The sequence below is a fragment of the Sodalis sp. C49 genome (assembly GCF_046352915.1).
GTDB lineage: Bacteria > Pseudomonadota > Gammaproteobacteria > Enterobacterales > Enterobacteriaceae > Acerihabitans.
The window spans coordinates 173014-403699 of record NZ_CP163303.1 but is presented as its reverse complement, the minus strand read 5'-3'; the positions used below and the strand labels follow the sequence as shown (position 1 = coordinate 403699).

The following is a 230686-nucleotide window of genomic DNA, read 5'->3' as shown; positions in this document are numbered from 1 at the left end:
ATCCTGGAGCACTTTGATCTGGCCGGGCTCGCCCTTGACGGCGCCGCGGCCCAGCATCTGCAAATCGAGGCCATGAAGCTGGCCTTCGCCGATGTCTACCGCTACGTTGCCGATCCGGCCAGCATGGATGTGACGCCGTCACAAATGCTGGATAAAAGCTATCTGGCCGGCCGGGCGCGCCTGATCGACCCGGCGCGGGCGGCGGATCCGCAGCCCGGCCTGCCCGCCAGCGGCGGCACCGTTTACCTGGCCACCGCCGATGAAAGCGGCATGATGGTGTCGTTTATCCAATCCAATTATATGGGCTTCGGTTCGGGGGTGGTGGTGCCGGATTACGGCATCAGCCTGCAAAACCGGGGCGCCGGGTTCTCCAGCGATCCGCGTTCGGTTAACGTGGTGGCGCCCGGCAAGCGCCCGTTCCAGACCATTATCCCGGCCTTTTTGACCAAAGACGGCCAGGCGCAGATGAGCTTTGGCGTCATGGGCGGCGATATGCAGCCGCAGGGCCATATGCAGACGCTGGTGCGCATGCTGGATTTCCACCAGCAGCCCCAGGCCGCCTGCGACGCGCCGCGCTGGAAGGTCAACCGTGATTTTACCCTGGACCTGGAGGCCACCGTCAATCCGCTGGTGGCGGAACAGCTGCGCGCCATGGGCCACCGGCTGAAATCGGTGAACGATCCTTATATGGATTTCGGCTCGGGCCAGTTTATCTGGCGGCTGTCGGCGGATCGCGACCACGGTTATGTCGCCGCCAGCGACAGCCGGCGCGACGGCCAGGCGGTCGGATTTTAGCATCAAAATGGCTTTATTTATGAACCGCATACTGATAAGAATGAGGCTTGTGCTTTTGGCGGACAGCCATTATTCGGGGATATGATATGAAGCTGGGATTAGATCATCTATCAGGTAAAGGAACAAAGACCAATACGGGACGTCCGTCGCCGGCGATATTGACGCTGGCGGCATTGGCGCTGGCCGTCAGCGGCGCGGCGTCGGCCAAAACCCTGGTGTTCTGCTCGGAAGGCTCGCCGGAAAACTTTAACCCGCAGCTGTATACCTCGGGCACCAGCGTGGATGCCAGCGCGGTGCCGGTTTATAACCGGCTGGTGGATTTCAAGACCGGCACCACCGAGCTGCAGCCCAGCCTGGCCGAAAGCTGGGATATCAGCGCCGACGGCAAGATCTATACTTTCCATCTGCGCCAGGGCGTAAAATTCCAGGGTAACAAATACTTTAAGCCCACCCGTGATTTCAACGCCGACGACGTGATTTTTTCGTTTATGCGGCAAAAGGATAAGCAGCATCCTTACCACAATGTGTCCAACGGCACCTATGCCAATTTTGACAGCCTGGAGTTCGGCACGCTGCTGACCGCCATCGACAAGGTGGACGATCACACCGTGCGCTTTACCCTTGCCCATGCCGAGGCGCCGTTCCTGGCCGATCTGGCCTGGTATTTCGCTTCGATACTGTCAAGCGAATACGCCGACGCCATGTTAAAGGCCGGCACGCCGGAACGGGTGGATAGGGATCCCGTCGGCACGGGACCGTTCCAGCTGACCCAGTATCAAAAGGATTCGCGCATTCTGTTCAGCGCCTTCCCCGACTATTGGCAGGGCAAGGCCAAGCTTGACCGTCTGGTCTATGCCATTACCCCCGACGCCTCGGTGCGCTTCGCCAAGCTGGAAAAAGGCGAGTGCCAGGTCATGCCGTTTCCCAATCCGGCCGATCTGCCGCGCATGCGCGACAATAAAGATATTACGCTTATGCAAAAAGCCGGGCTTAACACCGGTTTTCTGGCCTTTAATACGCAAAAGCCGCCGCTTGACAACGTGAAGGTACGCCAGGCGCTGGCCATGGCCATTAACAAACCGGCGATTATCGCGGCCATCTTCCAGGGCACCGGCACCGCCGCGAAAAATATCCTGCCGCCGGGGGTCTGGAGCGCCAAAGAAGATCTGCGCGATTATGATTTTAACCCGGACCAGGCCCGCGCCCTGCTCAAGGACGCGGGGTTCCCCGACGGCCTGACCATCGATCTGTGGGCGATGCCGGTACAGCGGCCGTATAACCCCAACGCCCGGCGCATGGCGGAAATGATCCAATCCGATTGGGCGAAAATCGGCGTCAAGGCCAATATCGTCACCTATGAGTGGGGCGAGTACCTGAAGCGGGTCAGGAGCGGCGAGCATCAGGCGGCGCTGATGGGCTGGACCACCGCCACCGGCGATCCGGATAACTTTTTCGGCCCGCTGTTTTCCTGCACTTCGGCCAACGGCGGTTCCAATTCGGCCAGATGGTGTTACGCGCCGTTTGATAAATTGATTACCGAAGCGCGCGCCAGCAGCGACCATAACCGGCGCATCGCGCTTTACCAGCAGGCGCAGGACATGATGCACGAGCAGATGCCGGCGGTGATGATTGCCCATTCAACCATTTTTGAACCGGTGCGCAAGGACGTCACCGGCTACGAAATCGACCCCTTCGGCAAGCATATTTTTTATCAGGTGGACGTCAAGCAATAGCCCCTTCACTCCGCCAGTTCCATAGCCGCCTCCAGGAGCGGCCGCGCCCAAGCCGGAGTGGCGCTCAACGCCCGGGCATCATCGGCCGGGGGAAATACCATTTTCCCCCGCACCGTTTCAAGCACCAGAGTCGGGTCCGGAATTGCGTCGCCGGGCCTGGCATCCAGACTGTTATCGAAAACCTGCACATGGGCAAGCAACGGCAGCAGCTTTATCAGATTAGCCCGCGACGTGACCCACCGTTCCCGTATTTTCTGGGAGGGTATGGCATGGCCGCCATGACTCACGCGCAGCTGTACGCGCCTGATATGCTGCTCCGGTGATGATAGCCCGCAGAACAGCATGATCACCTCATGCGTTTCGCAGGCCTGGCTCAGCAGCCGTGGCATGGTATTGCCGCCCAGCGTGGTTTCAAAGGCATAGTTGGCGCCCCCGGCGATGGCGGCCTCCAGCCGCGAACGTCCAAAGGTCCATGCCCGGCCGTTCGCCTCGTCAGGCTCCAGCCCCAGTTGGGTCATAAGCTCACGGGCATAGTCATCCGGATTAAACCATGCCAGGCCGTGCTCTGTCAGCAGGCTGCCGCCCACCGAACTTTTGCCGCCGCCGTTAACGCCCGCCAGAACAAAAATAAACGGCCGCGCCATTAGAAGCCCTCGCCCGCCTTGGGCCGCCGTTTCAGCGCCCCCCGCCGCGCCAGCACAGAAGCTACATTCACGGCGGCGTCCGGATTTTCTAGCACCGCCAGCCGTGCATCGAACCTGTCGGTCAGGTCATCCAGTACCGATTGCTCGCGTGCTTTAAGCAGCAGCAAAGAGTGAGTCAATTCACGATAGGTGGCGACATCCAGCAGCACCATTTCCACGGTGGAATGATTGGTAATGGCCAGGGTTCCGCTTTGATGCACCCTCCGCACCACCTCCCCCCATTTGTTTTTCACTTGCGAGGCGTTTGCCTGCGGCAATTCATCGAAATTAAGCAGTTCCGTGATCATGGTGTAATCTCCGCGAGCGGTATGATTTAGCCATTATGGCAAAAACAGCCTTATATAGCCATTCGAGATTGCTCAGGTGATGAAGAGGTGTTTGGGGAACAAACCGGCATAATGGGCAAGACGTCAACCTCGCCATAAGTTCTGCTTGCCCATCATACCCGCCGCACGTTCCCGCGCGGGCTTGCCGGTGGGTTATTTTATCACCGCGCAGGCGACACGGTCGCCGGCGCCGCCGATGGGCTGGCTTTGGTAATCATCAGGATTGGCGTGGATAACCACCGAGGAACCGTCGCCGTCCAGCAGCGCGGGGCGCGGGGTGCCGGGCGTCACCGACACCAGCGTCGAATAGATTTCCGCAAAGGCCTTGCCGTCGGCGCCGGCGTAGATATTGGTCAGGTCGCCCTGATCGTTGGCATTGGCGTTCAACAAACCATGCACCACCGGCATCGCGGAGTGGACATGCCCGCCGGCGTCCTTGAACTTATCTTTGGCATCGCAAACGCCCTTTTCATGGAAATGAATACCGTGCCAGCCGGGAGCAAGCCCCGTGGCCTCCACGCGCATAATCACCCCTTTAGGCGCGTCCGAAAGGGTAATCTTACCCATATCCTTGCCGTCGGCGCCCACCAGGCTTGCGGTATGCACCGCCGGCTGGGGCTGGGCCAACGCCATATTGGCGGTTAAGGCCGTGGCGATGAAAAACACAATACGCCGCATAATAAACTCCTGTAGCAGAACCTGCCGACTGCGGAAGTGCAATGTCGGTCAATGTAGATAAGCGTAGACAGTGGGACGCATATTGTCCTGATTAGCGGCGCTATTCTTGATGTCGGTCATGCCATGCGCACCGCCCGGCATCGCGCCATGCCCCGGCCCGGCACCGGCGGCGGCGTATTTATCCGGCGTTAAGCGCCACGGGGACCAGGCCTGGACGGCGCGCCATGTTGATGGTAGGAATGGTGGAGACTGCCGGACAGACATTATTTATCCGCGACAATAAGGAGGGGGAGGCATGAAGACAACCAGACTGCCGGGCATTACACTGGCGGGATTTACCCTGGGCGCGATGGCCGCGCTGTTGCCGGCCGCCACGGCCCTGGGCGCCGAGGTGCCCGCCGGAGTCGAACTGGCGGCCCGGCAGGACATCGTGCGCAATAACGGCAGCGAGCCGGCTTCCCTCGATCCCCACCGGGTCGAGAGCGATGTGGAATTTAATATCATCAGCGACTTCTTCGACGGACTGGTCAGCCTCGACAACCACGGCGCCGTGGCGCCGCGCCTGGCCGCCGGCTGGGATAATCCCCGGCCCAGGGTGTGGATTTTTCACCTGCGCCCCGGCATTACCTGGTCGAACGGCCAGCCGATTACCGCCGGCGATCTGGTCTACAGCTGGCGACGCTTAATCGATCCCGCCACCGCCTCGCCTTATGAAAGTTATCTGGTAAGCATGCGTGTGCTGAACGCCGCCGAGATCGCCGCGGGCCAAAAGCCGGCGGACAGCCTGGGCGTGCGGGCGCTGGACGACGCCACGCTGCAAATCGACCTCACCCAGCCGGTAAGCGCCTTTCTCAGCATGCTGGCGCATCCGTCCCTGGTGGCGATTAATCCCCGGGCCGTCGCGCAGTTCGGCGATAAATGGACCCAGCCGCAGAATTTTGTCGGCAGCGGCGCCTTCACCCTGGCGCAATGGGTAGTGAATGAAAAAGTGGTGGGTGTCAGGAACAGCCGCTACTGGGATAACCAGCATACCGTGATTAACCGCATCACCTATTTGCCCATCGCGTCGGAAACCGCCGATATCAATCGTTATAAGGCGGGTGAAATTGATATTACCGCGAGCGTACCGCAAACGTTATTCCGGTCGCTGCAAACGGACCTGGGCGCGCAGGTGCATATTTCGCCCAAGCTGGCGGTCTATTATTATGAATTTAATACGCAAAAGCCGCCGTTTAATGATCCGCGGGTGCGGCTGGCGCTTAACCTGGGGCTGGATAAAACCATTATCGCCGAAAAAGTGCTGGGGCAAGGCCAGCGACCGGCCTATCTGTTCAGCCCGGACAACACCGGCGGCTTTGCGCTCACCCCCCCTGTTTACGCCGGCTGGACCCAGCAGCAGCGGGTGGCCGAGGCCAGGGCATTGCTGGCGCAGGCCGGATTTACCCCGGCGCGGCCGCTGAAGTTCTCGCTGTTGTATAACACCTCCGAATCGCACCAGCGCATCGCCATCGCCGCCAGCTCCATGTGGAAAAAAAACCTGGGGGTGGAGGCCACGCTTAACAGCCAGGAATGGAAGAGCATGCTCGACACCCTACACGGGCCTAATTTCGACGTGGTGCGCTACGCCTGGATAGCCGACTATAACGAACCGTCCACCTTCCTCAATAACTACGTCACCAACGACAGCAATAATACGGCAAAATACAGTAACGCGGATTACGACCGGGCGGTAAATAATGCCGCTGCCGCGTCGACAAAAGAGGATCGGGCGCGGTATTACCAGCAGGCCGAGGATATTTTGACCAGAGAATCACCGGCCATCCCCGTTTATCAATATGTCTCGGTAAAACTGGTCAAACCCTATATCGGCGGCTTCCATGAAAGCCCACTGGGATATGTCTACGCCCGGGACCTGTACGTGGTTAAACACTAGCTCCCGCCTCCACTGCCCCGCGCAAATAAAACGGGGACCTGCGCAAAGCAGGTCCCCGTATACATCCGATAATGATTAAAGCATCGGATTAATTGTTAAATCCTGCCCAATAAGACCAAGATCAGCAGAATGACGACCACCACGCCGAGCAGGCCGCTTGGGTAATAACCCCAGCTGCGGCTGTGGGGCCAACTCGGGAAAGCACCAATTAGCAGAAGTATTAATACGATTAAGACGATTGTTCCGATGCCCATGGAAAACTCCTTTGTTTATTGACTTGCTGTTTCCAGCGCATTTGCCTCGTTCTAAACAGAGTTTACGTCTTATGAAAGAAATGAGCTCAGTCAGAGATAACGTAATGAGTATAGACATCTTTTCGCGTTTGCCCCGGCTAAATTTCAACGGGTGGCGATTGCTGCATGGACTGAATGGCTGTCAGGGCGATGGTATAGACGATATCGTCCACCAGCGCCCCGCGCGAAAGGTCGTTGACCGGCTTGCGCAGGCCTTGCAGCATGGGCCCGATGGAAACCAGCGCCGCTGAGCGCTGAACCGCTTTGTAGGTGGTATTGCCAGTATTCAGGTCCGGGAAAATAAACACCGTGGCCTGGCCGGCCACCGGCGAATCGGGCGCTTTGGTTTTGGCCACATCGGCCATTATGGCGGCGTCGTATTGCAAAGGACCGTCGATCGCCAGATCGGGGCGTTTTTCGCGCGCCAGCCGGGTGGCTTCGCGCACTTTATCCACGTCGCTGCCGGTGCCTGACGTGCCGGTGGAGTAGGAGATCATGGCCACGCGCGGTTCGATGCCGAAGGCCGCGGCCGAGTCGGCGGACTGGATGGCGATGTCGGCCAATTGCCCGGCGTCGGGATCGGGATTGATGGCGCAATCGCCATACACCAGTACCTGTTCAGGCAACAGCATAAAGAACACCGATGACACCAGCGAACTGCCCGGCGCGGTTTTGATCAGCTGCAGCGCCGGGCGGATGGTATTGGCGGTGGTATGCACCGCGCCGGAGACCAGGCCGTCCACGTGCCCCTGTTCCAGCATCAGGGTACCCAGCACGACGTTATCCTCCAGCTGTTCCCGCGCAATCAGCTCTGTCATGCCCTTGCCCTGGCGCAGCGCCACCAGCCGCGCCAGGTAATGTCCCCGCGCGGCGGCCGGATCGATCAAATCGATTCCCGCGCCCAGCGTCACGCCCTGCGCCGCGGCGATTCGGCGTATTTCATCGGGGTTGCCCAGCAGCACGCAGCGCGCGATACCACGCTCGGCGCATATCGCCGCGGCCTTGATGGTGCGGGGTTCATCGCCTTCAGGCAAGACGATGCGTTTGGCGGCCCGCCGGGCCATTTCGGTCAGTTGATAACGGAAGGCCGGCGGCGACTGGCGGCGCGGGCGTTCAGAGACGGCGGTCAGGGAGGCTACCCACCCGGCATCGATATAGCCGGCGATATAGTCCTGCAGATTTTCAACGCGCTGATGATCTTCGGCCGGCACCTCCAGGTTGAAGTTTTGCAGGTTAAGCGAGGTTTGCCAGGTATTGGTGTCCACCATCAATACCGGCAGGCCGGTCTGGAACGCGCGCGCGCACAGCCGGCCTATCGACGGCGCGATATCATAGCCGCCGGTCAGCAGGATGGCGCCGATGTCCACGCCGTTCATGGCCGCCAGGCAGGCCGACACCAGCACTTCCGGGCGGTCCGCGCAGGTCACCAGCAGCGAGCCGGGACGAAACAGGTCGACCATGCCGGTGAGCCCGCGCGCGCAAAAGGTCACCGAACGCACCCGCCGGGTCTGGATATCGCCGGCGTTGACGATACGGGCGTTAAGGTGATGCGCCATATCGATGACGCGCGTGGCGATAAGCGCCATGCTCCAGGGGATAGCGCCCAGGATCGGCATGGGAAAATGACTGAACGGCGGCAACGCCGCATCGGCGGCGTCGTCCTGGCTGGCCTGGTCGAAGATTTCCGACAGGTCGGGACGGGTGCGGCCCTGTTCGTCCAGCGGCGCGTTGATTTTATTGATGATGACGCCCGCCACGCCGCTGTGTTTGCCGATGCCCGCGCACGCCAGCTCCAGCCGCTCCCGCAGCTGCGCCGGTGTACCGGTTCCCAGCGCGGTGACCAGCACGATTTCCGCGCCCAGCGCCTTGGCGATGTCGTGGTTCAGCTGGTTGGCGAACTGGTGGCGCCGCGTCAGCATCAGCCCCTCGATCAGCACCACGTCCGCCTGTCCCAGGGCGCTGTGATAACGCGCGACGATGTCTTCCATCAGGACGTCGCGCGCATTGGATCCCAACAACATCTCGACATAGCCCATCTCCAGGGGCGGCGCGACGGCAATCGCGGAGTTGGCCCGGATGATGGCGGTGGTCTGGTCCGGCCGGCTGCTGCCGTCGCGCGGCTGGGCAACCGGCTTGAATACGCTCAGGCGTATGCCTTTGCGCTCAATGGCCCGGATCACGCCCAGGGTGACGCTGGTTAATCCGACGCTCAGGTCGGTTGGGATCAACATAATAGTACGTGGCACGGCGCAACCCCCGGCAATATTCTGGAACGCTATTTTCTCCTATTTTGTGTGAGTTATGCCGTGAGGCCGCCGACAGTTGTCGGCATAAGCCGTCTCATGTCACCGATTGCCCCGCCCCGCCGCGGACCGGCCATTGACCGTCATCACAAAACCGCAACCGGTTTCTGAAACCGGTTGCAGAAAAAAAGTCCATCAGGTATTACTCCCTACACCATGTCATAAGAGGGCCGCTGTATGCCAAAGATCCTATTGTGTTGCGCCGCCGGAATGTCCACCAGCATGGTGGTGAAAAAAATGCTGAAAGCCGCTGAAATAAAAGGACTGGACGTCGAAATAAAAGCAGTGGGGCTGGAAGAGTTTGCCGAGCAATTACCCCATTACGATTGCTGCCTGCTGGGGCCGCAGATCAAATATAAGCTCGGCGATTTCAAAATCATCGCCGATGAGCAGCATAAACCCATCGTGGTTATTAACAGTATGGATTACGGCATGATGAACGGCGAAAAGATATTAAACGACACGCTGGCGCTGCTTAACGCCTAGGAGAAACTATGTCCGGAATTAGCGCATCGGTATTTGGCGTCATTGAAAACACCATCAGTCCCATTGCGGGCAGATTATCCAGCCAGCGCCACGTAATGGCGATCAGGGATGGTTTTATTTCCGCCATGCCGTTTCTGATCGTCGGCTCCTTTATGCTGGTGTTCGCGCACCCGCCTTTTTCCGCCACCAGCGATTGGGCATTTGCGCAATGGTGGCTGCGCATGGCGGCGCAATATGAGTCGGTTATCCTCATGCCGTACAATATGACCATGGGCATTATGTCGCTGTTTATTGCCGCCGCCATCGCTTATAACCTGGCCCTCAGTTATAAAATGAACGGGTTTATGGCCGCCATGTTATCGCTGATGGCGTTCATGGTGGTGGCCGCCCCGCAAACCGATAAAATGCTGCCGGTCTCCTCGCTGGGCGGCACCGGGATATTTACCGCCCTGCTGGTGGCGATTTACGCCACCGAATTAATGCATTTCCTGCAGGTCAGGAATATTGGCTTCCATCTGCCGGAGCAGGTGCCGCCGAAAATACAGCAATCCTTTGATTTATTGATTCCGGTGCTGGCCATATTTTTTACCCTCTATCCCCTGAGCCTGTTTATCCAATCGCAGTTCGGCATGTTGCTGCCTCAAGCCATCATGGCGCTGTTCGGCCCGATTATTTCCGCCGCCGATACGCTGCCGGCGATTTTGATCGCGGTCTTGATCTGCCATTTATTATGGTTTGCCGGCATCCACGGCGCGGTTATCGTCGGCGGCATGCTGCAGGCCTTCTGGCTGACTAATCTTGGCATCAACCAGCAGGAACTGACCGCCGGCCAGCCGCTGACCCATATCTTTATCGAACCCTTCTGGCAGTTTTTTATCGTCATCGGCGGCTCCGGCTCCACCATGGGACTGGTGTTGCTTTATCTGCGCAGCCGTTCCGCCCACCTGCGGTCCATCGGCAAACTCAGCCTGGTGCCCTGCCTGTTCAATATCAACGAGCCGGTGATTTTCGGCTCGCCGGTGGTGATGAATCCGACGCTGTTTATTCCCTTTATCACCGCGCCGCTGATTAACGCCACGCTTGCGTATATCGCCACCCGCACCGAACTGGTTGGCCGGGTGATTTCCATGGCGCCCTGGACGACCCCGGCCCCCATCGGCGCGGCCTGGTCCACCGGCTGGGATCTCCGCGCGGCGCTGCTGGTGGTGGTGCTGCTGGTCGTGTCGACCCTGGTGTATTACCCCTTTTTCAAAATCTATGAACGCCAGCTGCTGGCGCAGGATCGCCCGCTGCCGCAGACCCGGCCGCAGGCGGCATAAGCCGCGCAAAGGTCATCACAATACTCACTGAGGAAGATGGATATGCATTATCAGACGTTGCCCCCTTTTCCAGCGGACTTTCTCTGGGGCGCCTCCACCTCGGCGTATCAGGTGGAGGGCGCCTGGAACGAGGACGGCAAAGGCCCGACGGTGATCGATCGGGCGCAATTCCCGCCGGCGCTGAGCGATTTCACCGTCGCAAGCGATCACTATCACCGCTTTGCCGGGGACATCGCCCTGTTCGCCGAACTGGGGCTGAAGACCTACCGCTTTTCCATTGCCTGGAGCCGGCTGTATCCCGAGGGCGACGGCGAGCTCAATCCGCTGGGTGTGGCCTTTTACCAGCGGCTGATTGATGACATTCGCCGCCACGGCATCGAACCGCTGGTGACGCTGTACCATTTCGATTTGCCCTGGGCGCTGCAGCTTCAGGGCGGCTGGTCGAACCCGCGCACCATCGCGGCCTTTGAACGCTTTGCCCGCACCGCCTTTGCCCTCTTCGGCGATCGTGTCCACTACTGGCTGACGATCAACGAACAGAACATGATGATCCTGAAAGGCGACGTCATCGGTACCCTGCCCCCCGGCACCCCCGATCCGCAAAAGACCCTCTACCAGCAAAACCACCATATGATGCTGGCGCAGGCCAGGGCGATGATCGCCTGCCATGAGCTGCTGCCGGCCGCCAAAATCGGCCCGGCGCCGAATATTTCCTGCGTCTATCCGGCCAGCCCGCGCCCGGAGGATGCGATCGCCGCCAATAATTATTCGTCCATCCGCAACTGGCTTTACCTGGATCTGGCCTGCCACGGCCGGTATAACGCGCTGGCCTGGCGTTTTATGGCGGAAAAAGGCTATCTGCCGCGCATCGCCGACGAGGACATGAACCTGCTTGCGCAGGGGCGTCCCGATTTTATCGCCTTTAATTATTATGCCTCCACCACGGTGGCGGCGGACGTGCCGCGGGAAAACGCCGCCCCGGACAACGCGCGCGACATCGAGGATCAGCAATTGCCCGGCATGGATCGCGCGGTGTATATAGGCGCCGATAATCCGCATCTGGAACATAATCAGTTCGGCTGGTATATCGACCCGGTGGGATTGCGCGTGACCTGCCGGGAAATTTATGAGCGTTACCACCTGCCGCTGATCGTGACCGAAAACGGCCTGGGCGCGTTTGATACGCTGGCGGCGGGCAACAAGGTGTATGACGATGACCGTATCCGGTATCTCAGCGACCATATACGCCAGCTGCGGTTAGCCCTTGCCGACGGCGTGGCGCTGTTCGGGTATTGCCCCTGGTCGGCGATTGACTTGGTCAGCACCCATCAGGGCATCGGCAAACGCTACGGCTTCGTGTATGTCAATCGCGACGAGCACGACCTGAAGGATTTGGCCCGCTTGCGGAAAAAGAGTTTTTTCTGGTACCAGCGGGTGATTAAAAGCAACGGACAGCGCCTGGAGACGGATATCGGGTATTAAGCCAGCACCCCTTCGCCGGGCGGTCATTTACCGCCCGGCGAAGGGACCGGGAATAACGGAGTCGCGCACCATCAGCCGGCCGCTAAAGGGCTTGAGCGGCGATACCCCCTTGCCGTCAAGTACGTTGACCACCTGCTCCAGCGCGCTTTTAATCATCTGCGCCACCGGCACATGCACGGTGGTCAGCGGCGGATTAAGATAAGACGCCACGGGAATATCGTCAAAACTGAGCAACGAGATCTCGCCGGGCACCGCCCGGCCGCGCTCACGCAGCGCCCTGGCAGCGCCGATGGCCATATCGTCGTTGGCGCACACCAGCGCGCTGAAGGCGGCCGCGCCGTCCAGCAGCGCCAGGCAGGCGTTAAACCCGCTGTTTAACGACCATTGACCGGCGGCGAGCAGCGATTCATTCACAGGTATGCCCGCGGCGTCCAGGGCCAGGCGGTATCCCGCCGCGCGCGCGGCGGCGGTGGGCGACCCGGCCGCGCCGGTGATAAAGGCGATGTCCCGGTGTCCCTGCGCGATGAGATACGCCACCGCCTCGCGGGCGTCGCGCTGATGATCGGCGAATACGCAATGCTCGCGGGCATGCGGCAAATCGCGGTTGATCACCAGGAACGGGATATCGTGCCGGGCGATCAGGCCCATCAACTCCGCTTCACCCAGGAAGCTCGGATAGATAATAATGGCGTCGCAGCGGCGATCCAGCAGGAACTGGATCGCTTCAAGCTCGCTGTCGACGCTGTGTTTCCCGTCCACCAGGATAAGCTGCCGGCCGTAGTTTTCGGTCATTTTGGCGGTCTGGTACAACAGTTCGCTGAAATAAGGACCGTTAAACAGGGTGTTGGTGACGATCAGGCCGATACTTTGCGAATTTTTGGTCGCCAGGCTCCTGGCCAGCAGGTTGGGACGGTAGCCGGATTCTTCAATAGCCTTGAATACCCGTTGGCGCGTTGTTTCCTTGACATAATTATCGCCCGACAGGACACGGGACACCGTGGATTTGGAGACGCCCGCCTTGATCGCAACATCCTGCATGGTAATCATTGCAAAACCCTATTCATCCCATGACTGGGGAGAAAATCGCCTGGCGCTGATTTTAGCATACCGGCCTTGCCGGGATAAGATATCCGCGCTGTTTACGGCGCTTTTGCCGCGGCGGTGGGATGAGAGGAATAGCGCCCCGGATTAAGCGCCGGCGCCGGCCCCGCCCGCGCCAGTCCGGGCCGCAGGGGGGGTTAGCCGAGCGCGGCGTCGATGGCGCGCAGCAGCCGCGGATCGTCAGCGGTGACATCGGGCGCAAACCGCGCGATAACCTTGCCCTGCCGGTTGATAAGGAACTTTTCAAAATTCCATAATACGTCCTGGCGATTGGTGGGGTCGACCCCATAGCCCTTCAGGCGCTCGCGAAACGGGCCGTCGCCGGTAGCCACCGGTTGCGCCGCGGTCAGCTGGGCGTATAAAGGATGCTGATCCTCGCCAAGCACCGATAATTTGGAAAACATCGGGAAGTGCACGTCATAGTTGACGGCGCAGAAGTCGCTGATTTCCGCGTCGCTGCCCGGTTCCTGGCCCTTGAAGTTATTGGCGGGAAAACCCAGCACTTCCAGCCCGCCGGCGCGCCGTTCCTGGTAAAGTTTTTCCAGCCCTTCATACTGCGGCGTCAGCCCACATTTGGACGCCACGTTGACCACCAGCAGCACCTTGCCGCGGTACGCCGCCAGGCTACCGGGAGTACCGTCAATGTGTTTAAGCGGTATGTCGTAAAGAGACTCGGTCATGTTTTATCCTTTTCAAATGATAGAGGGCCAGGTTTCATCGGCGGCACGCCCCGCCAGGGGAACGCCGGGCGCCGCCGGTCATGCCGCGCAAACGACCTATGACAATAGCGCGCCCGGGGCGCAGGCGCAAGGCAAGGCGCGCCGGCGGTCAACCTGACAGCGCCGGGTCCCGCGCCGGCCGTCAGGGCGCAAGCCGGCCGTTTTCAATGCAAACGGTATCGAAGGCATACAGCACCTCCGGGTCCGGCAGAGCCAGGTTCTTATCCTTGCCCTGGTATGGCAGGCGCCCCAGCAGGTCGCGCAGGATATTGACGCGCGCCGTATGTTTATCGTCGGTATGCACCACTATCCACGGCGTGGTCGGGGTATGGGTGCGGGTCAGCATGAGGTTGCGCGCCTCGCTGTACGGCTTCCACAGCTTGGTGGCCTGCTGGTCGATGGGGCTGATTTTCCACTGTTTCAGGGGATCGGTGAGACGGGATTCCAGCCGCTCCTTTTGTTCGCGCTTGCTGATATCCAGATAATATTTGATAAGCTTAATGCCCGAGCGCACCAGCAGCTGTTCAAAATCCGTCACGGTGTTCATAAATTCTTCGTACTGCTCGTCGGTGCAAAACTTCATCACGCGCTCGACGCCGGCGCGGTTGTACCAGCTGCGGTTGAACAGCACCATTTCCTGCGCCGCCGGCAGCTGCGCCACGTAGCGTTGGAAATACCATTCGGCCTGATCCCGTTCCGAGGGTTTGCCAAGGGCGACTACCCGGATTTCACGCGCGCTCAGGTGTTCGGAAATGGTTTTGATAATGCCGTCTTTGCCCGCCGCGTCGCGGCCCTCGAAGATCACCACGATTTTATCGTTGGCGCTGATGATTTCGCGCTGCAGCTTGACCAGCTCTACCTGCAGTAAATGCAGGACCTGATCGTACTCCTTGCCGGACGGGATCTGCGCGGAGGGTAATTCCTGGTCGTCGTTATGGTGCTTTTTTTTGCTCATTGTTACTCCCGATGGATGAGATTCCTGATTTCAGCCCTGAGTATGGCATTCAATTGGCCGTTGCGTGAGGATGGCGGGTTTTAATGTTTTTTATACAGAACTATCAAGCGCAAGCGTTATGATGGCGTTACTGCTGGAACAATAACCGGGTGATGCCATTGGAACTGTACACCGAGAGAATGCATTTGCGCCCCGTACGGGTAAGCGACGGCGACAGCCTGTACCGCATCTACGGCGACCCGGAAACCCAGACCTTTAATCCCGCCGGTCCCTATCCCGATCTTGCCTATGCCAAGCGGGTGCTGGCCGGCTGGCTGACCCATTGGCAGGCTTTCGGTTTCGGCACCTGGGCGATTAAGCTCAACCGCGGGCCGGAGGCGATTATCGGCTTTGGCGGCCTGAGCGTGCGCCCCTTGGGCGACCGGGTCATCAATAACCTGGGTTACCGGTTCGCGGCCGATGCCTGGGGAATGGGCCTCGCCACCGAATTTGCGCGGGCGGCGGTCGCCGCCGGCTTCGGCGCGCTGGGGCTTGCGGAGATCTCCGCCACCGTCCGGGAAAACCATCTGTCGTCGCAGCGGGTGCTGATCAAAGCGGGACTCGTACGGGCCGGCAGCATTGACGATGTGCCGGGCCACGTACCCAGCCTGCTGTTCACGCTGCGCGCTGGCGACTATGATCCCGGCAAAAACGCGGCTGGCGCCCCTCCCGGGCGTTAACGCGGCCAGTACGATGTCGTCCTTGACAGCCGCTGGAATTCCCGATAATTTTCCACTTTATAAAATACTTTTATAAAGTCGCCCTGCCCGCCGCCCCGGCACACAATAGCGCGACGACAGACTCTGGAGCGCGGATGAGCATCAAAATGATTGCGGTGGATATGGACGGCACGTTCCTGGACGACGGCAAAAATTATGACCGGCAGCGATTCAGCCGGCAATACGCCAGCCTGCGCCGGCGGGGCATAAAGTTTGTGGTGGCCAGCGGTAATCAGTACTACCAGCTGATCTCCTTTTTTCCCGACATTGCCGGTGAAATCGCCTTTGTCGCCGAGAATGGCGCCTACGTCGTCAACGGCGGCCAGGAAGTGTTCTGCGGCGAGTTCAGCCGGGAACACTATGAAAGGATCTTGGCCGTGCTGGCGGAGATACCTTATCTGCACACCGTCGTCTGCGCCAGGGAAAGCGCCTATCTGCTTAACAGCGCCGCGCCGCACCTCTACCGGCGGATCAACCGTTATTATCATCGCCTGGCGGGGGTAGATAATTTTTCCGCCGTCACCGGCACGATATTTAAATTTGCGCTCTCGCTGCCCGATGAAAAATTACCCGGGTTTATCCGTTTTATCGCCGCTGAACTGGAGGGCATCGTCACCCCGGTATCCAGCGGCCATGGGTCGGTCGATCTGATTATTCCCGGCCTGCATAAGGCCAACGGGCTGCGGATACTTCAGCGGCTATGGCATATCTTGGATGATGAGGTGGCGGCCTTCGGCGACGGCGGCAACGACCTCGAAATGCTGCAACAGGCGGGCTACGGCTACGCCATGGCCAACGCGCCGGACACGATCAAAGCGGCGGCCCGTTACCTCGCCGCCTCGAATAATGAGGCCGGCGTATTAGGCATTATCGACGACATTTTGCTGCCCGCCCCGCCCTTCGCCTGAGAACCGCCGTTTTTCGTGTTCGATCAGCCACTGCTTGCGCCATAAGCCGCCGCCGTAGCCGGTAAGGGTGCCGTCGGCGCCGATGACCCGGTGGCAGGGTATCAAAATGGCAATCTGGTTGGCGCCGTTGGCCCGGGCCACCGCCCTGATCGCGCTGGGACGCGCGATGGCGGCGGCCACCGCCGAATAGCTTCTTACCTGGCCCGCGGGGATGGCGCGCAAGGCATCCCAGACCCGGCGGGTAAATAGCGATCCATGCTCGGCCAGCGGCGTGGCGAAGCGGCAGGATGCGCCGGCGAAATAGTCGTTCAGCTCGCGCTCCAACTGGTCGGTGACCGGCGTGCTATCCATCACGATCTCCGAGGCGGTGAGGTTCCTGAGCCGGGTGAGTTCCGCGGGCAACGCCGGGCGATCGGCAAACTCCAGCAGGTGCAGCGCCTGCTGGTCCGCCACCGCCAGCATGGAGCCGAGCGGGGTGTCCAGCCAGCGGCTTTTCAGAAACCGGTGCCGCCGGGCCTGGCTGGGATTCATGCCCAGGTGCCGGGTAATGGCGGCGCGAAAACCGCTGCCCGATTCAAAGCTGGCCTCCAGCTGGGCCTCTATGACGTCCGCCCCCATCGTCAGTTGGTGAATGCCCTTGCCCAGCCGGCGCAGCCGCGCCATCTCAAGAAAGGTGACGCCAAACTGGCGTTTAAACGCCCGCCTTACGGTGGAGGGATCCAAACCCGCCGCGGTCAGGTCGTCTTCCGACCATTTTTTTTCCGGGTCGCTTTCCAGGCGGGCCAGCAGCATGCCCAGGGTTTTATCCCGCGCGCCGAACAACGACAGGGGCTGGCACCGTTTGCACGGTCTGAAACCCGCCTCCATGGCCTCGACCACGGTGGCGTAAAAAACGGCATGTTCTTTTTTGGGCTTGCGCGCCGGGCAGGTCAGGCGGCAAAACACGCCGGTGCTTTTGACCCCCACGAACGCAAAACCATCATAGACCGGGTCGCGCGCCAGCAGCGCGGCGTATAGCGTATCCACATCAGGCAGCTCAAAAAACATCGCGATCGGCACCCTGTAACCCAACATAAGCGCCATCTTAAAGGAATGTATTTTTGCCGACGACATTTTTCGGGCGTTGATTTTTTTGCCCGATCAGCGCGGCGACACCCCTAGTATCGCGCCGCCAGCCGGCGGGCGAACCGGGCCACGCACTCCAGGCCGTGCGGCCAGGCGCCAAAACCGGACTGGGCGTTGATATGGCCGGCCTCCCCCACATCCACCAGTTCGCTGCCCCAGGCGTCGGCCCAGTATTGCGCGCGCGGGAACGCCAGCAGTGGATCGTTATGGCTGGCGAACATCAGGCTGGGCACCGGCAGCAGTACCGGCAGGATGCGATCCTCGATTTCAAAGCGCACCGGCTCGGCGGGCGCCACCAGGACGACCCCGGCTATTTGGCCGGCGCAGCGGCTGGCATAATACCAGGACGACAACGCGCCAAAGCTATGGCCTATCAGCAATGCCGGCGGCGCCGGTGCGTCCAGCGCGCGCCTGATGGCCGTTTGCCAGCCGTCGAGATCCGGCTGCAGCCAGTCGCGCTGGGCAATACGCCGCCAGGCGGGAAACGCCCGCTGCCAGCAGGTTTGCCAATGCTCGGGGCCGCTGTCGTTGATGCCTGGCACCAGTATCACGCGCAGCGGCGCATAAACGTCGGCGGCGGGCGATTGGCCGTCGGCGGCCCGCGGCGGATAAACGCCCGGCCCAGAGCGCGCCGTATCGCCGGGCGCGGCGCGTTCTGGCCCAGGCTGCCCGTTCACGGCCCGTTGCTGCGCCGGCCGGCGAAGGTTCATACCGGGAACCGCGCCAGCACGGACATGACCGCCAGCAGATCGGCGCTGCCCCCGGGGCTGAGATTGCGCCGCGTCAGCGCGCGATCCATGACCTCCAGATCCTGCTCGCGCCAGCCGTCCGCCAGCAGCCGCCGGGCATAGCCGCGCACAAACCGCAGCCCGCCGAGGCCGCCGCGCGCCACCAGATTGGTATCGGGATTATGGGCCATCAGCACCAGCAGGCAGTGCAGCAGCGCGCTTTCTCTTTTCGTCCCCACCGCCAGCAGCCGATCCCAGGCCGGCAGGGCATGATCGCGCACGGTGGCGAATCCGCGGGCGGCCTCGCCCCGCGCGCCGGTCAGGCCATGGCGCAGGTAAATATGCTCGCCCACGGTAGCCGCCCGGCGGCAGCCGGCCAGTTCCGTCGCCACCAGCCGGGCGCAGATCGCCGCCACGTCGGCGCATAACCCGCTGCGGGTCAACGCCTGCCCCCGCCCGCTCAGGCGCCCGGCGGCGACGCACAGCAAGCCCAGGGAAAAAATCCCCCCTTTATGGGTGTTGACGCCGCCGGTAGCGGCAAACATGGCGTGCTCGCAGGCCAGGCCGGTGGGACGGATTTCAGCCAGTACCCGCTGCGCCGGCATTCCGGCGCACCGCTCGCCCAACGCGATAAACCGGCCGAACCAGGGCGCGATGGCCGTTATGCTTTGTATAAACAGCGGCAAATCCATATCGCGGTGCGCGCCGTTGTTGCGACCGTCCACCAGCCCGGGTTTTGGCGTCAGCATCACTTCCTCGCGCAGCGCGGCGGCGGCCAGCAGATCAAGCGCGGGCGGCGCGGCCTGACGGCCGGCGTCATCCCGTATCATTGGCGACGCGGATGGCGCGGCCCATGCCGGGTAGCCGGCGCCGGCCGTCCGGGCGCCGTTATCAGCGGGCAAAATAGGCATCCAGCAGCCCCTCTATTTTAGCAATAACCTCTTCCTGAGGATGGCGGCGCGACCGCGCGCAGGCATGGGCGGGCTGGTCGCACAGCAAACACGGCCGTCCCGCCTGGTCAAGGGAGCGGCGGCCGATAACGCCGCCGGCCGGGGAAAGCACATCAATATCCCACAGCCGCCCCAGGGGATGCTCCTTCTCCAGCGCCACCGTGGCGGCCTTGATTTCCACGGCGGCATGATCAACCGCCCAAAACGCCTCCGGACCGGTGTCCGGCCACCACACCGCGCGCGCCAGCACCGGCCAGCCGCGCTGCGCCAGCAGCGCGTCGCAGGCCGCCAGCGCGGCGCGCATCGAGCGCCGGTAGCGGGCCGAATCCTTCACCGGGCCAGGCGACACCAGGGTCAATGAAATAAGCGGGCGCCGGTGGCGCGTGAGCCATTCCGTTTGGCGCGCGGCGCGCAGATCCCGGGCCGTCAGCAATTCCTCCAGCGAAACGGCGAACTGCAGTGAATCGGCGATAGTCATTTAGCTGTCCTCTTGAACCTGGCGCACCACGTCGATGACGCTGCCGTCGCGATAGCGGATAACGCCGACAATGCGCCGGGTAAACGCGATGGCCTTCGGCTCGCCGGTCAACCCCACCGCCCGTTGATAAAGCTGTTCGATATCCACGACATCCAGACCGGCATCCACCAGACGCTGGCGCACTTCCGGCCGCGCCGGATTGACGGCAATTCCCTGATCGGTCACCAGAACGTCGATGCTCTCGCCGGGCGTCACCAGGGTGGTGACCCGGCGCACTACGGTTGGGATCCGGCTGCGCGTCAGCGGCGCCACCACGATGGTCAGGTTGGCGGCGGCGGCCACGTCGCAGTGCCCGCCGGACGCGCCGCGCATCACCCCGTCGGAGCCGGTTATCACATTGACGTTAAACGCCAGGTCGATTTCCAGGGCGCTTAAAATCACGATATCCAGCTGGTCGCAGCAGGCGGCCTTGGCGCCGGGATTGGCATAGACGTTGGTGGAGATCTCGATATGATTGGCGTTGTGCTCAAGGGAGGCCGCCGCCTGGCCGTCGAAGGATTGCGTATCCAGCAGCCTGGCGATCAGGCCCTGCTCAAACAGATCGACGATGCTGCCGGTAATGCCGCCCAGCGCAAAGCGCGCCGCGATGCCCAGGCGTTCCATTTTCTGCGCCAGGAAGCGGGTGCAGGCGGTGGAGGATGCGCCTGAGCCGGTCTGGAGGGAAAAACCCTCGGCAAAATAGCCGGAGTGTTCGATGACATCGGCGGCGGTGCGGGCAATCATCAGCTCGCGCGGATTACTGGTCACGCGCGCCGCCCCCACGCTTATCTTGGCCGGGTCGCCCACCTGATCCACCGTCACGATATAATCCACCTGATCCTGCCCCAGGCTGGCCGGCATATTGGGAAACGGCACCAGCGCCTCGGTAAGCAGCACCACTTTGCGGGCAAACTGCGCGTCCACCATGGCGTATCCCAGCGAACCGCAGCGGGATTTGCCTTGGGTGCCGTTGGCATTGCCGAACTCGTCGCTGCAGGGCACGCCCAGAAAGGCCACATCTATCTTCAGCTCACCGTCCTGCAGCAGTTTCACCCGGCCGCCGTGGGAATGGATTTGCACCGGTTCTTCCATCAGGCCGTGGGAAATGGCGTCCGCCAGCTTGCCGCGCATGCCGGAGGTATAAATTTTGCTGATGACGCCGGCGCGGATCGGCTCGATCAGCGCATCGTTGCAGGTCATCAGCGAGCTGGAGGCCAGCGTCAGGTTTTTAAATCCCAGCCGGGCCAGCGTCTCCACCACCCGGTTGATCACCATATCGCCCTCACGGAAGGCATGGTGAAAAGAGATGGTCATGCCGTCCCGCAGGCCGCTGCGCTCGATGGCCTGCTCCAGGCTGGCGCACAGTTTACGCTGGTGTTTGGCCTGGCCGTCGGCCAGCCACGGCGTAAGGCGGTTGGCATGGCTGAACGGCGCCAGCGGCGGCAAATGGCGGTACTGCGCCTGTAAATCGTCTGTTACGTCACTCATTAGGTATTCCTGTCATTCTGTTAACGTGAAAACACTTACCGCCGCACACCGGAAGCCCGGGCGCGCTCCAATACCACCTGGGCATGGTTGATAATGGGGCCGTCAATCATCTTGCCGTTAAGTGAAATCACCCCCAGCCCGTTGCGTTCGCCTTCTTCGGCCGCCTGGATGACGCGCTCGGCGTAATCCACCGCTTCCTGGGTGGGCGCGTAGGCGTTGTGCAGCAGTTCAATCTGGCGCGGGTTAATCAGCGATTTGCCGTTAAAACCCATTTTGCGCACCAGATCGACCTCGCGCAGGAAACCGGCATCGTCGTTGATATCGGCATAGACCACGTCAAAGGCGTCGATCCCGGCGGCGCGGGCGGCGTGCAGCACCGCGCAGCGGGCATAGAACAGTTCCGTGCCGTCGCCGCGCTCCGTTTGCATATCCATGACATAATCGAACGCCGCCAGCGCGATGCCGATAAGCCGGGGCGAGCAGCGGGCAATCGCCACCGCATTAATAACGCCGATGGCGGATTCGATAGCCGCCATAATGCGGGTGGATCCAACCTCGCGCCCGCATTCGCGCTCTATGCGCTCGATATGGGTTTCCAGCTCGTGGATATCCTCCGGACTGTCGGTTTTAGGCAGTCGCACCACGTCGGCGCCGGCGCGTACCACCGCCGCCAGATCCTTCAGGCCGAAGGGCGTATTCAGCGGATTGATGCGCACCACGGTTTCGATATCGCGGTACATCGGGTGCTGCAGCGCATGGAATACCAGGATGCGCGCACTGTCCTTCTCGCGCAGGGACACCGCGTCCTCCAGATCGAACATGATGGAGTCAGGGCGGTAGATAAAGGCGGTGGACAACATGGCGGCGTTGGCGCCGGGGATAAACAGCATACTGCGGCGAAGCTTTTTCATGACAGGTGTTCCCATTGGATGCTATCGGCCCCGGCGGCCCGGAGCACCGCCGTCTGCACGCGGGCGCGGATCACGCAGTCCAGCGCCCCTTTATCGTCGATAATGATCAGTCCTTCTTTGACATCCATGGCCGCCAGCGTCGCGTCGATCACCCGGCGGATCTGCGCGCCGAACTGCTTTATCACCTCGCTGTTGATCACCACGCTTAATTCGCCGCTGTTAGGCGCGACCTTGACCAGCAAATCGCTGGACTCAAAGGTGCCCGCCAGGGCCTCTTGTATGATTTTCATAATGCGTTCCTGATTAAAAAACACGGCTAAATAAAAGGTCCCGGGCCACATTACGCGCCCGTTGCGCAGATCCCGGCCAGCGGCCTCGTCTCGCGCCGGCAAAGATAAGCAAAGGTGCTCGGCGGGACGAGGTCGCGGATGCGCGCCATTTGCCGTTGCGAAAGCAGCGCCCGCACCTCGGAAGCTGATATCGCCCGGCCCGGCGCATGGCATGCGCGCGCGATCTCCACTACCCGCAACGGCGGCTGCGCCGCGCGATCCGGGTCTTCGAGCCACTCGTGCATATCGTGGTTATATTGATGGGTCACCGGGCAATAGGGCTCGGTGCCGACATAACGGTGGGTAATGCCCAGCGGCGGCGCGATATAATGACGGAAAATCAGTAAATCCATGGCGCTGTAGGTTTTGCCCACCAGCCCGGCGTCACGCAGGAAGTAGCCGGGAAAGGTGGCGCGCGAGATCAGGTAGTCGGACCCGTCATGCACCGTCACGTTGGCCAGATGCGCCACGCCCTGGCGCACCATGTCCAGGCGCGCGGCATACGGAAACAGCGACACGTCTTCGCGCACCACAAAGATATGCACCCAGGCGCAGGCGGCGGCAGCCTGTTCCGCCAGATAGCGGTGGCCGAGGGTGAAGGGGTTGGCGTTCATCACCACCGCGCCGATGGGCGCGCCCGGCCGGTAATATTGCGCAAGCGAACGGCTGTAGCGCCGCACGCCCACCGGCGTATTTTCCATCAGCACCGCCACCTGGCCCGTCTGCGCCAGGGGGTAAAAACCGCAGCCGCGAAATACACCGATGTTCGCCGGCCGGGTATACAGGAACAGATGGAAATGGCCCTGGCGTATGGCCAGTTGCTCCACCTCGCCCACCAGCCGTGCGCTCAGGTTATCGCCCCGGTAATCCGCCGCCACCGCGACGCATTTGATCACATTTCCCGCGATGCCGGCGCATCCCACCAGCCGCCCGCCGCTGCGGGCCACCACGAATCTGGCGATATCCGCGTCCATGCCCAGAAGACTTGCCTCCAGCAACGCGCGCACGTCCGCCAGGTTATCGCGCGGGTGGTTAACGGTCAGCACGGAAAAGTCCAGGGGGTCCCGATCGTACATACAGTTTTTCCTATCATGGAGTAAAAAGCCGGCGGCGCAGGCGCGGCGCTACGCGGCGATATGGGACGCCGCGGCGGCCGTGGGCCGCTGCGCGTCGATGACCATATTGCGCAAATGGCCGATATTTTCTATTTCGACCTCGATGCAGTCGCCGGCCTTCATAAACAGCGGCGGCGTGCGTTTTTTACCGACGCCGCCCGGCGACCCGGTAATAATCACATCGCCGGCATTCAGCCGGGTAAAGGTGCTGATATATTCAATCAGCTCGGCGATGCTATGGATCATGCTGCGGGTATTGTCGTCCTGCACCATCAGGCCGTTAAGCCAGGTCCGGATGCTGAGCGCATGGGGATCGGGGATTTCGTCGGCAGTGGTCAGGTAGGGTCCGAACGCGCCGGTCCGCCGCCAGTTCTTGCCGGCGGTGAACCAGGTGTGCTGCCAGTCGCGGGCGGAGCCGTCCATATAACAGCTGTAGCCGGCGACATGGGATAAGGCGCGATCGGCGGGGATATCCTCGCCGCCCCGGCCGATAATCACCGCCAGTTCCCCCTCGTAATCAAACTCCGCCGAATGGCTGGGTTTTTCGACCGGCGTGCCGTGCCCGGTCTGTGAATCGGCAAAACGCACGAAGAGGGTGGGCGCCGGATTCATTTCATTGAACTCCCGGCGTTTGGCGGCATAGTTCATGCCGACGCATAAAATTTTGTCCGGATGTTCGATTACCGGCAGGAACGTCAGCCCGGCGAGGGCAATATCCGCCGGCGCGCCGGCCAGTTCGCGGGCCAGGGGCAGCGCGTTGCCCGCCAGCAGGGCCTTTAAATCCGGATAACGCTGGCCGAAACGACGGCCCAGGTCCACGATGCCGCCGGGAGTGACGATGCCGTAGCTTTTGGTGCCCTGATGAAGATAACTTGCGAGTTTCATAAACATTCCTGTGTTAACTACCGGCGCCGGCGCCGGTTTAGAGAATAAAATTGCCCAAGACCAGCAACGCGACCGAGACATTGATGGCACCGCCGATGCGGGTGGCAATCTGGGCGAACGGCATCAGCGCCATGCGGTTGCCGGCGGTGAGGATGGCCACGTCACCGGTGCCGCCCTGCCCGCTCTGGCAACAGGAGACGATGGCCACGTCGATGGGGTGCATGCCGATTTTTTTGCCCACCAGGAAACCGGTGCCGACCAGGGTGCCGACGGTGCTGACTATCACCAGCAGGTTGGTCAGGGTGAAGGCGTTGACCAGCTCTTGCCAGGGGGTGATGGCCACGCCCACGGCAAACAGGATCGGATAGGTCACCGATGTCTGGAAGAATTTATATACCACCTGCGAGCCTTCCAGCATGCGCGGCGATACGCCGTGGGCCAGTTTGATCAGCACCGCGATAAACAGCATGCCCACCGGCGCCGGCAGGCCGATAAGCTTATAGCCCAGCATGCCCACCATATAGAGCAGCACGGCCAGCAGCGCGCCGGCGGCAATGGTGGTCACGTCGGTTTTACCGGCGGCGGCCTGGGCCGGTTCCGCGTCGGCGGCGTCTTGCGCGCCGGGCCTGGTGGGCATCAGGTTGCCTTCGCCGGTGAGGTGGGGATAACGCTTGCCCACGCGGTTAAGGCAGCCGGCAATCACAATGGCGGTCAGGCCGCCGAGCATCACAATCGGCAGGATGCGGCCAAGCGCCACTCCCTGCTCCATGTGCAACAGCGCGGCGTAGCCGATGGAGAGCGGAATGGCGCCCTCGCCGACGCCGCCGGCCATGATGGGCAGGATCAGGAAAAAGAAAATCTGGAACGGCGGCAGGCCGAGCATCAGCCCGACGCCCATGCCCACCAGCATGCCTGCCACTTCGCCGCACAGCATCGGGAAAAAAATGCGCAGGAATCCCTGGATCAGCGTGCGCCGGTTCATGCTCATGATGCTGCCGACAATAATGCAGCAAATATAGAGATAAAGAATATTGGTGGTTTTAAAAAACGCGGTGGTGGAAGCGACCACGACATCGGGTAATAACCCGTAATGCACCAGCGCCGAAGGAATAAAGGTGGCACAGATGGCGGCGGCCCCCATTTTACCGATAATCGGCAGTCGTTTGCCGAATTCACCGCAGGCGAAGCCAAAAAATGCCAGCGTGGCCACCATTACCACGATATCGCTGGGTAATTTCCCGCTCAGGCAATCAATGCCGATCAGCGCCCCGGCCAATAAAAATAGCGGCAGGGGAATAATACCTACTTTCCAGGTGTCCAGGATATGCCACCATTTTTCCTTTGCGGAAATTTTTTTTGCGTGTGTTGTATCCGCGACAACAATATATGAATCATCTGTCGTGCTCATTATCTGCCCCTTTATCAATTAGTGCAGGCATAATAAAGACCAGTACGCATGAAATATGTGATTGCATTCAAATTAAAACCGCTATTTTAAAGGCATTTAAGATTTTAATGGTTTTAATTATTTCATGTACAATCAATAGATTCAATTTAACGCCATGAAGTTTTAATGGCGTCTATGGCGTTAATGGTTTTTAGTGTTTTAATGGTTTTAATTCCCGGCAAGGGTATATGTTAATGAAAGGTGATGGGAATGTATTATATTTACCTGATGCTATTTTTAATCGCGGGACGAGGAAGGCTAAAGCATTGCCAGGCTGTGTTTGCGATCACATTTTGCGGGGCAGCCCCTTACAGCCTTTTTCAATCATGATAAGCTGAATTATCAGGTAATCATTCTTCCTATGGCCGAAGTATATTATGCGCGTGAGAATCTCATTCCATATAAAGCTTTTTATAAGCCTTATCGTTTTTTTCTCGCTGCTGCTTACGCTGATAGGTATTTATTATTACTACGATCTCGATAAACAACTGTATGCGGAAATCGGTGCGCGGGCCCAGGTGCAGGCGCGGGAAATCGCCATGATCCCATCGCTGATAGACGCGGTCAAAATCAAGGATATAGCCGCAATCGCCGCCCTGATGGACACCTTGGCCCAGCGCAGCGACGCCAGTTATATCGTTATCGGCGACCAGCAGGGGCTGCATTTGTATCATTCGCGTTATCCGGAGCAGGTGGGCAAGTCGATGATCGGCGGGGATAATAGCGAAGTGCTGGCGGGGAAAAATATTATCTCCATTCGTAAAGGCGGTCTGGGCATATCCCTGCGCAGCAAAGCGCCTATTTTCGACAAGCATAATAATATTATCGGCATCGTCTCCATTGGCTATTTGAAAACGCATATCGACACCCTTAGCACCGGAAAATTGGTTAACATACTGCTGGTGGCATTACTGTTGCTGCTGGCGTTGTTTATCTTTTCATGGTGGTTTTCCAATACCATGAAAAAGCAAATGTTCTCACTGGAGCCGCGGGAAATCGGTTTATTGGTGCGCCAGCAAAAGGCGCTGCTGGAATCGATCTTCGAAGGGGTGATAGCCATTGATAAAGAATACAGGATTGCGCAAATTAACCGGGCGGCAAAATTATTATTATCCCTGTCGGCCACCTCGCGCGAACTGCGCGGCCGCCCTTTGTCGGCGGTAATTAAACCCATCGCTTTCCTCGCTGAACACACCATGCTGGCCGGCGACACCCATGACGAAATATGCCTGTTCAACGACGTCACGGTTATCGCCAGCCGGGTAAGGATCATGCTGGAAGGCAAGTTGCAGGGGTGGGTGATCAGTTTCCGCGACCAAAAGGATATCGATAGCCTGAGCATTCAACTCAGCCAGGTGAAACGTTATGCCGACAACCTGCGCATCCTGCGGCATGAACAGCTGAACTGGACCGCCACGCTTGCCGGTTTGCTGCATATGAAACGTTACGACGAAGCCATCCATTATATTGAAGCACAATCGGAAAGCGCCCAGGAAATTCTCGATTTCATCTCCGCGCGGTTCTGCTCGCCGGCGCTGTGCGGCCTGCTGCTGGGAAAATATGCCGGCGCCCGCGAAAAAGGCGTGCAGTTGCTGTTCGACCCGGCCTGTCATTTAACCCGCATTCCTCCCCGCCTGCGCGACACCGAATTAATGTCGGTGGTCGGCAATATCCTCGACAACGCCATTGAAGCGACCCTGCAGCGCGAGGGCGAGCATTACCCGATCGAAGTCTATATCGTTGGCGGCGACCGGGAACTGGTGATTGAAATCGCCGATCAGGGTATCGGCATCGCGCAGGACAACGTCGAACGCATCTTTACGTTTGGCGTGACCACCAAACTTCATGGCGACCATGGCCTGGGCCTGCATCTGGTCGCCAGCTACGTCCACCACGCCGGCGGCGCGATAGAAGTCTCCGCCAACCAACCCTACGGGACGGTATTTTCCGTATTTATACCCGTAACCAGCCTTGCGACCACGGTGGGCCCCCTCACCCCGGATGAACCTTATTATGCAACCTGAAATTTTTGACGTGCTTATTGTTGAAGATGAAAGCTCACTGGCGCGGCTGCATGCCGATTTTATCGATAACCACGACAAGCTCCGGCTGGTGGGCGTTGCCGGTACGTTGAAAGAAGCGCGCGAACAGCTGCTGCAAAAACGTCCCCGGCTGATATTGCTGGATAATTATCTCCCCGACGGCCAGGGTATCTCGCTTATCGACAGCGAACTGCTGCGCGGGCTTGAGTGCTCGGTGATTTTCATTACCGCCGCCAGCGACATGAACACCTGCAGCCAGGCCATCCGCTGCGGCGCGTTCGACTATATTCTGAAACCGGTATCCTGGAAGCGCCTGCGTCATTCCCTGGAACGTTTTATCCAGTTTGCTTTGACTCAGCGGGCGTTTAAGGTGGTGGATCAGCAAAATGTCGATATCCTCTACCAGCTCCAGTCGAAAACCTTCAGTCAGGAGGCCGGCAGCAAAGGCATCGAGGAAAATACCCTCGGTCTGGTAAAGCAGATATTCAGCGCCGGTGACAGTGATTTACTTTCGGTTGACGATATCGTCGGCCGCACCGGGCTGAGCAAAACCACCGCTCGCCGCTATCTGGAATATTGCGTTGACACCGGGTTCCTCGGCGTGGAAATGCGCTATGGCAATATCGGTCATCCGCGGCGCTTATATCGCCGCGCGCCGCCGGACGCGCAACCCGGCGCGCAGTAGCATAGCCATGGCGCGCCGGGCCCGTCGATACCGCGGGGTTACAATGGTTCCGTCTGCGCCTCCACCACCGCCAGCGCCACCATATTGACGATACGCCGCACCGAGGCCACCGGCGTGAGGATATGCACCGGTTTCGCCACCCCCATCAGCACCGGCCCGACGGTAACGCCTTCGGAAGAGGACACCCGCAGCAGGTTATAGCTGATGCGCGCGGCCTCCATATTGGGCATGATCAGGATGTTGGCCGCGCCCTTGAGCGGGCTGTCCGGCATCAGGTCGCGGCGAATGCTTTCCACCAGCGCCGCGTCGCCGTGCATCTCGCCGTCAATTTCCAAATCGGGCGCCATCTGGTTGACCAATTGCAGGGTCTTGCGCATCTTGCGCGCCGCCGGGCAATCCGAACTGCCGAAACTGGAGTGCGACAGCAACGCCACCTTGGGCTCGATGCCGAACCGCCGCACCGTCTCGGCCGCCATCAGGGTAATTTCCGCCAGTTGCTCCGGCGTCGGGTCGTCATTGACATAGGTATCGGCGATAAAGGTATTGCCGCTGGGCAGCAGCAGCGCGTTCATCGCGCCGGCCACATGCACGCCCTCGCGATAGCCGAAGACCGATTCCACCACCGCAAAGTGCTCTTGATAACTGCCGACGGTGCCGCAGATCATCGCGTCGGCCTCGCCGCGCCGCACCATAATGGCGGCTATCAGCGACGGATTGCCGATCAGCGCCCGCTGCGCCTGCTCGGGCGAGACGCCCTGGCGTTTCATGATCTGGTAATATTCGCCCCAGTACTCCTTAAAACGCGGGTCGGATTCATTGTTCACCACTTCAAAATCCTTGCCGGCGATAATCTGCAGGCCCAGCTTTTGCAAGCGCATCTCGATAACGCTCGGGCGGCCGATCAGGATCGGCAGCGCCAGCTTCATGGTGACCATTTCCTGGGTGGCGCGCAGTACGCGTTCCTCCTCCCCTTCCGCCAGCACCACGCGTTTCAGCTGTTTGCGCGCCTGGGCGAAAATCGGCCGCATAAACAGATTGGTTTTATAGACGAATTCGGTCAGTTTTTCGGTATAAGCGTCGAAATCCTTGATGGGACGGGTCGCCACGCCGGAGTCCATCGCCGCGCGCGCCACCGCCGGCGCAATCTTGACAATCAGCCGCGGGTCGAAGGGTTTGGGAATGATGTATTCCGGCCCGAACGACACGTCCTGGTCGCCGTAAGCGGAAGCCACCACATCGCTTTGCTCGGCCAGCGCCAGATCGGCGATGGCGCGCACGCAGGCCAGCTTCATTTCCTCATTGATGGTGGTGGCGCCCACGTCCAGCGCGCCGCGAAAAATAAACGGGAAGCAAAGTACGTTATTGACCTGATTGGGATAGTCGGAGCGGCCGGTACAGATAATGGCATCGGGGCGCACCGCCTTCGCCAGCGGCGGCAGAATTTCCGGCTCGGGATTGGCCAGCGCCAGAATCAGCGGCCGCGGCCCCATGGTCTTCACCATAGCCTGGGTCAGCACGCCGGGGCCTGAGCAGCCCAAAAAGATATCGGCGCCGGGGATGGCGTCCGCCAGGCTGCGCATGCCGTTATCCTTGATGGCGTAGGCGGCCTTGGTTTCCGCCATGTTCTCTTCCCGGCCCTCGAAGATCACGCCGCGCGAATCGCAAACGACGATATTATGACGCTGCAGCCCCAGCGCCACCAGCAGGTTCAGGCAGGCGATGGAGGCGGCGCCGGCGCCGGAGACCACCAGCTTGACGTCGCTCATATTCTTTTCCACCACCCGCAGGCCGTTCAATACCGCGGCGGTGCAGATGATGGCGGTGCCATGCTGATCGTCGTGGAATACCGGGATTTTCATGCGTTCACGCAGTTTTTTCTCGATATAAAAACATTCCGGCGCCTTGATATCCTCCAGGTTGATGCCGCCGAAGGTCGGCTCCAGGGCGGCGATCACCTCGATAAGCTTATCGGGATCCAGCTCATCCACCTCGATATCAAACACATCGATGCCGGAAAACTTCTTAAACAAAACGCCCTTGCCTTCCATCACCGGTTTGCCGGCCAGGGCGCCGATATTCCCCAAGCCCAGCACCGCGGTGCCGTTGGAGATAACCGCCACCAGGTTGCCGCGCGCGGTATATTTAAACGCGGCCAGCGGATCCCGGGCGATCTCCAGGCATGGCGCCGCGACGCCCGGCGAATAGGCCAGCGCCAGATCGTGCTGGGTGGCCAAGGGTTTGGTCGGGGAAACCTGGATCTTGCCGGGCTGCGGGAACTGATGAAAATCCAAAGCGCTTTGTTTTAGCTGTTCGTCCATTGTAGGATCCCTTGTATTCTCTTAAGACTTGTAAAGGAATGGTTCGACGTTAGATCCCCTCTAGTATAAAGAGCGCGCACAGTCAAACTATGAAGCAAGGCATAGTCTGCATAACATTATGAGACACGTATCACGTCCAGAAAATAAAACACTTTTTCATTATCTATTTCCCTTCAGGGTAGCATAACCAAAACATATTGGCGGAAAGGCATGATCAACACCCCGGCGCGCAATTCCACCTGTCCGCCGGGTCCCCTAACCCGTCCGGCGATATCCCGTTGCCGTACTGTTTTACCCGGGACAACTAATATGTATACCTCTTCGTGTTTCGCTTTGAGGAATACACCCATGCAAAAAGGACTTCCGCTCACTTCACCTCCCTGTTCTGGTCCTTATCAGTCCGTTCCCCAAGCGGATCAGGCACAGAAAAGCCCTGTGCCTGGGAAAACGGCATTTTCACACCGTCTTGACGTTGCCTCCTGTTCCTCTGAACAGGTTGCCCTGAAATTACCGTCGGATACCCGCCGGCCGGCCGGCCAAACCAGGTCTTACTGGAAGATCTGGCTCGCGGGCGTTGCCGTTCTGGGCGGCGCGACCTGTGCTTACGGCTCTTTTCTTCGCTGGCGGTCGGGAAATATCGACGGCGGCCTGGCAGGCGCCGGCGTGCGGGACAATCTTCTTCCTTACCCGTTAGCGTTGGGTGCGCTAAACAGTACAGACCTGAATAGGCTTATGCCGCTTGCAACGTTGCCGGAGGATACAGCATCGTCATCACGCGGACTTAACCCCTATCGCGGCCATGTTACGACGCGCGGGGACGGGGCGTTCGCAGCCGAATTGCACAATAAGAACAAACAAATTATTCGATTTCTCAAGAAAAACCATTATCTGGATAAAGGTAAGAAACCGCATGAATTCAGTAAGGAGGAGATAACCGCCGCGGTTGCCAAATACCTATCTTTCGCGGAGCCGAAGGATAAAAAATCTATCGCCCGGCTGCTGCTGAACGCCGCCAATTTTTATGACGCCCATAAGAACGACACATTATCATCGGAACAAGCCGGCTCAGTCATCGGGCAGTGGCTTTGCGACAATATACTGGGAACATCACCCGATATGGCAATGGCGATAAGTGTCGCTAACGCCAGCTACCCTTTTATGTTTACCATCGACAGCATAAGGTACTTGCTTTCCTCTGAGGGCTTACAAGCGGAAGGGAAAGTGGATTTTAATATCTTGACTGAAACGGACCAGGCGATATTAAAAAACAAATGGGACAGCGAGGTATGCAAACACATCCCCCTATTGACTTATTATGGTCGTGACCCACAGGTAAAACGCTTATCCCTGGATGATTTTGAATTCGCCTCGCTGTTCTCCGGCTCATTATTTTTATATGAAAACGGCATAAACCTGGGGGAAACCCATTGGCGCGAGGTGGTAAAAACCGGCGCGCTATTATGGGATATTGCGCTGCGCGACGGCGTCAGCGCGGATATGCTTAAATACTACTCGCTGCCCGCCCTGCTCTTCCAGGCCGTTAACCATCCTGGGAAATTCATTGCCGAGGAGGAGTCAAATCCGTTGCTACTGCGGGCCAGGGCGCTGGACGAATACCGGGCGCACAGAGTCCAGGTAAGGAACGCGCTCGAGGACCTCGACAACAAAATCAACCGCTTTAAGAAAGCCGTAGAACAATGGCTAACGCGGGGGCAGCTTGCCGACAGTATCATTGACCGTTGCCCGCGCGACACTGTTTTTCCTATGACCATCATGGTCAATCCGGCGATGACCCTTGAACAGAGAAACAGTGAAGGCAAAAAGCACGCCAAAGAAGCCTATTTAAACAACGTCTTTGTTCCCTGTAAAACAGCGCCGGAAAGCCTTGATAATGAGTATGAAAAGCACACCAATATTGTCGCAGACCGTTATTCCGAGTGGGATGAAATCCTGATCAAAAATGCGCTTGGTTCAGTAGAAAAAACCGACCGTGACTTTATTTTAGCAGACCACGCCATCATTCATCGCCTGCGGATAATACCCTTCTTAAAGGCTAACGCACTTATTCCCGCCATGCGGGATAATGGCGCTGGCCACTATGATTTTGATAATATCAAAGAAGCGGATGTTTTTTCAGTGAGCCTCAGCGGTGAAAAACGCTATTATGCCATGAAGGGGAAAATCGGCATTGGTTATCACATTATGCGGTTTGACCAGCATCTGCCTCATGATGGCAGAAAAGAATACAGTAATTTACATCCGCTTATTGCCTATTTTAACGGAGAGGCTGAAAAAAGCGTCATCAAAAATGAGGACCAAACCAACGACGGCTTGACTGTTTTTATGACAAACAGCCACCGGGAGACATTCTATAATGCCCTTTATCAGTCGGGATATACGCTCTCTGACCTGCAAAAAATATGGGCTGTGGCAAAAAATATCATCCCCTTTTATGACTGTGTTGATGGTGCGATGAAACACGACCTTGAAAAAGCCGTTCCCGCCTGTTTGCTGGACGCTGTGGCGTTTTTTACCGTGACTGCGAAAATAGCCGATGTGAGCCAAAAATTTGGCGCCAGTATTATCAAAGGGTTGAGTAAAAGCCAAATGGTGTTTGCTGGTAATGCGCTGACTAAAAACACCCTGAAGTCGGCGGGCGCTCAAGTTATCCATCACATCAGGCTGCCAACCGGTAAAGAAAGCACTTCTCTGCTAATAGGTACCCTCAAGGCCGCTGATCCTGGCGTTGACATATTGTCCGCCATAAGCAGCCATTCCCTAAGAAAATTAATTAAACATTTTGAACAATATGGCAAAAAAAACCAGTTTGATAAACTCGTTGATAAACTGAAATTCGCGGAAATGAAAAAGAGCATACCACCACCTGTCAGGCTCAATGAGGGAAAACCGCTATCGTCGCCGGTAAGAGAGCACACCGCGCAATCTAAATCGGGAATCCTGGCTGGCGGGGGACAAGAACAGCAAAAGCTTCAATTTATGTTTAATAATAACCACGGGCACCCACCTCAGCCCGCATGGGCCGACAACCCATTGGTTGATCTGGCTGGCATACCCGACCGTTCCACGTTTATGGCGCCGATGAACCGATTCTATGCTGAACTTTATCCGTATAAATTCGACCATACCCGCGATATTGCCGATGCTATTAAGCAGCATTATGCTTCGCCGACAACTTACCAGTTTGGTTATGGAGAAGATATCTTAAAAATTCCAGCGGAATTTTCTTTGCTGAGAAACCATATCAATCAATTTATTCAGGAAGTGGATCGAGCCCATAGCCATGCGGCGTTTGTTAAGGACAAGTTCCATAGGACAACGATGACACTGCCGGAAGGCATTATGCAATATCCTGAAAAAAATCCAATAAAATGTTATTTATCAAAGGTTTTGAAAACCGATGATCCGTCCATTATTTTCCAGGCCATGACCAGGCTGAGATATCACACCGAACAGATTGTAAAGTATTTCGAAACCACCAAACAAAGCATCATTTTCGCCACTTGCTCCACATCGGCGCGCCCCTACGCATATCGCGCCCAAAGTCCCATGGGATTTACTTATGCGGACGATATAAAAAGCAGGGTAATCATTATGGTTGATAATTTTTATGCCGCGCAGCCCCTGAGCACCCTGCCCCGCCACACCGTGCTGCATGAAGTTTCCCACCATTCCGGTTCATTAGATTTCTTGATATCACCCTCTACCAGCAGAGTGGGAGATGCCAGTGAGTTTATGGAGAGTTTTGATGATGCGCTAAACAACCGCTGTACAAACTACGTTAATATTGAGGATGATTTTGCCAGGGCATTCAATTACGATCGCGGTAACATGGCCCTGGGTAAGCAGCAGATTCGTGAACTGCTGCTTAGGGATCCGATGTTGAAAGCAAATGCTGTCATGGATAATGCCGATTTTATAGCAAGATTTCTTACTGATATAGCTGAGAATAAGCCTTTTGATTATGATTATATCAAGCCAAAAAACAAAAGGGCGGCTGCGCTAATGCCAGATAATATAAGGTTAGACGCTATGGTTTCTTTTATTTACCGAATGGCCATGAATAGCATATATAATAGCGATCCAGATGCTACATAAAGCAAGCCTATTAACGGGAAAACCATGTCACCATTGATTGTATTGGCCGCCGGCAGCCTGCGCCCGGCGCTAACGCCGCTGCTGGCCCGTTACCGTACCGTTGCCGGCCAACAGGTGACGGTGGAGTTCGGCCCCGCCGGCCTGCTGTCCCGGCGCATCGAGGCGGGCGAGCACTGCGATCTGTTCGCCTCGGCCAATACCGGCCATCCCGCCCGGCTGCGGGAAAAGGGGTTGGCGCTGGAGGTCCGGCCCTTTGCCCGCAACCGGTTGTGCCTGACGGTAAAACGCGGACCGCGCACCGACGGCGCCGACTGGCTGGCGCTGTTGAGCGATCCCGGGTTGGTTATCGGCACCTCCACGCCAGGCTGCGATCCTTCCGGCGACTACGCCTGGCAATTGTTCAATACCGCCGCCGCCCTGTTGCATACCGGCGCGGCCCCTCTGAAACAGCGCGCCCGGCCGCTGGTGGGCGGCGCGGATACCGCGCCCATTCCCGCGGGCGAGCTGGCCGCCGGGTGGATTATCCGCCGTGGGCTGGCCGATATCTTTATCGGCTACGCGCATTACGCGCCAAGGCTTGAACAGGATCCGACGCTGCGGGTGGTCGTTATCCCGGACTGCCATAATGTCTTCGCCACCTATGCCCTGGCGCTGCGTTCGGCGCCGGCCCGCGCGCTCGCGGACTTTATTCTTTCGGCGCCGGGGCAGTTTTTTTTGCGCCAAGCCGGATTCCTGTCCCCCTGCGCCCCCTTGTCCTGAGCGCGACGCAGGCGAGACAATCGCCATAGCGCCCGCTTGGCGCAATCTTATGACGCCGCATCCGGCCCGCGCAGGTCAAACAGCGGAGCCAGGACCCGATGTTGCCGGCCCCGGTCATCAATATCTATCCCCTTGACCACGATATCGTAGGCGCGTTTCAGGTTTTCTTCGCTTAATACCGTACGCGAGGCGCCGTGCAGCCACTCCCGCTCCGGCAACAGCAGCACGGTATTATCGGCCAGCAGCGACGCATGGCAGGGATCGTGGGTGGTAAACAGCACGCTGACGCCATGGCGGCGGGCCAGCCGGCGGATCAGGCGCATCACCGCCTGCTGGTTAAACAAATCCAGCGCCGCCATGGGTTCATCCAGCACCAGCAAATCGCTGTGGGTCGCCAACGCCCTGGCGATCAGCACCAGTTGCTGCTGTCCGCCCGACAGCGACAGGTAGGCGCGCGGCGCCAGCGCCGCGATTCCCAGCATCTCCAGCGCCTCACGGGCCATGGCTTCGTCCCGGCGCGAGGGCATCTGCAACAGCCCGACGTGGCCCGCCCGTCCCATCAGCACGATATCAAACACCCGGTAGGAAAAGGCCGGCGTAAAACGCTGCGGGACAAAACCAATACCGCCGTGGCAGCGGATATCGCCGCTCAGCGCGGGCAGAATACCGACCAGGGTATGCAGCAACGTGCTCTTGCCGCGCCCGTTGGCGCCAAGGACGGCGCAGATCTCGCCGGGCGCGCAGGCGAAGTCCAGCGGCCGGAATAACGGCTCCCCATGACCGAATGCCAGGCCCCGGGCATTGAGCGTAGCGCCGATCATTGCGTTCTCCCGCGGCTGTCGCGGATCAGCAGCCAGGCAAACAGCGGCGCGCCGAGCAGCGCGGTAATAATGCCCAGAGGGATTTCGGCCTGGCTTAGCGTACGCGCCACATCGTCCACCAGCACCATAAAGGCGCCGCCGAGCCAGAACGCCGTGGGCAACAGGCGCCGGTGATCGGCGCCCACCAGCATGCGCGCAAGGTGCGGGATCACCAGCCCAATCCAGCCTATACTGCCGCTGACCGCCACCTGCGCCGCCGTCAGCAGCGCGCACAGCACCAAGACCAGGCGCCGCAGGTTAACCACCGCCATGCCCAGCGCGCGCGCATCGTCGTCGCCCAGGGAAAGAATATTGATGCGCCAGCGCAGGCGATACAGCAGCGTACCCGCGCCCAGTACCGGCGCGAACAGCATCAGCAACTTATGCCAGCTGGCGGTGGCGAAGCTGCCCAACAGCCAAAATACGATACTCGGCAGCTTTTCCTCGGTATCGGCCAGATATTGCAGCAGGCTGACCAGCGCGGCAAAAAAGCCGCCCAGGATAATGCCCGCCAGGATCAGCATCAGCCGGTTTTCGCGCCCCAGGGTGGCGGCAATCATATACACCAGCAGCAGCGCCAGCAGGCCGAAGAAAAAGGTGGAGGCCATCAGCAGCAGCGGCGCGAGGCCAAGCAGGATAGCCAGGGTGCCGCCAAACGCGGCGCCCGCGCTGACGCCGATAATATGGGGATCCACCAGCGGATTATGGAATACCCCCTGCAACGCGGCGCCGCACAGCGCCAGCGCCCCGCCCGCCAGGCAGGCGGTAAGGATGCGCGGCATACGGATGGTCCAGATAACCTGGTAGTCCAATGTTCCCGGCTGCAGGGGATGGGCCAGTTGCTGCATGACGCGCAGGGGCGACAGGCTGAACTGCCCGATGCCCAGGGACAGGAAAACCATGGCGATCGTCAGCACCGCCAGCAGCCAGGGGGCCGCGGCGCTAAGCTCTGGCTTCGCCCTAGCCGGCATCGGGACGCGGCCGCCACGCCATGCGGTAAAAATGGCGATAATAGGCATCGGCCTGCTTATCGATATCCACATCGGCAAAACGCTGCGGATAGAGCTTTTTCGCCATCCAGAGCTCGCCGACGGCCAGCGCCTCCGGCATCGGATATCCCCAGGCCTTGGCATATTCCGGCATCAGATAGACCCGGTGATGTTTAACCGCGTCGACGGATTGCCAGGCCGGATCGCCGTTAATCTGTTGCACCACCTCAGGATAGCGGTCCTGGACAAAAATCACCTGCGGATCCCAGGCCAGCACCTGTTCCATCGACACCTGCTTAAAGCCGCTGATGCTGGCGGCGGCCACGTTCAGCGCGCCGGCGTGGCGCATCATCAGGCCGGTATACTTGCCCGCGCCGTAAGTGGTTAACTCCGGGTTGGCCATATAAACGCGGATACGCTTATCGGCGGGAATGTCCTTGAGCCGGTCGTCGGTACGCGCCCGCGCGCTGAAGGTATAGTTAATCAGCGCCTCGCCCTGATCCCGGCGGTTTACCACCTCGGCTATCAGCCGGATACCCTGGCGCAAGCCCTGGTTGTATGCCTCTTCCTCATCCGTCATGGCGGGATTGAGCTTGCCCTGTTCCCCCGGCTGATCCTGGCGTAACGACACCGCGATCACCGGGATCCCGGCGGATTCTATTTGCCTGATCATTTCCGGCGGCGCGTAATTGGCGACAAACACCACCTGGGGATGCAGCGCCAGCAGGCTTTCGATATTCACCTGGTTAAGATCGCCGGGCATCGGCAGGGTCGCCAGGCGCGGAGCGAAGCGGGCAAAATCCGGTCCAAGCTGCTTTTTCCAGCTCGACAGCACGCCGACCACGTCGTCCGCCGCGTCCAGTTGCACCAGCAGGTTCAGGGTTTGATGTTGCAATACCACCACCCGGTCCACGCGGTCGGGTAGCGTAACGCTGCGCCCCAGCTGATCGGTGAGGGTCCGCGCCGCGGCAGCGCCGGCGCTGGCCGTCATCGCCAGGGAAAGGAGGACAAACGTGAGGAAAACGCGTAAACGTGCTGCAAAGTGAGACATAATAATCGCTATGGGAGGAGGAATTCGGTGTGTAATGAAATATATAACGAGTGCCCCGGTTGCACAAGGACCTAAGAGCGGCGCCACGCCGGAAACTTATGCTCCCGGCGTGCCATCGGAGACGATATCAAGCGCGTCAACGCGGCGCCCCTGATGGCGGGAAACAACGCTTTCCCGCCCTGACGGACGGGAAAGCGACGCAATCATTCCCAGCGTTTTAGCAGGATGCTGGCGTTCACGCCGCCAAAACCAAAACCATTGGACAGCGCATAGGTCATGGCCACCGGTTCCGGCTCGCCGCGCACCAGATGCAAACCCGCCGCCGCCGGATCGGGATTGTCCAGGTTAAGGGTGGCGGGCACGATTTGGTCGCGCAGCGCCAGCACGGTAAAGATGGCTTCCAGGCCGCCTGCGGCGCCCAGCAGATGCCCGGTGGCCGATTTGGTGGAGGTAATGGCCAGTTCGCTGTGGTCGCCGAACAGATGTTTTACCGCGTTGATCTCGCCCAGATCCCCCACCGGCGTCGAGGTGGCATGAGCATTCAGATGCCGTACCTGCGCGGGGGTGATACCGCCCTGGCGCAGGGCGATCTTCATCGCCCGGTAGGCGCCGTCGCCGTCTTCCGCACCCGACGTCATATGGTAGGCATCGGCGCTGGTGCCGTAGCCGATGATTTCCGCCAGCGGCGTGGCCCCGCGCGCCAGCGCGTGCTCGAGTTCTTCAACCACCAGCAGTCCGGCGCCTTCCCCCATGACAAAACCATCGCGGTCGCGATCGAACGGACGCGAGGCGGTGGCGGGAGCGGCGTTGAAATGCGTGGAAATGGCCCTGGCGGCGGCAAACCCTCCCAGGCTGACGGTATCGATGGCGGCCTCGGCGCCGCCGCACAAGGCAATATCCGCCTCGTCGTTGCGGATCAGGCGCACCGCGTCGCCAATAGCCTGCACACCCGCCGCGCAGGCGGTAACCGGCGCGCCGATCGGCCCTTTGAACTGGTGTTTAATGGAAACATGGCCGGCGGCCAGGTTGGCGAGAAACGACGGCACCGTAAAGGGCGACAGCCGGCCCGGACCGCGATTATCCGAGGTGCGCACCGCGTTGGCGATGGCCGGGAAACCGCCGATGCCGGTGGCGATAATGGTCGCGGTGCGTTCTTTCTGCTCATCCGTGCTTGCCGTCCAGCCCGCCTGGCGCAGCGCTTCATCGGCAGCCGCCATGGCGAACAGGATAAACCGGTCCATTTTCTTCTGGTCTTTCGGCGGCACAAAACGGTCCGGATACAGGCCGCCTTCCGGGTCTTGTTCCGGGTCGGGAACCTGGCCGCCGATTTTCACCGGCAGTTGTGCAACCATCGCCTCCGGCAAGGGGCGGATGCCGGACTGGCCCGCCAGCAGGCGCCGCCATACGGTTTCTGTACCGCAGCCTAAAGGCGATACCGCGCCCATACCGGTAATAACGATTCGACGGTTACTCATAAAAATTCCTTGTGCGGATATGCATCATGATGGTTTTGCTTTTCCTGTCTTGTTTCCAGCCGACGCTTTATGCTTTCACCAGCACGCGGCCCGGCGGCAATTGTGACGTTTAGATGGGTGAGCGTCTCGCCGGTATCCCGGTCGACGAGCACCGGCGCGACTTTCCCGGCATGCCGGCGGTTAACAGGCACGATGGCGATATCCTCCTGCGCCAGGGCCTGGTTGCCCCATTGCAGCAGGGTCAGCAGTACCGGAAAAAACGCCTCGCCCCGTTCGGTCAGTAAATATTCAAACCGCGCCGGACGCGTGCTGTAGGCCTGTTTGTATAAAATGCCGTTGCGCACCAGGGTTTTCAGCCGGCGGGTAAGCATGGTCGGCGACAGACCCAGGCTGCGCTGAAATTCATCAAACTTGCTGAGTCCCTGGAAGGCGTCGCGTAAAATCAACATGCTCCACCATTCCCCCACCAGCTCAAGCGATTGCGCGATGGGGCAATCCATCGCGCCGATATTGGTTTTTTGCATGGCTGAACGCTCCTGGTGCCCCAAGCCGGCCCGTTTTGCGCAGGTGACTACCATAATTGTAGCCTTCGGGGAAGTCACTCTAGCGTACAAGTGTACGCTGAACAAGTCCGATCAGTGCGGGTCATTGGTTTGCGCCGCCGCGTCGCGCCGCCGGCAGCTTTTTATGCGCATGTTTACGCCATTTTTGGCGATTAACCCTGTTTGTGTTGTTTTCCAGCGGTATTAACCTTTCCTTTTATCGCAATAGCTATAATTCCGCACAGATAGCCACCATGATTAAATTAATTTGCCGCAGGAAATATATAAGTTTTTTTTATCGACCCGGCCTATTACTGGCTGCGCTTTTATTTATTTTATTTCAGTGCATATATTGATAGCGGCTATAAGTATTGGCGCACTGTCCATCGGCATGGAGAAGGCAATGAAGTATCTGATCAACGATCGCATTGTATTTAATACGCTGGAATATCGTTTATCCTTATTAGCGGATGATGAAACGGCGGTCAATCTCTCCAATACAGCCGGGCGCGTATTAGAAGCGCTTATTATTTCCCATGGCAACGGCGATACCGTCAGCCGGGAAGATTTATTTGCCAACGTCTGGGAAAAACATGGCTTATCCCCCTCCAACGGTAATTTAAATCAACAGGTCAGCCTGATCAGGAAAGCGCTGATCGCGCTTGGGCTGGAGGCCTCGGCCATCGTCACCCTGCCTAAACGCGGACTTAAGCTAAACGATCGTTTGGCTATCGCCGTATATGATCAATCGCCGGATCCCGCATTGGACACACCCATTGCCAATGATAACGGCGGCGGTATGGAGACCGCCGCCCCGAAGACAGATCATTTCACTAAAGAACTTATGATAAATTTATTTTTAGCACTGTCGATTATTATCACCGCGTCGACTACCTATGTCTATTTCAGGCAAGACGACAGGCAGCCTCTCTATTTCTTTAAGAATATTGATTCATGCAATATTTATACCTTGCGTCCGATAAACGACCGCGAGCGCCCGGATCTGGCCGCGCATATCCAGCGGGCCATGGCGGGAAATATTGCACGCTGCGACGCCCATGACAAGGTGCTGTTCTCCCGTACCGCCGCCACGATAAAGGACGGCATCAACCGCCGTACTTTCCTGGCGAAATGTGAACAGGAGGCCGGCGGTAAACTCACCGGTTGCCTCAATTTCTACTTTTATAACTGGGACGTCTGATGAAAAGAATCTGGCTTATCCTGGCGTTGCTCCTGTTATCGCTTACGCTGTTTTACCGCAGTCATTACCGCGGCGGTATTTCCGGCTACCAGTGTTCCGCCCTGATGGTTTATCGTTCAGCCATTCCCGCCGGATCGTTAACCTACACGGTGGAAGCCAAAATGTTTTTTACCAGTCCGAGCCAGGGTTTTTATGCCCTTAACGGCACCCTGGCCCATGACGATCGCCTCTATAACCTGCACCGGAGCCGCTTTTTTAGTTACCGGCAGCAAAACCAGCAGGGTTTATATGAAATAACCATTACCCGCGAAATTGTCTCCACGCTGGATAACGCCCCCGACGGTATCGCCAGCCCGGTGCTCCTGCCGGTAGGCGCATCCCTGTTGCCCAGCTTTAGGCGTATCGATAAAAACGCCATCCTGGTCAGCCTGCTGTATTCGCCATTTTTTATCTGTGCGAGTGATTAAGCATCATTATCAATTTACCCGGCCTGGATTGCCGCCTGCGGCGCCACAATTCGCCCGCGCCGCGGCGGCGGCGAATTAACGCCGCCCTATCTTTGACTAACCGGCCCGGAAGATAAATACTTCTAATGCAATCCGGCCGCGTAGCGCGCCATTGCCGCGGCGGCCGGTTGTCCCGTCCCGTTACCGAGAGTCCAGGTATGCCATTGATATAACCTTATGAGAAAAAGCAGATATTTCGGTTTTCCCCGGCCAGATAAACAGACGGCGCCATCGCCTGAACGCCCCCGCTTTACCCTGCTGTTTGAATTGGGCGCATCCGCCGCGCTGCTGATCGTCGCCCTGATAGCCATTAACGTCTGGCATCTCTGGCAAACCTACCAGTCGGCGCTGGCCAAATCCCAGACCGCCACCATGAACCTGACCCAGGCGCTGTCGCAGCATGCCAGCGATACCTTCGCCCAGGCCGAAGCCACGCTTGATGAACTGGCGCAACAGATCGCCGCCCTGGGCAGCGGCGCGGCGCAGTTGCCCAGGCTGCATCAGCTTTTCCAGCAAAAAACCGCCGGGTTAAAGCAAATCAGCGCGCTGTCGCTGTTTGACGCCACGGGCCAGATGATCGTCACGGCGGCTGAGCGGTTGCCCGCCGTCAACGGCTACGCCGACCGGGATTATTTTATCTATCACCGCGACCATCCCGAACTGACCCCGCGCATCGGCAAGGTTATCCGCAGCCGCATGACCAATGCGCTGATCGTGCCCATTTCACGCCGGCTCAACCATCCCGACGGCAGTTTTGCCGGCGTACTGCTGGAAAGCATTATGATCGATCATTTTCGCAGCTTTTATACCCGGTTTATGATAAGCGATGATTCAACGTTAATGATGCTGCTCGACAACGGTACCGTGCTTTACCGTCACCCGTATAATGAAAAAGTCATCGGCACCACCATCGCCGGTTCGCCGCTATACCGGGATAATATCCGGCAGCACAGCTCGGGTATCGTCAACAGCGCCCTGGGAGCCGATCCGGCGCAAAAACTCTATAGCTATACGCATCTCAAGCAGTTCCCGGTGATCGTCACTACCGGCCTGTCGCTGGATCAGACCATGGCGGACTGGCGCCAGGACGCGTTCAACCATGTGGTGATGACGCTTATTTTTATCGCGATGATTACCGTGGTCTGCCTGGTGCTGATGCGTCAGGCGCGCGCGCGGATGCGCGCCGAGCAACAGCTCATCCACGCCCAGCAGGAGCTGCGCAAGTTAAACCGGTCGCTGGAGCGGCTGGCGCGTTCGGACGGACTGACCGGGCTTTACAACCGGCGGCATTTTGATCTGTCGCTGGACAATGAATTCCAGCGCGCGCTGCGCACGCAGCAGGTATTGGGCATCATTCTGCTGGACGTGGATTATTTTAAACAATTTAACGATCTGTACGGCCATGTGGCCGGTGATAATTGCCTCAAGCGTATCGGGCACACCCTGAAAAACCTGCCGCTGCGTCACCGCGACGTGGTGGCGCGCTACGGCGGGGAAGAATTTATCGTCCTGCTGCCCGCCACTGACCGGGACGGCACCCTGGCGGTGGCGCGGCGCATCCAGCAAGGGATCGTGGCGTTGAATATTCCCCACCAGGGCAGCCCGGCCGGTATCCTGACGTCCAGCCTGGGCGTTTTTGTCGGCCTGCCGGAGGCTGGGCAGGACACGCCCAGCCGGCTGGTGGTCAAGGCGGATTCGGCCCTGTACCAGGCAAAACGCCAGGGACGCAACCAGATTTGCCAGGCCTGATGATCCAGGCGTCAGATGCCGCTGAACCAGTTATACCCCTGATCTTCCCAATAACCGCCGGGGTTGGTGTTGCCCACCGACAGGGAAACGATATGCTTGGCGTTTTTAAAGCCCAGCTTGGTCGGTACCCTGAGCCTGAGCGGGAATCCATAGGCGTCCGGGAGTGCCTTGCCGGCAAAATCCAGCGCCAGGGTGGTTTGCGGATGCAGGGCGGTGGCCATGTCGATACTGGAATAATAGCGATCGGCGCAGCGGAAGCCGACGAAGCCGGCGCGCAGGTCCGCCCCGACCCGTTCAAGAAAGGTACGCAGCGGCACCCCGCTCCACTGGCCGATGGCGCTCCATCCCTCAATGCAGATAAGCCGGGTAATCTGGCTTTGCCGCGGCAGCGCCCGCAGTGTATCCAGCGTCCAGGGCCGCTTATCGGCCACCCGCCCCGACACCTCCAGCCGATAAGTGGAGAGATCGATTTCCGGCACATTATATTCGGGATAAAAAGCATTGAAGGGGAACGGGTTGGCAACCTGATCCGCGCGATAGGTTTGCGCCAGGCGCTGCCCGCTGAACAGCCAGCCCTGGACCCGGTCGTTCCAGCGCGACATGGCCCAAAGCACCTTATCCACCTCGTCGCCGTCCTGCAGGTTACAGCCGGTAAGCAGGGTCAGCGCGCCCAGGGTCAGGCCGGAGCGCAGCAACAGACGCCGCTGCAAACGATAAAGCGCCTTCTGCTGCGCCGGTTCGAGCTTTAATCCGCTGTTTGATCTGTTATTCATCCTGCGCATCCCGGGGTGAACGGCGTATAACGCCGGTGATCATGGGCCAAAAGGTGGACGGCACGGCGATCACCATCGCGACATGAACCACGGCGAATAACACTATGCCGCTCATGGCGAAAAAATGCACATACCGCGCCCGGTCGAAGCCGCCAAACAGCGCCGCCAGCCGGTAAAGCTGTACCGGCTTCCACATGGACAGCCCGGAAAGGACCAGCAGCAGCCCGCATGCCAGGGCAAACCAGTAAAAGGCCTTCTGAATGGCGTTATAACGCCCAAGCCGGTGCGCCAGGCGCAAGGTCAGCGCCAGCTTAACGTCGCGCGCCAGCGTGCGCGGCGTCAGCGGCAGGAAGTCGCGGCGAAAATGCCCGCTGCCGATACCCCACAGAATATACAGCAGGCCGTTTGCCGCCAGCGCCCACATCACCGCCAAATGCCAGGCGATGGCGCCGCCCAGCCACCCGCCCAGGGTGAGGACGCTGGGAAAGGTAAAGGCGGGAAAAATCGGCGAGGCATTGTAAATGCCCCAGCCGCTCATCAGCATGGCGCACAGTATCGGCACATTCAGCCAGTGCATGATGCGCACCGGGGCGCGGTGCCGGCGTATTTTGGTTAACGACGGGGAAGAAGATGGGTTCACTGGCGCTCCAGGATCGGCCGGTTAACAGGCCGGGCGGCCACGCCGCCCGGCCTGAAACACGCATCGGATATTACATGGGAGGCACGGTGCCGTTAACACCGGCCACAATACGCGCCGCCACGACATGATCCGCGCTGCCCAGCGCCGGGAACAGGATAATATGCGCGCCGGGTTTCAACAGCGAGCGATCACCGGGTGACAGTGTCACAACAGGCACATCATCCGGCACCACAACCTTTTTTTCGCCGTTCTGGTACTTCACCGTCATGGTGCGTCCGTTGGCATTTACCAGCGTGCCCACGGTGCCGTTGGTCATGGTGCCGACCTGGCCGTCGGATCCCTGCCAGGGCCGGAACCCTTCGCCGGAACCGCGCAGCGACGGGTCGAACACATGGACTTCAAGGGCTTTTAAGGTGCCGTCCGGCTGCGGCGCCGCGGCGGTGCCGATAAAGCTATTCGGTTTAATATCGCTGATTTTACCCTGCGCCACCGCGGAAATGGTGGTTTTGTCATTCAGGGTGGCGGTGACCGCCGCGCCCTTGCGATCGGTAAACTGCAGCTGGTCGCCGCTGAACTGCGTCACCGTGCCCCGCACCGCCATCGGTCTGGCGGGGGCGTCCGCCGCCATGACGGCGGGGGCGCACAGCGTAAGCATGCCCAGCAGCATGCCGGATAAAAGGGTATAACGAGCCATGAACGTCTCCTGTTCCAGTTTTGCGGCCTGTGGCGCGCCGGATATAACATTTTTTATACGACTTTATAACATTACGCGCGTTTTTGACATTTGGCTTGGGCAAAAAACGCTTTCGCGGCGGGAAGATGTTGAAAGATATTTCAGCATGAACGGCATCAAGGCCTGGCGCAGACAGAATAAAGCGGCGGCAGGGCATGGCGGCAAGACGATTAAAAGCGCGTGACCAGGGCGCGATGCATGGCTCACATCCTGTGGGCCATCCCGCGGGCCAACGCCTGCGGCGTTGTGCTAAAGCGCTCCCGGGTGTCGTGGTATGGCTCACCTCCCTGTGGGCCAACGCCGTATCATTCAGGGTTTGAGGATGACTTTGGTCCAGCCCTCGTCGCGATCGTCAAAATGCTGGTATGCCTCCGGCGCCTGCGCCAATTGCAGGCGATGGGAAATAATTTGTGACGGTTTCGCCTTGCCCTGGTGAATCAGGCGCGCCAGCTGACGGTTATAGGCCTTGACGTTGGCCTGGCCGGTGCGGATTTGCTGGCCTTTAAACCAAAAGCTGCCGAAATCGAACGGCATTTTACCCTCTTTGGCCAGCTCCTGGCGCGCACCCGGATCCTGCGGAACAAATACCCCCACCACGCCGATGCCGCCGGTGGCTTTGGTGGAGGCCACCAGGCTGTTCATGGTAACGGAGATATCCTCATGGCCGTGTTTATCGCAACACTGGTAGCCGACGCATTCGCAGCCGCAGTCGGTGCCGCGCCCGTCGGTCAGGTTTAAAATTTTCTCCACCGCCGCGTCGCCGACGCCGTTAATGGCCGTGGCGCCGAGTTTCTCGGCCAAGGCCAGACGGCTTGGGTGGGTATCCACCACAAACACCTGCGACGCGCCCTTGATGATGGCCGAATGGGCGGCCATCAGCCCCACCGGGCCGGCGCCGTAGATGGCGACGCTATCGCCCGGACGCAATCCCGCCAGTTCCGTGGCATGCCAGCCGGTGGGGAAAATATCGGACAGCATCACGTAATCGTCCTCTTTCTCCTGCGCGTCGCGCGGCAGCACCAGACAGTTGAAATCGCCGAAGGGCACGCGCAGCAACTCCGCCTGACCGCCCTCATAAGGTCCCATTTCGGCAAAGCCGTAGGCGGCCCCCGCCGAACCGGGGTTGGCGGTCAGGCAGAACCCAGTCAGCCCGCGTTCGCAGTTTTCACAAAACCCGCAGCCGATGTTAAACGGCAGGCAAACATAATCCCCGACCTTGATGCGCTCCACCCCCGCCCCGATTTCAATAACCCGGCCCAGGTTTTCATGTCCGAAAATACGGCCCGTTTCAAAGCTGGTGCGGCCTTCATACATATGCAAATCCGAACCGCAGATATTGGTGGTGGTGATGCGCACCAGTACGTCGGTTGGCTTGATGATTTTCGCGTCCGGCATATCCTTCACCGCCACATCGCGTGGACCGTTATAAACGACTGCTTTCATGATTTCCTCCGGAACATGTCACTGTGATTGGGGGCAAAATGGTTTTTATCCGCATGCTTAACGGATAGACCAAAAGCCGCCGGGGCGCTATTAATGATGAGTTTTTTTACACAAAATATCGCGGCGGATAAGGATAACAATCGAGGCGGGACGTGCGTTAGAGTGAGATGTCCTGTGGCATAAGGCGCTGAATAAAGGCTAATTAATCAGTATTGATGAACAATGACCGGCGCAAGGCGACCCTGCGGGTACAACATCATGCCCCGCTCGGCGGCGGGGCATGATGCCTGGCGGTTAACGGTTAACGTCGACGACAATCCGGCCGCGGACTTTGCCGTCCAGCAGCGCGCCCGCGGTGGCGATGACCTCGCCCAGGCCAATTTCCCGGCTGATGCTGTTTAACAGGCCGTCGTCCACCAGGGCGGCGATTCGCTGCCAGGCGATCAGGCGATCGGCCACCGGGCGCATCACGCTATCCACCCCGGCCAGGGTCACGCCGCGCAGGATAAACGGCGCCACGCTTGCCGGCAAATCCATGCCCTGGGCCAGGCCGCAGGCGGCCACGGTACCCTGGTAGCGTAAACCGGCGCAGACATTGGCCAGCGTATGGCTGCCGACGCTGTCGATGGCGGCGGCCCATTGTTCCTTGCCCAGCGGACGCCCCGGCGCGGAAAGCTGCGCCCGGTCGATAACCTCGGCTGCGCCCAGTTGCCGCAGATGTTCCGCCTCCTCCTGACGCCCGGTGGACGCCGTTACCTCATAGCCCAGGCGGGAGAGGAACGCGATGGCAAAGCTGCCGACGCCGCCGTTGGCGCCGGTAACCAGTACCTTTCCCCCCGCCGGCGTCACGCCGTTTTTCTCCAGCGCCAGCAACGCCAGCATGGCGGTATAACCGGCGGTGCCTATCGCCATGGCCTGCCGGGCGGTCAGCCCCGCGGGCAGCGGGATCAGCCAGTCGCCGTTCAGCCGCGCTTTTTGCGCCAGCCCGCCCCAGTGTTTTTCCCCCACGCCCCAGCCGTTAAGCAGCACCGCGTCGCCCGCTTTAAAAGCGCTATGATCGCTATGCGTGACGATACCGGCCAGATCAATGCCCGGCACCAGGGGGAACGTGCGTACCACCGGGCCTTTACCGGTAATGGCCAGCCCGTCTTTATAGTTGAGCGTGGAATACGCAACATCTATCTGCACATCGCCCGCGGGCAGCTGCGCCTCGTCCAGGCGGGTATGGCGGGCGCGATAGCCTTGTTCGTCTTTCTCAACCAAGATTGCGTTAAACATGCTGATTCCTCAAATGGTCTTTAAATATCGTGAGCCCGGCAAGGGTTCAGCGCGGCAGACCGGCGAAAAACCCGTCGGCGAACCGCTGTAAAGGTTGGGGGCCGCCGGCCAGCCGGGCGCGCATTACCGCCCCTTCCCAGCCGATCCAGAAAAATTCCGCCAGGCCTTCGCAGTCCGCGTCCGGCGGTAATTGCCCGGCGGCGCGCGCCAGCCGCAGGCAGCAGGCGACCCGCTGTTGCCATTGCTGCAAAATGTCGCTGAGCTGGCGGCGGTAGCTTGCCGGCAGCACGTTGATTTCCTGCCCGAGATTGCCCACCAGGCAACCGCGTCTGAAATCGTATTTCGCCATGCCCAGGCTGAGGTCGGACACCAGCGCCCGCAGGCGCTCCAGCGGCGGCAGGGTTTCGTCCAGCAGCCAATGGTCCAGCTTGCGCAGAAAATAGCGGCCGTAGTAGTCGATAATCGCCTGCCCGAACGCTTCCTTGCTCTCGAAGTAGTAGTAAAACGAGCCTTTCGGCACGCCCACCTGCTTCAGGATGCCGTCGATACCCGAGGCGCTGAACCCCTGCTCGGTCAGGATAGCGGTACCGCAGCGAATCAGATTTTCACGGGTATCCGGCTGGTCCCGGGCGATTTTCGGCGGACGCCCGCGCCGTGCGGCAACAGTTTTTTCATTCATGGTAATAATATAGACCGATCGTCTATAAAAATCGAGTGTAACCTGTTCCGCCGCGCGGTTTATTGCGCCGGATCATGATCCGGCAAACGCCAGGCCAACCGGCCTGGCGAACGTCGCGGGCAGCGTTACCCGGAGGAATCAGTCATGCGCGGCGACCGCGGCAGGCGCCGGCTCCGCCTGCAATTGCGTCGCCGGCCGGTTCCGGCCGCGCATAAACCACGCCGGGATAATCGCCAGGAAGAAAAACACCGCCACGATATAAAACCCGTCCTGATAGGCGAACAGCTGCGCCTTCGGCACCAGCATGGTTTCCAGGTAGGCCATTGAGCCGGGATTCACGCCTTGCGGTAAGCGGCTGCCGAACGGATTGCCCCAGTGGGAATAGAGCAGCGCCAGGCGGGAGATGGATTCCGCCGCCGTGGCGTTGGCGGCCGTCAGCGCCTGCGCCAGGGCGTCGCCGTGAAAAATGGTACGCCGGTCGATAATCACCGACAGCAGGTTAACGCCAAAGGCGCCGCCCAGCTGGCGGACAAAATTAAGGCTGCCGGATCCCTGGGCCAGCTTATCCGCCGGCAGCGCCCGCAGCGCCCCGGCGTTCAGCGCCGGCAGCATAACGCCCAACCCGATACGACCCAGCACGACCCACAGGGCCATGGTCCAGAAAGGGGTATCGACATCGACGCCGCCGGACAGCCAGCAGGACAGGCCGAAAATCGCCAGCCCGGCCATCACCGGCAGATGCGGCGGCAGGCGATCGCTCAGTTGTCCGGCAATGGGAAATATCAGCCCCAGCACCAGCCCGGAGGGCATCAGCAATAATCCGGAGCGGGTGGGCGTATATCCCTGCACGGTTTGGACAAACAGCGGGATGATATAGGTGGAACCGTAAATGCCGGCCCCCAGCGCGAAGGCCACCACGCACCCGGCGGAAAAACGCAGGTTATTGAATACCCGCAGGCTAAGCAACGGCTGCGGCGCCACCAGTTCCCACAGGATAAACGCGGCGGCGGTTATCAGGGCGGCGGCAAACATGCCGATAATAAAAAAAGAATCCCATCCCTCGCGCTGGCCGTTGGACAAACCGGTGAGCAGCGTGATCAGCGCGCAGACCAACAGCAAAAACCCGAGGCCGTCGAACCTGCGGCGCGGCGCGGCGGCCTGCTTATCCAGCCCCGGCAGGATAACCATCGCCGCCGCCATGCCGGCAACGCAGAATGGCACCACCACCAGAAAGACAAAACGCCAGTCGTACTGATCGACCATCAGGCCGCCGACCGTCGGCCCCAGCGCCGGGGCCAGCACCACGCCCACCCCATAGATGCCCATGGCCTTGCCGCGCTGCGCGGGAGGAAATACCTGCGAGAGCACCACCATCGCCATCGGCTGGATAATGCCCGACGCGCAACCCTGCAGCACCCGGGCCAAAATCACTTCGGCGCCGCTGGCGCTGGCAAAGCCCAGCAGGCTGCCGGCGATAAACACCGCCAGCGCGCCGACAAACGCCCGCCGGTAGCCGAACCGCTCCAATACCCAGGCGGTCATCAGCATGGTGGCGGTCATTGAGGCTAAAAAAGCGGTGGAGAGCCATTGCACCTGATCCTGCCCCAGGCCAAACGCCCCCATGATATCGCGCATGGCCACGTTAACGATGGTGGCGGTGGCGGTGGTGGCGATGGTGCCCAGCATCACCGTGCCGGTGGCCAGCCAGCGATACGCGGGACCAAAACGCTGCGCCTGGGTCTCAATGGGCGACATTGATGGCCACCTCAACCATCAGGCCGGGTTTCAGCCGCGCGTCGGCCTGGTCAAAGGCAATACGCACCGGCACCCGCTGGGTGATTTTGGTAAAGTTGCCGGACGGATTGGGACTGGGCAGCAGGGCGAATTGATTGGTGGCGGTATTGCCGACCCGGATCACGTGCCCATGGGAAACCAGATCGGGATAGGCGTCGATGCCAATATCCACCGGCTGGCCCACCGCCACCTTATTCAGCGCCGTTTCCTTAATGTTCGCCTCCACCCAGACGTTGTGCGGATCGTGGACCATCATCACCCACTGTCCTGCCTGCACATAATCCCCCACATCGCCCAGCGTACGATCCACCACCCCGTCCACCGGCGAGCGCAGGGTGCGATCGGCGATTTCCTGGGTAATCTGCTGCGCCTGCGCCGTCAGCGCCACCAGCTGCTGGCGCTGCATATCGATCTGCCGGTCCAGCACCTGCAGCTGCCCGCGCTGCGCCCGGGCATTGGCCAGCGCCGCCCGCTGCGACAGCAGCTGCGCCTCGGCCTCCCGCTGCTGATCCTGACGCTGCAGCAGGGCGGTATGGCTTTCATCCCAGGTCTTGCGCGGCGTCAGTCCGCTTTTCACCAAACTATCGTCACGCTGGAAATTGGCTTGCGCCAGCGCCAGCTGATGCCCGGCGTCGGACAGCGTCGACTCCGCCACGGTCAGCTGCGCCTGCGCCTGCTCAAGGGTGGCCTGGGTGGTTAAATCGGCGGTCTGGCGCTGCGCCTCGGTATAGCGGATTTGCGCATTGGCGGATGCCAGGTCGCCTTGCACCGCCGCCAGCCGCAGCCGGGCGTCGCGGTCGTCGATCTGCGCCAGGACCTGGCCTTTTTTAACATGATCGCCATCCATCACCGGACGCGCCACCAGCCAGCCGTCCACCCGGCTGGCCAGGGTCACCACCTCGCCGCTAATATGGGCATCATTCTCGGCCACATGGGCAAAACGCCAGTCAAGCCAGGTGATAAACCAGATAGCCAGCGCTATCACCACCACCAGCCCGGCGATAACCCAGGTTTTCTGCCGATTGTTAAGACGTTTAAACCGGGTGAGGGACAGAAATCGCCTCTCGTGTACACCACTATTCATACGGGTTCCCTGTCGACGACGGCCAAACTGACCAGCACCTGTTCCAGCAAACGGTTCATTTGTTCGATATCGTTATCGTCCACGCCGGCCAGCGCCCGATCGCGCACCTGCTGGGCCATCCCCTCCACCTGCTGGACCCGCTGCATGCCGGATTCGGTCAGATGGATCTCTTTGGCGCGGCGATCGCTGCCTTCGCGCCGCTCGATAAACCCCTGGTTTTGCAGGTTATCCAACAGGCGCACCACCGAGGACGCATCCAGATAAATGGCTTCGGCCAGGTCTTTTTGCAGCATCGGCTTGTCCGCGCGCGCCAGGTATAACAGCGGCACCCAGGTGGCTTCCGTCAGGCCATAGGGCTGGAGCTTGCGATCGATAACCCGCCGCCATTGCCGCGCGGTCTGGGCAATCAGGTTGGCGAAATGGCGCTTGGGCGACGGAGCGGGCAGCGTTGAATCGGTTAAAGACGAGGTAGGAGTTGATGACATAGGGAATAGATTCCAACACATTAGTTGATATATAAATAATAACTCCCTGTACCTATATATTGTCAAGACTTTACCGGCGCGACACGCCATTCCCCCTGCCCCATTGACCTTACTGGCGATTACGAGGCATTATCATTTGGTCAACATATTCATAATTATCGTAAAAGTGATCCCGCATTGCGATTTTGTCAGAGGACGCATTGATGCTCCGCCGTTTTTTTAGCTACTACCTTCCTTATAAGCGCTTGTTTGCGCTCGATTTCGGCTGTGCCATTCTCGCCGGCCTGCTTGAGCTGGGTTTTCCCATGGCGGTAAAACTCTTTATCGACAAATTACTGCCCGCCCAGGACTGGGTGCTGGTATGCGTCTCCGCCGCCGGCCTGCTGCTGATTTATTTGCTCAATACCGGGCTGATGGCGGTGGTTAACTATTGGGGCCACGCCCTGGGCGTGGGCATAGAAACCGATATGCGCCGCGAGGCGTTTAATCATCTGCAGAAGCTCTCGTTCCGTTATTACGACAATACCAAGACCGGCCACATCATCACCCACGTCACCAAGGATCTGGAGGAGGTCGGCGAAATCGCCCATCACGGCCCGGAAGATCTGTTTATCGCCCTGATGACGTTTATCGGCGCGTTTATCCTGATGGCCACCGTCCATGTGCCGCTGGCGATGCTGACCGTTATCATCGTCCCCGCCATGACCTGGCTGGTCAGCAGCCAGGGCGCGCAGATGACGGACACCTGGCGCAAGCTGTTCCGCCAGGTGGGCAATTTCAACGCCCGCATCGAGGAGAGCATCGGCGGCATCCGCGTGGTCAAGGCCTTTGCCAACGAACGCCAGGAAGAAGCCCTGTTTGCCCGTGATAACGACAGCTACCGCGCCACCAAGCTGCGCGCCTACCGCATCATGACCGCCAGCCTGACCCTAAGTTATCTCAGCACCCGCCTGGTCCAGCTGATCGTGATGGTTGCCGGCACCTGGTATGTTATCAAGGGCGAGCTAAGCTACGGCGGTTTTGTCGGTTTCCTGCTGCTGGTGGAAGTCTTTTTCCGCCCGGTTGCCAAGATTTCGGCGGTGCTGGAGAGCTATCCCAAGGGCATTGCCGGCTTTAAGCGTTTTACCGGGCTGATGGATACCGTGGCCGATATCACCGACCGCCCCGCCGCCCTGGCGGTGGACAGCCTGCGCGGCGATATCGTCTATCGCGACGTCAGCTTCGGCTACCGGGCCGATAAACCGATCTTCAGCCATCTGAACCTGACCATCCGCGCCGGCGAAACCGTGGCCTTTGTCGGCCCGTCCGGCGCGGGTAAAACCACGCTGTGCTCTTTGCTGCCGCGCTTTTATGACGTGGATGCCGGAAGCATCAGCGTGGACGGCATCGATATCCGCGATATGACCCAGGCTTCGCTGCGCGGCAATATCGGCATTGTGCAACAGGACGTATTCCTGTTCGGCGGATCGATCCGCGAAAATATCGCCTATGGCAAACTGGACGCCACTGATGAGGAAATCTGGCAGGCGGCGCGGCGGGCGCGCCTTGACGAGCTGATCGCCGCCCTGCCGGAAGGACTGGATACCCTGGTGGGCGAGCGCGGGGTAAAGTTGTCCGGCGGCCAGAAGCAGCGTCTGTCCATTGCGCGTATTTTCCTGAAGAACCCGCCAATCCTGATCCTCGACGAAGCCACCTCGGCGCTGGATACCGCCACCGAGCAGGCCATCCAGCACTCGCTGTCCGACCTGTCACGGGGACGTACCACGCTGGTGATAGCCCATCGCCTGGCCACTATCCAGCATGCCGATCGCATCGTGGTGGTGGATACGCAGGGCATTATTGAACAGGGCAGCCACAAGGAACTGCTGTTGCGGCACGGCACTTATGCCCGCCTGCATCAGGCCCAATTCGGCGCGGCCTGATTGCCGCGCGAATTAACCGAATAGCGTTGAGGTTATGTTAATGAAATAACCTCAACGGCTATTCTTTTTGACCAAAAACAATAATCATCCATTAATTACAAGGCAATGCAATTATAACTCAGGGTATTATATCTTGTGACTCATCTCGCCTATTAATCAATTTTCTCGTAATAACACCCCTATCTTAGATTTGACGCAACGAATTGTGTGGTCAACAGGCCGATATTAGCGGTTAACAAAAAACGTTAACTTTCTTTGAGGAATGTATGGACTTCTTTATTCAACTGGCCGTTATTCTGGCCTGTCTGTTATACGGCGCCAGAAAGGGCGGTATCGCCCTCGGCCTCCTGGGCGGTATCGGGCTGGTTATCCTGGTCTTCGTCTTCCATCTCGAACCCGGTAAACCCCCGGTCGACGTCATGCTGGTGATTATCGCCGTGGTCGCCGCCTCCGCCACCCTGCAAGCCTCCGGCGGCCTGGACGTCATGCTGCAAATCGCCGAGCGACTCCTGCGGCGCAACCCCAAATACGTCTCCATCGTCGCCCCCTTCGTCACCTGCTGCCTGACCATCCTCTGCGGCACCGGCCATGTGGTCTACACCATTTTGCCCATCATCTACGACGTGGCGATTAAAAATAATATCCGCCCCGAACGCCCCATGGCCGCCAGCTCCGTCGGCGCCCAGATGGGCATTATCGCCAGCCCCGTGTCGGTCGCGGTGGTCTCCCTGGTGGCCATGCTCGGCAATGTGTCTTTTAACGGCCGCCACCTCGACTTCCTCGACCTGCTGGCCATCACCGTTCCCTCCACCCTGTGCGGCATCCTGGCCATCGGCATTTTCAGTTGGTTTCGCGGCAAGGACCTGGATAAGGACGAGGTGTTCCAGAAATTTATCGCCGACCCCGAAAACCGCCACTATGTCTACGGCGATACCGCCACCCTGCTCAACCAGAAGCTGCCGCGCAGCAACTGGGTGGCGATGTGGATTTTCCTCGCCACCATCGCCGTCGTCGCGCTGCTGGGCGCGATGCCGCAGCTGCTGCCGGTGTTCGGCGGCAAACGGCTGTCGATGGTATTGGTTATCCAGATGTGCATGCTGTTTTCCGGCGCCCTGATTATCATCGCCACCAAAACCAACCCGGCAGCCATCTCGAAAAACGAAGTCTTCCGCTCCGGCATGATCGCCATCGTGGCGGTCTACGGCATCGCCTGGATGGCGGAAACCATCTTCGGCGCGCACCTGGCCGAAATCGAAGCCAGCCTCGGCGCCATTATCAAGGTCCATCCCTGGGCCTACGCGCTGGCGCTGCTGGTGGTCTCGAAGTTCGTCAACTCCCAGGCCGCGGCGCTGGCGGCGATTGTGCCCCTGGCCCTGGCCATCGGCGTCGACCCGGCCTATATCGTCGCCTCGGCGCCCGCCTGCTACGGCTATTATATCCTGCCGACCTATCCCAGCGACCTGGCGGCTATCCAGTTTGACCGTTCCGGCACCACCCATATCGGCAAGTATGTCATCAACCACAGCTTTATCCTGGTGGGCCTGATTGGCGTGGGTGTTTCCAGCGTTATCGGCTGGATCCTGGCCGCCGCCTACGGCTTTTTATAATAATCCGCTAGAAAATCCCGCCGCATTGCGGCGGGATGCGGGCGGATGCGCAATCTCTGAGCAAACAGACCCTTTACGTCCCTTCCCCCTTTGACATCGCCCACCACCATCGCTATTATGCGAACCCAGCGATTCCTCTGTAGTTCAGTCGGTAGAACGGCGGACTGTTAATCCGTATGTCACTGGTTCGAGTCCAGTCAGAGGAGCCAAATTTTTATTTTCATGCCGCTCCGCGAATCCTTATCTGAACTAGATTCAAAAAGTTAGCGTGAAAAACCTTCCCGATGCATTTTTGTTTTTCCCTCCGCATCGGGAGAATTTGGTGGTCAGATTTGGGGTCAAGTTGGTTCGATGACGGAGTGACCCCCAAATGTCTCTTAACGACTCAAAAATCCGCCACTTAAAACCATCCGCAAAACCCTTGAAAGTTTCCGATTCTCACGGTCTGTACCTTTTAGTTAATCCAGGCTGCCGGTGGCTGTCAACGAAGTTGACAGCCACCGGCAGTATGAAAACGATGATCCCACAGCTTCGTCGGCGGCGAAGTCGGCACCGTGCGAAGCATCTCGTCAGGCGCCGCCTGGCCATGTGGAGAGCGCTTGTTCTGCTACCGCCTCAAGAGTCGCACGATCGTAGCCGCTCCTGGCCTGGACTGCCATCCCCGAGAGTATCGTCATGACAAATGCGGCCAGCGCGGTACAGTTTGCGTCCCCCGGTAAGTCTCCCTGCTCCCTGGCGCGCTCCAGACGTCGGACAAGTGCCGCCTTGCCCACCGACCGTGCATCGACCAGCGTCTTTTGAATGGGTGCGATGCTATCCGGCCCGACCATAGCGCCGAGCACGCCCATGCACCCCCTGCGGTCAGCAAACCGCGTATGCAGCTCAGCCGCTCCAAACAGGATGCGTTCGATGACCGCGCGTGATGTGGGCTGCTCCAGCGCCTCTGGGAAATAAGACAGATATCGCGCGTAGTAACGCTCGAGCGCCAGGCGGAACATGGCCTCCTTGTTGCCGAACGCCGAATACAAGCCGGGGCGTTCGACGCCGGTCGCCTGCGTCAGGTCGGTGTATGACGCACCTTCGTAGCCTTTAAGCCAGAAGACGTCAAGCACGGCGTCGAGCGCCTTGTCGACATCAAACTCGCGGTGACGGCCCATATTTTCTCCTCGACCCCTTTTTTCATAACGATCGATATTAAATTAATTGACGGGCTGGGTCAACTGGTTGACACCGGCCGGCCGATAAAGTAACGTTCATTACGATACTGATCGTTATTTAATTGTGCCAGCTCTCGGTGCAGCCGTTTCGTAGCCTTAAGAGAAAGCAATAATGAAAACTACCCTGAACCGTCAAATTATCCTAGCAGCCCGACCGATAGGCATGGCGAAACTGAGCGACTTCACATTCGTGGAAACACCGGTGCCCGCGCTGAAGGATGGCGAAGTCCTGTTCCGCAATACCCTCTTTTCTATCGACCCCTACCAGCGCAACCTTATGGGTAATGGCTCGTCCGAGTGGCCGAGTATCGCAATTGGCGACCCGATGGGCGGGCCAACGGTCGGCATCGTCGAGGAAAGCAACAACCCGGCATTCGCGGTCGGTGACCATATCCAATCTTGGTCTGGCTGGCAGCAGTATGCCGTGTCGGACGGCGCGGACCTGCGCAAACTCAATGCCGCTGCCGCGCCGCTGTCGACTGCGCTCGGCCCCCTCGGCCTGACGGGATTTACCGCCTGGTACGGCACCACCAAAGTGAGCACATTCAAGCCGGGCGGCACCTTTGTCGTCACCGGGGCGGCCGGGGCGGTCGGCTCGACGGCGGCGCAACTGATGATGCTGCGTGGGCATCGCATCATTGGAGTAGCGGGCGGCGCTGACAAAATTGCATTCCTAAAGAATGAACTGGGCATCGACGCGGCCATAGATTACAAGGCTGCCGACTTCAAAGAACAAGTGGCGCGCGCCCTGCCCGATGGCATCGACTCGTTTTTTGAAAACGTCGGTGGCCCGAACTTCCCCGTGTTGATGGAGCACTTCAACCCGCACGCGAAAATGGTTATCTGCGGCACGATCGCAGACTACAGCGACACCGACCTGCCGCAAGGAACGAATTACCTGCCGCGCTTGATTACGCTTATCCACTACCGGTTCATCGACATCAAGGCGTTTGCCACGCCCTACGTCATGGACACCTTCCCGGAGTTCCTGGCCGAGATGACACCCCTCGTGGTGGGCGGAAAAATCACATACCGCGAAGAGTTCGTCGACGGTTTCGACCAGCTTCCCGCAACGCTGCTCAAACTATTCGACGGCACCCATAGTGGCAAGAAGCTGATCGTTCGGGCATAAGCCGCCCAACCAACCTATTCAAGGAACAAACAATGACTAAACTGACTGGAAAACTGGCGCTCGTCACGGGCGCGGCACGGGGCATCGGCGCAGGCATCGCGCTGGCACTGGCCGACCAAGGCGCTGACGTGGTGATTACCTACGAACGCTCGACCGAGCGCGCGGCTGCGGTGGTCAAGGCAATCGAGCAGAAAGGTCGGCGCGCATTTGCCATCCAGGCCGACAGCGCCGACGCCGCCGCGGTGAAGCGCTCGGTCGACGAGGCCGCAGCCATGCTCGGGGGGCTAGATATTTTGGTGAACAACGCCGGCATAGCGCGCGTCAGTGCGTTCGTGAACCTTGGCCTCGCCGACATCGATGCCATGCTGAATGTGAACGTGCGCGCAGCCGTACTGGCTGCGCAGGCTGCGCTTCCCTACCTGAAGCAAGGTGGGCGAATCGTCACCATCGGCTCGAACGTCTCGCAGCGCGTGCCGTTTGGCGGGCTGACGGTGTACGCCCTCACCAAGTCCGCACTGCTGGCGTTCACGCAGGGCCTGGCCCGGGAAGTCGGTCCGCTGGGAATTACGGTCAACCTGGTGCAACCGGGGCCAATCGACACCGACCTCAATCCTGCCAACGGCGATCTGGCCGGACTCAACCTGCCATTCATTGCGCTCGGTCGCTACGGTATTCCCGCCGACATCGGCCATGCAGTGGCATTTTTGGCCAGTTCCGCAGCGAACTATGTTACTGGCTCGGTGTTGACCGTCGATGGCGGATTTAACGCTTGAGCACCGTACGAAACATAAGCAGGCGTTCGCTTCACTTTCACCCATTGGCCCTGGGTGGATGATTGCGCTGATCATTAGGGAACCGCCTGCCATAACTCCCAAGCTGGCTGGAATGTACTGAAAGATACTTGCAGGAGGGCGGTGTATCCATCACGTCACATAGATTGTACGGTGGGGACGACCATTCACCCCACTCAACCATAGCTTTAGCTGATTACAGCAAGCTTGCCCCTATATCTAAAACGCTACATCGCGACAACGGAAGGAAATTTTTGGCGGTAGTAGTAGGTTCTTCGGCACGGCGATAATCCTTGTTGGAGCAGAGCAACCGTTGTTAATGATTATGGGTGGGCGCCGTACTTGCCTTCTTCAACTTGGCTATATCCATGGGCCGTCATGAACTTTGATACGGCCTCTTCAGCGTAGCTAAACACTTCATTGATAGGCTTATTAGCATCGATATCAACAATTTGTGCGCCTTCATAAGTCAGTAGCGGAGTGATGGCGATTTTTTTGGCGAGGGATTCTTGACGATGATCGGGCTTGCGCGCGCAGGCAATATCAAGATCAACATTGAGTTTTATCACCAAGTCCGGCTTATGGTTGGCCATCCATCGAAACGCCGTGCGTTCACGCCCGGCCAGCCACGCCACAAATCGACTGCCCGGCGCGTTGGCGGGAAGTATGGTGCCATCATAACCGCCCGGGATTTGCACTTGAGGAAAACGGTCGGTCAGCACCATTAGCCCCCGCCGGCGAAAAGCCAGCATGCGGCGAAAGCGCAATAACCGGCGCAGCACGAAAGACATAATCACCAGGGCGGCAACCGGGCCAGGAAGAGACTTGGTGATATTGACTTTATTACGCTTAATGGCCTTGTCAAGCGAGTTACCCATGAAGGGCAGCTTCACCACGACACGCTCTACGTTTCCCGCTTGTTTACCTAAGTGAACTCTTACCGCGGGTCCGTATTTTTTTACATGGGTAATGAGATGTTCGCAGACCGTGGACTTACCAGAACCATCGCTGCCTATTACTGCTATGAGCGGTGGAAGTTGTGCATGCATAACCATATTCTCTTCTTAAGTTATCCCCACGAATATACCATTTTAAAAGGGGAACGTCACAACTGACCGGGCTCCCGGCCGGGTGGAACAAATATCTTGAACCCAAGATGGAATAGCATACAATATATTTTTTAAAAAATTGGATTTTTTGATGTGAGTCAACAAATTAGACCCACTACTCATCATCCTCCGGTGCGAGTGATAGCAATCACGGGGTGCGATGGTTCGGGGAAATCGACTTTGGCCGCCAGCCTGGTAAGCCATCTGTCGGAGCAAAGCTCGCCGGAATTGCTTTATCTCGGGCAGTCGTCGGGGCGCATAGGGGAATGGATCGGCAGCCTGCCCATTATTGGCGCCACCTTTGGCCGTTATTTGCTGGCCAAGTCCGAACGGGTGCACGCGCGTCCCTCTACGCCTCCAGGCAATGCCACTACGCTGGTTATCTACCTGCTTTCCTGTTGGCGTACCTATAAGTTCCGGCGCATGCTGGCGAAGTGCCGGCAGGGGCGTTTGCTGATAACCGATCGCTATCCCCAGGCCGAAGTGGCCGGGTTTCGCGTTGATGGTCCGCAGTTGGCAAAAACGGTGGGTGGTAACTTTTGGGTGCGCGCGCTGCGAAAACGTGAGCAAAAGCTGTACCAATGGATGGCCTCTTATCCGCCCCTGTTATTGATTCGGCTTGATATTGACGAACAAACGGCGCACTCACGCAAACCCGATCACCGGCTCTCCGCTTTACGTGAGAAAATTAGGGTCATACCAAGTCTTACTTTTAATGGCGCGACCATCCTTGACCTGGATGGCCGGCAGCCGGCGGCAAAGATTCTCGAAGAGTCGTTACGCGCGATTCGAGCCACTCTTTCGTAGTGACAAGTTCAGGCTTGTGATTACCGTTGAATACAGAAATAAATGCAAACAGATAGCTTAAACACAAAAAACAACCCATCGCCCTCCTATGTCCCCGGACTGGTTGCGGTAGTGGGCTGCGATGGCACGGGAAAGTCGACCCTTACCGCCGACCTGGTAAAAAATCTGCGTACGCATTGGGTGACCGAGCGTCGTTATTTAGGGGTTCTGTCAGGTGAGTCCGGCAATAAAATCAAACGCCTGCCTTTCATCGGCGTGTGGCTCGAGCGGCGCCTGGCTGCCAAGTCCGAAAAGACGCAGAGCATGAGCAGCAAGTCTCCGGCGCTGTGGGCGGCGTTGATCATCTACGGGTTTTCATTGTTGCGCGCGGCGAATTTTCGCAAGGTACGGCGTTTGGCGCAAAGCGGCGTGCTGGTTATCAGCGATCGCTATCCGCAGGCGGAAATGTCGGGTTTTCATTATGATGGGCCTGGCATTGGCGTAGAGCGCGTTACCGGCTGGCTGATGACGCGTCTGGCGACAAACGAGCGGCGGTTATATCAGCAGATGGCGTTATACCGCCCCGAATTGATCATTCGCCTTGATATTGATGTCGAGACTGCTTTCTCCCGCAAACCTGATCATAGTTATGAGGAGTTGCGGGATAAAATCGCGGTCATGGTGAAGCTTCATTATAATGGCGCCCGAATCCTCGATCTGGATGCTAAAGCACCTTATGGTGAAGTGCTGGAAAAAGCGCTTGATGCCATATCCTCAGTTGCTTTAGCCTCGCGGCGCAGGGATGGGATCGTCTGAAAAGCAGTTGAATCTCGAAGACAATGCCTAACCCGCATCCATCTACTGTGGCGGCGATGATTTGCCCAAGGTTCTCGCAAAAAAATGATGCGCGGCGGCGCGCATCATACTGGCCATAATCCTTATAGCAGGATAATCAGCCAAATTATTATCGTCAGCACTACAGCGACTAACTGCGCCGCTCCACCCAAATCTTTAGCCCGCTTTGATAAGGGATGCCTATCTAAAGAAACACGGTCTATCGCCGTTTCAATAGCCGTGTTAAGTAACTCAACCACCAGTAAAAGAAAACAACTGGAAATTAAGAATAAACGCTCTATTTTTGTCACGTCCAAAAAAAATGCAATGATTACTAATATTGAACTAATGACAGACAATTGGCGAAAAGCATCTTCTGTAAGCACAGCATCAACCAGCCCGGCCAACGAGTTATTGATACTGCTGGTTAATCGTTTGATTCCTTTCTTTTTTTCAAATGGCATAACTATTTTCTCTTATGGTTTTGACCCCATATATCCATGCACCTATTCCCGCTTAGGTTGATGGTTTCCCCCTGCGCCGATATTCTCTTGGTGAGCGATATCCTAAAGCGCTGTGCGGGTGATATTCGTTGTAATGTTCGAACGCTAACGACAGGTTTAACACTGCCGTCTGGCTGTCCGGTTTTGGCATCATACCGATATAATCACGCTTCATCGTCTTAACGAAGCTTTCTGCTACACCATTACTTTGTGGACTTCTGATCGCGGTCGTTCGGGGCTCCAGGCCCAGCATTTTAGCGAAGCTCCGGGTTTCATCGGCACGATAGGCCGAACCGTTATCCGTCAGCCATTCGAGGGGCGCTGTCGGCAGGTTTTGCCCGAACCGGCGTTCAACTGAGCGTAGCATAACGTCCTGTACCGTATCGCTGTCATAACCGCCGGTGCTGGCCGCCCAGTCCAAGGCTTCCCTGTCGCCACAGTCGATGGCGAAGGTGACCCGCAGCTTTTCGCCGTTATCGCAGCGGAACTCGAAGCCATCCGAACTCCAGCGCCGATTGCTTTCGGCCACCGCCACCCGGCCTGTGTGACGACGGGTATCCGGTGTGGGACGGGGTTTCGACTCTAACAACAAGCCGTTGTCACGCATCACGCGCCATACCCGTTTTGCGTTCACCCTCGGCAGACCTTCCTGCTCCGAACGGCGGCGCAGATTAGCCCAGATGCGTCGATAGCCATAACTCGGAAGGTCGGCAACTTCGGCACGGATGTGTTCCAGTAATTCGGCGTCATCCTGATGCCGCTGCATGCGACCGTCCTGCCAGTCCGCCTGCCGATAACGATAAAGCGAGAGCTGCGCACGCGACACACCCAGAGCTTCACTCACTGGTTTTACTCGTCGTCCCCGGGCAATAAGGGTCCGTGCGCAATCCATTTTTTTGCTTTGCCGTATTCTACCGCCTCCTTAAGGATCTCATTTTCCATGGTTTTCTTACCCAGGAGACGCTGGAGTTCACGGATCTGTTTCATGGCACTGTTTAACTCAGAAGCCGGCACAACTTCTTCGCCGGCAGAGACTGCCGTCAGGCTGCCATCCTGGTATTGCTTACGCCATTTAAAGACTTGATTAGCATTCACATTATGACGACGAGCGACAAGAGAAACGGAGCTTCCTGGCTGGAAGGTCTCCTGAACGATGGCGATCTTCTCCTGCGGAGTGCGACGACGGCGTCGCTCTGGCTCAGTAAGAACAGTACCCATGATTTCGCTTTGACCAGTCTTGAACATAGTTCCAAGCCTACCTCTTATTTTAGGCGGGTCAAAGTGTATGGATCATCAGGGGGCTAATACATCTTATGACAAACGGGTGCGCAGCCTTTGCGTCAAATCGAGGAGTTAAAAACAACGGCTTGTCCACGCCCGGTTATAACTGCTTTTCGTACAAACGATACCGCTTGTAGGGAATCGCGCCAATCCGCTCCAAGATCGTACGCATACCACTATTGGTCTCTAAGATCCAAGACATCTCCAACGCATCGATATTCCGCTTCGCAAAGGGATCGTGTAACGCCTCAATGAGTAGTAAAGCGATAACCGGCCCCAAACGGCTGAATTGATACTCTTGGCGAACCCCCATCAAGGGCACTCTGGCGGTACGTACACCACTGACTTTCAGGCGCCATAACAACTTCGCCCAGCCAAAAGGGAATAAACGTCCATGCAAACCCGAGATAGCCTCATTGATATTTGGTAAACCTACAATAAAGGCACTGGGCACCGAGTCTATCTCAGCGATATAAATCATGTCGTCCGGTACTAAAAACTTCAGTTGCTCCCCCATTGAGGCAAACTCATGCTCGGTAAAGGGCACAAATCCCCAGTTATTCTGCCATCCAGAGTTAAATATCTGCCGCAAAACCTGCATTTCCTCACTGAACCGCTTACGATTGAGACGGCGAATAGTCACCTTTTTGCGCATCTGTTCCATAAGCTTGGCTAATGTAGGAGAAAAATGCAGATCTGTCCGACGCATCCAATAGGCCAGCAAATCTATCCCTGGTACATATCCTTGCTGCTCCACCATCGCGGAATAATAAGGCTTACCGTGTGTCATCAATGCCGAAGGCGGAGTATCGAAACCATCAATCAGCAAGCCGCTTTCCTGGTTAATATTCAGACTAAAAGGGCCTGTGATTTTTTTCGCTCCTTTAGACTTCAACCACTCTTCCGCCGCGGTAAATAGCGCGCTAAATACCTTGGGATCATTAATGGCGTCAATCATGCCAAAATGGCCCGTATCCTCACCATAAAGTTCGCGGTGCAAGGTGTCGATTTGCGCCGTTATCCGGCCAACAACCTTATCCTCTTTTTTGGCTACCCATGCCTGCCATACGATATGTTCAGTACCCGGATTTTTCTTGGAAAGATGCTCTATACGCTCTAGATACAAGGGATCAATCCAATGCGGATCATCGCGAAATAGTGAAGAAGGAAAGGCGATAAATGCCTTAAGCTCACGCTTATCCATGACCTTTTCAATGCGAATCATAAACACCCTTAAACCTATCGTATTTATTGAAAAAAACATCCAATACCTCAGCAGACATTATCACTGTCTGCGATCATTGGTGCTTAACCCTTACCTACCCATCAAGGCATAAAAAATTATTGCCTTAGCGAAGCCAAGGCAAAATGGAACCCTGCCATATTTTGATCTTATACCTACATAACCTTGTAAGAAAACGTAAAACCTCAGCCATATGTCCGCGCGTTAAAACCTATTATGCTTTGCGGTATCAATGCGCGGCGAAAGCCGGAATCGCTCAACGCAGCCAATAGTCTACTGACATTATTTAGAGAAGCATTGCTATCTTTTAACACTTAATGCTTTTTCCATATCAAGGCTATAACATCTCTACGGGCGGGTTGCATGAAAAGCTAAACCGTTCCAACCCGGACTTGACGCACACGCTGTGAAGTGAGGTAAACGAATTAAGGGCCAACTTTAAGCGCCAAGTCGCCGGGAAAGATGAGGAGTTGGCCATCCGCCAAATAGCGGCCCATACTTGTCAAGCGCCTGAAATGAAAAATGCGTTGATAAAAATTCGTCAGGCAATATTCAGGGAAATAACTTAGTGAACGCAAGATTACCGGGTTATGGTTAGAATGAGATTGGCTATAACACCGCAGTATCTATTAAAGCCGGACAAAGTCTGAATTAACGGAAAACCCTGGGCACCGAAAACTCACAATAGGCTGAAAGTGCGATCACCGTTCGAATATCGGCATGTAATACCCGAGCCTGATTTTTCCTTGTTTTTTAGTAGCTTGAAAATATCGAACTAAAAGAAATTAGGCTTTTAAGTATAAAAAAATCAATGATACTTTACAAATTATTACAATAACCCTCCCTCTTGTATCAATGGTTGACTGTATTATTCGTTGATTTTGAATCTATGGCTGCTTTGTATATGTCTGAAACAAGCTCTGCCCACTCTCTTCCCATGCGTTATGCAGATTTCCCAACCCTGGTGGAGGCCTTAGACTACGCCGCTAAGGGAAGCACAGGCATGAATTTTTACGACCGCCGTAACCAGCTCGTGACCGCGCTGGAATATCGCATGTTAAGATGTCGTGCGATCATCGGAGCGCGACGCCTGTTATCACTCAATCTTCACAAAGGCGACCGAGTAGCGCTGATCGCTGATACCAGCGTTGGATTTGTAGAAGCTTTTTTTGCCTGCCAATATGCCGGGTTAGTTGCGGTGCCGCTTGCCATTCCTATGGGTGTGGGACAACTTGCCTCTTATAGCGACAAACTCCAGGGTCTATTAAAAAGCTGTAAACCCGTGGCTATCATCAGCAGTGATGAATGGCTACCGTTAATTAGCTCTGCCAGCGGCGATACGCCGCCTGCATATATCCTGAGCCATGCAGATTTAGAGGCATTGCCGGAGAAGGATGTGGAACTGCAGCCGCCGTCATCAGGCGATATCGCCTATCTTCAATATACGTCTGGCAGCACCCGCTTTCCCCGCGGCGTAATAATTACCCAGCGTGCGGTAATGGCTAACTTGCAGGTTATCAGCCATGACGGCATCAAATTACGTGCTGGCGATCGCTGCGTCTCCTGGTTACCCTTCTATCATGACATGGGGCTTGTGGGTTTTCTGCTTACCCCAATGGCAACCCAATTATCCGTTGACTATCTGCGCACACAAGATTTTGCCATGCGCCCGATGCAATGGCTGAAACTTATCAGTAAAAATCGTGGCACCGTGTCCGTGGCTCCGCCATTTGGCTACGAAATATGCTTACGCCGCAGTAACGATAAAGAACTAACCGGGCTGGATCTCTCCAGTTGGCGTGTGGCGGGTGTGGGCGCTGAACCTATTCCTCCCGCGTTACTGAGCCAGTTCAGTGAACACTTCGCCAAAATCCACTTTGACGGCAAGGCTTTTATGCCCTGCTATGGTTTAGCCGAGAACACCTTGGCGGTAAGCTTTTTCGCGGATGCATCGGGCTTGCGGGTCAACGAAGCCGACCGCGATATTTTGGAGTACGAAGGCAAAGCGGTCGCGCCTACCAAAAAAACGCGCGCCATTGCTGATTTTGTCAATTGCGGCAAGGCGCTTCCCGGTCATCGCATCGAAATTCGCAGTGAAAGCGGGACGCCTTTACGAGAGCGTGAAGTGGGCCGCATCTGTATCTCAGGCCCGAGCTTAATGAGCGGATATTTCCAGGACGATGCTTCACAGCAACAAATTCAGGCTACCGGATGGATGGATACCGGTGACTTAGGTTATCTGCTGGATGAAAATCTTTACGTAACGGGCCGTAAAAAAGATCTGATTATCATTCGCGGTCGTAACATTTGGCCTCAGGATATTGAATACGTAGCGGAATCGGAGCCAGAAATCCGCTCAGGTGATGCAATAGCCTTCGTCACCACCCAACAGCACGATGAAGCGGGGGCCAGGATTATTTTGCAAATCCAGTGCAGGATTAGCTCTGAAGAACGCCGCGCTCAAATCATCCACTCCTTAACGGCGCGTATTCAAAGCGAGTTCGGCGTTGCGGTGGATATTGAACTATTGCCGCCGCATAGCATTCCCCGCACCTCCTCAGGGAAACCTGCGCGCGCTGAGGCTAAGAAGCGTTACCTTAATGATTTAATCAGCCCACAGATAAGGTTGACAGGATATGCGCAATGACAAGAACGGCGGAGGTTAACAGTGTGACGAATTTTAACGTAAAGTTCGTCGTCGAAAATCTGCTCACACACGCAATTACAGCACGGGCCTTAGCCAGAACCGCACGTAAAGCCTCAACCTGCAATTTAATAAGCGTTAACTTACCGGATTAAACAGCCCGCGGATACGGTTAGCAGGTTATGCGCAATGACAAGAACGGTTGCAGTTACAGGTGTGACAGGATTTATCGGTAAGCACATCGTCGAAAATTTGCTCTCACGCGGTTTTACAGTGCGGGCATTGACCAGAATCGCACGTAAAGCCTCAACCAATAAGTTAACCTGGGTTCATGGTGCGCTTGAAGATCAAGGCTCTCTATCAGAATTGGTTAGCGGCGCCGACCATGTGGTTCATTGCGCGGGGCAAGTTCGCGGACATACGGAAGAAACCTTTACCCGTTGTAATGTTACAGGCAGCTTACGCCTCATGCAGGCCGCCAAAGAAAGCGGCGGTTGTGGGCGTTTCCTATTTATGTCTTCTCTCGCCGCCCGTTATCCTGAACTGTCTTGGTATGCAAAATCAAAATATGTTGCTGAACAACAATTAATAACTATGAGCAAGACGGAGAATATTTCCCTGGGAATATTTCGCCCGACGGCTGTTTATGGGCCAGGGGACAAAGAGTTGAAACCCTTATTCAGTTGGCTCCTACGGGGCGTACTTCCTCGCCTTGGTGCGCCTGAAGCACAGCTCTCTTTTCTGCACGTAAGCGATTTAGCGCAAGCCGTTGCCCTGTGGTTAATAGTCGATCGACCGCAAACTTATCCCTATGAACTTTGCGACGGTGTAATTGGAGGTTATAGCTGGAAGCGCTTGCAAGAAATAGGCGCCGCGGTGCGTCATGGTCCCGTGCGGCTAGTCGGAATTCCTTTACCTATGCTCAGATTCATTGCCGCAATCAGTATGCTAGCAAACCGTTTAGCGGGAAAAGAACCGATGTTAACTCACAGCAAAATTCGCGAATTAACACATCAGGACTGGTCTGCCAGCAATAATAACTTGTCCGAATCTATTAATTGGTTTCCTAAGATTAGTTTGGAACGCGCGCTGCGCGAAGGACTATTTTGATTATCTTGACTATAGGTAGGTCAACGTTTTTATGCTAACTCGTGAAATTGTGATGGATTATATCCTTGAATGCTTACAGGGGCTGGTCGCAGACGATCAAGATATAAAGCCAGAAAGTGATCTTGTCAATGATCTTGGACTGGAGTCCATAAAAGTGATGAGCCTGTTAATGATGTTAGAAGACAGATTCGATATTTCAATTCCAATAAATATTTTAATGAAGGTGAGAACACCTGAGCAGTTGCTGGATGCCCTACTCCCTCACCTGGAGAGCGCCAATGGACCTGTATGATAAATTTGCACGCATTGCCAGGGAGCGGGAGCAATTCCAAACATCCGGCCTAAATCCATTTGGCACCTGCTTTGATGAGATCTACTCAGCAACCGAGGGACGCATTGGCGATCGAAAAATTATTCTGGCGGGCACAAACAATTACCTGGGCCTAAGCTTCAATGCCCAGGCTATCGCCGACGGCCAAGCGGCATTAGCAGCCCAAGGCACCGGGACCACCGGGTCGCGCATGGCTAACGGCAGCTATGGCTCGCACCTTGCATTAGAGCAAGAGTTATCGGCCTTTTTTGACCGGCCTACTGCCATTGTATTCTCTACTGGCTATACCGCCAATCTGGGTGTTATCAGCACTCTTGCCGATCCTGGCGCCGTAGTATTGATAGACGCGGACTGCCACGCAAGTATCTATGACGCATGTGCCCTGGGCGGCGCGCAAATTATCCGTTTCCGCCACAATGATGCCCACGATCTTGAGCGCCGCATGGTGCGCCTGGGCGAGCGTGCGCAAAGCGCGATAATTATCGTTGAAGGTATTTACAGCATGCTGGGCGATGTTGCGCCGCTGGCTGAAATAGTCGATATAAAACGGCGCCTTGGCGGTTTTTTGTTAATAGATGAAGCCCATTCCTTCGGTGTAATGGGCGCGACCGGCCGTGGCCTTGCTGAAGCGCTGGGCGTTGAGCAAGATGTCGATATTGTGCTGGGCACTTTCAGCAAAAGCTTAGCCTCTATCGGCGGCTTTGCCGTTGGCCCCAAGGCAATGGAAGTTCTCCGCTACAGCAGCCGCCCTTACATCTTTACCGCGTCTCCATCGCCATCAAGCATCGCTTCCGTGCGCGCCTCTTTGAAAATCATTGCGCAACACCCGGAGCTACGTGAAAAACTTTGGCGCAGCGCGCACAGGCTCTATCAAGGTCTTGCTCAGCTCGGCTATAAGCTGGGCCCGCGCATCAGTCCGGTGGTTCCTGTCATGATTGGTTCGAAAGAAGATGGTCTACGCTTCTGGCGCGACCTGATAGCTCAAGGTGTCTATGTAAACCTCGTGCTGCCGCCGGCGGCGCCGGCAGACATTACCCTGCTACGCTGCAGCGTCAATGCAGCGCACAGTGAAGAACAAATCGACACCATTATTCAGGCCTTTGCCGCCCTGAAAAATTGATACGTCGCAAAGCAGTATCCCTGCTGCCCATGGCTGTTCCATGAGCAGCAGGGCTCTCAAACACACTTCATCACTCCCTGGCTAGTGAGTAACGTGGAATTTTGTCTGAGGGTGGTATTCGGCCGCCGCGGAGGGTAGTGATTCTTATGCCAGGACATCATCTCCCTGATCCTCACAGGCTGCTGCATACAGGAACGTCCAACCGGGAATAGGCTTTTCCCAGGGTATAGGGCGTCGGGGTGTCTATTTATCAAGCAATTTATGCACGAGAGTAATCACCTGATACACTTCCTCCGGAGTCAGGGCGCCGTCTTTCGCCCATTGAATGCGTCCGTCTTTATCCAGCACCACAATTGTTGAACTCTCTTCTTTCAACTGCCAGGCTTTGCGAGCCAAGCCATTGCTGTCGATAATAAATTGCGCCCAAGGATAGTTTTTTTTGTTTTTTTCGATTTTGCCGCGTACAAACATGCCTGAACCTGGAATCGCATCGTCGGTATTGACGATAGTGACGGGTTGAAAGCGGTCATTCGGAAACATCGCGTCCTCAACGGCTTTAATCAGCATCGAATTTTTCTTCTTTGCAGAGGTGCGCCCGGCGATATGCTGTATTACGCGAACTTTTCCTTCCAACTCTGAGCTATTCCAGTTTTTATAGCTAAACGTGTTATGATCCAGCACTAATTCCCCTCGGTCCGTAATCTCGACGGGCGTGACTCGTTGGCCGGCGATAAAATTATGCGCAGATGCCGACAGAGGGAGCAGGAGAAGCAAAATGGTCGGTAATCTACCTAATGTCATGATGACTCCTTTATTTTGGCAGGAGCTCCGGCTGCCTGGTCGTCTTTAAGCATAAGCCTGATTATGTTTACAAGACACCCCTGCCGACGCAGCAGCGGTGATGGCGCAACGAGGGAAAGTAAAAAAGGCTATAACAACGGGTATCCTCATTAGCGCCTAAAAATGCGATCGACGCGTGAATATCCGTGCGGCTGATGAGCTATATTCTTATTAGCAGGGGAAGAATCATCCCTTATCGGCTAACGGCTCGGCTGGCAACGTTAAAAAGGAAAATGCGCAACGAGCAACTCCAAATGTTGGCGAATATTTGCGTCAAGCGTTGTCGGTTCTTCATATGGCTTTCGTCCCGCCAGCTTATCCGCCACCATCTCATCATGCCGATTTCCCATTAATCCATTAATATTGGCTAAATACCTGGATAGCCTGTAGGCATCCTGGTTATCCGGATAGATAGATCTTAACGTGTCGTAATAAGACACTTGCTGACTGATAATTTTACGCACATTATGAAACTCTTGTCCTGTTAACTGCGGCTGGGTTATTAACGCCCGCAGCGCTCGTATTTGCTCCTGGCGATGCGCGATAAAACCGTTCTCACTGTCTAAGCGGGCATGACGTAAAGCATGATGCACCAGCATCCAAACCGGCTTACTGAGATAAACACGTAAAATCCGGCCGTAAAACGTAACAATATCTTTTTTCCCGTTACGAAAAGCATCCTGAAAGTGCCCAAGAAATACGGTCGTTTGGCGAAACCAAAGATTAGCCTCATGCTTTCTACTATAGAGCCGCTGGGCGAAACGTAAATGCTTATAGCGTGAGCGGATATATTTGTATTGCATTCGCTCCGTCGCAGATAGTTCGCCACCTTTTAATAACTTTTTCACTAAACGCAATAGCTCTACGCGAGTGAAACCTTCCTCCCAAAACTGCAAGCACAATGCATAGCAGTTCTGAATGTTTTCCTGGGAGCATTGCAAATCGATGGCTTGCGGCAGGCTGGCATGATCATTGACGATGTCATCTTCTTCTACCGCTGTAAATAATAACTCCACCGTTTCAGGTGAGAATTTTTTCCATTTGCTATTATCAATCATTTGGTAATCTCTGCGGGGGCACTGAACTTCAGTAAACAGCGATGGCGATAGGCCCATAAAGTAGGTATGAGAGACAACAGCACATCTAGACATTGCCCCCCAAAATAAGCAAAAGCAGCGCCTGGCACGCCAAATGCTTGAGACAGTCCGACCAAAAGCACGATATACGAAGCTGAAGCAATTGCCTGCGCAATTAAGAAAACCCGCTGCTTACCCGCCATAAACAACAAGGACTCTTGCGGAAAGCCTAGCATGGACACGACAATGGCACTGAGCATAATTTCGATCAAATCGTAGGCTTGTAGATACTTATAGCCAAAAACAACCGAAATTACAGGCTTACCGACAGCCACAACCACAAGCGCCACAAGTATACCAATGCCACCGGCTAAAACCGCGGATCTGAGTCCCAGTAGCCATGGTCTTTTAGTGCGTGGGTCTAAGCGCATAATTTCAGGATAAAAACTCTTTTCCAGTAATTTAGCGGGTGTCCCTGCCGCATCAAAAAATGTCAATGCAATTTTAAACAACCCTGCGGCCGCTGGCCCCAAAATAATGCCTACTAAAACTGTACTGCACGAGTTACGGGCAGCCCAAATAGTATGCGCAAGGTTTGTTGTCCACACAAAGTTCCAGGCGCCCTCTATTTGACGCGCCGTCTCGAATAAGCCAGGTCGCAAAGCGTTATGAATATTCCTGCGGCGCAATTCACGCGCGGCAAACCACCAAAACAGCGTCCCGCCAATCAAGTTGGATGCATACCACGCGATAACAAAGCCCGCAAAACCTAAATGTCCAAAATAAGCAATGATACTTCCGACCGCAAGCAGGAAAGGCTTGACTGCTTGCTGGATAGCAATTAAATCAAAACGGTCGACCGCCCGTAAAATGCCTGTAGGGGTGGAAGACGTCATGGAGGGAATCAACGTGCAATAAAACATTGCGAGCCAGAAGCTTTTCGCATCAAGCCCTAATGCATGGGAAAGCAGAGGGAGCAGTAACATTCCCCCAAGCACCGCAATCACTCCGCTTGCAATATCCAAACCGAAAGAAAATGAAACCACATTACGGAAGCGTTGAATGTTTTTGTTCAACAAAGCCGGCGTGCCAAATTGAACCACGAATTGCCAAGTTTGGAACTTGATAAAGTCACTGATCGCTTTTGTATACGATTGAATGACGATCAGTACCCCAAACATCTCAGGCGACATGCCTTTACCCGCGCAAGAAAGCGCAAGTAAACCAAGTAAGGCGCTAGCCACATTACCGGAGCCCAAATAGGCGCTGTTGCGTATGATGGTGCGGAAAGCACCATCGGAAAACCAATGCTTCATGGTAAAAAACCAGCCATACTAGCCACTCGGTTATCAATACCTCAGCAGGGCCAAGCCCGCCTTGCGTACATATCAGATTCGACGATACTTGTGGTATGGGTTCAGACATGCTTCCGCCCATGGAAATCAAAGCCGAAACCGTCAGTGTTCCCTTGACTGCACCTGAACTAGCATCGATCCAGCAGCCGAGCGCCTAAGCCTCAAGTCGGCGATAGGATAAACCAAATCCAAGCCAACCTAAAGTCTTTTGATCCCGCCAGCATTAGCGGGCACGGTACCCAGCGCGTTAACGCGCAGCCGCGCGGTGACTCGCATGACCAAACCGGTATTGGACAAAATACAGCCTCAGAAACAATAGACGTCCGCCTTTGGCGATGAAACGCTGAAGCTTGCTGAACGCGCCCGCGGACTCGGCCTGAAGATATTCTACGCGCGCGATCGAAAGCGCCCAAAAGAGCCTGTACATCATGGGCATCATCTATATGATTAACGGTGCATAGTGAGATAGTCCGGATACATAAGCCGGTTGAATGATGACCCTTCTCCCGTTGGGAGATAGACGTTATTTAACAGATTTCTATAATCTTTCCAGGTAATGTGGGATCTTCGTAATATATGTACTTGATTGAGCGCTACATCTTGGCCGAGACTCGTCGGTTAGTGATGCTTATCGTGGGTTTTCTAGTCTTCATTTTCGCCAGTTATTCAGCCCAGCGCTACCTGACTGAAGCGGCCAATGGCACATTAGCCCTGCAAGTCGTATTGGATATCGTTTTCTACAAGGTGCTGATTGCATTAGAAATGCTGCTGCCGGTTGGTCTTTATGTTTCCGTCGCCATTGCTCTTGGCCAGCTTTATAATGACTCGGAAATAACCGCAATCTATGCCTCCGGCTCCAGTCCTTTACGGCTCTATAAAGCCGTCCTGATCCTTGCTATTCCTCTGGGCATACTGGTAACGCTGCTTTCGATGTACGGCCGACCCTGGGCTTACGCACAAATTTATCAGCTAAAACTGCAATCAGAATCCGAACTCGATGTCAGTCATTTGCAACCGAAAAAGTTTAATATTAATGATAACGGCAGGATGATCCTGGCCGAGCATATCGATTTAACGTCCCAACGCCTGTCCGACGCACTGATTTATACGCTCTCCAGCAGCAAAACCCACGTCTATAGAACCCACTCGTTGGAGGTTATTGATCCTTCGCCCAACACCCCCTCTGTTGTGCTGCACTCGGGAACGGCTTACACGCTGGATCATACCGGCGCGGATGACAAAGAGCAGATATATAATAATCTTAAACTGCAGCTTAAACCGCTTGAGCAAAGCGCGGATGTCAAGAGTAAGTCGGCATCGGCAGCGGAGCTGTCGCGTTCATCCGATCCTGCCGATACCGCAGAACTGCAATGGCGGGAAAGCCGCGGGATAAATGCCGTGTTAATGGCGCTATTGGCGGTCTCGCTAAGCCGGACTAAACCACGCCAGGGCCGCTATGCGACGCTGCTCCCCTTGGCTATCTTATTTACCGCCATTTTTTATGGCGGCAACATCTGCCGCACATTGGTTGCCAACGGTTCACTTCCCTTCCTTCCCGGCCTTTGGTTTGTCCCGCTAATCATGTCAATTGGAGTAGTGATATTGATAGCTCGCGAATTCGCAGTGATGCAGAAATTATTTCGATGAATATCTTCAGCCGTTATTTGATACGTAACGTCTTTATAGGCTTCCTGGCCGCCGCCGGCTTGTTAATCCCGCTGTTTACCACGTTCAACTTTATCAACGAGCTCGATGATGTCAGCGCGAACGGATACCGGTGGACACAGGCCCTCGTGGTGGTGTTAATGACATTACCTCGATGCCTTATCGATCTCGGTCCTTTTATTGCGCTACTCGGCGGTATCGTAGGGCTTGACCAACTTGCGAAAAGTCAGGAATTAACGGCGATGCGCACCGCCGGCTTTTCAATCTTCAGCATTTCCCTGGTCATTTTATATTCAGGTCTGATGCTGACCGTTTCATTGGGCGCCCTCGACGAGTGGGTTGCATCTCCCCTGCAGCAACGCGCGTTGCAACTTAAGAACACCGCCGTTGCTCAGGCCAATGATACCGTTAGCAGTGGTAACGCCCTGTGGGCCAGACGCAACAATGAATTTGTTACGGTAAATACTTTAGATAAACATCATCAACCCTTAGGGATTGAGATATTTTACTACAAGCCTGACCTTTCTCTCGAGTCCTATATTTATGCGAAAAAAGCCACTATTGTTGATGGCGGGATGTGGGTTCTACACGGCGTCAATCAAAAAAAATGGGCGAATGGAAAAGAAACTGTAATAGCGCAGGAGAATTTGCAGTGGCAATCCATATTCAATAATATAAGTTTGGAAGAGCTCACCATGCCCGGTTATAGCTTTTCCATCAAGCAACTCCGCCATTACATTCGCTACCTGCGCAATACCGATCAACCCAACATCGAGTTCGAGCTCGCTTTATGGCAGAAGTTGGGACGGCCAATTTTAATCTTGGCAATGATTTTACTATCCATCCCCTTTACCTTTAGCATTCCCCGGGCACCGGGTTTGGGTAGCCGTTTAGCCGTCGGCGTCATTGTCGGACTACTCACGTATATCAGTTACCAAATCATCGTTAGCCTGGGATTGTTATTTTCCCTAAATGTCCAGTTAACGACGCTTACCCCGCCGATGTTGCTCCTTATCATAGCCCTAATATTGGTTTACAGGTTTAACAAGCGGCACTGACAATGCCTCGCCTTGCCCGCTGGCGGCGAAATACAGCTCGCGCCAGTTGTCGGGATCGGCGAGGCTGAAATCCAGCGCATCGCTGCCCTGGTAGATATCCGGTACGTCCGGCGCCGTCAGTTTGAAAATCGCCTGGGTGAGGCTGTTGACCAAGCCGACGCGAATAAAGAGATACAGCGCGTCGCAAAAATCCAGGAGATAGTCCCGGTTCGCAGGCAAGAGCAGGTGGCGGGCATAGTTGAGCACGGTCGTTTCGCAAGTATCGTGCCGTCGGCCCAGTTAGTGAGCAGCGTGGCTTCCCGCAGCGCTTTTTCCAGTTTGATTTTGGCCGGCGTTACGCCGCGTCGGTTGTCGCCGCGTTCCGGCAACGCTTTCCGGATGTTGAAATCAGGATGACCCTCCCCGACCAGCCGCTGGTGGCCTGAAGCGACCGTTTTGATTTGGTTATCCATATCGGCGAGCTGCGATCTTCAAACCTTATAAGTCACTACATTGATTGCGCCCAATTGGCGCATAGTCTGCGCCGCGCCTGGTTTTATCGCTCGCCGCGGCTTACCTGGGCATCCCAGGGAGTTGGCGGCGCTGCCCGCCATTGCCCTGCATGAAGACAATGAAGATGTCCTGCTATGGCAGTTCCGCCAGCGGCGTACCATAACCTGAAGGCCTGCGCGGCGACCGCGCTGGCCGTTAGGCCCGGGTCAGCCAAGGTTTGCAGCCGCCATTCCGGCTGCCCGTGCCAGTGCCAGCGTGTCGATATACTCCCGGATGTGCGTCACCTTGCCATCTTGCAGCGTCATGGCGAAGACAAAATGGTCCACGAACGCCTTGTTCGTGGCCTTTATTTTTCCCGTGCTCAAACCCACGATCAGGACGCGGTCGGCCTGCGCGATAAATTCGAGGGGCGCAGAAATGGACGTTTCCACCCTGTCAGCGGCCTTGTGAAAAAAATCAGCCAACCCCGCATGCCCGCGATGCGTACCGGCCAGCGGCCACTCGCCCGGAATGACCCACTCGACATCGTCGGCCGTCAACGCCAGCACACCTTGCAGATCGCCGCGGCCCAGCGCTGCAAAGAGTGCCTTCACGATCTGCACGTTCCCTTGTGTGCTCATCGCGCCAATCCGATATCGACGTGCATGGCAATATCGAACGTGCCGGCGCCGTTTTTTGCCAGGCCGATCATCAAGAGGCCAAGCGATTCGAGCGTCTGGGCCATGTGCAGGGCACCAATGTCCAAAGGCCGCAGGCCGAGACTCCCGAGGAAAGTCGCAACGCGGGCCTTGGCTTGCCCATCGTCGCCTGCGATGAACGCGTCGAGCCGCCCCCCCTTGGCAAGCACAGGGCCGAAGAGAGTGTTGAACGCTTTCACGACATGCGCACCGGCGGGGAGGCCTTTGGCCGTCTCCTGCGCGCCGGAACTGCCGTTGGGGGACACGAGGCCCGAGAGGTCGGGTGCGATAGGGTTGGTGATGTCGATGATCACCTTGCCGCCCAGCGCCGCCCCGAAATCGGCCACCACCGACGCCGCACTGCCGTATGGCACGGCGAGGATGACGATGTCGCCCTTGGGTGCGGCGCCGTACGTCCCGGTGGTCGCGCCAGCGCCAAGCTTATCGGCAAACGCCTGCGCCTTGGACGGGTCGCGGCCGATCACCTCGACGGTGTGCCCAGCCTTGATGGTACGGCCCGCGATTGCCGTGGCCATGCCGCCGGCGCCGATGATGCTGATAGTGCTGATGGGAGTGCTCATATTGTTTCCTCGTCAGTTAACAGGTTGCTCGTCATGTATTACCGGGACATCGCCCCGGTAATACAGCGCGCGTCAGGCGGTCGGGAAATAGTGGCCGTTATCCATATCGGCGAACAGGTCGGGCTGAGTGGGTTCCCAGCCCAGAGCCTGCCGGGTGATAAGGCTTGATGCCGGGAGATCGAGCGTGACCAGATTTGCCAGGAAGCCAAAGTAGCCCGGCAACATCAGCACGTCCGCGGGAATGCTCACGGCCGGCACGTTCAGGCGGCTGCCAATGGCCTCGGCGATGGCGCGGAACGGGATGCCCTCACTCTCGACCCCATGCCAATATTTGCCCGCCTCACCCTTCTCCAGCGCCAGGCGGAACAAGATGGCGAGGTCACGGGCGTGTACGGCCGGCCACAGGTTCGCGCCTTCTCCCGGATAACCGATGACGCCCTTCTCCTTCGCCAGCCCGATCAACAATGGCAGGAAGGCGACGTCGGTCGTGCTGTGCGCGATGGTCGGGATCCGCACGATCGACGACCGCACGCCCCGCTCGGCGAGGCCGATGACGGCTAGATCGACGACGTTACGCACCCGCAGGGTCCCCTTGTACGCATCGCCGCCGGGAAGTGACGGGTCCTCCTCGGTGGCTGGCCGGCCCAGTTTTTCCCAGCCGGGCGCGCCGATGCTCCCCGACACGACCAGCGGCTTGCCGCTTCCCGCCAGCGCCTCCCCGTACGCGAGCATGATCTGGCGTTCCGCGGCGGCCACGGCGTCGATCCCGCCGGAGGGAAGCAGGTCTTGCCTGTGGGCGACGTGAATGACGCCGTCGGCGTCCGCCGCCGCCGCCTTGAGTCCCTCAAGGTCGGAAATATCTCCGCGCCGCACCTTGGCGCCAAGTGCGGCCACCGCCTCTGCGGCTTTATCCGAGCGGGCCAGGCCGGTAACGTCGTGTCCGGCCGCGATCAGTTCAGGGATGATGTACGAACCGATATGGCCGGTTCCTCCAGTAACTAAAACGCGCATGGTGCTGTTCCTTGTAAGTGAGATGAAAAAATAGCGCTACGGGTGAGCTCAGCCGGGAAGGCTGACCCCGATTGAAAAGTGGGTGTGCTTGATGGCGTGGGCGAGCAGGCCCAGCGACAGCAGGCAGACGTGTTCCAGCGTCCGCGCCATGGGCAGCAGTCCGATATCCATCGGGCGCAGCCCGAGGCTTTCAATGAATACCGCGATATGCCCCTTCGCCCGCGCGTCGTCGCCCGCGATGAAGACGTCTAGCGAGCGCCCCTGGAAGGAGCCGGCGGCCAGGACGTGGGAAAACAGGGTGTTGAATGCCTTGACGACAACGGCGTCCGAAGGCGCGGCCTTCATGATCTCCCGCGCGCCGAAGCTGTCGCCAGGTGTCACAAAGCTCGTGAGGTCGGCGGCGACGGGGTTGGTGATGTCGACCAGGAGCTTGCCTGCCAGCTTGTCACCGTATTGCTTCACGACGTCCAGAACGGCGGAGTACGGAACCGCCAGGATGACAATATCCCCGGCCGGGGCGGCGCCGAACGTGCCTATGATCGCGCCGGCGCCAATCTGCCCGGCCAGCGCCCGCGCCTTGGCGGCGTCGCGGCTCATCACCTCGACGGTGTGTCCGGCCTTGGCGGCCAGGCCACCGATCGCTGCGGCCATGCCGCCTGAGCCGATGATGCTGATAGTGCTCATGTGCAGTTTCCTTAGTGATAGGAGGCTAATCATTCATGGCTTGCCGGCGGCGATCCGGTGACCGCGTTCAACATACAAACCATGGTAGCCATATCACTTGCAATAAGCAAGTATTGTTACTTGTAAAAAGAAAGTAATCATAACATTTGCTTGCGATATGCAAGCAATGTTAATATTTCACCATGAAAACAACAGATAAAGAAATCAGGTCCCACTGCGCGGTAAACTACGGCGTGGAGGTCTTCGGCGACCGGTGGTCGCTCTTGATCATTCGCGACATCGTTTTTGCCGGTAAGAAGACCTACGGCGAGTTCCTGAAATCGGAAGAGGGGATCGCGACCAATGTCCTTGCTTCCCGCCTTGCCTTTCTTGAGGCGCAAGGCATTCTCTCGCGGGCGCCCAGCCCCGATGACGGGCGCAAGGACTTCTATACGCTGACCGAGAAAGGCCTAGACCTCATTCCCATCATGCTGAGCATTGTCCTGTGGAGCGCGCAGCACGATGCGAAGTCGTATGTGCGGGGACAAAAGGAGTTCATTGCGAGAATCAGTCAGCATCCCGTGCAAGTAAGCGAAGAGGTGAAGGCACAGGTTCGCAATGGCGGATGCATATTCCCCGATGGCAACGGGTGAGCAGGACGGCAAGCATGCCTGTTAACTCCCGCAAACGCTGTGCGCACGCGAGCAGCGTTTTATTCTGGGCCTGCCCGAGATGCTGGACAACGGCCATGACTTCCCCGCCCCGCCAGCCAGGTTAAACGATAGGGAATACCCTAACTCACGCGGAAAATACCCATGAGAGCGGAATCTGGTCGATGCCGGGGAACCGGTGTCAGGCTGGGCTGGGGTTTGAACGAACTGGCTAAGATGAGCTACTGCCATATTGCAGCCAAGATTCGTCATCCTTTCGAAACCCTGTTTGCCGCGACTTATGAAACGATTGATATATCAACGCTGCGCGGCAGGGAAGTCTATTTCCTTGACAGGATTACCTCTGATCAACTGGTCAGGGTCGTGCCCACGATCGATAGGCCTAAGCCTCTCTATGCTATGGCCAATGGCAAAGCCATTCTATCCCATTCTCCCGCCCTGGAGTTGGCGCTGAGCGCGGTGCAAACAGAGTGCCAGTCGATCCTGGGAATCAGGAATAGATAAGGCTTACCGATGCGGGAATTCGCCCCAGACTTCCACCAGATAATCAATGAAAACCCGCATTTTTGCCGGTAGGAACCGGCGGCTGACATAAACCACATACAGATTGAATTCCCCAAAACTCCATTCAGTCAGGATCCGCTGTAACTTCCCGCTGGCGATATCCTCACTTACGATAAAATCCGGCTGCGCCATAATGCCCCCGTCGGCCAACGCCAGGTGACGCAGCAGATCGCCATTGGTGGCATGCACCGTAGGCTGGATACGTACCTGGATTGCTGTTCCCGCCGCATCATAAAACTCCCAGTTATCACTTGAGCTGAGATAAGAATAGCCCAGCGTATCGTGGCCGGCGAGATCGGCGGGAGTCATGGGTACGCCGCGCTCGGCCAGGTAACCTGGCGCGGCGCAAACGATCATATTGATGCGCGCTATCTTGCGGGCAATCAAATTGGGGCTCGGGGCTCGGGTAATGCGGATGGCGAGATCAAACCCTTCATGTACTAAATCAACCACCCGATCAGAGAGATCGATATCAAACTGCAAGTCCGGATGCCGCCGATGAAACTCAGGCAATACCGGCGCTAATTGATGGATACCGAACGACAGCGGCGCACTGATGCGAAACGATCCGGACAGCCGCAGCGCGTATTGCCCCACCACAGCCTCGGTTTCGGCGATACTGGCAAGTAACTGTTGGGCACGCTCATAGAGCGCCTCGCCTGGTTCGGTTAGCGATAGCCGCCGCGTGGTGCGCTGCAGCAAGAGCGCGCCGAGATGATTCTCCAATGCCGCAATCTGGCGTGACACCGCCGCTCCCGATGTCGCCAGTTTATCCGCCGCCCTGGAAAAACCGCCTTCCTCTACCACTGTGGCAAAGACCTGCATAGCTTTGACGATATCCACTTCATTTCTCTTATTATTACGTTTTACGTAATAGTCATATTCTCATAGCGCCATTTTTCCCACCATTAAAAACGCTTATTGTATCAATTCGCATGTTCAGTCATCGCCATCCCCCCTATACCAAAAGGAAATTGCTATGAAAATAACCGTTATCGGCGCAGGCAATATGGCCGCAGGTTTCGTCAAACAACTGACCAAAGCCGGACATCTGGTGTACATTGTCGGGCGCGACGCCGGCAAGTCCGAAGCGCTGGCTAAGCAATTCGGAGCCAAAACCACGGAACCCGCCAAGGCCGCCGAGGCGGACGTGATTATTCTCGCCACCGCCTACGGTGACGCGGTGAACGCGCTGCGCGCCCTTGGCAATCTGGACGGCAAGGTGATTATCGATATCACCAACCCGTTGAGCGCCGATTATATGTCGCTCACCCTTGGACACGTCACGTCCGCGGCCGAGGAAATCGCCAACGCCTTCCCCGGCGTCCGTCTGGTGAAAGCCTTCAACACGATATTTGCCCAGGTACTGGCTGCCGGTCCCGAGTTGGCGGGCAGCACGGTGCCGGTGTTTATCGCCGCTGACGATGCATCGGCAAAAGAAACGGTATCCACGGTGGTTCACTCGCTGGGCTTTAGCGCGATTGATGCCGGCGGATTAAAAAATGCCCGTTATCTTGAGCCGCTGGGCGGGTTGAATATCTACTTTGGCTATGGCGCCGGACTTGGCACCACCATTGCGCCGACCTGGCTTATCAACAAATAACCGGCGTCCAGACACGCTATCTAATAAGAAGAGTATTATCATGCAATTATCATCTCATGTCGTGACTGCCGCACTGGCGCTTGGGCTGGCTGTTTCCTCCGCATTTGCCGCTGATAAAGCCAAAAGCGCGAATGACGCCATACCACCCTTGATGCAGGAACTGTCGAAATATCAGAGCGCTGAAAAAAACGTTAATAACAATCTTAAAACGTTTGATACTCTCGATTTCGACGTATATACCCATCAGAAATGGGATCGCCTGCATGAAAGCCATGCCCAGGATATCCTGGTGCATTATCCTGACGGCCATACGACCAAAGGATTGGCGGCCCATATTGTTGAATTAAAGCAAACATTCGTTTTTGCGCCGGATACGCATATCAATGTGCATCCGGTGCGCTTTGGTTCGGGCGAATGGACCGGGGTCATCGGCATGATGGAGGGAACCTTCACCAAACCGATGCCTTTGGGAAACGGCAAAATGGCGGCACCCACAGGCAAGCCATTTAAGCTGACGATGGCCACCCTTGGCCATTGGACTAAAAGCGGCGTGATGGATGAAGAGTATTTGTTCTGGGACAACGCCTCGTTTATGCAGCAAATTGGATTGGCACATTAATATTATCCTAGGCGCTGGGAATTGACCCCCGGCGCAGATAAAATTGGCGATTCACGCGGCCAGTTCTTCTTCCTGGCGATTTTTCCAGCTTTTTATGTGCGTGACTTCAGCTGTATGTACACCGCTGACGCTCAGCCAGTGCACGATGGGAAGGGGTAGTCTGGTTTACCTTAATTCCTATGCCTGAAAACGACGAAAAACAAGATAACAAATCTATATAGGATAATCATGAGGATATCATGTTAGGACCATGGCTTAATAGTGCGGCAATTATCTCTGGGGGACTGCTAGGCATTTCATTCGCCAAACATGTACCAGAGCGGCTACGTGAAGGATTACCCGCAACTTTTGCGCTGGCATCGATATCGATCGGTATTGTGATGGTGATAAAAGTACAGAATATGCCGGCGGTAATTTTCGCATTGATCCTTGGAACCACATTAGGGGAATTGTTTTCCCTGGAGCATGGCGTTAAATGGGGGGCAGGAAAGCTTCAATACTGGCTATCCCGAGTCATCAAAACCCGTAGCACTATGCCAGCAAAAGAATTCGCCCAAAGTTTTACCGCTATGATTGTCCTGTTTTGTGCCAGTGGACTAGGCATAGTCGGCGCATTGACCGAAGGATTCGAAGGTAATTATCAGCTGCTGCTGGTTAAATCGATTATGGACTTTTTTACCGCGATGATCTTTTCGATGTCACTTGGGATTACCTTAGTGATGGTGGCCATACCCCAGCTGTTAATCCAGAGCGCTTTATTTGGACTAGCGGTGTGGATTATGCCATATATGGATAAGGCGGCTTTCGCCGATTTCTCGGCCTGCGGTGGTATAATTATGATTGCCGTGGGACTTCGCATCGCACAGATTAAAATTTTTTCCGTGGTGAATTTTTTACCAGCGCTATTGTTTGTTGTGCCACTTTCTTTTGTATGGAGGGCACTGATGACAGCTTGAAAAAAAATTCTCTGTCGTGCCATTTTTTTTGCCACTATAAAAAATTGCCGCGGCATCATAGTAGGCGACCGTCTAGCGCCGTATTGCCCCTTACTCAGCAGGGATGTCGAGGTGCCACGGCAGGAGATCTTTGATCTTGTTGATGGGATGTTCCGCGATAACTGCCAGCACATGACGCAGATACGCTTCCGGTTCCACCCCGTTTAGCTTGTGCAACGCCCGTTCACCGCCGCGGTCCGAACCGAAGAACAGGCAATTTTTGCGGCCCGGGCTCGCTACCCGCAGCGCGTTTGCGGCGATATTGTTATCGATCTCCGCCCAGCCATCGCCGGCGTAGTAGCACAACACCTGCCAGTGATTCATCAGATAGTTGGACGCCTTCGCCGTATCGGCCTGGCGCGACAGCGTGGTAAAGGCCCTATCAGTAACGATCGGGATCGTGCTTCGCACCCCTGCCTTCGTTACCCGGCCGGACGCCCCCGGATACAAATATCACCCGCACAACGCATTGGGATACTGCCAGGCAAGGACAACGATGTCTTCAGCGGTATACCGGTATCAGGTATTGGCAATTCGATTGATGCAGCGTTGCTATCTCCTCTTTGCCTTGCGGATAAAAACACTCTATATCCGGCCCCTGACGGCGCGTTAATTTCAGCTTTGGCAAATAAGTGTCATACAGCATCAAAATAAAATTCTGCAGGCCGCCCGTATCTCCGTTATAGGTAAATAGCGCGTATTCACCGCCCGCCAGTATTACCGGTTGACCTATGGGGGCATACTTTGGCTGAAGCGCAGTGGTGTAACGGAATATGACTTCCTGCCCCATTTCAGGGCTTTTATTCGGCAGTACATGATTTAGACCAAACAAGACGGACGGTAAGATCCGCGCTTGCTCCAAATAGTGAAACCAAAAATCCGTATGCAAATCGGCGCGAAAAAAAGTGCTATCCCGCCCAAGCGACCCGGTATAGCTGCTGGTGACGCCGTATAACTGCACATCCTGTAAGGTGACATAGGTGAGCGGCGGTATAGTCGCGGCGCCTGGTCGTATCGGAGGACAAATGCCAAACGACGGCCACTCCGTCGTATCGCGGTAAAAGGCGGGCGTTTGGCCAAACTGTTTTTTAAACGCCCGGGTGAAGCTCTGCCGGGAGTCAAAATGATATCTGATGGCAATATCAATAATGGGTAAATCGGTGACGCATAACGCCACCGCTGCCCGGGACAATCTGCGCGCCCGGGTATATGAACCCAGCGTCGTACCGGTTATTCTGGAAAACATACGTTGTAAATGCCATTTTGAATAACCTGATTTACTCGCAATCCGATCCATTATTAATGGCTGATCCAAGTTATTTTCCAACCAGCCCAGCAGGGCAAAAATGATGTGGGAGGGATCCATCGGCATTCCTCATAACACTCATGGGCATAAAAAAACACAAACCGGGTGCCGGACCGATAGCCCCAACCCCCAGGTGGCGCATAAACGATTTAAAAAGATGAGTGTTTATAATGGCTATAACCACCCTGCCAATAATTCTGCTCCAATGACCGGGCAAGGTCCTTTTCCGACATGACCGACGCCACGCCTTCTTCCTGGGCGGTTTTGGCCACCTTAACGGCGATCGCGCGCGATATTTGCTGAATATCATTCACCGGCGGCAGTAGCGGCCCCGCGCCGGTCATCGCCAACGGCGAAGTGGCCGCCAATGCCTGGCTGGCCGCCATCAGCATGCCATCGGTGACGCGGCTGGCGCCAGAGGCAAGAATGCCCAGCCCCAGGCCAGGGAAAATATACGCATTATTGCATTGGGGAATATCATAGCGTCGATCCTGGTAAATCACCGGCGCAAACGGGCTGCCCGTCGCTATCATTGCCGCGCCTTCGGTCCAGGCGAGCACGTCCTGCGGTCGGGCCTCCGCGCGCGATGTCGGATTGGACAGCGGCATAATAATCGGCCGCGGGCAGTGGCGCAGCATTTCGTGCACGATTTCCTCAGTAAACAGCCCTGTCTGGCCGGAGACGCCGATAAGCACGCTCGGCTTGGCGTGACGCACCACGTCCAGCAGCGAGACGCTGGGTGTAGTCAGGCCCCAGCCGGCGAGCGAGGAGCGGGCGGTCACCAGCCGGCGCTGGAAATCAAGCAGGTTGGGCATATCGTCGGTCAACAGACCAAATCTATCGACCATAAAGACCTGGGCACGGGCTTCTTTTTCTCCGGCCCCTTCCGCCATCATTTGCGCGATGATATTTTCAGCAATGCCGCAGCCGGCGGAACCCGCCCCGAGGAATACGACCCGGTGATCGCGTAACCGGCCGCCTGCGGCATGGCTGGCGGCGATCAGGGTTCCCAGCGTTACCGCGGCGGTACCCTGGATATCGTCGTTAAAACAGCACAGCGTATGGCGATAACGTTCAAGCAGCGGCATGGCGTTCTTTTGGGCGAAATCCTCGAACTGCAACAAGACGCGGGGCCAGCGGGTATTGACCGCCACGATAAAGGCGTCGATGAAGGCCATATATTCGTCATCGTTTATGCGCGGGTGCCGCCAGCCCATATACAGCGGGTCGTCCAGGCACTGCATATTGTTGGTTCCGACGTCCAGCATGATCGGTAACGTTTGTGCCGGATTAATGCCGCCGCAGGCGGTATATAAAGAGAGCTTGCCGATAGGAATGCCCATGCCGCCAATGCCCTGATCGCCCAACCCGAGAATGCGCTCCCCGTCGGTAACCACAATGATTCTGATATCATGTTTAGAGAAATTCTGCAGCATGTCGTCAATACGATCCCGGTCCGGGTAGGCAATAAACAACCCTCTGGCGCGGCGATAGATCGCCGAAAATTGCTCGCAGGCCTCGCCTACCGTTGGGGTGTAAATAATCGGCAGCATTTCGTCAAGATGATAACGTAACAAATTATAAAACAATGTCTCGTTGGTATCCTGGATATTACGCAAATAGATATGTTTTGAAATATCCCGTTCAAATTGGCAGTATTGAGAATAAGCGCGCTCCGTTTGCTCGCCGATGGTTTCGACCTGATTCGGTAACAATCCGCAGAGATTGAGGGCGCGACGCTCTTGTTCGGTGAAAGCCGATCCCTTATTCAGCAAGGGATTATCCAGCAGCAATGACCCGGTATAATGTGTGTACAACGTTTTGCACGATGCCATTTCACAACCCTCGCATATAACATCAATAAATACGCTTGTATTTATATTTTTCACTCGCAGCCGGCGAGCAGCTTGGCATAAAGCAGTTGTCCGCACCCGGCTAAAAAATCCATCAGTGGTGACTGTTATAGCATGTCAGGTTGCAACTCTCAGTTAAATTTAATTATTAATATGCGTTTTTAACTATTTAAAGTTTTTTTAATTAAACAAAGATTAATTAAATTACCAAAAAGATTGTGTGATGAGTAGCGCACACAAATTATACATCTGAGTATAAAATAAAACATTATAATTTCATAATACGTATTTAACGTCAGCTATTTAATCAATAAAACCCATTAACCTCTTATCAGCGCACCGCCAAAACAGCAAGGTGATTATAATGGAAAAAATCGACAAACCAATTGAGAATTATGAAAAAACAGCAACGTCGCCCTCATCGACATTCTTCAGGCAATGCAACGGCGCTGATATCAGTTCGGTGCCGTTGATTCTTTTCATTACCATCGCCAGCATCGTGTTTATTTCCGCCTATTCCAGCTACCTGCCTAAAAATATGATTGGTGGTTTGGCCGTCATTATGACCCTGGGATTTTTGCTGTCGCATATTGGCCGACGGATTCCCGTGCTGCGCGATATTGGCGGCCCAGCCATTCTTTGTCTAATGGTACCGTCGGTAATGGTTTTTTTTGGCGTTTTTAAAATCAATACCCTGGAGACGGTACACCTGTTAATGAAGGAGGCCAACCTGCTGTATTTTGTTATCGCCAGCCTGGTGGTCGGCAGTATCCTCGGCATGAACCGTATTGTCCTGGTGCAAGGCATGATCCGTATGTTTATACCCTTGCTGGCGGGAACCGCAACGGCGGCGATAAGCGGATTGGTGGTGGGTAAATTATTCGGGTATAGCGTTTACCATACTTTTTTCTTTATTATCGTCCCCATCCTGGGCGGCGGGATCGGCGAAGGTATTTTACCCCTTTCCCTGGCTTATTCCGCCATCCTGGGCGCCTCGCCGGATGTTTACGTGGCGCAGTTGGCTCCCGCCGCCGTCGTGGGCAATATTTTCGCTATCGTCTGCGCCGGCGTGCTGGCCCGTTTGGGCACCCGCCGCACTCACTGGAGTGGCGATGGCACATTAATCAGGTCGGCGGCGGAAAATGCCTTGTTTGCCCGAAAAGAAGAAGAACGTCCGGTGGATTTCGCGCTGATGGGCGGCGGTTTATTGATGATTTGCACCTTTTTCATCGTTGGGGGTTTAGTCGAAAAATGGGTTCATATTCCCGGACCGGTATTGATGATTCTGATTGCCGTACTGTGTAAATACGCGCGGGTGATCCCGGCAAAGATGGAGGAAGGAGCCCATAGTTTTTATAAATTTGTATCCACCACACTGGTATGGCCGCTTATGATTGGACTGGGCATGCTGTATGTCCCGCTGGAAAGCGTCGTCGCGGTGTTCTCCCTCGGCTATGTGATCGTCTGTGCCTCGGTGGTCATTTCCATGGGCGTCGTGAGTTTTCTGATTGCGCCTTATCTCAATATGTACCCGATCGAGGCCGCCATCGTCACATGCTGCCACAGCGGACTGGGCGGGACCGGCGACGTTGCCATTCTATCAGCGTCAAACCGCATGTCATTGATGCCGTTCGCCCAGATATCCACCCGGATCGGCGGAGCATCGACGGTCATCGGCGCCACATTACTCCTTGGATGGCTGATCTAGCATCCGCTACCGGGCCTATGCCAACGCCGTTCTCCGCGGGCTTAAAAATAACCTTGCCCACGTCTGATGCCAACATTTCCAAGGCAGGACTCGTTGTTTCTATTTACAAAACTTTAACGTATTTGACACGACTTAAATTGCTTTTTTATTTCAATCTGTTTTATTTGTTGACCAATGGTAACGCAACCCACGAGGACGATGCCTTATGCGCTGGCGCAACTCAGCCGACAGTTTCGGCCATATCAGCATTGCTATCCACTGGCTGGTGGCGTTGGCCGTTTACGGTATGTTTGCGCTAGGCCTGTGGATGGTGACGCTTGGCTATTATGCGACCTGGTATCATCGCGCGCCCGAACTGCACAAAAGCATCGGCTGTCTCCTGTTCGCCATGATGATCTTACGCCTGATCTGGCGTTTTATTTCCCCGCCGCCCAAACCCCTCAGCCATTACTCGCCGCTGACCCGCGCCGGCGCGGTGCTGGCGCATTGGACTTTATATATCCTGCTCTTCGCCCTGCTTACCAGCGGGTATTTGATTTCCACCGCGGACGGGCAGCCGATAAATGTATTCGGCTGGTTTTCCGTTCCGGCCACCCTGAGCGGCCTGGCGGGGCAAGCCGATTTAGCGGGCGACATCCATTTGTACCTGGCGTGGTGCGTGGTGATCCTGTCGGTATTGCACGGCCTGGCCGCGTTAAAACATCATTTTATCGATGGCGACATCACGCTTAAGCGGATGCTTGGGTATCACCTTCATCAAACTGCGCAATATAAGGAAAAACACCATGCTGAAAAAGACTAGCCTGGGCCTGGCGACGGTCGCGTTATTTTTCGCCTCGGGCATAGCCGTTGCGGCGGAGTATAAAATTGATAAACAGGGCCAGCATGCTTTTATTCAATTCAAGATCAAACATCTTGGCTACAGCTGGCTCTACGGCGGTTTTAGGGATTTTGACGGCGGCTTCACATTCGACGCTGATAATCCCGCCGCCAGCAAGGTGAACGTGGTGATTAACACCGCAAGCGTCGATACCAATCATGCGGAACGCGATAAACATCTCAGGAGCGCGGAGTTCCTCAACGTAGCACAACATCCCCAGGCCACCTTCGCCTCCACGCAGGTGAAAAAAGACGGCGATGAATGGGATATCACCGGCAACCTGACGTTAAACGGCGTGACCAAACCCATTACCCTGGAAGCCAAATTGGTCGGCCAGGGCAACGATCCCTGGGGCGGCTATCGCGCGGGTTTCGAAGCTGAAGGAACCCTGGCGCTAAAAGATTTTAATATCACCACGGATCTGGGTCCGGCCTCGCAGCAGGTGGACGTGCTTATTTCAGTCGAAGGGATCAGGCAGTGACCTGCCGGCCATCCCCGTTTTTTCACCGCCGCCAGGGTTCTCTGCTTTCCGGCGGCGCAATATCCGTCAGAACGACGTGGTTAAGCCGGCATAATAGGCTCGTCCTGGTTCGTTATATGTTAATGCGCCTTCGTTTTCACGATAAATGCGTTTATCCAGCAGATTGCTGATACCGACATTGACCCGGACATTTTTTGTCACATCGTAATTCAGGCCGACGCCCAGCACGGAATAAGCACCCAGTTCTTTGCTGGACAGCGAGCCGACTTCGTTGCGTATGTCCGCGTATTCACGCGGTTTCTGCCGGCCGTACATGGTCCAGGCCGCATTGGCGGACAATTTATCGTTAACCTGCCAGTCCAGCAGGGTATTGATGGTGTATTTGGGAATCACCGATAGCGGATTGCCGGTTTCCTTATTCTCGGAGGTGATCATATAAGTGGCATTGGTACGCCAGTTCAGCGTATCGGGCAGCACCGGTATCGCCAGATTAGCCTCCAGCCCTTCCACCAGCGCCTTGCCGCCATTTTCCCAGCGCAGGATATTGCCGCCGTCCGACGCGGTGCCGATAACATCGGTGCCGGCCACGATTTTATTACGGTAATCGTTACGGAAATAAGTGATGCCGGCGTCATAGCCGTTGGCAGTAAATTCCAGGCCGATCTCTTTGTTGATACTGATTTCCGGGTTTAAGTCATCGTTGCCGAGCAGGTAGCAGGCGCCGGTGGCGACCCCCGCCGGGCAGCCGTTGCCATTGGTGCGCAATAAATACCCTTCGCTTGATTGATACAGATTAGGCGCCTTAAACACCCGGGCGATGCCCGCCTTGAGCTTGAAAAAATCGCCGAGCTCCTGGGACATATTCAGGCTGGGGCTCCAATTGGCGCCGAACTTGCTGTGATAATCGAAACGCAGTCCGGGGATAAGGTCGGTGCCTGGCAGGGCTTCGATATTATCTTCAAAATAGAGCGCGCTTAATTCCGCGCTATTTTTACTGCTGCGCAGCGCGGGATTACCCGATACACCGCCGATGTTCGCATTGGTCTGGCTGGTGGCATGCATCGATGCCGGGTCGTTCAGCTCTTCGCGGTTCCATTCGGCGCCAAGGGTAGCGGTTTGATCCACCAATAACTTCAGCGGGATATTCAGCTCCGTATTGGCTTTGTAGTTCTCCAGCCGGCTGGTGGAGAAGGTGTCGCTATTGATCATGCCTTCTACGCGTCCCGTCGACCCCTCCATCAGGCGCGTATTATTGGTTTTTTCATAATAGAAGCCGGTGCGGGACTGGCCCCAGTCCCAGACGCCGTTATGGGTCACGCCATAATTCTGGCGGTACATGCGGTTGGTTTCCTCGCCATACAGCGTCGGCACCAGGCTGCTGACGTTACCATTGCTGTACTGGGTATCGCCGGTGTAGATATTGCCCTGGCGGCTGTAGCCGTATTCGAAGTCCATGCTTTGCCGGGGATCGATTTTCCATGATAGCAGCGTGTTGATGTCCTTGTTGCGCACCCCTTCGCGGCCGGCGGCATAGGAGCCATTTTGCTGGGTATTGATATCGGGGCTGTCGGCGTCGGTTTTATTGATATTGCCGTACAATCGCATGGTCAGCACATCGTCGATCAGCGGACCGCTCAGGCTGAAATTGGCCCGTTTGGTGGCGCCTTCCTTATCATCCTCCGGCTGGTTGGTATACAGGGATAACGACCCGTGCCAATCGTTGGTCGGCCGCTTGGTGATAATATTCACCACGCCGCCCGCAGCGCCGGAACCGTAGCGCGCGGCCGCAGGCCCTCTCAACACTTCGATCCGCTCGACCATCTCCACCGGCACCCAGTTGGTATCGCCGCGGGTATCGCGCTCCCCGCGCCAGCTGTAGCGCACCGCATTACGCGACGTGACCGGTTTGCCGTCTATCAGGATCAGCGTATTTTCCGGCCCCATGCCGCGGATATCGATTTGGCGGTTGTTGCCGCGGCTGCCCGAGGCGCTGTTGCCGGTCAAGTTGACGCCGGGCATTTTGCGGATGATATCCGACAGGTCATTTACCGGCGGTTCTTTTTTAATGTCGTCCGCGGTAATAATGGATACGCCGGGCTGCTGTTTCAGCTCCTCTTCGGCCGTGGCCTTGACGACCATCACGTCCTCGCTGTCGGTTTCCCCCGTCGTTTCGGCGCCGGCGCCGCTGCTGAAAATGGCGGTGAATAAAATGGCGAGCGGTCCCATAGTGAAATTTTTAGTTACACACATTTATTATGATCCTATTGCAATTTATATTTTCCCAAGAGAATACGAATAGTAATAAGAATCGTTATCATTGTATATGAATGCGGGAATTCTTCACATTTTCTCCTTAATGTGAAGAACGGTGGTTTTCTGAGCATACCAGTGCGTGAGCCAGGCGCGCTTTCTGCGACGTCTTGAATGGGGAATGCAAAGCCGGTTGTTGGAGAATATCAGCAGTAATCGGGTAAGCGCCCAGAGCCTGCCACCGCCGTTGGGCAACCCGCAGCGGAAATGCCCCGCTTGCGCCGTGCCTCCGGCACGTCCAGTTCCGGGGCGGGCGGCATATCGGAAAGGGTCAGGCAGGACGCCGTCGCGCCCTGCCGGATATTACTGCAGCGCGATACGCATCACGTCATCCGGGCTGGTGGCTTCCTGCTGGCGGCTGGAAGCCTGCTTTACGCTGACATACAGCGTTTGGCCGTCGGGCGACAGAGCCAGGCTATTCGGATGCACCGGGGTAGCGATGGTGCGCAGCACGTTATAGGTCTTGGCGTCGATCACGCTCACCTGCCCCGCCTGGCGGTGGGTTACATAGACTTCGTTGCGCGCCGGGTTAAACAGCACCGCCAGCGATGCCGGCACGCCGATTTTCGCCAGGATATTACCGTTGCGGGTATCCGCCACCAGCACCTGCGGCTGTTTGGAATCGGTGATAAACGCGCGGTGCGTCGCCGGGTCCAGGCTGAGGTTGAGGAAAAAGTGTTCCGTCGCGGTTTCATCGAGCTTTTTGCGCAGCACCACGTTGTTGGTGACGGTGTCGATGGACAGCAGTTCGTTGTCGGCATTGGTCACGTACAGGCGTTTTGCCGCCGCGTCCAGCGCCAGCCCGGTGCCCATTTTGCCGATATCGTCCAGGGTGGCGCGCAGGGTCAGGGTAGCGCCGTCCACCACCCATATCACGCTGGACTCACCCAGTCCGGCGATATAAAGGGTATTGGTCTCCTGGTCCACCACCAGCTCACGCGGCGCCAGCGGTTTGACGGTGTCAGAACGCTGGCGCCCATCCAGCACCAGCCGGCCTGTTACCGCGCCGGTTTTGGCGTCGATGGCGGTGACCGCGCCGTCGACGGTGTTGCCGAAGTATAGGGTATCGGTCTTGGTATTGATGGCGGCGCCGAAGGGTTTGATATCGTTGTGGATAATCTGGGTGATATCAAGCGTGGCGGGGTCGAGGCGATATACCACCCCGCCTTTGTCCAGCTTGCGGCTTTGCGAGGTGGCCAGGTAAAGCGCGTCGCCTTGCGTGCTGTACGCCATCTCGTAAGCGCCTTTGCCGACGGGTTTGCGCAGCGGCTCCTGTGCCGCCCAGGCCTCCTGGGCCAGGGTAAACAACAGCGCGCCAGCCAGCAGCAGCGCATACGCCGCGCGTGGCCCCGGCCGTCCGCCGGTGGTCGTTATCACGTCCATACTATCTCCATTTCAATGAATTGAGGTTGCCGCCGGGCCAGCGCCAGGCAGCTAAAAGGGGTTTCACATTGCATCAAGAAGCAGCAAGAGCCGGAACGTCATGGCGTCCCGATCTTTATATGAGAATAATAATCATTATTTTTTGAAAAGCACAATGATTTTACCAACCCAATCAGGTGTTTCGTAACGCATTCTGACACCGCAAATGAATGTCACCCGACGCTAAACCGGGCCGTGGCCGCACCCCTTTTATCGCTACCGTCTGCTTTAGCGGCCGGCTTCATTTCACCGTCGGGCGGCCCTGTACGGCGGTGGAAGCCGCGCGGTTCGGCGGTATTCAGCCGGAGACTTTTTTTAACGCCGGCGACGTTCCGCGGATATGGGGATTCCTCGGCCGTATCGTCCCGGATTCATCACCGCGATGAAAATGCTGCCGACAACCAGTACGGCGCCCAGCAGCTTGCCCTGATCCAGTTTTTCGCCCAGTATCGCCGCCCCCAACAACACCGCCAGCGCCGGGCTGAGTAGCGACCAGGGAAGGATTTGGTTTACCGGATACTTTTTCAATAACCAGTACCAGAGCGAATAGGATATCAGCGACGAACCCAGCGCGCTGTAGATTATCCCAAGCCAACCCCGCCAGCCCGCCGCCAGGAACAGCGTCAATTGGTGATGCTCCGTTAGGAAGGAACAAAGTGAAACCAGGGGAATGGCAAACAGCGACAGCCAGCCGGTCATCGCCAGCGGCGGGATCGGCGGCGATCGCTTAATCACAATAGTGGTCACGGCCCACCCGCCGGCGCTTAACAGCAGCAAAGCCGGCCCATGCCATGAATTCAGCGCGGGGCTGCCGGAGAGCACCACCACGCCCGCCACAGCGCCGCAAACACCGATTATCTGCCGCAATGTGAGCCTTTCCTTCAGCCATACCGCCGCCAGCGCCATCGCCATCGGGGTCCCCATCTGTACCAGCACGGCCGCGCTGCCGGCATCGGTATAGCGCATACCGAGCAGCAGCAGTGAAAAGTGAACAAAACCAAAGGTAAATGCCAATAAACACAGTAGCGGGACCTGTTGCCACCGTATTGGATTGAACGGCACCAGTACTGCCGCCACAATCATAAAGCGAACCAACAACATCAGCAGAGGCGGCAGTTCCATCAGGCCGAATTTCATGGCGATCACGTTGAACGCCCAGCCCGATGCTACCACCAGCAGAATCAGCACATCCTGGAACAGCAGTTTTTTCAACGGTTGACCATAACCGGCGTGCGCCGGTGGTAGTCGCTTTCCCGCTGGAAACAGGCGGCGATGCCCATCAGTCGCTGTTCGCCGCCATCCGGGCCAATCAGCTGCATGCCGATGGGTAAGCCCGCACTGTCAAAACCGGCGGGAAGGTTCAGGGCGGGCAGCGCGGCCAGGCTGGCAAGCGCGTTAAAGCGCATATTGCCGGTGAGCACGCTCTCATCATCATCGCCGATGCGTACCTGCGTCTGGCCTTTCAACGGCGCGGTAAACGGCAGCGTGGGTGCCAGTATCACGTCCACTTGGTTGAATTTTTCCACCATTTGCTGTCGTAATGCGGTGCGATAGCGCTGCGCCTGCAAATACTCCACCGCGCTGATGCCCAGGCCGGCCTGCAACAGCAGGCGGACATCTTCCCCGTACTCCCCGGCCCGGTCCGCCAGCCACGGTGCATGCAGCGCGGCCGGCTCGGCCAGATTGATTAACACCAGGGCATTAACCGCCTGCTCCAGTCCGCTGAACGACAGGGTTTCGCAGCGGCCCCCGGCGGCGCGGAACCAGTCCGTCAAATCATGATAGGCGCGCGCCACGTCCGGCTGTACTTTCTCGCTATACTCCCCCAGCAGGCCAATGCGCAGGCCGTGCAGATCGGGTAAGGCGGCGGGTACGGTATCGCCGGTCAGCGCACTGAACATCAGCGCGCAGTCTTCGGCATAGCCGGCCAGCGGCCCGACGGTGTCGAGACTGGCGGCCAGCGGGAAAATGCCGTCGGTGGCGATCCGTCCCACGCCCGGGCGCAACCCGGTAACGCCATTCATGGCGGCGGGCAGCCGGATGGACCCGCCGGTATCGGTGCCCAGCGCGCCCAGCGCGCTGCGCACCGCCGCCGCCACGCCCGATCCACCGCTTGAGCCGGCTGGTATGCGGTTGCCATCCCAGGCGTTGCCGCTGGGGCCGTAATGGGGATTATCCGTCGTGCCGCCCCAGGCGAATTCATGCATATTGGTGCTGCCGATGATAATCGCGCCGGCCCGTTTTAACCGCCGCACGACCCCGGCATCGCGCTGCGCCAGCGATCCGGCCAGTATCCGGCTGCCGGCGTGCATCTCCTGCCCCGCCAGGGCGATATTGGCTTTAATGGCGATCGGCATCCCCTGGAGGGGACCGAGATCGTAGCCCTGCTCCAGCAGCGTCTGGCTGGCCTGCGCCACGTTGCGTGCCTGATCGCGATAAAGCGCGTTAAACGCATTCAGATCGCGGGTGGCGGCTTCGCGTGCCAGGCAGGCCTCCAGCAGCTCCGGGAAGCTGAACTGCCGGGCTCGCACCCGGCGTCCGGCTTCGCCCATGGAAAACGCTAACAGGTCGTCCATCAGCCCTCCTCCACGGCCATCGCCGTCGGCGGATGCAGCGGCGAGACCCACGCGGTGGCCGGCAACAGGGCCGGCGGGAAATGGCGCGCGCCGTAGGCGGCCACGCCGGCGGCCCGCTGCGCGCAGTCGCCAAGCAATGGGAGTAATAGCGCGGCATCCGCCGGGGTATAAAGGTTAATCAGCGCCAAACGCGCGGCGATTTCATCATTCATGGCCCCGCTCCTACTGTTTACCCATGGCATCTACCGCCTGCTTGGCTTTGCCGGCCAGTTCGGTATTCACATTGCTGTCGTAGGACGTGGCGGCCGAGGGATAGGCCTTGATGTTTTTGGCATACAGGGCAATGTTCATATTGTTGTCCCACGCTTTTTGCGAGACCAGCACATTCTCCGGATAGCCCTTGGCGTCGATTTCGCGCAGCACCGCGGTGCGCACCAGATCCTTGGGCACATTGGGGAAGTATTTGGCGGCAATCTCCACCGCCCGGTCGGTATTGCTGTAAATAAAGCGCGACGCCATTTCAAAGGCGGTCACCACGCCCTGCGCCTGCGCGGGGTTCTTGTCGATGTAGTCCTGGGTCGTGGTCAGGCTGGAGAACGCAAAGGGAAACCAGTCCTGGTTGGCGGAAAATGAATACACCACATGCAGGCCGTTCTGCTTTTCCGCCATCGAGGTCTGCGGCTCCACCGCCAGCGCATAGTCGGCACGATCGGCCACCACCGCCGGGATTTCATTGCCTATCGCCACATGCACCAGCTTCACATTGCTTAATTTTTGCTGCTTGATCAGATAGCTCATAAATGCCCAGGTGGTGTCGGGCTGCGGACTGGTCACCACCCGCTTATTGGACAAAAAGCTCAGGTTATTTTGCAGCGGCGTGGCGTCCTTGCCGAAGATAAACACCGTCGGCGCGTTTTGCACGCCGGCCACCACGACTCCGCCGCCGCCATTTTCATGGGATTTCGGCACAAACACCGGGTCCTGGATGGAAAAATCCGCCGAACCGCCGATCACCGCCGCCCAGGATTGGGAGCCGCCTCCGCCGGTGCTGATCTTGACCTCAAGGCCCTGCTGTTTAAAAAAGCCCTGTTCCTGCGCGACATACAGCGGCAGGTAGAGCAATGATTGAAAAGCCTGGTTGATGCGCACCGGCGTTTGCGCCGCCGACGCCGACCCCCACACCGCGCCGCACAGTACCGCAGCCAGGGTAAAACTACGTATACGCTTGCTTGTATTCATTTTTCAGGCCCTTTCCCATGAGAGAATCATACGTTCGAGTAAAGCAACTAACCCGTTGAAAATCAGCATCATAACCATCACCAGCACAATACCCGCCAGGACGATATTCATACCGAAATTGGAACTGCCCAGCAGGATCATATGTCCGACGCCGGCGTCGGAGGAGATGTATTCCCCGACGATGGCGCCCACCAGGGCGAAACCGACGTTCAGGCGCAGGCCGGACACGACCCACAGCATGGCGGACGGCACTACCAGCTTGACGAAAATCACCGTGCGCGAGGCATCGAAGGACCGCAGCAGGTTTATCAGGTCGGGGTCGGTGCGCAGGGCGCCCTTATAGGAGGTGGTCAGCGAAACCACCACGCAGGAGAAGGCGACGATAACCACTTTGGACAGCATTTCCGTGCCAAACCAGATGATAGTGATGGGCGCGATGGCCAATACCGGAATGGCGCCGATGGCGGCGATAAAGGGCGCGGCCAGATCGGAAATAAATTTGGAGTACCACAGCAACAATCCCAGGATAGACCCGCCTATCGCGCCGACGACAAAGCCTATCAGCGTCTCGTAGGTGGTGATTTGAATGTCGGCCAGCAGTTCGCCGGACTGGAAGCGCTGCACCAGCACCTCCCACACCATGCTGGGACTGGCGAACAGGAACTTGCTGATGCTGCCGTTGCGTACGCCGATTTCCCAGACGGCCAGCAGGCCGGCCACTATCAGTATCTGCAACAGCAGCAACGTATAGCGCCTGACGGCCGGGGTACGGAAAAAGGACTCCAGCCGTTCGCTCTTGCGGGACGTGTTCACCCGGGTAGGTTGCGGAATACTGCTCATGATTGCGCCTCGCGAAAAACATTCATATATTGACCGGGGCGGCGCCGATGCTGCGCCAAATCATTTCGTAATACTCATTGAAGCGCGGCGAAAGCCGGCGCTCGGGAATGATCATGCTGTCGGTTTCCAAATCGACCCTTATCTCGTGTACGATTTCGCCCGGCCTGGCTTTCATGACATAGACCCGATCCGAGAGCGTGACCGCCTCCTCGATATCGTGGGTGATAAATATCACCGTCTTTTTCTGCTGTTTCACCACCGTCAGCAGTTCCGACTCCAGCGAGACTTTCAGCGGATAATCCAGCGCCTTATACGCTTCATCCATCAGGATGATTTCGGGCTCGGTAACCATGGTGCGCATTAACGCCACCCGTTGTTTCATGCCGCCGGACAGCTGGGCGGGATATTTATCCTCGTACCCTTCCATGTGGTAAGTACGCAATAAGTCGGCGGCGCGTTCACGGGCGATTTTTTTATTTATTCCCCGCACCTCCAGGCCCAGGATGATGTTCTCCAGCACGGTTCGCCAGGGGAACAGCAGGTCTTTTTGCAGGACATAGCCCAGATCCGGCGAGGGGCTGCCGGTGGTCTCGCGGTTTTTGATAATGATGTGGCCGTCGTCCGGCGCCAGCAGGCCGGTGATAATATTAAACAGCGTGGATTTACCGCAGCCGCTGGGGCCGACAAAGGAGATAAACTCATTTTCATCGGCATGAAAATCCAGGGCATTGAGCACCGCCACCGGCCCCGCGGCCGAGACATAGCTTTTGGAGATATTAACTGCTTCCAGGGTATGCGGCATGACGTTATTCCCCAACCTGTCGGGTATGGTAATGGCGGACGGTTAACGGCGGATCGGATGCCCGCACCGGCACATAATCCTTGAGGAAAAAGTACCCCATATACCCTACGCTGCGCGCGCGGGTGATATCCTGCCGGATGTTGACGCTCGCCAGGGCGATGCCCGCCGCATTGCCGGTATCGGCAATAATATTGCCACGCGGATCGATGATGCGGCTGTGGCCGTGATACAGCAGGTTGCCATGGGGACCGTGCAAATTGGATTCCACCATCCAGCATTGATTTTCCATCGCGCGCACCCGGCCGAACAGGGTATAGCTGTCGACCATGGAATCCTGCTCCGGATCCCGGCTGTCGCCCGCCAGCCCCCAGGCGGTGGGCATGATCATGATATCCGCCCCGTTGAGGGCCAGTTCGCGGGTACTTTCAGGAAACACCTTGTCATAACAAATCAGCATGCCGATGCGGCCGAGCGCCGTATCGAATACCGGGAAACCCTCGCCGGGATAATAAACATGCTTCTCGTCCCCCGGCTGGTGCACTTTGCGATAGCGGCCCACCTCCCCGCCCGGTCCCAGCAGCACCACGGTGTTGAACAGGACTTCCGGGTAACGGGGATGGCGCTCGGTCATGCCCACTACCGCATAGACCTGATGCCGGATCACCGCCTCGCGGATCTGGCCGATGCCCTCCCCGCTTTCGATCACTTCGGCGTTGGCGAATTGCCAGGCCACGTTATCGAAATCCAGACTCAGGGTATCGGTCAGGTAGCCTTGCAAAATTTGCTCGGGAAACACCACCAGCCTGGCGCCGGCGGCGACGGCCTGCGCCAGTAGCGCGAGGATATTGCCGACATTACGCGGCTTGTCATAAAACGCCTGCATGGAAACGGTAGCAATAATGGTTTCGCTCACGTCCTTCTCCCGTAGCTTAATGAATCAACCGCCGCCGGTTTTCCCGGACCCGCGGGTTGCGCTGGTTTTCACATCATGCCGCCTATTTTTCATTTACACCAAAATGTTTTTCTTATAGTAAAAAATAAGCGATCCATGAGAAAATAACGTACACTTCAGCGCTAAGTAGGTACTCAGTATTCCGGAGCGGGCGATGGAGAATAATAGCTACAGTAAAACGGCAGGCATAAGGACCGCGTTGACCACCGAGCAGGATTTCGGCAAACGGATTAAGGCCATGCGGGTGGAACGGCGCTGGACGCTGGAACAGGTGGCGAAAAACTGCGGAGTGTCCATCTCGACGCTGTCAAAGATAGAAAATGGCCAGGTATCGGCCTCCTTCGACACCATCACCAAAATTGCCAACGCCTTCGATTTGTCCTTCAGCGATTTGTTCAGGCAGAACGCGTCGTCCGCAGCAAATGCCCGTCCGCCGGTGGCGGGCCGCCGGACCGTCACCCGCGCGGGAGAAGGATTGGTATTTACCAACGCGCATTACATCTACAATGTGCACGCCGAGGAACTGACCCATAAGGGCATGATCCCAATAGTCATGCAGATTACCGCACGCGAAGCGCCGCCGCAGGACCAATGGTCCTGTCATGAAGGCGAAGAATTTATCTACGCGATCAGCGGGACAACCATTTTGCATACCGCCTGGTATGCCCCGCTTTGCTTATTGCCCGGCGACAGCGCCTACATTGATAGTTCGATGCCGCACGCCTTTGTGACGCAGGGAGAACAAGATGCGTCCATTCTGTCCATTTGCCTTACCGATAAACTGGACTTTGAGCAACATGCAAGCGCCGCGCCGTTATAGCCATTGCGGAACAGCCCATTCCGCACCCGCAAGCCATTGCGCCTATTGGTTTGGCCAACGACGGGCCAGAACAGGTTCCTGCCGGTAAGCCCATCATGATTGCGGACCTTACGTCAGTTCACCAACCAGGACGGTTAGCAACCCGGCCAACGGTAATGAGCGCTTCTGTCGCTGTGTACCACGGGCCTGTCATTATCAGCGAGACACTGTTGAATAAATCGGAATGCAGGCATTTTGGTGTGCAATAAAAAATTAACGATTAAAATTAAATATAAAAACATTTCAAATATTGTCACAAAAAAAATTATTCAGTAATGACCATGTTATAAAGGAAGAAAATATAGCAGTCTGATATTTTAAAAATCCCGATATGTACTGGCGTGAATACTAAAAAAATAATACTTACTCAGGCCCTGAACATACCGAGAGATCGATTATGCTGTACGCCACCGAACTTATTCAAACAGGATTTTATCTCAGCGTTTAACTATCATCATTCAATTGACAGTGATTGTTTGCGAATGCACTATCCCGCGCCTACTTTTCTGCCCCGTCCTGCAACTCAGATCGCGCCACCATGTTGCGGGCGGAATCCGCTGCGGCCTGGACTTGCGAACGCTGGGTGATCAATGAGGACTCAGTCTGTGAGGCCCGTTCTGATGCATTGCTGCGGGCGGAGTCCGCTGCGGCCTGGACCTGCGAACGCTGGTTGCTCAATGAGGACTCAGCCTTTAAGGCGCGCTCTGATGCATTGCTGCGGGCGGAGTCCGCTGCGGCCTGGACCTGCGAACGCTGGTTGCTCAATGAGGACTCAGCCTTTGAGGCGCGCTCTGATGCATTGCTGCGGGCGGAGTCCGCTGCGGCCTGGGCCTGCGAACGCTGACTGCCGAATGAGGACTCAGCCTTTGAGGCGCGTTCTGATGCATTGCTGCGGGCGGAGTCCGCTGCGGCCTGGGCCTGCGAACGCTGACTGCCGAATGAGGACTCAGCCTTTGAGGCGCGCTCTGATGCATTGCTGCGGGCGGAGTCCGCTGCGGCCTGGGCCTGCGAACGCTGACTGCCGAATGAGGACTCAGCCTTTGAGGCGCGTTCTGCGGCATTGCTGCGGGCGGAGTCCGCTGCACTGCGAGCCGAATTACGGGCAGAGTCCGCAGCGGCTCTGGCCGAGCTGGCATCATGCGCCATTGCGGTGCTGACACAACCCGTAACTAGGATAAAACTCAAAAAAGAATGTTTCATATTCATGATGTAATTCCTATGTTATTCGTTTCAGAAACGTCCATCGATAATATAATCCGTAACTGGATTTCTATTATTTATGGTTAGCGATCATGGCAAGGTCTTTATGCCATGGCAGCCATTAAAACAGCAAAAAATAATTTCTACATTTGGAATAATCCTAAATAGTAACCTAGGGTTACTATTTTTTAAAACAGTATTTATAAAATAAAAAATTAATTAAATTGTCATGAAACCGCAATCTGTTCTCCGGTATAGCAGGACTTTTCATCGTAAGCGATGAGATGGCCTTCCCCCTTCTTCACGACAGCATCCATTTCCGCCATGATGGATAAACTTTAATCAGAAGAAAAAGTAAAAGGTATACGAAAGCAAACCTGTCACTATCATTATGACTGCCGTCTTGCAATACGGGGGAAGACCCTATACGTACGCCCAGCGCCGTCTGTTGATTACCCGTCAAGTTGTTGAAAATGATGTCCAGGGTTCGGGGTTCAACCCAAAATCCCCGCGACGCAGAACGCTGAGCTGTTGGCTAACCGAGCTTCCTGCGTATTACCCAGGTACAGGCGATGATTTTCCGCATCAAACGCAGTGGCGAATAAATGCCCGGTCCCGGCGCCTGCCAGCACATTGATAAGCCGCATTCTTTTGGTGAATTGCTGCCGGCATCAGCCGGGTGGCGCACCGTTTTAATCGGCGCGGGGCGTGGCGGATTACCATCGTCATGTTTCTGATTACCGTTGGCGCTTCTACCTTGGGCAAGGGGGAAGAGACCTTGGATTTTTATGCTATTCTTAACCCCCGGCTGTTCAGTCTGGGCTATAACAGTGGTCGCGTGCGCCGGAGCCGGTATTTCGCTAACCCAGGATATCGGCCTGCGGCTGGTGATGTGCGCGGTGCGGTCCGCCATTGGCCTGGCCAGGCCACTGCGTTGAGACTCATAAGGCGCCTGACAGGCATAGGCGCCGGGAGAACGGGCCGAATGGCAACGTGCCCGGAACGGTTACCCGTTCCGGGCTAAGGAGTACCGTGATGGATGATAAAGACTGGCTGATTATTCGTACCGTTTATGAATTAAAAAACGTTACCCGCGCCGCCCAATTACTTAATACGTCCCAGCCGGCGCTCAGTTACCGTCTCAAGCAGATTGAGAAAAAGCTGGATGTGCAGCTTTTCGACATGAGCCACAAAAGCCTCACGTTTACTCTGCAAGGAGAACAAATCGCGCACTATGCGGTTAAGGTATTGCAGGACTACCGGGATATGAAAGAAAATTTGCAGCAATGCGGTGACCGGCTGCGCGGAGAAATACGCATTGGCGCTTCCAGCAATTATGCCGCCTACCGGCTGCCAAAGCTGCTGCAATACTTCATCGCCCAGCATCCCCAGGTGGCGGTGAATGTCACCACCGGCCTGAGTCTGGAAATTTTCCACCAGCTTCAGCGCAATGACGTGCATCTGGCGCTGGTTAAAGACGATCTCAACTGGAAAGAGGGCAAACACATGGTGGATGAAAATTATTTTTTTATCGTTTACCATCGCCCGGTCGACCTGGCGGATCTGCCTCATCTGCCGCAGATCCGCATCAGCCACGGTCCCTATATCAGTACCCTGCTCGATCGCTGGTGGAACGCCAGTTTCTCTGCCCCGCCGCGGGTGGCCATGACGGTGGACAAACTGGAAGTCTGCCTGGAAATGGTCAAACACGGACTGGGTTATGCCATTTTATCCAACTACCTTCCCTTCGATGCCGCGTTGCACCCCTGCCCCATATTCGACGAAGATAATAAGCCGATCACCAATCACACCTGGCTGCTGTACCGACATCATGCCCTGCACACGCCGCGCCTGGCGCGCTTTATCCAGCTGCTGTCCGCCCCGGCGCCCGCGGCTACAGGCTGCGCAACCTGGCAATTTGCGTCGGATGGTTCCTGAACTGCATATAAAGCGCAACCAGAGTGACCAGACCGATAGCGCCCAGTATCAGCCAGGGCAACGCAGGCGTGGCGGTACGCGTGCCGAAATCATACAGCCAGCCGCCGCCGCTATAGCCAAGGGCCCCGCCGACCGCCGCGCCCATGCGGCTAAAGCCCATGTAGCTGCCTCTGGCGCGATAATCAGACAGCTCCGCGCCCAGCGTTTCGCGCGCCGGTTCGGCGATAAGCGAGCCAAGATAAAACAAGATGACCAGGCTGAACAACACCATAAGCCGGTCCACATACCCGACCAATACCAGGCTGGCGGCCATTAATGCCAGGCCGAAGATCAGCCGTTGCTCCAGACGGAAACGGCGTTCGCTCCAGCGCGCCAATGGATAAAGCAGCAGGAGGGCCATCACCGCGTCAATGGAGTACATCCAGCCCACCGCCGCCGGCGAACCGGCCACCGCCTGTACTGCGATGGGCAACATCAGCATCACCTGCACGTTGAGCGTGTAATAACCGGTCAGGATCATGACATAACGGCGAAACGGCTTGTCGTTAAATGCCCGCGCCATGCCCGACAGAATGGGCGCACGGACGCTGGAAAGCTTGTAATCAGGTAGCTTCCAGGCATTCCAGCCGGCAGCCAGGATAAACATGGCCATACCCGCGAAACAAACGCTTTGGAAGTCATAGGCCATTAATAACCAGCTGCCCAACAGCGCGCCCAGCACCCGGAAAGCGCTGTCTTCAACCATCAGGATCGAGTAAAAGCGCCCGCGCTCGTTGGGGCGTACCAGTTTTATCACCAGCGCCGATCGGCAAGGAGAGAACAGCATGCCGCCAATGGCCGCAAGCGTACAGGCCATCATCAAAATCCAGCCACGATCGGCAAAACCCATCAGGCCCATGCCGGCGGCGCGCAGCAACATGCCGATCACCAGCATCGGTTTAGCGCCAAAATAGTCGGCAATGGCGCCGCCGAGAATACTGGTGCCCGACTGGATAAACTGCCAAATACCCAGCGACACCCCGACTATAACCGCCGGCCAGCCCAATTGTTCGACAAAATGCACCGATAACAGGGGAAAAACCGCCGAAAAGCCCAGTTCCAGCAGCATATTATCAAGGAGTAAAAAGCGCTTTCCTGCACGACGTGCCCGCGCGGTAACTGGAAGCATAAAGTGCCCGTATGAAAAAATCATCCCTATAACAGCCGGTAACCGCGCCTTAGCGTGCGGGAACCAGCCTCATTATTCTCAGCGTTTGGCCAGCGCGATAAGACAAAGCTCGGTGAACAGCACCTGAGCTGTGATTTGTGCGGTGTTCGAGGTGGCATCGTACTGAGGCGCCACTTCCACGACGTCTGCGCCGACGATATTCATGCCGGCCATCGAACGCAGGATTTGTTGTACCTCGCGCGGCGTCAGGCCGCCAACTTCGGGCGTCCCGGTGCCCGGGGCGTAACCGGGGTCAACCGAATCAATATCAAAGGAGATATACACCGGACGATCGCCTATCACTCCTTTGATTTTCTCGATGGCATAGGCGGTGCCTTTTTCCAGGATATCTTCACCATAAATTACGGTCATGCCGGACTCGAGGGAAAACTCGCCGTGGTAGGTGCCGCCGCCGCGGATACCGATTTGCACGCATCGCTCCGGGTCCAGCACGCCGTCCAGCACCGCCTGGCGGAACGGTCCGCCGTGGTGGTATTTCGTGCCGTAAGCACCGGACGTATCGCAGTGGGCATCAAAATGCACACAGGCTACCGGCTGCTTTTTACCTACCGCACGCAGAATGGAATAGGTAATGGAATGATCGCCGCCGACGGTAAGCGGAACCACTCCCGCATCCATCACGCGCAGATAATAGTTTTCAATATCCTGGTGACATTGTTCCAGGCTGCGCGGATTGGTGAAGGCCACATCCCCAACGTCCATCACCTTGAGTACGCCGGCCGGGGCAATATTCAGAATGCGATCGTAAGGCCCTACGCGGCTGACCGAGCGCACCGCCTGCGGACCAAAACGGCAGCCGGGACGGTCGCCGGCGCCCAGATCCATGGGAACGCCGATGATAGCGACATCCAGGCCGGCGAACTGTTGCTGGTAAGCGCCTGCGTCATAGGCCAGGTTGAGGAAGGTCGCCGGGTCGGCCAGCGGCCACCGGCTGTGGCCGGGAGCGCGACTGGCCTCCAGCACTTTTCCCGCGGCGGCGAAATCCGGATTATAAATTTTGCCGTCTTCAATATGATTGCCAAATTTTTCGATCAGTTGTGTCAATTTTTCCTGGTTCATAACAGCCTCTTTCGGGATATACCGACGCAGGGGTGTCGCCAGCCCTACGCCAAACAGATGTTTACACGCCCCGTGGGTGACGCGTTATTTCAAATTACCGCTGAGAAAACATTGCAGCCGTTCGCTTTGGGGATGGGTCAGCACTTCCTGTGGCCGTCCCTGCTCTTCAATTTTTCCCTGGTGCAGGAACAACACCTGGTTTGAGACATGCCGGGCAAAGCCCATCTCATGGGTGACGACGATCATGGTGCGGCCTTCCTCCGCCAACAGTTGCATGACCTTGAGCACCTCACCCACCAATTCCGGGTCCAGGGCGGAGGTTGGCTCGTCAAACAGCATAATGTCGGGTTCCATGGCCAGCGCCCGGGCAATGGCCACGCGCTGCTGTTGGCCGCCGGATAAATGCGAAGGATATTTGTTGGCCATTTGCATCGGTAAGCCCACTTTATCCAGATAAAGTTTAGCCCGTTCATAGGCATCCTTTTTTTGCATACCCAGAACATTGACGGGGGCGAGCATAATATTTTCCAGCGCGGTAAGATGGTTCCATAAATTAAAATGCTGGAATACCATGCTCAGGCGAGTACGGATCTTTTGCAGTATTTTGCCGTCGGCGACTTGCATCCGGCCTTGACGGTCTTTAATTGTTTTTATCAATTTACCGTCAAAAAATATCGCACCGTCATCCGGCCGCTCTAAAAAATTAATACAACGCAGTAGCGTACTTTTGCCCGAACCGCTGGCGCCGATCAGACTGACGACATCACCGGCCTTGGCGCGCAGTGATACGCCACGCAATACCAGATTATCGCCATAACTTTTACTAAAATTATCAACAAAGAGCTTTTCCAATGCCTTGTCCTGTCAAAATAAAAATGTTTTATGTATTCATCGGGCGCATAAATGCCAGCCAGCGACGCTCACCCAGGCGGAATAATGTAATCAGGGCGCATGAAGCCATTAAATAAATCAGTGCCGCAATGCCATAAGCCTGAAAGGACATATACGTCTCAGCATTGACATCCCCCGCCACTTTCAGCACATCAGGCACCGTGGCCGTAAAGGCTATGGCCGTCGCGTGTAACATCAGGATGACTTCATTACTGTAGTAAGGTAAAGCGCGCCGCAGCGCGGAGGGTAGAATAATGGTTCGGTACAGCATATGCCGGCTCATGCCAAAGGCCCGCGCCGCTTCAATCTCACCTGGGGAGATAGAGCGGATGGCGCCGGCAAATACTTCTGTGGTAAATGCCGTGGTATTTAAGCCCAGCGCCAGTATGGCGCAATAAAAACCATTGCGGAAAAAGCCATTTAACAGCGGCTGATCGTGCACCCATTGCAAACTGTAGACGCCGGTGTAAATAATCAACAGTTGAATATACAGCGGCGTGCCACGAAAAACATAGGTAAAACACCATACCGGCACTGAGAAAAATTTTATTTTTGAGGCACGCATAATAGATAATGGTAGCGAAAATGAAAACCCCATCAGCAGCGAGGCAACCAATAACCAGAGGGTTATTACCAAACCGGAATATTGGTAGCCATCATGCCAGATATAGGCTTTCCAATAAGTTTGCAGAATTTCAATCATAATCCCGCCTCCCTCACGCCAAGCTCATAACGTTTACTCAAGAGCGCAATCACCACGCCGGATATGCTGGTGACCAGTAAATAGAACAACGCGGCAATTACCAGATAGAAAAAGAGTTGCCCGGATCCTTTACCGACCTCCTGGGCCGCTTTGGTAATATCCGACAGGCCGATTATCGATACCAATGCGGTGGCCTTGACCAGAATAAGCCAGTTATTGCTTAACCCGGGCAGGGCAAAACGCATCATCTGGGGAAACATAATCAAACGAAAACTCTGCCAGCCACCCATGCCAAATGCCTTGGCCGCCTCCATTTGGCCGGCAGGCACCGCCATAATGGAACCGCGAAAGGTCTCGGTGAAATAGGCGCCATAGATAAAACCCAGGGTAATCACGCCGGCGCCAAAGGGATTAATATCGATCTGTTGCCAGCCTAAGGCGTCGGTGGCGTTATTAAGCCCCATTTGCAGGCTGTAAAATACCAGCAGCATAATGGCCAAATCAGGGATACTACGAATGACCGTGGTGTAGAGAGTGGCAATACCGCGCAAGACCAGGCTACCGGATAACTTGGCTACCGCGCCCGCCAGTCCGAGCAGCATTGCCACCGCCAGTGAAGCCAGGGATAGACGGACGGTCATGCCGATACCGGCGAGCAACATATCGCTATAGCCCTGTGGGATCATAAATACCTCGTTTCGCCGGTAATGTTATTGGCCGTAAATATCGATGCTGGGCGGAAAGTATTTGCGGGCTATTTTCTGATAGGTGCCGTCGGCATGCAGTTCCTTTAACGCCTGGTTAATATTGTCGGCCAGCTGTTGGTTATTTTTGTCGACGGCGATAGCCGATTCACCGGTGCCCAGCAGCGGATTCTCGATGGCGTTGCCGGCAAAGCGATAGCCTTTTCCCTTATCCGTGGACAAGAAGCCCAGTTCCCCCTGCACTTCACCGGTAAGCACGGCATCCAGCCGGCCGGAACGAAGGTCGCTATAGGCCAGATCCTGATTGCTATAAGAGATCACTTTTACTCCCGCCGGCGCCCACACTTTTTTAGCAAAAGATTCTACGTTGGTGCCCTGCTCGACACCGACGCTTTTACCGGCCAGACTCGCGGTATCCGAACTGAATCCGGCATCGTCCCTGGCAATAAGACGCGAATGCCCGACATGGACTTTATTGGTGAATAAAAGCTGCTTTTTACGCGCTTCGGTAACGCCGATAGAAGCGAGAATTGCGTCAAATTTTCGCGATTTTAAGGCCGGGATCATGGTAGATATTTCCGTTTCCACCCACTGGCACTTTTTTTGCAATTTGGCGCAGATGGCATTGCCCAGCTCTATTTCGAAACCGGTCATCTGACCGTCGCTGCCGCGATACTCAAAGGGCGCGTAGCCTAATGCCGTGCCGAATCTCAGGATATTATTATCTTGCGCCCAGACAGAGGCGCTCAACAGCGAACACATTAATACTAGTAAAGCGCCTGTGTGTTTCTTACCCGAAAAATTCATAATGCCTCAACCTTTATATTTAATGAGTAATAAAAAACAGCATATAATTTAATTTACCATGCGCTTCGAGCACGGTTAAATATTGCAATCACTATGCCAGTTTTTTTATTTTATAAAATTAAACAAAAACGCTTACTTAACCCTATGAATTATCATTGATTTAAATTAATAAATTAAATTTTCCATGCAACCAATGTTACGATGAATAAAATCTTTTTATTACTGATTTCTTTTTACTATAAAAGAATTTTATTATAAAAATCACCTCCACGACCGCCTGCACTTAATATGTGCGCACCTGCACTTAAATAGCGCCGCTTTTGGTTAATTTTATTTTTAACTTTTTCAAATAACACCATTTCCTTAGCGTTGCGGTGGGTAGCTCACCGCTCGCGGCGCGGATACGCGCCTGGACCACAGTATCCTAAGGCAGTCGTGGCCGTCACATCGCGTTACCCTGGGTAAAAAAGCGCCGAAAACGAGATTTTGCTCACTGAAAACGGCTAACTAAACGTTTAGCTTAACAACATAAACGTTTAGGTCGGTGTGAAAACGGCCATTGAGACCAGAAAATGCCCATGCGAAAAGTCACTATGCGGGACATCAGCCAAGCCACGGGTTTATCCATGTTTACGGTATCCAAGGCGCTTAACGGCGGTGAAGGCGTGTCGGAGGAGAGCCGCAACATGATCCTGCGGACGGCGCGGGAACTGGGTTATGTTCCCAATCGGGCGGCGCAGGAATTGCGCCGGTCCAGCCGGGATTCGGTGGCGGTGATCACCGCCCACGCGTCAAACTCTTATTACCTCAACCTGATGTCCGGCATCCAGCAAACGCTGCGGCCCTCGAACTGGACGGTGGTGGTGGGCGATGTCGCGGTGGACGGCGTGTACGATCCCTGCCTTGAAGACCGGATGATCAAGCGGCTAATCGAGTCGCGCATGGCCGGCGTGATTGCCACGCTGACGCTGAGCCCCGACAACATCAGGCTGCTGGAAACATGGGGGATCCCCATCGTTTTTGTTGACTCGGCCCCCCTGGGTGAAAACAGCCATCCCAGCGTCACCACCGATAACTATAACGCCAGCCTGCTGGTGGGAGACCATCTGGCCGGGCACGGCTATCGCGAATGGCTGTTCCTGATCTATCCGGAAAAATGGACCACGCGCTTTGAGCGCGAACGCGGCATACGCGAAGCGGCCCGCCGCCATGACGCCCGGCTGGTGGTGCTGGAAACCGATAACGACACGCACTCGGCATATGCCATGCTCGGACAGTACCTGGAACAAACCGCGCGGCTGCCGGACGTGCTGATTGCCGGCAACAACCCCTTGCTGCTGGGGGCGTTAAAACTCCTGCAGGACCGCCGGATCGCCATTCCCGCCGACATGGCGCTGGTCGGCTATGACGAATTCGACTGGGCGCCGCTGCTTAACCCACCGCTTACCACCCTGAACGAACACAGCGAAGAGATCGGCCGGCGCGCGGCCGAAATGCTGGTGGCGCTGATCGGTGAGCAAACCGGGCCGCAAAACGCGACGCCCTTGCCCGTATTCCGGCGCGAGTATCAACAGCAGGTACCGGCGGAGCTTATCGTCCGCCAGTCCTGCGGCTGCGGTTTTCCCGCCGCGTCCAAAAAGAAAGAAGAGTCGTAACCGGGCAACGCCTTTGCAGGATGTCCCGGCGCGCTGTACCTACACCTGTGCTATCCAACAATACGTGAAGTGAAGGGGAATCGAATGAAAATAATCCATAAAACATGTCTGTCCGTGGCCGTCGCCGCCGTGGTCGCCGCCACGCTCAGCCTGGCGCCCGCGGTCCAGGCGCAGGCCGCGCCGAAAAAGATCGCCCGCATCGGGTTAATGGTCCAGGACATGTCGAATCCATTTTTTTCCGCCATGACCAAAGGCGGCAAAAAAATGGCCGGCGAGATCGGCGCGACGCTGAACGTCCAGGACGCCCAGCTGGATCTGTCCAACCAGAATACCCAGATCGACGCTTTTATTCAGCAGGGGGTGGATCTGATCGTGATTTCCGCTGTGGATGAATCCGGTATCGAGCCGGCTATCGAACGGGCCAAAGCCGCCGGCATCATTGTGATTGCAGTGGATACCCCGGCCAAAGGGGCGGACGCCGCCGTTATGACCAACGCCGTGCAGGCCGGGGAAAAGTCCTGTGACTACTTATTTACCCAAATGGGCGGCAAGGGGGAAGTCCTGCTGGTGGACGGTACGCCTATCCAGACCATTATAGATCGCATTAAGGGCTGTAAAAACGTCGCCCAAAAATACCCCGGCATCAAGATTGTCGGGCAACAGTCTTCCCGCAACGACCGGGCCTCCGGACTGGCGGTGACCACCGATATGCTGACCGCCCACCCCGACGTCACCGGTATTTTCGGCATGAACGACCCCTCAGCCCTGGGCGCCGTGCTGGCGGTGGAACAGGCGGGCAAGGCGGGAGGTATTAAGGTCACAGGCGTCGACGGCAGCCCGGAGGCAGTGGACGAGCTCAAGCGATCAGGCTCGCCCTTTATCGGCACCGCCACGCAGAATCCGGGGGAAATGGTGCACCAGGCCATTAAGATTGCCCAGGATATCGCGGCTGGCAAACCGGTTGCCGCGCGCACCGTTCTTATTCCCAGCGTGCTGGTCACGCGCGACAACGTGGCCGGCTACCCGGGCTGGTAAGCGGCGAAACATCAACACGGGCGGGATGGGCGACGCGGCCTATTCCGCAGGGTGAGGACGATGGCTGACAGAACGGCACACCCCCTTTTACAGCTTGAGGGGATCTCGAAACGCTATGGCGCCACGCTGGCGCTAAATGATGTCCGCTTCGAATTGCGGGCCGGGGAAGTCCACGCCCTGATGGGCGAGAACGGCGCGGGCAAGTCGACGCTGATGAAGATCCTGGCCGGCAATGTGGCGCGCGATAGCGGTCGCATCCTGATCGACGGTAATGCTATCGCTATCCGATCGCCGCGCGATGCGCGCAGCAACGGCATCGCCATCATCCACCAGGAGCTTAACACGGTGCCGGATATGACGGTGGCCGAAAACCTGGCGCTGGGCCAGGAGCCACTGACCCGCCTGGGGTGGCTGGATCGGGAACGGATGTACCGGGAGGCACGGCAAAAACTGGAGCGCATCCAGGCGGATATTGATCCCCGCCAGCCGCTCGGTGCGCTGAGCATCGGCCGGCAGCAGATGGTGGAGATTGCCCGCGCCGTCAGCGAGGATGCGCGCGTCCTGGTGCTTGACGAGCCGACGGCCGCCCTGTCCCGCACTGAAGCGCAGGCGCTCTACGGCATCATTAACCAAATGAGCCGCGCGGGCGTGGGCATGATTTACATCTCGCATCGTATGGAGGAAGTCTGGCAGTTGGCGCATCGCGTCACGGTGTTTCGCGACGGCGGCTGGGTGGGCACCCGGGACATGCGCGATATCTCTCCCGCCGAGGTGGTGCGCATGATGGTGGGGCGGCAAATCATTGATCTTTATCAACATGACGCCCGCGTGCCCGGGAAAGTCCTGCTGGGTGTGACCGGCCTGGCGGGAGATAAGGTCGGTCCGGTGACTTTTCAGGTACGGGCCGGTGAGGTGGTGTGCATGGCCGGGCTTATCGGCTCGGGGCGGACCGAAATCGGCCGACTGCTGTTCGGCGCCGACCCGCGCACGGCGGGTACGGTGCGTCTGGCGGGACAGGAAAGCGCCCCCGCCGATCCAACCGCCGCGATTGCCGATGGGATCGGCATGGTATCCGAGGATCGCAAGGCGCAGGGGCTGTTTCTGGACCATTCCGTTGAGCGCAATATCGCGCTCAGCTCGCTTGACCGCTACGTCACCGCCGGCGTGATCAGGCAGGGCGCCGTGCGCGCCGCCGTTACCCAACAGATGACCCGGCTGCGGCTGCGGCTCAACGCACTCGACCTGCCGGTAAAGGACTTATCCGGCGGCAACCAGCAAAAGGCGGCGCTGGCGCGCTGGCTGCTGCGCGATTCCCGGCTGCTGATCCTTGACGAGCCCACCCGCGGGGTCGACATCGGGGCCAAGCGGGAAATTTATGAGCTTATCGATCAGCTGGCCCGGGCCGGAAAAGCGGTGCTGGTGATTTCATCCGATTTACCCGAAGCCATCGGTATCAGCGATCGGCTTCTCGTGATGCGTAACGGACGCATCGTCCATGAAATGTCCTCGGCAACGGCGACGGAAGAGATCGTGATGCTTCACGCCACGGGGACGTTTGCCGGTCAGCCGGAAGAAAGTGAAGGTGGGTAATATGAACAAAGAGAATCCTGTTTCCGCAACGCCGGCCGCCCGGGCGCCGTTTGATTTTGCCCGCTGGTGGGATCGGGTGGGAATACTGATGGTGTTGCTGGCGCTGGTGCTACTGATGTCGCTGTTCGCCCCGAATTTCAATCGGGTGGACAATCTGCTGAATATCGCCCGCTCCATATCCGTGAACGCGATCCTGGCGGCGGGACTGACTTTTGTGATCCTGACCGGCGGGATTGATTTGTCCGTCGGCTCTATTGTCGCCGTCTCAGGCGTAGTGTCCGTGGTGGCGGCCATGGCCGGCTGGCCGGCGCCGGTGGCGATTCTCGCCGGCACCCTCGCCGGAGCCGCCTGCGGGCTTATCAACGGCACGCTGACGGCCTACCTGTCGCTGGCGCCGTTTATTGTTACCCTGGGCACCATGACATTTTTACGCGGACTGGCCTACACCATCACCGAAGGCCAGCCCATTGTGTCAAGCAGCCTGAGCTTTCGCGAACTTGGCAACGGCTACCTGGCCGGCATCCCAATCCCGGTGATCATCATGGCCGTGGTGTATGTGCTGGCGTGGTTTATCCTGGAGCGCACCCGCTACGGGCGCCACCTGTACGCGGTGGGCGGCAATGCCCAGGCGGCCCGCCTGGCCGGGGTGCGAGTCAATCGCATTACCACCTCCGTGTATGTTATTGCCGGCATCTGCTCGGGCCTGGCGGGCATTATCTTTGCGGCGCGGGTTATCTCGGCCCAGCCCACGGCGGGCACCGGTTATGAACTGGACGCCATCGCCGCGGTGGTGCTGGGGGGCACCAGCCTGTCGGGCGGACGCGGACGAATTATCGGCACGCTGATCGGCTCCATTATTCTTGGCGTGCTGAGCACCGGGCTTATCCTCCTCAGCGTCCCCTTCTTCACCCAACTGCTGATCAAAGGAATCGTTATTATCCTGGCGGTGGCCATCGACGGGCTTAAACAGCGCCCGGAGCTGTTCACCTTCTGGCGCCGGCAAAAAACCCCGCCGTCATAACGCCGCCTGCATGTTCCCTTACTCAGTCCGCTGTCGCGGCAGCGGACCCTATGCCTCTTGTTATGGAGACCCTGCATGTCAGATACCATTACCGTCACGGATCCGCTTTCCGGGCAGCGGGTGCATGAACCCGTGATATTCGCCATCGAACGGGATGTTGCCGGCGACCTGTGGCTGGCCGCCACCGACAGTGGCGAGCCGGTGCTCTGCCAGCGGCTCGCCGCCGGTTCAGGCCATGGCCGCACCCGCTTTATCGCTACCGTCAGCTTTACCGGCCGGCTTCGTTTCACCCTCGAGCGGCCCTGTACGGTGGTGGAAGCCGCGCGGTTCGGCGGTATTCAGCCGCTGCCCGGCAAAGAAATCGACTGCTTCGCGCGCCTCGATACCGGCGCCTTCGATCTTGAACTGTGCCGCGGCACCGCCCAGGGGGCGGGTTCATCGAAGTGGGGCATCCGCCATTTCCGCGCCGCCGGGGATGGTTTTGAGCTGCTGCCGTCCGGGAATAACGCCATCGGCGGATTCTATGGCCCCTTTTTCACTCCGGAAAACGGGCTGATCAACCCCCCCGAACATACCACGGTGGCCATTGAAACCGTGGAATGCGGACCGGTACTGCATCATTACCGCATGCATGGGGTGATCCCCGACGGTCTGCTGCCGGAATTACGCGGCAAGCGCTTTAGCATCGACTGGCAATTTTTTTATAAAACACCCTTCTTTCAGCGCCGCTACCGGGTCGATAGCTTCCAGACCGAGATCAACGGCCGCTCGGTAACCGATAAAATCACTGTCGGCGATGAGTTTGAAGGCGGCCCGGGACAGCTGGTATTTGATCGCTTCGCCGCCTACGGTGGAACGCGCTATCGCGCCGGCGATCCCTACGCCGGGGAACTGGTGGCGATGGTGGCCGATACGGTGGCCAACTCAGCGAATCACAGCCCGAAATTTGAAGAGTTCCGCGCCCGGCTGGCGGATATGGCGTCGGCCCACTGGGATCTCTACTGGCGCCTGTTCTGCGCCTGGGAAAACGTGCTCGACGAAGACGAACTGCGGGACAGGCTGGCCCGGGTAAGAGCCCGCGCGCACGTCAGCGCCGATCTGAATGACCGCCCCTGGGTCTTGACGGACCAGGCGGTGGATGTCTCCGCCATGGCGCATGAAACGATTTTCCCGGGACCGGCCAGCAAAACGGTGGAATACCACCAGGACGCGGGCCGCGCCATGGTCTGGTGGACTTCACGCCCCTCCGGCGCCTTTCAAATTGTGCAGCGCCGCCAGTCCGGCTGGGTGAACTGGGGCAGCAACGGCGAGAATGAATGCCCGGAACTGCCGACCGGGGTGGCGATCAAAACCGCTTACGGTCATTTCGCCGCATGCTGGATGCAAGTTGCCGACCAGCTTGAAACACCGCCGGTGGTCACGGTGGGTGAAGGAGAACGCTGATGATTTTATGTTGCGGCGAAGCGCTGATAGATATGTTGCCCCGCGTTACCGCGGGCGGGGAAGCCGCCTTTCTTCCCTGCCCCGGCGGCGCGGCGTTCAATACCGCGATAGCCCTTGGGCGGCTCGGGGTGCCGACGGGGTTGTTCTCCGGTCTGTCATCCGATTTTATGGGCGGGATACTGCGCGACGCCCTGTCGCGCGCCAATGTCGATGGCACGCATGCGGCCTGCTCCGCGCTCCCGACCACGCTGGCGTTTGCGCAATTGGTTGAGGGCCAGGCGCGCTATACCTTCTATGACGAGAATACCGCGGGCCGCATGCTGACGGAAAGCGATCTGCCGGCCACGCAAGAGGCGACCGCCCTGCTGTTCGGTGGCATTAGCCTGATCGCCGAGCCTTGCGGCAGCGTCTATGAAGCCCTGATGGCGCGTGACGCGCCGCAACGGGTGATGTTCCTCGACCCGAATATCCGCGCCAACTTCATCGCCGACCGGGAGACCTATCTTGCCCGCCTGCAACGCATGATGGCCCTGGCGGATATCGTCAAACTCTCCGACGAGGATTTAGCCTGGTTCGGGGAAAGCGGCAGCGACGAGGAGATTGCCGGCCGCTGGCTGGCGCGCGGTCCAAGCCTGATGGTCATCACCCGCGGCGCTGCCGGCGCCGACGCCTATTCGGCCGCCGCCAGGGTGCATATTCCGGGGGTCAAGGTGCCCGTGGTGGATACGGTGGGAGCCGGAGATACGGTAAATGCCGGGATACTGGCCAGCCTGCACGCCCAGGGGTTGCTGACCAAGGCGGCCATTGCCGGACTGAACGAGGAGCAGATGCGCGCCGCGCTGGCGCTCGGGGTTGGCGCGGCCGCGATTACCGTGTCGCGCGCGGGGGCGAATCCGCCTTGGGCTGATGAAGTTGTCGCGTGGTGAGACGGCGCCACGGGGAATGGCCCAGCGTGCGGGACGCATCGTGGCGCTGGCAGGAAAATGCCTCATCTTCGTTTAACCGACTTAGCATGCTGGCATGGCACGAAAAAATCATGCCCGGCCCCCTGATATGCCTGCTCCGCAAACGCTGATACCGCAATCCCTGTCATTGTGCTCCCGGATTTGGACTTCCGGGAGCATTAGCCTGGCGATTTACTCCTTCGCTATCGGCACGGCGTTTTCATCGATTTTGGTCTCGCCCTGAATAGCCGCAATCTTCTTCTCAACGTCTGCGACCTGCTCTTTGCCGTGCAGTAATGTATAGGTCAGATCAAACTGGGTGCTGGCTCCCGGCTGCAGTTGCTTAACGCGTTTTTGCTCACGCTCGATGGTGACCGGGTAAGCATAGCTGGTGCCTGGTTCGATACCCGTTACATACCCCTGTTTTACCGTATCGGTATTCTTCCATAACGTCAGTACGGGTAACTGACGGGTATCGAACTGGATGGATGCGCCCTGATCTCCCTCTTTGTTCACGACTGCCGCCAGTGATTGGTGGTTCTGGTCGGATAGCGGCCTGATGTTAAAGACCATTTCATCAAACCCTTTGGTCGGACCGGCAAAGGTTTGCCATGTCTTCAGTCCGTCTTTGGCATAATCGTTAAACGGACTGATACTGGCCATCGGCGCCAGGAAGCGCGCGCCGTTTTCCAGAATCGGCGCGCCGAAATTGCTGTGATAGATAATCTGGTAATCGTGGGGATAATCCGCATGGTTGGTTAAGACGTCATGCAGGCTGAAACTGTTGCTACCGGGCACATAGCGCAGTTCGGTCATGGTCTGCAAATCGGCTTTCTTGAAGGTGCTTTCCTTGATCAGGCCACGAATATGAATTTCATAGGGCGCCGTATCCGCCACCTCCACTTCCACCTGTGAGGCCGGGGTGTTGCCCGCTTTACCATGCAGCGTGTAGATTTGACCGTCTGCGGTAACCGGATGACCGGTCCATTCATAGCCACAGCGGACTATCATTTCATTAAAACCTTCCAGCCAGCCCACCCCATTGCGGCTTTCCAGATTGATAAACGCCGGGTTGACCACCTCTTTGACGGGGGAATCCCAGCCCATTTTCGAACCGAAGCCTTCAACCCGCAGCAGGTTCATCCCGCGGGTTGGACTCAGGGTAATGGTGAGGCCATCTTTGCTGCTGATGACAATCACTTTGCTGCCTTCTTGTTTACCGCCATGCAGCACTTTCTGTTCAATGCTGAACGTCTTATCCTTTACCTTCAGCTCTGTGCTTGAAATCTTCCAGTTTCCCTTTTCAGCGCCCACTTCAGCACTTGTCAGCACCCAGGTTTTAGCCGCGGCATGACCCGAAATCATGACTGCAAGTACCGTTAAAGCCAGTTTAGTTTTCATTTCTCTTCCCTTTTGCTGAATCGATTATTGTTTTGCCTAAGAAAATCTACTGGCAAGCAGGTTAAAGAAATGTGATGAGCTTCACCTGATAGAAAAGTGAACTAAAAATGCGATAAAAATGGGGTTCATATCGCAATAATAATGAAATAACATCGATGCATTACTTTATATTTGCGTTATACAACAACATTTGCTTTATCGTTTCAGCTAAATTATTACTGATGTGGCCCGGACGTGTGCGCCGGGTAGAAATGACGAGGCGTTAACCAAAAGCGGGTCAGGGATGGTTTAGGCTGAAACTGACGCACAGGTGTTTCTCCTCCCGGGAAAACTAACGGGCGCAAAGACTGGGAAGCCCGGCGCCGTTTTCCCCTGTCAGGCGCCCTTTTGTGCCGGCTGACGAATCGGGCTTTGATTCGCCAGCCGTAAGCCTTGTAGGCACAGGAACTTCTGTGAGGTTTATCGGCAATGCGGAAAAACAAGGTGCCATTTCTGGTCAGCCGATAAACGTAGCGCCAGGCCGCAGGTCTTGTCAGCCAGCATAAGCCGGTTATTCTTCAGGCGCATGATAGGCACTCACCCGTCTTCCGGCCCGCTTACGGGCACAGGCTCTTTTCGCATCACCAGACATAGAAAAGCCCGCGTCAGTTCCCTGAAACGGGCTTTTTACCAGGCGATCTCTATCGTTGCTGCCGGTCAACAATTTTTATAAGTCGAATCGATCCAGATTCATCACCTTCGTCCAGGCCGCGACAAAGTCTTTAACAAACTTTTCTTTGGCATCACTGCTGGCGTAAACCTCTGCTGATGCACGTAATACGGCATTAGAGCCAAATACCAGGTCGGCGCGCGTTGCACTGTATTTGACCTCGCCACTGGCGCGATAGCGCCCCTCGAATCGTTCACCTGAGGAGTCGATGGCTCTCCATTCAATGGCCATATCCAGTAGATTTACAAAGAAGTCAGTATTAAGTTCACCCAGGTTATTTGTAAACACGCCAAGCTGGCTGCCATCGTAGTTTGTTCCAAGCGCCCGTAAACCCCCGATGAGCACCGTTAATTCCGGCACGGTGAGGGTAAGCTGCTGTGCCTTGTCGATCAGGAGATCCTCAGTCGATGTACTGTCGAAAACACCGCGATAGTTACGGAAACCATCCGCTTTTGGTTTAAGCAATTCGAACATGGCGATATCAGTCTGATCCTGGCGGGCATCCACACGACCTGGGGTGAAAGGCACATCAATCTCAACGCCGGCCGCTTTCGCCGCCCGTTCTACACCGACCACGCCGGCCAGCACGATCACATCCGCCAGGGAAGCTTTTTGCAATGACTGCTGAATGGCTTCCAGCGTGGGCAGGACGCGGGCGGCAATGACGTTCACGTCCCATTCTCTTTGCGGTAGCAGCGCCAGCCGTGCCCCGTTTGCGCCGCCCCGTTTGTCGCCGCCGCGGAAGGTTGATGCCGAAGCCCATGCCACCGAGGCCAGTTCACCGGCGCTCAGGCCGGATGCGGCAATTTTTTCTTTCAGCAGTGCGATATCGGCGCTGGTCGGGTGATAGACCGGCAGCGGCAGCGGATCCTGCCAGATTAAGTCTTCTTTTGGCACCTCGGGCCCGATATAACGCGCCTTGGGTCCCATATCCCTGTGAGTCAGCTTGAACCACGCCCGGGCAAAGGCTTCGTTGAAAGCCTGGGGATCGTCATGGAAACGACGCGCTATCTTTTCAAACTCCGGATCGAAACGAAGCGTCAGATCGGTGACCAGCATGGTGGGTTTGCGTTTTTTTTCGGCATCAAAGGCATCAGGAATACTCTGCGGCGCATTAACCGCTTCAAACTGGATAGCGCCCGCCGGACTGCGCGTCTGTACCCACTCATATTTAAACAGATTTTCGAAGAAGTTATGGCTCCACTGCGTCGGCGTCTGCGACCAGATCACTTCCAGACCGGAGGTGATGGCATCAGCCCCGGCACCCGAGCCAAAACTGCTCGCCCAGCCCAGGCCTTGCGCTTCAATAGCCGCGGTTTCAGGGTCAACGCCGACATGGCTGGCGGGACCTGCGCCATGCGTTTTGCCCAGCGTATGGCCGCCGGCGATTAACGCAACGGTCTCTTCATCGTTCATCCCCATATTGCCGAAGGTGGCGCGGATAGCCGGGGCGGCCGAGGCGGGATCACCACTGTGGTTGGGGCCTTCGGGATTGACGTAAATCAGCCCCATTTCCGTTGCGCCCAGCGGCGATTGCGCCAGCGATTCAGGATGGCGGTGTTCAAGCCAGGTTGTCTCGCCGCCCCAGTTCACGTCCAGATCGGGTTCCCATACGTCTTCGCGCCCGGCACCAAAGCCAAAGGTACGGAAACCGGAGTTTTCCAGAGCGACGTTGCCCGCAAGGATATAGAGGTCGGCCCAGGAAATTTTTTGCCCGTATTTTTGCTTCACCGGCCACAGCAAACGGCGCGCCTTGTCGAGGCTGACATTATCTGGCCAGGAGTTCAACGGTGCGAAGCGCTGCTGGCCGCGTCCCGAGCCGCCGCGCCCGTCGACGGCGCGATAAGTCCCGGCGCTATGCCACGCCAAGCGGATGAAAAGACCGATATAACTGCCCCAGTCGGCGGGCCACCAGGGTTGCGACTCAGTGAGCAGCGCTTTCAGGTCGGCTTTGAGCGCGGAGTAATCTAATTTGGCGAATTCCTGGCGGTAATCAAAGGATTCGTCCAACGGGTTAGAGCGGGTTGAGTGCTGATTCAGGAGGTCGACTCTGAGCTGGTTAGGCCACCAGTCCCGATTATGTGTCCCTCCGCCGGATGCCTTATTGGAATTTCCTTCATGAAAAGGGCATTTACTCTCTGATGCTTCTCTTTCTGCTTCAACAATCGGCTTTGCGTCTTTTGCTTCTTCATCAATCGAATTGCTCATGACCATACTCCTTTTATGTATTCTCATTGCTACTCTATACGCGGACTTAACCCAGTCACACCTGTATTACCCTATGTATTTGATAGACCTCTCCATAGGATTACAGCGTTCATTCTGTGGTGTTAATCATGCAAGCGTTCTTTCCCTGCGCCTATATTGCCAGTTAATGGCAAAGGGATTCCCTGCCAGAGACGCAAAATAAGAAAAGCCCAGGCGGATTGATAAATATTGATCAGGGCGGCTTGTTGCCAATATGTTAAATTGCCAGTAAGTAGTATAAGTGTTAGGATATTATATATTTTGTATAATCCGTAGAGGCCCTATGCTGCAGCACGAGAGCATCAGCCATAAAGTTTATGAGCTGCTAAAGCAGGAGATCATTTCCAATCAGCTTAAATCCGGTGAGCGGCTTATCGTTAAAAATCTGAGCGTACGGTTTGGCGTCAGCGGCATACCCGTGAGGGAAGCGCTGTTTCGTCTCGCCGCAGAAAAACTCATTTTACTGGAGCATAACAAAGGATTCCGGGTGGCGGATAAACCCGACGCCCGGGATATTGCCCAGTGGCAGCAGGCGCGCCTGCTGATTGAGCCTGCCATAGCCGACATGGTCCTTACGAATATTACGCCGGATGAAATCGCTTATCTTCGCCAGCTCAATGATTCCATGCGTACCCACCATTATGGCCCCCGGTATGAACAGTACAGTTATTTCATTAATCTTAATGCCGAATTTCATAAGCACATTGTCATTGCGTCACGTAATGATTTAATTATCGAGATGTACGCCACCCTGAACTATGGACCGCAGGTGGGCCGCTTTCACGAGGAGCGCGGCGTGCCTGACCTGCAACTGTTGTGCGATGAGCATGATGAGATTATCGATGCCATAGAGCGGCGGGACGCGGAAATGTATCGCAGTAAATCAGCGGACCACATCATCCTGGGCTTTGACCGCCAAATCTCATACAGCACAGCCCGATAAAACGCGCCCTTTAGTTTCCCTAACGCCGCCGGGCGGGCGTAGGGATAAATCCGCATATTCCTCAGGGCAGGTAGCGCCCGTGGTTTTCCCGGATGGCGTCGAAGATATCCCCGGCCTGTTTTCCGCTAACCAGGCCATCGCGGACGATGGCGGATGAACTGTCTTGGAACGGGATGTAGCCGTGATACTTTGGCCGGACATAGGCATTGGCAACGGTTGAAAACGTGTTGCGGAAAAAGTTGCCCGTCAGTTCGTTGGCATGGTGATCATGCCATGCCCGGACATTGGCGGGCTGTCCGCCGTTTTCAACCACCAGCGTGGACTGTACGCGTTCTGACACATACCGCATGATGTGGTCGATAAGACCAGGCGTTAGCCCGCAATGCACGGAAATCGCCAGCCCGGTCCCGCCCAAAATGGATCCACGCATAGCCGGTTCGCCGCAGTGGGGAATGTCAACGAAGCTGACGGGCCTGCCGTCGTCAGGCGTGGCGTAATTGACATAACCGAAAATGGCGGGACACAGGTCAACACGTCCCTGAGCCATTTCATCCAGCAACCCGATGGGGTTAAGATCAACCAGCCCGGGCTGCTGAGAGGAATAAATCTCCCTCATAAATGTCAGCGCCTGGGCCGCCACCGCCTTATCCAGGACAAAATCATTGCCCAAAAAAAGCGTGCCCCCCAGCGACAGGCTAATGGCATAAAATGTCAAAAGCGCATGAGGTCCGCCCAACGACAGCGCCACCCGTCCCGGGTTTAACCGGCTCAAACGCAGGACTTCCTGCCAGGTGTCCGGCTGGGCCGAGGCGGCCTGCCCGGCCAGCGCGCAAACCTGGGCGGCGGCATCAATGGGAATGGCCCAGTGCCGGCCGTAATACTGGTAACTGTCAAAGGAGGGACCTACGCTGCTGTTACGCAGGAAGGATAACTGCGCCTCGCTTAGAAACGCCTCCAGGGGACGTAAACAGCCTTTCTCCGCCGCTTCACCGATGCCGGGATTATCGACAATCAGGAAATCATATCTCTCGGCGAGCTCATCAATGGGATGGGACTCAAAACCTTCCAGTTTCTGGACAGCCCAGTCCACCTTTACCGCACCGTCTTCTCGCGCCCACGCCTGAAGAGGCCGGTGGCCGCGCGGATGATCCCAGGTTAACCCTTTGAATGTTTTCATTATAATTCCTTTATTATTTAATAAGATACCAAACACTGACCCTGATTCTATCGGTTAGCACGCATAGAAATTTCGATCATCATCACACTTTTTTAAATATTATATATAATATCTAATAAATTTCGCCTAAATTATTTCCATCAATCATCCCCGCCCCGGATGGCGGCGTTTCTGAGAGCAAGAGGTCGTTTTATGTCAATTCTTAAAGGGTATCGGGTACTTGACTGTTCAATTGCGATGGCCGGGCCGTTTGCGGCGCTGCGCATGGGGGATATGGGCGCCGATGTGATTAAAGTCGAGCCGACCTCCGGCGAATGGCAACGCCACACGTCGGCCGGCGCCGCATTTGGAAACGTCATCAACACGTCGTTTCTGTCCCTGAACCGTAACAAGCGCAGCCTGGCCGTGAACCTGAAAGATGAAGAGGGCAAGGCGCTGTTGTATAAGCTGGTTAAAACAGCGGATGTCTTTATTCAAAACTATCGCCCGGGTGTCGCTGCGCGTCTGGGCGTGGACTATGAAACCCTGAAAAAAATAAAACCGGATTTAGTGTATGTTTCAATGTCCGGCTACGGGGAAACCGGTCCCTATTCAAAACGCCCGGGCCAGGATTTACTGTTGCAGTCGCTCAGCGGCGCCATGCTCAGTACCGGTGCGGCCGGTACCCCGCCCCAACCTTCCGGCCAGTACGTGGTCGACGCCATTACCGCGTATACCGCATTTGAAGGGGCGCTGGCGGCGCTCCTTCACCGTGAACGTACCGGCGAAGGCCAGTTGGTCCAGGTCAACATGCTGGATGCGATCATCGCCAACCAGATGCAGGAAATGACCGTATTCACGCAGGGCCGCAAACCGCAGCGCCGCAGCGAAGAACCGCACGGGCACTGTTATATCCGCGCGCCGTATGGTGTGTTTAAAACGGCCGACAGCTATATCACCCTGGTGACGCCGCACCTGCCCACGCTCGGCAAAATCCTCGACGTGCCTGAATTCGACACCATGGAAGATGAAGTCGACGGGCATACATTGCCTCAGCGCGATTTCATTTTCCGGGTGACCCGCGAAAAACTGCGGGAGCGCACCACCAAAGAATGGCGGGCCGCTTTTGATGCGGAAGGACTGTGGAGCAGTGAGGTCTACGGTTATGAAGACGTGGTGCAAGATCCGCAGGTCATTCACAACGAAACCTTCGTCGAATACGACCATCCGAGCGAAGGGAAAGTGAAGACGCCGGGCTTCGCCATTAAATTCAGCAAAACCCCCTCTTCCATCTATCGCCCGACGCCGTTTGTCGGCCAGCATACGGATGAAATCCTGGCCGAACTGGGCTTCACTGAGCAGCAAATCGCCGCCCTGAAGGAAACCGGCACGGTCATCCGCACCAATGGAGAGAAAATCGATGGCTGAGTTCGACTTTGAAATTGATCCCAACGTGCAGTTTACGTTGGCGGACAGCGTCGCCATTATCGCGCTGAATCGCCCGGAAAAACTGAACGCCGTCACCCCCGCCATGTCGGTCGCCATCACGAAACTTGCTTCATGGTGTAACGAAGCGCCTGACGTCCGCGTGGTGGTACTGACGGCAAACGGCCCTAAAGCCTTCTGCTGCGGCAGCGATATCAAAGAGCTGGATTCTTACCCGTCTCCGTGGATCCACCGTATGAAACACGATCACTGCGACGCGATGGCGGAAATCACCAAACCCACGATCTGCGCGATTAACGGTTACGCCCTCGGGGGCGGCCTGGAGCTGGCTTTGTGCTGTGATATCCGCGTCAGCACCCGTAATGCCCTTTTTGGCGCGCCGGAAATCAAGTTGGGCTGGGTCGGCGGCGGCGGTATGGCGGTGTACCTGAATAAAACCATCGGCGCGTCCCGCGCGTCGCGCATGCTTTACACCGGCGATCCGGTTGACGCCGCCACCGGGCTGGCATGGGGCATCGTTGATGAATTGTTTGAATCGGCCGAAGCGATGATGGCGTCGGTGAAAGCGCTGGCCTCCACTATTGCGTCACGCCCGCCGATTGCGGCCCAGACGGCGAAGCTGAACATGCGCGCCGCGGTCAATATGCCGCTCGACCAGGCTGTTCGCTACGAGCGCGACCTGCGTACCCTATGCTTTTACACCGACGATGCACGGGAAGGTAAAGCCGCGTTTAAAGAAAAACGCACGCCGCATTTCAAAGGGGAATAACGCCTCACTATCCGGTGTCCGTGTTTAGCGGACCCCCTTTACAGCTGAACATCTTATTATCAAACACCCTAATCATCTTTGGTGATGAGGAATAACTATAGCCACAGAACAGGGGAAAACCCTATGAGTCACGCAAAACATCCATCTATGAAAGGGGTAGCAGCCGCCTCCCTGGTCGGCTCTGCGCTGGAATGGTTTGATTATTTCCTTTACGGCACGGCGGCAGCGCTGGTTTTTAATGAAATCATGTTCCCCAAGGGGCATGCAGTTGTGTCTACGTTATTGGCCTTCTCCACACTTGCCCTCGGATTTTTCGTCCGCCCCTTTGGCGCCGTCTATTTTGGCCAATTGGGGGATAAAATCGGCCGGAAAAAAGTGCTGGTGATTACATTATTAATAATGGGGATTGCGACCACGCTGATTGGTTTTGTGCCGACCTATGATTCCGTGGGCCTTTGGGCTCCGGCGATGCTCGTGACCTTGCGGCTGATTCAGGGTTTTGGCGCGGGAGCGGAGTTTGGCGGCGCGGCTATCCTCAGCGCGGAAAGCGCACCACCGCATCGCCGGGGATTTTATTCGTCTTTCCCGGGAGTGGGCGTATATATCGGTCTGTTGCTATCGGCAGGTACGTTTGCTGTACTCACCCAACTGCCAAAAGAGATATTTTTAGCCTGGGCATGGCGGGTGCCGTTTTTGTTCAGCTCTGTGCTGGTGGTCATTGCACTGTTAATTCGTATGAAGGTTTCCGAAACATCAGCGTTTGAGAAACTGTCGACAACCGAGGCCGTCAGCAAGAGCCCGCTGCGTGATCTTGTCCGCACTGAGCGCAGGAGCCTGCTTGTGGTCGCCGGCTCCCAGGTGGCGCAGAGCGGCGTAAGTTATGTCTATCAGACTTTTGTCATTACCTATATCGTCGGCACCCTGCATATGGCATCGTCCGTGGGGCCGATAGCGGTTGCCATCGCGGCAGGCGTAGCCATGTGCACCACGCCGATGTTCGGCGCGATGTCTGACCGGTTTGGGCGCCGCGCCATCTACATGTTCGGCGCCGTTTTTTCAGCTGTCTTCGCCTTCCCCTTTTTCTGGCTGGTGAATACCGGGACCACCTGGGGAGTCATCATCGCCATGACGCTCGGTGTCGGTGTCGGCGTTGCCGCCATGCTCGGCACCCAGGGATCGTTTTTCTCGGAAGTTTTCCCATCGAAAGTGCGCTTTAGCGGATTGTCCCTTGGTCGCGAAATCAGCGCATCCTTGTCAGGCGGCATCGCGCCCTTAGCCGCCGTCGTCCTGTCCAGCATGGCGGGTGGCGCGTCCTGGCCTGTCGCCTGCCTGGCCGTTGCCATGAGTTTGGTTACCGTTGTCGCCGTGGCCTGTGCGCCTGAAACGCATAAATTGGATCTCACTGAATTTACCGATAGTGGAAGCCATGCGCCAGATAATGAAGTCCACGCCGTGGACGCGCGCTATGAGCAGGCCCGGCATTGAAAAAAATTCACATCCGGGTCTCTTCATTACGGCGCCTCACGGCGCCGTATTCATACTTATTAGCCAGCGGCATAGTGCCGGGCATAGTGCCGGCATAGTGCCGCCATTGAACTCCCTGGGCGCCGCTGGAATCCATCGGCCACTGACCGATCACCCCAGCCGTTGAAGCGCGAGTTCCACAAACCGGCGCAGCTTGGCCGTCATGCGCCGGTCGGCCAGATGAACGAGAGCCAGCGGCCATGCCGGCGTGGCGGTATCGCGCAGCAGCCTGACCAGACGCCCCGCGGCCAGGTCAGCGGCTATTTCGAAATCCGCCAGCAGCGCCACGCCTAAACCCTCCCGCGCCGCCGACAACAATGCGGCGCCGTTATCGGCGACCAAGCGGCCCGATACCTGGACTGGCGGCATGCCGGCGAATTGCCAGCGGTTGCGCGGCGCGCCCTCCCGGAACAGCAGACACGCATGTTGTGCCAGGTCAGCGGGGGTTAGCGGTACGCCATGCTTCGCCAGATAATCGGGCGCGGCACAAACCTGCCTGAAGCAAGGGCGCAGTGACCGCGCAATCAACCCGCTATCCGGCAGGTCGCCGAATCGGAATGCGGCCTCTATGCCCTCCTCGGTCAGGTCAACGATCCGGTCGGTTAGCCGCAGGTCGACCTCCACGTCCGGGTAGAGCCTAAGGTAATCGTGAATGAGCGGCGTGACGACATGGGTGCCGAACGACACAGTGGCGCTAACCCGCAAGCGCCCGGTGGGGCTGCCATGGCGTTCCCGCGCCGCATCTTCCGCCGTCTCGACGCGGGCGAGCACGTCTAAACAGTCGGCGAGGAAGGCCTGTCCCACCTCCGTCAGGTTTTGCCGGCGGGTGGTGCGCTGGATAAGCCTGGTTCCGAGCCGGCGTTCCAAATCCTGAATATGATTCGCCACCATGGTGGGGGACAACCCGCAGACCTTGGCTGCCGCGCTAAAGCTGCCCTTTTGCGCCACGCGGACAAACACGGCCATGCTCTCAAGTCGGTCCATTTCACACTCCTGGTTGGGTCTGTTCGCAGAATTAAGCGGATTATCCAAATGAAAGTGCTCAATTATAGTTCTTGTCTGGGGATTCCGGCGCGGTTGCGCCGATAAATCGTATGAGTAAGACAGCGCAAGGAGAAATGACATGGGCAGGCTTGAGCATAAGGTGGCGTTGATCACGGGCGGCGCGCGCGGACAAGGCGAGGCGGAAGCGCGTTTATTTGTTCAGGAGGGCGCGCGCGTATTCCTTTGCGACGTGCTGGAGGAGGAAGGCCAGGCGCGCGCCGCAGAGATGGGGGCGGGTGCCAGCTTTGCGCGCCTTGACGTGACTGATGCCGGCGCCTGGCAGCGGGTGGTGGCCGAGATCGAGGCACGGACAGGCCGGCTCGACATTCTTATTAACAACGCCGGCGCCAATGTTCGCCATGCCCTCACCCATACGACGCGGGAGGAATGGGAGCGCATGTTGAACGTCAACCTTACCGGGCAGTTTCTCGGCATACAGGCGTGCGCACCCCTGATGAAGCACGGCGGCGGCGGCAGTATTGTCAACCTGGGATCCACCGCCGGCATTATGGGCCATCCGGTCGCTGGCTATTCCACGTCAAAGTGGGGCGTGCGCGGCCTGACCAAATCGGCGGCGATCGAGCTCGCCCCCGCCAACATCCGTGTTAACGCGCTCCATCCCGGCGTCATAGCCACGCCGATGATGGACCCGGCCGGTCCGCTATTTCGCGCGCTGGTCGAGCTGACACCGCTGGGCCGCGCGGGCCGTCCCGAGGAGATGGCAGAAGTGGTTCTGTTTCTCGCCAGCGATGCCGCCAGCTTTATCACCGGCATCGATCTCGCCGCCGATGGCGGCTTCAGCGAACTGGGCACTTACGGCGCGGTGTGGAAGCACCTCCACGCCGCAACCTGACGGACTTTATGGCGCGTTCCATATCAAGCACCGCCGGCATATAGAGGAACGTCCAATGGCGATTGACCACCTACGCCGTTATTTGCTGGCGTGCGCAGACGCCGACCCGGGCCGCGCATCCGCCGCCATTAAGGACAGGTTATTTCCCTTAGCCGATATCGGTTGACTGCGACAGCGCCTGCCATTCGTGCGCGCTGCGGCGAAGCTCGTCTGCGCGCGCCATCAGCGTCTCGAAGGCGTTCGTCCCCGCAGCCCATCGCACCGGCGGCGTTTTATCTTCGGCAAGCCTGACCACGGCCTGGCCAAATTTAACCGGATCTCCGTCCTGGTTATGGTTCGTATTGGCGAGGGCCCCGCGCTTGGCTTGACTCGACTGTTGATAATCATCAACCACGCGATCGCCGAACCTGACCGAGGTTGACTCGAGAAAATCAGTGCGAAAAGGACCCGGATGGATGCAGGTTGCCCTGATCCCGAAAGGTTCAAGTTCGATGCTCAGGGATTCGGACCAGCCCGCGACGGCAAACTTCGTCGCGCAGTAAATAGATGCGCCGTCGAATCCGGTGATGCCGCAGGTCGAAGAGACGGTAATAACATGGCCGGAACGTTGTGCCCGCATTAAGGGCAGCACTGCCCGCGTGACATTGAACACACCGAACCAGCGAGGCGCGGAGGTGGCAAAGCTTGCGCATTTGCGGCAGCGGCCCTTGCCGTCCGCCATCACGCTGGGGGATGGCGGGGCCAAACCCGGCCGAGTCTACAGCCGGCGTTTAATTTTAACCAGCGCGTCAACCAGGCGGTGCCTATCCGCGTCGCTAAGATGGGGCGCATGCAGCAAATTATACATTTCCGCCTTATCCGCTTCACTGAAACCACCGGCGAGCAACCGCTGGCCGATCGAATTGAGTATCACCTTGTCCTGGTCGGCGATGGCCCCTCTGACCTCATCAAGGCTTCTCGGTTGCCATGACGGTTCAGGGCTGGATAACCAGTCAGCCAGATAACGGTATTGAATAGCCTTGGCCACATCCATCTGAGCCTGGATAAAGGGCAGCACAGACTGCGGATCCAGGCCCATGGCCTTGGCATCTTCCTGGGCCGAAGCCACCACCTTCCGTTCCCGCGCCAGGTCTTCTACGGGCAAGTGATGCTCCGCCTTGTAACCGGCGACATCTTTCATCACCAACAGGCGCTGGTTTATGGCGGACGACAGATGAGGAACCGTCACAGTCGACACCGAGCTGGCGAATACCGCCCCGGCCATGAAAAATGATGATAAAAGCAAAACGATATGGTGCATTTCATTCCTCCCCTGCGACACTTAAGCAAAACAAAAGCATACAACAGAAACAATACCGTACAGTGACAATAGGGGATAATACCTTGACTTTATTGTCGTCTGGTTGCGCTTTGCCGCCAGGGCTGCCCCCGGACGGCGATCGCACGGCCCGTCGCGCCCCAAGATCAGCCCGTCCGCAGGCATTGCCCAAACAGCGTCAATGCGTCTACCTACTAGGGATTATGGCAACACGCTAAAAGATGCATGTATAATGCATCATAAATTTTCCCTCTCTCTAAGGTGTTACCATGCAGTATCGCGATCAGGCCCTTGGCTCTCTTGCTATAACCATTCCGCGCGCCACCCGGCTATTCCGTGAGTACGGTTTGGATTTTTGCTGTGGGGGCAAACAGACCCTGTTGCGGGCCGCCGAAAAACAACTCCTGGACATTGAACTGATTGAAACGCAACTGGCGGCGTTGATGGAGCAGCCCGGTGAAACCCGACCCTGTCAGGACAGCGCCTTGACTGAACTGATTGATCATATCCTGGCGCGCTATCATCAGCGCCACCGGGAACAATTGCCGGAACTGATTTTGATGGCGGAAAAAGTAGAACGGGTACATCGGGATAAACCGGCATGCCCGCGTGGGCTGGCCCGGCAATTGACCCTACTCTGCCGGGATTTGGGGGATCATATGATGAAAGAGGAGCAGGTGCTGTTCCCGATGATTAAGCAGGGAATGGGCGTCCATGCGGCCGGGCCGATTTCCGTCATGGAGCTTGAGCATGACGATGCCGGGCGGCAGCTTGAAATCATCAGTGAATTGACCCATAACGGGACGGCGCCGGCCATGGCTTGTACGACCTGGCGCGCGCTTTATGCAGGCATTAATGAATTTACCGATGATTTAATGGAACATGTTAACCTGGAAAATAATCTGCTGTTTCCCCGGGCGCTGCGCGGAGAATAACACCCTAATCCCGCTGAAGACGGCCACTAGCGGATCGGTAATTCCGGCGGGATAGCGGCTTTATCCGTCTTCACCCGGTTCGATAGCATGACGCCGGAAATGATCACCACAGCGCCGACCCACTGCGCCAGGCCGGCCGGTTCCTTCAGCACAAATACCGACAGGAATACTGTAATAAAGGGGACTAAATTGATAAAAGAGGCCGCTTTGGTCGCCCCGATTTCGTCGATGCCTTGATTAAAGAATAAATAAGCCAGCACCGAGCCGCCGATCGACATAAAAATTATCGAGGCAATACTGATAAGGGTGATCCCCCTCCCGGGATAACAAAATGCCACCTGATGATACGCATCAATGAATACCCAAGGTAAAAAAGCCAGGCTGCCGTAGAAGAACAGGAAAAACATCCGCACCATGCCCGGGATGGGAATGTGCCATTTTTTGATTAACACATTATAAACGCCAAAACATAAGGTACTGATTAACAGCATAATATCGCCATAATTGTAGGATGAATCCTGCACACTATGCCAATTGCCGCCGCTGATGGTAATCGCCACCCCCAGGTAGGCAACAATCAATCCCAGCAGTTGCCAGGGTTTAACGCGCTCCATGCCGGATAAAGACGCCATCAGCAGCGTAATCAGCGGGATGGTCGCCTCGATAATGCCGGCATTGAATGCGCTGCTGATATTCAGGCCGTTAAAGTAAAAGTAATAACATAAGGTCACGCCAAAAACAGCCGTGACCAGCATGCGCATATGGGTCACCCAGTTGATATGCAGCAGCTGTTTTTTATTATCAATTAAAATAAAGATGATCGCCGCGGCCAGGAAAAAACGGACAAAGGTGACGAACGAAGGAATAAATACCGCCAGGGCATATTTACCCGCTATTGCCGAACCACCCCAAAAAAAGGCGGAAAGGGATAATGTAATATAGACTTTCATGCGCATGTTATTTGGTCCCATAAAACATGAACAGCTTCTTCATGTTCTCTTCCAGCCGTGCAATATAGTTATATTCAGCCCGCAGCAAACGATCGGAGAGGGTGTCCTGGCAGGATAATTCGCTAATCAGGCCCATGACAAACTCCACCGTATCGCCCTGAATCGTGCTGACGTGCTGATCGAAGGCCTTCTCCAGATGGGAGTAACCGGTGATGCCGCAGTAAAATTGCGTCACTTTTATTGCATCGCGAATCTCGCGCAGCATACGGTCTTCGAGGCGGATAATCTCATAGCGGTCGATTATCCGGCGGATGAAAGCGTAGAGCGTGGCCACTTTGTCATCCTTGAAATGATAATTCTCCACATCCCAGGGCACGTGCCGTTCGTGTACCCGCGTCTGGTGATTAAGACGAATACCGGGCAGCGTTTCGGCGCGCGAGGCAATATTCCATAACGACGCCAGCCCGACGCCGTACAAAAACAGCACGCTATTTTGTATTTGCCGCAGCGTCACGTCCTGGAAAAAGGTAATGCAGCCGTTGGTAGACCCGGTCATGCCAAGGGATTTGAGGTAGTGGTAAACCTTACTTGATTCGGAGGGGACGATTTTTTTATTATACAAATCAAGCTGTTCATTATCACCGGCCTCCAGGCCCAAATAGGTGCTGATAAGACCGACGCTTCTTAGACGCAGCAGCAGATCCCGATCCCTGGGTTTGTTGATGTCAACGCTGTCGGCGCGGATAAAGGCGTCCAACGGCAAGGTTAACGATCGCCGCTCCATCTCGTCGCAAAATTCCTCGATCCAGGCGCGGTTTTCTCTGGCCGGCGTCACAAAGGTGGCATCAAAGATATGCAGGTATCCCCGGGTTTGCTTGACCAGCGGTTGCATTGCCGCCATTTCTTTGACGACATTGGCGGGCGAGCGCGCCCGGATGCCCGTAGACTCATTGCCCAGGAAACGCTGCGCGTTGCAAAATACGCACGGGTAAGGACAGCCGCGTTTCATTAAAATGCCGGTTTTGACCGGCCTGGCGGTACGCACGCTTTTCAGCGCAATATCATGGGCCGCGAAACACAGGCCATCGAGATGATTATTCGCCGCCCGGTTGGCGTTAATACGGCACTCGCCGGTCGCCCGGTCCCGCCAGGTGATGCCGGCGACATCGTTAAGCGGAAAGCCGTTGCTGAGGGCGTCGACCATGCGGTGGAAGGTAATCTCCCCTTCTCCCCGGCAAATGGCGTCGATGGACGGATAGGCCGACAGAATGCCGACATCCTCATACGAAACATGCTCGCCGCCCAGGACGATAAAAGGTTTGGGATCGGCAAACAGCGCCAGCCGCTGGCTTATCCTCAACGCCGAATGCAGGGTGGCGTAATTCACGCTAAAGCCGATCAGGGCAAATTTTTCCTGGGCGATCAGCTGGGCCATAGCGCTTTCCGTTAAACCGTCCACCCGCAAATCGTACAGCTCCACGCTATGCCCGCTCGGCCGTAGCTGGGCGGCAATCAGCGCCAGCGCCAGGTTTTCATATTGATCATACAGTTCGCGCATCCCCACGGTTTCCGTCTGCGGATTGATCAGAGCGATCCTCATGCCACCTCCCCTATGGAACAGCAATAAAATGCCATCAAGCCATACCCGCGCAAACGCATTACTCTTCTATACGGCTCACTAATAGGGATATTATGTAATGATATTTACCGGGCTTGATAGGATAGGAAGGGACAAGATGCGTATAAATCATGCCAAAAAAGGTCACCATGTCGTGGCGGTAGCCTACGACCGGCTGCGAACCTTCGAGTTTGGCTGCGTGGTGGAATTTTTTGCCGTGGCGCGCCCGGAACTGAACGTCGACTGGTACCGCTTTACGGTTTGTACCGCTGATAAGCACCTGATCCATGCCGTCGGCGGTATCCGCATGGAGATAGAAGCCGATCTCGATGTGCTGGCCACGGCGGATACGATCATCATACCGGCCTGGCGGGATATCAATGAAACCCCTTCGGAACGCCTGTTGCAAAGCCTGCGTGACGCCTACCGGCGCGGCGCGCGCATTTGCAGCATCTGTACCGGGGTATTTGTGCTGGCGGCGGCCGGCCTGCTGCACGGCAAAAGCGTCACCACCCATTGGCATCACGCCAGGCTGCTGGCGCAACGTTATCCCGATACCATCGTCTTGCCCTCGGCGCTGTATGTTGATCAGGGGCAAATCATGACTTCGGCCGGATCGGCGGCCGGGCTGGATATGCTGATGCATCTGGTCAAGAACGACTATGGCCACCGTGTCGCCAATATGGTGGCGCAGCGTCTGGTGATCCCTTTTCACCGGGAAGGGAGCCAACAGCAGTTAATCAAAACCAAAGTGGTGGAAAAAGGGGAAAACCGCATTGCCTCCCTGGTTGACTGGCTGCGGGGCAACCTGATACTGACCCATACGGTTTCCTCGCTGGCAAAACGCGCCATGATGTCCGAGCGGACGCTGCAACGCCATTTCCAGGAAGCCATGGGACTGCCCGTGATGCAATGGCTGGCGCAGTGCCGGTTGGATTATGCCAGGGAGCTGTTGAGCAGCGGGTCGCTGTCCATCGCGCGCATAGCCGAAGTCTCCGGCCACAGCTCGGAGGCCACGTTTCGCCATCAGTTCAGGCTGCATGAAACGATTTCGCCGACCCAGTTTCGCCGCCAATGCCGGCAAAAATACGGCGCGGCGTCCGCGCATCCCCCGCAATCAGGCGAAGATTTGCCGCGGTAAAACAGGCTGCGCCGGCAGCGATGGGGGGAATGTCGCTATTTCATCAGCCGGCGCCGCTTTACCTGAAGCCATTGAATCCTGCCGACACCGGCAATCTTGTCGCGTATTGCGCGGCGTGGGAAATCAGTAGATCATGCCCTCGCCGAATGCCCCTTCCACCATACATATCCGCGCGGCGAAACCGGCGCCCCGGCGCAGGCTTTCCGCCAGCGTGTCACCCGCGGCATGGGCCAGCAGGAACGCGGTGATAAAAGCGTCTCCGGCGCCAAGGGTATCCACCGGCGTGATCATCTCCGGCGCCTGGCTGAACCAGCGGCTGCCGTCGAACAGCAAAGCGCCCTCGGCTCCGCGGGTGGCGATCGGCAGGCGGCAGCCCGCATGCCGGGCCGCGGCAAGCACTTCCCGGGTTTCCCCCAGGCTGCGGTCCGCGCAGGAGAAAAAGCCGTAATCCAGCCAGCGACACAGCGGCAACGCCCGCTCAATTTCAAAATCATCTGAAAAATCATAGGATAAACGGCCAGGCAGCATGCCAAGCGCCGGCAACAGGGCGTCGGCATAGCTGTAGGCGCTGGTATGCACCAGCGTAAACTGGCCTAGCCAGGACATATCCTCCAGGGCAAAATCCATGGCTATTTTTTGACGGATGCCGCCGGCGTTGGAGCCGAGAAAGCGGCGCTCCCCCTGTTCGATGGTCAGGCTGGCATGGCCATTTTCGCCGGCCGCCACCAGGCAGCGGGAAATGTCCACTCCCCTCGCCGCCAGCACGCGGCGGATATGCTCCGCCGCCCGATCGTCGCCAAAGACGCCCAGATAGGCGGCCTCGGCCGACAGCAGCCGGGCGTATACGCTGAAGTTAAGCGCGTTCCCTCCGGGATAACCGATGCCGGTATGGGTATAGCGGTCGATAACGTTATCGCCTAGTCCGAGTACTTTCATCATGTCGTCCCTCAGTAGGGCACCTGTCCCATATACCGCCGCGTCTCCAACGGATGCCGCCGCTCATTGGCCAACGCGGCACGGTATTCGCACATCACGCTGTAAAACAGTATCGGGTTAAAATAGTCCACCACGCTTACCGGCATCACGCCCAGGCCCAGTTCCCGGGCATCGATAATTTCCACCTTATCGCCATACCGGCCCAGGAAGGCATGCGCCCGTTCGTCCAGCGCCCGGGTGCGGCCTTCGTTCATCATCAAAATCCAAGGCGTATTGGCATCCGTCACTTCAAACGGACCGTGGAAATACTCGCCGCTGTGGATGGACGCCGCGTTAAGCCACTGCATTTCCATCAGCGAGCAGATGGCAAAGCCATAGGCATGGCCGTAGGACGCTCCGCTGGAAAGAATATAAAAAAGCGACTCCTGCGCATAGCGTTTGGCAAACGCTGCGCTGCGCGCCTGGACCTGACGACGGGCCCGGGCGATAACCCCGTCGATCTGCTCCATGCCGGCCAGGAAATCGGCATAGCCGTCGAAGCCTTCGGTCTGCTGCAACGCCTCGACGCACAGGCTCAGAATCAGCGCCATCGGATTATTGATAACCTGGCTGTCATCGCCCCAGGCATACAGCAGATTGCTGTCGGAGAAATCGATCAGGCCTGCCCGCTCGTTATGGGTCAGGGTGACGGTGGCGCTGCCCCGGCGCTGGGCCAGCTCCGCCGCCGCCACCGACTCGGGGGTATCGCCGCCGTGGGAGCAGACAATCGTCAGCGATTGCCTGCCCAGCGTCTTCGGCGCGGCATGGACAAACTCATTGGCGGTCATCATATAGCTGTGCAGGGTGGTGGATTCGCTATTAAGAAAATAATTAGCCGGGTACATATCCACCAGCGAACCGCCGCAGGCCACCAGGAACACCTGGCGCAGCCCGCCCTGCGGGCGGAAACGCTGTTCAATAAGGGAAGAAATAATTGCTGCAGTATTCATAAATTAGTCGCCATACACATTGAAATTAAAATATTTTTTCGCCAGCTGATCATAGGTGCCGTCGCTGCGGATCGCCGCAATGGCGCCGTTGAGCTGCGCCAGCAGCTTGTCGTCCTGCTTACGCACGCCTATACCGGTGCCGGGGCCAAAAATGACATCGTCTTTTACCTGCGGATCAACCAGGCTGAAATTCTTGCCCTGGGGTTTGTTCAACAGCGCGTCGGTCACCACCGTCGCATCATCCAGGGTCGCGTCCAAACGTCCGACCACCAAATCGGCATAGACCGCTTCCGCGCTGGGGTAGGAAACCAGCTCGACCCCCTGATCCTGCCAATGTTTCTTGGCATAGGCCTCGAATACCGACCCCTGCTGCACGCCCAGGCGCTTGCCGCGCAGGGATTCGGCGGTCGGCTTGAGGCCGCTGTCTTTCGCGGCGATCAGATACGCCGGGGTATTGAATAATTTATCGGAGAAGTCGATGGCTTTTTTACGCTCATCGGTGATCGACAGCGAAGAAAGGATGGCGTCGAACTTGCGGGCATGCAGCGCCGGGATCAGGCCATCAAAGCTGTTTTCCACCCACACGCACTTAGCCTGGAGATGAGCGCAGATCGCATTGCCCAAATCAATGTCAAAGCCCTGCAGACTGCCATCCGCGGCTTTCGACTCAAACGGCGGAAAGGTGGCATCGGTGCCGAACCGGATTTGTTGCTGGGCTGATGCCTGGCAGGTGAGCCCCGCCAAAGCCAGGCCGAGGGATAACAGGGCAAGCGTTTTTTTCATCATTTACTCCTGATAAATATACCATAAAATAGACCATACAAGATATACGCCTGCGCCGTGAGATACGCAATTCATTTTTCTGTTTTATGCCGGCCTGACGGGTCGTGATGGCGTGATGGTCTGCTTAATGCCGGCCCTTTATCGCGCGGCGCCGATGAATTTCCGATGACGGAACAACGGCTGAGCGGCTATACTGGCCCCATTGCCCCAGTGTAATCCGGACTAAAAAACAGACCATGAGCGAGCCGAGCGAAGGTAAGCGCCGTCCACGCCGGGCCTATCTGCAGGCCAGGCAGGCATTGCTGAATTTATTGAGCACCCCTGAGTTCAACGATGGCGATCAGATCCCGGCGGAACGGGATCTGGCGGCCCAGTTGGGCATCAGCAGAATGACGCTGCGCAAAATCATTGATGAACTGGTCGCGAGCGGCGTGCTGGAGCGGCGCGGCAACCAGGGCACCTGGCTGACCCATACCACCATAGAGCGCCCGCTGACCCAGGCGATTGAACTGGGTATCAGCAAGATCACCGAGCTTAATGGCGCGGTGCCGGGAAGCAGGCTGATTTATTTCCAGGATACCCAGGCCAGTTCCCGCCTCGCCGCGCTGCTGAAAATCAGCGCCGGCGATCCGCTGGTGATGATTAAACGCCTGCGGCTGGCCGATAGCGAGCCGTTCTGCCTGGAAACCAGCTACCTCCCCCGCGCCATAATCCCGGATCTGACGGCGGAGATGCTGGAGCAGAATGGTTCGCTGTACCGGCTGCTGGCGGAGCGGTATCACATTTTCGGCGTGTCCGACGAGGGCACTATCCGGGTCGGCATCATGAATGAAGAAGAGCAGGCGTTACTGAACGCGCCGCCGGACAGCCCGGCGCTGGTATACCGGGGCGTGATCGCCGACCGTTTTCAGCAGCCGGTGGAATATCTGGTGTCGGTGAATCATCCTCAGCGGGTGTCGTTTCGCATTAGCCACCGCTAGGCCGCCGGGCGCTTGGAAAACGCGGATAACCGCGCCGTGATAAGTGCCGCCGTCATGCCTATTTAGCGCTATGGGCGTTATTACCTGGATTCTGCAGCCACGCGTTAAACCTGTTGAATACGCCCCCGACTGCTTTAAGGGATTTTATAGCCAGTTTTTTTCCCATTCCGGTTGGCCGGAAAAGCGGTCGGCAAGAAAATCTATCAGCGCCCGGGACTTCTGAGCCAAATATTTTGCCGGGGGATAAACAGCGTAAAGGCCCAGGGGCGGAGCTTCATAATGTCCAAGTACGGGCATGACCTGCCCGTTTTGTAGCGCCTCGCCCGCCACGAAAGCGGGCAGACGGGCAATGCCCATTCCTTCGGTGGCCGCGCGCAGGCAAACTTCCGCATTTGAGAACTTCATTTTCCCTCTGACCGAATGAACATGTAACTGTTGGTTATCATCCAGAAAAGGCCAGAGAAACGGATCGCGAAAATTGGTGTCCAGAATACAGTTATGATCGGCTAGTTCCCCCCAATGCGAGGGAGTGCCGTGATCGTTGAGGTAGTCTCTTGATGCCACCATGACGATACGGATATCACAGAGCTTACGGGCGATGAGACTGCTGTCATCAAGGTTGCCTATACGTAAAGTCAGATCGAAGCCCTCATTGACAACATTCACCAGCCGGTCAGAAAAACTGACATCAAGCTCTATGTCGGGGTAACGGCGGGCAAAAGCGATCAGCGGAGCGGTAAGCTGAGTGGAGCCGAAAGTGACGGGGGCCGACAGCTTCAGCTGGCCGGAGAGACCTTTAGATGCGTTGAGTAAATCTTCATTCAGCGCATCATATTCCGCCAGCAAAGGGCGGATCCGCTCGTAATACGCCAGTCCTAATTCAGTAGGCTGCAGCGAGCGGGTGCTGCGCCTGAACAGAGTAACCGCAAGCGCCTTCTCAAGCCGTGAAATCAGTTTAGAGGCCTGCCCATGGCTGGTAGACAGCCGCTGTGCCGCGGCCGTAAAACTGCCCGTCTCGATCACCGCGATAAACATACGATCACAGTCCAGTCTTTCCATTTTGATTCCGGCAACAAGGCTATCGGTGCGTCACCATAGCAAACAAAGGCCCACGAGGGGATAAGAACAGATAGAATGATGATTATATAAAGTGCTTTATCCAGGCCGTCGGTTCAGGTCATCAGGCGGGGATAAACCTGCCCAGCCTGATTTATATTTTCTTCTGATATCCGTCAAAAATGAAAAAGCAGCCTGAGTCAACGCGATGAATAAACGCGCTGATGACCTGATAATTTCCATTTTGGAACAAAACTTACTCTGAATGATGGGATAATATCCATAATGGAAATAAGGTATCTTCCTCACATCAACCGACTGAGAGGAACTTACCATGACCGACACTCGTACCGCACCTTATGCCGCCCTGATCATGCGCCTGGCGCTGGGTATCTTGTTTCTGGCCCATTTTAGCCTGAAATTTTTTGTGTTTACGCCCGCGGGAACGGCCAAATTTTTCGCCTCGCTCGGCCTGCCCGGCGGTCTTGCCTATATTACCATGGCGGTGGAACTGGTGGGAGCCATCGCACTGATTCTGGGCGTGTATACCCGCGTAGTGGCGGTGATCCTAATCCCTATACTACTGGGCGCGATTTTTACCGTTCACGGACCCGCCGGCTTTTTCTTCACCAACCCTAATGGCGGGTGGGAGTTTCCCGCCTTCTGGATTATCGGGCTGATCGTTCTGGCGCTCACCGGCGATGGTAAATATGCGCTTAAACCAACCCTGAATAAGCGTTAAGGGGAACCCGCATGCTTGTTAATGGAAAATGGACCGCCGAATGGCATCCCGTACAGGCAAAAGATGAGAAAGGCGGATTTGTTCGTCAGGCTTCCAGTTTTCGTCATTGGGTCACCCCCGAGGGGTTGCCGGGCATTACGGGTGACGGCGGTTTCAAGGCCGAGCCGGGGCGCTACCATCTGTACGTGGCGCTGATTTGTCCGTGGGCTTCACGTACCTTAATAGCCAGAAAATTGAAAGGACTGGAGGATGTGGTTAGCCTATCAGTCGTTGAACCCTGGCTTCTTGACGAGGGCTGGCACTTTGGTGATTATCCGGGAGCCAACCGCGATGATCTCAATCAGGTGGAATGGCTGCATCAACTCTATACGCGTGCCGATGCTAACTATACTGGCCGCGCCACCGTGCCGGTGCTGTGGGATAAAAAGAGCCGAACCATTGTCAGTAATGAATCCGCTGATATCGTCCGTATGTTTAACAGCGGCTTCGGGACGCTGGCTGGTTCCGATATCGATCTCTATCCGCCTGAATTTCAGGCGGAGATCGATTTATTAAATGCGGAAATCTATCCGGCGCTGAATAATGGCGTTTACCGGGCTGGATTTGCCACCTCGCAAATCAGCTATCAGGAAGCCTGCAATGATGTTTTCGGTATGCTTGACGCATTGGAGAAACGCCTGAGCGACGGGCGTGTTTATCTCACGGGGGATAAGATGACCGAGGCGGATATCCGGCTGTTCGTGACACTGATTCGATTCGACGCCGCTTACCACGGTTTATTTAAATGTAATATCCGCCAGCTTAGGCAATACCAGTTTCTTTTCGCGTTTACCCGGCGCCTATTGCAGGTACCGGGCATAAACGAAACCGTTAACATGGATCATATCAAACAGGGATATTATTCCATCAAAGCGCTGAATCCCAATGGCATCGTGCCGATGGGGCCAGACTTGCGCGATTATGGTTTTAACGAGGACGAGCTGAAATGAAAAAATTAGTTGTTCTGCTACATGGTGTCGGCAGCTCGGGGGCGGGTATGCAGGGAGTGGCACAGCTTTTACGCCAATTACTGCCTGACGTTATTGTCTCCACGCCCGATGGCACGTCTTCCTTTGCCGGTGGTAACGCCGGTTATCAATGGTTCAGCGTGCAAGACATTACAGAAAATTCTCGGCCACGTCGTATCGCGGAGGCGCGCAGCGCGTTTGACGGGGTTTTAAGGGAGATATTCAGGCAGCATGACTTCGTGCCGGGCGAGGACCAGCTTATTCTCCTCGGTTTTTCCCAGGGCGCTATTATGGCCCTGGACGCATTGGTCACAAACCGGCTGCCACTGATTGCGGTTGTGGCTTTTTCCGGACGCTTATCTTCCCCTGAGCCCTGGAGCGGGCAAATACACGCAAAAGCGCTTCTTATCCATGGTACGTCGGATGCCGTAATACCCTGGCGGGAAAGCGAAAATGCCTGCGTCCGGCTGAGAGATGCGGGTATCGAGGTCGAAACGCTTTTCGAACCCGGGATATCACATACCCTTTCTATATCGGGTATAAAAAAAGCGGCTGAGTATATCGCCCGGCGCTTCAATTTAAACGGGTGATTTGTATTCCCCCAGTATGTCTGAAAACGTGCCGGACCCGCTCTTTTCTGCTAAGAAGCCTGTCAGAAAACGCAGTGTAGTTTGGCAATATTTTCAGGGAATATTGAGTTACAGGTAAGAAATCTTTAATGAAAATTCCGGTAAATAGCTTTATCAGAGACTAACGAGTTTGATGAAAACGCTTATACTTGTGTGCCATGAACAATACAACATTTGATACTGTTTTCGCGCTATGCTCACTTAAGGGCCCAGGGGATGAATACTTTTGAGTTTTCCATTAAATCCGAATCGATAAGCTTTCTCTGGCAAGGAGGGGATCGCGCGATAAAAATCCCGGCAGGTTATGCTCATGCCGCCAAAAACCTGTTTAAATCAGGAACGCTCACTGCCTATGACCTGGAAATGTTGATTTATCGCATTGAAGAGATTATTGAATCCGATAAAGACCTATTCCCCGTTAACGGCGGCGCGTTGTGCCAAGATGAATTAATGAAAGAGGTGAGTAGTATTTACTTTGATGGGTCTAACGTCATTTTACCATCAGAGATTGAAGCGGCGTTCAACACGCTGGCGGATAGGTTGTCCTATTCTGAAATTGTTATCTCCCCTGAAAAAACCCCCTGCCTTACGTATTTTGTCTTTATCAGGGAAATGACGCATCATTTCCACCTGGACAAAATAACCATACTATAAATTCATTTAAAGATTAATGCCGCCGCTGGATGGCCCCACGGCGGCATGTATAAAGTACACAAAGAGGTATCACGCTGGCACATAAAATTACGAGTGCAGTCAGCTCGATTTTTTCAATGTTTCAGAAAAAAGTTCACCGGAAATCGCCCAGTTGTCAGTTTTTACGTCATTGAAAATCACGTAAATATACTGGGGATCGACCTTGGCATGAGTGGCAATAGCGTCGGTGACTGCTTTAGCAATGGCCGGTTTAGCCTCATCACGGCCGGCAAACATCTGGATATTGACTACTGGCATAATTATTCCTCTCAACGATAAACCAGTCCCGGCGGGCCTGGCTGAAGTGAATGTGAAATGACAATAACCTGTTTATAAAAGTTTATAAAGGTGCTAAAAGTAGACGCAGTGTAGATAAAAAGAAGACAATCATCCGAAGGCATTCTGTTTCGATAACGCGATAAGCTCATCGATGATAAAACGAACGCTTGGCAACAAATGACGCGAGCGCGGCCAGATAATGCTCAACTGCGTAGGGCTGGGCGTCAGCTCCGGCAGGATAGACACTAACTCGCCCCGCGCGATATAGGGCCGTAGCAAAGATTCTGGAAACTGAATGATACCGGCGCCGGATACACAGGCGCCGACCATGGCGTCGCCGTCGCTGATTTGATGAAATGGCGTGGGATTAAATCTGACATCCTCGCCTTGCGCGTTCTTAATCAACCAGCTTAAGGGATTTCCCCCCCGCCATGCCATGATGCAGCGTTGCTGCTTGAGATCCGCAAAGTGCAACGGCGTACCGTAACGGGATAAGTATTCCGGGGATGCGGCGAGAACAAGATGCTGTTCATTGAGTTTTTTTGCCACCAGGTCCGCGCTGTCTTTTAAAGCGCCGAAACGGATAGCGAGATCGAAGCCGATTTCCACCGGATCGATGAGTTTATCATTAAACGTAATGGTGAGTTTTAAATGGGGAAACCGTTCAGCCATATCCAATAATATCGGCATCATCACGGAGCGGCCAAAGGCGGCGGGCATATCGATGCGAATGGTGCCACAAGGTTCGGTAAGCTTGGAGCGCAACGCGTTCTCAGCGGATTGCAGTGTTTCAAGCGCTATCCGGCAACTGGCCAGATAAGCTTCTCCTTCCGTGGTCAGACTGATTTTGCGCGTTGTGCGATGAAAGAGCGCCGTCCCCAGGTTTTGCTCCAGCAGGCTAATGCTTTTGCCGATCGCGGACTTTGAGATACCCAGGGACTCCGCTGCTTCGGTAAAACTTTGCGCATTGGCCGCGGTGACAAAATGAACAATACTCCGAAATGATTCTATTGAAACAGGGATGGGTATCATCAGTAAGGTAGACCTGTAAGCGGGTAAAGGACCTACTTTAGCGAAAATCACCGGGTATTAATATGGGCAGGATAATGACTTGAATGCTAAGGGCACCCTCCCACCCCTTGCGGCGAATCCCGCTATAGGACGGCATCATTGCCATGGGAACTTTCTCTTGGGCCCTACGGCGATAGAATTATCGGCCAATGAAAATCATGCGTCGGTGACACAGCAGCGGATAATACCATTACCTTGCGCATGATAAGGATTGAAAATACCTGCCATTATAGTGTCAGGCCACATCCCGGTGGATTTTATCATCATGCCAGGTTCACACCAGAGTATGAGCGCCGGGTAAAAAATTGTTACCGCTGATTATAAATCATAGACAATCATAAAAATATGCTTTATTTTTTAATGGAGAAACTTAGTATTAATAGAGCCATTGAAGGGTTCTAAAAAACTAAACATTATATGGGGCGATACAGTGGATTTCATTTTTAAGCCAGCCGCATTCGTAATAATAATCTTATTGGGTTACGTATTCAAAACAATAGGATTTCTTGAAAAAAAAGATGTAAATATTGTAACTAAATTATTGCTCAATGTCACTTTGCCAGCAGCAGTTATTGAAGCTTTCGCCCAGATAACTATCAATGGAAATATGTTATTTATTGTTGTGGCAGGTTTTCTGTGTAGTTTATTGCCAATGTTGATCATGTATGTGCTATCCGTCAATAGCGCATCCGATGTACGCGCATTTACTATGATCAATATGTCTGGATTTAACATCGGTTGCTTTAGCCTCCCGTTTGTCCAGGCTTTTTTCGGGGCGAAAGCGACCGTGCTGGCATGTCTTTTCGATACCGGTAATGCGATTATGATGACCGGAGGCTCATATGCCATTACGTCCACATTATTGAAGACAAACCCCGAAGAAAAAAACTCACCCTTAGCAATTTTAATGAAATTTATAAAATCTTTTCCATTTGATGTCTATATACTAATGCTCATTATTTCGTTTTGTGGATTTCATATTCCGCAATCAATATTGACATTGCTAAATCCTATCGCCCAGGCGAATTCATTTTTAGCTATGTTAATGATCGGCATGATGTTTAATCCTCAACTCAACGCCGTTAAAGTTAAGCTGGCTTTGAAAATAGTCATGGTAAGGCTCATCTTTGGCGGGTGCTTTTCTTTAATTTTATTTAATTTACCCGGTTTTGATCTTTTTACACGTCAGATCCTTTCCATTATAGCCTTTGCTCCGGCAAGTACGCTGGCTCCTGTTTATACGGTCAAATGCCATGGCGATGGAGAATTGTCAAGTTTCACCAACAGCCTGACTATTTTCGTTAGTCTTGTTGTAATGACAATTGTAACGTTACGCTACATTGCCGTTTGAGGTATCCATCTCGATAACCGCGGTCCGCCGGCAATAATACGGCTATTTATCCGGCCGAGGTAATTTACTACTGCGTATATTTTACTCCATTTCCCGCAGTGATTTATCAGACCGCTACGTTCGTTGGCAAGACCGAGGGATGGCCGCCTCGGGCAGCACTTCGCGCCAACGCGGTTCAAAGTCGTTTTGTTGGCGCTGCCACTGCCAACAGAAAAATTTCAATTGAGCATAACATCACAAACCCGTGCCTTATTGTAGATATTTTTTCTACTCTGCAACAACTCTAGCGATGTTTATCAACTTCATGATCAAGGCTACACTACGTGAAACGGTGGTGAACCTGGTATCGTATTACGTGTTAACCATAGGGGAATCACTCTTCGCGGAAACGATTTTAGATCAGGTTTAAAGAAATTTAGCCGCCGAATTCAGATGGAAAAATCCAAGGATCGGGCATTTATTTCAGCTTATTGCCCTTCAAAATCATATGACTATTAAGAGATATTGACAATGGAAAAAGACATTACCTGCGTTTTCACCCTAAAACTGGGCGAAGGGAAATTTCCGGCTTTTCGTGATTTGGTTGCCGATATAGTCGCGTCAACGGCCAAGGAGCCGGGCACGCTGTCTTATGTTTACAGCGTAAGCGACGATGAAAAGACCGCCCATATTGTCGAGCGGTATCGGCCGGACGCCCTTGTCAGCCATGTTGATAACACCTTTGCCCCTTTTGCCGATGAGTTTCTCTCCCTGGTCACCATTACCGCTCTCACCGTCTATGGTGAGCCCGACGCGGAAATTAAAAAAAGATTGGATCCGTTCGGCGCTGTTTATATGAGGCCGTTTGACGGCTTTACCCGTTAAATAGTTATGTATTCACTGCTATTTGCCTGACTGATAAGGCATGGAGGTTACAATTGAAACTTTATGTCTACGACCATTGTCCATTCTGCGTTCGCGCCCGCATGATTTTTGGGTTGAAAAACATCCCGTGCGACATCGTTATCCTGCCGAACGATGATGAAACGACACCGATCGGCCTGATCGGTAAAAAAATGCTACCCATTCTTGTTACTGACGATGGTGAAACGATTGACGAGAGTCTGGATATCGTGCGCCATATTGATGAAACAAATGCCGTACCCTATTTGACACGTTCGTATAACCCAAAGATTGATGATTGGATTGATAACGCTTCCAGCTTGATTTATAAACTCGCCGTTCCGCGCTGGGCCTACTCCGACTACCCGGAATTTAAGGCAATAACGTCCAGGCAATATTTTATCGATAAAAAACAGGCGGTCTTTGGCAATTTCTCCGATTTGATCAAGCAGAGTCCCGCTCTCATTGCCGATATAAACCAAGCGCTTGTCAAACTGGACGCGTTGCTGGTGGACAATCAATTAAGCGACGCAACAGGATCGCTTGCCGAGATTCTTCTGTTCCCGTTGCTTCGCTCGCTGTCGATAGTGCAAGGCATTGTGTGGCCTCCAGAGGTGGATAACTGGCGTAAGCGCATGGCGATGAAATCTGCCGTGCCCCTTAATGATCCCATGGCCTTGTAACTTTTATTATGATCTGTACTGCATCAACAACAGAGTGCGGATAAAATTGAATCCATCAGCCATCCGATCATATATATGTTACATATGAAAATATTTATAACAGGCGCCACGGGTTATATCGGCGGGTCGGTTGCTGTCTACCTTAGCAACGCCGGACACCAGATCCGCGGCCTGGTGCGTAATCAGGAAAAGATAAGCCTGCTGGCGGAACGGGGAATAGCGCCCGTTTTCGGCGATTTGCATGATGTCGATTTACTCATTCATGAAGCAAGGCAAGCGGATATTGTCGTTAATGCAGCGAACAGTGATGACGAAAATACTATTGATGCATTTTTGTCAGCGCTGCAAGACAGCGGAAAATCCCTTATCCATACCAGCGGTACCAGCGTCGTTGCCGATGCCGCCGGTGGAAACAGCCTCAGCCGGACCGTCTTTGAGGAACAACAACCGCTGATGGTACCGCCGGCAAAGCAGGCCAGAAGGAATCTCGACCTTAAGGTGCTGGCGGCGAGGGGAATGCGCGGCATCGTGCTGTGCAACAGCTTGATATACGGGGAGGGGAAGCTCCCTGAAACACAGAGTGTCCAGATCCCTCTTCTTGTCAATCAGGCGCGCGCAAGCGGAGTGGTGCGCATAGTGGGAAAAGGATTAAATAGCTGGTCTAACGTGCACATCGACGATGTGAGCGAACTTTATCGCCTGGCGGTAGAAAGTGCGCCCGCGGGCGCCTTTTATTTTGTGGAAAACGGCGAAACGTCCTTTGCCGAATTAGGCCGGGCGATTTCCGAGCGTTTGCATCTGGCCGCCCCTGAAAGCTGGACTGAAGAAGAAGCGGCAAAAGTATGGGGACTGGCGCGCGCACGCTATTCTCTGGGTTCAAACAGCCGGGTCCGGTCCAACCGCGCCCGCCAAGAACTTGGCTGGAAACCGAACTACGCTTCCGTTATTGACTGGATCCGCGGGGAAATGAAAATCTGACCGCCGCTATGGTGCAAGTGTTTAAGCGCAGTTTTCAACTACACATGCCTCGCCCCGCTATCAGACGAAATTGTCTTCGCCAAAAACCGTGATGGCGAAATCCAGAAAACTGCGCAATTTGGGCGTTATTCTTTTGTCCGGCGCGTAGACCACATGCAGCGGGCGCGTGGGCACTGAATATTCCCTGAGAACCACTGCAAGTCTTCCCGCTTCAATGTGCGGTCCGACAAGCTCCGCCGGCTGCATGGCGATGCCGAAGCCCGCCAGTGTGGCGCTGATCAAGGCCTCACCGCTATCCAGCAGCAGACGCCCGGTCACGGGAACCGTGACGCGGCCCTTTGGACCGGCAAAAACCCACTGGGTGCGCAACGATGTATGAGTGAAAATCAGGCATTCATGCCCTAGCAAATCCTCGGGTTCATTCAGCGGCGGCGCGGTTAAGAGGTATGAGGGAGCGGCACAGGCTATCAGACGATATGGCGCCAGCGTTTTTGCTTTAAGCCCGCTCTCCGCCAGTTCCCCGACGCGAAATACCGCGTCATATCCTTCATCGATGAGGTCAACCAGCCTGTTGGAAAGGGTTAGCTCAACCGAGACCTCGGGGTAATGTTTGAGAAAAACGGGCAGCCGTGGGGCCAGGGCATTAACGCCAAAGGTGACCGGTGCGTTGATTTTCAACCGGCCACGGGGGACTGCGCGCGCTTGCTCAGCGAAAGATTCCGCGGCCTCTACCTCGGCGAGAATGATTTTTGCCCGTTCATAAAAATGTCGACCCGCTTCGGTCAGGCTATGTTGTCGGGTAGTTCTATTCAGGAGCCGCACGCCCAGATGTTGCTCAAGCACGGAGACATGTTTACCGACCAGTTGAGGAGACATCGCCAGCGCATCTGCCGCTGCGCTGAAAGAGCCAAGCTCCACTGATTTCACGTAAACCGCCATGCTGGTGAGCCGATCCATTAGAAACAACCTGATTTGAATGAATAGCGTCCCAATTTATCACATTATCTATCAAAATTGCGCACAGATAAGTCCGCCATTGGATGATCACCGCGGATTTTTTTAATTACGGTTTATTTAGGAATCTTGTCAAATCCTGGGTAAAACGAAGCGGGTTTTTAAAAGCCAGAAAATGATCGCCCTGCTCTTCTTTTGTATAGATAAATAATTCCGACCCCGGTATCGCGGCATGCATCCATTTTTGACTGGGTACATTATGGCTGTAATCACCGGTGAAAATCGCGGTTGGGACATTGATCTTAGAGCGGATGACGTCACGCCAGTCGTTGGTGGCGTGGTCAAACAGAACCAGTGAAAGGAAATGAGGGTCGTTTTTTATAAACTCATGGGCCAAGGCCTCCGAGTTCTGGAAATATAAGGAGTCCATCGCCATATAGCGCTCCATGGCGGCCGTATCCACAATCTGGTTATTGACCGGTATCCCCTGGGTAAAGGCGCCGACCATGCGTTCCGGCGAGGTCGTCATTCCCCCCGCTTCCTGGCGTTCTTTCTCCGACCAGTCCGAATGGGTATAGATAGAAATCGGTTCATCAATAAAAGCCAGCTTACTGATATTTTTGGTGCCGAAAAGGTCAATATATGACCAAATCACCGATGCGCCCATGGACCACCCGCATAAATTAACGGATTTTGCGCCAATATGATCGATAAACTCGTTGAGATCCATACCATAGCGTGACAAACGGTTACCGTATTCCACATTTTGCGACAGTCCCTGGTTACGCGGGTCGAGTACATAGACATGATATTTTTTACTCAGTAAATACATCACATTGAAATACTCCGCCCCATTAGCCGACCATCCGGGAACAAATATTAACGGCTCGCCGGAACCTGCTTCCCAGTAGCTGAGTTTCACGTCGTCATTAGTGGTGAAGTTATTAATCTGCAATCCGTTAAAATCAGACAACTTAAGCGGCAATCCTTCAATTTTATTTGGAAAAGTAAAATCCTTACCTAACGCCGTTACCGCGTCGGCTGCCAGGACAGCGCCAGTGAACGTCATCAACGAAATAATACCGGCTATTTTAAATGATAGATGCATAGACTTATACCTGTGGTCGTGATCCGACGTAAACCCGCGGGAGGACGTGAATTGATTAAGAGATCAATAAGACTATATGAGTGGGACGTCGGGATAAAGGGCGTTGCTGCGTTAACATTAGAAATATATTGTTGTTAATCGTCCCGCCGTACCGCCCGTTATACCGGGATATGCTTGCGGGCATATTTTATCGTCATCAGATACACAATGATGCCGGCAATGCCAAGCATGACGCCGACGTAAGCGGTGGACACCCACCCAAAGCCATACGAAATCGCCAGCCCGCCAAGGTATGCCCCCATGGCATTGGCGATATTCAACGCGGAGTGGTTCATGGCAGCGGCCAGCGTCTGGGAATCATTGGCGACATCCATCAGGCGGATCTGCAGTGACGGCAGCAGTACCGAAGTCGTCCCGATAAGAAACGTGGCCAAAAGGCCGGATGCCACATAAAGCGCCAGAAAAGGGAAAATGGCCATGATAAAAACATTCCATAGCAGCGCCCAGCCGATTATCTTCAGCACATCGCCGTTGGCAAGTTTTCCGCCGGCCAGGTTGCCGGCAATCATACCCAGCCCGAAAGCGGCCATCACCCAGGGTATCAGTCTGGCCGACATCCCCGACGTATGGATAAGCGTGGGCGCGATATAACTGAAAATGGCAAACATGCCGCCGAAACCAATGGCGCCCACCAGCAGCGTAAGCAGCACCTGCGAATTCCTCAGCGCGCCCAGCTCCCGTAACGGATGCGCGCCGGCATCTCCTTCACGGAATGGCACGAAACGGGCAATGAGCAGGCATGTCACTAATCCGACTGCGCCCACAAAGGCAAAAACGATATGCCAGCTGAAAAGCTGCCCAATCCATGAGCCGAGGGGAACACCCACCAGCGTGGCCACCGTCAGGCCCAGCATCATCCTGCTTAACGCGCTTCCGCGCTTTCCCACAGGCACCAGTGATGCCGCGACAAGGGACGCCACGCCGAAATAGGCCCCGTGCGGCAGCCCCGTCAGGAATCGTGCGATGACCAGACTATAATAGCCGGGGGCAAGCGCACTGGCGGCATTCCCGGCGAAAAATACCGCCATCAGCGCCAGCAGAAGGTATTTGCGCGACATCCGCGCCGCCAGCACGGCGATAACCGGAGCGCCGACCACCACGCCAAGGGCATAGCTTGCGATGGCGTTGCCCGCCTGCGGTTCGGTAATGCGCAGCGAATGCGCTACATCGGGCAACATTCCCATCATGATGAATTCGCCGGTGCCAATGCCGAATCCGCCCAATGCCAGGGCAAACTGCGCCCACCCCGCACCCTTTGTGTAGCCTGTTTCATCGATCTGTTTGTGCAAGATATCATCCCGTCGCATTGTGTTCTGGCGGGCATAATCCCCCACAGAAAAATTATTAATTTAAACGTTACTTAGCCCCGATGGCCTTATCGGCCGTCGAATTTTGCTGTGATAACTATAAAAAGTAATCGATTACTTTACAATAAACGTTTGATAATCTCCGCGCCGATAGCGGGACCGTATCTTTTAGGCAACAGCGCAGAAGGGTACGCCATGAATGCAGGCTGTATTTCGTTATTTCACCAGCCGGATAGCGAGGAATAAGGACGCTATTTCTGCGTCCTTTCCGCAGGGTCTTATAGCGTCGCTATTACTTTAGATTTTCAGGAAAATTAGCAGGCAGTTCATCTGCCGCGCAATTTATTACCGTTTCGTTATCCGCGCCGCAATCGCGAATAAAGGTTATCGTCGCAAATTCGTCTATCACCTCCGTGGGGTAGACTGGACCTTGTTCGCGTAGCAATGCCATTTCCTTAAGATGATCATTCTGAAAACAAACCGTTTTTTCGGGATGATCAATGACCCAGCGCGGGAAAAATATGGTGCCGTGAAAGATATTGTCTTCCAGATTCGCGATCAGGCTGACATCCGTGCCGGTGGGCTCTGTCCAGGATATTTTATAGACTTTATTGGCGACGCGAACGATAAACGCTTGCTGATCCCTCACCCAGCGATTCCCTACAATCCCGCTGTGGATGCGGTAGTCAAGTGTGGTGGCGTTTTTCACATAAATTTCATAATTCCAACCATTATCATAGGTATACACCAGATGTTTACCGACAAAACCGCTTAAATCGTTCTTATCAAAGGTATTCATACTCTTTTCCTCATCCGTTTTTTATACTATAAACATTTTATTGTTAGATTAAAAAACGTATTATCTGAACATATTAAACGAAATTTTGGATTGGTTTATGGCACTAAAAACCACCCTGGAGCAATGGGAATTATTGCAATCCATTGTGCAAGAAGGCAGCTTTGCCAAGGCGGCCGAAAAATTCAACCGCAGCCAGTCGGCCATAAGTTATAAAGTCGCTTTATTGCAGGACAGGCTGGGGTTGCCCCTGTTGGCCATCAACGGGCGTAAGGCGGAGCTGACCAAGGAAGGCTTCTGCCTGCTTGAGCAGGCGAAACCCTTGTTGCGATCGTTTTACGCGCTGGAAAAACGCGCCTTAATGCTAACAAAAGGCGACAAGATGCGCGTGCGCATGGCTGTTGACAGTATTTTCCCCAAACATCATCTCTTCGGTGCAATGCGCGCCTTTCAGCGCCAGTACCCGGCTATTTGCATCGACCTGATGGAAGTGCTTCGCAGCGAGACCACCGAACAGCTGATAGCCCGCCAGGCCGATCTCTACCTGGTTACCTGGCGTGACGATCTGACGGCCAAAGGTAACAAACTTATTGAACTCACCTTTATGGCGGTGGCCAATGCTTCCCATCCGTTACTGTCGCAGCCCTACCCGATCATGGACAACGCCCTGGCCTCATGGCCGCGTATTGAACTGACCCATATCAGTCAGGATGCGCCGCCAAAAGAAGCCGTTTCCGTGACGGACAGTTGGACATTCACCACCATTGAATCCGCCATAGACGCGGTGGTCCATGGCATCGGCTATGGTTGGTTGCCCATTGAGCACATTGAAAAACAGCTACAGTCCGGTGAACTTGTTCCCTTACCGCTGATGTATGGCCAGACCCGCTCAACCGCCCTTTATCTGGTCATTGACGAAAACAGCAAGATTTTTGATAACGAGATCAATGCGCTGGCCCGGCATCTCTCTTTTTTTGTCTCGCAGTCATAGACTATCCCGCCGCCCACTGGTGAATATCAAACAAGGCCGGATTACTGTAGCCGATAGCGATGATAATCATGCCGTGGTAAGCCAGGGTCGTCCAGGCAGAAGTAAGGGTCATTTCCTGCCCACCGCCGGTACCCGCGGAGGTAAATACCCTGGCCACTTTGCCTGGCAGTGCGCCTTTTGCCCAAAGTCCGCGGTCTGGTCAAGGAAATGACGCATTTGTCCCGACATGTTACCGAAATGAGTTGGCGTGCCGAAGATAATCGCATCATAGCCGCCCAACTCATGTGGCGAAGCTAGCCCGGCCTGCTGCGCCATGTGTTCGCGGTTGCGCCGTAGCGGAAGCCGACATTATCAGCCGCGGCGCTATTTGCGAACGCCCAGCGCGGCAATTTCAGCCTCACTTAACGCCAATGCATGGTTACTACCGCTTTGCGAAGCCTGAACCGCTGCCTCAAGCACCGCCATAACCGCCAGCGACTGCAAAGGGGGCACGGGATTTGCCCCCCTGCCGTTTAACGCATCGCAGACCTGTATATAAAATTGACGTTGATCCCCCGCCGGGGTGGGCAACATAAGCGGATTTTCATCACCGGCATAGAGTATCAACTCATCATTATCTTCACCCCAGCCGGCGCTTCCCGGTACCACGCCCGCCACCAATTGGCTTTCCTGGCGGTCGGCCCGTTGTTTTACCACGCTGCCTTTCGTGCCATGCACACTGAAGCGCGAAACACCACCGGACACCAGCATGCTGCTGTGCAGGATGACCCGGTGCGCGGGATAATTAAGGACCACGTGAGCCCAGTCATCAATCTTCGCATTATCGCGCAGCGTGGCAATATTACCCTGCACGCTATCCGGCAAGCCGAACAACTGCAGGGCCTGATCTATCAGGTGCGGTCCGATATCGAACCACAGCCCGCCGCCCGGGGCATTCTGTTCGCGCCAGCGTTCGCGCACCTGCGGCCGGAAGCGATCGATATGTGACTCAAACTGCACGACCCGCCCGATGCGGCCCTGCTCAATGACCTGCCGAACGCCAAGGTAATCACTGTCCCAGCGGCGATTATGGAAGACACTGAGTTGGCGCCGGCGGAGGCTGGCTAATTCGATAAGTTCCCGCGCTTCTTTCATATCCAGCGTGAAAGGCTTATCCACTACCACATGCTTATTGTTCTCCAGCGCATAACGCGCCAGCGGCGCATGGCTAATATTAGGGGAAGCGATCACCACCAGATCCACCTCCGGATGGGCAATCGCCTGATGTGGATCGGCTATCACCTGCACATCGGGGAGATCGGCCTGTACCTTGCGCGCATCGCGCGAAGCCACGAACCGCAAGCGCAGGCCCGGGGTGGCGCGCAGTAAAGGAGCATGGAATGTCTTGCCGGAAAAGCCATAGCCGATGAGCGCCACGTTCAGCGTCTTACCGGCCTGTGCGGTTAGGTTACTCATAGTGTTCTCCTGGTATATCATTACCGATGACGTCAACTATTATCGGGGAATCCTCATCCAGCTCATCCCAGGGGCGATCGATGAACAGACGATGAATCTCCGTCAGTTCCGCCACCCGATGCGGCTCGCATCGGTTGAGCTTGAGATAATCAGCGACCAGCCAGTGCTGCGCGCTGATAGCGAGCATAGTGCGCTTCACTTCGGCATCCGCTTCTTCGCTGGCGCTGAGTCCCAGGCGGGGGTGCAGGGCACAGGCGCCAAGCACGGCAATGTCGGCCCGGTAGCGTTGCAACATGGCAAGCGTGGCGGCACCGGCAAACAAACGCTGACGCTGGTCCCAACTGCCGCCCAACAAAATCAGTTCAATGTCCGGTCGATCGCTCAGGCAATGGGCGATATCCAGCGATGCGGTAATGACACGGGCCGGCCCGCGCAGCGCGCCGGCTACCGCCAGCACGGTGGTGCCGGCGTCCAGCACCAACGTGCTTCCCGCGGGAATGTGCGCCGCCACCGCCTGGCCCAGTCGTTGTTTAGAGGCGCACAGCAGGTTGCTACGCACTTTGCGCGCCATGGCCGCCACGTCCAACGCAATCGCCCCGCCGTGGTTTTTCTGTGCGAGTCCCTGCCGCTCCAAATCGAGCAGATCCCGGCGTACCGTATCAACCGAAACCGCAAGAGCCGCGGCCAATTGTGCAATGCTGATTTGCCCTTTCTCGCTTAAGAGCGTCAGTAGATAGCGTTGGCGTGCAGCTTTGTGCATAATAAAATCATCCTTTCCCGCATTAAACTGCACAATACAGCAAATTAATGCAAGAGCCAATCAACTTTAAGCATTGCGTGGGGTGTTCCAGAACAGGCGCGGGCGGCGGACAATACCGTTTAAGGAATCTTTACACAGGGGCGTGAACCCGCTAATATTGCACGCAGACATCGGGATTCAGGTCCTTTTGCGTAAGCGTTAACGTCAACCAACGCGCTTTTGGCAGGCTATGACTGCTCATTGTGCGATAATTGATATGGCTCAGCTCCAGACACCCTTGGTCCCCCCTTCCCTTGTTTCTAATTCCGGCTTTTTTCTTTTTATCGTGCTGCTTACGGCCGCAAACCTGCGCGCGCCCATTACCGCGATCGGTCCGGTTCTCGACAATATTCGCGCTACCTTTGGCTTAAGCGCATCCGCCGCGGGATGGCTGAATTTTATTCCCCTCATCATGTTTGCCGCGCTAGCCCCGGCCGCATCCTGGCTCGGTAACCGCGCCGGGTTGGAAAAAAGCCTGTGGGGCGGGGTTTGTCTGATTACCCTGGGGTCGTTACTGCGAATCAGCGGCAGCGAGGCCGGGCTCTGGTCGGGCACGCTTATCCTCAGTATCGGCATCGCCGCGGCTAATGTACTTTTGCCGCCGCTTATTAAACGTGATTTCAAAAACCATACCGCGAAATATATCGGCCTTTATGCCTCGACCATGTCCATTACCGCCAGTCTTGCCTCCGGTATCGCGGTGCCGCTGGCGCGGGCCGGCAATGCGGGTTGGTTTCTTTCCGTGGGTATTTGGACGACGCTGCCGCTGATCGCGGCCATTGCCTGGTTGCCTCAGTTGAAAAAGACAAAACGTCCCGCCGCGAACATAAAAATGCGCGGGGAAACCCGGTTAAGAAACCCCTGGCGCTCGGTACTTGGCTGGCAAGTCTCATTGTTTATGGCGCTGCATTCGATGGTTTTTTATACCCTTATCGATTGGTTTACTCCCTTTGCGCAGGACAAGGGTTTTAGCCAGATGACGGCCGGCTGGCTGCTTTTCGTCTATCAGGCAACGGCTATTATTGCCAACCTGATGTGTATGTTGGCGCTGAAAAAATTCCGGGATCAGCGACTGATCGGCTTTATTGCCTCATTCGCCATTTTCACCGGCCTCTCGGGCTTATTGCTGGCTCCGTCCCTGGCATTGCTCTGGCTTATTATCGCGGGCCTGGGCGCGGGCGCCTCCATGGTGACCTGCCTTTCCCTGTTCAATTTGCGCGCCGGGGATCATGCCCAGGCGGCCCACCTCTCGGGGATGGCGCAATGCGTCGGTTATGGGCTGGCGGCAGTGGGTCCTCTTTTTTTCGGCATTCTGCACGAGCACGGCGGCGACTGGTCAGGGCCCCTGCTCATGCTGCTTGCCATGAGCTTGCTGCAATTGATTATCGCCCCCCTTGCTGGCAGGAATAAGCAAATAGGCTGATAGGTGAATAGCGGCAAGGCACTGAAACTATCGCGCCGGGCAGGCTTAAGCACTGGCCCGTGCAATAAAGTGCCAGTTCAACATGACGCGTTCCGCCGGGGCGTCCGGGTTATCAATTTTTTTAAGCAGCAGGGAAACGGCCTGGCGGCCTATTTCCCGCGACGGCTGCTCAATGGTGGTGAGCTGGGGCGACACCATCTCGGCCAGTTCAGAACCGTCGAAACCGACTACCGCGATATCGCGCGGAATGGACAGTCCGGCGGCTTCAATGGCGCGCATGGCGCCCGCCGCCAGCGTATCGGATACGGCAAACACCGCATCCGGGCGCGGATCCGCATCCAGCAATGTTTCCATGGCCGCCTTGCCCGCCCTGCTGCTCAGGTCGCTGGCATACGCAATGGCTTCATAACCGGGGGCCTGCCGGCGCAGTATCGTTTTATAGCCCCGCTCCCTGAGCTGGGCATATTTGTAGCTGAGATCGTGATTGATAAGCGCAATACGACGGCATCCGCGTTTCAGCAAATGCCGGACGGCATGCTCTGCCGCGTCGGTATCATTGATACCGACGCAGGAAACGTTGCCGGCATCGGCATATTCCGCGCACTGTACCCACGGCGTCTGGCCAATCATGGCGCTGAGCTCGGGCAAGGTTGAAAACGCATCCATGGTAATAATGCCATCGACCATTTTGCCCGAGAGCAATCCCAGGCTTGATTTTGACCGTTCGATGTCCGAATTCGAGTTGCATAGCAGGATACGGTAGCCGTTTTTTTCCGCTTCTTCTTCAATCCCTTTCACCACCACGGCACAGAAGGGATTGGCGATATTCGAGACCATCACCAGGATCATGGAGCTTCTGGCGGTTCTCAGTTGACGGGCCAGCAGGTTGGGCTGGTAATTGCTGGCGCGGATAGCCGCCAAAACGCGCTCGCGGTTATGGACTTTCACGGTATCACTGTTATTCAGCACCCGGGACACCGTCGCCACCGAGACTCCCGCCAGTTTAGCTATTTTCTGAATCGACATTACGACAACACATCCTGCGGTCATCACCCTATTACCAGAGGCTACCACAGTTTACTTGCGGCATGAATCAAAGCCCGGCGTTTCTGTCTGCGCGCCGGGCGTCCGTTCTCAATCGGCGACGGTAACCCAGCCCTGCTGCCGGTGGCTTTGCACGATGGCATCAATAACGCGCATCACGCCGGCACCCTCATAAAAGGTGGCGAACGGGCTGCAGCCCTTCGCCGGCGCCCGGCCGTCGCGCACGGCGGTATAAAATTGCAGCATCATGTTCTTGAACGCATCCGGCCAGCCTTCAATGTGCCCTCCGGGGAAGTGCGCACTGTGCGCCACGTCGGCGTTCATCAGCCCCGGATCGTCGGAAAGCAACTGGTTGGCCGCTGTTCGATGCCCTATCCACAATTGCTGCGGCGTTTCCTGATCCCAGGCGACGGAAGCATCGCTGCCGTTCACTTCAAAACTCAGCCGGTTTTTTCTGCCCGCGCTGACCTGCGACACACTGAAACAGCCTTTACTTCCGTCGTCAAAGCGGAACAGGACAAACCCCATATCTTCCGTGGTAACCGGGCGGTCTTCGTAACGCGCGTCCTGTTGCCCGGCGGAAAACGTCGAATTGCCCCGCATATTGGCTTTACGTGTTGGCCAGACGGTGGATAAATCCGCCATGACCGCGGTAATCCGCCGGCCGGTGACAAACTGCACCGTGTCGCACCAGTGCGAGCCGATATCCGCCACGGCGCGGGAGCTGCCCCCAAGGGCGGCGTCCACGCGCCAGTTGTAATCGGTCTCCAGCAGCATCCAGTCCTGCAGGTAGCTGCCGTGCGCCGAAAACAACCGGCCCAACCGCCCGTGGCGCAGCATACTGGCGGCCTGCTGCACCATGGCGAACTGCCGGTAGACGAAACTGACGCCGTGCACCACCCCTGCCTGCTCGGCCAGGGCAACCAGTTCGCCCGCCTCAAGGGCGGTCAGGCACAAGGGTTTTTCTGAAAAAACATGTTTGCCGGCGCGCAGGATTTTGCGGTTGATGTCGGCATGCAAATGGTTGGGCGTACAGTTATGCACCACATCGAGTCCGGGATGGGCCAGCAAGTCATCAATGTCGCCGTAAGCATAAGGAACATTCAGCTGCGCCGCTTTAGCCTTGGCGTCGGCCAGCGGCGTATCGCACAGCGCCACCACCTCGACAAATCCCAGCCGGCGGATGGCTTCAATATGGGCAGGGCCGATAAAACCCGTGCCGGCGATACCGACGTTAATCATGAGTAGCATCCTCCCCCAGCCCCAGCATACGGCGCGCGTCTGCGCGGTCCTCATTGCCGGCGGCAAAATCATCAAAAGCCCGGGCGGCGACCGGAATAATATGGCGGCGGATAAAGTCGCCGCCTTCACGGGCGCCGGTTTCGCCGTCCTTCAGGCAGCATTCCCATTCCAACACCGCCCAGCCGTCGAAGTCATACTGGGACAGCTTGCTGAATATTGCTTTAAAATCAATCTGACCGTCGCCCGGAGAGCGGAAACGCCCCGGCCTGTCCATCCAGTTCTGATAGCCGCCGTAAACACCGCTGCGCCCGCTTGCCGCAAATTCCGCATCCTTGACATGGAAGGCTTTGATGCGCGAGTGATACCGATCGATAAATGCCAGATAGTCCATATGCTGCAGGTGCAGATGGCTGGGATCGAACAAGATGTTACAGCGCGGATGGTTATCCACCAGCGCCAGGAAACGTTCGAACGTGGCGCCGTCGTGCAGGTCCTCGCCCGGATGGATCTCAAAACATACATCAACCCCGTTCTGGTCAAAACAGTCCAGTATCGGCCGCCAGCGCAGCGCCAGTTCATTAAACGCCTCGTCCAGCAGCGTCTGGTTATGCGGCGGCCAGGGATAGAAATACGGCCAGGCCAGCGAGCCGGAAAAGGTGGCGTGCGCCGTTAATCCCAGCTTTGCGGACGCGGCGGCTGCCTGTTTCAACGCCTGGGTCGCCCATGCCCGGCGCGCCCCCGGGTTTCCCCTGACGGTAACAGGAGCAAAGCCATCGAACGCCAGGTCATAGGCGGGGTGGACGGCGATAAGCTGCCCCTCGAGGTGGGTGGAAAGCTCGCTAATGGTCAGTCCGTGGCCAGCCAGTGTTTCCAGGATTTCATCGCAATAGATCTGGCTGGCGGCGGCTTTTTCCAGGTCAAATATCGCCTTGTGATTACAAGGGATCTGCAAGGCGGTATATCCCAGCGAGGCGGCCCACTGCGCCAGCCCGTCAAGCGTATTAAACGGGGGTTGCTTCCCGATAAACTGGGACAAAAAAATGCCCGGACCTTTAATCGTTTTCATTACATCTCCCAAACTCAAACATGCTCTGGCTCTTTATATTTAAAGTAAAAGAAGAAAATTACCGCGATAACGGCGGCGGACACCGCCGGGATCCACCAAAAGATGACCCACGCCTGCGGCACTGTCTGTCCCGCCACCAGGCGGTTGTAAAGCGCGCCGGAAATCTGCGAACCCAGCAGCATGCCGATGCCATAGGTAAACATGACGATCATGCTCTGCGCCTGCCCTTTGACCTTTGCGCCGGCGACGCGGTCGGTATAGATAAAACCGACGACAAAGAAAAAGTCGTAACACACGCCGTGCAGCAAAATGCCGAGATACAGCAGGAACCGGCCTTCCTCACTGACGCCCAGCGCGAAAAAGGCGTAGCGGACGAACCAGGCCAGCATGCCTATCAGCAGCATGTATTTGACGCCCAGCCGGCGGAATAGCAGGGGAATAACCAGCATAAAAAAGATTTCAGACATCTGGCCGAAGGACATGGCGGTGCTGACATCGCTGATGCCGACATCGGCAAGATATGACGCCGTATAGGCATAGTAGGTGCCCAGCGGTACGGAAATCAGCATGGCGCAGAGCGAAAACACAAAGAAATGGCGGATTTTCAGCAGCGCGAACGCATCGGCGCAGAACAGATCGCGCAGCGCCAGCGGCTGCCCTTTGGCCGGTGCCGGCGTATGGGGCAACGTCAGGCTGTAAACCGCCAGCAATACCGAGCAGATGCCCGCCACCCAGAAAATATTCACGCTGGCCGACACGCCGGTAACACCAATGAATATGCCCGCGACAATCCAACCGATGGTGCCGAATACGCGCACCACCGGGAAGCTTTTATCGACATTTTTCAGGCTGTGGAAGGCAATATTGTTGCCCAACGCCAGCGTCGGCATAAAACAGAGCGTATAGCCGAACAGCAGGGCAATAAGCAGCGTGCCGTTGCCATCGATCAATGCCTGCGGCACGAACCAGAGGATCGCCGCGCCGGCCAGATTCATCACCGCCATGACTTTCTGGGAAGCAAAAAAGCGATCGACCAGCATGCCCAGCACAAACGGGGACAAAATCGAAGCGATGGGCCCCGCCGAGAACGCGTCGCCAATCAGCAACGACATATTGTGATGCGCCATCACCAGCCCCAGGGTAACCGACCAACTTCCCCAGATAAAAAATTGTAAAAACATCATCAGGGACAGCCGCGGTATCAGGAACCGATGCTGTACTTGGCTGACTTCACTGCTTTCCAGTGTTGACATCATGAGTTGCCTCGCCTTAAAAAGTAATCGATTACAAAACGTGTTTGCACAAAAGTAATCGATTACAAATTAATTATCCCGCTCTTTATAACAAATTTGCGATTTGAATCACGATAAAACCCCGGTTAAAAACGCCCGGTTCAACGATGGCCAATCCCTTCGAGATAGGCGCAGAACATATCCGCCATGGCGTCGGAATAGGCGGTGATCTCGGCGGCGGTACGGGGACCCGCGGAAAAATGTTTCCCCACGGTACTGAGGGTCGTCATGATCAGGTCGCTTGCCAATGCCCGGGTTGTTAGCGACGCGTTGGGCAGCACCTCCCGCATAAAGGCTTGCACAGTCTGGTCGATCGCCGCCTGGGCCTCATGCGCCTCGGGGACATCCCGATAGAGGGGTGCGGCATCATTGAGCGCCACGCGCATCTCGGCCTCCTCGCATTCGGAGCGAATAAAGGCGTGCACTAATATGCGCAAACGCTCCAGCGGCGGTGTCCCGCCATCGTCAAGGATGCGCCGCAGTAATTCCGTAGTTTGCCGCCATTCATCGCTTTGGAGACGAAAAAGGATCGACGCCTTATTCGGGAAATACTGATACACCGATCCAATGCTCACACCGGCCCTTTCGGCAACCCGCGCGGTGGTGAACCGCGGCGCGCCCTCTTCCTTTAAAACCTGAGTAGCCGCTTCGAGAATCGCGGCCACAAGCTCTGCCGAACGCGCCTGCTGGGGTATTTTTCGTGAGGAAATCTGCGGGTTTCGGCGATGGGTCATGGGGGCCCTGGCAACGTGAAGGTGAACGCGAATAGGAAACATGACGAATTAGTCGTATTCTAAAACGCGAGTAATTACTCATATTATCCGGCCGCCGCAAGGCGGTCAACATCAGCCCTCCACTATCGGACACTTTTATGATCACCACACTCTCCACCGCTCCGCTGGCTCCCCTGCTGGATCGCCTGTTCAAACAGGCGGACGAGGCGCGCAGTCCGGCCTGGGCGGCAATGGCGCACGAAGAACGCGAACGCTTTATGCACAGCAAGACTGACTATCTCGCGCTCTATGGGCACCTGAAAGACCTCTGGCTGCCGGTCTCGCGCGAAACCGGCACGCTTCTTTATATGCTGGCGCGCAGCGCCAATGCACGCACCATCGTGGAGTTCGGCACGTCGTTCGGCATCTCGACGTTATACCTGGCGGCGGCGCTGCGCGACAACGGCGGCGGCCGGCTTATCACCAGCGAGTTTGAACCGTCTAAGCTGGCGCAGGCGCGCGCGAATCTGACCGCCGGCGGGCTGATCGACCTGGTGGAGATCAGGGCCGGCGACGCGCTCAAAACGCTGGCCGCCGATCTGCCCCCGTCCATCGACCTGCTGTTGCTGGATGGCGCCAAGTCGCTCTATAGCGATATCCTTAGCCTGGTCGAAAAGCGGCTGCGGCCGGGGGCGCTCATCGTCGCCGACAATACCGACTACAGCCCCGATTATCTGGCGCGCGTGCGCTCGCCCGCCGGGGGCTACCTGTCCACGCCATTCGCCCAAGACGTGGAATTGTCCATCAAACTCGGTTGAGCATGACTTCCCATGTTTTTCATTCAGGCGATGCCATTACGCCAATATTCATTACCGGCGCCACGGGGTGGCGCTTTGCGGGGATTAATGCATTATGACTGATACGCTTAAGCGGGATCCCGCGCAGAAACGCCTCATGCTGCTGATGGCGATCTTGTTTGTTTCCTATTTGTGCGTGGCCATTCCTCTCCCTGTCATTCCCGTATTCGTGACCGGGAAACTGGGGTTCGGCAATGTTTACGCAGGTCTCGGCGTTGGCGTCGCCTTCCTGTCGACGGTATTGACCCGCGGCTATGCCGGCAACCTGGCCGACCGCCGTGGCGCCAGGTATGCGGTCAGGATGGGGCTGGGCTTTTATACGTGCGGGGCGCTCATTTCGTCGGGGGCGGGATTTTTGCCCTACGCCCCCTGGCTTGCGTATCTGGTTCTTATCGCGGGCCGGTTGCTGGTCGGCCTGGGCGAAAGCCTGGTCGGCGTCGGCATTATCCTATGGGGGGTGGGTTTGGTGGGGCCCGCGCGTTCAGGCCAGGTACTGGCCCTGGTCGGCGCCGCCATTTACGGCGCCCTGGCCGTCGGCGGCCCGGTGGGACTGGCGCTGCTGAAATGGTTTGGCTTTTCCAGCACCATGGCTGTGAGCGCGCTGCTCTGCGCCCTGGGCCTGCTGGCGATCTGGCGCGTGGCCGGCGTCGCCCCGTCTGCGCACGGCAAACGCCCCGCCTTTACGAACGTGCTCGGCAGAATCTGGCTGCATGGGGTGGTCGTTTGCCTTCAAGGCATTGGATTTGCCGCTATCGGCGCGTTCTTCGCCCTCTATTTCCTGCATCAGGAATGGCATTACGCCGGGCTGGGCCTGACGGCTTTCGGCTGCGGATTCGTCCTGGTCCGCGTGCTATTTGGCCATCTGCCCGATCGCATGGGCGGCCTTCCCGTGGCGCTTGGATCGCTGGCAATCGAAGCCATCGGCCAGATTCTTATCTGGAGCGCGCACGATCCCTCCCTCGCCCTTGCCGGCGCATTCCTTACCGGACTCGGGTGCTCATTGGTCTTTCCGGCCATGGGGCGTGAAGTGGTTCATCTCGTGGAGCCGCATCTGCGCGGCAGCGCCATGGGCGGGTACGCGGCCTTCCAGGATCTCGCCTATGGCTTGACGGGGCCTGTGGCGGGATTTCTGGCGGACCGCGCCGGCTACGGCAGCCTATTTCTGGTCGGCGGGATTGCGGCGGCGATGGGCTTTTTCATCGCGCTTTATCTCTATCGCGCCAATACCGCCGTGGCTGCGCGCAACTCCCGCGCGTCGGGAGATTGACCACGTCAGCGCGTGCGCGGGTTATCCCTGCGCATTCGCCTACGGGCCTCCCAGGCCCTGTTGCTTGCAAATGCATTACTCGGGAGCGGTTTCGGGCCTGGCGGGAAACACCGCCGAGAAGAGGTTCAGATAGATTTGCTGCAAACCCTTATGCGTGGTTTGCCGCTGCTGTGTCAAGATACGCAGCATGGTTCCCTCGGTGAGCACCGCCATCAGCTCCGCCAGACTGGCGGCGGCGTCATGGCTCATCTCCGGATAGGCCTGCATTAGCATCTTGCAGCCCTCCCGGAAGAGTACGGCATCAACATCCAGCAGAATGCGGGCAATACGCGGATTGCGCGTCGCTTCCGCCGAGACCTCCAGCATCAGCGCCTGGTTGATTTCCGTCTCATCGCCATCCAAAAGCCGGTGATCCGCCAGCGCTGAAGCCATATGTTCCAGGTTGTTATCGTTATCAAGCATGAGTTGCACCCGATGCTTGACGATACGATGCGCGATTTCTTCGATAATCGCCTCTTTATTGGTGAAATAGCGGTATATCTGGCCGACGCTCAACTGGGATTGCGCCGCGATTTCAGCCATACCGGCGCCATGGAAACCGTGTTTACGAAAGCATAGGCGGGCAGCGGCAATAATCTGATCGCGCCGATCCGCAATTTTCTGTTGCCTGTCGGGCACCAGGGGTTTGTTTTTAGTTGCCATCAGATCTTAATCCTTTACCGGGGCCAGCAATAAATCTAGCGGTAAGCCGGTCTAAAAGGCAATCGCCAGGCGCCGATGATAGCGGACCGGGGGCGGTAAGCGCCAGGGCTACTGTCGCCACCCGCCGCCCAGAACTTTGTACAGGGTAATCTGTTGCTGCAGTAAATCCAGCTGCGTCGTGATTTGCGACTGTTGCGCGCTATAAAGCGAACGCTGAGCCACCAGCACAGACAGATAATTATCCACACCCTGGCGATAACGCATATTCGACGCATCGTAGTTTCGCTGGTTGGCCGCGGTATTCAGCGAACGGGCGTCCAGTTCGTCCTGATAGGTCGACTGGCCGGCCAGGGCGTCCGAGACTTCTTTAAACGCGGTTTGGATGGATTTTTCATAATTCGCCACCTCGATTTTTTGCGAGGTTTTAGCGATATCCAGATTGGCCCGGTTCACGCCGCCATCAAAAATCGGCAGGGTGATTGTCGGCACAAACGACCAGGCCGCGGTCCCTCCTTCCAGCAAATGTCCCAGGCTGCTGCTTGAGGATCCGCCCGCCGCCGTCAGGCTGATGCTTGGGAAAAATGCCGCCCGCGCCGCGCCGATATTGGCGTTAGCCGCTTTCAGGGTATGTTCGGCGGCAATAATATCCGGCCGCCGCGTCAGCAAATCGGACGGCAGGCCGGCCGGTGTCGCCGGGAAACGCCACTCTTTATTCAGGCGGGCATGCTCGGCCAGACCGGCGGGCAGCCCGGTTCCGGCCAGCAGGCGCAGCGCATTGATATCCTGCCGTACCTGGCGGGTATATTGCGTCACATCGGCCTGGGCGCTGCGCACCGTGGTTTCCGCTTGCGCCAAATCCTGCGAGGTGCTGACGCCGGCATCATAGCTGCGTTTGGTCAAATCATAGGATTGTTGCTGGCTGGCGGCGGTCTGTTGCGCCAACAGTAATAATTCATTGTCCGAACACAATGTCAAATATCCCGTCGCCACTTCGGCAATCAGGCTGATTTGCGTCGCCTGCTGCGTCGCCTCGGTCGACAGATAGCTTTCCAGACTTTTGTCGCGCAGACTGCGCACCCGGCCGAAAAAATCCATCTCCCAGGAAGTGACGCCCAGGCTGGCATCGTATTGATGGTAGGTTACCGGCCCGGAGCTTTGGGTCGAATACAGGTTCCCCGGCAAATGTTCCGCCGTTTGACTGGCGGACAAATCTACCGTGGGCAGCAGCGCGGCCCGGTCGATATGGAATTGCGCGCGCGCCGTCTCGACATTCAGCGCCGCCACCCGCAAATCGCGGTTATTGGCTAACGCCAGGCCGATCAGCTGATGCATGGCCGGGTCGGTAAAGAATGTTTGCCAGCGGATATCCGCGCCGTCCGCCGCCTTGCCGCGCTGGCCGGCGGCGTCCCAGTCCGCGGCCACCGGCATTGCCGGCCGGTGGTACGCCGGCTGCAAGGTACAGCCGGCCAGCGCCAGGGAAATCATAACAGGCACAAGAGCCGGAACCAGATAACGTTTATTCATGAGAGGTCGCCTCGGACTGCGATGCTTTTTTGTTTTTACGGGTGAACAGGTTGACCACGACGACATAAAACATCGGCACAAAAAAGATGGCCAGGAAGGTAGCGGTAAGCATGCCGCCCACCACGGCGGTGCCAATGGAATGTTGACTGCCCGATCCGGCGCCATGGGAAATCGTCAATGGCAAGACGCCGAGGATAAACGCCATCGAGGTCATGATAATGGGGCGGATCCGCAGCCTGGCCGCGTCAATGGCAGACTCGACCAGATCTTTGCCCTGCTTTTCATGCAGCTCTTTGGCGAACTCCACAATCAGGATGGCGTTCTTCGCCGCCAGCCCGACCGTGGTCAGCAGCCCGACCTGGAAAAAGACATCGTTTTGTAATCCGCGCAGCAATACCGCGCCGATGGTGCCCAACACGCCAAGCGGTACCACCAGCAGCACCGAAAAAGGTATGGACCAGCTCTCATACAAGGCGGCGAGGCAAAGGAATACCACCAGCACCGAAAGGCTGTACAGGGCCGGCGTCTGCGAGCCGGACAATTGTTCTTCATAAGACAGTCCGTGCCACTGCACGCTGAAGCCCTGCGGCAATTTGGCGGCGATGTCATTGACCGCCTTAACCGCGGCGCCCGAACTCAACCCGCTTGCCGGCGATCCCATAATCTCCACCGCCGAGACGCCGTTGAAACGTTCATAGCGGGGTGAGCCATAGATCCATTTACCGCTGCCGAAAGCCGAGAACGGTACCATCTGGCCGCTGCCGTTGCGGAAATACCATTTATCCAGATCTTCCGGGGTCACGCGCGATGAGGCGTTGCCCTGGATGTAGACCTGCTTGACGCGGTCCTCATACATAAACTGGTTTACATAGGTGGAACCCCAGGCGGCGGACAGCGTATCGTTGATATCGTCCAGGTTCAGGCCCAGCGCGCTGGCGCGCTCGTCATCAATAAGCAGCTGGTACTGCGGTTCGTCCTCCATCCCGTTGGGACGTACCGCCGTCAGGCGTTTATCCTGCGCGGCCAGTTGCAGGAACTGATTACGCGCCGCCATCAAGGCGTCATGGCCTTTGCCGGCGTTATCCTGCAGGTAGAAGTCAAAACCGGTCGCGTTGCCCAGCTCCATCACCGCCGGTGGGATCAGCGCAAAGGCCTTACCGTCTTTTAACGTGGCGAAGTGCTGCATGGCGCGGCCGGCCAGCGCCTGCACCGACAGGTTGCTGCCGCCGCGCTCGCTCCAGTCCTTGAGTTTGACAAACGCCATGGCGCTGTTCTGCCCGCGGCCGGAAAAGCTGAAGCCGTTGGCGGCGAATACCGAGCTCACCGAGGCGGATTCCTTGTCCAGCAGATAGTTTTCCATATCCATCAGGACCTGCTGGGTGCGCAGCGCCGAGGCGTTGGCCGGCAGGGTCACCTGCATCATCATCACGCCCTGGTCTTCGTCCGGCAGAAAGGACCCGGGAACACGGGTAAACAAATAACCGGTGGCCGCCACGATAAGCAGGTAAACCAGCATAAATACCCTGCGCCGTGAAATCACGCCGCCGACATAGCGGGTGTAATGCACGGTGCCCGAATCGAATTTGCGGTTAAACCAGCCGGAGAAACCACGCTGCGATCGCTCTCCCGCCGAGGCCCTGAGCAGGGTGGCGCATAATGCCGGCGTGAAAATCAGCGCCATCAGCACCGACAACGCCATTGCCGAAACAATGGTGATGGAGAACTGGCGATAAATAATCCCGGTGGAGCCGCTGAAAAAAGCCATCGGGACCAGCACCGCCGCCAGCACCAGGGCGATGCCAAACAACGCGCCCTGAATTTGCGCCATGGATTTGATGGTGGCGTCTTTCGGCCCGAGCTTTTCTTCGGACATGACCCGCTCGACGTTTTCCACCACCACGATGGCGTCATCCACCAGCAAGCCTATCGCCAGCACCATACCGAACATGGTCAGCGTATTGATCGAGTACCCAAAGGCCGCCAGTATGCCAAACGTACCAAGCAGGACCACGGGCACCACCATGGTGGTGATGAGCGTGGCGCGCAGATTTTGTAAAAACAGCAGCATGACGCAGAACACCAGCACAATGGCTTCAAACAAGGTTTTGACCACCTCTTCTATCGAGGCGCTGACCACCGGCGAGGTTTCGTACGGGTATTCGATCCTGACGTTGTCCGGCAGGGAAGACTGCAGACCGGCGATGGTGGCTTTGACCGCTTTGGCGGTATCCAGCACATTGGCGCCGCTGGCCAGCCTTAACGCCATCCCGGATGAAGGCTTGCCGTTAAAGGTTGACGAAATACTGTAATCTTCCGGCCCCAAATCAATTTTGGCGACATCGCGTAAGCGCACCTGCGAGCCATCGGTATTCACCTTAAGCAGGATATCTTCAAACTGTTTCACGCTTTCCAGGCGGGTTTTACCGATAATCGTGGCGCTGAATTTGGCATTCTTTACCGAAGGCAGCCCCCCCAGTTTACCGGAAGAAATTTGCACGTTTTGCCGGGTAATGGCGGTACTGACGTCGCTTGGGATCAAGGAATATTGATACAATTTGGCCGGGTCCAGCCAGATACGCATGGCGTATTCGGAACCCATCACCATAAAGTCGCCCACCCCTTTGGTACGGGCGATGGGGTCTTCCAGTTTGGACACCAGGAGATTGGCCAGATCGGAATCGCTCAATTTGCCGTCTTGCGAAATCAGGCTCACCACCATCATGAAATTGGCCTGATATTTAGCGACCCTCAGCCCTTGGGTGGTCACCTCGGTGGGCAATTGCGACTCCGCCAGCGAAACCTTGTTTTGTACCTGTACCTGCGCGGTATCCGGATCGGTGCCTTGATCGAAGGTCGCGATAATGGTGGCGCTGCCGTCGCTGTTACTTTGCGATTCAAGGTAACGGAGGTTGTCCAGGCCGTTCATTTGCTGTTCGATAACCTGCACCACGGTTTTTTGCGTGGTTTCCGCGCTTGCGCCAGGATAGGTCACGGAAACCGAAATAGCCGGAGGCGCGATATTAGGGTATTGGTTGATCGATAAAGACAAGATGGACAAGCCGCCCGCCAGCATAATGACGATGGCGATGACCCAGGCAAAAATGGGACGTTCGATAAAAAACTTCGACATCTTGTTTCCCCTATTGTGCCGACGGATCGGTCATCGAAGAGTTGTTGCTGCCCGTTGAGGCGACGGCGTTCCGACGTTCGCTGGCGTTAACCTTGATACCGGCGCGGATATTCTGGAGCCCGTCGGTAACGACTCTTTCACCGGCCTGCAGCCCCTGCACCACCAGCCACTCCCCGTCGATCATTTCGCCGGTGGCGACAGTGCGTTGTTCGATGGTGCCATCGGTTTTCACCACATAGACGTAAGGTTTACCTTTGACGTCATGGCCGACCGCTTCCTGGGGAATAAGAATGCCCTGCTCCTGCACGCCCTGGCGCAGGACCGCATGCACAAACATCCCCGGCAGCAGTTCGTTATGCGGGTTGGGGAACGATGCCCGCAGGGTTACCGATCCCGTCCCCTCATCCACCGTCACTTCAGAAAACTCCAGCTTGCCCTCCTGTTGATAGATGCTGCCGTCTTCTAGGGTCAGTTGTACCGCCGCGGCGTTATCGCCGGCCGATTTCAGATGGCCCTGCGCCAGCGCCCGGCGCAAACGCAAGAGATCCTGAGAGGATTCGCTGATATCGACGTACATCGGATCCAGCTGTTGGATGGTGGTCAGATAGCTCGTCTGCCCGCTGGTCACCAAAGCGCCCTCGGTGTATATCGACCGGCCGATATGGCCGGAAATCGGCGCCTTGACCTGGGTGTAATTCAGATTGACCCGCGCGGTTTCCACATCAGCGGCCGCTTCTTTGGCGGCGGCGACCGCATCGTCGTAAACCTGGCCGCTGACGGCGTGGGCTTCCGACAGCGGCTTGTAGCGTTTGGCCAGCGCAGCGGCGTTGGCGAACGTGGCCTGCGCCTTATCATAGGCGGCCTGATACGTGGCGGGGTCGATCTGATATAACGGCTGGCCGGCCTTCACCTCGGCACCCTCGGTGAAAAGCCGCTTCAGGATAATGCCGTCGACCTGCGGCCGGACCTCCGCGCCCTTTACCGCCGTGGTCCTGCCGGGTAATTGGGTGGTAAGTGTTACCGGCTGGGTATGTAGCGTGACAATACTGACTTGCGGTATGGCGGCTGGTTGTCCGGCCGTTGGCGAGGTCGAGTCATCACAGCCGGCAATCAACAAAAACATACTGATAATCAGTAATTTTGGATGCGTCATCGGTTCACTCTTTCAATCGTTATGTTTTGAGAACAATCATTCTCAGAAAGAGTGGATATTACCCTAACGCCCGCTGCGATAACGTAAGGCTTGCGTTAACAATAATGTCAAATTGAATCGCAAAAACACCTTTTTTGCCGTTATGGTATGCCAGGAGGGTTAATATCATGGCAAGGAGACGTTTATTTTCGCTGTTTGCCTTGGGGAATATTCAAGCGCACTCATCGAGGCAAAATCTGCCGCCGGCTGTATTAACGCTCAACAATAATAAAGCAGCCGGCATAACGTAACAAAACGGCCAATACTGATAACACGCGGGATGTGGCATTCATATGAGACGGGGTCACTTGCAATGACTTTATCTCATTCCCCGGGTGTTTTATGATGCCGAACCAGCGTCAATACTTTCGAGGGTGGAAGCACGTGAGCAAAAGCAAACAGACCGCAAGAAGCGCCTTTTCCCGCCTTGACGCGGCGGATCGCAAGCTCCTCGCCCTGCTGTCGGAGGACGCAACGAGAAGTTACGCCGAGCTGGGCCAGTTAATGCATTTATCGCCGCCCGCCATCCACGAGCGGGCCAAGCGTCTAAGACAGGATGGCGTCATCAAAGGCACCGTCGCCCTCTTGGACGGCAAAAAGCTAGGCCGCCCCTTGCTTGCTTTCGTGCACGTTGACACCAAAAACTGGACAAGTACCCGCAGAATCCTAGAATTTCGCGCCTTTAATGAAGTCGAAGAAATCCACACGGTTACCGGGGAAAGCGCTATCCTGCTCAAGGTTCGCACGCAAGATACTCAGTCCCTGGAGGCATTGCTTGGCAAGATTCATGAAATAGAGGGCGTGTCTTCCACGCATAGCCATATCGCCCTCTCTACCTACCTGGAACGCGGCCCGAGCCCGTTAATGGATGGCGACGACGCGGATTGAAAAAATGGCCGCCGCATTTCCCTGCGTTTTTTTCAGGCGTGTTCCCAAGGTGCATACAGGCTATTAGGGCTGAAGAATATTCAGGATTTCATGGTCCGGCAAGACACTTAAACAGATGTGCCGCGAACCGCGTTCGTATTTTCGCGCCTCTCGCCTTATACACTTCCTAGCGCCGAATATTATGTGAGAAAATTATATTACCGCAGAATAATGTTCAACCAGCGATAGTGAATGACGATATGGTACCTCTGACCAAGACCGCGATAATACTTTTGGATCCCCTCCCGCTCTGGAAAAAACTGAACGTCACGGCTTTTCTGGCGACAGGCATTGGCGATGCCTCCCCCGAGGCCATGAGCGAGATATATATCGATGCGGATGAGCGGCAATATACCCGACTGTTCGGGCAACCTATAGTCGTATTTTCGGCTTCGCAGGATACGCTGTTACGCGCGCTGCGGGTTGGTCAGGAGAGGGGCCTGACGTGTTCCGCCTATGTGAGCGCCATGTTTGATCAATCCCATGGCGAGGAAGGGCGCAGGGTTTTTCGCGCCGAGCACGCGCACAGGCCGGATTTAGTGGGGCTTGCCGTGCGTGGCCCGCGCAAGGATGTCGATAAGGCAATCAAAGGCGCCCGGCTCCATCCGTAAGCACGGGTAAAAATACCGCCGGTGTCACGGGTTCGATGACCGCGTCAATTCCGCCGTGCGTCCCGCGCCCCGCAATGCGATAAAGATGACGATGGCGGTTATTGCCGCGATTGCCGAAAGCACGTCGAGCAGGAGGCTGAACACGCTCTGGTAAATTGCGGTCAGGGCCTCAGGGGAAGACGCGTTGAGGGCGGCATTCGCCCCTGCCAAATCGCCGCCTGCCAGGCGCTGCGCGGCCGCGCTGGCCGATGATGGCGCCTCCGGCAGTAAAGAATCAAACCGGGGGATAAGCAACGCCACGAGCAGCGCGTTTACCATCGCGAGCGCGATGCCTTCACCCGCCACGCGGGTGGTGTTGAAGATGCCCGTCGCCATGCCGGCGCGTTCGCGCGGCACGACGCTGAGGGCGAGCCCGTCCATCAGCCCCCAGGGAAGACTGATGCCGATGCCGATCAGCAGGAGCGGAGCAATCAGCGCCGGGCCGGCCTCGCCGCCCGCCCAGCGGCCCAGCCATAAGAGACCGCCGGCCGACAGCATCAGCCCTGTTCCGCACAGCGCAGCGGAGGATAACCATCGCGTGAGCAGGCCCGCGATGAGCGGCAGGACCAGGAGCGGACCGCAAAGCGCCATCATGATCCATCCGACCTTCAGTTCACTCATGCCATTGATGCCGACGAGCCGGATGGGAAGCAGCACCAGCAGGACCACAAAAGCGTAAGCCGGCGCCGCGGCCAGCAGTTGTACAGCGACGAAACGCGGAATACGGAACAGCGACAGGTCGAGCATCGGCCGCCGCGCGGAGGTTTCTACCAGGACAAAAACGGCGCCGAGGAGCAATGCGCCGGCCAAAGACACAATGACCGGCATAGCCAGCCAGCCGGCCGCCGGCGCGACCAAAATGCCGTTGGTAAGGAAAGCCAGCGCGGCGGTGAAGCTGACGGCGCCTTTCCAGTCGAGGCCTGCGGCGTCGGGATCGCGGGATTCCCGCACCACGCCGGTGCCAAGAAGGAACGCCGCGCCGGCAAGGACCGCCGCCAGGAAAAAGATTGAGCGCCAGCCGAAGATAGCAATCATAAGCCCTGAACTTATCGGCCCGAAGGCCAGGCCGATGCCGAAACTCGTGCCGACCACGCTGAAAGCCCTGATGGCGCCGGGGCCGGTGAATTCTTGCGCCAGCGCCGCCATCACGCCGGAGAACGCTAACGCCGACGCGACGCCCTGGGCGGCGCGCAGCAAATCGGCGGTGAACAGGTTTGGCGAGAAGGCAAGCGCGGCCGAAACGATGCACAGGGCGCAGGACCCGCAAAGGAAGATCTTCTTTCGTCCAAAGGTGTCGGCGAGCGCTCCGGCAGCCATCAGGCAGCTGCCAAAGGCGAGCATGAAGGCATTGGAGATCCAGGCGAGTTCCAGCGAACTGCCTTCCAGCGCCCGGCCGAGCGTCGGAATGGCCACGGCCGGCCCGGTGAAGGCGAGCGGGTTCGCCACCGCGATAAGGCAGGCAGACAGGAGTACGCAGGCCTTGCGCAACGCGCCGCCTGAAGTCTGGTTAGTGTTCAAATAAACCTCATTGATGATTTCAGCGTGCCTTTCCGGCGGCGCTGCCGCATAAAATAATGCCATGGAGCTTACGCGATATATTGGCGAATGGGTGTCGCCACAGCGGCGACACCTATGATGCAAGGACGGGGGGTTGGCGAGGAAAGGGAATGTAGGACTGATATCACTTATGAGCATGATGAATAAGTCCTATGAATAATGGTCCCATTGTCATTAATCATCTTTGCCTTATGCTGGCGGTGGCATCCTCGAAAAAGGATTCTCGCTTTTCCCAGCCTTATTCACATCATAATGACCAGCAGGCTGGTCATTATCGTCGGGCATCTATGCTGGAGAAAATAGTCATAAATCGACTGATGATATCCGCCTTACCGTTGGCGCTACTTCCGTCGGCCACTTTTGCTGAGGAAACATCCATGATTGATATTACCAGACACGGCTCCACGCCCGCCGCCAGCGGTCCGGAGAGCTATTTTACCGGCACGGTAAGTATCGACGCGCCATTCCAGGCCACGCCGCCCGCGCGCGTGGGGGGCGCGACCGTCACGTTCCAGCCCGGGGCCCGCACGGCCTGGCATACGCATCCGCTGGGCCAGACGCTGATTGTCACCGCAGGTCAGGGGTGGGTGCAGGAATGGGGGAAGCCGGCCCAGGTCATGAATAAGGGCGATATCATCTGGATACGGCCCGGCGTTAAGCACTGGCACGGTGCGTCGGCCACCTCCGCCATGTCGCATCTCGCCATTGCCGAGTCCCTGGACGGCAAAGCCGTCGACTGGCTGGAAAAAGTCACCGACGAGCAGTATCAGCAGTAAGCCCCGCCATACTATGGCTCGCCTCCCGGCGCGCCATGGCAATACGCGCCCCACGCCTGCCTTGCGATTCTGCTGCGCGCTATCACGATAGTGCGCTTCCCGGGCTTTTCCGTATCACCATCAGGGCGCTGGCCGAGGTGAACAGTGCAATGATCCAGGCCATCGTCCAGGGCGTGCCGTCGCTCAGCCACGCCAGCAACAGGGATGAAATAATCCCGCTCCCGTACTGTAATGAACCCATTAATGCCGAGGCGGATCCCGCCATTCCCGGCACGTCATCCATTGCCGCGGCGGTAGACGTGGCGGCAATAACCCCGTTCATGGAAAAAAAGATAAACACGCTGATGACAATGAGCACGATACCGCCCACCTGCATTTTTGTCGCCAGCGCCAATATCACCGCGGCGGCGGCGGCAATCGAGGTGGCTATTTTCAGCAGCGTGTCCAGTTTGTGGCGCTGCACCAGCTTACGGTTGACGGCGCTGATGGCCATCAGGCCAATCACGTTTATGGCGAACAGCCAGCCATAATGCTGGGGATCAACCTGGTAATAACTGATATAGACAAACGGCGAACCGGTAATAAAGGCATACGCGGCAACATAATAGAAGGTCACGCACAGCGTATAGCGCATGAATGTCCTGTTCTTCAGCAAAGAAACATAATTAGCGAAAGCGCCAGCGAGTGAGGCGTTGATCCGCCGCGCCTGCGGCAGCGTTTCCGGCAGCCACCATAAGGAGATAAACATCAGCGTTCCTATAATGGCCAGTAACCAGAAAATGGCGTGCCAGGACGCCACCCTGATCATCTGTCCGCCGAGCAGCGGACCTGCTATGGGCGCGATGGCCATAATCATCATCAGCGTCGACAACATTTGCGCTGCGCGGGTGCGGGTAAATAAATCCCGGATCATCGCGCGCGCCAGCATCGGTCCAATACAGGCACCCATCGCCTGGAATACCCGCCAGAAGACGATTTGAGTAATATCACGCGACATGGCGCAGCCTATGGACCCGAGGGTAAACAGCACCATCCCGATAAATAACGGCACCCGGCGCCCCAGGCGATCGCTTATTGGCCCCCAAATAAGCTGTGCTATGGTAAAGCCAATTAAAAAACCGGTGATGGTCAATTCCGCGCTCCCCCGGAGATCGGCTGACATGGCCGGCATCGCGGGTAAATAAATATCTGTCGACAACGAGGTGAATGCCATTAAAGCACTCAGGATGACGATAAATAACAGCCCGGTATTGTGACTTGTGGCGATAAGCACTCGTCTTTCTGTTTTCTTCATAATGTTCTTTTTAGCGTATACGGGAGGTGGCAGAAACCTCATCTTAGCCTTGAACCCTTCCCGGGTAACCTGATGAAAATATAATGTGGCTATGAGTCAGATTCATAAATGGCCGTTTTGGCGCCGAGGGCCGCCATTCGAGCGCTAGCGGCCGTCGCACCCCTGGCCGCCCTTGGCCGGTAAACGCGCCGTTTCAGGTTTACCGCGGTGTTGTTATAGCGCGTGACCCTGGGGACATAAATGATAACAAACGCAATTGCCGATATTCGCAACGGATATCACGCCGGGATAATTTTAAATCGGTTAATATATTAATTCTTTTTACCGCTTGAATTTTATGGGGTTTTTATTACTCTTTACTGAGAGTTTTCTCAAAGCAAAAAAATAACCGGATATGATAAAAGTGGCAATTGCACCTGCCCATTATGAACGGTAATTTGTAAGTGTATTAATAATGAATTAATCGGGAAAATATATATCAACACTCAATTATGCGTGTTTATTCAGCGCTGAATTTATTGTAAGAATGGATTATTATTTTTTATTTACACATTAACGCAATGCAATAAAATTGACATCGCACGTTGCATCTGGACATATCGCTATTACGCGACATTTAATACACAGCTTATTCAGGTATCTGTTATGACAAAAACCACCCTTTCCATAATGTTGGCCGGTTTTATGCTGCTCGCTTCCGGGTGCGCCTATATTGCTAATTCGCCCGGCACCAAGCCTTCCGTGACGCCGCCAAAGCTGGTAAGCCCCCCGGGGCAAAAGCAGTTTTGGAATAATGCTAAACTGTTCGGCCCTGTTCCGGAAAGATACCAGAATGAGGGCGATAAAGAATGTGCCGCGCAGGGAAATGGCAAAGCCATCGGTTATCATCCCAATCCAAAAGATTATTATGGCAAGTATTTTGGCAAAAGGGGCTATCTGTGCGCGTTCCATTGACGCCGGCCCAGGCCGGTATTCCGGGCCTTGCGGCATCGCGCGGCCCGGCGCGCCCATCTCAACAGCCAGGCCGTATGCTCACCCGCCGCGCGTTTTGCCGCCTTAATCGACAATCTCAATATTCACCAACCGGCTGTCGGCGCGCCCGCGATCGTCGATCGCCCGGATGCGGTAGCGCCCGCTGTTGATGGGCCGCCAATCAAGGGCCGTTTTGCTGGCGGAGCTGCCGAGATAGATATCATCGGCAAACCAGTACACCCGGTTGCTGTCGGCATCCGTCACCGCATTAAACGAAATCCGGTCGCGCCCCGGCTGTGATTGCCTCAGGGTATAGGTCGTGTTCTTTAACGGCGACGTAATCCGCGGCGGATTACCGCTGACGTCCACGCCGCCATCCTGGCAGTGATTCGCCGGCGGTTTGCGCTTGGGCAGGCCGGCCTGGGCAAAGACGTTCGCCAGATCCGACGGCCAGAACTCAAACACCTCGGTGCGGGTCTTATCTTCATCGTAAGGCGGGCAGGCCACGTCGCCGGTCAGTTTATCCAGCCGCACCGGACGATACACCGTATCGACCTTGATTGGCGACTTGCCGGGAATAAACCAGGTTTTGCCTGTTTGCCGGCACCACGGCGTCGGTAAATCCCCGCTGGCGAGGCAGATATCGACCCGTTTCAGCTGCTTTGGAAAAGGCTGCTTCGGTTCCTGTAATGAGGGATAACTGGCGTTAATGCCGTCGATTATGTTGAAGAACAGCGGCGCGGCCGCTTGCGCGCCGACAAAGACATTATTGCCGGCGCCGTCGAAATTCCCTTCCCATACCACCAGGACGTAAGGGCCGAAAATCCCGACGCTCCACGCATCGCGAAAGCCCCAAGAGGTGCCGGTTTTCCAGTACACCGGTAACGATGCGGGTTGTTGAGCCAGCGTATCGCCGGGACGGCGGTGTTGGCGCAGCATGTCGAGGGTGATGAAGCTGGCTTGCGCGCTGAGTAACCTGACCGGGGCGGAACGCGGATCGGTTTTTTGCATCCGCAACGCTTGCAGCTCGCCGCGATTCGCCAGTAGCGCATACAGTTTTGCCAGTTCCTGCATCGTCACCTCGCCCCCGCCCAATACCAGCGCGAGGCCATAGTGGTTCTCGCTGGACATATCGGCAATGCCGGAGAGCCGCAGGAACTGATAAAACGACGGCTGCCGGAGCTGCGAAGCGACGAACACGGCGGGAATATTGCGGCTGAAGTTCAGGGCATCCGTCGCGGTGACCGGGCCGAGAAAGCGGCGGTCGAAATTCTCAGGGGCATAGGCGCCAAACGCCGAGGGCACATCCTTGAGGATAGTCATCGGATGCAGCACGCCCTGCTCCAAGCCCAGCGCATAAATAAAGGGTTTGAGCGCCGACCCCGGCGAGCGTTTAGCGTTGGTGCCATTCACCTGTCCCTGAATGCCGCGGTTGTAATAATCCGCCGACCCGGCCAGCGCGCGTATTCCCATATCGCGGGTATCCACCAGCAGCACGGCGGCATTATGGATGCCCCGGCGCTCGTTGCGGGTGATAAACGCGGTTACCTGCCGCTCGACGAGCCGCTGCAAGCCGGCGTCCAGGGTGGTGTCGATACGGGTATCGGTGCCGATATAGCGCTGGTTTTGCTGGCGCAGCTGCTCGATAAAATGCGGCGCGATAAACGGCAGCCGCTCGGGCTGGCGCAGCGCCAGCGGCAGCCTGAACAGCGCGCCCTGGCTGGCGTCGACGCCGTAGTGCCGCTGCCAGCGCTGGAACAGCCGGTTGCGCGCCTGCGAGAGCAAGGCGCCCAGCACGCCGGCGCCGGCATCGATGCGATAACGCGGCGACTGCGGCAGCACCGCCAGCGTCAGCGCTTCCGGCAAGGTCAGATCTTGCGGCGCCTTGTCGAAATAAATCAGGCTGGCCGCCCCGATGCTCTCTATATTGCGGCCATAGGGGGCGCTGTTCAGGTAGGCTTCGAGAATATCGTGTTTGGAGTAACTCAGTTCCAGCTGCGCCGCGCGCAGGACCTGCATGATTTTGCCCGACGGCGCGCGGGTATTGAGATGCCAGCGCATGCGCGCCAGCTGCATGGTGATGGTCGAGCCGCCCTGCATTTTACCGCCCGCGACATAACTGCGCCAGAACCCCCGCGCCAGGCTGAACGGGTTGAAGCCGGGGTGGAGGTAAAACCAGCGGTCCTCATGCAGCAGCAGGCCTTTGACCGCCAGCGGGGAAACCCGCTCCAGCGGGGTCCATAAACGGTAGCGGTCGTCGCTGGCGAGGGCGATACGCATCAGCGTACCCTGCCGGTCATAGTAGACCGACGATAAAGGTTGCCCCCGGGAAAGCGGCGGATGAGGCCACAGCCGGCATGCCAATACCAGCAGCGCCAGTAAAAAAACCGCCATGGCAATGTTTTGCAGCCGGCGTTGCAGGGCGGCGGATAACACGGGAAAGAGGTTCATCTCACTACCCAGGGCGGTTTACGCCCCGGCTCTCCCTGGCGGGGCGCTGACCGCGCATATTATTGTTTAGCCGCCGCGCCGACCAGCAGTTTTTGGCCGCCGACGGACAGCGCCTGGACGTCACGATCATACATGGCCTCGCCATAAGCCGGCGGGATGACAAAGCTGCCGGTGTTGGTGGCTTTGATCTGATAGACAAACTCCTGCGCAACGGGGCCGGCGCTGCCGTAGATAACGACACGATCTTCGCGGATATCGCTGTAATCCGGCGCCCAGGTGGACCCGGAGGCCGCCAGCGGCGATTGCCAGGACGGCGGCGCGTTGGCCTCGCTGTTCTCGTCGGTGTCCCCATCGCCCTGGCCGGACGCCGGTTCCGGCGGCGTTTGCTGCACCACTTCAAACCCGCCCGGCAGCAAATCGACAATCGCCAGATTGCTTTGCCCTTCTTTGGCGTTGGCGCGTATGTTCAGATGCACGCTTACCGTCTGTCCCAGCGTTACCCGGGTTACCGGCTTGCCCTGGTCATCGGTGTAACTGCGGGTGATTTCCAGGCCGCGCGCTATGGCTTTTTCCGGCGCGGCCAGATCGTAGCCGGCCTGCGTCACCACATACCAGGCCGGCGCGTCATGACCATTTTCAACGCGAATCGCTTGCGCATCGGCGGTAAAATCGCCTTTGGCCAGCCACCCCTGCATGCTGGAAATCAGCTTGGGCCCGACCTGTTTATCCGCGCTGATTTGCGTGATTTTCAGCGCGCCCGGTGCCGTGGCCTGTGCCGCCGCCTGCGCGGAGTAACTCTCCAGCGCCAGAATACTCATCGCCGATGAATAGGTGGTGTAGCGCTCCTCCTTCAGCGCCCTGATCATATTTTCCAGCACCTGCGGCGGAATCGAGGACACTTTTTCCGGGAAGTGACGGGTGATGAGATACAGTCGCGTCGCGTCCTGTACCAACGGGTCGAAATAAGCCTGGGTCCACCAGGCTTTTCCATATGCGTTGCCCAGTTGCGTCCAGGTCGGCTGCAACAGCGCATTGGCTTCATCGTCCATTTTCAGCAGGCGATAAGCCGACGCCAGATACAGCGCGCCGAGGTCGGTTTTCCAGCTGTCGGGGTACCGCTGCTGTAAAGCGTCCTGTACCGACGCCAGCGAACTGGTGGTGATTTCCCCCTGCCGGGTCAGCAGATAGGACGCCCACGCGCGCAGGCGCAGAGTATACAAGTCGTCATGCTGGTTGGCGGCCAGCGCGCGCAGCGCCGCGTTCGCCTCGTCCAGCATACCGTCCGGCAAGGCATATCCCGCGTCTCTCGCTTCCAGCAGGGCTTGCACCACATACGGGGTTACGAACGGATCGGTTTCCGGCGACGAGCGCCACATGCCGATCGCGCCGCTGCCGTTTTGGCGCGAACGCAGCACCGCCAGCATGTTTTTCAACTGCTTACCGTTTTCCGCCTGGCTTTGATTGCCGTTGATTTCCGGGTGCGCGCCCGCGAGAATCAGCGGAATCGAGCGGCTGACGATCTGCTCGGAACAATAATACGGATAATCCGCCAGATATTGCGACAACCCGCTGGCCAGCACCAGCGGCGAATTGGAGACCGCCGCTTTACGCACCGCGTAAGCATCGAACATCCGGCGCAAACCGGCGATATCCTGGCTGCGGCCGCTCATGCGTCCCATGATGGACTGGGTACGGAATGGCATGGCCGGACGCACCGAGATACTGAGCGTGCGGCGGCTGGCTTTGCCGGTACCGGCGTCATCCCGCACCTGGGCGTCAAACACCAGCGGCGCATCGCCCGGAACGGCATTGGCGCGCAGGCGGAAGCTGATGGCGCCTTCGTGTTTTTCGGCAAGCTGGAGGTCGCGATCCGCGCCGCCGACCACGCTCAGCTGCGGCGGAACCGTGAGATGCACCGCAATCGCCGCAGTTTTGCCGTTCAGTCCTTCGAGGTTATTGCTGACGCCGACGCTGACATCAAATTCATCGCCCGGGGCCACCATCGCCGGGACATTCGGCGTCATGATGACGTTGTCGCGCACGACGGCCGAGGTTTGCGCTTTACCGATTTTGTCCGGCGTTACGGAAATCGCCATTACGCGGATTTTGCCGTTGAAGTAATCCGGCACCTGATAATCAAATCGCTTCTCGCCGTTCACGTCGGTAATGCCGGACCAATACGCCACCGGCTTGTCGCGCTGACGTTTGAACGGATTGACGTTAAGATCCAGTCCTTCGCCGCCGTCACCGCCCGGCGCGGCCGCCAGTTGCATCAGCTTGCTGAACTCCGGCAGGATCAGGTCGAGGATTTGCGCGCTCTTAACGCCCAGCTCACGTTTGCTGAAGAAATACTCGAGCGGATCCTTCAGGCGATAACGCGCCACCTGCAAAATGCCCTCGTCGACGGCGAACAGCGCAACCTGCTGCGGGCCGTCGGTAGACACCGTCATCGCCAGGTTTTCGCCCGGTTTAATCACTGCCGGCACCGCGACACCGAGGCTGTTCTGACGCGCCTTGGTGCTGATTTTAAACGGCATGACGCCGTAGCTCAGCGGGCTCATAAAGATTTCATTGGAATTCACATCACGCACAAACTGCACGTTGATGTAGCCGTTACCCTCCATGCCCGCCGGAACGCGGATTTTCTGCACCGAACTGGTGGTATCGGTATGGAACCACTGCCAGCTGTAGACTTTGTCTTTTTCAATGGTTATCAGCCCGCTGCCGGTGTACGGCGCGTTAATCGACACCTCGATGTCCTCCCCCGCCGCGTATTCCGCCTGGTTCAGCTTCAGCGTCAGTTCCGCGTTGCGATCCAGGGCGCGGCTAAGGTTAGCGTTGCCGGCGACGCTATAGGCGATGCGGTTCAGCGCCTTGCCCCGCGCGTCTTCAATCACCAGCACAAAGTCGCCCGGCCGGCCGGTGGCAAGTTTGAGATCGGCGCCCTGCTCGGTCAGCGCCAGCGGCTGTTCAGACAGCCGCACTTCCTTCATTTTCGATTGATATTTATAGACGCCGGAATCCTGCCGGGTCAGCACAGAAATGTATTTCTGCTCGATCAGCGCGGCTTTCAACGCCGGCGGCGCGATCCGCCGGAGCGAAGGGTCGACGGCGATGACATTCAGGTGACGGACGGCGTCACGATTGATGTAGCCCAAATCGCCGTCCGCCTTCACCCCGACCAGGTAATCGTACGGCGACACCAGAACGCGCGCCGTGGCCGCGACGGAACGGCCGCCGCCGGCCACAAAGGCTTCCGCTAGCAGTTGCAGTTGATAGGTCGCGTCGGCGTATGACGTTAGATCCAGCGGAATAGCCGCCGCGCCGTTTGCGTCGGTCTGGCGGTCCTCCAGCGCGGTCTCAAACCCATCGCTGTTCTGGCGATCTTCGTAGAACGCGTAGTCCGGGTATTGATCAAAGCTCGGATACATCGGGCGCAGCGTCAGTTTCGACGTGACGCGCCGATCCTGCGCCGGGGTCCCGAACAGGTTCTGCACATCGACATTGGCCCGCAGTTCCGAGGGTTTGACCCAGCCCTGCCGGCGATCCGGCGTCAGCTGTAGTTTCACTTGCAACTGATCCGGCTCGAACGCTTTCACGTTCACCGCGGTATGCCCCAGCAGCGTCGACGACGCGTCGTCTTTGCCGATCAGATACAGATAGACATTCCATTCGCCGGTCGGGGAATTATCGTCGGTGGTATAACTCAGCTCGTTGAAACCGCCGGCGCCCAGCGTCAGCGGAATGGTGCTCATCAGCTTGTCGCGCGGATCGTGGATTTCAGCGCGCACCGGCACGCCGGCCAAGCCGATGCCCCAGTCGGCGGCACGGGTAATCAGGCCGATATGAAAGGTCTCCCCCGGGCGATAAACGCCGCGATCGGAGAACAAATAGCTGTTCAGCGTACGCGGATCGGTCGGGGTTTCTTCCCCGTCGACGTCAAAGCGCGAGAAGTCGAGACCGCGGTCATTGTTGCTATCGGCCGGCAGGAAGGACACATCGCCCTCTTTTTCCACCAGAAACATGACCGGCGCGCGCTCGCTGGTGTAGACATCCAGCGCGGGAAAACGCACGTGGCCGTCGGCGCCGGTGGTCCGGCTCAGCAGCGTGACGCCGTTTTTGGCGATAACCGACACCTTGGCGTTGGCGACCGGCGTACCGCTATGAATCGACTGCACAAATACGTCGCGGGTTTTATCCTGCGCGCGCTTGGCGATAATGCCCAGATCGGTGACGACCACAAAGCGCGAATCCCCCGCCGCGGCCTCCTCTTCGTGCTGGTCATCGTCCTGGTACGGGTTGCCGTCGTCAGCGGCCGGCGTCGCCTGCTTTTTGTTGGGATCCCACTCCGTAAGCGTCAGCAGGAAGACGCCGCGATGCGAGCGCGGATCGGTGGAAAGATAACGGGAGAGATCAACGCCCTGATAATTTACCTCCCCCGGATGGCCGCTGTTCACCGCCGCCTGATAGGTAAAGCGCTCGGTAAAATACTCATCATTCAGGCGGTTGAAATCCGCCGATGAATACTGCCGGCTCTTGAACGACACAATGTGCTGCAGCTGGCTTGGAATCACCCGTTTGATATCGAGACGCAATCCCGGCACGTTACGCGCAGCTAAGCTGATTTGCCTGTCGCCGTTCACCGACAGCAGCGAGCCTTGCGACACAAATTGCAGGGATTTGGGATACTCCGGCACCGGTACGACACGGTAGACTTTTTCCGGCATTTTATAGCCGCCGGCAGAAACCAGAACGTTGTCGATTTCCACCAGTATGGCGCGGTGCGCCGGGGCATCGAAACGAAAGCTGAACTGCGGCTGGAACTCGTTTTCGGCGTCATTAAGCTGGACATCCACAGGCGAGGACTGCGCGAGCACGTTATTTTCAACGTTCCCGATCTCCCAGTTGGCGTAGTCATCCGGGCCGGCGGCGGCATCCCGATCGTTTGGATTGTGCTGCGGCAGCAGCCAGACTTTCACCGCGCGGCGCAGGTCTTTATCCTTTACCGCATCGCTGAAGGCTAGAATCAACGCGCGCTGGCTGCTGGCGCCATCGGCATCAACGATCTGCGCGCTGGCCTCTTTAACCGCCAGGCTGTAGAGCGTCGGCACGGAAACCGTAGCGCTGCCGGGCTGCGCGGTGGCATTGGACGGCACCGCGGCTTTCACGCCCGCGCCGATGGCGATACGCACCGAACCGCCGTGATCCAGGGGTTGCAGCGGTTCGGAGTGCACCCAGGCGTTGAGCTTTTTCTGGTCATAGACCACGGAATAACGCAGTTTCGACCCGGACTTGGCGTTACCTTCAAGCAGATCCAGGGCAATCCGTGTTTCGAAACTGGCGGCATCCACCGGCGCGTTGAATGTAACGTTAAAAATCGCGCTGCGTTTTTGCGCATCCTGCGGGTCCTGAAAATACTCGGCTTCGCCAAGCTGATAGCCGAACGCCGGCGCTCTGAAGGCGTACCGCCTGGTCGCCAGCGTGGTTTGCGGCGCGAGCAGGACGTCCGGGGTGAAATTCACTTCATATCCGGCGCCCATCGGCAGCGGATTTTTCGGCGTGAAGACTAACCTATGGTCGTTCACCCATCGCCACTCGCCGGCGACGGCCGGTTTGAGCGCAATGCCTTTTGCCACGACCTTGCCGACATCGCTCAGCGGCGCGGCGGCGTTGCTGAAATTGAAGATAGCCTGCTGCGGCGCGGCTTTTTGCGCCGCGTAATTCACCGCTTCCGGGCCGCTGACGCTGACGCTGGTTTGCTCAGGCACCATCGGCGCCGATTCGATGAGCTGCGGCCGGTTCAGCCACCAGTGCCAGCCGTAAACGGCCGCGCCCGCGGCGCACAGCAAGACCAGAATCGACAGGCTGACGGCGAGCGGGTGTCTATCCGCCCCGCCTTCCATATGCCCGACGCCGCGCTTGAGCCCACGGGACAGCGCCGTCCACCAGGCAGGGGCGCGCCAGTGGATATTGCCGACTAACGGTTTCATGATGCGGCCGAGCAGACCCAGGAGAAAAGTCAGCGCGCGCAACAGGCCCTTTATCAGTATAAAAGGCAGGCGCAGCAAGAATCTGAGTACATCCATTTGTAGCGATACTCCCCATCCCTATCAGTGTTACTGATACTTTAACTAAAGACAGGGGTAAAAAGTGATTTACGCAGAGTATTTTGGCGGCCGTTCACGTTGTTTCTACAAATCGCGCTCTTTTTGTGCCCGCTGCCGGTCATAATATTCATATTCGGCGGCGATGATTTCATCAAGCAACGAATCGACGTCGGCTTTATGGGTATCTTCGGCGAACTGCCCGGTCAGGAGGGTTTCCGGGGTCAATTTACCGTCTTCATATAATGCCCAGATTTCCTTCGCATAGCGGGTTTCCAGCAACCGCGGCGCGAACCGTCCGTAGTATTCGGTCATATTATTTACATCGCGCCCGAACATCGCGGCGGCAAGATTGTTCGCCGCGGCATCGACGGCCTGGGGCAGATCGATAATCACCGGCCCGTCGGCATCCATCAGCACGTTAAATTCGGATAAATCCCCGTGGACGATACCCGCGCACAGCATCCGCACGATATTGCGGATCATGACGGCGAAATCGGCCACCGCCTCTTCTTCCGTCAGGATCACGTCGCTCAAACGCGGCGCGACCACGCCCTCGGCGTCGGTGATAAGCTCCATCAGCAGTACGCCGTCCAGGCAAATATAGGGCTGAGGTACGCGCACGCCGGCTTGCGCCAGGCGGAACAGCGCATTGACTTCCGCCGTCTGCCAGGAGTCTTCCTGCTGTTTGCGTCCGAACTTCGAGCCTTTTTGCATCGCGCGCGCGTTGCGGCTGTTACGGACTTTGCGCCCTTCCTGATATTGCACGGCCTGTTTAAAGCTGCGTTGCGTGGCTTCTTTGTAAACTTTGGCGCAACGAATCTCTTCACCGCATAACACGGTGTAAACGTCGGCCTCTTTGCCGCTGCGCAGGCGACGGACCACAGAGTCTATCAGACCGTCATCCACCAGCGGTTGGATTCTATTTGGAATTTTCATGCAGCCTTGTACCCTATTTCAGCGCTTGAGGGAATGACCGGCGCAATATTCTTGCGCAGCCCGATACCTTTTGCCGCACTGATTAGTAGCATTATCCATTATCTCTTTATGCCCAGATTGACGCCATTATGCCACATTATTTATCGATGCTGGGCGTTATGCGCGCATTCCCCCCACCTGCCGACAAATGTTTCGTCACAAAGCGCAACATCGGCGGGACGCCGCGGCGGGGGAATTAACTTAAATCAACGTTTTTGCTGCCGCAGAGCCAGGTGATGATAAAGCCGGCGGCATAGGACACCAGCAGCCCGGCGCTATAGACCATCATCCCGGCATAGATGCCCTGCGCGGACGTCATCAGCGGGATGGTCAGGATACCGGAAGGACCAAAAACGGTATTGAGGCCGACCGGTAATCCCAGATAGGCGACGGCGCCCAGGAAGAACCCGCCGACGGCGCCGCCAAGACAGGCGGTGACAAAAGGTTTTACCCTGGGCAGCGTGACGCCGTAGATCAGGGGCTCGCCAACGCCGAGGATGCCCGGGATAATGGCGCCCTTGATCTGGGCGCGCAGCAGCGAACCCGTTTTCGCCCTGGCGTACAGCGCCATTGCCGCCCCCACCTGTCCCCCGCCGGCCATGGCCAGGATTGGAAACAGCGAATTAAACCCCTGGGCATCCATCAGGGCGAAATAAACCGGGACAAAACCCTGGTGAATGCCGAACATCACCGCAAGCAGGAACAGGCCCGCCAGGACGGCGCTGCCGAACGGGTTGCCATTCAGGTGCAGAAACAGCCATGACATGCCCTTATACAGCGCCCCGCCGCCCGGCATGATCACCACAAAGGTCACCGCCCCCATGATCAGCAGGGTGATGACGGGGGTCAGAATCATATCCAGATTATCGGGCATCACCCTGCGCACCCTGCGCTCGACCCAGGCGCCCATGATGGTGGCGATCAGCACGCCGATAATGCTGCCCCTGGGATCGATGGGCAGGCCAAAGAAGCTGTCGATACCGGAATAATACCCGACCCTGGCATCCGGGACGTAACCCAGGACAAACAGCGAGGCGATAATGGCGCCGTTCACTCCCGTGCCGCCAAACGCCTTTTGGGCGTTATGGCCTATCAGGATGCTCAAAAAAGCGAACAGGCCTTTACTGAACACTTTCATATAACCGATGATGCCGATAAGCCAGGCATTGGGCGACGCAACCCCGATAACCAGGCTTTGCTCCAGCAGGGTGGCGATCCCCAGCAGTAATCCGGCGGCGATAAAGCCGGGTATAAGCGGCGTGAAGATGGTGGCGAAGCGGGTGAAAAAGTGATGCAGGGCGCCGCTCTGGCGTGATTTAAGCTGCCTTTTATTCTGCGCGGCGATAGTGATGAGATCGCCTGCGCCCTCGTCTGCCTGCGGCTCCACGCGGCTTAGCGCAGCATTCATGATATCCGCCGCGGTTTGCGCCTTGCCGGGGCCGAGCACGATCTGTAACTGATCATCCCCCTCGATCACCCCCAGCACGCCGGCGATTTTTTTCAGCGCCGCGCCATCGACGCGCGCGCTGTCTTTCAACGTGAGCCGCAGCCGCGTCATGCAGTGGCCGCAAACCGCGATATTATTCCGGCCGCCGACCAGGGCCAGTATCTGTTCAATCATTGCTGTGTTGATTTTCGCCATGCGCATGGACACCTGTGCTGAAAGACCGCCCGGTTAACACCGGTGCCGGGCTTTAGCATCATGCCGCCGTCTGGTGATGCAATCAATTCACCTCATGAACATTTTTGTTCATGCCGCCGCCGCGGTCAGGACATGATCAGGCCGCCGTCGATATTAATGGTTTGCCCGGTCAGGTAGCGGGCGTCGTCGGAGGCTAAAAACGCCACCAATCCGGCGACGTCCGCCGGCTGCCCGGCCCGTTTCAATGGAATGCCGCGTACCCACTCCGCCATCAGTTCGCCTTTACCGTAGCGCTTTTGGTCGGTACTGAGGATTTCGCCCCAGACCCGGTCGTTATACTCCCACATCTCGCTTTCAATAATGCCGGGGCAAAACGCATTGACCGTAATATTATGCGGCGCCAGTTCATGGGCCAGGCTTTGGGTGATGCCGATGACCCCCATTTTGCTGGCGGCATAGTGCGGCGTATAGATAAACCCCTGCCGTCCCTGGCCGGAGGAGGTATTGATCAGGCTGCCGTACCGCTGTTTCACCATGATTTTCGCCGCCTCGCGGCAGCATAACCATACGCCGGTGGTATTTACCGCCAATATGCGCTCAAAATCGCTTTTCGGCATCGAATCAAAATAATCGATGGTGATGACGCCCGCGTTCTGGATGGACACCTCCACCGCGCCGAATTTCTCCAGCGCCTGCCGGTACAGATCCCGCACCTGCGCCTCGTCGGTCACGTCGACCCGCAACGGTAAAATGTCCGCGCCGTAATGTTGCCGCAGCCGATCGGCGGTGGCGAATATCCGTTCGGCGTCCGAGACCATCACCAGATTGGCGCCGTCGCGGGCGAAACGTTCGGCGATGCCGGCGCCGATGCCGCGACAGGCGCCGGTAATCACCACGGTTTTACCACTGAAATCTCGTTTCATCATGTTATCTCCACGTTGTTGGCGACGACATCCGCCGCGCGCCGAAATGGATCCGCGCGTTCAGCCGGCGCGGCGCTTAGCCATGGCTGGCCTCAGACATCGCCTGCTGCGCCGCCTGCTGCTTTTTTTCGTGGCGGCGCATCAGCGTGACCTTGCTTTGCAGCCGCTGCTGGAACTGATCGATTACCACGGCGGTGACGATCACCAGGCCCTTGATCACCATTTGCCAGAATTCGCTGACGCCCATCATCACCAGGCCGTCGGCAAGAAACACGATGACAAAAGCGCCGATAATGGAACCGAACACCCGCCCGCGTCCGCCGGATAGCGCCGTGCCGCCGAGCACCGTGGCGCCGATGGCGTCCATCTCGAACATGTTGCCGGTCATCGGATGGGCGGTTTGCAATTGCGAGGCCACCACCAGTCCCACCAGGGCGGCGCACAGGCCGGAGAAGGCATAGACGAAAATCTTCACTTTCACGATGGGCACGCCGGCCAGGCGCGCCGCCGGCTCGTTGCCGCCTATGGCGTAGATATAGCGTCCCAGCGGCGTTTTTTTAGTCAGGTACATGCCCAGCAATACGATGGCGATCATCAGCCAGATCGGGTTATACACACCCAGCAGGGTGCCGGAACCCAGCGTGGCGAAGCCGGTATTGCCCAGGGCCGCCAGGCCCGACAGGTTGGGAAAGGTTTTGCCGTCGGTGGTGAGCAGCGCCGCGCCGCGCGCCACATACATCATGCCCAGGGTGCAGATAAAGGGCGCCACCCCCAGCCGGGTGATCACCACGCCGTTGATCGCACCGATGACCGTACCGGCAAGCGCCACCACGATAATTGTCTCCACCACGTTTAAAAACAACAGGTTGTCGCCCCATAGCGGGATGCCGAGGGTGAGCAGCGCGCCGCCGATCATGCCGCACATCCCGGCCACCGCGCCGACCGACAGATCGATGCCGCCGGTGAGGATCACAAGCGTCATGCCCACCGCCAGCAGGCCGGTGATGGCGACATGCTGCGTCATAATCAGCAGGTTCGAGGTGGTGATAAAGTTCGGCACCATGGCGCTGAAAAAGCCGATGACGATTAGCAGGGCGATAAAGGTACGCGCCTTGAGCAAATACATATAAACGAGATATTTTCGGCTTTGCATAACCTGTCCTTAATCATGAGGCGTCGAAGCGCGGATAAGCGTTTCCCGGTTTACCCCGGCGCGCGGCAGGTCGGCGGTGATTTTACCGTCGGCCATGACAATGACCCGGTCCGCCAGTTGCATCACTTCGTCCAGTTCGGACGAGGAGAACATCACGGCCAGTCCCTGCTGCGCCATGGCGCCGATCAAATGATACACATCGGTTTTCGCCCCCACGTCGATGCCGCGGGTGGGTTCGTCGAGGAATACCACCTGCGGCTGGGTCAGCAAGGCTTTGCCCAGCACCACCTTTTGCTGGTTGCCCCCGCTCAGGGAGGTGACCGACAGATCGACATCGCTGACTTTGATGGCCAGCGTATCGATCATCCGCCGCACCGCACCGGACTCCTTGTCATTGCGTATCGGCAGCAGCGTTTGCCAAAAGCGTTTGCTGCGCAAACTGGAGAGGGTCATATTGGCTTTGATCGACAGCAACTGCACCAATCCTTCCGCCTGCCGGTCCTCGGGCACCAGCGCCATGCCCAGCGCCAGGCGCCGGCGGAACGAAAGGTGTTCGATGCGCCGGCCGCCGAGGGTTATCTCGCCGGCATCGGGTTTAAACACGCCGAGCAGCGTCTTGAACAGCTCAGTGCGCCCGGCGCCCAGCAGCCCATACACGCCCACCACTTCCCCCCGGTGCAGGGTCAAACCGACGCCGTTAAGGGCGTAGCCGCCGTTTTGATGCAGCAGCGTCAGGCCGCGGGCCGCCAGGACCTCCTCCCCTTTCACCGCCGGGCTGTAATCAAAATGCTTGGCTTTTTCCCCCACCATGCTGGCGATGATCCAGGGGATGCTCGCCTGGGCGATTGCGCGCTCGGCGACGAATTTGCCGTCGCGCAAGACCGTGATGCTATCGCCGATGGCCATCAGTTCCTCCAGCCGATGGGAGATATAAATAAGGGTGACGCCGCGGCGCTTAAGCTGTTCGATAACGTTGAACAGCACCTTGACCTCGGACTGGCTCAGCGCCGACGTCGGTTCGTCCATGATAAGCACCCGTGTGTCTTTTGACAGCGCGCGGGCGATCTCCACCAACTGCTGGTGGCCGATCGCCAGCTCCTCCAGCGGCGTGAGCGGATCGACATCCAGCTCCAGGCGTTCGAGCAGCGCCTTCGCCAACTGATACTGGTAAGCCACATTGATGCGGCCGCGCTGGAAAAACTCGTTGCCGATAAAAATATTGTCCATTACCGTCATGTTGGGAAACAGATTCAGTTCCTGGAAAATAATGCTGATGCCCAGTTTTTCCGCCTGATGGGTGGAGCCGAGCGCCACCGGCTGGCCGTCGAGCAGGATTTGACCGCTGGTGGGGGTTTCGACGCCGGCCAGCATTTTCATCATGGTGGATTTACCGGCGCCGTTTTCACCGATCAGCACGTTAACCTGGTTGCGGTAGACCCGATAATCAACATTATCGAGCGCCACCACGCCCGGATAGAGCCGCGATACGCCGCGGGTTTCGATAATGACCGGCGCGCCCTGGCGCAGGGAGGCGCGCGGCGTAACCCGATCGTTGACATAATGGGACCGGGGTTCGGCGGCGGCGGTGCGGGGGTTTGCCATGGCGCTCTCCTTATTGCGTAATCTTAACCGGCGTGATGAGCAGCGGCGGTTGCGGCGTATCAAAGACGCTGAACACCCCGTACACCGTTACTTTGCCGCCGACGGCAAAGGTCTGTTTCGCCACGGTGTTGATGGCCTGTTGGTTAATGGCCTTGCTGAAATCACCAAACAGATTCTGATCGTTAAAGTCGGCATAACTCAGCCCGCGATAGCTGTCGCGCAAATCGGTGCCGCGAAAGGTCGGGCCAATCTGCACGTTGACTTCCCCGGCCGCGTCGTCGCTCTTTATCACTATCTGACCGTTGCGGGAGGCGGTATTCACCTCGCTGATGGCGCCGGTCACCGAGACGGCAAACACACAGGGATTTTCCTCCTGGCTGCGGTAGCCGAACTGCTGGCAGGCGGCGTCAAAATCCTTGGCATGGCCGATTTGCGTCAGCAGGCTGCCTAACGGCCTGGCGGAGGCGATCACCTGGGGCGCGATTTTCTGGTCGAATAACTGTGCCGCCTTGGCTACATTGGCGTTCGGCGGGTTTTTCAGCTCCGCCAGCTGCCGCTCCGACACGATGCGGCAGCCGGATAACGCCACGGCAACCAGCACCGCCCATAGCATGCGCGTTGACATCCGTTTTATCTCCTTACGCGCCCCGCGCAGCCACGGGGCGCGATACACATCGGTGACGATCGCCGTCGTTATTGCTGATAATTAAAACCGTTCACTTTATCGGCGTTGTTCTGTTTAATCAGGATGCCGCGGAACATGATGCGTTCCTTACCGCTATAGCTGCCTTTTTGCAGATACTGGTCAAGGATTTCTACGCCCTGGGAGGCGATGGCCTGTGCCTGGAGCATGACGCTGGCATAAAGATCACCGGCCTTGATGGCGTCGCGTTCATCGTTGCTGCCGTCAATGCCGACCACGGTGACATCTTTACGGCCCGCGGCTTTGAGCGCCGCTATCGCCCCCAGCGCCACCGGACCGTTGCCGGATATCACGCCTTTGATATCGGGGTGGGCCTGTAAAATACTGTCCATGATACGTTTCCCTTCAAGCAGGTTGCCTTTGGCGTCCTGGCGGGCAATCATTTTCATCTCCGGATACTGGTCGATGACATTGTGAAAAGATTTTGAACGCGTCACGCAATTGTTGTCGGCCAGGTTGCAGGTCAATTCGGCATAGCTGCCTTTTTCTCCCATTTTTTCGACGAATTCATTGGCCACATCGGAGCCGGCCTGGAAGTTATTGTGGGTGATCTGCGCCAGCGCCACGCCGTCCACCGGGATTTCCCGGTTGATAAGCACCACCGGCACGCCGGCGTCCTTAGCCTGTTTTACCGCCGCTACGCTTGCCTGCGAGTCGGCGTTATCCAGAATGATGCCCTGCACTTTACGCCCGATAACCAGGCTTATCAGCTCCCCCTGGCGTTTCACATCCTCGCCGTGGGACAGCACCAGGGTTTTGTAGCCCATCGCCTGCGCTTTGGCTTCGGCGCCTTTGGCCTCGGCGGAGTAATAGGGGTTATCAAGGGAGTTGACCAAGATGGCGATGGTGCCTTTCTCGGCGGCGAAGGCGTGCGGCAGATAACAACCCGCCATGAGGGCGAACAGGGTAAGATATTTTTTCATGATAAGGTCTCTCGTGGTCATTGTTTTTTTTACCGTGGGTACAACGGGTGCACAACGTGGTTTGCCTGAATTCGTCCTCCGGCGCGCCGGTTACCAAATGGTAAACCCGCCGTCAATCATCAGATCCGCGCCGGTAATCATGTCGCTGCCGTTGCTGGCGAAAAACACGATGGCGGCGGCGATTTCGTCGGTATAGGCAAAGCGTCCCAGCGGAATTAATTTTTTCATCTGCTCCCCTTTCTCTCCGCGCCAGGCTTTCTCGCCCATGGGCGTCAATACGACGGTGGGCGACAGGGTATTGACGTTAATGCGGTGCGGCGCCCACTCTTTCGCCATCACCTTGGTCATGCCCAGCAGGCCGGCTTTGGCCGAGGTATAGGCGCAATGATTATCGATGGCGATGGAGGCGGCCTGGGAGGCGATATTGATGATCTTCCCGCCGCGGCCGCGGGCTATCATGCTGCGGGCGGCGGCCTGCGCGCACAGGAACGGACCGGTGAGGTTTACCGCCAGATGTTTTTGCCATTGGTCGAAGGCGGTGTCGATTGCCGGCTCCAGCTGTACGTAACCGGCGCAGTTCACCAGGATATCGATCTGGCCCCGGCGCTGCTCCACCTGGTCAAACGCCTGCGCGACCTGCGCCGGGTCGCTGACATCGCATTCGATATAGCTGACCCGGTCCTCGCCCAATTCCGCCGCCGCCGCGGCTTTGCCCGCGCTGTCGAAAGCCGGATAAAGCAGCGCCAGCGTCGCGCCTTTCGCCAGCATCATGCGATTGGCGGCCATGGCGATGCCGCCCAGGCCGCCGGCGACCACCGCCACCTTGCCGGCCAGCGATTGCGCTGGGTCCACGCCATAGCGCAGATTGACGTCATACTGATTATCGTTCATCACGGGTCTCCATGGGTGAAAGGCCGTCGTCACAGCCGGTAAATGATGGCTATTTTCGCGCGCGGGGGTGGTTTAATTCATTTTCGAATAAAACTATATATTGTCATTTTGATCATTTATGAGGCCAGGATCAGGTTTCAAACAAAAACTGAATATGATGACATAAGCTTGTTTTTCAGCGGGTTATAAATTTGATGGCAAAATTGACCCTGATTAACCTGCTGAAATGTAGGATTTTTTAGCTATCTTTTTCCTGTTCATTTTCGAATGAAAATCAAAAAAAAGACAACCGACGCAACTCGCTTTCGCCTGCGCGCGACGTTACTATTTGCCGGTAAGCCTCGGGGGATGGAATACCGATAGGAGTATCATGATTGAAAAGCAAAAATGAGCAGTGGGCTGATATGCAGCATCGCCGCAGCAAAATACTGGAAATGATAAAAGAAGACGGCACCGTGTCGGTGAAAATGCTTACCGATACCTTTGACCTGACCGAAGCGACGATCCGTTCAGACTTACGCGTGCTGCAGCAGCAAGGCTATATTCAACGCTACCACGGCGGCGCGACGCTGCTGGACGGCAAGCAGAATACCCACGCGCTGCTGCTGGCGCGCCAGACCCAGCTTGGCGAAAAAGACGCCATCGGGCAATTGGCGGCCAGTTTTATCGAGCCGGGCGACACCATTATCCTGGATGCGGGCACCACCACCACGGCTATCGCCAATCATCTGAACCATATCAAAAAGCTGTCGGTCATCACCACCGCCGTCAATATCGCCCTGCAATTAGGCGGCGAGCCGGGGGTGAATATCCTGTTGACCGGCGGTACCTTTAAATTTCCCACCCTGTCGACCTCCGGCGAGAAAGCCGCCAGCTTTTTCGAAAATATGCTGGCGGAAAAACTGTTCCTGGCCACCGCCTGTATTTCACCGCGCGCCGGGCTGAGCTATCCCAGCGAAACGGACATCAAGGTGAAAACGGCGATGATCAATTCGGCCAATACGGTATTTGTGGTGGCGGACTCCACCAAGATCGATAAGGTCTCGATGTTCGCCCTGCCCTGTGAATGGCGCAAGATTCATTATCTGATTACCGACAGCGGCATTACCTCCGACGCAAAAGCCGCTTTCGAAGCCTTGGGCATCCAGGTACTGGTGGCGCAAACCGCCGGCGCGAGATCCTGATGCGCCGGGCGGCAAGCTTAAAGGCAGTCTCAGGTCTCAGGGGAGAATAAAACTGAGGAAAATTGAATGGTCTACGATCTTGGGCATCGTCATGTTATTGGCGTCTACTCGAGCGCTGTTTTTGATTTGACAGGGTCCGACGCGGTATTCAAAAGCCAGGGAGAGGAAGAATACCGGAAATTTCACGAGTTCCAAAGTCAAAAACGTCATGCAGCCGCACAATCCTAGCCCCTTAAAGGAATTTCTTGTCAGGATGGCGAAAATTCAATCCGTGGAAGAAAAGTATAAGATTCTACATCCGGGTTATGAAAATCGCCTGAGAATTTCCATAGTCACCGCCAGGAATGCGCCATCACATGAACGCGCCTTAAACACGTAGAAGAGCTGGGGCGTGATGGCAAATGACGCATTCTTTCTCGGCGGTATTGAAAAAGGCAAGGTATGAGGGGTACTGAAACCACACATTTTTTTCGATGATCGGTCTCCCTATCTTCTGACCGCCAGCGCGGTTGTTCCCTCCGTGCATATCCCCTTCGGTGTTATCAATCAAGCAAATTGACGCGATAAGACCTGCCGTACAGGTAAAGACCACTATCACGCGTCCAGATACCTTTGCCGATTCCCGCTCGACGAACGTCCGTATGCGCGGGACCACGCCACTGTCCCGCAGGGTTTTCAATATCACCAGTCCCAAAGACGGTATAAGCGGATGAGATTGGAATTGATGCAAACCACCATTATTTAAACAGGTAGGGTCGCTCTTAGAAGTGTGTTTAGAGGCGCCTTGAAAAGCACCTTTAAAAGACTTAAAACAAGCGAAGCTAACAGGAGACTAAAAATGACCTTTACAATTTTGACCTCTACCGCCGCCAGTATTACTGAGCTAAAACGTAACCCGATGGGGACGGTCGCCGACGGGGAAGCAACGCAGTGGCTATCCTAAACCGTAATGAGCCCGCGTTTTACTGCGTCCCCCCCGAGCTTTACGCTTATTATCGGGAACTGGCGGAAGATGACGAGTTAAACCGGATTGCTGATGAGCGTTTGGTTGACCCTGAGTTTATCAGCGTAAAACTCGATGAATTATGAATTAAAATTTGAAAAGCGGGCGCTAAAGGAGTGGCACAAACTGGGTAATACCGTGCGGGATCAGTTTAAAAAGAAACTTGCCGAGCGCCTTATGCAGCCGCATGTACCTTCAGCTCAGCTGCATTGCAGCAGCAACCGTTATAAAATTAAACTCCGGGCCAGCGGCTACCGGCTGGTTTATGAAGTTAATGATAAAGAAATCCTGTTGCTGTCATCGCTATAGGCAAGCGCAATAACGATGATATCTATGCTGCGGCCGACAAGCGCTGAACATTTTTCTCTTAATGTATCTTCTCAATCCGGGGCAATCAAATTCATAAGACGAACCGCTATGCGATCAGGTCATGAACCAGGCTGCCGCAGGCTGGAAGATGAGCTCGATAATCAATAGACGCAACTATCACCCGTGGTTCATATAGCTTGATGTTTTGTGCTCTTTACCTCATTTCCTTCGCCACGCCTCTGCCAGAATACCCGACAACAACCTCATGATTTTCCAGGGATGCGGCAATGAGCGATATAGCACTGACGGTCAGCATGCTGGCACTGGTGGCGGTGATAGGGTTATGGATAGGTAACTGGCGTATATACGGCGTGGGTTTGGGTATCGGCGGCGTGCTGTTCGGCGGCATTATCGTCGGCCATTTCGCCCATACGGCGGGACTGAGCCTGAACGGCGATATGCTGAATTTTATCCAGGAATTCGGGCTTATCCTGTTTGTGTATACCATCGGCATCCAGGTCGGGCCGGGATTTTTCTCCTCATTACGCGTCTCCGGCCTGCGGCTCAATCTTTTCGCCATGCTGGTGGTGGTGTTGGGGATGCTGCTCGCGGCCCTGATCCATAAAGCGTTTAACGTCCCCCTGCCCGTGGTGCTCGGCGTGTTTGCCGGCGCGATAACCAATACGCCGGCCCTCGGCGCCGGTCAGCAAATTCTCACCGATCTCGGCACCGGTCCCGCCCAGATTAACCAGATGGGCATGGGCTACGCCATGGCCTACCCCTTCGGCATCTGCGGCATCCTGCTGACCATGTGGTTTATTCGCTTTGCATTGCGCATCAATGTCGAGCGCGAGGCGGAACAATTCGATAGCGCCAGCGGCGCCGGCCACGCCCAGCTGCAGACCATGAATATCCGTGTCGTCAACGCCAATCTCGAAGGGCTGGCGATGCAAGAGGTACCGGTGCTCAACAGCAGCGAAATCGTCTGTTCGCGCTTAAAGCGCGGCGAGAGCCTGATTGTCCCGCTGCCGACCACCCTGATTCAACAGGACGATTTGCTGCACCTGGTGGGGTTGAAAAGCGATCTGGAGAAAGCGCGCCTGGTGATCGGCCAGCAGGTGGACACGTCGCTGTCCATGCAGGGCACCGACCTGCGCATGGAGCGGGTGGTGGTCACCAACGAAAAAGTCCTGGGCAAAAAGATCCGCGACCTGAATTTTAAACAGAAATACGACGTGGTGGTTTCCCGCCTGAACCGCGCCGGGGTGGAACTGGTGGCCGGCAGCCATGCCAGTCTGCAGTTCGGCGATATCCTCAACCTGGTGGGCCGGGCGGAAGCAATCAATGCCGTGGCCGCGCTGGTGGGCAACGCACGGCAAAAATTGCAGCAGGTGCAGATGCTACCGGTGTTTATCGGCATCGGTTTGGGCGTATTGCTGGGCTCGCTGCCGCTGTACGTACCGGGCTTTCCCGCCGCGCTGCGCCTCGGCCTGGCCGGGGGACCGCTGGTGGTGGCGATTATTCTGGGACGCATCGGCAGTATCGGCAAACTCTATTGGTTTATGCCGCCCAGCGCTAACCTGGCGCTGCGCGAGCTGGGCATCGTGCTGTTTCTCTCGGTGGTGGGCCTTAAATCCGGCGGCGGTTTCGTGCACACGCTGATCCAGGGCGACGGCCTGTCGTGGCTGGGCTACGGGATCATCATCACCGCCGTTCCGCTGCTAGGCGTCGGCCTGCTGGCGCGCGTGGTGTTCGGGATGAACTATCTCACCCTTTGCGGCATGCTTGCCGGCTCCATGACCGACCCGCCGGCGCTGGCTTTCGCCAACGCCCTGCATGGCACCAGCGGCGCGGCGGCGCTTTCCTATGCCACGGTTTACCCGATGGTGATGTTCCTGCGCATCCTGTCGCCGCAGCTGCTGGCGCTTATTTTCTGGGTCTGACGGCGCGCCGCCGGCCGGGAGGGACGGGCGTACGCGGCACCCGCGTACGCCTGGCGCGGAGGCTAAACGCGTTACTGATGCGCCTGTCCGGTATTCGGCTCATTAGCCTTATTGGGGTCTTTGCGTTCCACCGTCGACGTCGCGTGGCGCAGTTTTGCCACCGCGCCGGCGCTGACCGCCGGCGCGTCATTGCCCCAGGCGCCGCGGATAAAGCTGAGCAGATCCGCCGCCTGTTTGTCGTCCAGGCGCCAGCCGAAGTCCGGCATGGTCAGGCCCGTCACGGCGTCCCTGGTGACCGCCATTTTACCGCCATGCAACACGATGCTGATTAACGACGACGGATCGTCGCTCAACACGACCGGATTGCGCGCCAGCGCCGGGAAAGTTTTGGCATAACCCCGGCCGTCGATACGGTGGCAGGCGGCGCAGTTGTCCATATATTCCTGCGCCCCCGGTTTGCTCATATCGCCCCGGATAAGCGCCGCGGAAGTGACATCATCCGCGTACGGCGCCGGCGCTGCGGCGGACGGCCGCAACGATTTAAGATAGACCGCCATCGCCCGCAAATCCGCGTCATTCAGGTATTGCGTACTGTGTTCCACCACATCCGTCATGGAGCCGAAGGCCGCGCTGGTATCGGTATGGCCGGTTTTCAGGAACATCGCCAGCTCATCCGCCGACCAGCGCCCCAGGCCGTCTTTGCCCGTACCGGTAAGATTGGGCGCATGCCAGCCCTCCAGCGTGCCGCCGGTCAGGTAGGCGTCGTCGGACTGATCCAGCGCCTTCTCCTGGAACGCGATGCCGCGCGGCGTATGGCAGGTGCCGCAATGCTCCAGCCCCTGCACCAGATAGGCGCCCCGGTTCCACTCTTCGCTTTGGCCGCGGTCCGGCTTGAACGCATCATCATCATGAAATACCCAGTTCCAGGCCGCCAGCGGCCAGCGCATATTCAGCGGCCAGGGAATATCGCTGTCGCGATTGGCCTGCTTCACCGCCGGCACCTGCTGCATAAAAAAATCATACAGCGCGTGCATATCTTCATCATTAATCCTGGCGAACGCGGTATAAGGCATGGCCGGGTAGAGGTGATGGCCGTCCTTCGCCACGCCTTCGCGCACCGCTTTGGCAAAATCCTCATAGCGGTAGTCGCCTATACCGGTGTCTTTGTCCGGCGTAATATTCGTGGAGTAAATAGCCCCCAGCGGCGTGGACATTTTCAGCCCGCCGGTAAACGGCTTGCCGCCGGCGGCGGTGTGGCAGGCCACGCAGTCGCCGGCGGTGGCCAGATATTGTCCTTTGCCGGGCGGCTGGCTATCGGCTGCCGCGTTGACCGCGGCCGGCAACAGCGCCAGCGCCAGCAAGGGAAGCGCTGCATTCCATAGAGTGCTCATCTCAGTCCCTTCCCTGTTAAGCCTGGACCAGCGGTCCGGGGTTGGCCAAATACTGCGTGCGAATCGCATTGGCGGCAAATAGCGCGGTGGCGCCGACAATACCGGTGGGGTTATACGACAGGTTCTGCGGGAAACAGCAGGCGCCCAGCACAAACAGGTTGGGGACATCCCAGCTTTGCAGGTACTTGTTCACCACGCTGGTGGCGGGATTATCGCCCATCACCGCGCCGCCGGTGGTATGAGTGGACTGGTAGGGGCGCACGTCGTAGTGGGCGTTCATGCCTTTAAAACCCATTTCGTAATGCTCAGGCCCGATGGCCTTGGCGATTTCCTCCGCCTTGCCGCCGATAAAATGGGTCATTTTCAGCTCGTTCTGCTGCCAGTCAAAGGTCATGCGCAGCAGCGGCTGGCCGTGATGATCTTTATAGGTGGGGTCGAGATCGAGGTAGCACTGTTTATACGGCATCACCGATCCGGACGAACCGACGCTCATGGTGTGCAGGTAATTATCTTTGATCGCCTTCTTCCAGCCGGTTCCCCATTTTGGCGCCTGGTTGGAAATGCTCATCTGCTGGATGGGGCGCCCGCCGGTAATGGTGGCGGAAAGCGTGGCGCCGCCGATGAATCCCAGCCCGCCGTGGTCAAAGTTTTCCGCGTTGAAATCATCGATAAACGTACCGGTGGCGCCGGTGGCGGCAAAGGGATTGAAATCGGTGTCCGGGTCGAAGAACAACGCGACGCCGCCGTTCATCTGGTAGGCATAGTTACGCCCGACCACGCCGTCGCCGGTGGCGGGATTGTAAGGCTTGCCGATTTTCGACAGCAGCAGCAGACGTACGTTGTGCAATTGGAACGCGCTCAGCACCACCAGGCTGGCGGGCTGTTCAACTTCCTGGCCGTTGGCGTCGATATAGGTGACGCCGGTCGCCCGGGTGCCGGCGGCATCGGTATTGACGCGCAGCACATGGCACTGGGTGCGCAGCTCAACGTTTTTATGCTGATAGAGCGCCGGCAGCACGGTGCTTTGCGGCGACGCCTTAGCGTAATTAAAGCAGCCGAAGCGCTCGCAAAAGCCGCAGTAGTTGCACACCCCCAACTGAACGCCATAGGGGTTGGTATAAGGTTCGCTGCACAGCGCCGCCGGCAGCGGAAACGGATGATAGCCCAGTTCGGTCGTCGCTTTGCTAAACAGCATGCCGGAATACTGTTGCTTAAGCGGCTTGGTCGGATACGGGTTCTGGCGCGGCGCCTCGAAGGGGTTGCCGCCGGCGATTTTTTCGCCCTTGAGATTGCCGGCCTGCCCGGCGGTGCCGCAAATTTTCTCGAACTTATCGAAAAACGGCTCCATCTCCGCGTAGGTGAAGGGATAGTCCTGCACCGTCATATCCTGGGGGATAAAATCCGCGCCGTACCGCTCAATCACGGTGCTGCGCATGCGCAGATCGGCCTCCAGGGGGCGCCACAGCATGCCGTTCCAATGCACACCGGCGCCGCCGACGCCGTCACCCGGCAGGAAGGAGCCAAAACGCCGGTAAGGCAGCGCGGTTTCGCTGGTGGTATGCCGCACGGTTACCGTCTCTTTTGACGCATTCTGAAAGAGCTTTAACCGGATACCGTAGGTCAATTCATCCATTATGCGCGGGTAGGCGAAATCGGGATAGGTATCGCGCTGCTCGCCGCGCTCCAGGGCCAGGATATTCAGGCCGGTTTCCGCCAGTTCCATCGCCATCAGCGAACCGGTCCAGCCGAAACCGACGATAACGATATCGACCGGGTCTTGTTTTATCGCCACGTCAGACGCTCCTTTTCCCTGAAATACTGACCGGTCCCAATGGATAGGGCTTATTGGGGTTGTCCATCGTCTGCTGGTAATCGGCGCGCGCGCCCGGGAACCCAATCAGCTTCCATGACGCCAGCGTTTGATTGCCGCCGTGCATGGGATCGGCCAGGTAACCTTCTTTGGCGTTGTCCAGCAACTGGGCAAAAAACAGCGCGCCCGGCACGTTAGCAAACGTCAGCTTGCCGCTTTCCAATTCGCGCAGCACGGATTCCTGCTGTTGCTGGCTCAGGGCGGCGAATTCTTTGGCAAAGAACTGCCGGCAATGATCGTTGACGGCCTTGATGCCGCGGCGATAGGTATCGCGCGGCGCCAGCGGGGACTGATAACCCAATTCGGGCGCGGCGTCGGCAAAAGGAGGCTGCATATACCAGAGATGGCCGTAACCGTAGGGCAACTCCATTTGCTTATCGATATAAACCGGAACGCCTTCACTTACCGCGCCCGGCCCATATTCATCGGTGGGAATCAGCCGGTCGACGGCGGCCAGGATAAAGCGCCATTCATCATTATTAAAAAAGGTGGGAACGTAGTGGGCGGAAACGCCAGCGGATGTGGCGGTGGTTGCCTGGCCGGCGAAGGAAACAAGGCCGCCCCCCGCCGCGGCCAGGGGAATAATCGACAGCGTTTGTTGCAAAAAACGCCGCCGTGAGGGGATGTCCTCATCGTTTTGCTTGCTCATAGATCTTCCATTAAGGGTGTTAATCAATGTGCTGAGCGCCACCGTCACCAGCCCGGTAACATAGGGCGCTAATAATTATTTGTATGATAATTTTAACGCCAGAATAAGCGGAATTTTTGTCAGCACAAGTTATAAAAATGTTAACTTATGTAAACTTCAAACACAGTTACCGGTAACACTTTTACTTTTTGCAAAATTAACAGATTGATATAAATACTTATTTTTCCCAGGTATCGCTGTGCGGCATGGGTTATTACCAAAACGTGCTATTGGCAAAACCGGTAATCTTGATTTTGGCGACAGGAAGGTTGAGCGGCGAGGATAAGCAGAATAGAAAATCCTTCTTATGTTTCCCCGCGCGGGCTTCGGGAGAGCGCGTGAGGTGTGATGCCGGCGGTCACCGCCGGGCTGATGGCGCTATTCGATGCGAAACGCCGTGACAATCATGTGCCGGAGCTGTGCCGGCGGGTAGTCCAGCAGCGCATTTTTGCTGGTGGATTTTTCCAGGCACACCGCCAGTTCTTCCGGGCTGAGCGGCAGGTCGTCCCGCCAGAAAGGGACAATGGCGTTGCGGGTGATAAATTCCAGCAGATAACGTTCCGGGTCGTCCCGACCTGCGGGAAGGACGCTGACGGCCAATGCGGCCATCAGCGCCCGCTGCCGGGGGTGGTCGCTGTCCGCCAGCAGTTGCAGAAACGGCAGCAGCAGCCGGCCGCAGACCTGGCCATGATGGTAGCTGCGCAAGGCGCCGACTTCACCGGCGATGCCGTGGATCACGCCCAGTCCCGCCATGCTCAGCGTCAGCCCGCCCAGGTAGGAGGCCTGCATGATAGCCTCGCGGGCATCGGCGCTGCGGTTTAACGCCGGCCAGGCCCGCAGGAAAAGACGGATACCGGTAAGCGACATTTCGCGCGACAGGCTGCTTGCCGTTTTGGACAGATACGCCTCGAACAGATGGGTGAACGCGTCGATAGCGCAGCAGGCCAGCACCGCATCCGGCGCGCCGGCCAGCAGTTGCGGGTCCAGGATGGCTACCTGCGGCACAAAGTTCGTGTGGCGCAGCGACGCCTTGACTTTATGGGTGCGGGTATCGGTGATCACGGCGTTTTGCGTCACTTCGCTGCCGGTGCCGGCGGTGGTGGGAATGGCGATTAAGGGCAGCGTAGCGCCGCTCACCTTGGCGTCGCCCACCTTTTCCATATAGCGCAGCGCCGGCAAAGGATGCTCCGCCAGGGCGGCGAACGCCTTGGCGGCATCCAGTACGCTGCCGCCGCCGATGGCGACGATGCGCCGCGCTTTGCCGCGCCAGCGCGCCACCCACCCGTCAATATCCTGCGGCGACGCCTCATGGCCGACGATCTCGGTGCCGGCCAGCAGGGGCGCCAGCGCATCCGCCATCCCGGCATAGATCGCCCCGCCAAGGAACGAGCGGCAGCTGAACAACAGCGTCGGCTGCGGGTCGGCTTGCAGCAGGGGAAGCAGTTGGCTGATACTGCCGGCGCCGAACCAGGTTTGCCGGTTGGCGATCATCAGGCTGGTGGTCATAGAGTCTCCTTGGCGGGGGGCTAGAACCACAGCATAATCCAGCGCCGCCGGGCAAAACAACGCTTTTCGCCGCCGGGCCTGACAGCCAGGCACGGCGCCAGACGCCGGCAAATCCGGCGTCAGGCATCCCCGGCGCGGCGGTTTTCCGCCAGGCAGATAAACGAGGCAGCCCGGATAATCTGCTGCGGCCCGCCCTTTGGCGGCCACAGTCCCGCGGCATAGTGTTCCGCGCGTAAACGGGCGCGCTCCTCCAGGCTGGCGAAGGTCCAGATATGCGTGATGCGCGGCGGCCCGTCCAGCGCGTACATATTGATGATCAGATGCGAGGTGTAAGCCTGCGCCGGCGCAAGCGCCTGCGCCCATCCCGCAAGCGTGGGAGATAATCCCCCGGGCTTCAGCCAATAAGTGCGGAATTCATAACAGGCCCCCGGCTGCGCCAGTTGGGACGGCGCGGGCGGCAGGAAAGGAAAAGGCTGATAACTTTCCATGCTGAGGGCGGTTTGCGCATTTACGATATTAAACGGCGTGCTGTCCAGCTGCGCCCGCCGTCGCTCCCGCCACAATGCCTCTTCTGAGTGAAACTCGCGCAGCAGGAGTAACTGGAACAGCTCGCCAAGCTCGGTACGCCAGAAACCCACCACTCTTCCCCCGGCACCGGGCGCCGTCACCCATGCCCAGGCCCGGGCTGACGCCGTATCAAGTTCCAGCGCCGGCACGGACAGTGTCGTTAGCTCATATAACATAAGTTTTCCAATGGAGTAGTTGATATCCGCGCGGCTGAAAGGATCCTTCCCCACCCTCTCCTCTCCCTGCCGCCGATAGGCCGCCTTGCCGGGAAGGGTCGCGAGGGGAAAGTGTAACCGGCGCCTGGCCGCGGATAAATCCGCATTCGGTTGCGGGTATCGCTACCCGGCGTTGCCAATGCCCTCCCTCCCGCAGAGATCACACCTTCTTTACAAGAAGAATGTCTCCCGGCTGGCAAATTCCGCCGGCAGATCGCCAGGCAATACTGCCAAAGGGCAGCGCTTATACCTAAAAGCCGGGCATTTATAAGCAGAGGATTTTTTCCATTTCGCCTGCCGCCGCTTATAATGGCAAGACGAACAATCACGGATTCATTTCCTATTAATCACCTTATTAAGGCAATAAAAATGGATTTACGTAAAACCTCTCTCGCACTGCTGATCGCCGCGATGCTGCCGGCGGGCGGCGCGCTGGCGGCGGCCAACGATGTGCTGGTCTATTGCTCAGAAGCCTCGCCTGAATCGTTCAACCCGCAGATTGCCAGCTCCGGCCCGTCATTTGTCGCCAGCTCGCAGGTGCTGTATAACCGGCTGATCGCTTTCCGGGAAAGCGATAATCTGCCCATCCCTTCCCTGGCCGAGGCGTGGACCATCAGTCCCGACGGCAAAACCTATACGTTTACCCTGCGCCAGGGCGTTAAGTTCAACAGCAATAAATATTTCACCCCGACCCGCGACTTTAACGCCGACGACGTTATTTTCTCCGTACTGCGGCAAAAAGACGACAATCATCCTTATCATAACGTGTCCCACGCCGCCTATGAGTACTTTAACGACGTCGGCCTGGGTACCCTTATCCAGGAAGTGAAAAAACTGGACGATCGGCATGTCCAGTTTACCCTGAGCAAACCCGACGCCACGTTCCTGGCCGACTGGGGCATGGACTTTACCTCCATCCTCTCCGCGGAATATGCCGACGCCATGCTGAAGGCCGGCACGCCGGAGCGGGTGGACACCGATCCCATCGGCACCGGCCCGTATAACCTGAAAGACTATAAAGTCGACTCCCTGATCCGCTACGAGGCCAATCCGCATTACTGGCAGGGCGACGTGCCCACCAAACGCCTGATTTTCTCTATTACCCCCAACGTCAGCACGCGTCTGGCCAAGCTTGAGAAAAACGAATGCCAGATTATCCCCGCGCCGAACCCGGTCAATTTTGACCAAATCAAAAGCAATAAAGATCTGGTGCTGCACAGCGTGGACGGCATGAACGTGGGCTACCTGGCCTTTAATACCGCGAAAAAGCCGTTCGATAATGTTCTGGTGCGCCAGGCGTTAAACTATGCGGTGGATAAAAAAGCGATTGTCAACGCGGTATTTCTCGGTTCCGGCACGGTGGCGAAATCGCCCATTCCGCCCAATATGCTCGGTTACGATAAGGATCTCGCCGATTATCCTTATGACCCGGCCAAGGCCAAGGCCTTGCTGAAGCAGGCGGGTTTTGCCCAGGGCTTTACCACGGATTTATGGTCGATGCCGGTGCAGCGCCCGTATAATCCCAACTCCCGCCGCATCGCGGAAATGATCCAGAGCGATTGGGCCAAGGTGGGCGTGACGGTAAAAATCATCACTTTCGAATGGGGTGAATACCTTGCCGGCATCCGCAAGGGCGAACACGCCTCCGCGCTGTTCGGCTGGATGTCGGATAACGGCGATCCGGATAATTTCGCCAATGTACTGCTGGGATGCGACAGTATCAACAGCGGGTCCAACGCGGCGTTCTGGTGTGACAAACAGTATGACGCGCTGATAAAACAGGCCAAGGTCATCAGCGATCCGGCCCAGCGCGCCGCGCTGTATAAACAAGCGCAGGACGTGTTCCATCAACAGGCCCCGTGGGTGCCGCTGGCAAACGGTAATACCTTTTATGCCACGCGCGCCAATGTCACCGGCTACAGCGTCAGCCTTAACGGCAGTGATTTTTCCAAGGCCAGGCTGAACTAAGAACGACAGCAACGGCGCGGTCGGGGGCAGGATTCCGGCCGCGCCATGACGGCTCAGGGAACCGCGGCCGTCTTTACGGCAGCACCCGCTTGATGGCGGACTCCAAGTCGTTGATATCGAATTTTGCCACATACGCATCCGCCCCGACCTTGCGCACATGGTCCTCATTGGCGCTGCCCGACAAGGACGAATGGATAATAACGGGAATGTGTTTCAGGAACTCATCGCGTTTGATATTCAGCGTTAGGGTAAAACCGTCCATCTCGGGCATTTCCAGATCGGTTAACACAAACGCGATTTTATCCGTGACAGGTATGCCTTCCGCCCGCGCTTCTTCCGCCATTTTATTGATTTTTTTCCAGGCTTCCAGGCCGGTGACGTGCGTCAGGAAGGGGATGTTCATCATCGTCAGGCCCTGTTCCAGCATCGAACGGGCGACTTTGGAGTCCTCCGCCACAATGGCCACCGCCCCTGGTTTCAGGGTAAAGGTCTGCTTCTTTTCGCTTTCCAGGTGCGCCGTGCGATTGGCGGGAATGATGTCATACAAAATCTGCTCAACATCCAGCACCAGCGCCAGCGGGGTGTCGGTTTTATCATTGTTCAGGCGCGCGATGCTGGTGATATTGCGGCTTCTGACGCCCGCCTCGGCCGCCAGGACCTGGCTCCACTCAAGACGGACGATATCGTCGACGGATTCCACCGCGAAAGCCTGGGTGCTGCGGGCATATTCCGTTACCAGCAAGATATTCAACCCGGTCTTCGGCACGCAGCCGACGATGGCCGGCAAATCGATAACGGGCATAATCTCGCCGCGGATATTCGCCATGCCCATCAGCGGCGACGTCATGCCGGCGGCTTTGGTCAGCTTCGGCATCGGCACTATTTCACGCAGCTTAAACACGTTGATGCCGTACAATTCGGCGTGTTCTTCATCGGGGGGCGACCCCAGGCGGAATAACAGCAGTTCAAATCGGTTCGATGAGGTGAGATTGGTTCTCTCCTCTACCTCTTGTTGAAAATTATCCATACTTTCCCCAATAAAAATAGCGATTGATGCGTGGAAACAAGGCGGTTTGACTGATTCGGAAAATAAAGAATAATTCAACGTATAATGTTATCGGCCGACGGGGGGAAATACTTAATATTACTGCGGCAGCATAAAAACGGGCGTCGGCGACCTGGCGGCCGTTTAACAGGAACTCGCCGCCAGGCTGGATAAACCCTACCACCATGCGCAGCGTGGTGGTTTTACCGCAGCCGCTGGGCACCAGCCGCTCGCCCGGTGCGATGGCGAGGTTAATGCCCTCCACGGCGCGGTGCCCGCCAGACGACCGGAAAGGAGGGACAATCCAGCGCCCCGCCGTCTTGCGGGGCGTCCTGTAGCGGCGCCGGGGGCGACATTTTCCCGCTGCGGTAGCGGAAAACCGCGTCATCGCCGGTCCAGCGGGTGGATAACACCCGCCGCGGCGCGTCCTGGAAATTGCCGGCGGCGCCGTGCAGGGTCAGGCCATGGAACACCAGGCAGTCGCCGGGTTCCAGCGCCCAGCTGATAATCCGGTAGTCTTGCCGCCGCGCTTCAATATCCGGCAGGATGTCCCAGCTGTCGTCGTCGCCCTCGCGCAGCTGGCCGGTGGCGAACCACTGGGGACGGAACCATTTACCCCAGCGGTGCGAGCCAGCGACAAATTCCAGCGCCGTGGCGCGCGTCACGGCGCCGGTGGGCAGCCAAAGGGTGCAAAAGTCATTGCCGTCCACCGGGCTATACGGCTGATCCTGATGCCACAGGGTGCGCTGGGAGGCACCGGGCATTTTAGCCAGCACATGATCATGCAGGAAATTGATTTTGCCGGACCCTAGAAGGCCGGCGGCGATTTCCTTGGCGGGCGATTCATACACAAATTGCCCGATGGCCGCAATGCGCCGCCAGTTATCGCTGTCCTGGAAAAACAGTTTAGTCTCGGGGTCGGTATAGCGGCCGTGATCGCTGGGCGCGGCGATATTAGCCATGATGCCCTGCTCCACTTTCTCCAGCCATTGGCGGGAAAAGGCCTGGCGGATAATAACGGCGCCATCGCGCTGAAACGCCGCTTTATCCTGGGGTGTTATAGTCAACATATTGCCTCCCGGCTGAATGCGGCGCGCGACCCGCCAGGCCGTTTGCGCCGGCAAAAGCGTTCCGGCGGGCTTAACGCGGGCGCGTGGCCATTAATCTCAGACTTTTTCAGGATTCCAACGGCCCGGAAATTCCTGGCCGCCGAGCTGGCGGTTATAAAACATGCCCAGATACCATGGGAAATAGTGATAGGACCAGGCGCACAGGCGATTGCCATATTTCAGAAAAGCGCGCAGCAATTCCTGAAGTTCTTCTTTGGTTTGCGCCGCGGCTACCGCCTCGCGCAAGATACCGGCGTATTCTTCCAACTGATATAACCCGCTGACGCCTAAATAGCTGGAGTAAGGCACGTCGAATTCCCGCAGCGTTTTATTAAAATCCTGCACCGAAAGCGTATTGGTCAGCGTCAGTAACGGGTACATGGTATACATAATATAATCACGCAGCATGCCGTTGGCGAAATCCCAGGCGGTAAAATACTGGCCGTAGGTGCCGGTGGACTCCACCTGTCCCAAACGGATGGCGCGCAGGTCTTCGGGCTCCGTCAACTGGATCCTGTCGGCTTCCGCCAGGAAGCGTTTGGCCGCGTCCGTGGTGGCCGCGGGCTGGCGCGGTACGCCCGGGTGGGCCTGCTTATCATGAGCGGAAACCTCGACAAAAATCTTATCCTTTTGCCAGAAGAGATTATTCCACACCGCCTTGCCCACATCGGGCAGTAAATGACAATATTCCGCCAGCACCTGTCCCAATACCGGCTGGGCCAAAGGCTCCAGGCCGACGCCATATTGAATCGACATTTTATTGCCCGTTGACTGGGAATAACGCAGCCGGCCCACCGGGCAATCGGTAATCATTTCGCGATGGTGCACCGGCGCGCTGCTGACGATGGGCGTCCAGGCATACATGGATGCGCCGGACACAACCGGATGCGCCTGCAGCACTTTAAACGGCAGGTGCTGCCAGAACTCTTCGCACAGCTCGGGGTTCTTTTCATCATTTAATTCAGCGACCACGGTAACGCCCAGGTCGGGCCAGCTTATATCAATTAAACGTCCCATCTTTATTCCTCGTTGGTAAAAATACGTTGTCTTATAATCCACCGCCGGGCGATGTTTATATTTTGTGTAATACCTTATTCAGAAAGGTCCTTGTTCTTGGATTCTCCGGCGCAATAAATATTTTTTGCGGCGGTCCCTGCTCGATAATTTCGCCGCCGTCCATGATGACCACCCGGTCGGCGACATTCCTGGCAAATTCCATCTCATGGGTCACCACGATCATGGTCATGCCCTGGCGCGCCAGGTCCTGCATTACGCTTAACACTTCGCCAATCATTTCGGGATCAAGGGCGCTGGTGGGTTCGTCAAACAGCATGACCTCCGGGTTCATCGCCAGCGCGCGCGCAATCGCTACGCGCTGCTGCTGCCCGCCGGATAATTGCGTGGGGTAATAGGCTAATTTATCCGCCAGGCCCACCCGGGCCAATAATTCCGCGGCGTTGTCGCGCGCCTGTTTTTTATTCATTCGCAGGACGCTTACCGGCGCTTCCATGACGTTTTGCAACGCGGTCATATGTGAAAACAAATTAAAGCGCTGAAAAACCATGCCTATGCGCTGGCGCAGCTTGGCGATATTTTTCTCGCTGTCTTCCTGCATCAGGCCGTTTTTCATGCGGTATCCCATCAGGGCGCCGCCGACGTGGATGGTGCCCTGCTGAATTTTCTCCAACCGGTTGATACAGCGGATAAGCGTGGTTTTTCCCGAACCGGACGGGCCGATAATCACCGTGGTTTCGCCGGTTTTCACCGTCAACGACACATTACGCAGTACCGGCAGTTCGCCATAGAATTTCATCACATCACGGCAGACGACCGCATCCGGTAGGCTATCTGATTGATTAACGCTCATCGGCAAGCTCCGCTAAAAGAGATGAGGATTTTTTGGCGCGCCGCTTTATGCTCGCCCCTTTTAAATGCCGGTTGAGATTTTTTTCCAACAGCATTTGGATGGCGGTCCAGCACGCGGTCAGCAGCAAATAATAAATAGAGATGCCGAGATAAACCTCAAACGTCATAAAGGTGGCGGCCTGTAATTGCTCCGCGACACGAAACATTTCTGAAACACCGATAATACTGAGCAACGCCGTGGTCTTGAGCATATTATTAAATTGATTGCCTAGCGCGGGGACAATCACCGGGATGGTCTGCGGCAGAATAATGCGCCGCATCAGCAACCGCGGCGGCATGCCCAGCGCTTTGGCGGCCTCGGCCTGGCCGCTGTCGATGGATATAATGCCGGCGCGCGTAATTTCGCTCATATACGCCGCCTCGTGCAGGGCGAAAGACACAATGCCCGCGACCACCGCCCCGGAAATCATGAACGGCCCCAACGGCATCACGGCGGGGAAAATATCAAAACCCAGTAAATAGGGCAGGCCAAAATAAATCAGTACCAATTGTACCAATACCGGCGTGCCGCGAAAAAACCAAATATAAAGCTGGTTAAACGCCTTTAATATCCATAAGCGGCTTATTCCCGCCATTGCCAATGTAATACCTAATACCGTGCCAATAAGCTGGGACAGTACAGCGGAAACAATCGTTAATATCAGCCCCTGAAATAAAACGGCTTGCGGATGAAACACAAAATTCAGGAAAAATGGCAGATTAAATTGCATATGAATTTGATTTAGCAAGGTACGCTCCTCACAGCATGGTCGCCCCGCCCCGTCAATCGCAGGGGTGCTCGCTGTCGCACAGGGCTACGCCATGTTCAATACCCCATTTCTGGACGATTTTCGTCATGGCGCCGGATGTATTCAGTTCATCCATTGCCGCCTGGATCGCCTGGCGCAGGTCGGTATTGTTTTTCACCATGGCCACCACCCACGTTTTGGCGGGCACCGGCATATCGACAGTCTGGAATTTATTTTTGGCCTTCGACATGTAAAAATTAATCACCACCGTATCGCCGACCATGGCATCGGCGCGGCCCAGCAGCAAATCATGGAACGCGGCGACGTTGGTGCCCAACGACACCAGGGTAATCGCCGGTTTACCTTCGCTCACCAGTTTGTCGCTTTCCTGCTTGACCACCGACTCATTGCGGCTGCCCATCAACGCTGCCACCCGGCGGCCCGAGAGATCCGCAAACGACGCCAGATGCAGGGGATTTCCCTTGACCACCAGCAGGCCGGACTTTACCCGCCAGTAATCCACCAGCCCATAGCGCTCCGCGCGTTCCGGGGTTTTCCCCAGGCTGGCCATGACCAGGTCGCACTTGCCGGTATCCAGCGCGGCAAAAATACCGGAAAATTGATAATTATCGATCTGGGTTTTCACCCCCAGGGTCTTGCCCAGCGCATTCATAATATCCACCGCGGCGCCGCTGGGTGTTTTGCCGTCCTCGGCCATGCCTTCCGCCGGGGGGTTTTCCAGGTCGGAGCAAAAGGTCAGTTGCCCTTTCGCCTTGATATCCGCCGGTGCGGCGACGGCGGCGTTTGCCCACCCCGGCGCGATGCCGAACGACAGGTTTAACACGGTACCGATAATCAATTGTTTTTTATTCACCCTGCTCTCCCGACACCTTGGTTGCTGTTGATAACGTCGTCACACGAGAATGATATCCAGGCCGTTAACATCTGTTTAACCCGATGAAATTGAACATACCGCCAGCAAAACGGGGCGTCAAGTTATGTATATACAAATAAGATAATTATATGGATGATTTTTGCGCTATTTTTGATATATTTAATTTAACTATTTGATTTTTATAAATATTAAATTATTATTAGAGTATATACATAAGATATCAAATGTAGTGGCATTTGATCGGATTGACTTAAGGACGGATAGATTTATATCGTTTGCGGGGGGATGTCGCGCCGGTGGGGGTTTGGCTTGTGGTGAGGACTATGTCTCGCTGGTGGGGGTTTGGTTTGCGACTGGCGGTAAGGTTTATGTTGCCGCGGTGGGGGTTTGGTTTGCGGCTGGTGGTAAGGACTATGTTGCGCCGGTGAAGGTTTCGCTTGCCGTGCGTTCATTTGTTTTATGTAGTGCCGGGTGCCGGCAAGCGACAAAGAGGCCGTACCGCGACGGCCTCCTTGACCTCCGCGCGTCCGGCAGGTCGCGCGTCGCTGCGCGATGCCTTCCGCCGCCAGTTCCCCCGTTATGCACCGGCCCGGTTAGCGCTCCCGGCGCAACCGGGCCTTTCGCCGCTCCCGGCGGCTCATGCCGGGGTCACAGGCGCCGTCAGCGCGCTCTATGCCGGCCCGACTATCGCTGTCAGTAATAAATAGTAAGAAACAATAGCGCCGCTGTTGATAAGGAGAAGGAAGAGTGAGCCGGGAAGCTGACAATCATTGAGGTAAACAGCCGCAGCATGAAATTACAGCCCGCCAAACCAGGCCTATGCCCTAGTCCCCCGAATCTGTAAGCATATTAGATACATCGCACCTGGCGCTTTTAATTTAAAGCCGGAAGCGAGCATATGGCATTAGACATTAGACATTAGACATAGGGCTTTGGGCTTTGGGCATTTAACGTTTAGCATTAGCCATTTGGCTTTGAGCATTTATCGTTTGGCATTAGCCATTAGCCATTAACCATCAGGCTGTAAACTTTAGCGCAAAATGAATACTGATACCTTTCCCGGTAAGTGCATGCCGCAAGAAACCCAAAAACGCTATTTTACTCACAGGCGATGGTGTTGACGTGGTGCCGGCATAGAGTGCGCCGGCGGCGCACATCGCGGCTGGATGAGCCGCCGGGAGCGGCGAAAGCTAAGGGCCGCGCCGGGAGCGCGTCCCGTGCGGTCCACAAAGCCGGGATGGGTGATGCCGGGAACCGCGCAGCGGCGCACGACCTGCCGGACGCGCGGAGGTCAAGGAGGCCGTCGCGGTACGGCCTCTTTGTCGCTTGCCGGTACCCGGCAACACATACGAACACCTCACGCACGGCAAGCGAAACCTTCGCCGAGGCGATATATGCCCTAGCGCACCCTGACGCAGGGTACCTTAACGCACGGCAAGCGAAACCTTCGCCGAGGCGATATATGCCCTAGCGCACCCTGACGCAGGGTACCTTAACGCACGGCAAGCGAAACCTTCGCCGAGGCGATATATGCTCTAGCGCACCCTGACGCAGGGTACCTTAACGCACGGCAAGCGAAACCTTCGCCGAGGCGATATATGCCCTAGCGCACCCTGACGCAGGGTACCTTAACGCACGGCAAGCGAAACCTTCGCCGAGGCGATATATGCTCTAGCGCACCCTGACGCAGGGTACCTTAACGCACGGCAAGCGAAACCTTCGCCGAGGCGATATATGCCCTAGCGCACCCTGACGCAGGGTACCTTAACGCACGGCAAGCGAAACCCGCGCCACGGCAACATAAAGCTTACCGCCAACCGCAAACCAAACCCCCACCGGCACAACCTAATCCTTGCCCCAAGCCCCTCCGCCGGCTCCGGCGCGAACTCATCCATAAAGCGACTATAGCGTCGAAACCCTTTAGCGCAATCCACCAGTATTCGAAGCACGCAGACGTGTTTATCACAATCCAGTGGCTCACAGGATGTCGGCCAAAAACACCGGGAGGGTTTCAGCCCGGGTTGGGCGTATCCCGCTGCAAATTCGCCGGGCTGGGCCCGAAACGCACTAAAAAGCGGTGGCGTTCCCCCGGATAAATCAGGCGCACAAAGGTGATCAGCTCCCCCGACAGCCAGGTGCGCCTGGCAATGGAAATGCACGCAGTGCCGGGCGATACCGATAATTGCCGCGCCAGCACATCGTCGGCGGAAATAGCGCGCAGGGAGTGCTCGCCTTCCGACCAGGGGATATTGCTTAACAGCCAGCTGCCCGGCGGCATCTCGATAAACTCCTCCTGCGCCGCTTCCGGCACTACCGCCAGATTGATTTGGCGCGCCTCCAGGGCGAAAGGCAGGTTATCGGCGTAATGCATGACATCGATACATAGCATGCGCGCGTTGACAGGAATGCCGATATGTTCCGCTTCGACCGCGTCGGTAATAGTGCGGATGCCGCGCGACAGCAGCGAAAAACTGTACATGCTGTCGCTGGCCAGGACTTCGGCGCGAATATCCTGAATGGCCAGCAACGGCTCCTCGACACGCGGCATGGCGACGAAAGACCCTTTCCGGCGCTTGCGCACAATCATCCCGGCGGCCACCAGGGTCGACAGCGCTTTATTTACCGTCATTCGCGAGCATTGATAGACCGCCATCAATTCCTGTTCGGTGGGCACCCGATCGCCGGGATGCCACTCGTTGCTGAGGATTTTGTTTTTAATATCGTTCTGGATGCCCTGATGGATGGGCAGGGGTTTGACCCGCGAACGCTTGGGGATGAGCGGACTTGGCTCGGCGTGAGCGGGCGGGGCTTGGTGTAGCGGTGACTCGTTTTTGCTCATAATGGTGGTTTTCCCAAAGTATCAGCGATTAAGTATATACAAAACAAAAAGCAAATTCGCGCTATCATTTTTTCTTATTCATTTTTATCTTCGTTTTATGTATATACATAAAATAAGCCTATATGAACACGGCGTTTCCACCCCGATAAACACATTAATTTACTGTTTTGACGCTGCTTTATCATAGGATATTCGTATGAATATTGCTCTGTTTTTCATCATAATGATATTTACATCCCAGTTCTTTATTATATTGTATATACCAATAGACTTCATCAGGACGTCATTTTCGCCGGGACGCGGCGTCGGCGGCACAAGGGCTAATCGCATGATAAGAGTGGGAGTTGATATCGGCGGCACGTTCACCGACTTTGTCGTCTGGCGCAGCGACGCGCGGCAGGCGCCGTTATATTGTTTTAAAGTGCCCTCCACTCCGCCCCATTTTGCCGAGGGTTTTAAACAGGGCTTCGAGCGGTTATTGTCGGCATTGGCCGTGGGGCCGGAAGAACCGGTGGTGGTCATGCACGGCACCACTGTGAGCACCAACGCCGTGATCGAGCGTTCACAGCCGCCGGTCGCCCTGTTCGTCACCCAGGGATTTCGCGATATCCTGGAACTGCAGCGCCTGCGTCTGCTCGATCCCACCAATCTGCGCGGCACGCGCGGCCTGCCGTTGATCGAGCGGCACCAGGTTTTTGAAATACGCGAACGCATGGCGGCTGACGGCGGCGTTATCGATGCGCTTTCGGCGGAATCGGTGGCCGGCGCGGTGGCGCAGGTGGTGGCCGCCGGGCTCGACAGCATCGCCGTCGCCTATATCAACAGCTATCAGGATCCCCGCCATGAGCGGGAAACGCGCGCATTGATCCGGCGGCTCGCGCCGTCCCTGGATGTCTGCCTGTCCAGCGAGGTGTGGCCGCGCCCCGGCGAATACGAGCGGGCGGTCAATGCATTGCTTAATGTCTATGTTAAGCCCCGGATGTCCTCATACCTGGGGCAGATTGAACACTACCTGGCCAGCCGTCTGCGCCACGTCCAGCTGTTTATCACCCGCTCCAACGGCGGGGCCATGTCCGCGCGCGAGGCGCGCCATTTCCCGGTGCATACGCTCCTGTCCGGCCCCGCTTCCGGGGTAACGGCGGCGCAGCTGATTACCCGCGCGGCGCCGGAGCAGCATTATCTGACGATGGATATGGGCGGCACCAGCACCGATATTTCCCTGATCCGCGCCGGCATGCCGACGGTGGTGGAGCAAACCGAGGTCGGCGAGTTTCCTCTGACCATGCCGGTTACCGGCATCGAGGCGATAGGCGCCGGCGGCGGTTCCATCGGCCGTTTCGACGGGCCGGTGTTCCGCGTCGGCCCCAAAAGCGCCGGCGCCTGGCCCGGCCCCGCCTGTTTTGCGCGCGGCGGCACCGAGCCTACCGTTACCGACGCCTATTTATTATGCGGTTATCTGGACGCCGCCACTTTTCTCGGCGGCGAGATGCCCCTGGACACCGCTGCGGCCCGCGCCGCCTTCGCTCCCCTGGCCGCGCGCATGGCCGCGACGGAGACGGACGCGGCCAGCGCCGCCATCGCCATCGCCACCTCCAATATGGTCGCCAGCGTATTGCCTTATCTGGCCCGTCACGGTGTCGATCCGCAGGACGTGACCCTGGTGACGTTCGGCGGCAACGGCGCCATCCACGGTCCGCTGCTGGCGGCGGAAATCGGCATCCCACGGGTTATCGTGCCCAACAATCCGTCGGTGTTCTGCGCCGTGGGCGGCGTGGTCGCCGAACTGACCCACGACACCATCGCCATCGTACAGCAGGGCGCGATGGATACGGCGCGCTTGCAACAGACCTTTGCCGGGCTGGCGGACGCGGCCAGGTCCTGGCTGGCGCGGCAGACCGACCCCGGCAACGTGGTCGCGATCGCCCTGGAGTACTGGGCGGATATGCGCTATCGCGGCCAGTCGTTCCAGATCCCGGTGCGCATTGAGGCGGCCGCCCCCGACGGCATCAGCACCACGCTCGCCGTCGCCGCGTTTCACGCGGAGCATTTACGCTTGCATACCCATGCCGACACGGAGGCGTCCGTTGAATTTATCGAACTGCGGGTGCGGGTGCGCGGCGCGCTGGCCGCGCCGGAAAGCAATGCGGCGACGCGGCCGGCGGGCGGCGGCCGACCCCGCCCCCGCGGCTTCCGGCGGCTGCATATCGGCGCGGCGTTGCTGGAGGATTGCCCGGTTTATGACCGCACCGTATTGGGAGTGGATGCCCAGGTACCGGGGCCGTGCATTATCAGCCAGAGCGACGCCACCGTGCTGGTCCCGCCCTTTTTTACCGCCAGGGTGCATGCCGGCGGCGACATTATCCTGACGCAGGAGCATTGATTGTGGATCCCATCCAAACGGTCATCATGAATAATCGCTTTAACGCCATTGTCGAAGAAGCCTCCGTCACCCTGTATCGCACCGCCCATACCACCTTCGTCAAACTGGTACAGGATTTTCAATGCGGACTGGCCACGCCGGCAGGCGAAATGTTCGCCTATCCCAGCCACAACGGCGTTAACGCCTTCATTGGCCTGCCGATAGCCGGCGGCCTGCACGGCATCGGCGTAGAACATCTTGAGCCGGGGGATTGCATTATCACCAACGACCCTTTCAGTACCGACGGAATGGTGACGCATATCATGGATGTTTCCATGGTGCGGCCGGTCTTTGTCGGCAACGAGCTGGTGGCCCTGGCCTGGTCGTTCGTGCATGCCTCCGATATCGGCGGCGCGGTGCCGGGCAGTATTTCGCCGGCGTTTACCGAGGTGTTCCAGGAAGGCCTGCGCGTCAGGCCGACCAAACTCTACAAACGCGGACAACTGGATACCGCCATCCGCAATATCTTTATCGATAACAGCCGCATCGCCGATGAGCTGTGGGGCGACTTCCAGGCCATGATATCGGCGCTGGCCAGTATGGATAAGCGGCTGAATCAACTGTGCCAGCGCTATGGCGTGGCGGCGGTGCGCGCGGGCATGGAAGCGTCCATGGCCCTGGCCGATGCCAAGGCCCGCCAGGTTATACGCCGCATCCCCGACGGGGATTATCCCTTCGCCGATTATGTCGAAGGCATGAGCGAAGGAGATTTTATCCATATCCACGCCGTGATGCGCGTGCGCGACGAGCGCATTGTATTCGACTTCAGCGGCACCGACCCGCAGGTGGCGGCGGCCTTTAACTACGTCACCGGCGCGCGCGCCCACCCCTATACCCTGCAGGCGTTTATCTATTATATCCTGACCCGGGAGCCGGAAGCGCCGCGTAACGCGGGCCTGCTGCGCGCCCTTGAGGTCATCGCCCCGCGCGGCACGGTGATGAACGCCGAATTTCCGGCGGCCGGCGGTTCGCGGGTCACCACCAGCACCCGCGTTTACGACGTCATCCTGGGCTGCCTGAACGCCGCCCTGGCCGACGGTCTCACGGCGGCGGGTCCCGGCATGTCGGGAGTGATTGTGGTTTCCGCCAAAGATCCCCATGGCGAGGGCAATCGCGTCAGCGTGATCAATCCCTTGTGCGGCGGCGGCGGCGGACGTTTCGGCCTCGACGGCACCGACGGGGTGGACTCACGCTCCGGTTATCTGCGCACGGTGCCCGCCGAAACCATCGAGGCCGAAACGGTGATGCGGGTGAAACGGTATGGCCTGGTGACCGACAGCCAGGCGCCCGGCCGCTGGCAGAGCGGCGCCGCCATTGCCATGGAGCTGGAAAATACGGGTCCCGAGGCGGTGATGACGGTGCGCGGCATGAATCGTTTCTATTTTCAGTCCTGGGGCGCGCGGGGTGGGCAATGCGGCCATTTGGGATCCGTATTGCTCAATCCCGGCACCGATGATGAGCGCAATCTGGGCAAGATTGATGTCCTGAAGATGCAACGCCACGACGTGGTGCGCCTGACCTCGCCCTCGGGCGGCGGCTTTGGCGACCCTTTTCTGCGCGATCCGGGCCAGGTTGCCCACGATGTGCGGCGCGGCCTGGTGTCCGTCTACAACGCCCGGGCCAGTTACGGCGTGGCGGTGGACGACAGCGGCCGGCTCGACCCCGATGCCACCGCGCGGCTGCGCGCCGGGCACAGCAGCGTCGCGCACGGCCTGTTTACGCTTGGGAGCGCGCGCGATCGCCTGGATCGGGTCTGGCCGCGCGAAATCCGGGCGGCGCTGGCCATGAGCCTGATGCGTGAGGAGCGCCGCCTGCGCCAGCCGCTGCGCCTGGCGGTCATTAAACGCCTGACGGCGGAAAACCGGCCGGTCAGCCTGACGATGATGGCCGCGGTTATCGCGGAAGAATTGCAGTACCTCAGGATGCACTGATTTTCCCCATCGCTCCGTTCTCTCATACTGGAGATCAACCATGTGTCATGTTCTCAGGCTTGCCTTGTCAGGCAAAGCGCGCCAATTACGACTGCTGGGCTGCGCCGCGTTATTATCCGTTGCCGGCAGCCTGCCGGCGGTCGCGCTGGCGGATACCGTCAATATTGCCTTTTCCGCCGCGGTGACGACGCTTGATCCGCAGCAGGCCACCGTGGTGCAGACGGATTTAAGCGTCATCAGCCATATCTACTCGCCGCTGGTGATACGCAATCCCGACCTCGGCATTACCGGCGTCGTGGCGCAATCATGGCAGGCTATCGACGACAACACCTGGGACTTCAAGCTGCGCCCGGGCATTACCTTTGCCAACGGCAAGCCGCTGGATGCCGCGGTGGTAAAGTGGAATTTCGATCATTTACTCGATCCCGCGCATAAAACCCGCGTCAAGGAATGGTATAGCCTGATCGATCATGTCGACGTCGTGGCGCCCGACGAAGTGAAAATCATTACGCGCATGCCCTTCCCCGGGCTGGTGGCGCAGCTGAGCATGCTGTTCATGATGGAGCCGTCATGGACCGCGACGCACGATCCCAGCCGCGAAGCCATGGGCAGCGGCCCGTATCAGCTGGCGGAATACGTGCCGGGCGAACGGGTGGTGCTGACGCCCAACCCCACGTATTTCGGCACCCAGGTTTTCGGCACGCCGGCGCCGCATGACAAAGTCGTGCTGCGCATGATAAGCGAACCGGCGGTACGGGTATCGGCGTTGCTGGCCGGCGAGCTGGATCTGGCGCTGGATATTCCGCCCACGGATATCGCGCGCATCAACAGCAGCGGCATCGCCCATGCCGGCTGGGGAGAAAGCAGCCGCGCGATGATCATTAAAATGAATAACCTCAAGCCGCCCTTCGCCAACAACCTCAAGCTGCGCCAGGCGATGAACTACGCCATCGATCGCCAGGGCATTATCGACGCCATTTATAACGGTCACGGCGCCATCAGCAAAGGCCAGCTGCTGTCGCCCATGTATTTCGGCTACAACGATAAACTGCAGCCCTACCCCTACGATCCGGACAAGGCGCGCCAGCTTATCGCCGAGTCGGGATTGCCGCAGCCCATTTCCTTTGAACTGCAGGTGCCGCTGGGACGTTATCTGTTAAGCCAGGAAATCGGCCAGGTGATCGCCGCCCAGTTGCAGGAAGTGGGTTTGAACGTCAGCATCAAGGAAATGGAATACGCCAACTGGTCCAACGCCTATACCCGCGGCGATATGGGGCAGGCAGCGTTTTTAGGCCAGGCCTGGCCGACCCTGGACGCCGACGGCCTATTGGGTCTGTATCTGCCCACCGACCCCGGCGCTTACTGGAAGGATGACGTTTTTGCCGGCCTGGTGATGAAAGGCCGCTCAACGGTTGATAAGCAAAAACGCGCCGCCTGGTACCAGCAGGCAACCGAACGGATGCGTGAACAGGCGCCGCTGGTGTTTTTATTTAACCAGCCGCTGACCTATGCCACGTCGAAGCGATTCACCTGGCAAACGCGCGGCGACGACTGGGTGCGGGTTTTCGATTTAGTGGCGAAATAAACAGGCGGTGGCGCGTGGCGAAATATATTCTGTCCCGACTGCTGGAAGCCCTGGCGGCGGTATTCGGCCTGGTGACCCTTATTTTCCTGGTGTCGCGGTTACTGGGGGATCCGGTTTCTTTATTGCTTCCCCAGGGCGCCAGCGCCGCCGACCTGCAGGCCCTGCGCGAGCAGCTCGGCCTGCAGCGTCCCTTGCTGGAGCAATATCTGCGTTTTCTCGGCCATGCGCTGGCCGGCGATTTCGGCCAATCCTTTTTTTACCAGCATTCGGCGCTGGGGATTGTGCTGGAACGGATGCCGGCCACGCTGCTGCTGGCGGCGCTTTCCGCGGCGACCGGCATCCTGGCGGGCTGCCTGGCCGGTTTGATTGCCGCGCTTTACCGTAACTCGGTATGGGAGTTTCTGGTGCTGACCCTGGCGATGCTCGGACAGGCCACGCCGGCGTTCTGGCTGGCGATTATGCTGATCCTGGTGTTCTGCGTCGATCTTGGCTGGCTGCCCACCGGCGGCACCGGCAGCCCGCTGCATTTGATTTTGCCCACCGCCGTGATGTCTATTTTCGTCGCCGCCAATATCACCCGCCTGTTCCGCTCCAGCCTGCTTGACGTCATGAGCGAGGATTATATCCGCACGGCGCACGCCAAGGGCCTGCCCCCACGGGTGATCATGACCTGGCATATGGCGCGTAACGCCATGCTGCCGGTGGTCACCATGAGCGGGCTATTGGTGGGCGAAATGCTCGGCGGCTCGGTGGTGGTCGAAACCATTTTTTCCTGGCCGGGGGTCGGCAGGCTGATTGTCGAGGCGGTGGCGAACCGTGATTTTCCCGTGATCCAGGCGGGAGTCATGGTGGTGTCATGCCTGTTCCTGCTGGTCAGCCTGGGGGTGGATTTGCTCTATAGCCTGCTGGATCCGCGCGTGAGGCAAACGCGATGAACCGCATGAACGTGATGCGCGCCGTGGGACGGCGTATTGGGTCGAGCGCCATCGGCGCTGTCGGCTGGCTTATCATGGCGTTATTGCTGCTGGGCGTATTGGCCACCTTCGTGATCCCCCTGCCCAGCCCGGTACACGGCAATCTGGCCCTGCGGCTGGCGCCGCCCACGTACCGCTTTTTTGCGCCGGACGCCCATCCGCTGGGCACCGATCAGTTGGGCCGGGATATGTTGAGCCGGCTGCTGTACGGCAGCAGGGTCTCGATAATGGTGGGGTTTAACGCGGTGTTGATTGGCGGCCTCGTCGGCGTGGCGGTGGGCATGATTTCGGGGTACGCCGGCGGCCTCATCGATCGCCTGCTGATGCGTATTGTCGATATGCAGCTCTCGATACCGCTGATTCTGCTGGCGCTGATCATTATCGCCGCCACCGGTCCCAGCCTGGGCAACCTGATTATCGTCCTGGCCCTGACCAGTTGGATCCGTTATGCCCGCATGGTGCGCGGGCAGGTGCTGGCCCTGCGGCAGAGGGAATTCGTCCTGTCGGCGGTGGCCGTCGGCGCCCGGCCCTGGCATATCCTGCGCTATTACATTTTGCCGAATATCCTGACGCCCATCCTGGTGATCGCCACCCTGGAGTTTTCGCGCGTGATTCTCCTGGAGGCCAGCCTGAGTTTCCTCGGGCTGGGCGTGCAGCCGCCCTGGCCGAGCTGGGGCCGGATGCTGGCGGAGGGGCGCGCGTATATCGCCACCGCCTGGTGGGTCACCACCTTTCCGGGACTGGCGATAGTCGTGACGGTAATGGGCGCCAACTTTACCGGCGACTGGCTGCGCGATTATTTCGATCCCAAACTGAAGTCCGCCGGGGAGTAGCGCCATGCAGCCTTTGCTCGACGTGCGTAATTTAACCGTGGCTGTTCCGGCCGGACGCGGCGCGCCGCCGGTCAGGATTATCGACGATATCAGCTATAGCCTGGAGGATAACCAGACGCTGGGCATCGTCGGCGAAAGCGGCAGCGGCAAGAGCATGCAGGCGCTGGCGATGCTGGGATTATTGCCGCCGCGCAGCCGCGCCCTGGTCCACGGCGAGGTCATGTTCCAGGGGCACAACCTGCTGAGCCTGTCGGATAAAGCGCTGCGCGCCATCCGCGGCGCGCAGATCGGCATGATTTTCCAGGAGCCGATGACCTCGCTTAATCCGGTGCTGACCATTGGCCGGCAACTGGCGGAACCCCTGGTGCATCACCTGGGGATGAGCCATGCCAAGGCGCGCCGGCGCGCCGTAGACCTGCTCGGCCTGGTGGGCATCGCCGACCCCGCGCGGCGCGTCAGGCAGTATCCCTTTCAGTTTTCCGGCGGCATGCGCCAGCGGGTCATGATCGCCATGGCGATTGCCTGCAAACCCAAACTGCTGATTGGCGATGAGCCGACCACCGCCCTGGACGTGACTATCCAGGCGCAGATTATTGCGCTTATCCGCGATCTGCGCGACGAAATGAAGATGTCCATCATTTGGATTACCCATGACATGGGCGTGGTGGCCGCGATGGCGGACAGCATGCAGGTGCTGTATGCCGGCAAGATCATGGAGACGGGACCGGTGGAACGGGTGTTCAGCCAACCCCACAGCGCCTATACCTGGTCGCTGTTGCAATCGATCCCCGGCCGGGGACAGCGACCCCGGCAACCGCTGTTCCAGATTGCCGGCCAGCCGGTGGATCCGGCGCGGCGACCGCCCGGCGACCCCTTTGCGCCGCGCAATCCGTTCGCCACCGCGCGGTGTTTTCTTGACGCGCCGCCGCTGCGTCCCGTCTCGCCCGATGAACCGCGCCATCGGGTGGCGGCCTGGTACGATTTGCCCCGCTGCCTGGCGGATCTTGATAAGGATAACGCGACATGAACGGCATGCCCCCGAGCTCCCCGCCGCTGCTGCAGGTGGAAGGATTATGCAAAGACTATCCCGCCGGCGCGTCTTTACTGGGCGCGCGCGCCGTGCTCAGGGCGGTTGACGGCGTCAGCTTTACCCTGGCGCGGGGGGAAACCCTCGGGCTGGTGGGCGAGTCCGGCTCGGGCAAAAGCACGGTGGCGCGCTGCGTGATGCAGCTGGAACGGCCGACCGGCGGCCGGGTATTACTTAACGGCCGCGACCTGGTCGGTATGAGCCAGTCCGCGCTGCGACCATTGCGCAAAGTGATGCAGATTATTTTCCAGGATCCCTATTCTTCCCTCAATCCGCGGATGACGGTCGGCCGTTTTGTCGCGGATCCCATAATGATCCATGAGGGCAAAATACCCCGTGAGGCGCTTATGCAGCGCGTGCGGGCCCTGTTTGCCAAAGTCGGGCTGGACGCCCGTCATCTCGGCCGCTATCCCCATGAATTTTCCGGCGGCCAGCGTCAGCGCGTCTGCATAGCACGGGCGCTGGCCATGTCGCCGCAGCTGATCGTGGCCGATGAGCCGATAACCGCCCTGGACGTCTCCATCCAGGCCCAAATCATCAACCTGCTGCAACAGCTGCAGGACGAACAGGGGCTGGCGTATCTGTTTATTTCGCACGACCTGGGCATGGTGCGCCATATCTGCCATCGGGTGGCCGTCATGCTGCGCGGTCTGATCGTGGAAACCGGCCCCGCCGAGGCCATTTTTCACGATGCCCGCCATCCTTACACCCAGGCGCTGCTGAGCGCCACCCTGGAAGCCGACCCCGCGCGGGAACGGAGTAAAGCGCGTCTGTTTTTCGACGCCGCCCAGCTTGACGGCAGGGCTTCCGGTTTTATGAAAGAGGTGACCCCGGGCCACTTTGTCAGGGAGTATGGCCACGCCCGCTGAAGAAAAGTCTCGTGCTTATTATTAATTGTATATACATAAATATTAATTGTATATACAATAAACCTGTCCGCGCCGCCGCGCCATAAGGGCCGCCAGCGCACGTTTTAGCGAAAACCATGACAGGAGAACGTAATGAGCTATACCAGCCTGGGGGATGTGATCGATCACGTTCGCAGCCAAACCGCGGCCATGGCCCGCGAGGAGCCCGCGGAGATTTACGCCTTTCGCACCGGAACCCTGGAGAACCAGGCGGGCAGCTACGGCCAGTATTTCGGTACCTGGGATATCGCGGCCGGTATGATGCGCGATTATTCCATGTATACCTATTATCCCTTGCTGCAAATCATTGAAAACCCGGATATCACGCTGCCGCAGTTCTGCTTTATCCTCGACAGTTTCGATCACCCGTACAGCAACTACCTGCGCTACAGCGGATTCCCGCAGCTGGGCAAACTGGCGCTGTCCCTGCGCGAATGGCTGCCGCGGGCGACATCGCGCCAGCAGGCGATAGAGGCGATCCGGGCGTTTTGCATCTATACCGATACGTTTGCCGCCTGGTCGTTCCATTATTTCCCGTGGGGACTGGGCAAGCAGTTTACCTACGCCAACCCCGAGGTGGCCGCGCCCGCCATTGCCGATGCATCCCGGCGGGTGCATATCAAGCCGGGCCGCAAGATCCGCCTGACCTGGCAACCGCTGGATATTACCGTGGATGCCTATCTGGCGGTCCATGAAAATCCGGAGTTATGCCGGGACCTGATGGCGGCCCTGCCTTTTACCGTCCTGCAAGATCACGCCGTGGTCACCGGCGAATCCATGTACGCCTGGTGCCCGCTGGTATCCACCGCGCCGATACAGGTGCGCGAGCGGATCTGCGACGCGCCCAAGGGGCGGCTGCGTTTTTCCCAATCCACCGGCCAGAAATTTATCGTGCAGTACGGACCGACCACCGAGGATCTGGCCCAACCGGTATTGGGAGAGGTCATTCCCGAGCATGCCGATCGCCTGGATAAGGTCGGCGCCGAGGTATGGAAAAGCACCTTTGACACCAAAACCCCCATCTGGCTGACCGTCGAGCTGGTCTGAGCAAGGGGCGACAGGGCGGCTTGCGCCGGCGTTTGCCGGCTGACCAGGCCGTCACGCTTCGGCCGCGGCGCGGTTGATGTTTTTATTGGCAGGAAAAAACCATGACGATTATATTAAAACCCGGCGCCGTCACGCTGGCTGAACTTGAGTGTATTTACCGGACCGACGAGCCCGTACGGCTGGATCCCGCGATGGAGCCGGCCATTCGCAAGAGCGCGGCGCGCGTAGCGGAAATCGTGCAGGGCGAAGCGGCGGTCTACGGCATCAATACCGGCTTTGGCAAATTGGCCTCGGTGCGTATCCACGCCGACGATGTGGTAAAACTGCAGCGCAACCTGATTTTGTCGCACTGCTGCGGCGTGGGCGACGCGCTGGCCAAACCGGTGGTGCGTCTGATCATGGCGCTGAAACTGATTTCGCTGGGCCGGGGCGCCTCGGGCGTGCGTTATGAGGTTATCGGCCTGATTGAAGCCCTGCTGGCCCACGATATCATGCCCGTGATCCCAAGCCAGGGATCGGTTGGCGCGTCCGGGGATCTGGCGCCGCTGGCGCATATGGTGGCCGCCATGATGGGCGAAGGCGACGCGGAGCTGCGCGGTCAGCGCATGCCGGCGGCGCAGGCGCTGGAGCAGGCGGGCCTGCGGCCTATCATCCTGGCGGCCAAAGAAGGACTGGCCTTGATCAACGGCACCCAGGCGTCCACCGCGCTGGCGTTGAAAGGGCTGTTCGGGGCGCACCGGGCGCTACAGTCGGCGCTGATTTCCGGCGCGCTGGTCACCGATGCGGTCATGGGCTCCACCGCGCCGTTCCATGACGAGATTCACCAGCTGCGCGGCCATCCCGGTCAGATTGATACGGCGCGGGCCCTCAATTGGCTGCTGCGCGGGTCGGAAATCCGCTTAAGCCATCTGGCAAACGACGAGCGGGTGCAGGATCCTTATTGTATCCGCTGCCAGCCGCAGGTGGCCGGCGCGGCCCTGGACCTGATCCGCCAGGTCGCCGTCACGCTCGCGCGCGAAGCGAACGCCGTTACCGACAACCCGCTGCTGTTATCCGATAACAGCGTGGTGTCCGGCGGTAATTTCCACGCGGAGCCGGTGGCTTTCGCCGCCGATATCCTGGCGCTGGCCATTTCCGAGATAGGCGCTATCGCCCAGCGGCGCATCGCCCTGCTGGTCGACCCGGCCATGAGCTTTGGGTTGCCCGCCTTTCTGGTGGCCGCGCCTGGACTGAACTCCGGCATGATGATAGCCGAGGTCACCTCCGCCGCCCTGATGAGCGAAAACAAGCAGATGACGCATCCGGCATCGGTAGATTCCACCCCGACGTCAGCCAATCAGGAAGATCATGTTTCCATGGCCTGCCACGGCGCCATGCGGCTGGGCAGGATGCTGGATAATCTGTACGCCATCCTCGGCATTGAGGTGATGGCCGCCGTACAGGGCCTTGAATTCAGGCTGCCGCTGCGGACCAGCGCGCCATTGGCGATGGCGGCGCGCCGCGTCAGGGAGCAGATTGCGCCGTTGACGGTGGATCGGTATATGGCCGGCGATATCGCCGCCGCGGCGCAGCTGGTGGCCTCCGGCGCGTTGATTGACAGCGTGGGGGACCAGGGGATACTGCCGCCGCTGTGATCCTACGGCCGTACCGTCATCCCAGCGCTGGGGGAAGCCCCGCGCCGGGCGCATGTTTCACTGCAACCCGTCGGTGTTGCGGCGCTAACCGCATCACTGCGGTTCGGCCGGCGGCACCGCCGCCAGCAGCGCCCGGGTATAGGGATGGGCCGGGGCGGAGAAAATCTGCTCCCGCCCGCCGGTTTCGACTATGCGCCCCTGGTACATCACGGCGATACGCGGCGCCATATAACGCACCACGCGCAAATCATGGGAGATAAACAGGTAGGCCAGCCCATGCTCCCGCTGCAACTGCTTCAGTAAATTAAGGATCTGCGCCTGTATCGACACGTCCAGGGCCGAGACCGGCTCGTCCAGAATCAGCAGCCGCGGTCTCAGCGCCAGCGCGCGGGCGATGCCGATGCGCTGGCGCTGGCCGCCGGAAAACTCCGCCGGATAACGCTGCGCCAGCGCCGGATCCAGCCCCACCTGGCGCATCAGCGCATAAATCCGTTTTTGCCGCTCGGCGGCGTTGCCGATGCGATGCACGGTAAGCGGCTCGCCGATAATATCAAAAGCGGTCATGCGCCGGTTGAGGGATGCGTAAGGGTCCTGGAAGACGATTTGAAATTCCCGGCACAGCCTGGCGTTGCGCCGCCTGGGCAGGGCGGTAATATCCTCGCCGTCGAACCAGACGCGCCCGGCGGTCGGACGCGTCAGCCCCACCAGCACCGCGCTCAGGGTGGATTTGCCGCAGCCAGACTCGCCCACCAGGCCCAGGGTTTCACCGGCGTTCAGCGTCAAATCCACCCCACTCACCGCCTTGACGGCGGCGGCGCGGCGCAAACCGCCGCCTGACGGCGGGTAATGTTTTTCGATGCCCTCCACCCGCAGCAGCGGCGGTGGCGCGGTGGGGCTTGCGAGCGGTATACCTGCGCTTGACATAGGCGATTAGTTCCTCTCCATGAGGACCGGCGCGGCCAGTTCATGGGCAAAATGACAGGCGCTGGCATGCGCGGGATCGGCCCCGTCCGCGCGCAGCGGCGGTACCTGGCCGGCGCAGATCGGGCGCTGCCGGCACAGCTGGCAGCGCGGGCGGAAGGCGCAGCCCGCGGGCAGGCGGGATATCAGCGGCGGCTCGCCGGCGATAGCCGCAAGTATCCGGTCCACGTCGCCGTCCAGGCGGGGAATGCTCCCCAGCAGCGCCCGGGTATAGGGATGGCGCGGCGCGCGGAATATCCGCCCCGCCCGCCCTTGTTCGACGATACGGCCGGCATACATCACCACCACCCGATCGGCATACTGCGCCACCAGGCCCATATCGTGGGTGATAAGCAACAGCGCCGCGCCGGTCAGCCGGCAGGCGGCGCGCATGCTCGCCATGAC

The 230686-nt window shown here is 57.1% G+C and carries 201 protein-coding genes, 1 tRNA gene and 8 pseudogenes (2 of these 210 running past the window's edge); 87 read left to right on the top strand and 123 right to left on the bottom strand.

Features of this window, described 5'->3' with window-relative positions; genetic code table 11:
• Nucleotides 1-795, top strand: the 3' portion of a protein-coding gene (locus tag ABUK12_RS01760) for a gamma-glutamyltransferase family protein (RefSeq protein WP_410014669.1). It extends 828 nt beyond the left edge of the window; only the last 795 of its 1623 coding nucleotides appear in the window; its start codon lies off the left edge, out of view; the stop codon is at nucleotides 793-795.
• A gap of 86 nt (nucleotides 796-881) precedes the next feature.
• The gene (locus tag ABUK12_RS01755; RefSeq protein ID WP_410014668.1) at nucleotides 882-2528 is read left to right on the top strand and encodes an ABC transporter substrate-binding protein; all 1647 of its coding nucleotides are present in this window, start codon (nucleotides 882-884) and stop codon (nucleotides 2526-2528) included.
• Between the two features lie 5 nt (nucleotides 2529-2533).
• On the opposite strand, the gene ABUK12_RS01750 is transcribed toward ABUK12_RS01755, so the two are convergent.
• From ABUK12_RS01750 to sodC, 3 genes are all read right to left on the bottom strand, one after another.
• Nucleotides 2534-3172 (bottom strand): hypothetical protein, encoded by a 639-nt coding sequence (locus ABUK12_RS01750; protein WP_410014667.1) that lies wholly within the window; start codon nucleotides 3170-3172, stop codon nucleotides 2534-2536.
• Nucleotides 3172-3519 (bottom strand): type II toxin-antitoxin system prevent-host-death family antitoxin, encoded by a 348-nt coding sequence (locus ABUK12_RS01745; protein WP_410014666.1) that lies wholly within the window; start codon nucleotides 3517-3519, stop codon nucleotides 3172-3174. Before ABUK12_RS01745 ends, ABUK12_RS01750 begins: the two co-directional genes overlap by 1 nt.
• 192 nt (nucleotides 3520-3711) lie before the next feature.
• Nucleotides 3712-4236 carry a superoxide dismutase[Cu-Zn] gene (gene sodC / locus ABUK12_RS01740; RefSeq protein ID WP_410014665.1) on the bottom strand — a complete coding sequence of 175 codons (525 nt, stop codon included), beginning with the start codon at nucleotides 4234-4236 and terminating at the stop codon, nucleotides 3712-3714.
• Between the two features lie 295 nt (nucleotides 4237-4531).
• Between sodC and ABUK12_RS01735 the strand changes: the two genes are divergently transcribed.
• The gene (locus ABUK12_RS01735) at nucleotides 4532-6169 is read left to right on the top strand and encodes an ABC transporter substrate-binding protein (RefSeq protein WP_410014664.1); all 1638 of its coding nucleotides are present in this window, start codon (nucleotides 4532-4534) and stop codon (nucleotides 6167-6169) included.
• A 95-nt stretch (nucleotides 6170-6264) separates the two neighbouring features.
• On the opposite strand, the gene ABUK12_RS01730 is transcribed toward ABUK12_RS01735, so the two are convergent.
• Nucleotides 6265-6423, bottom strand: coding sequence for a DUF3309 family protein (locus ABUK12_RS01730; protein WP_410014663.1), 159 nt, complete (start codon nucleotides 6421-6423; stop codon nucleotides 6265-6267).
• Between the two features lie 137 nt (nucleotides 6424-6560).
• Complete coding sequence (gene pta / locus ABUK12_RS01725) at nucleotides 6561-8693, bottom strand: phosphate acetyltransferase (RefSeq protein WP_410016798.1); 2133 nt, start codon at nucleotides 8691-8693, stop codon at nucleotides 6561-6563.
• 249 nt (nucleotides 8694-8942) lie between these two features.
• Between pta and ABUK12_RS01720 the strand changes: the two genes are divergently transcribed.
• Genes ABUK12_RS01720 through ABUK12_RS01710 form a run of 3 tightly spaced genes read left to right on the top strand, consistent with a single transcriptional unit; the run spans nucleotide 8943 to nucleotide 12052 of the window.
• Nucleotides 8943-9251, top strand: coding sequence for a PTS sugar transporter subunit IIB (locus tag ABUK12_RS01720; protein WP_410014662.1), 309 nt, complete (start codon nucleotides 8943-8945; stop codon nucleotides 9249-9251).
• An 8-nt stretch (nucleotides 9252-9259) separates the two neighbouring features.
• On the top strand, nucleotides 9260-10570 hold the full coding sequence (locus ABUK12_RS01715; RefSeq protein ID WP_410014661.1) for a PTS sugar transporter subunit IIC: 1311 nt from the start codon (nucleotides 9260-9262) through the stop codon (nucleotides 10568-10570).
• A 42-nt stretch (nucleotides 10571-10612) separates the two neighbouring features.
• Nucleotides 10613-12052, top strand: a complete 1440-nt coding sequence (locus ABUK12_RS01710) for a glycoside hydrolase family 1 protein (protein WP_410014660.1) — start codon at nucleotides 10613-10615, stop codon at nucleotides 12050-12052.
• Nucleotides 12053-12079: 27 nt separating this feature from the next.
• Here ABUK12_RS01710 and ABUK12_RS01705 read toward each other — a convergent pair whose 3' ends face one another.
• Together ABUK12_RS01705 and ABUK12_RS01700 are read right to left on the bottom strand one after the other, a co-directional pair.
• The gene (locus ABUK12_RS01705; RefSeq protein WP_410014659.1) at nucleotides 12080-13099 is read right to left on the bottom strand and encodes a LacI family DNA-binding transcriptional regulator; all 1020 of its coding nucleotides are present in this window, start codon (nucleotides 13097-13099) and stop codon (nucleotides 12080-12082) included.
• A gap of 191 nt (nucleotides 13100-13290) precedes the next feature.
• Complete coding sequence (locus tag ABUK12_RS01700; protein WP_410014658.1) at nucleotides 13291-13833, bottom strand: glutathione peroxidase; 543 nt, start codon at nucleotides 13831-13833, stop codon at nucleotides 13291-13293.
• Between ABUK12_RS01700 and ABUK12_RS01695 the strand changes: the two genes are divergently transcribed.
• Nucleotides 13832-13990: a hypothetical protein gene (locus ABUK12_RS01695; protein WP_410014657.1), complete on the top strand. Its 159-nt coding sequence runs from the start codon at nucleotides 13832-13834 to the stop codon at nucleotides 13988-13990. The two genes, ABUK12_RS01700 and ABUK12_RS01695, sit on opposite strands and share 2 nt — an antisense overlap.
• Before the next feature lie 24 nt (nucleotides 13991-14014).
• Here ABUK12_RS01695 and ppk2 read toward each other — a convergent pair whose 3' ends face one another.
• Nucleotides 14015-14827 (bottom strand): polyphosphate kinase 2, encoded by an 813-nt coding sequence (gene ppk2 / locus ABUK12_RS01690; protein ID WP_410014656.1) that lies wholly within the window; start codon nucleotides 14825-14827, stop codon nucleotides 14015-14017.
• Between the two features lie 158 nt (nucleotides 14828-14985).
• On the opposite strand from ppk2, the gene ABUK12_RS01685 reads away from it, so the two are divergent.
• Entirely contained in the window at nucleotides 14986-15546 is a 561-nt protein-coding gene (locus tag ABUK12_RS01685) for a GNAT family N-acetyltransferase (protein WP_410014655.1), read from the top strand.
• A gap of 134 nt (nucleotides 15547-15680) precedes the next feature.
• The gene (locus ABUK12_RS01680) at nucleotides 15681-16493 is read left to right on the top strand and encodes a Cof-type HAD-IIB family hydrolase (RefSeq protein ID WP_410014654.1); all 813 of its coding nucleotides are present in this window, start codon (nucleotides 15681-15683) and stop codon (nucleotides 16491-16493) included.
• Here the strand turns inward: ABUK12_RS01680 and ABUK12_RS01675 are convergent.
• The 10 genes from ABUK12_RS01675 to ABUK12_RS01630 form a co-directional block, all read right to left on the bottom strand.
• Nucleotides 16446-17567: a bifunctional transcriptional activator/DNA repair enzyme AdaA gene (locus tag ABUK12_RS01675; protein ID WP_410014653.1), complete on the bottom strand. Its 1122-nt coding sequence runs from the start codon at nucleotides 17565-17567 to the stop codon at nucleotides 16446-16448. The two genes, ABUK12_RS01680 and ABUK12_RS01675, sit on opposite strands and share 48 nt — an antisense overlap.
• A gap of 83 nt (nucleotides 17568-17650) precedes the next feature.
• Nucleotides 17651-18328, bottom strand: coding sequence for an RBBP9/YdeN family alpha/beta hydrolase (locus tag ABUK12_RS01670; RefSeq protein ID WP_410014652.1), 678 nt, complete (start codon nucleotides 18326-18328; stop codon nucleotides 17651-17653).
• Complete coding sequence (gene citG, locus ABUK12_RS01665) at nucleotides 18325-19176, bottom strand: triphosphoribosyl-dephospho-CoA synthase CitG (RefSeq protein WP_410016797.1); 852 nt, start codon at nucleotides 19174-19176, stop codon at nucleotides 18325-18327. Before citG ends, ABUK12_RS01670 begins: the two co-directional genes overlap by 4 nt.
• A 61-nt stretch (nucleotides 19177-19237) precedes the next feature.
• Nucleotides 19238-19774, bottom strand: coding sequence for a citrate lyase holo-[acyl-carrier protein] synthase (gene citX, locus ABUK12_RS01660; protein ID WP_410014651.1), 537 nt, complete (start codon nucleotides 19772-19774; stop codon nucleotides 19238-19240).
• A complete protein-coding gene (gene citF, locus ABUK12_RS01655) occupies nucleotides 19775-21301 on the bottom strand; it encodes a citrate lyase subunit alpha (RefSeq protein WP_410014650.1) in 1527 nt (508 codons plus the stop codon).
• A 35-nt stretch (nucleotides 21302-21336) separates the two neighbouring features.
• A complete protein-coding gene (gene citE / locus ABUK12_RS01650) occupies nucleotides 21337-22212 on the bottom strand; it encodes a citrate (pro-3S)-lyase subunit beta (protein ID WP_410014649.1) in 876 nt (291 codons plus the stop codon).
• Nucleotides 22209-22502, bottom strand: coding sequence for a citrate lyase acyl carrier protein (citD, locus tag ABUK12_RS01645; RefSeq protein WP_410014648.1), 294 nt, complete (start codon nucleotides 22500-22502; stop codon nucleotides 22209-22211). The genes citE and citD overlap by 4 nt, the downstream gene beginning before the upstream one ends.
• Nucleotides 22503-22552: 50 nt before the next feature.
• Entirely contained in the window at nucleotides 22553-23617 is a 1065-nt protein-coding gene (gene citC, locus ABUK12_RS01640; protein WP_410014647.1) for a [citrate (pro-3S)-lyase] ligase, read from the bottom strand.
• Between the two features lie 48 nt (nucleotides 23618-23665).
• Complete coding sequence (locus ABUK12_RS01635) at nucleotides 23666-24541, bottom strand: fumarylacetoacetate hydrolase family protein (RefSeq protein ID WP_410014646.1); 876 nt, start codon at nucleotides 24539-24541, stop codon at nucleotides 23666-23668.
• Nucleotides 24542-24578: 37 nt separating this feature from the next.
• Nucleotides 24579-25949: a 2-hydroxycarboxylate transporter family protein gene (locus tag ABUK12_RS01630; protein ID WP_410014645.1), complete on the bottom strand. Its 1371-nt coding sequence runs from the start codon at nucleotides 25947-25949 to the stop codon at nucleotides 24579-24581.
• A gap of 416 nt (nucleotides 25950-26365) precedes the next feature.
• Here ABUK12_RS01630 and ABUK12_RS01625 point away from each other — a divergent pair, with 416 nt between their 5' ends.
• Together ABUK12_RS01625 and ABUK12_RS01620 are read left to right on the top strand one after the other, a co-directional pair.
• Complete coding sequence (locus ABUK12_RS01625; RefSeq protein WP_410014644.1) at nucleotides 26366-28012, top strand: ATP-binding protein; 1647 nt, start codon at nucleotides 26366-26368, stop codon at nucleotides 28010-28012.
• The gene (locus tag ABUK12_RS01620) at nucleotides 28002-28715 is read left to right on the top strand and encodes a response regulator (protein WP_410014643.1); all 714 of its coding nucleotides are present in this window, start codon (nucleotides 28002-28004) and stop codon (nucleotides 28713-28715) included. The genes ABUK12_RS01625 and ABUK12_RS01620 overlap by 11 nt, the downstream gene beginning before the upstream one ends.
• A 38-nt stretch (nucleotides 28716-28753) precedes the next feature.
• Here the strand turns inward: ABUK12_RS01620 and maeB are convergent, their stop codons facing one another.
• Nucleotides 28754-31033, bottom strand: a complete 2280-nt coding sequence (maeB, locus tag ABUK12_RS01615; protein WP_410014642.1) for an NADP-dependent oxaloacetate-decarboxylating malate dehydrogenase — start codon at nucleotides 31031-31033, stop codon at nucleotides 28754-28756.
• Nucleotides 31034-31381: 348 nt separating this feature from the next.
• Here maeB and ABUK12_RS01610 point away from each other — a divergent pair, with 348 nt between their 5' ends.
• Together ABUK12_RS01610 and ABUK12_RS01605 are read left to right on the top strand one after the other, a co-directional pair.
• On the top strand, nucleotides 31382-35149 hold the full coding sequence (locus ABUK12_RS01610; protein ID WP_410014641.1) for a hypothetical protein: 3768 nt from the start codon (nucleotides 31382-31384) through the stop codon (nucleotides 35147-35149).
• 24 nt (nucleotides 35150-35173) lie between these two features.
• Nucleotides 35174-35908 carry a substrate-binding domain-containing protein gene (locus ABUK12_RS01605; protein ID WP_410014640.1) on the top strand — a complete coding sequence of 245 codons (735 nt, stop codon included), beginning with the start codon at nucleotides 35174-35176 and terminating at the stop codon, nucleotides 35906-35908.
• A gap of 47 nt (nucleotides 35909-35955) precedes the next feature.
• Here the strand turns inward: ABUK12_RS01605 and ABUK12_RS01600 are convergent, their stop codons facing one another.
• From ABUK12_RS01600 to ABUK12_RS01580, 5 genes are all read right to left on the bottom strand, one after another.
• Complete coding sequence (locus ABUK12_RS01600) at nucleotides 35956-36726, bottom strand: ABC transporter ATP-binding protein (protein ID WP_410016796.1); 771 nt, start codon at nucleotides 36724-36726, stop codon at nucleotides 35956-35958.
• Nucleotides 36726-37670 (bottom strand): FecCD family ABC transporter permease, encoded by a 945-nt coding sequence (locus tag ABUK12_RS01595; RefSeq protein ID WP_410016795.1) that lies wholly within the window; start codon nucleotides 37668-37670, stop codon nucleotides 36726-36728. Before ABUK12_RS01595 ends, ABUK12_RS01600 begins: the two co-directional genes overlap by 1 nt.
• Nucleotides 37671-37728: 58 nt before the next feature.
• Nucleotides 37729-38748 carry an ABC transporter substrate-binding protein gene (locus ABUK12_RS01590; RefSeq protein ID WP_410016794.1) on the bottom strand — a complete coding sequence of 340 codons (1020 nt, stop codon included), beginning with the start codon at nucleotides 38746-38748 and terminating at the stop codon, nucleotides 37729-37731.
• Between the two features lie 263 nt (nucleotides 38749-39011).
• Entirely contained in the window at nucleotides 39012-40283 is a 1272-nt protein-coding gene (gene fabF, locus ABUK12_RS01585; RefSeq protein WP_410014639.1) for a beta-ketoacyl-ACP synthase II, read from the bottom strand.
• Nucleotides 40280-40807: a winged helix-turn-helix transcriptional regulator gene (locus ABUK12_RS01580; RefSeq protein WP_410014638.1), complete on the bottom strand. Its 528-nt coding sequence runs from the start codon at nucleotides 40805-40807 to the stop codon at nucleotides 40280-40282. Before ABUK12_RS01580 ends, fabF begins: the two co-directional genes overlap by 4 nt.
• Nucleotides 40808-41228: 421 nt before the next feature.
• On the opposite strand from ABUK12_RS01580, the gene ABUK12_RS01575 reads away from it, so the two are divergent.
• From ABUK12_RS01575 to ABUK12_RS01565, 3 genes are all read left to right on the top strand, one after another.
• Complete coding sequence (locus ABUK12_RS01575) at nucleotides 41229-42026, top strand: transcriptional regulator (RefSeq protein WP_410014637.1); 798 nt, start codon at nucleotides 41229-41231, stop codon at nucleotides 42024-42026.
• Nucleotides 42026-42493: a FidL-like protein gene (locus tag ABUK12_RS01570; protein ID WP_410014636.1), complete on the top strand. Its 468-nt coding sequence runs from the start codon at nucleotides 42026-42028 to the stop codon at nucleotides 42491-42493. The genes ABUK12_RS01575 and ABUK12_RS01570 overlap by 1 nt, the downstream gene beginning before the upstream one ends.
• Before the next feature lie 216 nt (nucleotides 42494-42709).
• Nucleotides 42710-44281 carry a diguanylate cyclase gene (locus ABUK12_RS01565; RefSeq protein ID WP_410014635.1) on the top strand — a complete coding sequence of 524 codons (1572 nt, stop codon included), beginning with the start codon at nucleotides 42710-42712 and terminating at the stop codon, nucleotides 44279-44281.
• Nucleotides 44282-44292: 11 nt separating this feature from the next.
• Here the strand turns inward: ABUK12_RS01565 and ABUK12_RS01560 are convergent, their stop codons facing one another.
• From ABUK12_RS01560 to ABUK12_RS01520, 9 genes are all read right to left on the bottom strand, one after another.
• The gene (locus tag ABUK12_RS01560) at nucleotides 44293-45054 is read right to left on the bottom strand and encodes a molybdopterin-dependent oxidoreductase (RefSeq protein ID WP_410014634.1); all 762 of its coding nucleotides are present in this window, start codon (nucleotides 45052-45054) and stop codon (nucleotides 44293-44295) included.
• Nucleotides 45047-45694, bottom strand: a complete 648-nt coding sequence (locus tag ABUK12_RS01555; protein ID WP_410014633.1) for a cytochrome b/b6 domain-containing protein — start codon at nucleotides 45692-45694, stop codon at nucleotides 45047-45049. The genes ABUK12_RS01560 and ABUK12_RS01555 overlap by 8 nt, the downstream gene beginning before the upstream one ends.
• Nucleotides 45695-45764: 70 nt before the next feature.
• Nucleotides 45765-46388 carry a hypothetical protein gene (locus ABUK12_RS01550; protein ID WP_410014632.1) on the bottom strand — a complete coding sequence of 208 codons (624 nt, stop codon included), beginning with the start codon at nucleotides 46386-46388 and terminating at the stop codon, nucleotides 45765-45767.
• A gap of 348 nt (nucleotides 46389-46736) precedes the next feature.
• The gene (locus ABUK12_RS01545; protein WP_410014631.1) at nucleotides 46737-47870 is read right to left on the bottom strand and encodes a glutathione-independent formaldehyde dehydrogenase; all 1134 of its coding nucleotides are present in this window, start codon (nucleotides 47868-47870) and stop codon (nucleotides 46737-46739) included.
• Between the two features lie 294 nt (nucleotides 47871-48164).
• Nucleotides 48165-49148 (bottom strand): MDR family oxidoreductase, encoded by a 984-nt coding sequence (locus tag ABUK12_RS01540; RefSeq protein WP_410014630.1) that lies wholly within the window; start codon nucleotides 49146-49148, stop codon nucleotides 48165-48167.
• Nucleotides 49149-49194: 46 nt separating this feature from the next.
• Nucleotides 49195-49827 carry a TetR/AcrR family transcriptional regulator gene (locus tag ABUK12_RS01535; RefSeq protein ID WP_410014629.1) on the bottom strand — a complete coding sequence of 211 codons (633 nt, stop codon included), beginning with the start codon at nucleotides 49825-49827 and terminating at the stop codon, nucleotides 49195-49197.
• 138 nt (nucleotides 49828-49965) lie between these two features.
• Nucleotides 49966-51582 (bottom strand): DHA2 family efflux MFS transporter permease subunit, encoded by a 1617-nt coding sequence (locus ABUK12_RS01530; protein WP_410014628.1) that lies wholly within the window; start codon nucleotides 51580-51582, stop codon nucleotides 49966-49968.
• Nucleotides 51569-52705, bottom strand: coding sequence for an HlyD family secretion protein (locus ABUK12_RS01525; protein WP_410014627.1), 1137 nt, complete (start codon nucleotides 52703-52705; stop codon nucleotides 51569-51571). The genes ABUK12_RS01530 and ABUK12_RS01525 overlap by 14 nt, the downstream gene beginning before the upstream one ends.
• Complete coding sequence (locus tag ABUK12_RS01520; protein ID WP_410014626.1) at nucleotides 52702-53190, bottom strand: MarR family winged helix-turn-helix transcriptional regulator; 489 nt, start codon at nucleotides 53188-53190, stop codon at nucleotides 52702-52704. Before ABUK12_RS01520 ends, ABUK12_RS01525 begins: the two co-directional genes overlap by 4 nt.
• 203 nt (nucleotides 53191-53393) lie before the next feature.
• Between ABUK12_RS01520 and ABUK12_RS01515 the strand changes: the two genes are divergently transcribed.
• The 4 genes and pseudogenes from ABUK12_RS01515 to ABUK12_RS01500 form a co-directional block, all read left to right on the top strand.
• Nucleotides 53394-55112, top strand: a complete 1719-nt coding sequence (locus tag ABUK12_RS01515) for an ABC transporter ATP-binding protein (protein WP_410014625.1) — start codon at nucleotides 53394-53396, stop codon at nucleotides 55110-55112.
• Nucleotides 55113-55378: 266 nt separating this feature from the next.
• The gene (locus ABUK12_RS01510; RefSeq protein ID WP_410014624.1) at nucleotides 55379-56719 is read left to right on the top strand and encodes an anaerobic C4-dicarboxylate transporter; all 1341 of its coding nucleotides are present in this window, start codon (nucleotides 55379-55381) and stop codon (nucleotides 56717-56719) included.
• A gap of 133 nt (nucleotides 56720-56852) precedes the next feature.
• Nucleotides 56853-56928, top strand: a tRNA-Asn gene (locus tag ABUK12_RS01505).
• 161 nt (nucleotides 56929-57089) lie between these two features.
• A pseudogene (locus ABUK12_RS01500) lies at nucleotides 57090-57188 on the top strand (DUF4102 domain-containing protein); the annotation flags it as partial.
• 100 nt (nucleotides 57189-57288) lie between these two features.
• Here ABUK12_RS01500 and ABUK12_RS01495 read toward each other — a convergent pair.
• Nucleotides 57289-57876 carry a TetR/AcrR family transcriptional regulator gene (locus ABUK12_RS01495; RefSeq protein WP_410014623.1) on the bottom strand — a complete coding sequence of 196 codons (588 nt, stop codon included), beginning with the start codon at nucleotides 57874-57876 and terminating at the stop codon, nucleotides 57289-57291.
• 172 nt (nucleotides 57877-58048) lie between these two features.
• Between ABUK12_RS01495 and ABUK12_RS01490 the strand changes: the two genes are divergently transcribed.
• Together ABUK12_RS01490 and ABUK12_RS01485 are read left to right on the top strand one after the other, a co-directional pair.
• Entirely contained in the window at nucleotides 58049-59068 is a 1020-nt protein-coding gene (locus ABUK12_RS01490) for an NADP-dependent oxidoreductase (protein ID WP_410014622.1), read from the top strand.
• A 32-nt stretch (nucleotides 59069-59100) separates the two neighbouring features.
• Nucleotides 59101-59841 (top strand): SDR family oxidoreductase, encoded by a 741-nt coding sequence (locus tag ABUK12_RS01485; RefSeq protein ID WP_410014621.1) that lies wholly within the window; start codon nucleotides 59101-59103, stop codon nucleotides 59839-59841.
• Nucleotides 59842-60182: 341 nt separating this feature from the next.
• Here ABUK12_RS01485 and ABUK12_RS01480 read toward each other — a convergent pair whose 3' ends face one another.
• Nucleotides 60183-60908 carry a thymidylate kinase gene (locus tag ABUK12_RS01480; protein WP_410014620.1) on the bottom strand — a complete coding sequence of 242 codons (726 nt, stop codon included), beginning with the start codon at nucleotides 60906-60908 and terminating at the stop codon, nucleotides 60183-60185.
• Between the two features lie 153 nt (nucleotides 60909-61061).
• Between ABUK12_RS01480 and ABUK12_RS01475 the strand changes: the two genes are divergently transcribed.
• The gene (locus tag ABUK12_RS01475; RefSeq protein WP_410014619.1) at nucleotides 61062-61775 is read left to right on the top strand and encodes a hypothetical protein; all 714 of its coding nucleotides are present in this window, start codon (nucleotides 61062-61064) and stop codon (nucleotides 61773-61775) included.
• A gap of 42 nt (nucleotides 61776-61817) precedes the next feature.
• Nucleotides 61818-62570: a hypothetical protein gene (locus ABUK12_RS01470; RefSeq protein WP_410014618.1), complete on the top strand. Its 753-nt coding sequence runs from the start codon at nucleotides 61818-61820 to the stop codon at nucleotides 62568-62570.
• Nucleotides 62571-62692: 122 nt separating this feature from the next.
• On the opposite strand, the gene ABUK12_RS01465 is transcribed toward ABUK12_RS01470, so the two are convergent.
• From ABUK12_RS01465 to ABUK12_RS01455, 3 genes and pseudogenes are all read right to left on the bottom strand, one after another.
• The gene (locus ABUK12_RS01465; protein ID WP_410014617.1) at nucleotides 62693-63052 is read right to left on the bottom strand and encodes a diacylglycerol kinase; all 360 of its coding nucleotides are present in this window, start codon (nucleotides 63050-63052) and stop codon (nucleotides 62693-62695) included.
• 2 nt (nucleotides 63053-63054) lie between these two features.
• Nucleotides 63055-64309 (bottom strand): annotated as a pseudogene (locus tag ABUK12_RS01460) (IS3 family transposase).
• A 163-nt stretch (nucleotides 64310-64472) separates the two neighbouring features.
• Nucleotides 64473-65597 carry an N-acetyltransferase gene (locus tag ABUK12_RS01455; RefSeq protein ID WP_410014616.1) on the bottom strand — a complete coding sequence of 375 codons (1125 nt, stop codon included), beginning with the start codon at nucleotides 65595-65597 and terminating at the stop codon, nucleotides 64473-64475.
• Nucleotides 65598-66519: 922 nt separating this feature from the next.
• Here ABUK12_RS01455 and ABUK12_RS01450 point away from each other — a divergent pair.
• From ABUK12_RS01450 to spt, 4 genes are all read left to right on the top strand, one after another.
• The gene (locus ABUK12_RS01450; protein WP_410016793.1) at nucleotides 66520-68262 is read left to right on the top strand and encodes a fatty acyl-AMP ligase; all 1743 of its coding nucleotides are present in this window, start codon (nucleotides 66520-66522) and stop codon (nucleotides 68260-68262) included.
• Nucleotides 68263-68448: 186 nt separating this feature from the next.
• A complete protein-coding gene (locus ABUK12_RS01445; RefSeq protein WP_410014615.1) occupies nucleotides 68449-69369 on the top strand; it encodes an NAD-dependent epimerase/dehydratase family protein in 921 nt (306 codons plus the stop codon).
• Nucleotides 69370-69400: 31 nt separating this feature from the next.
• On the top strand, nucleotides 69401-69661 hold the full coding sequence (locus ABUK12_RS01440; RefSeq protein ID WP_410014614.1) for an acyl carrier protein: 261 nt from the start codon (nucleotides 69401-69403) through the stop codon (nucleotides 69659-69661).
• Nucleotides 69648-70820: a serine palmitoyltransferase gene (gene spt, locus ABUK12_RS01435; protein WP_410014613.1), complete on the top strand. Its 1173-nt coding sequence runs from the start codon at nucleotides 69648-69650 to the stop codon at nucleotides 70818-70820. The genes ABUK12_RS01440 and spt overlap by 14 nt, the downstream gene beginning before the upstream one ends.
• 243 nt (nucleotides 70821-71063) lie before the next feature.
• Here the strand turns inward: spt and ABUK12_RS01430 are convergent, their stop codons facing one another.
• The 3 genes from ABUK12_RS01430 to ABUK12_RS01420 all read right to left on the bottom strand — a co-directional run bounded on the left by ABUK12_RS01430 (nucleotide 71064) and on the right by ABUK12_RS01420 (nucleotide 74052).
• The gene (locus tag ABUK12_RS01430) at nucleotides 71064-71621 is read right to left on the bottom strand and encodes a YtfJ family protein (RefSeq protein ID WP_410014612.1); all 558 of its coding nucleotides are present in this window, start codon (nucleotides 71619-71621) and stop codon (nucleotides 71064-71066) included.
• Between the two features lie 260 nt (nucleotides 71622-71881).
• Nucleotides 71882-72718: a hypothetical protein gene (locus ABUK12_RS01425; protein ID WP_410014611.1), complete on the bottom strand. Its 837-nt coding sequence runs from the start codon at nucleotides 72716-72718 to the stop codon at nucleotides 71882-71884.
• A complete protein-coding gene (locus tag ABUK12_RS01420) occupies nucleotides 72715-74052 on the bottom strand; it encodes a lipopolysaccharide biosynthesis protein (protein ID WP_410014610.1) in 1338 nt (445 codons plus the stop codon). The genes ABUK12_RS01425 and ABUK12_RS01420 overlap by 4 nt, the downstream gene beginning before the upstream one ends.
• A 615-nt stretch (nucleotides 74053-74667) precedes the next feature.
• Between ABUK12_RS01420 and lptF the strand changes: the two genes are divergently transcribed.
• Together lptF and lptG are read left to right on the top strand one after the other, a co-directional pair.
• Nucleotides 74668-75738, top strand: a complete 1071-nt coding sequence (gene lptF / locus ABUK12_RS01415; RefSeq protein ID WP_410014609.1) for an LPS export ABC transporter permease LptF — start codon at nucleotides 74668-74670, stop codon at nucleotides 75736-75738.
• Nucleotides 75735-76814: an LPS export ABC transporter permease LptG gene (gene lptG, locus ABUK12_RS01410; RefSeq protein WP_410014608.1), complete on the top strand. Its 1080-nt coding sequence runs from the start codon at nucleotides 75735-75737 to the stop codon at nucleotides 76812-76814. The genes lptF and lptG overlap by 4 nt, the downstream gene beginning before the upstream one ends.
• 21 nt (nucleotides 76815-76835) lie before the next feature.
• Here lptG and ABUK12_RS01405 read toward each other — a convergent pair.
• The 5 genes and pseudogenes from ABUK12_RS01405 to ABUK12_RS01385 all read right to left on the bottom strand — a co-directional run.
• Nucleotides 76836-77131, bottom strand: a pseudogene (locus ABUK12_RS01405) (malto-oligosyltrehalose synthase); the annotation flags it as partial.
• 381 nt (nucleotides 77132-77512) lie between these two features.
• Nucleotides 77513-77926 (bottom strand): nuclear transport factor 2 family protein, encoded by a 414-nt coding sequence (locus ABUK12_RS01400; protein ID WP_410014607.1) that lies wholly within the window; start codon nucleotides 77924-77926, stop codon nucleotides 77513-77515.
• Nucleotides 77923-78564 (bottom strand): NADPH-dependent F420 reductase, encoded by a 642-nt coding sequence (locus ABUK12_RS01395; protein WP_410014606.1) that lies wholly within the window; start codon nucleotides 78562-78564, stop codon nucleotides 77923-77925. Before ABUK12_RS01395 ends, ABUK12_RS01400 begins: the two co-directional genes overlap by 4 nt.
• Before the next feature lie 72 nt (nucleotides 78565-78636).
• The gene (locus ABUK12_RS01390; RefSeq protein ID WP_410014605.1) at nucleotides 78637-79575 is read right to left on the bottom strand and encodes an SDR family oxidoreductase; all 939 of its coding nucleotides are present in this window, start codon (nucleotides 79573-79575) and stop codon (nucleotides 78637-78639) included.
• Nucleotides 79576-79623: 48 nt separating this feature from the next.
• The gene (locus ABUK12_RS01385) at nucleotides 79624-80259 is read right to left on the bottom strand and encodes an NADPH-dependent F420 reductase (protein ID WP_410014604.1); all 636 of its coding nucleotides are present in this window, start codon (nucleotides 80257-80259) and stop codon (nucleotides 79624-79626) included.
• Between the two features lie 182 nt (nucleotides 80260-80441).
• On the opposite strand from ABUK12_RS01385, the gene ABUK12_RS01380 reads away from it, so the two are divergent.
• Both ABUK12_RS01380 and ABUK12_RS01375 read left to right on the top strand, forming a co-directional pair.
• Nucleotides 80442-80891: a winged helix-turn-helix transcriptional regulator gene (locus ABUK12_RS01380; RefSeq protein WP_410014603.1), complete on the top strand. Its 450-nt coding sequence runs from the start codon at nucleotides 80442-80444 to the stop codon at nucleotides 80889-80891.
• Between the two features lie 162 nt (nucleotides 80892-81053).
• On the top strand, nucleotides 81054-81413 hold the full coding sequence (locus ABUK12_RS01375; RefSeq protein WP_410014602.1) for a hypothetical protein: 360 nt from the start codon (nucleotides 81054-81056) through the stop codon (nucleotides 81411-81413).
• A gap of 3 nt (nucleotides 81414-81416) precedes the next feature.
• On the opposite strand, the gene ABUK12_RS01370 is transcribed toward ABUK12_RS01375, so the two are convergent.
• Nucleotides 81417-82316 carry a LysR family transcriptional regulator gene (locus ABUK12_RS01370; protein WP_410014601.1) on the bottom strand — a complete coding sequence of 300 codons (900 nt, stop codon included), beginning with the start codon at nucleotides 82314-82316 and terminating at the stop codon, nucleotides 81417-81419.
• Between the two features lie 136 nt (nucleotides 82317-82452).
• Here ABUK12_RS01370 and ABUK12_RS01365 point away from each other — a divergent pair, with 136 nt between their 5' ends.
• The 3 genes from ABUK12_RS01365 (at nucleotide 82453) to ABUK12_RS01355 (ending at nucleotide 84651) form a co-directional block, all read left to right on the top strand.
• Entirely contained in the window at nucleotides 82453-83076 is a 624-nt protein-coding gene (locus ABUK12_RS01365) for an NADPH-dependent F420 reductase (protein WP_410014600.1), read from the top strand.
• A 40-nt stretch (nucleotides 83077-83116) separates the two neighbouring features.
• A complete protein-coding gene (locus ABUK12_RS01360; protein ID WP_410014599.1) occupies nucleotides 83117-83695 on the top strand; it encodes an ester cyclase in 579 nt (192 codons plus the stop codon).
• 239 nt (nucleotides 83696-83934) lie between these two features.
• Nucleotides 83935-84651: a DUF554 domain-containing protein gene (locus ABUK12_RS01355; RefSeq protein WP_410014598.1), complete on the top strand. Its 717-nt coding sequence runs from the start codon at nucleotides 83935-83937 to the stop codon at nucleotides 84649-84651.
• A gap of 90 nt (nucleotides 84652-84741) precedes the next feature.
• On the opposite strand, the pseudogene ABUK12_RS01350 reads toward ABUK12_RS01355, so the two are convergent.
• From ABUK12_RS01350 to ABUK12_RS01340, 3 genes and pseudogenes are all read right to left on the bottom strand, one after another.
• Nucleotides 84742-85059: pseudogene (locus ABUK12_RS01350) on the bottom strand (IS66 family transposase); the annotation flags it as partial.
• A gap of 133 nt (nucleotides 85060-85192) precedes the next feature.
• Nucleotides 85193-86056, bottom strand: coding sequence for a helix-turn-helix domain-containing protein (locus ABUK12_RS01345; RefSeq protein WP_410014597.1), 864 nt, complete (start codon nucleotides 86054-86056; stop codon nucleotides 85193-85195).
• Between the two features lie 89 nt (nucleotides 86057-86145).
• Entirely contained in the window at nucleotides 86146-87831 is a 1686-nt protein-coding gene (locus ABUK12_RS01340) for an NAD-dependent malic enzyme (protein WP_410014596.1), read from the bottom strand.
• 382 nt (nucleotides 87832-88213) lie between these two features.
• Here ABUK12_RS01340 and ABUK12_RS01335 point away from each other — a divergent pair, with 382 nt between their 5' ends.
• The 3 genes from ABUK12_RS01335 to ABUK12_RS01325 all read left to right on the top strand — a co-directional run bounded on the left by ABUK12_RS01335 (nucleotide 88214) and on the right by ABUK12_RS01325 (nucleotide 90918).
• A complete protein-coding gene (locus ABUK12_RS01335) occupies nucleotides 88214-89557 on the top strand; it encodes a 2-hydroxycarboxylate transporter family protein (protein WP_410014595.1) in 1344 nt (447 codons plus the stop codon).
• 205 nt (nucleotides 89558-89762) lie between these two features.
• On the top strand, nucleotides 89763-90359 hold the full coding sequence (locus tag ABUK12_RS01330) for a cytochrome b (protein ID WP_410014594.1): 597 nt from the start codon (nucleotides 89763-89765) through the stop codon (nucleotides 90357-90359).
• Nucleotides 90346-90918: a YceI family protein gene (locus tag ABUK12_RS01325; RefSeq protein WP_410016792.1), complete on the top strand. Its 573-nt coding sequence runs from the start codon at nucleotides 90346-90348 to the stop codon at nucleotides 90916-90918. Before ABUK12_RS01330 ends, ABUK12_RS01325 begins: the two co-directional genes overlap by 14 nt.
• Nucleotides 90919-90984: 66 nt before the next feature.
• Here the strand turns inward: ABUK12_RS01325 and ABUK12_RS01320 are convergent, their stop codons facing one another.
• From ABUK12_RS01320 to ABUK12_RS01280, 9 genes are all read right to left on the bottom strand, one after another.
• A complete protein-coding gene (locus ABUK12_RS01320) occupies nucleotides 90985-93168 on the bottom strand; it encodes a TonB-dependent siderophore receptor (RefSeq protein WP_410014593.1) in 2184 nt (727 codons plus the stop codon).
• A gap of 363 nt (nucleotides 93169-93531) precedes the next feature.
• A complete protein-coding gene (locus ABUK12_RS01315) occupies nucleotides 93532-94611 on the bottom strand; it encodes a YncE family protein (RefSeq protein ID WP_410014592.1) in 1080 nt (359 codons plus the stop codon).
• 354 nt (nucleotides 94612-94965) lie between these two features.
• Nucleotides 94966-95853 (bottom strand): DMT family transporter, encoded by an 888-nt coding sequence (locus ABUK12_RS01310; RefSeq protein WP_410016791.1) that lies wholly within the window; start codon nucleotides 95851-95853, stop codon nucleotides 94966-94968.
• A gap of 5 nt (nucleotides 95854-95858) precedes the next feature.
• Complete coding sequence (locus tag ABUK12_RS01305; protein ID WP_410014591.1) at nucleotides 95859-97226, bottom strand: amidase; 1368 nt, start codon at nucleotides 97224-97226, stop codon at nucleotides 95859-95861.
• Nucleotides 97226-97438, bottom strand: a complete 213-nt coding sequence (locus tag ABUK12_RS01300) for a hypothetical protein (protein ID WP_410014590.1) — start codon at nucleotides 97436-97438, stop codon at nucleotides 97226-97228. Before ABUK12_RS01300 ends, ABUK12_RS01305 begins: the two co-directional genes overlap by 1 nt.
• Before the next feature lie 10 nt (nucleotides 97439-97448).
• The gene (locus ABUK12_RS01295; protein WP_410014589.1) at nucleotides 97449-98465 is read right to left on the bottom strand and encodes an ABC transporter substrate-binding protein; all 1017 of its coding nucleotides are present in this window, start codon (nucleotides 98463-98465) and stop codon (nucleotides 97449-97451) included.
• A 3-nt stretch (nucleotides 98466-98468) separates the two neighbouring features.
• Complete coding sequence (locus ABUK12_RS01290; RefSeq protein WP_410014588.1) at nucleotides 98469-99305, bottom strand: ABC transporter permease; 837 nt, start codon at nucleotides 99303-99305, stop codon at nucleotides 98469-98471.
• Between the two features lie 22 nt (nucleotides 99306-99327).
• Nucleotides 99328-100107, bottom strand: coding sequence for an ABC transporter ATP-binding protein (locus ABUK12_RS01285; RefSeq protein ID WP_410014587.1), 780 nt, complete (start codon nucleotides 100105-100107; stop codon nucleotides 99328-99330).
• A gap of 4 nt (nucleotides 100108-100111) precedes the next feature.
• The gene (locus ABUK12_RS01280) at nucleotides 100112-101020 is read right to left on the bottom strand and encodes a carbon-nitrogen hydrolase family protein (RefSeq protein ID WP_410014586.1); all 909 of its coding nucleotides are present in this window, start codon (nucleotides 101018-101020) and stop codon (nucleotides 100112-100114) included.
• Between the two features lie 193 nt (nucleotides 101021-101213).
• Between ABUK12_RS01280 and ABUK12_RS01275 the strand changes: the two genes are divergently transcribed.
• The gene (locus ABUK12_RS01275; protein ID WP_410014585.1) at nucleotides 101214-101879 is read left to right on the top strand and encodes a helix-turn-helix domain-containing protein; all 666 of its coding nucleotides are present in this window, start codon (nucleotides 101214-101216) and stop codon (nucleotides 101877-101879) included.
• Between the two features lie 537 nt (nucleotides 101880-102416).
• Here ABUK12_RS01275 and ABUK12_RS01270 read toward each other — a convergent pair.
• Nucleotides 102417-103124, bottom strand: a complete 708-nt coding sequence (locus ABUK12_RS01270; protein ID WP_410014584.1) for a hypothetical protein — start codon at nucleotides 103122-103124, stop codon at nucleotides 102417-102419.
• Nucleotides 103125-103776: 652 nt separating this feature from the next.
• Here ABUK12_RS01270 and ABUK12_RS01265 point away from each other — a divergent pair.
• Complete coding sequence (locus ABUK12_RS01265) at nucleotides 103777-104142, top strand: hypothetical protein (RefSeq protein WP_410016790.1); 366 nt, start codon at nucleotides 103777-103779, stop codon at nucleotides 104140-104142.
• Nucleotides 104143-104153: 11 nt separating this feature from the next.
• On the top strand, nucleotides 104154-105056 hold the full coding sequence (locus ABUK12_RS01260) for a LysR family transcriptional regulator (RefSeq protein ID WP_410014583.1): 903 nt from the start codon (nucleotides 104154-104156) through the stop codon (nucleotides 105054-105056).
• Here ABUK12_RS01260 and mdtH read toward each other — a convergent pair.
• From mdtH to ABUK12_RS01230, 6 genes are all read right to left on the bottom strand, one after another.
• Complete coding sequence (mdtH, locus tag ABUK12_RS01255) at nucleotides 105013-106224, bottom strand: multidrug efflux MFS transporter MdtH (protein ID WP_410014582.1); 1212 nt, start codon at nucleotides 106222-106224, stop codon at nucleotides 105013-105015. The two genes, ABUK12_RS01260 and mdtH, sit on opposite strands and share 44 nt — an antisense overlap.
• Before the next feature lie 78 nt (nucleotides 106225-106302).
• Nucleotides 106303-107343 carry an agmatinase gene (gene speB / locus ABUK12_RS01250; RefSeq protein WP_410014581.1) on the bottom strand — a complete coding sequence of 347 codons (1041 nt, stop codon included), beginning with the start codon at nucleotides 107341-107343 and terminating at the stop codon, nucleotides 106303-106305.
• An 84-nt stretch (nucleotides 107344-107427) separates the two neighbouring features.
• The gene (locus ABUK12_RS01245; RefSeq protein WP_410014580.1) at nucleotides 107428-108195 is read right to left on the bottom strand and encodes an ABC transporter ATP-binding protein; all 768 of its coding nucleotides are present in this window, start codon (nucleotides 108193-108195) and stop codon (nucleotides 107428-107430) included.
• A 28-nt stretch (nucleotides 108196-108223) separates the two neighbouring features.
• A complete protein-coding gene (locus tag ABUK12_RS01240; protein ID WP_410014579.1) occupies nucleotides 108224-108937 on the bottom strand; it encodes an ABC transporter permease in 714 nt (237 codons plus the stop codon).
• Entirely contained in the window at nucleotides 108934-109620 is a 687-nt protein-coding gene (locus ABUK12_RS01235) for an ABC transporter permease (RefSeq protein ID WP_410016789.1), read from the bottom strand. Before ABUK12_RS01235 ends, ABUK12_RS01240 begins: the two co-directional genes overlap by 4 nt.
• Before the next feature lie 27 nt (nucleotides 109621-109647).
• Nucleotides 109648-110391 carry a transporter substrate-binding domain-containing protein gene (locus ABUK12_RS01230; protein ID WP_410014578.1) on the bottom strand — a complete coding sequence of 248 codons (744 nt, stop codon included), beginning with the start codon at nucleotides 110389-110391 and terminating at the stop codon, nucleotides 109648-109650.
• A 635-nt stretch (nucleotides 110392-111026) separates the two neighbouring features.
• On the opposite strand from ABUK12_RS01230, the gene ABUK12_RS01225 reads away from it, so the two are divergent.
• From ABUK12_RS01225 to ABUK12_RS01200, 6 genes are all read left to right on the top strand, one after another.
• Nucleotides 111027-112103, top strand: coding sequence for a LacI family DNA-binding transcriptional regulator (locus ABUK12_RS01225; RefSeq protein ID WP_410014577.1), 1077 nt, complete (start codon nucleotides 111027-111029; stop codon nucleotides 112101-112103).
• An 84-nt stretch (nucleotides 112104-112187) separates the two neighbouring features.
• Complete coding sequence (locus ABUK12_RS01220) at nucleotides 112188-113138, top strand: ABC transporter substrate-binding protein (RefSeq protein ID WP_410014576.1); 951 nt, start codon at nucleotides 112188-112190, stop codon at nucleotides 113136-113138.
• 60 nt (nucleotides 113139-113198) lie between these two features.
• Complete coding sequence (locus tag ABUK12_RS01215) at nucleotides 113199-114728, top strand: sugar ABC transporter ATP-binding protein (RefSeq protein WP_410014575.1); 1530 nt, start codon at nucleotides 113199-113201, stop codon at nucleotides 114726-114728.
• A 1-nt stretch (nucleotide 114729) separates the two neighbouring features.
• Nucleotides 114730-115749 carry an ABC transporter permease subunit gene (locus ABUK12_RS01210; protein ID WP_410014574.1) on the top strand — a complete coding sequence of 340 codons (1020 nt, stop codon included), beginning with the start codon at nucleotides 114730-114732 and terminating at the stop codon, nucleotides 115747-115749.
• A gap of 75 nt (nucleotides 115750-115824) precedes the next feature.
• On the top strand, nucleotides 115825-117192 hold the full coding sequence (locus ABUK12_RS01205) for a hypothetical protein (RefSeq protein ID WP_410014573.1): 1368 nt from the start codon (nucleotides 115825-115827) through the stop codon (nucleotides 117190-117192).
• Nucleotides 117192-118118 carry a carbohydrate kinase family protein gene (locus ABUK12_RS01200; RefSeq protein WP_410014572.1) on the top strand — a complete coding sequence of 309 codons (927 nt, stop codon included), beginning with the start codon at nucleotides 117192-117194 and terminating at the stop codon, nucleotides 118116-118118. Before ABUK12_RS01205 ends, ABUK12_RS01200 begins: the two co-directional genes overlap by 1 nt.
• 210 nt (nucleotides 118119-118328) lie before the next feature.
• On the opposite strand, the gene ABUK12_RS01195 is transcribed toward ABUK12_RS01200, so the two are convergent.
• Complete coding sequence (locus ABUK12_RS01195; protein ID WP_410014571.1) at nucleotides 118329-119537, bottom strand: aldose 1-epimerase family protein; 1209 nt, start codon at nucleotides 119535-119537, stop codon at nucleotides 118329-118331.
• 706 nt (nucleotides 119538-120243) lie between these two features.
• Nucleotides 120244-122454: a catalase/peroxidase HPI gene (gene katG / locus ABUK12_RS01190; RefSeq protein WP_410014570.1), complete on the bottom strand. Its 2211-nt coding sequence runs from the start codon at nucleotides 122452-122454 to the stop codon at nucleotides 120244-120246.
• 322 nt (nucleotides 122455-122776) lie between these two features.
• Between katG and ABUK12_RS01185 the strand changes: the two genes are divergently transcribed.
• Nucleotides 122777-123436: a GntR family transcriptional regulator gene (locus ABUK12_RS01185; protein ID WP_410014569.1), complete on the top strand. Its 660-nt coding sequence runs from the start codon at nucleotides 122777-122779 to the stop codon at nucleotides 123434-123436.
• 61 nt (nucleotides 123437-123497) lie between these two features.
• On the opposite strand, the gene ABUK12_RS01180 is transcribed toward ABUK12_RS01185, so the two are convergent.
• Nucleotides 123498-124613: a hypothetical protein gene (locus tag ABUK12_RS01180; protein ID WP_410014568.1), complete on the bottom strand. Its 1116-nt coding sequence runs from the start codon at nucleotides 124611-124613 to the stop codon at nucleotides 123498-123500.
• 192 nt (nucleotides 124614-124805) lie between these two features.
• On the opposite strand from ABUK12_RS01180, the gene ABUK12_RS01175 reads away from it, so the two are divergent.
• The 3 genes from ABUK12_RS01175 (at nucleotide 124806) to ABUK12_RS01165 (ending at nucleotide 128292) form a co-directional block, all read left to right on the top strand.
• Nucleotides 124806-126020: a CaiB/BaiF CoA transferase family protein gene (locus ABUK12_RS01175; protein ID WP_410014567.1), complete on the top strand. Its 1215-nt coding sequence runs from the start codon at nucleotides 124806-124808 to the stop codon at nucleotides 126018-126020.
• Entirely contained in the window at nucleotides 126013-126807 is a 795-nt protein-coding gene (locus ABUK12_RS01170; protein WP_410014566.1) for an enoyl-CoA hydratase/isomerase family protein, read from the top strand. The genes ABUK12_RS01175 and ABUK12_RS01170 overlap by 8 nt, the downstream gene beginning before the upstream one ends.
• Before the next feature lie 123 nt (nucleotides 126808-126930).
• Complete coding sequence (locus tag ABUK12_RS01165; RefSeq protein ID WP_410014565.1) at nucleotides 126931-128292, top strand: MFS transporter; 1362 nt, start codon at nucleotides 126931-126933, stop codon at nucleotides 128290-128292.
• A gap of 150 nt (nucleotides 128293-128442) precedes the next feature.
• Here ABUK12_RS01165 and ABUK12_RS01160 read toward each other — a convergent pair whose 3' ends face one another.
• The gene (locus ABUK12_RS01160; protein WP_410014564.1) at nucleotides 128443-129315 is read right to left on the bottom strand and encodes a LysR substrate-binding domain-containing protein; all 873 of its coding nucleotides are present in this window, start codon (nucleotides 129313-129315) and stop codon (nucleotides 128443-128445) included.
• 139 nt (nucleotides 129316-129454) lie between these two features.
• Here ABUK12_RS01160 and ABUK12_RS01155 point away from each other — a divergent pair, with 139 nt between their 5' ends.
• Nucleotides 129455-130228, top strand: coding sequence for an SDR family NAD(P)-dependent oxidoreductase (locus tag ABUK12_RS01155; RefSeq protein WP_410014563.1), 774 nt, complete (start codon nucleotides 129455-129457; stop codon nucleotides 130226-130228).
• Nucleotides 130229-130376: 148 nt separating this feature from the next.
• Here ABUK12_RS01155 and ABUK12_RS01150 read toward each other — a convergent pair whose 3' ends face one another.
• Together ABUK12_RS01150 and ABUK12_RS01145 are read right to left on the bottom strand one after the other, a co-directional pair.
• Nucleotides 130377-130949, bottom strand: a complete 573-nt coding sequence (locus ABUK12_RS01150; protein WP_410014562.1) for an SDR family NAD(P)-dependent oxidoreductase — start codon at nucleotides 130947-130949, stop codon at nucleotides 130377-130379.
• A gap of 36 nt (nucleotides 130950-130985) precedes the next feature.
• Nucleotides 130986-131528 (bottom strand): chorismate mutase, encoded by a 543-nt coding sequence (locus tag ABUK12_RS01145; protein WP_410014561.1) that lies wholly within the window; start codon nucleotides 131526-131528, stop codon nucleotides 130986-130988.
• 287 nt (nucleotides 131529-131815) lie between these two features.
• Between ABUK12_RS01145 and ytfE the strand changes: the two genes are divergently transcribed.
• Entirely contained in the window at nucleotides 131816-132481 is a 666-nt protein-coding gene (gene ytfE / locus ABUK12_RS01140) for an iron-sulfur cluster repair protein YtfE (RefSeq protein ID WP_410014560.1), read from the top strand.
• Nucleotides 132482-132507: 26 nt separating this feature from the next.
• On the opposite strand, the gene ABUK12_RS01135 is transcribed toward ytfE, so the two are convergent.
• Both ABUK12_RS01135 and ABUK12_RS01130 read right to left on the bottom strand, forming a co-directional pair.
• On the bottom strand, nucleotides 132508-133431 hold the full coding sequence (locus tag ABUK12_RS01135) for a DMT family transporter (RefSeq protein WP_410014559.1): 924 nt from the start codon (nucleotides 133429-133431) through the stop codon (nucleotides 132508-132510).
• A gap of 7 nt (nucleotides 133432-133438) precedes the next feature.
• Complete coding sequence (locus tag ABUK12_RS01130; protein ID WP_410014558.1) at nucleotides 133439-135031, bottom strand: B12-binding domain-containing radical SAM protein; 1593 nt, start codon at nucleotides 135029-135031, stop codon at nucleotides 133439-133441.
• A 136-nt stretch (nucleotides 135032-135167) separates the two neighbouring features.
• Between ABUK12_RS01130 and ftrA the strand changes: the two genes are divergently transcribed.
• Nucleotides 135168-136190, top strand: coding sequence for a transcriptional regulator FtrA (gene ftrA / locus ABUK12_RS01125; RefSeq protein ID WP_410014557.1), 1023 nt, complete (start codon nucleotides 135168-135170; stop codon nucleotides 136188-136190).
• A 123-nt stretch (nucleotides 136191-136313) separates the two neighbouring features.
• Here ftrA and ABUK12_RS01120 read toward each other — a convergent pair whose 3' ends face one another.
• The 3 genes from ABUK12_RS01120 to ABUK12_RS01110 are packed head-to-tail and all read right to left on the bottom strand — an operon-like array spanning nucleotide 136314 to nucleotide 138898.
• Nucleotides 136314-137126 (bottom strand): PfkB family carbohydrate kinase, encoded by an 813-nt coding sequence (locus ABUK12_RS01120; protein ID WP_410016788.1) that lies wholly within the window; start codon nucleotides 137124-137126, stop codon nucleotides 136314-136316.
• 11 nt (nucleotides 137127-137137) lie between these two features.
• Nucleotides 137138-138115 (bottom strand): SIS domain-containing protein, encoded by a 978-nt coding sequence (locus ABUK12_RS01115; RefSeq protein WP_410014556.1) that lies wholly within the window; start codon nucleotides 138113-138115, stop codon nucleotides 137138-137140.
• A gap of 3 nt (nucleotides 138116-138118) precedes the next feature.
• Complete coding sequence (locus tag ABUK12_RS01110; protein ID WP_410016787.1) at nucleotides 138119-138898, bottom strand: ABC transporter substrate-binding protein; 780 nt, start codon at nucleotides 138896-138898, stop codon at nucleotides 138119-138121.
• 236 nt (nucleotides 138899-139134) lie between these two features.
• Here ABUK12_RS01110 and ABUK12_RS01105 point away from each other — a divergent pair, with 236 nt between their 5' ends.
• Entirely contained in the window at nucleotides 139135-139878 is a 744-nt protein-coding gene (locus ABUK12_RS01105) for a GntR family transcriptional regulator (RefSeq protein ID WP_410014555.1), read from the top strand.
• Nucleotides 139879-140022: 144 nt separating this feature from the next.
• On the opposite strand, the gene ABUK12_RS01100 is transcribed toward ABUK12_RS01105, so the two are convergent.
• On the bottom strand, nucleotides 140023-140937 hold the full coding sequence (locus ABUK12_RS01100; protein ID WP_410014554.1) for a LysR substrate-binding domain-containing protein: 915 nt from the start codon (nucleotides 140935-140937) through the stop codon (nucleotides 140023-140025).
• Between the two features lie 331 nt (nucleotides 140938-141268).
• Between ABUK12_RS01100 and ABUK12_RS01095 the strand changes: the two genes are divergently transcribed.
• The 4 genes from ABUK12_RS01095 (at nucleotide 141269) to ABUK12_RS01080 (ending at nucleotide 143966) form a co-directional block, all read left to right on the top strand.
• Nucleotides 141269-141676: a DoxX family protein gene (locus tag ABUK12_RS01095; RefSeq protein ID WP_410014553.1), complete on the top strand. Its 408-nt coding sequence runs from the start codon at nucleotides 141269-141271 to the stop codon at nucleotides 141674-141676.
• Between the two features lie 11 nt (nucleotides 141677-141687).
• Nucleotides 141688-142665 carry a glutathione S-transferase family protein gene (locus ABUK12_RS01090; protein WP_410014552.1) on the top strand — a complete coding sequence of 326 codons (978 nt, stop codon included), beginning with the start codon at nucleotides 141688-141690 and terminating at the stop codon, nucleotides 142663-142665.
• A complete protein-coding gene (locus tag ABUK12_RS01085) occupies nucleotides 142662-143273 on the top strand; it encodes an alpha/beta hydrolase (protein ID WP_410014551.1) in 612 nt (203 codons plus the stop codon). The genes ABUK12_RS01090 and ABUK12_RS01085 overlap by 4 nt, the downstream gene beginning before the upstream one ends.
• A 255-nt stretch (nucleotides 143274-143528) precedes the next feature.
• Nucleotides 143529-143966 carry a hypothetical protein gene (locus tag ABUK12_RS01080; protein WP_410014550.1) on the top strand — a complete coding sequence of 146 codons (438 nt, stop codon included), beginning with the start codon at nucleotides 143529-143531 and terminating at the stop codon, nucleotides 143964-143966.
• A 99-nt stretch (nucleotides 143967-144065) separates the two neighbouring features.
• Here ABUK12_RS01080 and ABUK12_RS01075 read toward each other — a convergent pair whose 3' ends face one another.
• Both ABUK12_RS01075 and ABUK12_RS01070 read right to left on the bottom strand, forming a co-directional pair.
• The gene (locus tag ABUK12_RS01075) at nucleotides 144066-144263 is read right to left on the bottom strand and encodes a tautomerase family protein (RefSeq protein WP_410014549.1); all 198 of its coding nucleotides are present in this window, start codon (nucleotides 144261-144263) and stop codon (nucleotides 144066-144068) included.
• Between the two features lie 129 nt (nucleotides 144264-144392).
• Nucleotides 144393-145316: a LysR family transcriptional regulator gene (locus ABUK12_RS01070; RefSeq protein WP_410014548.1), complete on the bottom strand. Its 924-nt coding sequence runs from the start codon at nucleotides 145314-145316 to the stop codon at nucleotides 144393-144395.
• Nucleotides 145317-145785: 469 nt separating this feature from the next.
• Between ABUK12_RS01070 and ABUK12_RS01065 the strand changes: the two genes are divergently transcribed.
• The 4 genes from ABUK12_RS01065 (at nucleotide 145786) to ABUK12_RS01050 (ending at nucleotide 149249) form a co-directional block, all read left to right on the top strand.
• Nucleotides 145786-146706 (top strand): AEC family transporter, encoded by a 921-nt coding sequence (locus ABUK12_RS01065; RefSeq protein WP_410014547.1) that lies wholly within the window; start codon nucleotides 145786-145788, stop codon nucleotides 146704-146706.
• A gap of 510 nt (nucleotides 146707-147216) precedes the next feature.
• Nucleotides 147217-147570, top strand: a complete 354-nt coding sequence (locus tag ABUK12_RS01060) for a putative quinol monooxygenase (RefSeq protein WP_410014546.1) — start codon at nucleotides 147217-147219, stop codon at nucleotides 147568-147570.
• A 53-nt stretch (nucleotides 147571-147623) separates the two neighbouring features.
• A complete protein-coding gene (grxB, locus tag ABUK12_RS01055; RefSeq protein WP_410014545.1) occupies nucleotides 147624-148271 on the top strand; it encodes a glutaredoxin 2 in 648 nt (215 codons plus the stop codon).
• Nucleotides 148272-148355: 84 nt separating this feature from the next.
• A complete protein-coding gene (locus tag ABUK12_RS01050) occupies nucleotides 148356-149249 on the top strand; it encodes an NAD-dependent epimerase/dehydratase family protein (protein ID WP_410014544.1) in 894 nt (297 codons plus the stop codon).
• Nucleotides 149250-149309: 60 nt separating this feature from the next.
• Here ABUK12_RS01050 and ABUK12_RS01045 read toward each other — a convergent pair whose 3' ends face one another.
• From ABUK12_RS01045 to ABUK12_RS01030, 4 genes are all read right to left on the bottom strand, one after another.
• A complete protein-coding gene (locus ABUK12_RS01045; protein WP_410014543.1) occupies nucleotides 149310-150206 on the bottom strand; it encodes a LysR family transcriptional regulator in 897 nt (298 codons plus the stop codon).
• Between the two features lie 106 nt (nucleotides 150207-150312).
• On the bottom strand, nucleotides 150313-151311 hold the full coding sequence (locus ABUK12_RS01040; protein ID WP_410014542.1) for an alpha/beta fold hydrolase: 999 nt from the start codon (nucleotides 151309-151311) through the stop codon (nucleotides 150313-150315).
• Between the two features lie 158 nt (nucleotides 151312-151469).
• Nucleotides 151470-152660: an MFS transporter gene (locus ABUK12_RS01035; RefSeq protein WP_410014541.1), complete on the bottom strand. Its 1191-nt coding sequence runs from the start codon at nucleotides 152658-152660 to the stop codon at nucleotides 151470-151472.
• A 310-nt stretch (nucleotides 152661-152970) separates the two neighbouring features.
• Complete coding sequence (locus tag ABUK12_RS01030) at nucleotides 152971-153477, bottom strand: phenolic acid decarboxylase (RefSeq protein ID WP_410014540.1); 507 nt, start codon at nucleotides 153475-153477, stop codon at nucleotides 152971-152973.
• A gap of 97 nt (nucleotides 153478-153574) precedes the next feature.
• Between ABUK12_RS01030 and ABUK12_RS01025 the strand changes: the two genes are divergently transcribed.
• Nucleotides 153575-154465 carry a LysR family transcriptional regulator gene (locus ABUK12_RS01025; RefSeq protein WP_410014539.1) on the top strand — a complete coding sequence of 297 codons (891 nt, stop codon included), beginning with the start codon at nucleotides 153575-153577 and terminating at the stop codon, nucleotides 154463-154465.
• Nucleotides 154466-154469: 4 nt separating this feature from the next.
• On the opposite strand, the pseudogene ABUK12_RS01020 reads toward ABUK12_RS01025, so the two are convergent.
• The 3 genes and pseudogenes from ABUK12_RS01020 to ABUK12_RS01010 all read right to left on the bottom strand — a co-directional run.
• Nucleotides 154470-154774 (bottom strand): annotated as a pseudogene (locus ABUK12_RS01020) (NAD(P)H-dependent oxidoreductase); the annotation flags it as partial.
• 54 nt (nucleotides 154775-154828) lie between these two features.
• Nucleotides 154829-155920, bottom strand: a complete 1092-nt coding sequence (locus ABUK12_RS01015) for an oxidoreductase (RefSeq protein ID WP_410014538.1) — start codon at nucleotides 155918-155920, stop codon at nucleotides 154829-154831.
• Entirely contained in the window at nucleotides 155913-156680 is a 768-nt protein-coding gene (locus ABUK12_RS01010) for a DeoR/GlpR family DNA-binding transcription regulator (RefSeq protein WP_410014537.1), read from the bottom strand. Before ABUK12_RS01010 ends, ABUK12_RS01015 begins: the two co-directional genes overlap by 8 nt.
• A 256-nt stretch (nucleotides 156681-156936) precedes the next feature.
• Here ABUK12_RS01010 and ABUK12_RS01005 point away from each other — a divergent pair, with 256 nt between their 5' ends.
• Nucleotides 156937-158142 carry a CynX/NimT family MFS transporter gene (locus ABUK12_RS01005; protein ID WP_410014536.1) on the top strand — a complete coding sequence of 402 codons (1206 nt, stop codon included), beginning with the start codon at nucleotides 156937-156939 and terminating at the stop codon, nucleotides 158140-158142.
• Between the two features lie 45 nt (nucleotides 158143-158187).
• On the opposite strand, the gene ABUK12_RS01000 is transcribed toward ABUK12_RS01005, so the two are convergent.
• The 5 genes from ABUK12_RS01000 to ABUK12_RS00980 all read right to left on the bottom strand — a co-directional run bounded on the left by ABUK12_RS01000 (nucleotide 158188) and on the right by ABUK12_RS00980 (nucleotide 163520).
• Nucleotides 158188-159168 (bottom strand): LacI family DNA-binding transcriptional regulator, encoded by a 981-nt coding sequence (locus tag ABUK12_RS01000; protein ID WP_410014535.1) that lies wholly within the window; start codon nucleotides 159166-159168, stop codon nucleotides 158188-158190.
• Nucleotides 159169-159276: 108 nt separating this feature from the next.
• Entirely contained in the window at nucleotides 159277-160428 is a 1152-nt protein-coding gene (locus ABUK12_RS00995) for a Gfo/Idh/MocA family protein (RefSeq protein WP_410014534.1), read from the bottom strand.
• Nucleotides 160421-161494, bottom strand: a complete 1074-nt coding sequence (locus ABUK12_RS00990; RefSeq protein WP_410014533.1) for a sugar phosphate isomerase/epimerase family protein — start codon at nucleotides 161492-161494, stop codon at nucleotides 160421-160423. Before ABUK12_RS00990 ends, ABUK12_RS00995 begins: the two co-directional genes overlap by 8 nt.
• A gap of 14 nt (nucleotides 161495-161508) precedes the next feature.
• The gene (locus ABUK12_RS00985; RefSeq protein ID WP_410014532.1) at nucleotides 161509-162750 is read right to left on the bottom strand and encodes an MFS transporter; all 1242 of its coding nucleotides are present in this window, start codon (nucleotides 162748-162750) and stop codon (nucleotides 161509-161511) included.
• Nucleotides 162751-162887: 137 nt separating this feature from the next.
• Complete coding sequence (locus ABUK12_RS00980) at nucleotides 162888-163520, bottom strand: TetR family transcriptional regulator (protein WP_410014531.1); 633 nt, start codon at nucleotides 163518-163520, stop codon at nucleotides 162888-162890.
• Between the two features lie 137 nt (nucleotides 163521-163657).
• On the opposite strand from ABUK12_RS00980, the gene ABUK12_RS00975 reads away from it, so the two are divergent.
• Nucleotides 163658-164317 carry an O-methyltransferase gene (locus tag ABUK12_RS00975; protein WP_410014530.1) on the top strand — a complete coding sequence of 220 codons (660 nt, stop codon included), beginning with the start codon at nucleotides 163658-163660 and terminating at the stop codon, nucleotides 164315-164317.
• 94 nt (nucleotides 164318-164411) lie between these two features.
• Nucleotides 164412-165623, top strand: a complete 1212-nt coding sequence (locus ABUK12_RS00970; protein WP_410014529.1) for an MFS transporter — start codon at nucleotides 164412-164414, stop codon at nucleotides 165621-165623.
• A gap of 75 nt (nucleotides 165624-165698) precedes the next feature.
• On the opposite strand, the gene ABUK12_RS00965 is transcribed toward ABUK12_RS00970, so the two are convergent.
• The 4 genes from ABUK12_RS00965 to ABUK12_RS00950 all read right to left on the bottom strand — a co-directional run bounded on the left by ABUK12_RS00965 (nucleotide 165699) and on the right by ABUK12_RS00950 (nucleotide 172132).
• The gene (locus tag ABUK12_RS00965) at nucleotides 165699-166325 is read right to left on the bottom strand and encodes a TetR/AcrR family transcriptional regulator (RefSeq protein WP_410014528.1); all 627 of its coding nucleotides are present in this window, start codon (nucleotides 166323-166325) and stop codon (nucleotides 165699-165701) included.
• Nucleotides 166326-166433: 108 nt separating this feature from the next.
• The gene (locus tag ABUK12_RS00960; protein ID WP_410014527.1) at nucleotides 166434-167849 is read right to left on the bottom strand and encodes an efflux transporter outer membrane subunit; all 1416 of its coding nucleotides are present in this window, start codon (nucleotides 167847-167849) and stop codon (nucleotides 166434-166436) included.
• Nucleotides 167842-170979 (bottom strand): efflux RND transporter permease subunit, encoded by a 3138-nt coding sequence (locus ABUK12_RS00955; protein WP_410014526.1) that lies wholly within the window; start codon nucleotides 170977-170979, stop codon nucleotides 167842-167844. Before ABUK12_RS00955 ends, ABUK12_RS00960 begins: the two co-directional genes overlap by 8 nt.
• Before the next feature lie 10 nt (nucleotides 170980-170989).
• Nucleotides 170990-172132, bottom strand: a complete 1143-nt coding sequence (locus tag ABUK12_RS00950; protein ID WP_410014525.1) for an efflux RND transporter periplasmic adaptor subunit — start codon at nucleotides 172130-172132, stop codon at nucleotides 170990-170992.
• 384 nt (nucleotides 172133-172516) lie between these two features.
• Here ABUK12_RS00950 and ABUK12_RS00945 point away from each other — a divergent pair, with 384 nt between their 5' ends.
• Both ABUK12_RS00945 and ABUK12_RS00940 read left to right on the top strand, forming a co-directional pair.
• Nucleotides 172517-173059 (top strand): Lrp/AsnC family transcriptional regulator, encoded by a 543-nt coding sequence (locus ABUK12_RS00945; RefSeq protein WP_410016786.1) that lies wholly within the window; start codon nucleotides 172517-172519, stop codon nucleotides 173057-173059.
• Between the two features lie 227 nt (nucleotides 173060-173286).
• A complete protein-coding gene (locus tag ABUK12_RS00940; RefSeq protein ID WP_410014524.1) occupies nucleotides 173287-173709 on the top strand; it encodes a DUF2000 family protein in 423 nt (140 codons plus the stop codon).
• Nucleotides 173710-173733: 24 nt separating this feature from the next.
• On the opposite strand, the gene ABUK12_RS00935 is transcribed toward ABUK12_RS00940, so the two are convergent.
• The gene (locus tag ABUK12_RS00935; RefSeq protein ID WP_410014523.1) at nucleotides 173734-175329 is read right to left on the bottom strand and encodes an MFS transporter; all 1596 of its coding nucleotides are present in this window, start codon (nucleotides 175327-175329) and stop codon (nucleotides 173734-173736) included.
• A 356-nt stretch (nucleotides 175330-175685) separates the two neighbouring features.
• Between ABUK12_RS00935 and ABUK12_RS00930 the strand changes: the two genes are divergently transcribed.
• The gene (locus ABUK12_RS00930) at nucleotides 175686-176081 is read left to right on the top strand and encodes a cupin domain-containing protein (protein ID WP_410016785.1); all 396 of its coding nucleotides are present in this window, start codon (nucleotides 175686-175688) and stop codon (nucleotides 176079-176081) included.
• Nucleotides 176082-176163: 82 nt separating this feature from the next.
• Here the strand turns inward: ABUK12_RS00930 and ABUK12_RS00925 are convergent, their stop codons facing one another.
• The gene (locus ABUK12_RS00925) at nucleotides 176164-177375 is read right to left on the bottom strand and encodes a multidrug effflux MFS transporter (protein ID WP_410014522.1); all 1212 of its coding nucleotides are present in this window, start codon (nucleotides 177373-177375) and stop codon (nucleotides 176164-176166) included.
• Nucleotides 177376-178020: 645 nt separating this feature from the next.
• Between ABUK12_RS00925 and ABUK12_RS00920 the strand changes: the two genes are divergently transcribed.
• Nucleotides 178021-178329: a hypothetical protein gene (locus tag ABUK12_RS00920; protein ID WP_410014521.1), complete on the top strand. Its 309-nt coding sequence runs from the start codon at nucleotides 178021-178023 to the stop codon at nucleotides 178327-178329.
• Between the two features lie 102 nt (nucleotides 178330-178431).
• On the opposite strand, the gene pbpC is transcribed toward ABUK12_RS00920, so the two are convergent.
• The 10 genes from pbpC to ABUK12_RS00870 all read right to left on the bottom strand — a co-directional run bounded on the left by pbpC (nucleotide 178432) and on the right by ABUK12_RS00870 (nucleotide 195717).
• Nucleotides 178432-180798: a penicillin-binding protein 1C gene (gene pbpC / locus ABUK12_RS00915; protein ID WP_410014520.1), complete on the bottom strand. Its 2367-nt coding sequence runs from the start codon at nucleotides 180796-180798 to the stop codon at nucleotides 178432-178434.
• 59 nt (nucleotides 180799-180857) lie between these two features.
• A complete protein-coding gene (locus ABUK12_RS00910; RefSeq protein WP_410014519.1) occupies nucleotides 180858-186884 on the bottom strand; it encodes an alpha-2-macroglobulin family protein in 6027 nt (2008 codons plus the stop codon).
• A 105-nt stretch (nucleotides 186885-186989) separates the two neighbouring features.
• Nucleotides 186990-187841 (bottom strand): PA4780 family RIO1-like protein kinase, encoded by an 852-nt coding sequence (locus ABUK12_RS00905; RefSeq protein ID WP_410014518.1) that lies wholly within the window; start codon nucleotides 187839-187841, stop codon nucleotides 186990-186992.
• A 235-nt stretch (nucleotides 187842-188076) separates the two neighbouring features.
• Nucleotides 188077-189522 carry a PTS N-acetylmuramic acid transporter subunit IIBC gene (gene murP / locus ABUK12_RS00900; RefSeq protein WP_410014517.1) on the bottom strand — a complete coding sequence of 482 codons (1446 nt, stop codon included), beginning with the start codon at nucleotides 189520-189522 and terminating at the stop codon, nucleotides 188077-188079.
• Between the two features lie 125 nt (nucleotides 189523-189647).
• Nucleotides 189648-190445, bottom strand: a complete 798-nt coding sequence (locus tag ABUK12_RS00895; protein ID WP_410016784.1) for an SDR family oxidoreductase — start codon at nucleotides 190443-190445, stop codon at nucleotides 189648-189650.
• A 76-nt stretch (nucleotides 190446-190521) separates the two neighbouring features.
• Nucleotides 190522-191598 carry an ABC transporter permease gene (locus ABUK12_RS00890; protein WP_410014516.1) on the bottom strand — a complete coding sequence of 359 codons (1077 nt, stop codon included), beginning with the start codon at nucleotides 191596-191598 and terminating at the stop codon, nucleotides 190522-190524.
• 9 nt (nucleotides 191599-191607) lie between these two features.
• Complete coding sequence (locus ABUK12_RS00885; RefSeq protein ID WP_410014515.1) at nucleotides 191608-193200, bottom strand: sugar ABC transporter ATP-binding protein; 1593 nt, start codon at nucleotides 193198-193200, stop codon at nucleotides 191608-191610.
• A 10-nt stretch (nucleotides 193201-193210) separates the two neighbouring features.
• Nucleotides 193211-193825: a DUF2291 family protein gene (locus tag ABUK12_RS00880; protein ID WP_410014514.1), complete on the bottom strand. Its 615-nt coding sequence runs from the start codon at nucleotides 193823-193825 to the stop codon at nucleotides 193211-193213.
• Nucleotides 193826-193893: 68 nt separating this feature from the next.
• A complete protein-coding gene (locus ABUK12_RS00875) occupies nucleotides 193894-194826 on the bottom strand; it encodes a D-ribose ABC transporter substrate-binding protein (protein ID WP_410016783.1) in 933 nt (310 codons plus the stop codon).
• Between the two features lie 90 nt (nucleotides 194827-194916).
• Nucleotides 194917-195717, bottom strand: coding sequence for a GolD/DthD family dehydrogenase (locus tag ABUK12_RS00870; protein ID WP_410014513.1), 801 nt, complete (start codon nucleotides 195715-195717; stop codon nucleotides 194917-194919).
• Nucleotides 195718-196091: 374 nt separating this feature from the next.
• On the opposite strand from ABUK12_RS00870, the gene ABUK12_RS00865 reads away from it, so the two are divergent.
• The 6 genes and pseudogenes from ABUK12_RS00865 to ABUK12_RS00840 all read left to right on the top strand — a co-directional run bounded on the left by ABUK12_RS00865 (nucleotide 196092) and on the right by ABUK12_RS00840 (nucleotide 200156).
• A complete protein-coding gene (locus ABUK12_RS00865; RefSeq protein WP_410014512.1) occupies nucleotides 196092-196901 on the top strand; it encodes a DeoR/GlpR family DNA-binding transcription regulator in 810 nt (269 codons plus the stop codon).
• A 66-nt stretch (nucleotides 196902-196967) separates the two neighbouring features.
• Nucleotides 196968-197129 (top strand): 5'-nucleotidase, encoded by a 162-nt coding sequence (locus ABUK12_RS00860; RefSeq protein WP_410014511.1) that lies wholly within the window; start codon nucleotides 196968-196970, stop codon nucleotides 197127-197129.
• Nucleotides 197110-197460 (top strand): annotated as a pseudogene (locus tag ABUK12_RS00855) (5'-nucleotidase). Before ABUK12_RS00860 ends, ABUK12_RS00855 begins: the two are co-directional and overlap by 20 nt.
• A gap of 279 nt (nucleotides 197461-197739) precedes the next feature.
• Nucleotides 197740-197990, top strand: a pseudogene (locus ABUK12_RS00850) (type II toxin-antitoxin system Phd/YefM family antitoxin).
• Nucleotides 197980-198260 (top strand): annotated as a pseudogene (locus ABUK12_RS00845) (type II toxin-antitoxin system RelE family toxin). Before ABUK12_RS00850 ends, ABUK12_RS00845 begins: the two co-directional pseudogenes overlap by 11 nt.
• A gap of 240 nt (nucleotides 198261-198500) precedes the next feature.
• On the top strand, nucleotides 198501-200156 hold the full coding sequence (locus tag ABUK12_RS00840) for a putative transporter (RefSeq protein WP_410014510.1): 1656 nt from the start codon (nucleotides 198501-198503) through the stop codon (nucleotides 200154-200156).
• Nucleotides 200157-200227: 71 nt separating this feature from the next.
• On the opposite strand, the gene ABUK12_RS00835 is transcribed toward ABUK12_RS00840, so the two are convergent.
• The 5 genes from ABUK12_RS00835 to ABUK12_RS00815 form a co-directional block, all read right to left on the bottom strand.
• The gene (locus ABUK12_RS00835) at nucleotides 200228-201547 is read right to left on the bottom strand and encodes a c-type cytochrome (protein WP_410014509.1); all 1320 of its coding nucleotides are present in this window, start codon (nucleotides 201545-201547) and stop codon (nucleotides 200228-200230) included.
• 16 nt (nucleotides 201548-201563) lie between these two features.
• Complete coding sequence (locus ABUK12_RS00830; RefSeq protein WP_410014508.1) at nucleotides 201564-203339, bottom strand: GMC family oxidoreductase; 1776 nt, start codon at nucleotides 203337-203339, stop codon at nucleotides 201564-201566.
• A 1-nt stretch (nucleotide 203340) separates the two neighbouring features.
• Nucleotides 203341-204066: a gluconate 2-dehydrogenase subunit 3 family protein gene (locus ABUK12_RS00825; RefSeq protein WP_410014507.1), complete on the bottom strand. Its 726-nt coding sequence runs from the start codon at nucleotides 204064-204066 to the stop codon at nucleotides 203341-203343.
• Between the two features lie 417 nt (nucleotides 204067-204483).
• Nucleotides 204484-205611 (bottom strand): iron-containing alcohol dehydrogenase, encoded by a 1128-nt coding sequence (locus ABUK12_RS00820; protein ID WP_410014506.1) that lies wholly within the window; start codon nucleotides 205609-205611, stop codon nucleotides 204484-204486.
• A gap of 119 nt (nucleotides 205612-205730) precedes the next feature.
• On the bottom strand, nucleotides 205731-206354 hold the full coding sequence (locus ABUK12_RS00815) for an NIPSNAP family protein (protein ID WP_410014505.1): 624 nt from the start codon (nucleotides 206352-206354) through the stop codon (nucleotides 205731-205733).
• 408 nt (nucleotides 206355-206762) lie between these two features.
• On the opposite strand from ABUK12_RS00815, the gene ABUK12_RS00810 reads away from it, so the two are divergent.
• A complete protein-coding gene (locus ABUK12_RS00810) occupies nucleotides 206763-208361 on the top strand; it encodes an ABC transporter substrate-binding protein (protein ID WP_410014504.1) in 1599 nt (532 codons plus the stop codon).
• A gap of 73 nt (nucleotides 208362-208434) precedes the next feature.
• Here ABUK12_RS00810 and ABUK12_RS00805 read toward each other — a convergent pair whose 3' ends face one another.
• From ABUK12_RS00805 to hutC, 8 genes are all read right to left on the bottom strand, one after another.
• On the bottom strand, nucleotides 208435-209388 hold the full coding sequence (locus tag ABUK12_RS00805) for a chemotaxis protein (RefSeq protein ID WP_410014503.1): 954 nt from the start codon (nucleotides 209386-209388) through the stop codon (nucleotides 208435-208437).
• A complete protein-coding gene (locus tag ABUK12_RS00800) occupies nucleotides 209381-209671 on the bottom strand; it encodes an ATP-binding cassette domain-containing protein (RefSeq protein WP_410014502.1) in 291 nt (96 codons plus the stop codon). Before ABUK12_RS00800 ends, ABUK12_RS00805 begins: the two co-directional genes overlap by 8 nt.
• A complete protein-coding gene (locus tag ABUK12_RS00795) occupies nucleotides 209658-210476 on the bottom strand; it encodes a phytanoyl-CoA dioxygenase family protein (protein WP_410014501.1) in 819 nt (272 codons plus the stop codon). The genes ABUK12_RS00800 and ABUK12_RS00795 overlap by 14 nt, the downstream gene beginning before the upstream one ends.
• 96 nt (nucleotides 210477-210572) lie before the next feature.
• A complete protein-coding gene (locus ABUK12_RS00790) occupies nucleotides 210573-211532 on the bottom strand; it encodes a hypothetical protein (RefSeq protein ID WP_410014500.1) in 960 nt (319 codons plus the stop codon).
• A gap of 55 nt (nucleotides 211533-211587) precedes the next feature.
• Nucleotides 211588-212382, bottom strand: coding sequence for an amino acid ABC transporter ATP-binding protein (locus tag ABUK12_RS00785; RefSeq protein WP_410014499.1), 795 nt, complete (start codon nucleotides 212380-212382; stop codon nucleotides 211588-211590).
• Nucleotides 212372-213169, bottom strand: a complete 798-nt coding sequence (locus ABUK12_RS00780; RefSeq protein WP_410014498.1) for an amino acid ABC transporter permease — start codon at nucleotides 213167-213169, stop codon at nucleotides 212372-212374. The genes ABUK12_RS00785 and ABUK12_RS00780 overlap by 11 nt, the downstream gene beginning before the upstream one ends.
• Nucleotides 213170-213203: 34 nt before the next feature.
• Entirely contained in the window at nucleotides 213204-214043 is an 840-nt protein-coding gene (locus ABUK12_RS00775; RefSeq protein ID WP_410014497.1) for an ABC transporter substrate-binding protein, read from the bottom strand.
• 2032 nt (nucleotides 214044-216075) lie between these two features.
• The gene (gene hutC / locus ABUK12_RS00770; RefSeq protein WP_410014496.1) at nucleotides 216076-216903 is read right to left on the bottom strand and encodes a histidine utilization repressor; all 828 of its coding nucleotides are present in this window, start codon (nucleotides 216901-216903) and stop codon (nucleotides 216076-216078) included.
• Nucleotides 216904-217231: 328 nt separating this feature from the next.
• Between hutC and ABUK12_RS00765 the strand changes: the two genes are divergently transcribed.
• The 9 genes from ABUK12_RS00765 to hutH all read left to right on the top strand — a co-directional run bounded on the left by ABUK12_RS00765 (nucleotide 217232) and on the right by hutH (nucleotide 229321).
• On the top strand, nucleotides 217232-219283 hold the full coding sequence (locus ABUK12_RS00765) for a hydantoinase/oxoprolinase family protein (protein ID WP_410014495.1): 2052 nt from the start codon (nucleotides 217232-217234) through the stop codon (nucleotides 219281-219283).
• A 2-nt stretch (nucleotides 219284-219285) separates the two neighbouring features.
• Nucleotides 219286-221253, top strand: a complete 1968-nt coding sequence (locus ABUK12_RS00760) for a hydantoinase B/oxoprolinase family protein (protein WP_410014494.1) — start codon at nucleotides 219286-219288, stop codon at nucleotides 221251-221253.
• A 40-nt stretch (nucleotides 221254-221293) separates the two neighbouring features.
• Nucleotides 221294-222838, top strand: a complete 1545-nt coding sequence (locus ABUK12_RS00755; protein ID WP_410014493.1) for an ABC transporter substrate-binding protein — start codon at nucleotides 221294-221296, stop codon at nucleotides 222836-222838.
• Nucleotides 222839-222852: 14 nt separating this feature from the next.
• Nucleotides 222853-223773, top strand: coding sequence for an ABC transporter permease (locus ABUK12_RS00750; protein ID WP_410014492.1), 921 nt, complete (start codon nucleotides 222853-222855; stop codon nucleotides 223771-223773).
• Nucleotides 223770-224645, top strand: a complete 876-nt coding sequence (locus ABUK12_RS00745) for an ABC transporter permease (protein ID WP_410014491.1) — start codon at nucleotides 223770-223772, stop codon at nucleotides 224643-224645. Before ABUK12_RS00750 ends, ABUK12_RS00745 begins: the two co-directional genes overlap by 4 nt.
• A 4-nt stretch (nucleotides 224646-224649) precedes the next feature.
• A complete protein-coding gene (locus tag ABUK12_RS00740; protein WP_410014490.1) occupies nucleotides 224650-225672 on the top strand; it encodes an ABC transporter ATP-binding protein in 1023 nt (340 codons plus the stop codon).
• Nucleotides 225669-226601 (top strand): ABC transporter ATP-binding protein, encoded by a 933-nt coding sequence (locus ABUK12_RS00735; protein WP_410014489.1) that lies wholly within the window; start codon nucleotides 225669-225671, stop codon nucleotides 226599-226601. Before ABUK12_RS00740 ends, ABUK12_RS00735 begins: the two co-directional genes overlap by 4 nt.
• A gap of 132 nt (nucleotides 226602-226733) precedes the next feature.
• Complete coding sequence (locus ABUK12_RS00730) at nucleotides 226734-227687, top strand: hypothetical protein (protein ID WP_410014488.1); 954 nt, start codon at nucleotides 226734-226736, stop codon at nucleotides 227685-227687.
• Nucleotides 227688-227788: 101 nt separating this feature from the next.
• The gene (gene hutH, locus ABUK12_RS00725; protein WP_410014487.1) at nucleotides 227789-229321 is read left to right on the top strand and encodes a histidine ammonia-lyase; all 1533 of its coding nucleotides are present in this window, start codon (nucleotides 227789-227791) and stop codon (nucleotides 229319-229321) included.
• 93 nt (nucleotides 229322-229414) lie between these two features.
• Here hutH and ABUK12_RS00720 read toward each other — a convergent pair whose 3' ends face one another.
• The gene (locus tag ABUK12_RS00720; protein WP_410014486.1) at nucleotides 229415-230245 is read right to left on the bottom strand and encodes an ABC transporter ATP-binding protein; all 831 of its coding nucleotides are present in this window, start codon (nucleotides 230243-230245) and stop codon (nucleotides 229415-229417) included.
• A gap of 6 nt (nucleotides 230246-230251) precedes the next feature.
• A protein-coding gene (locus ABUK12_RS00715) for an ABC transporter ATP-binding protein (protein ID WP_410014485.1) crosses the window boundary here: on the bottom strand, nucleotides 230252-230686 show its 3' portion. It continues 597 nt past the right edge of the window; 435 of the gene's 1032 nt are visible here — the last part of the coding sequence; its start codon lies off the right edge, out of view; the stop codon is at nucleotides 230252-230254.

Bases quoted from the DNA above. Each gene is read 5' to 3' on its own strand.
- ABUK12_RS01755 (WP_410014668.1), top strand. From the start codon at position 882: ATGAAGCTGGGATTAGATCATCTATCAGGTAAAGGAACAAAGACCAAT.
- ABUK12_RS01750 (WP_410014667.1), bottom strand. From the start codon at position 3,172: ATGGCGCGGCCGTTTATTTTTGTTCTGGCGGGCGTTAACGGCGGCGGC.
- ABUK12_RS01745 (WP_410014666.1), bottom strand. From the start codon at position 3,519: ATGATCACGGAACTGCTTAATTTCGATGAATTGCCGCAGGCAAACGCC.
- sodC (WP_410014665.1), bottom strand. From the start codon at position 4,236: ATGCGGCGTATTGTGTTTTTCATCGCCACGGCCTTAACCGCCAATATG.
- ABUK12_RS01735 (WP_410014664.1), top strand. From the start codon at position 4,532: ATGAAGACAACCAGACTGCCGGGCATTACACTGGCGGGATTTACCCTG.
- ABUK12_RS01730 (WP_410014663.1), bottom strand. From the start codon at position 6,423: ATGGGCATCGGAACAATCGTCTTAATCGTATTAATACTTCTGCTAATT.
- pta (WP_410016798.1), bottom strand. From the start codon at position 8,693: ATGTTGATCCCAACCGACCTGAGCGTCGGATTAACCAGCGTCACCCTG.
- ABUK12_RS01720 (WP_410014662.1), top strand. From the start codon at position 8,943: ATGCCAAAGATCCTATTGTGTTGCGCCGCCGGAATGTCCACCAGCATG.
- ABUK12_RS01715 (WP_410014661.1), top strand. From the start codon at position 9,260: ATGTCCGGAATTAGCGCATCGGTATTTGGCGTCATTGAAAACACCATC.
- ABUK12_RS01710 (WP_410014660.1), top strand. From the start codon at position 10,613: ATGCATTATCAGACGTTGCCCCCTTTTCCAGCGGACTTTCTCTGGGGC.
- ABUK12_RS01705 (WP_410014659.1), bottom strand. From the start codon at position 13,099: ATGATTACCATGCAGGATGTTGCGATCAAGGCGGGCGTCTCCAAATCC.
- ABUK12_RS01695 (WP_410014657.1), top strand. From the start codon at position 13,832: ATGTTTTATCCTTTTCAAATGATAGAGGGCCAGGTTTCATCGGCGGCA.
- ABUK12_RS01700 (WP_410014658.1), bottom strand. From the start codon at position 13,833: ATGACCGAGTCTCTTTACGACATACCGCTTAAACACATTGACGGTACT.
- ppk2 (WP_410014656.1), bottom strand. From the start codon at position 14,827: ATGAGCAAAAAAAAGCACCATAACGACGACCAGGAATTACCCTCCGCG.
- ABUK12_RS01680 (WP_410014654.1), top strand. From the start codon at position 15,681: ATGAGCATCAAAATGATTGCGGTGGATATGGACGGCACGTTCCTGGAC.
- ABUK12_RS01675 (WP_410014653.1), bottom strand. From the start codon at position 17,567: ATGTTGGGTTACAGGGTGCCGATCGCGATGTTTTTTGAGCTGCCTGAT.
- ABUK12_RS01670 (WP_410014652.1), bottom strand. From the start codon at position 18,328: ATGAACCTTCGCCGGCCGGCGCAGCAACGGGCCGTGAACGGGCAGCCT.
- citG (WP_410016797.1), bottom strand. From the start codon at position 19,176: ATGATACGGGATGACGCCGGCCGTCAGGCCGCGCCGCCCGCGCTTGAT.
- citX (WP_410014651.1), bottom strand. From the start codon at position 19,774: ATGACTATCGCCGATTCACTGCAGTTCGCCGTTTCGCTGGAGGAATTG.
- citF (WP_410014650.1), bottom strand. From the start codon at position 21,301: ATGAGTGACGTAACAGACGATTTACAGGCGCAGTACCGCCATTTGCCG.
- citE (WP_410014649.1), bottom strand. From the start codon at position 22,212: ATGAAAAAGCTTCGCCGCAGTATGCTGTTTATCCCCGGCGCCAACGCC.
- citD (WP_410014648.1), bottom strand. From the start codon at position 22,502: ATGAAAATCATACAAGAGGCCCTGGCGGGCACCTTTGAGTCCAGCGAT.
- citC (WP_410014647.1), bottom strand. From the start codon at position 23,617: ATGTACGATCGGGACCCCCTGGACTTTTCCGTGCTGACCGTTAACCAC.
- ABUK12_RS01635 (WP_410014646.1), bottom strand. From the start codon at position 24,541: ATGAAACTCGCAAGTTATCTTCATCAGGGCACCAAAAGCTACGGCATC.
- ABUK12_RS01630 (WP_410014645.1), bottom strand. From the start codon at position 25,949: ATGAGCACGACAGATGATTCATATATTGTTGTCGCGGATACAACACAC.
- ABUK12_RS01625 (WP_410014644.1), top strand. From the start codon at position 26,366: ATGCGCGTGAGAATCTCATTCCATATAAAGCTTTTTATAAGCCTTATC.
- ABUK12_RS01620 (WP_410014643.1), top strand. From the start codon at position 28,002: ATGCAACCTGAAATTTTTGACGTGCTTATTGTTGAAGATGAAAGCTCA.
- maeB (WP_410014642.1), bottom strand. From the start codon at position 31,033: ATGGACGAACAGCTAAAACAAAGCGCTTTGGATTTTCATCAGTTCCCG.
- ABUK12_RS01610 (WP_410014641.1), top strand. From the start codon at position 31,382: ATGCAAAAAGGACTTCCGCTCACTTCACCTCCCTGTTCTGGTCCTTAT.
- ABUK12_RS01605 (WP_410014640.1), top strand. From the start codon at position 35,174: ATGTCACCATTGATTGTATTGGCCGCCGGCAGCCTGCGCCCGGCGCTA.
- ABUK12_RS01595 (WP_410016795.1), bottom strand. From the start codon at position 37,670: ATGGTTTTCCTGTCCCTGGGCATCGGGCAGTTCAGCCTGTCGCCCCTG.
- ABUK12_RS01590 (WP_410016794.1), bottom strand. From the start codon at position 38,748: ATGACGGCCAGCGCCGGCGCTGCCGCGGCGCGGACCCTCACCGATCAG.
- fabF (WP_410014639.1), bottom strand. From the start codon at position 40,283: ATGAGTAACCGTCGAATCGTTATTACCGGTATGGGCGCGGTATCGCCT.
- ABUK12_RS01580 (WP_410014638.1), bottom strand. From the start codon at position 40,807: ATGCAAAAAACCAATATCGGCGCGATGGATTGCCCCATCGCGCAATCG.
- ABUK12_RS01575 (WP_410014637.1), top strand. From the start codon at position 41,229: ATGAAGTATCTGATCAACGATCGCATTGTATTTAATACGCTGGAATAT.
- ABUK12_RS01570 (WP_410014636.1), top strand. From the start codon at position 42,026: ATGAAAAGAATCTGGCTTATCCTGGCGTTGCTCCTGTTATCGCTTACG.
- ABUK12_RS01565 (WP_410014635.1), top strand. From the start codon at position 42,710: ATGAGAAAAAGCAGATATTTCGGTTTTCCCCGGCCAGATAAACAGACG.
- ABUK12_RS01560 (WP_410014634.1), bottom strand. From the start codon at position 45,054: ATGAATAACAGATCAAACAGCGGATTAAAGCTCGAACCGGCGCAGCAG.
- ABUK12_RS01550 (WP_410014632.1), bottom strand. From the start codon at position 46,388: ATGGCTCGTTATACCCTTTTATCCGGCATGCTGCTGGGCATGCTTACG.
- ABUK12_RS01545 (WP_410014631.1), bottom strand. From the start codon at position 47,870: ATGAAAGCAGTCGTTTATAACGGTCCACGCGATGTGGCGGTGAAGGAT.
- ABUK12_RS01540 (WP_410014630.1), bottom strand. From the start codon at position 49,148: ATGTTTAACGCAATCTTGGTTGAGAAAGACGAACAAGGCTATCGCGCC.
- ABUK12_RS01535 (WP_410014629.1), bottom strand. From the start codon at position 49,827: ATGAATGAAAAAACTGTTGCCGCACGGCGCGGGCGTCCGCCGAAAATC.
- ABUK12_RS01530 (WP_410014628.1), bottom strand. From the start codon at position 51,582: ATGTCGCCCATTGAGACCCAGGCGCAGCGTTTTGGTCCCGCGTATCGC.
- ABUK12_RS01525 (WP_410014627.1), bottom strand. From the start codon at position 52,705: ATGAATAGTGGTGTACACGAGAGGCGATTTCTGTCCCTCACCCGGTTT.
- ABUK12_RS01520 (WP_410014626.1), bottom strand. From the start codon at position 53,190: ATGTCATCAACTCCTACCTCGTCTTTAACCGATTCAACGCTGCCCGCT.
- ABUK12_RS01515 (WP_410014625.1), top strand. From the start codon at position 53,394: ATGCTCCGCCGTTTTTTTAGCTACTACCTTCCTTATAAGCGCTTGTTT.
- ABUK12_RS01510 (WP_410014624.1), top strand. From the start codon at position 55,379: ATGGACTTCTTTATTCAACTGGCCGTTATTCTGGCCTGTCTGTTATAC.
- ABUK12_RS01495 (WP_410014623.1), bottom strand. From the start codon at position 57,876: ATGGGCCGTCACCGCGAGTTTGATGTCGACAAGGCGCTCGACGCCGTG.
- ABUK12_RS01490 (WP_410014622.1), top strand. From the start codon at position 58,049: ATGAAAACTACCCTGAACCGTCAAATTATCCTAGCAGCCCGACCGATA.
- ABUK12_RS01485 (WP_410014621.1), top strand. From the start codon at position 59,101: ATGACTAAACTGACTGGAAAACTGGCGCTCGTCACGGGCGCGGCACGG.
- ABUK12_RS01480 (WP_410014620.1), bottom strand. From the start codon at position 60,908: ATGCATGCACAACTTCCACCGCTCATAGCAGTAATAGGCAGCGATGGT.
- ABUK12_RS01470 (WP_410014618.1), top strand. From the start codon at position 61,818: ATGCAAACAGATAGCTTAAACACAAAAAACAACCCATCGCCCTCCTAT.
- ABUK12_RS01465 (WP_410014617.1), bottom strand. From the start codon at position 63,052: ATGCCATTTGAAAAAAAGAAAGGAATCAAACGATTAACCAGCAGTATC.
- ABUK12_RS01455 (WP_410014616.1), bottom strand. From the start codon at position 65,597: ATGATTCGCATTGAAAAGGTCATGGATAAGCGTGAGCTTAAGGCATTT.
- ABUK12_RS01450 (WP_410016793.1), top strand. From the start codon at position 66,520: ATGTCTGAAACAAGCTCTGCCCACTCTCTTCCCATGCGTTATGCAGAT.
- ABUK12_RS01445 (WP_410014615.1), top strand. From the start codon at position 68,449: ATGACAAGAACGGTTGCAGTTACAGGTGTGACAGGATTTATCGGTAAG.
- ABUK12_RS01440 (WP_410014614.1), top strand. From the start codon at position 69,401: ATGCTAACTCGTGAAATTGTGATGGATTATATCCTTGAATGCTTACAG.
- spt (WP_410014613.1), top strand. From the start codon at position 69,648: ATGGACCTGTATGATAAATTTGCACGCATTGCCAGGGAGCGGGAGCAA.
- ABUK12_RS01430 (WP_410014612.1), bottom strand. From the start codon at position 71,621: ATGACATTAGGTAGATTACCGACCATTTTGCTTCTCCTGCTCCCTCTG.
- ABUK12_RS01425 (WP_410014611.1), bottom strand. From the start codon at position 72,718: ATGATTGATAATAGCAAATGGAAAAAATTCTCACCTGAAACGGTGGAG.
- ABUK12_RS01420 (WP_410014610.1), bottom strand. From the start codon at position 74,052: ATGAAGCATTGGTTTTCCGATGGTGCTTTCCGCACCATCATACGCAAC.
- lptF (WP_410014609.1), top strand. From the start codon at position 74,668: ATGTACTTGATTGAGCGCTACATCTTGGCCGAGACTCGTCGGTTAGTG.
- lptG (WP_410014608.1), top strand. From the start codon at position 75,735: ATGAATATCTTCAGCCGTTATTTGATACGTAACGTCTTTATAGGCTTC.
- ABUK12_RS01400 (WP_410014607.1), bottom strand. From the start codon at position 77,926: ATGAGCACACAAGGGAACGTGCAGATCGTGAAGGCACTCTTTGCAGCG.
- ABUK12_RS01395 (WP_410014606.1), bottom strand. From the start codon at position 78,564: ATGAGCACTCCCATCAGCACTATCAGCATCATCGGCGCCGGCGGCATG.
- ABUK12_RS01390 (WP_410014605.1), bottom strand. From the start codon at position 79,575: ATGCGCGTTTTAGTTACTGGAGGAACCGGCCATATCGGTTCGTACATC.
- ABUK12_RS01385 (WP_410014604.1), bottom strand. From the start codon at position 80,259: ATGAGCACTATCAGCATCATCGGCTCAGGCGGCATGGCCGCAGCGATC.
- ABUK12_RS01380 (WP_410014603.1), top strand. From the start codon at position 80,442: ATGAAAACAACAGATAAAGAAATCAGGTCCCACTGCGCGGTAAACTAC.
- ABUK12_RS01375 (WP_410014602.1), top strand. From the start codon at position 81,054: ATGAGAGCGGAATCTGGTCGATGCCGGGGAACCGGTGTCAGGCTGGGC.
- ABUK12_RS01365 (WP_410014600.1), top strand. From the start codon at position 82,453: ATGAAAATAACCGTTATCGGCGCAGGCAATATGGCCGCAGGTTTCGTC.
- ABUK12_RS01360 (WP_410014599.1), top strand. From the start codon at position 83,117: ATGCAATTATCATCTCATGTCGTGACTGCCGCACTGGCGCTTGGGCTG.
- ABUK12_RS01355 (WP_410014598.1), top strand. From the start codon at position 83,935: ATGTTAGGACCATGGCTTAATAGTGCGGCAATTATCTCTGGGGGACTG.
- ABUK12_RS01345 (WP_410014597.1), bottom strand. From the start codon at position 86,056: ATGGATCCCTCCCACATCATTTTTGCCCTGCTGGGCTGGTTGGAAAAT.
- ABUK12_RS01340 (WP_410014596.1), bottom strand. From the start codon at position 87,831: ATGGCATCGTGCAAAACGTTGTACACACATTATACCGGGTCATTGCTG.
- ABUK12_RS01335 (WP_410014595.1), top strand. From the start codon at position 88,214: ATGGAAAAAATCGACAAACCAATTGAGAATTATGAAAAAACAGCAACG.
- ABUK12_RS01330 (WP_410014594.1), top strand. From the start codon at position 89,763: ATGCGCTGGCGCAACTCAGCCGACAGTTTCGGCCATATCAGCATTGCT.
- ABUK12_RS01320 (WP_410014593.1), bottom strand. From the start codon at position 93,168: ATGTGTGTAACTAAAAATTTCACTATGGGACCGCTCGCCATTTTATTC.
- ABUK12_RS01315 (WP_410014592.1), bottom strand. From the start codon at position 94,611: ATGGACGTGATAACGACCACCGGCGGACGGCCGGGGCCACGCGCGGCG.
- ABUK12_RS01305 (WP_410014591.1), bottom strand. From the start codon at position 97,226: ATGGACGACCTGTTAGCGTTTTCCATGGGCGAAGCCGGACGCCGGGTG.
- ABUK12_RS01300 (WP_410014590.1), bottom strand. From the start codon at position 97,438: ATGAATGATGAAATCGCCGCGCGTTTGGCGCTGATTAACCTTTATACC.
- ABUK12_RS01295 (WP_410014589.1), bottom strand. From the start codon at position 98,465: ATGAATACAAGCAAGCGTATACGTAGTTTTACCCTGGCTGCGGTACTG.
- ABUK12_RS01290 (WP_410014588.1), bottom strand. From the start codon at position 99,305: ATGAGCAGTATTCCGCAACCTACCCGGGTGAACACGTCCCGCAAGAGC.
- ABUK12_RS01285 (WP_410014587.1), bottom strand. From the start codon at position 100,107: ATGCCGCATACCCTGGAAGCAGTTAATATCTCCAAAAGCTATGTCTCG.
- ABUK12_RS01275 (WP_410014585.1), top strand. From the start codon at position 101,214: ATGGAGAATAATAGCTACAGTAAAACGGCAGGCATAAGGACCGCGTTG.
- ABUK12_RS01270 (WP_410014584.1), bottom strand. From the start codon at position 103,124: ATGAATATGAAACATTCTTTTTTGAGTTTTATCCTAGTTACGGGTTGT.
- ABUK12_RS01260 (WP_410014583.1), top strand. From the start codon at position 104,154: ATGGATGATAAAGACTGGCTGATTATTCGTACCGTTTATGAATTAAAA.
- mdtH (WP_410014582.1), bottom strand. From the start codon at position 106,224: ATGCTTCCAGTTACCGCGCGGGCACGTCGTGCAGGAAAGCGCTTTTTA.
- speB (WP_410014581.1), bottom strand. From the start codon at position 107,343: ATGAACCAGGAAAAATTGACACAACTGATCGAAAAATTTGGCAATCAT.
- ABUK12_RS01240 (WP_410014579.1), bottom strand. From the start codon at position 108,937: ATGATTGAAATTCTGCAAACTTATTGGAAAGCCTATATCTGGCATGAT.
- ABUK12_RS01225 (WP_410014577.1), top strand. From the start codon at position 111,027: ATGCGAAAAGTCACTATGCGGGACATCAGCCAAGCCACGGGTTTATCC.
- ABUK12_RS01220 (WP_410014576.1), top strand. From the start codon at position 112,188: ATGAAAATAATCCATAAAACATGTCTGTCCGTGGCCGTCGCCGCCGTG.
- ABUK12_RS01215 (WP_410014575.1), top strand. From the start codon at position 113,199: ATGGCTGACAGAACGGCACACCCCCTTTTACAGCTTGAGGGGATCTCG.
- ABUK12_RS01210 (WP_410014574.1), top strand. From the start codon at position 114,730: ATGAACAAAGAGAATCCTGTTTCCGCAACGCCGGCCGCCCGGGCGCCG.
- ABUK12_RS01205 (WP_410014573.1), top strand. From the start codon at position 115,825: ATGTCAGATACCATTACCGTCACGGATCCGCTTTCCGGGCAGCGGGTG.
- ABUK12_RS01200 (WP_410014572.1), top strand. From the start codon at position 117,192: ATGATTTTATGTTGCGGCGAAGCGCTGATAGATATGTTGCCCCGCGTT.
- ABUK12_RS01195 (WP_410014571.1), bottom strand. From the start codon at position 119,537: ATGAAAACTAAACTGGCTTTAACGGTACTTGCAGTCATGATTTCGGGT.
- katG (WP_410014570.1), bottom strand. From the start codon at position 122,454: ATGAGCAATTCGATTGATGAAGAAGCAAAAGACGCAAAGCCGATTGTT.
- ABUK12_RS01185 (WP_410014569.1), top strand. From the start codon at position 122,777: ATGCTGCAGCACGAGAGCATCAGCCATAAAGTTTATGAGCTGCTAAAG.
- ABUK12_RS01180 (WP_410014568.1), bottom strand. From the start codon at position 124,613: ATGAAAACATTCAAAGGGTTAACCTGGGATCATCCGCGCGGCCACCGG.
- ABUK12_RS01175 (WP_410014567.1), top strand. From the start codon at position 124,806: ATGTCAATTCTTAAAGGGTATCGGGTACTTGACTGTTCAATTGCGATG.
- ABUK12_RS01170 (WP_410014566.1), top strand. From the start codon at position 126,013: ATGGCTGAGTTCGACTTTGAAATTGATCCCAACGTGCAGTTTACGTTG.
- ABUK12_RS01165 (WP_410014565.1), top strand. From the start codon at position 126,931: ATGAGTCACGCAAAACATCCATCTATGAAAGGGGTAGCAGCCGCCTCC.
- ABUK12_RS01160 (WP_410014564.1), bottom strand. From the start codon at position 129,315: ATGGACCGACTTGAGAGCATGGCCGTGTTTGTCCGCGTGGCGCAAAAG.
- ABUK12_RS01155 (WP_410014563.1), top strand. From the start codon at position 129,455: ATGGGCAGGCTTGAGCATAAGGTGGCGTTGATCACGGGCGGCGCGCGC.
- ABUK12_RS01150 (WP_410014562.1), bottom strand. From the start codon at position 130,949: ATGGCGGACGGCAAGGGCCGCTGCCGCAAATGCGCAAGCTTTGCCACC.
- ABUK12_RS01145 (WP_410014561.1), bottom strand. From the start codon at position 131,528: ATGCACCATATCGTTTTGCTTTTATCATCATTTTTCATGGCCGGGGCG.
- ytfE (WP_410014560.1), top strand. From the start codon at position 131,816: ATGCAGTATCGCGATCAGGCCCTTGGCTCTCTTGCTATAACCATTCCG.
- ABUK12_RS01135 (WP_410014559.1), bottom strand. From the start codon at position 133,431: ATGAAAGTCTATATTACATTATCCCTTTCCGCCTTTTTTTGGGGTGGT.
- ABUK12_RS01130 (WP_410014558.1), bottom strand. From the start codon at position 135,031: ATGAGGATCGCTCTGATCAATCCGCAGACGGAAACCGTGGGGATGCGC.
- ftrA (WP_410014557.1), top strand. From the start codon at position 135,168: ATGCGTATAAATCATGCCAAAAAAGGTCACCATGTCGTGGCGGTAGCC.
- ABUK12_RS01120 (WP_410016788.1), bottom strand. From the start codon at position 137,126: ATGAAAGTACTCGGACTAGGCGATAACGTTATCGACCGCTATACCCAT.
- ABUK12_RS01115 (WP_410014556.1), bottom strand. From the start codon at position 138,115: ATGAATACTGCAGCAATTATTTCTTCCCTTATTGAACAGCGTTTCCGC.
- ABUK12_RS01110 (WP_410016787.1), bottom strand. From the start codon at position 138,898: ATGAAAAAAACGCTTGCCCTGTTATCCCTCGGCCTGGCTTTGGCGGGG.
- ABUK12_RS01105 (WP_410014555.1), top strand. From the start codon at position 139,135: ATGAGCGAGCCGAGCGAAGGTAAGCGCCGTCCACGCCGGGCCTATCTG.
- ABUK12_RS01100 (WP_410014554.1), bottom strand. From the start codon at position 140,937: ATGGAAAGACTGGACTGTGATCGTATGTTTATCGCGGTGATCGAGACG.
- ABUK12_RS01095 (WP_410014553.1), top strand. From the start codon at position 141,269: ATGACCGACACTCGTACCGCACCTTATGCCGCCCTGATCATGCGCCTG.
- ABUK12_RS01090 (WP_410014552.1), top strand. From the start codon at position 141,688: ATGCTTGTTAATGGAAAATGGACCGCCGAATGGCATCCCGTACAGGCA.
- ABUK12_RS01085 (WP_410014551.1), top strand. From the start codon at position 142,662: ATGAAAAAATTAGTTGTTCTGCTACATGGTGTCGGCAGCTCGGGGGCG.
- ABUK12_RS01080 (WP_410014550.1), top strand. From the start codon at position 143,529: ATGAATACTTTTGAGTTTTCCATTAAATCCGAATCGATAAGCTTTCTC.
- ABUK12_RS01075 (WP_410014549.1), bottom strand. From the start codon at position 144,263: ATGCCAGTAGTCAATATCCAGATGTTTGCCGGCCGTGATGAGGCTAAA.
- ABUK12_RS01070 (WP_410014548.1), bottom strand. From the start codon at position 145,316: ATGATACCCATCCCTGTTTCAATAGAATCATTTCGGAGTATTGTTCAT.
- ABUK12_RS01060 (WP_410014546.1), top strand. From the start codon at position 147,217: ATGGAAAAAGACATTACCTGCGTTTTCACCCTAAAACTGGGCGAAGGG.
- ABUK12_RS01050 (WP_410014544.1), top strand. From the start codon at position 148,356: ATGAAAATATTTATAACAGGCGCCACGGGTTATATCGGCGGGTCGGTT.
- ABUK12_RS01045 (WP_410014543.1), bottom strand. From the start codon at position 150,206: ATGGATCGGCTCACCAGCATGGCGGTTTACGTGAAATCAGTGGAGCTT.
- ABUK12_RS01040 (WP_410014542.1), bottom strand. From the start codon at position 151,311: ATGCATCTATCATTTAAAATAGCCGGTATTATTTCGTTGATGACGTTC.
- ABUK12_RS01030 (WP_410014540.1), bottom strand. From the start codon at position 153,477: ATGAATACCTTTGATAAGAACGATTTAAGCGGTTTTGTCGGTAAACAT.
- ABUK12_RS01025 (WP_410014539.1), top strand. From the start codon at position 153,575: ATGGCACTAAAAACCACCCTGGAGCAATGGGAATTATTGCAATCCATT.
- ABUK12_RS01015 (WP_410014538.1), bottom strand. From the start codon at position 155,920: ATGAGTAACCTAACCGCACAGGCCGGTAAGACGCTGAACGTGGCGCTC.
- ABUK12_RS01010 (WP_410014537.1), bottom strand. From the start codon at position 156,680: ATGCACAAAGCTGCACGCCAACGCTATCTACTGACGCTCTTAAGCGAG.
- ABUK12_RS01005 (WP_410014536.1), top strand. From the start codon at position 156,937: ATGGCTCAGCTCCAGACACCCTTGGTCCCCCCTTCCCTTGTTTCTAAT.
- ABUK12_RS01000 (WP_410014535.1), bottom strand. From the start codon at position 159,168: ATGTCGATTCAGAAAATAGCTAAACTGGCGGGAGTCTCGGTGGCGACG.
- ABUK12_RS00995 (WP_410014534.1), bottom strand. From the start codon at position 160,428: ATGATTAACGTCGGTATCGCCGGCACGGGTTTTATCGGCCCTGCCCAT.
- ABUK12_RS00990 (WP_410014533.1), bottom strand. From the start codon at position 161,494: ATGAAAACGATTAAAGGTCCGGGCATTTTTTTGTCCCAGTTTATCGGG.
- ABUK12_RS00985 (WP_410014532.1), bottom strand. From the start codon at position 162,750: ATGATGTCAACACTGGAAAGCAGTGAAGTCAGCCAAGTACAGCATCGG.
- ABUK12_RS00980 (WP_410014531.1), bottom strand. From the start codon at position 163,520: ATGACCCATCGCCGAAACCCGCAGATTTCCTCACGAAAAATACCCCAG.
- ABUK12_RS00975 (WP_410014530.1), top strand. From the start codon at position 163,658: ATGATCACCACACTCTCCACCGCTCCGCTGGCTCCCCTGCTGGATCGC.
- ABUK12_RS00970 (WP_410014529.1), top strand. From the start codon at position 164,412: ATGACTGATACGCTTAAGCGGGATCCCGCGCAGAAACGCCTCATGCTG.
- ABUK12_RS00965 (WP_410014528.1), bottom strand. From the start codon at position 166,325: ATGGCAACTAAAAACAAACCCCTGGTGCCCGACAGGCAACAGAAAATT.
- ABUK12_RS00960 (WP_410014527.1), bottom strand. From the start codon at position 167,849: ATGAATAAACGTTATCTGGTTCCGGCTCTTGTGCCTGTTATGATTTCC.
- ABUK12_RS00955 (WP_410014526.1), bottom strand. From the start codon at position 170,979: ATGTCGAAGTTTTTTATCGAACGTCCCATTTTTGCCTGGGTCATCGCC.
- ABUK12_RS00950 (WP_410014525.1), bottom strand. From the start codon at position 172,132: ATGACGCATCCAAAATTACTGATTATCAGTATGTTTTTGTTGATTGCC.
- ABUK12_RS00945 (WP_410016786.1), top strand. From the start codon at position 172,517: ATGCCGAACCAGCGTCAATACTTTCGAGGGTGGAAGCACGTGAGCAAA.
- ABUK12_RS00935 (WP_410014523.1), bottom strand. From the start codon at position 175,329: ATGGCATTATTTTATGCGGCAGCGCCGCCGGAAAGGCACGCTGAAATC.
- ABUK12_RS00925 (WP_410014522.1), bottom strand. From the start codon at position 177,375: ATGAAGAAAACAGAAAGACGAGTGCTTATCGCCACAAGTCACAATACC.
- ABUK12_RS00920 (WP_410014521.1), top strand. From the start codon at position 178,021: ATGACAAAAACCACCCTTTCCATAATGTTGGCCGGTTTTATGCTGCTC.
- pbpC (WP_410014520.1), bottom strand. From the start codon at position 180,798: ATGAACCTCTTTCCCGTGTTATCCGCCGCCCTGCAACGCCGGCTGCAA.
- ABUK12_RS00910 (WP_410014519.1), bottom strand. From the start codon at position 186,884: ATGGATGTACTCAGATTCTTGCTGCGCCTGCCTTTTATACTGATAAAG.
- ABUK12_RS00905 (WP_410014518.1), bottom strand. From the start codon at position 187,841: ATGAAAATTCCAAATAGAATCCAACCGCTGGTGGATGACGGTCTGATA.
- murP (WP_410014517.1), bottom strand. From the start codon at position 189,522: ATGGCGAAAATCAACACAGCAATGATTGAACAGATACTGGCCCTGGTC.
- ABUK12_RS00895 (WP_410016784.1), bottom strand. From the start codon at position 190,445: ATGAAACGAGATTTCAGTGGTAAAACCGTGGTGATTACCGGCGCCTGT.
- ABUK12_RS00890 (WP_410014516.1), bottom strand. From the start codon at position 191,598: ATGCAAAGCCGAAAATATCTCGTTTATATGTATTTGCTCAAGGCGCGT.
- ABUK12_RS00885 (WP_410014515.1), bottom strand. From the start codon at position 193,200: ATGGCAAACCCCCGCACCGCCGCCGCCGAACCCCGGTCCCATTATGTC.
- ABUK12_RS00880 (WP_410014514.1), bottom strand. From the start codon at position 193,825: ATGTCAACGCGCATGCTATGGGCGGTGCTGGTTGCCGTGGCGTTATCC.
- ABUK12_RS00875 (WP_410016783.1), bottom strand. From the start codon at position 194,826: ATGAAAAAATATCTTACCCTGTTCGCCCTCATGGCGGGTTGTTATCTG.
- ABUK12_RS00870 (WP_410014513.1), bottom strand. From the start codon at position 195,717: ATGAACGATAATCAGTATGACGTCAATCTGCGCTATGGCGTGGACCCA.
- ABUK12_RS00860 (WP_410014511.1), top strand. From the start codon at position 196,968: ATGGTCTACGATCTTGGGCATCGTCATGTTATTGGCGTCTACTCGAGC.
- ABUK12_RS00840 (WP_410014510.1), top strand. From the start codon at position 198,501: ATGAGCGATATAGCACTGACGGTCAGCATGCTGGCACTGGTGGCGGTG.
- ABUK12_RS00835 (WP_410014509.1), bottom strand. From the start codon at position 201,547: ATGAGCACTCTATGGAATGCAGCGCTTCCCTTGCTGGCGCTGGCGCTG.
- ABUK12_RS00825 (WP_410014507.1), bottom strand. From the start codon at position 204,066: ATGAGCAAGCAAAACGATGAGGACATCCCCTCACGGCGGCGTTTTTTG.
- ABUK12_RS00820 (WP_410014506.1), bottom strand. From the start codon at position 205,611: ATGACCACCAGCCTGATGATCGCCAACCGGCAAACCTGGTTCGGCGCC.
- ABUK12_RS00815 (WP_410014505.1), bottom strand. From the start codon at position 206,354: ATGTTATATGAGCTAACGACACTGTCCGTGCCGGCGCTGGAACTTGAT.
- ABUK12_RS00810 (WP_410014504.1), top strand. From the start codon at position 206,763: ATGGATTTACGTAAAACCTCTCTCGCACTGCTGATCGCCGCGATGCTG.
- ABUK12_RS00805 (WP_410014503.1), bottom strand. From the start codon at position 209,388: ATGGATAATTTTCAACAAGAGGTAGAGGAGAGAACCAATCTCACCTCA.
- ABUK12_RS00795 (WP_410014501.1), bottom strand. From the start codon at position 210,476: ATGTTGACTATAACACCCCAGGATAAAGCGGCGTTTCAGCGCGATGGC.
- ABUK12_RS00790 (WP_410014500.1), bottom strand. From the start codon at position 211,532: ATGGGACGTTTAATTGATATAAGCTGGCCCGACCTGGGCGTTACCGTG.
- ABUK12_RS00785 (WP_410014499.1), bottom strand. From the start codon at position 212,382: ATGAGCGTTAATCAATCAGATAGCCTACCGGATGCGGTCGTCTGCCGT.
- hutC (WP_410014496.1), bottom strand. From the start codon at position 216,903: ATGAGCAAAAACGAGTCACCGCTACACCAAGCCCCGCCCGCTCACGCC.
- ABUK12_RS00765 (WP_410014495.1), top strand. From the start codon at position 217,232: ATGATAAGAGTGGGAGTTGATATCGGCGGCACGTTCACCGACTTTGTC.
- ABUK12_RS00755 (WP_410014493.1), top strand. From the start codon at position 221,294: ATGTGTCATGTTCTCAGGCTTGCCTTGTCAGGCAAAGCGCGCCAATTA.
- ABUK12_RS00745 (WP_410014491.1), top strand. From the start codon at position 223,770: ATGAACCGCATGAACGTGATGCGCGCCGTGGGACGGCGTATTGGGTCG.
- ABUK12_RS00740 (WP_410014490.1), top strand. From the start codon at position 224,650: ATGCAGCCTTTGCTCGACGTGCGTAATTTAACCGTGGCTGTTCCGGCC.
- ABUK12_RS00735 (WP_410014489.1), top strand. From the start codon at position 225,669: ATGAACGGCATGCCCCCGAGCTCCCCGCCGCTGCTGCAGGTGGAAGGA.
- ABUK12_RS00730 (WP_410014488.1), top strand. From the start codon at position 226,734: ATGAGCTATACCAGCCTGGGGGATGTGATCGATCACGTTCGCAGCCAA.
- hutH (WP_410014487.1), top strand. From the start codon at position 227,789: ATGACGATTATATTAAAACCCGGCGCCGTCACGCTGGCTGAACTTGAG.
- ABUK12_RS00720 (WP_410014486.1), bottom strand. From the start codon at position 230,245: ATGTCAAGCGCAGGTATACCGCTCGCAAGCCCCACCGCGCCACCGCCG.